This window comes from Thiocystis violascens DSM 198, assembly GCF_000227745.2.
GTDB lineage: Bacteria > Pseudomonadota > Gammaproteobacteria > Chromatiales > Chromatiaceae > Chromatium > Chromatium violascens.
The window spans coordinates 2,667,773-2,898,458 of record NC_018012.1 but is presented as its reverse complement, the minus strand read 5'-3'; the positions used below and the strand labels follow the sequence as shown (position 1 = coordinate 2,898,458).

The window sequence follows — 230,686 nt, the reverse complement described above, 5'->3', positions numbered from 1 at the left end:
CTGCGCGGGGCTCATCACCTATCAGTTACTCACGGGCATGAAAAGCGGGCAACGGGAGGTCGTTTTGAAGGCACCGCTTCAGACGGCGCAGGCCGCGCGTGAACCACGAGACCAGGCTACGATAGAGTTTCCTGAAGCTCCAATGCGCGGGGTCGTTCTGCGCCTGGACTTTTTTTCGAGTGGTGTCGGATCGTTCAGCCCCTCGTCTCGGCCGGCGCGAACACACCAGTACATGGCCAAGGCCATGATGAGCACCAGTCGCTCCAAACGCTCGGCATGCTGGAGTTGCGAATCCTCCAAGTCGAAGCCCCGGCCCTTGACGTCGGAGAACATCGGTTCGATGGCCCAGCGAGCAGCGTCGTCAAGCACGCTTGCCCGTGTCGGGGCGGCGTCCATGGCAATGATCCACGGCTCGGGGTGGCCATCCTCGTGCAGGATCCCGAGGTTCGTGATCACCCCCTGCGCAAACAGGCGCACACCGGTGAAGTAACGTTCCGTCACCCCGTGTGCCAACGCGCCCGTCGTCGTCTCATCGCCCTGCCCGGTATCCGTTAGCACGTTGCTCTTCAGGCGCAGCCGGTCGCTCCAGCCCCGGGCTTGGAGCCACCCGAACAGGCCCGCCGACGGATAGAACCGGTCCGCCGATAGCAGCACGCGCGCCCCGGACGGCAGCCAGGCCAGGAGCGGCTCCAACACCACCTGCTGGCCCGCGAAGCCGAGATTGGCCGCCCCTTCCTCAGCCCGCCACGCCAGCGGTATCGCGCGATCACCCACCCGCAACGCCACCATCAGCAGCGCCATCCGATCACCCAAATCGGTTTGGTCCAGGCTCAACAACACCGTCTGACCATGGCTGGCCGCCTTCGCCAACTCCGCTCGTGCAAAGGGCTCAATCACCATTCCCGGACCCAACCGCGGATTCTTCAGCAAACGCCTCAGCCATTGCTCGCGCATGTCCTGCCGCTCGGTGTCCAAGGGCAGCAGATTGGCCAACTCCACCGTGTTCGGGGTTTGGCCTTCGATCATCGCCCCGACCGCCAACGCCAGCTTGCTCACCACCGTCTTGCGCAGACGCGGGTGCACCTCGCGCAGCCCGCACGCCACTTCATCAGCCAATCGTTTGACGCTTCCCATGATCCTCAATCACCTCAACATCGACTGAGCGGCAGTTTGCCAGAATGTGATAGGTGATGAGCGGCGCGGGGAACTGCTGAACCTTGGCGTGCGGATTGACCCATCATCGCATCGCCTGCTGAACGCCTACTTGATGAGTCGCTACCCCAAGCGGCGCGTCCTCGCCGCGACCTGTACCGGCTGGCATTCCGGGGGAACCGTGTTCGTCCTGCCGAACCGGATCATCGGGACCGGCGACGTTCGCTATCAATCCGAGCAAGCCGACCATGACGAATTCACCCAGGCCGGGACGTTCGACGGCTGGCGCTCGGAGATCGCGGCGCGCTACGTGGGGAATCCCACGATGCAGTTTGCGGTATCGGCGGCGCTGGCTGGACCGCTGCTAGATCGCGTCCATCGTCCTGGCTGCGGGTTTCACGAGGTCGGGGATTCGAGTACCGGGAAATCAACCCTGTTGATGGCTGGCGCGTCCTGCTGGGGCGGCACTGGCTTTATCCGCACTTGGCGTGCGACCGGCAACGGATTAGAGGGCGTCGCCGCCGCGCTCAACGATACCGTCTTGATTCTGGACGAAATCAGCGAGGCTGACCCGCGCGACCTTGGCGCCATCATCTACGCCATCGGCAACGGCACCGGTAAGAGCCGCGCGGCCCGCACCGGCAAAGCCCGTGAGGTCTGGCGCTGGCGCGTCATCCTACTGTCATCCGGCGAACGCACCTTGACCGCGACCATGGCCGAGGGCGGCAAGCGCGCCAAGGCCGGACAGGAAGCGCGACTACTCGACGTGCCTTGCACCCGGCGCCATGGCGTTTTCGACACGCTGCACGACCTGGCCGATGGGCGAGCCTTCGCCGATGGATTGAAGGCGAGCGCGACCCGTCACTATGGGCACGCGGGACCGGCCTTCATTGAGCGGATGATCGGCGACCCCAGGGACTACGGCGAGACCCTGGCAGACCTCACGGCGCTGGATGACTTCAAGGCCGAGACCGGGCTAGTACCTCATTCCTCATTAAGTTGCGGATATAGGCGTTTGAGCTTGATGCGTGCATTGTCGGTCGTGAACTGCCAGTCGACAACAGCCCCGGAAGCATTGCGGCGATCCTCCCAAGCCTTGGCCTCGCTGCGCAGGGTGTCGATGTTGTCGATGCGCCGATCGAGACACTGCTTGGTGAAGACGCTGAGCTCGATCTCGGCGATGTCGAGCCAGCTGCCGTGTTTGGGGGTGTAGTGGATCTCCAGGCGGTCCAAGAGTCGACGCGCCTCCTGCGGCGGAAAGGCTTTGTACAGCGACGCCGGCGCATGGGTGTTGAGATTGTCCCAAACCAGAACGACCTTTTCAGCCTTAGGGTAATCGACGTCCAGCAGCTCCTTGAGCTCATTGGCGAGATCAAGCGCGGTCTTGGTGGCGCGGACGCTGACCTTGCGCCAGCCAGCCAGTGGCTCGACGATCATGAAGTTGTTGGCGGTGCCGATGCGTTCGTATTCGTAGTCGTAGCGTTGTGCTTGGCCGGGTTGCAGCGGAATCGGCGTGCGGGTTTCGCCGATCAGCTGTGTCGGCTGCTCGTCGAGGCAGATCACCGGGCGCTGCGGATCATCGGGACGGCGATAGACCTCCAGAACGTCTTCCATGCAGGCCACGAACTCGGCATTGTGCTCGGGCGGAATCACCCAGCACGTGCGCAGGTGCGGTTTCAGAACGTTTTTTTGAGCGTACGCATGACGGTTTGCGGCGAGATCGTCTCCACGACCTGCAACTCGACGAGGCTTTCGGCCAAGAGCGTGAGGGTCCAGCGTGCCTGTCCTTCAGGCGGTGCGGAGCAGGCGAGGCGCACCAGTTGTGCCTCGCCGTCCCCGTCCAGAAGTCGTTCACGCGGCGGGTGCTCGCGCTTCTTGCGCTCCAGCGCCGCCTCCAAGCCGGCCTCGACAAAGCGTTGTCGGATGCTGAAGACCGTGCGCGCGCTGCAGTCGAAGGCGTCTGCGGCTTGCGCATCGCTCCAACCGGGCCCACCGGCATCGAGCTTGAGCAGGACGTTCGCATGTTTGATCTTTCGGGCCGCTGCCTTGCCTTTGCCGATCACCTCCGTCAGTGCCGTTCGCTCCTCCTCGGTGAGCCGCACAACATACTTGACCATAGGGAGTCTCTCTTGATAACCAGCCTTAAGAAATACTCCTACGATCATATCTGCGCAAGATTAAGCGGAAAGAGGTACTAGAGGGGCGCGCGGCCAATGCCTTCGCACGGTCGCCATGGCCGGGGAACTGGCGATTGAATGGGGCATCTTGCCCTGGCCGGAAGGGGAAGCACTGGACGCCGCCGCCATCGCCTATACCGCCTGGAAAGAACAGCGGGGCAAAGGGCAAACCGAGACACGCCAAATCCTTCAAGCCATCGCCGATTTCATCGCGCGCCATGGGGATAGTCGGTTTTCCGCGCTGCACCCCAAGAAGGACGACGACCCGACCCCTTACGGCACCTATCCCAAGAAGGATGACGCGACCGTTTATAACCGCGCGGGCTGGTGGAAAGACAACGCCACCGGCGAGTGCGTCTATCTGTTCACGCCTGCCGGGTTGCGGGAAGCGTCCGAAGGTTTCGACGTGCGGCGCGTCCTGGATGCCCTGGACGACAGCGGATGGATTGCCGAGCGCGACACCGGCAAGCGGTCGAAAAAACCAAGGCGCAAGGGCGATCCCAAAGCCTGTACGCCATTGCACCCAAGGAGGGCGAGCAATGAGCCTGCAAGCACTGATCCAGCGGCGCGCGACGAACGCGGTTCCCCCGGATCACCCAGCGAATCCGCATGGGGGAACCGGAAAACCATTTACAGAACAAAGCAGTTCCCCGAGTTCCCCGAGTTCCCCGGGTTCCCCGGAAAAAAACGAAAAGGTAGAGGGAACCGAGCATGGAAGGGATGCCGGAAGCCGTCCACAGAATGAAAATAAACGCCAACGGCGGACTACTCATTTCTCCGAAAATGAGGGAACCAGGGAACCGAAGCCGGCAAAAAATCTCGCCTCTGGCTGATCGAGCATCCAGACGGGCGCACCGTCTCGCATGCCACCAGCACCCCGGACAGCCTGGAAGAGATCCAGGCGAAGTACCCTGGCGCAGTGGTCGCGCCAGAACCCGAGCCGGACGATCCAGCACCCGCATTGCACCCGGCGAACCGGGAACAGGCCCAAGCCTACCTGCGGCATATCGAAGAGGATCACCCCGAAGACATCGTCGCCTTCATGGACGGACTGGCGCGCTATCCCGAGCGGCTGGCGTGGCTCTATCACGAATGCGTGCGGCTGGGGATTGCGACCACCGAGATCGTGGAGTCAATCGGGGATCGGCTGGAGTCGGAGATCTCCCGCGCTGCCGATCCGCTGGTTCAACTGGAGTCGCTGAACAACGCTTTCGGGGACCGTCTTTCATCACTGAAAGCGGCCAACGGCTCCACGCCCGATCAACTGGCCGACATCCGCCGCACCTGTCGCCAGTGTCGCAACCTCGCCCGCAATGGCCGCTGCATGGTGGCTGGACGCGGAGAGCTACCGCTGACAGGTACGCAATACGAACCCGACCAGGATCGTCTGGAGCGTTGCGTGGGATTTTTGCCGACCGCCGATGACCCAAACCAGTGATCAGGAAAAGAACGGTATCCGGGGTTATACGGGCAGCTGTGGGCGATGGATGGGAGAGCAGGACGATGAAATCCTATCGAGACGACAAGCAAATCCTGGCAATGGCGCTGGAAGACGGCTGCTATCAAAGTCTGACGGCTGCACTGAAGCGGATGGACGGCCAGCAATCGGCGATCATCGTCGGGAACCGAATTGATCTGGTCCACGCGACCCCGGGCGACGCGGGCTATAGTTGTTTCGACGCTGAAAACCCGGTTGCCATGGTTGACCTGCTGCTGAAGTTGGCCCCCATCATCGGCCCGATGGACGGCGCGGCGCTCCGGTACAACGAGAACGCACCCAGCCAGCAGGGACGCGCGCATTGCTCGCACCGAAACGAGGCCGCCCCGCCACGGGGCAGGCGCTGGCCGGCGCCGAGCGGCAACGCCGGTATCGTGAGCAACGCCGAGCACGAATTATCGTCACCGATTCGCGTGGTGACGAGAAATCGCCGATGCCTATTTTCGTCACCCGTAACGAGAAATCAGGCAACCCCGAGCATCGTGCGCTGTTCGCCATCCCCCAGGGCGACCCGAGCGACTGCACCGCCTTGATGGTGCGGACCTTGCCCCAAGCCGAGACCATCACCGGCGACCGCGACCGATCCCGCTGCACTGGATCAAGCGGTCGAGGCCGCGACCCGGATCAAGACCCCGGCAAAGCAGCTTGAAGACCGCTATTCTGCCTGGCTGACCCGGCAACCCGGCGCGCATCCGTTAGCGGTCGCGCTCGGTTCGATTGGTATTGCCGACATCGCGCACAAGGCCGACCGTGCGCGGGAGCGGATCACGCGGTACCTGGAAGGTCTCGCCGCCTTCGGAAGCCTCGCCGCCGCCCTGGAGCCGACCCCCGCCGAGGCGATGGTCTTGCGGACGATCCGACTGCCGGACGCTTGGGACGGCTGGTCAACGCTGACACCGGATGCCTTCGCCGCTGGCGTCAACCCGGCGACCCTGACCGAAGCGGTTTCGGAAATCCGATACTGGCAATGGCTGTGTCGGGTTCGAGACGCCATGAGAAAGACCGCGCACTCAGACAGTTATGGTTTCGAGCCGCGCTCCGAGAGCGGTTCGCCGAAGGGTTGTTGCTGACCCTCGCCCCCAGGGACCGCGCCGAAGCTGTCGGTATAGCCGATGCCTTGCAGGATGGACTGATCGACATCGGGAGCGTTGACGATGGCGAGCGACGCGCCGAGATCCTGGATCGCCTGTTGCGGAGTTTGCCGTGAGGGTTCGTGCGTGGGAAAGGGGATCGCCAACCGAATTTGCGGTTACTCTGCATCACCCGCTGGCATCGAGAGGCAGGTATGCCGATTCCATTCCACCCAGGACAAGGCACCATCGTCATCTGTGATTTTGGCGGATTCGTGCCGCCCGAAATGGTGAAACGCCGCCCCGCAGTCGTTGTTTCGCCAAGGCTGCGGAAGCGCAAAGGATTGTGTTCAATCGTGCCGTTGAGCACGACGGCTCCGAATGCTATCGCGCCGTATCACTTCAAGCTGCACATCAATCCGGTTTTGCCGCCACCATACCAAGCGCTGTTCCATTGGGTGAAGGCGGACATGCTCTACACCGTGTCATTCGCGCGGCTGTCATTCCCTTTTGACGGGAAAGACGCAGCTGGGAAACGCAAGTATGTGGTACATGTGATTGATCCTGCTAACCTGCGACAGATCCAGCATTGCATGCTGCGCGCGCTCGGTCTGACCAGCTTGACCGACTACCTTTGAACGCCTAGTATCAAGGCGTCCCCGCTCTGCTTTGGCATCGGGCATAAGTCCTCGCAAGAGGCCGCGACGCACCGGAGATTGCAATCTAGCGCCGTGTCTACAAGCCTCGCCACAAGCGAGGCTTTTGCTTGTCTGGGCATAGGGGATCGCCAAAAACGACCCCCTTCGCGCCCGTTTCGATGATCGAAACACCGCCCTTGTATTATCCGTTGACTCAACGATAATCGAAGCACGATTAACCGTTGATACAACGAAAATTGAACGAACCGAAACCACGCGGACGGCCCAAGACCGGCACGGCGCTGACGCCCGGCGAGCGGTCGCGCCGATTGATCGGCAAGGCGGATGCGGCGCTGCATCCTGATACCGCACTCGGACCCTTGCCCGACTCGGTGTTACTGCTGGCGCTGCCGATGGCCTATCGCGCCAAGTCTGCACCGGCCTTTGCTCGGATCGCGGGCGAACTGTCGCAACGGCTGGGAATAAGCGTTGTTTCAACGGATACCATGTGCATACCGATTAGCGTTGAAACAACGAATATTCAGCCTGCCGAGATTCCTGTGGTGTCAATCACCATCCAAAAATGACCAGGGATCAACATCGAATGTTTTCCCGTTGCTGGGGCATTTCAGGTGGTCTGAGTCGCCTTTTTGCGTTGCTTGAAGCGGTAGGAGTCGTTGCCGGTTTCGAGGATGTCGCCGTGATGGGCGAGGCGATCCAGGAGGGCCGCGGTCATCCTGGCGTCGCCGAAGACCTGTACCCACTCGCCGAAACTGAGGTTGGCGGTAAGGACCAAGGAGGTCTTGTCGTACCGATGGCGGATCAAATGGAACAGCAACGCACCGCCCGATTCGGGGAACGGCAGATACCCGAGCGCGTCGATGATGACGGCATCGATGGGGATGCGTTGTTTGGCGAGAGCGCCGGCTTCGCCGAGGCGTTTTTCCGGTTCCAGCTGGTTGACCAGGTCGACCGCGTGATCGAAGCGAACCCGCTTTCCCCGATGGATCGCGGCGACGCCCAAGGCGGTCGCCAGATGGGTTTTCCCCGTTCCGATGCCCCCGAGCAGGATGAGGTGATGCGCTTGCCATGCGCGCCAGGCCATCGCCATGCCGTCGAGGTGGAGCGCGTTGAGTTTGCTGAGGCGATCAATGGCCATGACGGACCTCCCGCAAGCTGGCGTCGCGCGCGCAATCGGCCAGCGGTTCCGGCGCAGCGTGGGGCTGGAAGGACTCTCAAGCACGGCGGGACGTGTGGGCGCGGCCAGTCGGCGCCTGGCGTTGCTCGCGACCGGGGCGCTGATGACGATGCGCAGGGTCGCGGCGGTGAGGCGCACCGACACCACTTTGCCAGCCCAGACGACGGGGACACTCTAGCGATTGCGATCGACGCTGATCAGGCAAGTGCTGGAGAACTCGCAACGTCTGCTCGACATCGCTATCGAACGGCGCGGTGACGGCCCGCAGCCAGGGCGGCTCGTCGGCAAAACACGCGGCCATGGTCAGGGTCAGCTCGGTGGGGTGTCGACGCCCCGCGAGTTCCTGGCAACGCGTCGCCAACCAGGTATTCGGCGCCGCGCAATCGCTGCACGTCACCCGCGGGGTGAACCGCCATTCACGCACGTTGCCGACCTGATTCTCCGCCTGGCCCTTCTCTCAACCCGATTCCGGCGTGCAGGCGACCGGCTCGAACAGATCGTGATTGGCCAACGTCAGGAAGCGGCGGTTGAACTGGCGATCCTTCCCGGTAAAGATCGCGTCCACCACCGTTTTGAGATTGTCGTAGACCACCCGCTGGGGGGCGCCGCCGAAGCAGGCAAAGGCGCGGACATGGGCATCGAAGACCATCTCCTGGGTCTCGCGCGGATCGGCCACCACGAAGATTGGCCGACTGTCGGTCAGGCGAACGTGCGCCACCTTGTTCGTCTGTACGACGCGGCCCAACTCGACCTCTTCATGGCTCCACTCGCATTGACAGGTCTCCCCCGGCGGAAACGCCAACGGCACGAAGGCTTGCGTGATGGCCGGATGACTGCCACGCCGCACCTGCCAGCGCGTCACAGACCGCTGTACCGGGCCATCGGAGCCTTGGTAACCCTCGACCTGCAAGCCCTCGAACAAGCGTTTCGCCGTGCGCCGCTGACGCCTCGGGAAGCGGGATTCGCGCTCCAGCCACTGTTCCAACTGGGCTTGGAACGCCCCCAGTTTCGGCAAAGGCGGATGCTGGCGGCGGTCGACCGGCTCGGTCAGCGTGGTCAGCGCTTTGCGAGCCGTGGGACGCGAGCGCCGAAGCTCACGGGCAATCGCGCCGATGCTCTCCCCGTCGACAAAATGACGCCGTCGAATGTCGGCCATGAATTCCATCCTGATCACCCCAGGCTGCTCCGGCCAAAAGGCCGACAGGTTGCACCGCTCCGGGGTGGAAAAACTTCAATGTCGATTGCCCCGGATCCCTGGGAAGTTTTCCTGGGTGATTAACAATCGAGAAATCCGCGCGAACCGTGAAACGCTCGCAAGCGTCAACATCAAGGGGGAAATCCCGTGCCAAACGCTGAAACTGTTGCACCCATGCAAGCCGTCATTAGCCCGGAACTGCGCCAAGTCCTAGAGCGGTTTTCCAGCGAATCCATGCCGTTGACGCTGGACACCATGCTGATGGAAGCCAATCAGTGGCGCGGCAATCATCCCCAATTCGCCGAACAAATCGACGCGCTGATTCAGGCGATCATCGATTCCGGGTTGCCTTGTCGAGATGGCCCCAGCGAACCCGGACCCTGCCCCGATCCGCCGCGTGTCTATCGCGTGGTGAACAAGGGCGGCTGGCTGGGTTAAATCACGACGAACCCCGCGTCATGGGGTGATCGACAGCCGGGAGAGACCGGCACTGAACCTGCCAAGTCGGCGGGTTTTTTGTGTCTCACGGGATCGGCGGAGGAATCGGGCGGCGCCGCCCTGGCCGATGACGTTTTGCCATGAGTTTTCTCGGGATGGGGGAGTATTTGCGAATTTAACACGTTCCGTTAGTGAGCGCGCCGGGTACGGATATACACACGGATTTCGGAAAAATTAAATAATAATTTCTCAAAGCATTGAAAATGCCGGGTAGTCTGAACCGACACCGCGCGGTAACGGCTCGGATCGTCCACAAGATCGAAGACGACTCCCAGCCCATCGAAGGTCATCGCCGATGGAAAGCCATCGATCCGCCTGCGTGGTGCAACGTCGGAGCGTTATAAAACAACAAAAGGAGGGGCTGCTACACCCTGAGTCGGGACGCTGGATCGGTTTGTCGCTGCTGACCACGATCACGCCTGCGTGGCGGTTTGGTTTGTGCTGGCGGCGCCAAACAGGTAAAAAGGCCGCATCAGTGGGGGCGGTTTTATTTTCGTGCCCATAATTATTCCTAACGCCATTTTTTGACCGTTCGCGTTTCCTAGAAAAGCAAATGGTTACGTGGCTTCACTCTATTCTGCATTGGGTCGATTTTGCCAAGCGGTACGCCTCTTTCTTCGCAAACCTTATGCAGGCCGTGGCGCAGGTTTGCGAATGCCGTGCGGTCGTTGTCCTGAGTCGGTCTCGCGTTCATGCCCGATCCAAATCGTATCGCCTGTTTTTTCTCGACCTCCGGGCACAGCGGTGTGGACCGGGCCGCGGAGCACCTGATCCCGGCACTGGCGCGTCGCGGCTATCGCGTGGATTTGCTCAAGGTTCGCGAGCACGGTCCAAATCTGGACGAGATTCCGGACGGCGTCACCCTGATCGACCTGGGTTCGCGCCATACCCTGAGCTGTCTACCCGCCGTCATCCGCTATTTGCGTCGCAACAGACCGGCCGTGATGCTCTCGGACAAGGACAAGGTCAACCGCGTGGCGCTGTTCGCGCGCGCCATGGCCCGCGTGCCGACGCGCCTGGTCCTGCGCTCCGGGACGACGATCTCGATCGACCTCGCGACGCGTGGCGTGCTGGAGCGCTGGATCCAGCGTCACTCCATGGGTTGGCTCTATCCATTCGCGGAACAGGTGATCGTCGCCAGTGCCGGGGTCGCCGACGACATGGCCGATTACACGGGGCTGGCGCGCGCTCGGATCCGCGTGGTACCGCCGCCCGTCATCCCGGCAAGCCTGTTCGAGTCGGAGTTGCCGCGTCCCGAACATCCCTGGTTTGGACAACCCGGCACGCCGCTGATCCTGAGCGCCGGGGAGCTTTGCAGCCGCAAGGATTTCGCGACCCTGCTGCGGGCCTTCGCCCGCGTCCGCGCCGAGCGCCCCTGCAGACTGATGATCCTGGGCAAAGGCGCCGCCCGCGAACGCTTACTGAGGTTGGCCGAGGAATTGGGCATCGCCGCGGACGTCGCGCTGCCGGGTTATGTCTCGAACGCCTATGCCTATATGGCCCACGCCAACCTGTTTGTCTTCACCTCGCGTTGGGAAGGATTGGGCTTCGTGCTGATCGAGGCGCTGGCTGTCGGCACGCCGGTCGTCTCGACGGATTGCCCGAGCGGCCCGCGCGAGATTCTTGGCGCCGGGCGCTTCGGGCCACTGGTTCCGGTTGGCGATGACGTGGCCCTCGCGCGGGCGATGATGGCCACCCTGGAGCAGCCGCTCGCGAAGCCGATTCTGCAACAAGCGGCGAAACCCTATGAAATCGAGGCCAGCACGAGTGCCTATCTGACGGCGATGGGACTGGCCGAAAGATCATCTCATCGATCATGAGGTGCGAGTCTCGTTCACGTTCATCGCCCGCTCAGCGCTCGTCGAATCCCGCTAGCCGATAGAGCCGGTTGGCCTCTTCCTGATCTTTCTCCACGCCGTGGCCCTCTTCGTACATCAGCGCCAGCGTCGTGAGCGATCCGACGAGCCCTTGCTCGGCGGCTTTCTTGAACCATTCGATGGCCTTGGCCGGATTTTTGTCGGTGCATTCGCCCTGCATGTACATGAAGGCCAGACCATGCTGCGCAAGCCCGAGACCCGCCGTGGCGGCGGACTTCATGTAACTGTAGGCCAGCAGCGGATTCGGCAGCATGCCAAGCCCGTTCTGGGCCATGATCGCCATCCGGTACTGCGCCTCCACATTGCCTTGCTCGGCGAGCGGAGACAGCAGGCCCGTGGCCCGCGAGAACTGCTTGGACTCGAAGGCGGCGATGCCGCTGGAGAGATCCATGTCGAGACCGCTGGGGTCGTGACTCATCGGGAAATACCTCGGGTTGAAGCGGGAGGACGGCAGAGGCGCCGCCGGACGTATTCGGTTCAAGCGAAACTGAGGGCAGCGGCGGACGAATCAACCTGATGGCGAGGGCGCGGATGACGAGTCAGGCCGCCTTCAACGGCAGATCGACGAAGGTCAGCCAGCGCTCCAACAGGTCTTCATTGGCGGCGGCGATGGCGAGCTGGGATTCCAGCGTCAGCCCTGCGCTCGGCGTGACGCCGTCCCGGCGATACTGACGCGAGGCCGCGCCAGCCTCGTCCGCGATCAGACGCCCCGCCGCATAATCCCAGAGTCGCTGACCGCCATGCAGATAGAGCTGAAAGCGTCCGGACGCCAGCCAGCACCAGTCCAAGGCCACCGATCCGAGATTGCGTTGCGAACGGAACCCGCCGGGGCGAAAGAGCGCGACCAGCGATTGGGGTGGCAGCCGCTTGAGATCGATCATGGCCAGACAGTCGCCCAGTTCCGGGCCGGAGGCGAAGGGTCGGATCGGCTCGCCGTTGAGACAGGCGCCCTGCCCTCGGGCGGCGGTGAAACACTCGTCGCGCACCGGATCGAGGATCGCCCCCAGCACCGCCTGGCCCTGCTCGATCAGGGCCAGCGAGATCGAGAATCCGGGATAACCGCTGGCATAGTTGCTGGTGCCGTCCAGCGGGTCGAGCACCCAGACGCCACGCTCGGCGGCGGCGAGCAGACGCTCCTGTTCGGATTCGCGCATCTCCTCCCCCAGCAAGGGGATCGCGGGAAAGGCGCGCGCGAGGGCCGCTGCGAGATGGGTCTGCGCCGCCAGATCCGCCGCCGTGACCAGACTGCCATCGGCCTTGCTGTCGACGCGCGTGCGGTGCCAGCGCGGCATGATTTCGGTCGCGGCGGTTTCGCGCAGCAGCCGCGCCAGCAGAGTGAGTTCGGGGTTCATCGTGTCGGGATCCTCGTGCGTGTTTGACCGCGAAGGCCGCGGTTGCTCTAATCGAAACCGCGTCCCGAGCGACATGCCCGGTTGCGAACGAGCCTCGCCTCGCGGGTCATCCGCGAAATCCGGCGAGACGCGGTTTTAATGATAATGAAGCGTCAAAACGTCAACTGCGTCAGAACCGATGCCCGTGCGTTCATGCCAGGTCGAACCGACCGCCAAACACGGTCGCTCCCGCCGGACACGGTTACATGATTTTCCCGTTCAACTCCACGGATCAGGTCATCCGCAATGCCACTACAACCTGTGATTCTCTCCGGCGGTTCCGGTACCCGGCTCTGGCCGATGTCCCGCGAAGCCTATCCGAAACAGTTCCTGCCTCTGACCAGCGAGCACACGCTCTTCCAGGAAACCGTGCGGCGTCTCGACGGTCTGGACGAGGAGCATCCGCGTCAGGCGATCGGCCAGACCGATCCGCTGGTGGTCTGTAAAGAAGCACACCGCTTTCTGGTCGCCGAACAGATGCGGATCCTCGGGCGCCATCCCGCCGGTATCCTTCTCGAACCCAAGGGCCGCAATACCGCGCCCGCGCTGACGCTCGCCGCGCTCGCCGCGACCCAGGCGGGCGAGGATCCGATCCTGCTGGTCATGCCGGCGGATCATACCATCCGCAACGAGCCCGGTTTCCGCACGGCCGTGGCCGATGCCTGCGTGATCGCCCGACAGGGCGCCGTGGTGACCTTCGGGATCGTGCCGAGCAAACCCGAGACCGGTTACGGCTATATCCGTCAGGGCCAGCCCTACCCCTCGGAGGGACTCGCGGGCCATGCCTACGGCCTCGCCGGATTTGTGGAAAAACCCGATGTCGAGACCGCGCAAGGCTATCTGGCCTCCGGCGATTATCTCTGGAACAGCGGTATTTTCGTGCTCAGGGCCTCGCTCTGGATGACCCTGATCGCGCGTTTCCGCCCCGACATCGCGCAGGCCGCGACTGCGGCCTTCGCCGGCGCCAAGATCGACGGCGCCTTTCTGCGTCTCGATTCCGAACTCTTCGGCGCCTGCCCCAGCGACTCCATCGACTATGCGGTCATGGAGCATCTGTCGGACGGCGCCGCCGCCGATCTGCCCCCGGCGGCGGTGGTGCCGCTCGATGTCGGCTGGTCCGATGTCGGCGCCTGGTCGGCACTCTGGGAGGTCCGCGAACAGGACGCGGCGGGGAACGTACTGACGGGCGATGCCTTCGTGCACAATGCCCGCAACAATCTGCTGATGGCCCAGCATCGGATGGTGGCGGCGATCGGCGTCGACGATCTGATCGTGGTGGAGACGCCGGACGCGGTGCTGGTCGCCACCAAGGACAGCGCGCAGGACGTGAAGGCCGTCACCCAGTTCCTCCAGCGCGAGCACCGCAACGAGCATCGTCATCATCAGCAGGTCCATCGGCCCTGGGGTTCCTACGAATCCATCGGACAGGGGCCGCGCTATCAGGTCAAGCGCCTGATCGTCAAACCGGGCGAATCGCTCTCGCTCCAGATGCACCATCACCGCGCCGAGCACTGGGTCGTGGTTTCGGGCACCGCGCGCGTCACCTGTGACGACAAATCCTTTCTGCTCACGGAGAATCAGTCCACTTACATCCCGGTCGGCACCACGCATCGGCTGGAAAATCCCGGTAGCATCATGTTGGAACTGATCGAGGTCCAGTCCGGCAGTTATCTCGGCGAGGACGACATCGTGCGTTTCGAGGATCGCTACAATCGGGAGCCGACCGAAACCCGTTGATCCCGCGTCAGGATTTGCGTCTGGCGTGCCGCCGCGCGAATCCTGTAAGATGATCGGCTTTTCCGAGCGGACTCTTGTCATGGGATTCAAATGCGGCATCGTCGGCCTGCCTAATGTCGGCAAATCGACCCTTTTCAATGCCCTGACCAAGGCCACGATCGCGGCTGAGAACTACCCCTTCTGCACCATCGACCCGAATGTCGGCGTGGTGCCGCTGCCCGACCCGCGTCTCGATGTCATCGCCGCCATCACCAGGCCGCAGAAGATCATCCCCACCACCATGCAGTTCGTCGACATCGCCGGGTTGGTCGCGGGCGCCTCCAAAGGCGAGGGCCTCGGCAACAAATTCCTGGCCAATATCCGCGAGACCGACGCCATCGCGCATGTGGTGCGCTGTTTCGAGGATGACGACGTGGTCCACGTCGCCGGCCGGATCGATCCGCTGGACGACATCGAGGTCATCAACACCGAACTGGCGCTGGCCGACCTGGAATCGGTCGAGCGGGCGCTCGACCGCGCCGAGCGCATGGCCCGCACGGGCGATAAAAAGATCCTCGCCCGCAAGGCGCTGCTGGAACAGGCGCGCGACCAGTTGGATGCCGGCAAGCCGGTGCGCGCGCTGGGTTTTAGTGAAGACGAACTGCTGGAACTGCGGGATCTGTTCCTGCTGACGGCCAAGCCCACCATGTACATCGCCAACGTGGCCGAGGACGGCTTCGTCGACAATCCGCTGCTCGACAAAGTGGTCGCGCTCGCCGCCTCGGAAGGCGCCGAGGTCGTCGCCGTCTGCGCCGCCATCGAGGCGGAGATCGTCGAACTCGAAGAGAGCGAGCGCAATGAGTTCCTGACCGACCTGGGACTCGACGAGCCGGGGCTGAACCGGGTGGTCCGCGCCGGCTACCGTCTGCTGGGACTCGACACCTATTTCACCTCCGGCCCCAAGGAAGTCCGTGCCTGGACCATCCCCAAAAACGCCAAGGCGCCCAAGGCCGCCGCCGTGATTCACACCGATTTCGAGCGCGGCTTCATCCGTGCCGAGGTCATCGCCTATGACGACTTCGTCGCCTGCAAGGGCGAACAGGGCGCGAAAGAGGCCGGCAAATTGCGCTCGGAAGGCAAGGAATACGTGGTCAAGGACGGCGACATCGTCCACTTCCGGTTCAATGTCTAGCCGCCTGCCGGACGTTGGCGTCGCCGGGCCGTAACCTGCCTGGTCGACGGTCGCGCCTTCCACCGACCGCTCGCGTCAACCTGACCGACAAACCGCGGCTAAAAAACCTTGGCGAGCGCAACACCCGCGAGCAGCAGGAAAAAGACTCCGCTCGCCTGGTGCAGCCGATGCAGCGGCATAAGCCTCAGCAATCGGCATCCCACCAGCACGCCCAGCGCCGAGGTCACGGACAAGGCCAGGGTAGCGCCGATCCACACCGAGAGCGGCGGCAGGCTGCTCGCCAGACCGGCAACCGCCAGTTGCGTCTTATCGCCCATCTCGGCCAGCAGAATCATCAGGAAGGTCGTCAGCGCGACACCATCGACGCGGCGTTCATGCACAACATCGCCGTCTTCGTCCTCGGTGGCGCGCAGCGACATCACCCCGAAGACCGCGAAGAGGATCGCGACGATACCGGCTAGGATTCGCTCCGGAATCCACTGAGCCAACCCGACGCCGAACACCACCGCCAGGGTATTCAGCACCACGAAGGCGGCAATGGAGCCGACCAGCACCGGCCCGTGCCGATGTCTTGCCGCGAGCGTCATGCAAACGAGTTGCGATTTATCGCCCAGTTCGGCGAGAAAGACGAGACCAAAGGTCGTGACCGCGGGGGTCAGCCAGGCAATCGGATCGGACATCGAAGACTCTGAAGGGGCCGGGCACGGCAGGCGGTCTGCGCGTTGCTCGGACACGTGGGCGAAAGTCCGCAAGACTACCCCAAGTCATCCGATCCGCACAGCCGGCCGCCGGCCCAGCAAGGCTCATTCTCGAACCTCGCGGCCGCCTCGTCGGGCTGCGAATGTTACGCCTCGTCGGCGATCGCCGCGAAGCGCGACTCCCGGCATGGTGTCAAATCCCGATCCCTCTAGCACAACCCACTGTTCGTTTCCGCGAATGACGTCACAACACTGAAATCAGGCTGACATCATTAGAGTTTATGCTCGCGCCCCGTCGAGACGCCACGCACAGGTTACAGGCGATCTCCAGAATGGCGGAAGTCGCTGACAAGCCTCTCCAGATGTGACCCAGCAGAACGACGTGTCACAGCAGGACGAAAGGACTTGGTGACCGCCGTAGTGCATCACACACCGAATCTGTGGGGAATATATCAGTGAATAGACGTGATTTTCTGCGTTACGGCTCTGCCGGCGCCGCCGGTTTCGTCCTGAACGGCGCCAACCTCGGCTGGCTCGTCGAGCAGGCTCAGGCCCAGTCTCAGGCCGCTGGCGGCACGCCCTGGAAGTTCGGCGTCATGTCCGACACCCAGTGGAGCAACAAGACGACCGATCCGGCCAACCCAGCCACCTGCGCCGTCGATATCATCCAGGCACTGAACCAGCAGTTCATCAACCATGGCTGCAAGTTCGTCTTGCAATGTGGCGACCTCTGCAACGATGAGAGCTGGACCATTCCGACGACACAAGAGTATTCCAACTACTCAGACCCCTTCGGCTACACTCCGGGCACCACGAAAGTGCGAACCATGCAGTACCGGGCCTGGGCCGCGCAGGCCCTGTACGACGCTGGCATCGGTTTTTACCCCTGCCGCGGAAACCACGAGGCCACCCAAACCGCCGCCGTGGAGTTCCCCGCCCTGTTCCCGCAGACTCAGGGCGCCGGCCAGAACGTCCTCGGTGCCGACAACTTTCAGGCCAGCGCCAATCCCCTGTTAACCGGCCTCAGCTACGCCTTCGACTTCGACAACGTCCGCATCGTGATCATCGACCAGTTCATGCGCCCGGGACCAGATGGCACCAGCATCGTCTACAGCGCCGCCAGTGGCGCCGAGGTCGTCGGCACCGGGGTCAACGACTGCGCCGTGGACCAGGTCGGTTGGGTGAACGACGTCTTGAGCGGCAGCGGCCGTACTACCTCCGACATGCACGCCTTTGTCATGTCGCACAAGAACCTTGCCGGCCAGAACCACAAGGACAATCTCTTCGGCGGGAGCGTCGGAGCCAACCCCGATGCCCGCGATGATTTCATCAGCGTCATGGATAGCAACAAGGTCGGCTACTACCTGGGCGGTCACGACCACCAGCACTACCGCTCCAGGCTGACCGTCAACGGGTACAGCGCCGAGCAGATCATCACCTCCTCCAACAGCTATAAGTTCTACACCCCAAAGTCCCCGTACCAGCAGGCTGGGCTCGGGGAGTTGGCCGTCGCCCACGAGCTCTACACCATCGGCTACTACATCTTCACCGTGGACGGCCCCTGCCTGACCGTGGATTTCTACTCCTCCAGCCATGGCCAGGACTACGGTGACTTCGGCCTCAATTTCGCGCCCGAGAACTACACCTTTTACCTGCGCGAGAGCTTCGGCTACAGCCTCAACGGCAAGTCCTTCGAAGTCGCGCACGGTGACTCCTACACCAGCGTGGAGGACAGCTTCGAGAGCACCGTCGCCAGGATCCTGGACGGCTTCAATGGCAATACCGAGACCGTTTACGGCGGTGCGGCGCCGGTCAAGACCGTCAAGACCGGCTGGAAGCCCATGCCCGACAATGCCGCCAGCGCCGTTCTATACCTGTGGGGCCTGCAGGACAACCTGAGCCTTCACGACAAGAACCTCACCGGCGAGTTGCCCGATTCCAACGATCCCGGAACCGCCGACCCCTACGTTCTATCCATGTCCTTCGAGTCCAGCCGCATGTCACTGCGCCAACTACGTGCCGGCAAATTCGGCATCAAGGCCCAGTTCGATGGCGCCTGGCTCGACGCCGTGGACCTGAACGTCGGGGGCAGCAAGAGCTTCGTCTACGGCGCCTACAACGGCCACCCCTTGGGCAGCCATGGTGTCGATCCCCGCACCATGACCGCTTGGGCCGTTATCAATCACGACAGCCAGTTCGTGGTCATGTAGCGGCAACGGAAACAATGACTGGAGCGGACTGAAATCGATCCGCTCTCCTGAACGACCAAGAGGAATACAAGCCGTGAAAAAAATCATCCTACCGCTGGCCCTGGTCCTGGCCGCCCTGTGCCAGACCGTCGGCGCATCTCCCGTCACCGTCAACATCGACTTCGAGGCATTGGCCACCAATGGCAGCGATAGTCCGACCGTGGGCGCCAGCCATGCCGAGCAGGGCTTTCTGGTGACAAACGACGAGTTCGCCACCGACGGGCTCACCAGCCCCTTTTACCTTGGCGGCTCCACCTACATTTATTCGGACACCCCAAATTCCACCATCAGTTTGATCAATACCCAGGGCTTTGCCTTCTCGATGCAGTCCATTGACCTGGCCGAACTCATGGACTTCGATGTGAGCGTGACCTTCATCGGCACCAAGGCCGACACGAGCACCGTGCAGCAGACCTTCACCCTGGACGGTCAGTCCGGCTTCGAGACCTTCGCGTTCAACTCTGACTTCGACCGACTGGCGTCGTTGAGCTGGGGCCAGACCGCCGACTTCCACGCCTTCGACAACATTAACCTTGAAGTCACGGTACCGGCGCCGGCCACCATCCTACTGCTGGGCTCCGGCCTGCTCGGCTTCTTCAGCCTCCGAGGCAAGCGCGCCTAGCGTCTGGCATCTCACAGGCAACGTGCGGGGCCTTCGGCTCCGCTGTGTCTTTGTTTTGCATGGAAGCGGTTATCCTCTCCGGTATCCAGGCCGCCGGCAAGTCGAGCTTCTACAAGGCCCGACTGGCGGACAGCCATCTTCGCCTCAATCTCGACATGCTGCGCACGCGCCACCGGGAGCGCGTCCTGTTGGCGGCCTGCCTGGAAGCCAAGCAGCCTTTCGTGGTGGACAATACGAACCTGACCCAGGCCGAGCGCGCGGTCTACATCGAAGCGGCCCGTGAGGCCCGCTTTCGGGTGGTGGGCTACTGCTTCTGGATCGACCTGGAGACAGCCCTGGCCCGCAATGCCCTGAGGGAGCGTCGCCGACCGGTACCGGACAAGGCTATCCGCGCCAGCCTTCGCCGCTGGGAAATCCCCCGGCTGGAGGAGGGCTTCGATCTCCTGTGGGAGGTTCGGGCAGTGGATGGGGACTTCAGGCTCACCGCCGCTGAAAGGCTCTGACAGGCGGCTGAACAAGCCTACCGGACGGATCGTAATTAAGGGTTCGCGATGGCGCTTGAAGAAGGTCCGGCAGACTGGATGGTGTTGGTCGCCTCGGGTATTGGCTTTGCAGCCTGCCCCAGCCTTCAGGTCTTGATCCCTACGCCCCGGCGCAGCAGAGTCAGGCTGATGGCGGCGAGCACGACGATGAGGATCAGGATCATGCCGAAGGCCAGCCCGATCGGGATGTCGCTGACCCCGAGGAGTCCGTAGCGAAAGGCGTTGACCATGTAGAGCAGTGGATTGGCGAGCGACAGAACTTGCCAAACGTCGGGCAGGAGTGCGATGGAATAGAAGACGCCGCCCAGATAGGTCAGGGGCGTCAGTACGAAGGTCGGGACGATGGAAATATCGTCGAAGCTGTTGGCATAAATGGCATTGATGAAGCCGCCGAGCGAGAAGAGGATCGCGGTCATCAGACAGATGAGCAGCATGACCCCGAGGCTGTGGATCCGCAGGTCGGTAAAGACCATCGCCACCAGCATGACCGCGCCGCCGACGACCAGCCCGCGCGCCACGCCGCCCGCCACGTAGCCGGCCAGGATCACCCAGTTGGGCGCCGGCGAGATCAGCAGTTCCTCGATATAGCGGGAAAATTTGCTGCTGTAGAACGAGGAGACGACGTTGGAATAGGAGTTGGTGATCACCCCCATCAGCACCAGCCCAGGGACGATGAAATCGAGGTAGGCGAAACCCTCCATGGGGCCGATGCGGTCACCGATCAGACGCCCGAAGATGACGAAATAGAGCGTGGTGGTGATCACCGACGGTAGAATGGTCTGCACCCAGATGCGCGTGAAACGCAGGATCTCCTTGGTCAGGATGGTCATGAAGGTGACCCAGTAGCGGCGCCAGTCGCTCATGAGACGAGTCATGCGCCGCCTCCCGCCTCGGCCGCGCGCTGGTCGACCATCTCCAGAAAGAGCCGTTCCAGCCGGTTTTGTTTGTTGCGCAGACTGATGACCTCGATGCCGTTACGCGAGAGCGCGTCGAACAGACCGTTGATGGTGTGGTCGCGATTCATTTCCACCTCCAGTGTGCAGTCGTCCAAGTGCTGGAGCACGAAGCCGCCGAGTTCGGGGAGTTCGGACACTCGCCCCTTGAGGTTCAACACGAAGGTTTCGGTATGCAGGGTGTTGAGCAGGTCGGCCACGCTGCTGCGCTCGGCGATCTCGCCCCGGTTGATGATGGCGATGTTGCGGCAGAGACTTTCGGCTTCCTCCAGATAATGCGTGGTGAGAATGATGGTTGTGCCCTCGGCGTTCAGCTCGCGCAGGAAGGACCACATCGAACGGCGAATCTCGATGTCGACCCCGGCGGTCGGCTCGTCCAGGATCAGCAGCCGGGGCCGGTGGACCAGTGCGCGCGCGATCATCAGCCGCCGTTTGAGTCCGCCGGAAAGCGTGCGCATCTCGCTGTCGCGCCGGTCCCAGAGATCGAGCTGGCGCAACGATCGCTCGGCCCGGACCTTGGCCTCGCGGCGCGGGATGCCATAGTAGCCGGCCTGATTCAACACCACCTCGAACACCGGCAGGAAGAGGTTGAAGTTGAACTCCTGGGGGACCAGACCGATGCAGGATTTCACGCCCTCGGGATCGCGGTCGAGATCGTGACCGAAGACGTTCACGCTGCCGGCGGTCTTGTTGACGAGCGAAGCGACGATCCCGATGAAGGTGGATTTGCCGGCGCCGTTGGGGCCTAGCAGCGCGAAGAAGTCGCCTTGCTCCACACCGAGGTCGATCCCCTTGAGGGCCTGAAAGCCGCTTTTATAGGTCTTGGTGAGTTGCTGGACTGCGAGTGCGGGCATGGGTTTCCGAGGGTCGAATGAATGGAGGTACTTGCCGGCCTGGACAGAGTAGGCGCCTCCTGCCTCAGGAGCGTGTGATCGACACCGGGTTGTATCTTCGGAGCGGTTGCGGCATCCCACCGCCGTTTTTGACCACGCCGTCAGGCAGAATCAGAACGAACGTCGCCCCCCAGCCATCAGTTCCCGCGCGTCGATCCTGCCCGAGTAACGATAGGGTAACGTGATTAAGCCGCCGGCCAGCGTCGCCGTCCCGGCGAGGGTCCAGTCCAGCGGACGCTCCTTGAGCGCCAGCGCGGGCAACTGCTGGAGCAGACCAAGCAGGCTGCCGATGACCTCGACATCGACGGTCGTCTCGCCGAAGGCCGGGATCTGTCGCTCCAGGGCGCCGCCGCCCTCGGCCACGTCGCGACCCTCCAACGCGAGCCGGTAGGTCATAGCCTTGATCGGCAGGGTGCGGTCGTTCGGATTCCTGACCGCCAGGGTCGCGACGAACACCTGCCGCGCGAGTCCCAGCTCTTTGGGCTGCAACCCGATCAGCGCCACCTCGGGCGCCTTCCAGGACTCGACGAGACTGGCGCAGCCGGGCAGCAGGCCGGTCATCAGGACGATGAGCGCGAACAAGCCCGCCTCGCCAAGGCCGCGACGCCGGGGCTCAGGTCGCGGCGACGCGCGCGCGGTCAGCGACGAAACGAGAAGAACAATCAACATGGAAGCACTCGATCCTGCCTTTTCGCCATGGGTTATGTCGCGTCGCTCGGCTACAATCTGCGTCGCGCCACCGCTCATGCCAAGGCGCTTAACTCTACCAGCAATCTGACGGCCCTGCTGTTCTTCCTGGCCGGCTAACAGATCGTCTGGACCCTCGCCGCCCCGATGGCGTGCAGCCAACTGATCGGCGTCTGGCTTGGCTCGCATCTGGTGCCGCGCCATGGCGCGGCTCTGGTGCATCCGGTGCTGGCGGCGGCGTCCATCGCGATCTCGGGCAAGCTGTTGTGGGATCGGTTTAGCGGGGGTCAAACGGCTCCCGCCGGAACTGGTTGGAATGAGGGAATGCCAGCGATCCAGGCATCCGATACCGTCTCATGCTTTCGCCACGTCACGAGATCGGTATCATCTTGCCCCTTGTCCCCGATCAGCCAGCCAGCTTGGCGATCCGCTCCAGCGCCTGTTCCAGATTGGCGCGACTGGTGGCGATGGAGATGCGCATATAGCCGTTGAGTCCGAACGCGGACCCTGGGACGATCGCGACGCCGGCCTGTTCGATCAGATATTCGGCCAGTTCCAGATCGTTGCCGACGCCGGGCAGCCGCTCGATCAGACCCTGAACCCTGGGGAAGACATAAAAGGTGCCGTCGGTCGGCAGACAGTCGATGCCGGGAATCTGGTTGAGACGTTCGACCACGAAGTCGTGGCGCTCATGGAACGCCGTGCGCATGACACCGATGCACTCCTGCGGTCCTTCCAGTGCGGCCTGGGCCGCGACCTGTGAGATCGAGGTCGGGTTGGAGGTGCTTTGCGACTGGACCTTCTTCATCGCCTTGATGATCTCGGCCGGGCCGCCCGCGTAGCCGATGCGCCAGCCGGTCATCGAATACGCCTTGGAGACGCCATTGAGCACCAGGGTGCGCGGGGCCAGGTCGGGGCAGACGTTCAGGATGTTGACGAAGGGAGTCGAACTCCAGCGGATATGTTCGTACATATCGTCGGTCGCGATCACGACCTTGGGATAATCGCGCAGTACCTCGCCGAGCGCCTCCAGCTCATCGCGGCGGTAGGCCATGCCAGTCGGGTTGGAGGGACTATTGATGACGAACAGCCGGCTCTTCTCGTTGAGCGCGCCCTTCAATTGGGCCGGCGTGATCTTGAACGACTGCTCGGCGCCGGCATGAATCAGCACCGGCGCGCCGCTGGCCAGCAGCACCATGTCCGGATAGGACACCCAATACGGCGCCGGAATCACCACCTCGTCGCCTGGATCGAGCAGCGCCTGGGCCAGATTGAAGAAGCTCTGCTTTCCGCCGCAGGAGACCAGAATCTGATCCTGCGCATACTCCAGACCATTTTCGCGCTTGAATTTGTCGATCACGGCCTGCTTGAGTTCGGTGGTGCCATCGACGGCGGTATATTTGGTGAATCCCGCCTGGATGGCCGCGATGGCGGCGGTCTTGATATGGTCGGGAGTGTCGAAATCGGGTTCGCCCGCGCCGAGTCCGATCACATCCTTCCCCGCCGCGCGCAGCGCCTTGGCGCGGGCGGTGATGGCGAGCGTGGCGGACGGCTTGACGGCCTGGACGCGGGCGGCGAGTTTAATGGTCATCGGCGGTGGTCTCTCAGGTTCCTACAGTGGCTGGATTCGCGTGTTGCGGCTGGCAATCATAGCGAAACACTGAAATCCGGGCACGCCGAATGATGGCGGCTCCACGCGCGCGGCCAGCGCATCATCTCATCGCGATTGACGAGGCTCCCGAATGTCACACAGCTCCTTCCAGCTCGTCGCCAAATTCGCCCCCGCCGGCGATCAGCCAGCCGCCATCCGCCAACTCGTGGCCGGGCTGAACGATGGCGAGGCGGGTATGACCCTGCTCGGCGTCACCGGGTCTGGCAAAACCTTCACCATCGCCAACGTGATCGAACGGATCCAGCGCCCGGCGCTGGTGCTGGCGCCCAACAAGACCCTAGCAGCCCAGCTCTATAGCGAGATGCGCGACTTTTTTCCGAACAACGCGGTGGAGTATTTCGTCTCCTATTACGACTACTATCAGCCGGAGGCCTATGTCCCCGCGACGGATACCTATATCGAGAAAGACGCCTCCATCAACGAACACATCGAACAGATGCGTCTGTCCGCCACCAAGGCGCTGCTGGAGCGCAAGGATGTCATCATCGTCGCCACCGTCTCGTCCATTTACGGTCTGGGCGATCCGGAGGCCTATCTCAAGATGGTCCTCATCCTCAAGCGCGGCGACCGGATCGACCAGCGCGCCATCCTGCGCCGTCTGGCGGATTTGCAATACAAACGCAACGAGGTCGAACTCGCGCGCGGCACCTACCGGGTGCGCGGCGATGTCATCGACATCCATCCGGCCGAATCCGACGAGGAGGCGATCCGCATCGAGCTGTTCGACGAGGAGATCGAGGCGCTGTCGCTGTTCGATCCGCTGACCGGCGAGGTTCGGCGCAAGGTCACGCGCTACACGGTCTTTCCCAAGACCCATTATGCGACGCCGCGCGCGACCATCCTAAACGCCGTCGAGCAGATCAAGCCCGAGCTGAAACAGCGGCTCGACTGGCTGCGCGACAATCAGAAGCTGGTCGAGGCCCAGCGTCTGGAGCAGCGCACGCTCTACGATCTGGAGATGATGCTGGAGGTCGGCTATTGCTCCGGCATCGAGAACTACAGCCGCTATCTGTCCGGTCGCGGACCCGGCGAGGCGCCGCCGACGCTCTACGATTATCTGCCGCCCGACGCCATCGTCGTGATCGACGAGAGCCATGTCACCATCCCGCAGCTCGGCGGCATGTACCGGGGCGACCGCTCGCGCAAGGAAAATCTGGTGGAGTACGGCTTTCGGCTGCCCTCGGCGCTCGACAACCGACCGCTCAAGTTCGAGGAATTTCAGGCCCGCCAGCCCCAGACCATCTATGTCTCGGCCACGCCGCGTCAGTACGAAATCGACCACTCGGGCGCGGTGGTCGAACAGGTGGTGCGGCCCACCGGCCTGGTCGATCCAGAACTGGAAGTCCGCCCGGCGCTGAACCAGGTCGACGATCTGCTCTCCGAGATCGGCCCGCGCGTGGCCGTCGACGAGCGGGTGCTGGTCACCACCCTGACCAAGCGCATGGCCGAGGATCTGACCGATTATCTGAACGATCACGGCGTCAAGGTCCGCTATCTGCATTCGGACATCGAGACCGTGGAGCGGGTCGAGATCATCCGCGACCTGCGCCTGGGCGAATTCGACGTGCTGGTCGGGATCAATCTGTTGCGCGAGGGGCTGGACATGCCCGAGGTCTCACTGGTCGCTATCCTGGATGCCGACAAGGAAGGCTTTCTGCGCTCGGCTGACTCGCTGATCCAGACCATCGGTCGCGCCGCGCGCAATGCCCACGGCAAGGCGATCCTCTATGCCGACAAAATCACCGGCTCGATGCAGCGCGCCATCGAGGAAACCGATCGCCGGCGCGCCAAACAGGTCGCGTCCAATCTCGCCAGCGGCGTGACGCCGCAGACCATCCGCAAGGCGGTCGCCGACATTCTGGAAAGCGCCACGCCCGGTGCGCCGATGAAGGCGCGCGCTTTCGCCAAAGTGGCCGAGCAGGTCGCCGAATACGCCAGACTGACCCCGGCGCAGATGGCCAAGCGGCTCAAGTCGCTGGAAAAGGAGATGTATCAGCACGCAAAGAATCTGGAATTCGAGCAGGCCGCCGCGATCCGGGACCAGATTCGTGAGTTGCAGCAGGCGGGGATTGCCGCCTGATGTCGATGGCGGCTTGCTGACATGCTGACTGCTCTTTCTAGGTTTGTCGGCAATATTCCAACAGCGGCGCATTGATTTCGTCGAGATCGAAGGCGTCGGGATCGAAGTCGCCGCCAATCCAGTCCTTGTAATCCTCGTGTTCCGGGTGCTGCGGATCGCGCAATGCTTCCAGGAAACCGTAGTAACCCCAGATCCCGCCAACGTCCTCCGGCGGGCAGGCGCCTTTGCCTTTGATACATCGCGGCAGAATGGCGTCGGGGTCGAAGGGCAGAATATTCTCCAGCGTGACTTTGTGCTCCCAACTATCCCCGAAATCGTATTCGTAAATCAGCGAATCCTTCTCTTTTTTCAGGAGTTGGTTGAGCTTGTAGCGACTCTCGTTCAGGGTTTCCGAGAAATGATCGTCCGGATCCGGGGTGCCGTAGTAATTCCCGCCCGTGACGAATTGATGCAGATGCGAATCCTCCCAGCCCATGACGATTTGCAGCACGGTATGAAACACCGGCAGCGGCACGGTATCGACGATCAGCAGACGCCGCCAGATCGGCGGCTTCGCGCCGCTGAGACCGATCTTGAGTTGATAGATTTTTCGGGGATCTTTTGCCATGGTTCGAGACCTCGCAGGTGCATTTCCCATCGCCGAGTTTGGCTGATCGAGATTGTATGAGAAGACAACCTGAAACGATTCATCGAGATTCCCGCAAAGACCGCTCCTGGATCGCATCCACGGCCAAATTCCCTCGGCTTCGCGCGGCACAAATTTCGATGCTGCTGGCGTTGTTCAGCTCCTTCCCGGACAGCGGTTGCGCCGGCGGTCCGCCAGCCACCACGGCCCCGGTCTTCGGCTACCGCGTCGTGGCGAGCTTTCCGCATGACCCCGCCGCCTTTACCCAGGGGCTGGTCGTGGTCGATGGTCAACTCTTCGAGGGGACCGGAAACTATGGGGCATCGACGCTACGCCGGGTGGATCTTGCCACCGGCCGCGTCGAGCGGGAAACCCGGCTGGCGCCCGAGTTGTTCGGAGAGGGGATCGCCCAATGGCACGGGTGGCTCGTTCAACTGACCTGGCGCGAAGGACTTGGTCTCATCCGCGACCGGGACAGCCTGGAGACCCGCGAAACCTTCCGGTACCAAGGCGAGGGCTGGGGCCTAACGCAGGACGGGCGCCACTGGATCATGAGCGACGGCACGGCCGAACTGCGCTTTCTGGATCCCGAATCTCGGCGTGTCGTGCGCCGACTGACCGTGCGCGATGGCGCGCGCTCCATCCGCTTTCTGAACGAACTGGAATATATCGCGGGCGAGGTCTGGGCCAATGTCTGGCACCAGGACTATCTGGTGCGGATCGATCCGGACAGCGGCGCGGTGACAGGCTATCTCGATCTAAGCGGGCTCTACCCGGAGTCCGAGCGACCGAGCCGCGAAGCGGTGCTAAACGGCATCGCCCATGATGCGGCGACCGATCGCCTGTACGTCACGGGCAAATACTGGCCGCGGCTGTATCAGATCGAGGTCGTACCCAGATAAGGTGAGGAGACGCCGCTGTCGGCGGTCAACGACTCGACGATCTCGCACAGGAAGTGCCCAAGGACGAGATGCAGTTCCTGGATTCTGGGCGTCTCCCGCGAGGGAACCGCAAGCACGATCTCGGCGGCGGCGGGCAGGTCCGGGTGACGCGCGCCGGTGAGCAGCACGGTCAGGACACCGCGCGCGGCGGCAGTCTCCAGGGCGCGCACGATATTGGGCGAACGGCCGCTGGTGGACAGCGCCCAGAGCACATCGCCGGGACGCGCCAGGGCGGCGAGTTGTCGCGAAAAAATCTCGTCGAACGAAAAATCGTTGGCGACGGCGGTGACTGCGCTGGTGTCGAATCCGAGTGCGATGGCCGGGAGCGGGCGGCGGGTCTTGTCGAGGAAGGGGCCGATCAGCTCGCCGCTCAGATGGGTGGCTTCCCCGGCGCTGCCGCCGTTGCCGCAGATGAAGAGCGTGCCGCCCCGGTTGATGGACTCGGCGGTGCGGGTCGCGGCCTGGAGGGTCGCGGCCAGCAGTTCGTCGTCGGCCTGCACGGCCGCCAGCAGCGTGGCCGTCGCGTCGAGTCGTGCCGCGAACCGTGCGCGCGGATCGGTAGGTTCATTCATGGGGCGTCCATCGTCGCGAGTCAAAAAGGAAAAAGACGTCAACCGCGTCTCGCCGCTCGCCCCTTGGCGAGCGCGTGATTGGGGGCGCTCGAAACGGCGGAGGTCACGCGGAACGCGCGTTACTCGGCACAGACGCCATCGCCGCCCTCGGCATATTTCCGATCTTCCGCCGCCAGACGCCGCTCGATTTCAGCTTGTTTGCGCGCGTCCCAGACCTCCCGGCGCTGGGCCACGCGCTGGTCCCAGGCGTCCGCGACCTCCTGGACCGTGCGCTCGCCGAACAGAACCTGACGCAAAAACCGGAAGGCGAAGGCCAGCAGGGCTTCGTCGTCCTGCTCCACCTCGGCATAAAAGCCATCGGGAAGCGCGTAGGTCTTGCGAAAATTCTCGCTCAGGACGAAACGGCGGAAGGTATCGATGTCATAGGATGCCATGAAAAAGAGTTGCAGGCTCGTCTGGGGCGGCTGACCGACGGTGGGGCCGGCGGATTTCTTTTTCAGAACCAACTGATACCACTCGCGATTGTGTGCATCGAAGTCTTCGCAACCCTGTTCGGCGCGATAGTACTGGATGCTGATCTCGCGCGGTTCCTCGTGGCCCTTGCAGTGATCCTCCCGGACCAGCGAATAGCGCTCCTCGGCAGTGGGCGAGTCCTTTTCGCGCAGTGCCAGGAGTGCCAGCGGATAGTAGCGACAGACTGTCGGGCGATCCGTGTAGACGCCGCAGCCGGCATCGCCAGCGAGCTGGAGACAGGTGCCGTTCTCGTCGGTCTTGAGCTTGATGCCGGGGAGTCCGTCGCCATCCATCTGGAAAGGAACCGTGTACTGGCGGACGAACTCGGTCGAGGTCAGTTCGAGCCGGCGCTTGAGCCGTAGCACATCGTAGGGCGCCAGGGTGACATCCGCCCGCTTGCAGCAGGCGTTGAAGCAGGAAATGTCCTGGTGACAACGGAACTGAATCCGGTTTTCCGCCTGCAATGCCTCGGGCATGACGACGCTCTGAAAGGGAATGGCGGGTTTGGTCTGACTCATGGCGGTGGATCCTCGGCGGGTTCCGATGGCGGCTAGGCAATCGACGGGTTTTCAGGATAGATGGTGGCGTTATTGGCGGTTTTCTCTTTCACATCCGACACGAAGACGGTCGATGGCGCCTATCGCGATGCGTTTCTCGCATCAGCGGGATCATGCAGGCATCCGGCGTTCCTTTGATGACCAAGCGTCAGGCGAGTGTCGGAATTTTTTACACTGCCATTCAGACGCTCTCTTCGTCACCGCCCAGCCCCTCCCTTCACTGCCCGACCCAGCCGCCGCGCGCCTAAAACAGCCGTCAAGCCGCAAGGAACATGATTGATTTCGATCCTTTATTTACAGGATGGCGTTCGCCCAAGGGGCGAACGTCATGCACGGCGAGTCCTTGGTGTCGGATTTTTTTACACCTGAGTGACGGGGCCGCACTGACACTCCAATGCGTCAAGATGGCCCATGATCGCCCGTTGACACGCCCAAAAAGTTCTGAAAAGTGCGCCTGAACCCTCTGGAATGGGGCTAACTCGACCATTCGACCCATGGTGTCCGCGTGCTGTTGGCGTCGTTTCAGTGTCGGATTTCTTTACACTTGAAGCAGGCGAGAATTTGCCCAAAGGCCTCTTCGCTTTCGATAAAATCAACCAAGTTATTGTTTATGTAGAATAATTTTTAATTGGCGCAGAGCATGCTTGGTGATCATTGCCGCTCCCTATGCAGCTCAACGCCATCCGTTTCGATGCGGTTGAGTGCCTGGCTAAAGCGGTTCGTTCCAACATTGATCGTCTAAAACATCAATAAAATCAGAATCATGAGCAGACTCGCGAGCTGTTTTCAACCGATTCTGACTGATGTGTGTAAGGCAATAAGGAATGATCTCCTGTACTGACACAGCTGTGGTCATCATCTCCCACTCCTATGAAAGGCTAAAGATCATGAAGAAGCACGTTTTCGCAACAACCCTCCTGGCCGCCACCCTGAGTTTCGTCAACACGGCCGACGCCACCATCGTCATTCCGAATCCAGAAAACCCTTTCAATACGACCATTGGAGATTGGGATGCGGATTTGGATAATGAAGTCCTTCAACAAGATAAGATCTGGACATTGGTCGACACCGACCTGCCCGACGACACCGCGCTCGTTTTCACCCTGTTCCAGCTCGGCGGCACGGATCTTCATACGCTCCAGATTCTCAGCGGCGCGCTCGGACAGCCGCCAGGTGTCTGGACTCTGACATACACCCTTGAGCTGACTCAAGCGGCAATCGATGCCGGTGCATTCTTCACAGAGGGATCCATCGGTGCCGACACCGCAGGCGAAGGCACTGCGGCTAATTTCCTCGCCAGCAAGACGATTACTGACATCAATGGAGCCCATGGTCCCCTCCTGGCCTCGAACGGCGTCATTGGCTCGACACCTCTGGCCGGAACATTTCTCACCGTGACGGAAACGATCACCTGGACGGACGGAGCATTTCTTTCCACCTCCAACGCCTATAGACAGTTCGTACCAGAACCTGCCTCGCTGCTTCTGCTCGGCGCCGGCTTGTTAGGCGCGTTTGGTGCTTCCCGCCGCAAGTCCGCTTGATCCAGCCTGCCGATGCGCTTGCCCCTCTGTGAGGGGCACTTCCATTCCGTTCCGTTCAGGCGATTTCCGGAAAAGATTTCCCGATTTTCCGATCATCCTTCGACCTTTCGACAAGCCTGTCCTGAGCGAAGCCGAAGGGCTCAGGACTCAGGACGAACGGGAAACCCTTCACTGCTCGCCTGATTCGGCTGGGTTTTTCGCTTCATCAGAGGGTGTAGACAAAATCAAACCGTTGTGGTCAACCGCCGCAGCAGGATGCGCGCCTCCGCCAGCCAAACCCAGGTTTCGGAGACCGCTGGCAGACGGTCATGATGCATGATCAATCGACGGGCACGCTCATTCCACGCATGGGTGCGCTCGACAACCCAGCGCTTCGGCAGCGGAACGAAGCCGTCGGCGTTGGCGATCACCACTCGGTCAGGCGCCCCGTCCACGTGCCAGGAGCCAACGCTTTTGTTGGCTGGATGGCGCACGACTTCCACGCGGATCGCGTGGGTCTGCTCGGTGGTTTGGGCAAATTGACCGGCGTAGGCGCTATCGACAAACAGCGTGTTGATCTGGGGGTACTTGGCGGCCGCGTCAGCGACGGCGCCCGAGGCGGCATCGCGGTCCTGAAGATTGGCCGCGACCACGCTCACCGCCAACACGAACCCCAAGGTATCGACCACCAGGCTGCGCTTGCGCCCCTTGACCTGCTTGCCCGCATCAAAGCCGCTCGGTCCACCCTGCGGCGAGCCGCGGGTCGATTGCGCATCCAGCACCGCCGCCGTCGGCGCGATCTCACGCCCCTCGCGTTCGCGCCATTGCCCCCGCAGTCGATCATGCATCTGCTCAAACTTCCCAGCCGCACTCCAACGGCGAAACGTCTTGTAGACATTCTGCCAAGGCGCGAAATCGTGCGGCAGCATCCGCCACGCGCACCCCGTGCGCACCACGTAGCAACACGCCTCCAGGATGCTCCGGCGCGACACGCGGGGCGGTTGACCCCGCCCGCCCGGCATCTCAAAGAGAGCGGCGACCAAGTCCCACTCCGCATCGGTCAGACAACTTGGGTAGCTTTGGTCGGGGTCGTGGCGACGATGCGCATCCGTATACCCATACCGACGCGGCGTTGCGCGCGCTTGCGCCTCGAGACCACTCTCGCCCCGGAGGCGCGTGACGCCCGCCTCCCGCAAGGACTTGCGAATCGTTGCTTCATGAGCCTCGATTCCCGTCCGTGCCGCGAGTTCCCGGGCAATCTCTGACAGCGTGGAGGTCGGGCGATCCGTGACAATTTGACGCAATACCGCTTGCTCCGCCTCGTGAATCTTGGGGGGACGACCAGCTTTCGACATCAGCGCACACCAGCTCAGTTGTAGACTGGTATACAAATAGCAGCTCAATTATTTTTGTCTACACCCTCTAAATGGACAACCTTTTTGCTGGCTTTTTCGCCATGGAGGAAAGCAAGGTCCGAGCGTTTCCAAAAATCGCCAGAACCGGGTCGGCCATGCTAGGCGCGCTCGGTCAAAAGCCGCTCCAGGATCAGTCGATAGATGTCGGAGAGTTGGTCGAGTTCTTCCACCCCGACGCACTCGTCGATCTGATGGATGGTGGCGTTCAACGGACCTAACTCCACGACCTGAGCGCCGGTGGGTGCGATGAAACGGCCATCGGAGGTGCCGCCGCTGGTCGAGAGCTGGGTATCCAGCCCCGTGACCGTCCGGATGGCCGCGCGCGATGCCGCCACCAGTTCGCCCGCTGGCGTCAGAAAAGGACTGCCGGAGAGCCGCCAGGTCAGGTCATAGTCGAAACCGCCGGCATCGAGCATCCGCCGGACCCGCGTCTGGATGATCTCGGGCGTCAATTCGGTCGAGAAACGCAGATTGAACTGCACCTCCAACTGGCCCGGAATCACGTTCTCCGCGCCCGTGCCCATGTTCAGGTTGGCGATCTGGAAACTGGTCGGCGGGAAGTGCTCGTTGCCCTGGTCCCAGACTTCGGCGCAAAGCGCGGTCAGCGCCGGGGCGCTGACATGGAAGGGGTTCAATGCGAGTTGCGGATAGGCGACATGGCCCTGTTTGCCCCGGACTTTCAGAAAACCGTTCAGGCTGCCACGCCGACCGTTCTTGATGGTATCGCCTAGCCGCTCGCGGCTGGATGGCTCGCCAACCAGCGCATAGTCGATCTTTTCCCCGCGCTGTTCCAGACGCTCCACGACCTTGACGGTGCCGTCGATCGAAGGGCCTTCCTCGTCGCTCGTGATCAGAAAGGCGATGGAGCCGGTGTGGTCGGGATATTCGGCCACGAAGGATTCCACCGCCGTGACCATGGCCGCCAGCGAGCCTTTCATGTCCGCGGCCCCGCGACCGTAAAGCCGACCGTCACGGATGGTCGGAACGAAAGGGTCCGAGTTCCAGCGGTCGAGCGGGCCGGTCGGCACCACGTCGGTATGTCCGGCGAAACAGAAGACTGGCCCGGTGTCGCCGCGCCGCGCCCAGAGGTTGGTGACCTCGCCGAAGGGCATGGGCTCGATGCGAAAACCGAGCGCGGCCAGGCGCTCGGCCATCAGATCCTGACAACCCCGGTCATCGGGCGTGACGGAAGGGCGCGCGATCAGATCGCGGGCCAGCGCAAGCGTGGGCGACATCAGCGGAACAGCTCCTGATATTGGGTCTCGGAAAAACCGACATGGCGGGTCGTGCCGGTGTCGAGCAGCGGTCGGCGGATGATCGATGGCGCGTCCAGCATGAGCTGGATCGCGCGCTCCTCGTCGATCCCGTCGCGCACGGACTCCGGCAGCTTGCGCCAGGTCGTGCCGCGACGATTCAGCAGGGTCTCCCAGCCGAGTTCGGCCACCCAGGCGCGCAGTTGGCCTTCGTCGAGCCCCTGCTTTTTGTAGTCATGGAAGACATGGTCGATGCCCCTTCCGTCGAGCCAGCGGCGCGCCTTTTTCACGGTGTCGCAGTTGGCGATTCCGTACAGCGTCAGCATGGCGCGAGGCTCGCCGGCCGGCCTTCAGATGTCCCGTAACAGTTCATTGATGCCCACCTTGCTCCGGGTTTTCGCATCCACCTGCTTGATGATAACCGCGCAGTAGAGGCTGTAGGTTCCATCCTTGGACGGTAGATTGCCGGGGACCACGACCGCGCCCGGCGGTACCCGCCCGTAGAGGATCTCGCCTGTTTCGCGGTTGTAGATCTTGGTGCTCTGGCCGATGTAGACCCCCATCGAAATCACCGCGCCCTCGCCGACGATGACCCCTTCGACAACCTCGGAGCGGGCGCCGATGAAACAGTTGTCCTCGATGATGGTCGGCGCGGCCTGCACCGGCTCCAGCACGCCGCCGATGCCGACGCCGCCGGACAAATGGACGTTCTTGCCGATCTGCGCGCAGGAGCCGACCGTGGCCCAGGTGTCGACCATGGTGCCGGAGTCGACATAGGCGCCGATGTTGACATAGGACGGCATGAGCACGCAGCCCGGCGCGATGTAGGAACCCTTGCGGGCAGTCGCCGGCGGCACCACGCGCACGCCGGACTCGCGGAATTCGCGCGAGTTGGTGTCGGCGTACTTGGAGGCGACCTTGTCGTAATAGTTGGTGAAGCCGCCCTTGATGAACCAGTTGTCCTCGATGCGGAAGGACAGCAGCACCGCCTTCTTGATCCACTCGTTGACCGTCCAGTCGCCGTCGCGTTTTTCGGCGACGCGGATGTCGCCCCGATCCAGCCGCTCGATGGCGTCCTGCACGGCGTCGCGGACATGAGTCTCGACGTTACGGGGCGTAATCTCGGCGCGGCGTTCGAAGGCGTCGACGATGATGGTCTGTTGATCGGTCATGTGTTTTCCGTCTCGTGTGAAATGAAAGATTATTCGCGCCAGTGCCGGGGATCGTCGAGCGCCTCGGCGCAAGCCACTTGCCCCTGCACACGCCCAAGGAGTCCCTGCCGCAGCGCCTGGACCATCCAGGCATCGGCGTGTTCCGGCGGAATGGGGTAGGGCGCGTCAAGCCCGAGGTTTCCGGCCGGGACAAAGCCGTGCCTGGAATAGTAGCCGGGGTGACCAAGGACAAACACCAGATCCACGCCCGCTGCCGTCAGTCGCGCGAGTCCGTCCGCGATCAGCCGACCGCCGATCCCCTGGGATTGGACATCGGAGCGGACGGCAAGCGGCGCCAGAATTGCGGCGGACGGGATGGGGTCGGATGGCGCGCTGCCGGTGTGGATTTTGGCATGGGTGAAGAGGATATGCCCAAGCGGCGGATCGCCGATCTCCGTTCGCTGGGCCGTGGCAACGAGCGACAGGAGGGGTTGCGCGCTCGGATCGGCCAGCAGATCGCGCGTCAATTGCGCGACTTCCAATCCCTGCTCGTCGCCAAACGCGGCCTCGATCAGATCGCAAATGGCTGGCGTCTCGGCGTTGGTGGTTTGACGTATCTGAATTTGCATGGGTTTGGTGTCCAGTCATTCGTGGTGAAATCCTGAAGCCGTGCGTGGTGAGATCCCCTGAAGCCGTTCGTGGTGAACGCTCCTGAAGCCGTTCGCGGTGAGATCCCCTGAAGCCGTTCGTGGTGAATCCTGAGCCTGTCGAAGGGTCGAACCACGAATGGCTTTACGCTCCGAGTTCCCAGATTTCCCATTCGTCAATGACCTTGCTCGCGCCGGATTCGCTCGACACAGCGCAGGATGCGCCGCGCGGCGTCCACGCATTCGTCCAGCGGCGGAACCAGCGCCAGACGGACGCGGTTCTCGCCGGGGTTCTCGCCCGCGACCTCGCGCGAGAGAAAACTGCCCGGCAGCACGCTGAGATTTTCCTCGGCATAGAGTCGGCGCGCGAATTCGGTGTCCGGGATCGGCGTTTCCGGCCACAGATAAAAGCCGGCAGCGGGTCGGTCCATGGGCAGAACGTCGCCCAGAATGTCGAGAACCGCGGCGAATTTATCGCGATACAGCCGGCGATTTTCGCGCACATGGGACTCGTCGCCCCAGGCGGCGCGGCTGGCGCTCTGGATGGGCAGCGACATGGCGCAGCCGTGATAGGTTCGATAGGCGAAAAAGCGCTCGATCAACTCCGCGTCTCCCGCGACAAATCCCGAGCGCAGTCCGGGCGCATTGGAGCGTTTTGACAGACTGTGAAAGACCATGCAGCGGCTGAAACTCGCGTTGCCGATGGCCGCCGCGACCTGAAGCAGCCCGAGCGGCGGGGCGTTTTCGTCCAGATAGAGTTCGGAATAGCATTCGTCCGAGGCGATGACGAAATCATGGCGGTGTGCGAGTTCGATGAGACGGGCGAAGGTGGACGAATCGAAGACCGCCCCGGTCGGATTGCCCGGCGAGCAAATATAAAGAAGCTGACAGCGTTTCCAGGTGGCCTCGTCCACGGCGTCGAAATCCGGGAGGAAGCCGTTTTCGGCCCGGCAGGCCAGATAGCGAGGTTTCGCCCCGGCAAGCAGCGCCGCGCCCTCGTAGATCTGATAAAAGGGATTCGGCGTCAGCACCAGCGGCGCGCGGGAGCGGTCGACGACCGCCTGAGCGAAGGCGAACAATGCCTCGCGGGTGCCATTCACCGGCAGGATCTGACGTTCGGGGTCGATGCTCGATCGGCTGCCGTCGCCGCCGGCGAGTTGGAAGCGGGCGATCAGCCAGCGGGCGATCGCCGCGCGCAGTTCGGGCGTTCCACGGGTCGTCGGGTAGACGGACAGTTGGTGAAGATGCGCGAGCAGCGCGTCGGCGATCAGGGATGGCGTCGGGTGCTTGGGCTCGCCAATCTGCAGGGCGATCGGTTCCCGGTCCCTGGGAGGCTGGATGCCCTGCTTGAGCGCGGCGAGCTTTTCAAAGGGGTAGGGCTGAAGGCGTTCCAGGTCCGGGTTCATCGCGTGTCTGGCCTCTCTCTGGTGCCGACCGCCATGCGGGCGGTGCCGAGCGAAAAAGAGCGTTAGTATAGGGCATGGACGAACTCGGCTCCATGACGCCGATCCGCTGGGGACGCAGCGTATGTGGGCGATTCGCGGACGACATCGCCCGCACTGCGTCAGTGAGAACGCCTGTTGGAACCTTGCGGGGATAAGCCGATGCGCTTGCGTTTGCGGCACGAAAACAAGATCTTGCTTGGCCGTTTGGCGCTTTGCGTCAGCGTGTCGCTGGCCGGTTGCGCCACCATCGAGTCCGCCGGGACGGTCACCACCAGGCATGGACAACCCTTTCCCCTGGCGGGCGAGGGCCAGCGCCTGCTGATCGAGCCCGGCCCCATGGCCATCGAGATCGGAGAGCGCCCGCCACCGCTCGCGCTGTTTCACTCCCACATCACCGTCAAGACCCGGCGCGGCGCGCTGACCGCCAAGACCTATGCGGGCGATTTTGCCGCCGATACCTTGACGGTTCGGGGGGCGAGTCGCGGGTTGTCAGCCGATCTTGCCGCGCGCTGGACCGATATCCCCGCCGGTATCGAGCGCGAGAGTACAAGCCGCGAATGCAGCTACGCCGGCTGGTGCGTCAAGGCGGTGGACATTCTCCGCTGCCCCGATGCCAGCTATGAAGAGGGCACAAAGGGGTTCCGGAAACACCGGAAGGCTCCGGATTGCCACACCGTGACGAAGTATCGCGACGGCTATTACAGCGACTGCCCGGGACGGCAACGCATCCTGACGACCTACGAGAAATATCGACGTCAGTATCAGGTCGATTTTCTGAGCGCCCAGCCGGGCGTCGAGCCGCTCGGCCAGTACCAGGGTCTTTCCGCGCTCCGCCGCCGCCAGATCGACGAGGAAGCACTGGAACCCTGCCATTAACCCGCCTCTATAACGGGATGCGTCGTTGTTCCGCGACCCGAGCGCCAGCGCTGCCTGGATCGGCTCAAGACGCCCGCGTCCGATCGAACCAGTTGACGACCGTGCCATGCAGTTCCCTGAGCCCGAGCGGCTTGCTCAGATAGTCGTCCATGCCCGAGTCCAGGCATTGCTCCCGGTCACCGGGCATGGCGAGCGCCGTGAGCGCGATGATGGGCGTCAGCCGGAACGCCGGATCCGCGCGGAAGCGACGGGTCGTCTCCAGTCCGTCCATCTCGGGCATCTGCACGTCCATCAGAATGATGTCGGGGCGTTGCTCGCGGGCCAGGGCGAGCGCCTGGCGGCCATTGCTGGCCGTCATGACATCGCAACCTTTGATCCGCAGATAGGTTGCCAGCATGTCCAGGTTGCTTGCATTGTCGTCAACCAGCAGGACGCGTGGTTGCTGGTGCGCAACGGCCGGGGCGCCCGGGGCGTCCGCCGCCGGAGACTCCCGCGGGAACCGGTCCGCGGTCTGGGCGTCTGGCTCCCACGGCAGGATGATATCGAAGCGGCTACCCTGTCCGACCTGGCTCTGAACCTCGATCCGTCCCTGGTGCAGTTTGGCCATGCCCGCGGCGAGCGCCAGACCAAGCCCAGTGCCGTCGTATTGCCGCGCGGGCCGACTGTCCAACTGGACGAAGGGTTGGAAGAGTCGCTCGAACTGATCGGCGGGAATCCCGACGCCCGTATCCCAGATGCCGATCCGCACCTCGCGCTGGCTGGCGTCCGCGCTGACATCCAGCCCGATCGTTCCGCCCTGTCGCGTGAACTTGACCGCGTTTCCGAGCAGGTTGACCAGCATCTGCTTGAGTCGGCGACTGTCTCCCCGCACCAGACGGGCCTTGGGGTCGAGGTTCGTCGAGATCCCGATGTCCTTGCGCTTGGCGGCGGGACCGATCAGACGCAGGCTGGCGTCGCAGAGCTGATTCACGGGCACCTCGTCCCAGCGCAGGATCATCTGTCCGGAGGCCACCCGCGACATGTCGAGGATGTCGTTGATGAGTTCGAGCAGATGGGTTCCGTTCTCATGGATGATGCGGGCGGCCTTGTCCTGCTGTTGGCTCAACGGGCCGAGCAGACCGTCCCCCATGGTTTCGGAGAGCCCGAGGATGGAGGTGAGCGGGGTGCGCAGCTCATGGCTCATGGCGGCAAGGAACTCGTCCTTTGCCTGTGCCGACCGCGCCAGTTCGGCATTGGCCCGATCCAGTTCCAACGTCCGCAGGCGTACCCGCTCGGCCAATTGGCCGCGTTCCTCCGCGAGTGCGTGATGGGCGATCCGCAAGGCGGTCTCGGCGTCCTTGCGCGCCGAGATGTCGGAGAAGGTGACGACCGCGCCCATCAGCGCCCCTTCCCGGTGGATGGGGTTTGCGTGATATTCGACGGGGAAGCTGCTGCCGTCGGCCCGCCAGAACACCTCGTCGTCGACGCGGGCGGGCACTCCATCGAGATAGGTGGACACGGCCCTGCAGCAGTGCGCCGGATAGCGTGCCCCGTTCGCCAGCGAATGATGCACCGTCTCGTGCATGTCGCGGCCCGCCAGGTCTTGGTGTGTCCGGTAGCCGAGCATCCGTGTGGCGGCGGGGTTGCAGAAGACGCAACGCCCTTTCGTATCCACGCCATAGATCCCTTCGCCGGTCGACTCCAGGAGCAGGCGCGATCGAGCCTCGCTCTGGCTCAGACTCGCCTGGGAGTGCGCCAGGTTCGACTGCATCGTCTTGAGCGCGGCCAGCATCTGGGCCTGTTCGTCGAGACCGCTCACCTCGATCGGAGTGGAAAAATCGCCCGCGCTGACCCGCCGAGCGATCGCCGTGACGGTGGCGATCGGCTGTCCGATGGTGCGATCGACCAGCCAGAGGAGGAGCAGGACCGTGCCGCTCAAGACACCGGCCAGCAACAGCAGGATCCGTCTTTCCATCGCCCCGGTCGAGGCGTCGAGCTGCGTCAGCGCGACGTTCTTCTGTTCGATGGCGGCATTCACGACCTCATCGATCAGATCGGTTGGTTCGCGATCGATGCCGCGCAGGCGCCGGTCGACCGTTAGATGCGGGCTCGGCTCCTCTGGCCGATAGAATGCAAGCGCGGCACGGTACTCCCGACCCAACCGCCGATGTGCCTCCAGAAAGCGGGCGGCGGTGGCACGCGCCGATGCGTTTTCGGTCAATAATTCGGCCAGTTGTTCGACGGCCTCTCGTGTGCGCGCCTCTTCCTGCTCGAAGCGGCTGAAGTAGTCCGCAAAGAGTTCGGCATCCTGCCCGCGCAGCAGGATGTTTTTCCATTCCTGAACCTGTTTCTTAAAGCGGACCTGCGCCGAGAGCGCGCTGGACACGATCCGCGAGTTGGCCTCGCGGATCTCCGACGCCCGCTCACCCGCCTGTCTCAGGAGTTGGAAACCCTGGAAGCCGGCGACCAAATTGACGGCGAGGATGGAAATCAGACCGAGGGCGAGTTTCGTGCGGATCTGCATGGAATAACGGTGCCGTTTTACAGGGGAACGCCAGCGAGGAGGTAGGCAGCAATTTGCTCCTCCCCAATCCGCTCTCCCGGTTCCCCGCCCGTCAGCCGATGTACGGTGCAGGCGGGTAACACGGCCTGAACGTCCTCGGGAATCACATAGTTCCGTTTCGCGAGCAACGCCCATGCCTTGGACGCACGGAGGATCCCCAGCCCCGCGCGGGGCGAGAGTCCATAGGCGAAGCGATCGGAACCCCGTGTAAACTGAAGGATGGCGTGTACGTAGTCTATGATGGGCCGCGCCGCGTGGATGTCGGTGACCCGCTGCTGAAGCTCTAGGAGTTGCGCGTTGCTCAGTGCCGGCGCCTGGCGCGCGACCATGGCGCGGCGATCCTCGCCGGCGAGCAGCAGCTTTTCCTGCTCGGCGTCTGGATAGCCCAGACGGATACGCATCAGGAAGCGGTCCAACTGGGACTCGGGCAGCGGAAAGGTGCCGACCTGAAAAAGCGGATTCTGGGTGCCGATGACGAAGAAAGGTTCCGGGAGTGGGCGGGTCTCGCCCTCGACCGTCACTTGGCGTTCTTCCATCGCCTCCAGCAGCGCGCTTTGGGCCTTGGGCGTGGCCCGGTTGATTTCGTCGGCCAGCACCAGTTGCGAGAAGATGGGGCCGGGATGGAAGCGGAAACCCTCGGCGGCTCGGTCATAGACCGAGACTCCGATGACATCGGCGGGCAGCAGATCGCTGGTGAACTGGATGCGCGCATAGTCCAGGCCCAGCAGGCGCGCGAGCAGGTGGGCGAGGGTGGTCTTGCCAACGCCGGGCAGATCCTCGATCAGCAGATGCCCGCGCGCCAGCAGACAGGCGAGCGCGAGTCGCAGTTCGCGATCCTTGCCGAGGATCACGGCGCGAGCGCTGTCGAGGATCGCGTCCGGAAGACTGGCGTCGCGTTGCGGTTGGCGGTGCGACAGGCTCATCGGTCGCCGACTCCGGTTCGGACGCATTGACGCCAGGAAGCGAAAAAGTCTCTCTTTTCAATCGGCTCAGTCGTCCCGATTTGGGTTAAACTAACGGGCTTCATTGGATCAGGCTTCCTGTCATGTTTGCGAGCGATCAGTACGATGTCGTGGTGGTTGGGGGCGGTCACGCCGGCACCGAGGCGGCGTTGGCCGCCGCCCGTTGCGGGGCGCGTACCCTGTTGCTGACCCAGAATATCGAGACGCTCGGTCAGATGAGCTGCAACCCGGCGATCGGGGGCATCGGCAAGGGACACCTGGTCAAGGAGATCGACGCGCTCGGCGGTCTCATGGCCCGCGCCGCCGATCGCGGCGGCATCCAGTTTCGCATTCTCAACGCCAGTAAGGGTCCGGCGGTGCGCGCCACCCGCGCCCAGGCGGATCGCGCGCTGTACAAGGCGGCCGTGCGCGTCGCGGTCGAAAACCAGCCCGGCCTGTCGCTGTTTCAGCAGACCGTCGACGATCTCCTCGTCGAGCAGGATCGCGTGATCGGCGTCCAGACTCAGATGGGTCTGCGGTTCATGGCCCCCGCGGTCGTTCTGACTGTCGGCACCTTTCTCGGCGGACGCATTCATGTGGGGCTCTCCAACTATGAGGGCGGGCGGGCCGGCGATCCACCTGCCAATGCGCTAGCGCGGCGTCTGCGCGAGTTGCCTTTCCGGGTCGAGCGGCTCAAGACCGGCACGCCGCCGCGCATCGACGGGCGCACCATCGATTACAGCCGACTCGTCGCACAGCCCGGCGACGCGCCGGTGCCGGTCTTTTCCTATCTGGGGAGCGCCAGCGACCATCCGCGCCAGGTCAGTTGTCATCTCACCTCCACCAATGAGCGCACGCACGACATCATCCGTTCCGGTCTTTCCCGTTCGCCGCTCTTTACGGGACTGATCGAAGGGATCGGTCCGCGCTATTGTCCATCGATCGAAGACAAGATCGTGCGTTTCGCCGACAAGAACTCGCATCAGGTCTTCGTGGAGCCGGAAGGGCTCGACACCCATGAAGTCTATCCGAACGGCATCTCCACCAGCCTGCCCTATGATATTCAGGAGTCGCTGGTGCGTTCCATCCCTGGGTTCGAACGGGCGCATCTGACCCGCCCCGGTTATGCCATCGAGTATGACTTTTTCGATCCGCGCGATCTGGCGCCGACGCTGGAAACGCGGCATCTGCGCGGGCTCTTTTTCGCCGGCCAGATCAACGGAACCACCGGTTACGAAGAGGCCGGCGCCCAGGGTTTGCTGGCTGGCGTCAACGCCGCGCTTCAGGTCCAGGAGCGCGAACCCTGGCTGCCGCGTCGCGACGAGTCCTATCTGGGGGTGATGGTCGACGATCTTGTCACCCGCGGAACCAGCGAACCCTACCGGATGTTCACCAGCCGCGCCGAGTACCGGCTCACGTTGCGCGAGGACAATGCCGATCTGCGCCTGACCGAGACGGGCCGTCGGCTTGGCCTGGTAGGCGAGGCGCAATGGCGGCACTTCGCGTCCAAGCGCGAGGCGATCGAGCGCGAACGTCAGCGGCTGCGCGAGACCTGGATTCGGCCCGACGCGATTGACCAGTCCCTCGCGGCCGAGGTGCTCGGCGAGCCCCTGCGCCGCGAGGCGCGGGCGCTGGAACTCCTGGCTCGCCCCAAGGTGGGCTACCAAGGCATCCGCCGGCTGATTGGCGAGCCGCCGGAGCCCGTCGCGGCGGAGGTCAGCGAGCAACTGGAGATTCAGTCCCGCTATGACGGTTACATCACGCGCCAACGCGCCGAGATCGACCGTCAGCGCGAGCAGGAAAGCAAGGCGTTGCCCGAGGGGTTCGATTTCGATCGCGTGCGCGGTCTCTCGAAGGAGGTGTGCGAGAAATTCAAGCGGGTCCGGCCCGTCACCGTGGGTCAGGCCGCGCGCATCCCCGGCGTGACCCCGGCGGCGGTCTCGCTGCTCCTGATCCACCTCAAGCGTCAGTCCGCCTGATGGAATCGGGCGCGGCCGAACAGTCGGTGATTGAGGAGCGGCTGGTCCTGGGGGCCGCTCGGCTGGGACTGACGCTGACGTCGGGCCAGCAATCGCGGCTGCTCCAATTCCTGGCCCTCCTGGCGCGCTGGAATCAGGTCTACAATCTGACTGCGGTTCGCGATCCTCTGGAGATGGTCGCGAAACATCTGCTCGACAGTCTCGCGATCCAGCCTTTCCTTTGCGGCGATAGCGTGCTCGATATCGGGACCGGCGCCGGCCTGCCGGGATTGCCGCTGGCGATCCTGGAGCCGGCTCGCCGCTTCACGCTTCTGGACGGCAACGGGAAAAAGATCCGCTTCGTGCGCCAAGCGGCGATGGAGCTGGAGCTCGGCAACGTCGAGCCCGTCCAGGCGCGCATCGAGACATACCGGCCGGGTCGAAAATTTAGTACCATCGTCAGCCGCGCGGTCGCGGAAGCCGATCTTCTCTGTGTCCTGAAGGCCGATCTGCTCGCGCGTCCAGGCCGACTGCTCCTGATGAAGGGTCGCCATCCTGACGAATCGCCAGACAATCGGGGATGGCCGCCCGAAGCGCTGACGGTCCACCGCCTGACTATTCCTTTCCTCGACGTACCCCGTCATTTGATCGAACTCCGGAGTGACTGAGCCGACCATGGTCAACATCATCGCGATCGCCAATCAGAAAGGCGGTGTCGGCAAGACCACGACGGCGGTCAATCTGGCCGCCTCGCTGGCGTCCATGAAGCATCGCGTGCTGCTCGTGGATCTGGATCCCCAGGGCAATGCCACCATGGGCTGCGGGATCGACAAGCACGCGCTCGACGTGACGGTCTGCGATCTGCTGTTGAGCGACATCGCTCCCGCCGACTGTCTGAAGCGTATTGACGAGCCGTCGCCAGGGTTCGATCTGCTGCCCTCGAATGCCGACCTGACCGCCGCCGAGATCGGCTTGCTCGATTCGCCCGAGCGCGAGCGGCGACTGCTCAAGGTGCTGGCCAGCGCGGCGGGCGCCTACGAGCTGGTGATCATCGACTGTCCGCCGTCCCTGAACATGCTTACGGTCAACGCGCTGGTCGCGGCCCAGGGTGTGCTGATCCCGCTTCAGTGCGAGTACTATGCGTTGGAGGGGCTGTCTTCCCTGATCGATACCATCGAGCAGATCCGTGCGAGCCGCAATCCGGAACTGCGGATCGAAGGCATCCTGCGTACCATGCACGATCCGCGCAACAATCTGGCCAATCAGGTTTCGACGCAGCTCGTCACCCATTTCAAGGATCAGGTCTACCGCACCGTGATCCCGCGCAATGTGCGTTTGGCCGAGGCGCCGAGCCATGGTCAGTCGGCGCTGCTCTACGATCCGTTGTCCAAGGGATCCATTTCCTACCTGGCGCTCGCCAGCGAAGTCCTGAGACGTTTGGATAAACGCCAGCATGCCGCCTGATCCGAAACGCAACATGGATATCGATCAAAAGCAACCCATGAAAAAACGGGGACTGGGCCGAGGGCTGGATGCATTGCTGGGCGCCGCGCGCGCGCCCGAGGTGCCGATCGAGCCGTCCGCGGGGGGCGTCGAGGTTTCCGCGTCCGGCGATCGTGCGGAGATCCTAAACAGCGAGCGCTTGACGCATTTGCCGTTGGAGCGGATCCAGCGGGGACGCTATCAACCACGCCGTGAGTTCGACCTGGATGCAATGCGCGAATTAGCTGACTCCATCGTCGCTCAGGGGGTCATTCAGCCGATCGTGGTGCGCCCCCTGGCAGGGTCGCCGGCGGACGCGCGGCGTTATGAAATCGTTGCCGGCGAACGTCGCTGGCGCGCCTGCCAGATGGCGGGGCTCGCTACCATCCCGGTGGTGGTCCGCGAGGTGGACGAGCCGACGGCGCTCGCGATCGGGTTGATCGAGAATATTCAGCGCGCCGACCTCAACCCGCTCGAAGAGGCCGGTGCGTTGGATCGTCTCATCACCGAGTTTGGTCTGACCCATCAGCGGGTCGCCGAGGCGGTGGGAAAATCCCGCACGACGATCACCAACCTGCTGCGGCTTCTGGATCTCAATGCCGATGTCAAGACCCATGTGGAGCAGTCGCGCCTGGAGATGGGCCACGCCCGCGCGCTGCTTGGCTTGAAAGGGGCCGCGCAGAGCAAGACCGCCGAACAGGTGGTTGCCGCCGGCCTGTCGGTACGCGAAACCGAGCGGCTCGTGCGTCGCCTGCAGCAGAGCGATGACTCTAGCGAGTCCGTCGAGCGTCCGTCGGATACCGACCCGAACATCCATCGTCTGCAAACCGATCTGACCGATCGGCTCGGCGCCCAGGTCCAGATTCGCCATGGCAGCCGGGGTGCGGGAAAGCTGGTGATCGCCTATAACAGTCTGGACGAACTCGACGGTATCCTCGCGCATATCCAATGAGTGCGGGATAACCGCCCCGCGTCACGGCGGGCGCCGTTTCGCACCATCCTGAATCCAGCCGTCGGCGCCGTTTTAAAACGCATGGGTTGCGTTGACCCTCTATCGGCAACCCCTTATACTGCGCGCTCGGTGAACGGCGTGCTCACCCCACTGAAGACGATCTCATGCAACAGCCGGGGGCTTTCCAAGCCAAAAGGATTCTGAAAATCCAGTTTGTGTTTGGATTAGCGATGACGATCCTCGCCCTGCCGTTCGGCAACTCGGTTGCAATTTCCGTTCTGGTCGGGTCAGGAACCTGTCTGCTTGCAAACACCCTGCTTGCGGCCTGGTTCTTTCGCGAATATCGGGCTGCCGAAATCGCACGCCTGGCCATGCGTTTTTACCGCGGTGAAGCCGCCAAAATCGCATTGATTCTCGGGCTGTTTGCCACCGCTTTCGCGGTGATCGATAGCCTTAATGTTCCGGTCATGCTTGGGGCCTATGTTGCCGTCCAAGTCATACCAACCCTGATCGCCGCCCAATTCGGCAGTCGAAACATGACGTGAGAGATGATTGATGTCCTCTTCCGAAGCGCTCACCTCCCAGGGATATATCCAGCACCATCTCACGAACCTGACTCTCGGCGTCCATCCGGAGCATGGGTTCGGTTTCGCGCATTCGAGCGCCGAAGCCGCTGAAATGGGATTCTGGGCCATCAATATCGATACGATGTTCTTCTCGATCCTGCTGGGCGTCCTGTTCATCTGGTTTTTTCGGGGCGTCGCCGAACGCATCACGGCTGGCGTACCAGGCACGGCGCAGAATTTTGTCGAATGGATCGTCGATTTCGTGGAAGAAAACGTGCGTGGTTCATTCAGTGCCCGGAACCCCATGGTCGCGCCGCTGGCGCTGACCATCTTCGCCTGGGTCTTCATGATGAATCTGATGGACCTGCTGCCGGTCGATCTGCTCCCGTATCTCTTCGGGCAGTTCATGGCGGTCTTTGGCGCCGATCCGCATCACGTCTTCCTCAGGGTCGTCCCGACGACGGACCCGAACGCAACCTTCGGCATGGCGTTGATGGTCTTCTTTCTGGTGCTCTATTACAGCGTCAAGATGAAGGGTGTCGGCGGTTTCCTGGGCGAATTGACCCTGCAGCCGTTCGGCAAATGGGGCATGCCCGCCAATCTGCTGCTCGAAGGCATCAGCCTGCTCTCCAAGCCGCTCTCGCTGGCACTGCGTCTCTTCGGAAACATGTATGCCGGCGAGATGATCTTCATTCTGATCGCGCTGCTCTATGGCGGCGGTGTCGTGCTTAACATGACGGGCGGTCTGCTGCAGTTCGTCTGGGCCGTCTTCCATATCCTGATCATCACGCTCCAGGCATTCATCTTCATGGTGCTGACCATTGTCTATCTCGACATGGCGCATCAGGAGCACCACTGATCGACGGCATCCTTGATCGACGTGGCGTCGGTCAAGGATTCGATTCGACCGATGTTTTTCAACCGATGACTTTTTCACACTCGACGATCGTTTTTCTACGAGCGATTCGTCGCAACACTTAAACCTGGGGGAACTCATGGAACTCGAAGTCGCACAAGCATTCGCAATGGCCATCAAATACATCGGCGCCGGTCTCATGCTCGGTCTCGGCGCGGTCGGCGCTGGCGTGGGTATCGGCGTCCTCGGTGGCCGCTTCCTGGAAGGCGCCGCGCGTCAGCCGGAACTCATCCCAATGCTGCGCACCCAGTTCTTCATCGTCATGGGTCTGGTCGACGCGCTGCCCGTCATCGCGATCGCCATGGGTCTGTATCTGATGTTCGCTGCCTAATCGACGTCCCGCTCCCGCCAGGGTCGCGGCCTATCCGCCAGTCACCCTGATTCGGTACGAGGCAAAGGCACGAGGCAACGCTATGAATATCAATCTGACTCTGTTTGCCCAGATGATCGCCTTCGCGGTGTTCGTCGGGTTCTGTATGAAGTATGTCTGGCCGCCCATCGTCAATGCATTGGCTGAGCGCAAGACGAAAATCGCCGAGGGTCTAGCCGCTGCCGAGCGTGGCCATCAGGAAAAAGCCCTGGGCGAACAGCGCGCGCTGGAACTCATGAAGGACGCCAAGGCCGCGGCGGCCGAGATCGTCGGTCAAGCCCAGAAACGGGCCACCGAGATCGTCGAGGAAGCCAAGGGCGACGCGCGCGCCGAAGGCGGTCGTCTGGTTGCGTCCGCGCAGGCGGAGATTGATCGCGAGACCAATCGCGCACGCGAGGAACTGCGTGAACGGGTCGCGTCGCTTGCCGTTGCGGCGGCGGAAAAGATTCTCCAAAAAGAGATCGATGTCGCGGCGCACCGTTCGCTCGTCGACTCGTTCGCCAAGCAGCTCTAGGGATCACCCATGGCCGGAGACATAACCACCATCGCGCGTCCCTATGCCGAAGCGGTCTTCGAGCGCGCCAAGGAGACCGGACAGATCGATGCCTGGTCGCAGGCGCTGGAACTGCTTGCGACGGTGACTGCGGACGCCGGTCTGGCCGCCCAGATCGGTAACCCGAGCGTCCCTCGGGAGCGCGTGCTCGAGATCATCCTTGATGTCTGCGGAGAGGGCCTTCACGCGGAGGCCGCGAATTTCCTGCGATTGCTGTCGCGCAATGCGCGTCTGACCGCAATGCCCGAGATTGCACGACTCTTCGAGGTCAGCCGCACCGCCGATCAAGGTGTGAGTCATGTGCTGATCCGCAGTGCCTTCGAACTCGGCGACGATGAGCTGGAGTCACTCTCCGCGGCGCTCACCAAGCGTTTCGGCGGTCAGGTCGACCTGACGGTCGAGACCGACAGCGCGCTGATCGGCGGGATCGAGATTCGCGCCGGGGACCTCGTCATCGACGACTCGGTTCGCGGAAAGATCAAGCAACTGGCCCACGCTTTGCAATTCTGAACTGGACACCGCCATGCAACTGAATCCATCCGAGATCAGCGATCTCATCAAGCAGAAGATCGAGAAATTCGACCTTCAGACCGAGGCCCGGACCGAAGGCACCATTGTCAGCCTGACCGACGGTATCGTCCGTATCCACGGCCTGTCAGACGCCAAGTATTACGAAATGCTGGAGTTTCCGGGCGGTGCCAGTGGTCTGGCGCTGAATCTGGAGCGCGACTCGGTCGGCGCGGTCATTCTCGGCGACTACACCCACCTTTCCGAGGGTGACTGGGTTCGTTGTACCGGCCGTGTCCTGGAAGTGCCGGTTGGCGAAGGGCTGCTCGGTCGCGTCGTGGACTCGCTCGGCGCCCCCATCGACGGCAAGGGTCCGATCAATGCGTCTGGAACCTCGCCGATCGAAAAGGTCGCGCCAGGCGTCATTGCCCGCCAGTCGGTCGATCAACCCGTGCAGACGGGCATCAAGGCGATCGACGCCATGGTTCCGGTGGGCCGCGGTCAGCGCGAGCTGATCATCGGCGACCGCCAGACCGGCAAGACCGCCGTTGCCATCGACGCCATCATCAACCAGAAAGGCACTGGCGTTAAGTGTATCTATGTCGCCGTGGGGCAGAAGAACTCCTCCATCGCGGCCTTGGTGCGCAAGCTCGAAGAGCATGGCGCCATGGATCACACCATCATCGTCGCCGCCGCCGCCGCCGAATCCGCCGCGATGCAGTTCATCGCGCCTTATGCCGGCTGCACCATGGGCGAGTATTTTCGCGATAAGGGCGAGGATGCGCTGATCGTCTATGACGATCTGACCAAGCAAGCCTGGGCCTATCGTCAGGTTTCCCTGCTGCTGCGCCGTCCGCCCGGTCGCGAAGCCTATCCGGGCGACGTCTTCTATCTCCACTCCCGTCTGCTGGAGCGCGCCGCGCGCGTCAACGCCAACTATGTGGAAAAGGCGACCGACGGCAAGGTCACCGGCAAGACCGGCTCGCTCACCGCGCTGCCGATCATCGAGACTCAGGCCGGCGACGTGTCCGCCTTCGTGCCGACCAATGTGATCTCCATCACCGACGGTCAGATCTTCCTGGAAACCGACCTTTTCAACTCCGGTATCCGTCCGGCCATCAACGCGGGCCTTTCGGTCTCGCGTGTCGGCGGCGCGGCCCAGACCAAGATTATCAAGAAGCTCGGTGGCGGTATCCGTCTGGCGCTGGCCCAGTATCGCGAGCTGGCGGCCTTCTCGCAGTTCGCCTCCGACCTGGACGAGGCGACCCGCAAGCAGTTGCAGCGCGGCGAGCGCGTCACCGAACTCATGAAGCAGACCCAGTACTCGCCGATGGGCGTGGGTCAGATGGCGGTCTCGCTGTTCGCCGCCAACGAAGGCTATCTGGACGACGTGGATGTCAAGAAGGTCGTGGATTTCGAGCACGCCCTGCAGAGCTACATGAAGTCGGCCCAGGCCGAGTTGCTCGCGAAGATCGACGACACCGGCGATTATTCCGATGACATCCAGAAAGGGATGCATGCCGCGATCAAGGACTTCAAGGCCAACAACACCTGGTAACAGCCGCCAGCGATCAGCCACCAGCCTCCAGCAAAGAGGTCGGCGGTTGGCAGGCTGCGTCTCGACATCCATCGAACCTCCTCGATCCGCCAGCCCACGGGCTGGCGGCTGGAAGCTGGAGGCTGGGAGCTAAGCAATGGCAGGCGCCAAAGAAATCCGTACCAAGATCGCAAGCATCAAGAGTACGCAGAAGATCACCAAGGCCATGCAAATGGTCGCGGCCTCGAAGATGCGCAAGGCTCAGGAGCGCATGTCAGCCTCCCGGCCCTATGCGGAAAAGATGCTTCAGGTGATCAGTCACCTCGCAAAAGCCACGCCCGAATACCGCCATTCCTTCATGGCTACGGAGCGTGAACTGAAGCGCGTTGGCTATATCGTGGTTTCCTCCGATCGCGGTCTCTGCGGCGGTCTGAACAGCAATCTGCTGCGGCGTCTTGTGATCGACGTCAAGGAGCGGCAGGCCGCGGGGATCGAGCCCGTGTTCTGCGCCATCGGTTCCAAGGCGCTCGGTTTTTTCAAGCGTTTCGGGGGGCAACTCCTCGGTCAGGCGACGCATCTAGGCGATAAGCCGCATATCGAGGATCTGATCGGCACGGTTAAGGTCATGCTCGATGCTTACGAGGCCAAAGAGATCGATGCGATCTATATCGTGGGCAACGAGTTCGTGAACACCATGACGCAGCGCCCGCTGATCCGCCAACTGGTTCCGATCGCTGGCGAGGCGCGGGATCCGATGCCCTACCACTGGGATTACATCTACGAGCCGGATGCGCGCACGGTTCTGGATGCGCTGCTCACCCGCTATCTCGAATCGCTCGTCTACCAGGCGGTGGTCGAGAATAGCGCCTGCGAGCAGGCCGCCCGGATGGTCGCCATGAAGTCCGCCTCGGACAATGCCGGCAATCTCATCGGCGAGCTTCAGCTCGTTTATAACAAAGCACGCCAGGCCGCGATCACGCAGGAAATCTCCGAGATCGTGAGCGGCGCCGCCGCGGTTTGACCGCCGCCGGATGACGCGGATGACCCGCGCCCGATCAACCGATCAGGGCGCGAGTGATCGAGGCGCAGGACCAGATCCAGACAGAATCGCAGACGCCGCAAGGCAGAAGAGGAAAAGACTATGAGTTCCGGTAACGTGGTGGAAATCATCGGCGCCGTCGTGGACGTTCAGTTCCCGCGCGGCGAGATGCCCAAGATTTACGAGGCACTGAAGATCGACTCGATGGGTCTGACGCTTGAGGTCCAGCAGCAACTCGGCGACGGCGTGGTGCGAACCATTGCCATGGGCTCAACCGATGGCCTGCAGCGTGGACTCGATGTCCTGAAGACGGGCGCGCCCATCCAAGTGCCAGTTGGTCAGGCGACCCTGGGTCGCATCATGGACGTGCTGGGCAATCCCATCGACGAGTTGGGTGACGTACCGTGCGAAGAGCGCTGGTCCATCCATCGCGCCGCGCCCAAGCTGGAAGACCAGGCCGCGTCCACCGAGATCCTGGAAACCGGCATCAAGGTCATCGACCTCATCATGCCGATCGCCAAGGGCGGCAAGGTCGGTCTGTTCGGCGGTGCCGGCGTCGGCAAGACCGTGACCCTGATGGAGCTGATCCGCAACATCGCCGCCGAGCACTCCGGCTTTTCGGTGTTCGCCGGCGTCGGCGAGCGCACCCGCGAGGGCAACGACTTCTATCACGAGATGAAAGAGTCGAACGTGCTCGACAAGGTGGCGCTGGTCTACGGTCAGATGAACGAGCCCCCAGGCAACCGTCTGCGCGTGGCGCTGACCGGCCTGACCATGGCCGAGTTCTTCCGCGACGAAGGCCGCGACGTGCTGCTGTTCATCGACAACATCTATCGCTACACCCTGGCCGGCACCGAAGTCTCCGCGCTGCTCGGGCGCATGCCGTCCGCCGTGGGCTACCAGCCGACCCTGGCCTCCGAGATGGGCGCCCTGCAGGAGCGCATCACCTCCACGCGCACCGGCTCGATCACCTCCTTCCAGGCCGTTTACGTGCCTGCGGACGACTTGACCGATCCCTCGCCAGCCACCACTTTCGCGCATTTGGACGCGACCCTGGTGCTCTCGCGTCAGATCGCCGAGCTGGGCATCTATCCCGCCGTGGATCCGCTGGACTCCACCAGCCGTATCCTCGACCCGAACGTGGTCGGCCCGGAACACTACGAGACCGCCCGTGCGGTGCAGGGGACGCTGCAACGTTACAAGGAACTCAAGGACATCATCGCCATCCTTGGCATGGACGAACTCTCGGACGACGACAAGCTGGCCGTGTCGCGCGCTCGCAAGATCCAGCGCTTCCTGTCGCAGCCGTTCTTCGTGGCTGAGGTTTTCACCGGCGCGTCGGGAAAATTCGTCCCCGTCAAGGAGACCATCAAGGACTTCAAGGCGATCGTCAACGGCGACTACGACCATCTCCCCGAGCAGGCCTTCTACATGGTCGGCGGGATTGCCGAGGCCGTGGCCAAAGCCGAAAAGATGGCGGCCAGCTAAGGGGGATCTCCCATGGCAATGACAGTACGTGTCGATATCGTGAGCGCCGAGGGCGCCATCCACTCCGGTCCCGCCACCATGGTCTACGCGACCGCGGAGATGGGCGAGGTGGGTATCGCCCCCCGTCACACGGCCTTTATCAGCCGGCTCAAACCGGGCGACGTGCGGGTCGAGAACGAGCAGGGCGAGCAGGAGCATTTCTATGTCTCCGGCGGCATGCTGGAAGTGCAGCCGAATGTGGTGACGGTCTTGGCCGACACCGCGATCCGCGCCCGCGATCTGGATGAGGCCGCGGCGCTGGAAGCGAAACGCCGTGCCGAGGACGCGCTGGCCGGTCAAACCGCCAAGTTCGAGTACGCCAAGGCTCAGGTCGAATTGGCCGAGGCCGTCGCGCAGTTGCGGGCGATCGAGAAGCTGCGGAAGATGAAGGGGCGCTGATTCGCTGCCCAGGCGGTCACGGCCGCCGGCACCCTGACAAACGCCCCCGGTCGAGACGACGGGGGCGTTTGCGTTTACGTGTGGAGAGAGGCATAAGCATGTCGGATCAAACGATTGGCGACGGCAAACTGGTCTCGTTGACGTACCGCATCGCCGATGCGGCTGGCGCCATCCTGGAGCAGACGGATCTTCCCGTCACCTACATTCAGGGTGGGCAGACCGAACTGATCGGCGGGATGGATGCCGCGATCCGCGGAAAATCCGTGGGCGACGAGGTCGAGTTGCGGCTCGGTCCCGATCAGGGCTTTGGCCCGCATGATCCAAGCCTGACCTTTACCGACGACCTGGAGAATGTCCCGCCGGAATTCCGCTTCGTCGGCGCCGAGGTCCAGATGCAGAGCGACACCGGCGAGGTCAAGACCTTCCTGGTCACCCGTATCGAGAACGGCAGGCTCACGGTCGATGGCAACCACCCGCTAGCTGGCAAGTCGCTCGTGGTCCATGTCCGCATTCATGAGGTGCGCGACCCCACGCACGCGGAGCTGAGCGCCGAGTTGGGCGTCTGCAACCTGCCGGGCGGAAGTCTTCACTAATTCGGAAATTCTTCAGGAATTTCTGAATATCTAGAAATCGTTTCGAGATCAAATCCGGGACTTGCAACGTATGAAACTAGGTGTCGTGATACTGGCCGCGGGTCTCGGTAAACGGATGCGTTCCAGTCTGCCGAAGGTTCTTCATCCGCTCGCCGGCAAACCATTGTTGGCGCATGTGCTCGACGCCGCAAACCAGCTCGGTGCCGCACGGCGGGTCGTCGTCTTCGGTCACGGCGGCGAACAGGTCCAGGCGGCCCTGAGCGGGCACGACTGCCTCTGGGTCGAACAGGCCCGGCAGCAGGGCACCGGCCATGCGGTGCTCCAGGCGATGCCGGCGATGAGCGGGATGGATCGGGTGCTGGTGCTGTATGGCGACGTGCCCCTGATTACCCCCGAAACCCTCCGCCGCCTGCTCGCGGCGAGCGCGGATACCCGTCTGGGGCTGCTGACGGCCGAACTGCCCGATCCCACCGGCTATGGCCGCATCCTCCGCGATGCGCGGGGCCGCGTGACCCGCATCGTCGAGGAGAAAGACGCCACGCCGGCGGAGCGGGGCATTCGCGAGATCAACACCGGATTTCTGGTCGCCGATCGCGCCGGTCTGGACGACTGGCTGACCCGGATCGGCAACAACAACGTGCAGGGCGAATATTATCTGACCGATATCACCGCGCTGGCGGCCCAGGATGACGTCCAGATCGCGAGCGCCCAGCCGGGCACGCTCGCGGAAGTGATTGGCGTGAACGATCGGGTCCAGCTTGCCGAATTGGAACGTAGCTACCAGCGCGCGGCGACGGAGCGGCTGATGCGCGCGGGCGTGACCCTGGCCGATCCGGCGCGTTTCGATCTGCGCGGAATCCTGCACGCAGAGACCGATGTCAGCCTGGACATCAATGTCATCGTCGAGGGTGAGGTTTGGCTCGCCGCCGGGGTTCGCGTCGGCCCCAACTGTCTGCTGAAAGACTGCATGATCGGCTCCGGGACTGAAATTTTCGCCAATTGCGTCATCGAGGGCGCCGAGGTTGGCGCGAACGCCCGTATCGGACCCTTCGCGCGACTGCGTCCAGAGGCCAAGCTTGCCGCGAACACCCATGTCGGAAATTTCGTCGAGATCAAGAAGGCGACTCTGGGGCAGGGCAGCAAGGTCAATCACCTGACCTATCTTGGCGACGCCGAGGTCGGTGCGGGCGTCAATATCGGCGCCGGCACCATCACCTGTAACTATGATGGCGTCAACAAATCCCTGACCCGGATCGGCGATGGCGCCTTCATCGGTTCCAATACGGCCTTGGTCGCACCCGTGACCGTTGGCGAGCGGGCGACGATTGGCGCGGGATCCGTCATTACTCGCGATACGCCGGCCGACCAGCTCACGCTGGCTCGTGGGCGTCAGACCAGCATTCCCGCCTGGCAACGGCCCCGGAAAAAAACTGACTGAACTGCTCCGGATGTCTGGATATCAGATGTGAAGGCTATAGCATCAGTGAAGAGGTGAATGATGACCGGGCATTTTGCGGAGCAGCCATTCCTGCCGCTCAACATCGCGCTTCTGACCGTCTCGGACAGTCGGAGCGAGGACCAGGACACCTCCGGCAAACTGCTGAAGGAGCGGGCCGAAACCGCCGGTCACCGGGTTGTGGCGAAGGAGATCGTCCGCGACGATGTCTATCAACTGCGCGCGGTGGTTTCGCGCTGGATCGCCGATCCCGAGGTGAACGTCATCCTGAGCACCGGCGGAACCGGCGTCACCGGGCGCGACAGTACGCCCGAGGCCGTCACGCCCCTGCTCGACAAGGTGGTCGAGGGCTTCGGCGAACTTTTTCGTCAGATCTCGTTCGCCGAGATTGGCGCCTCGACCCTCCAGTCGCGCGCCTTCGCCGGATTGGCCAACGGCACCTTCGTCTTCTGTCTGCCGGGCTCGACCGGCGCCTGCCGAACGGCTTGGGATGGGATCCTGCTGCCCCAACTGGATATCCGCACACGGCCCTGTAATTTCGCCCAACTCATCCCGCGTTTGCGCGAACGCTGAAGCTCTATGACGACCCACAACGACTGCCCGGCTCCGGCCACGGAAAAACGCCCCACGCTGACCAAGCAGGAGGCTATCGACTTCCTGCTGTCGCGGGTCGAGCCGATTGCGGACAGCGAATCCATCCCGACCGACACGGCGCTCGGGCGCGTGCTGGCGGCGCCGGTGACAAGCGCCATCGCTGTCCCCGGCTGGGACAACAGCGCCATGGACGGATACGCCATCCGTCACGTGGACCTGGCCGCGCAGGACGGCTGGCTGCGGGTCAGTCAACGGATTCCAGCCGGGTCGACCGGCGTCGATCTGGAGCCAGGCACCGCCGCGCGCATCTTCACCGGCGCGCCCGCCCCGGACGGCGCCGATACGGTGGTGGTGCAGGAAATCTGCGAGCGCGACGGCGACCGGGTGCGTATCCCGCTGGACTGCAAGGCTGGCGCGAACATCCGCCGCGCCGGCGAGGACATCCGCGCCGGGGCCGAGGTGATCGCCGCCGGGACGCGGCTCGCGCCCCAGCATCTTGGGCTGGCCGCCTCGGTTGGCGTCGCGCGTTTGCCGGTCTATCGGCGTTTGCGGGTCGCGGTCCTGGCCAGCGGTGACGAATTGGCGATGCCGGGCGAGCCGCTGGGTCCGGGCCAGATCTACAACTCCAATCGCTTTCTGCTCATCGGCCTGCTGCAAGGCTTGGGCTGCGAGGTCGTGGATCTCGGGATCGTCGCGGACACCCTGGACGCGACCACCGACGCACTGACGCGCGGGGCGCGCGAGTCGGACCTGATCCTCGCCAGCGGCGGGGTGTCGGTCGGCGAGGAGGATCATCTCAAGTCTGCGGTCGAGAAGATCGGTACGCTGGATCTCTGGAATATCTCGATTCGCCCCGGCAAGCCGGTCGCGTTCGGCTGGGTCCAGGGCACGCCGGTTCTGGGCGCGCCCGGCAATCCCGTGTCGCTCTTCGTCACCTTCTGTCTGTTTGCCCGCCCGGTGGTGCTGCGGCGTCAGGGGACGGCGGGGGATCTCGCGCCGCGCGTCCTCAAAATCCGCGCCGGGTTCGATTGGCCGAAACCGGACAAACGGAGCGAATTTCATCGCGCGCGACTTCAGACCGGCGACGATGGTGAGCCCGAACTAGCGGTCTTTCCGACCCGCTCCTCGGCGGTTCTGTCCTCGGTCGCCTGGGCGGACGGTCTGATCGAGATTCCGCCGGGGCGGGCGATCCGGCGGGGCGAGTTGGTTGATTTCATGCCGTTTGCCGATTTGTTGCACTGATCTGTCCATTGAGCGAGCCCCGACGCGATGATCAAGATTCTCTACTTTGCCCGACTGCGCGAACGGCTCGGCTGTCATGAGGAACGACTGGAGTTGCCAGCGGGAGTCGGCACTGTGGCGGATCTGCTGGCGCATCTGCGTGCGCGCGGCGGACTCTGGACGGAGGCGCTTGGCGAGGGCGAGCGACTGATGAGCGCGGTCAATCAGGCGATTGCACAGCCTCGAACGCCCCTTCTCGAAGGCGACGAGGTTGCATTTTTCCCGCCGGTGACCGGTGGCTAAGGAGCCGTCCATCAACAACTTTCCCCGGTCTCGGCGTCGCCCGCAAGCGGGCTCCTGCGCGCCCCGTCGGAGCCCGCTTGCGGGCGACTTGGCCGTCGGTTTAAGCGATTCGGGAAATTTTTGCTGGACGGTTTCTAAGTTTGCTTCCTCCAGTCATTGTGAAATCCGGACGCTGGCATCGTCCCAGGGGGAGCCTCGTGACAACGCTCATCGAAGCGCATGATCTGATCCGGCTCTATCCCGGCGTGCGCGCCGTGGATGGCATCAGCTTCAGGGTCGAATCCGGGCAGTGTTTCGGTCTGCTGGGACCGAACGGGGCGGGGAAGACGACGACCCTGGAGATGCTGGAGGGCATCCAGCCGCCGACCTCGGGATGCGTGCTGTTCAAGGGGCATCCGCTGGATCGAGAATATCGTCAGTCCATCGGCATCCAGTTCCAGGTCACGGCCTTGCAGGATTTCCAGACCGTGAGCGAGTCGCTGGCCATGTTCGCCAGTCTCTATCGGCGCACGGCGGAGCGCGAGGAGCTGATCCGGCTGTGCAATCTGGACGAGATTCTGGATCGCGACACGCGCAAGCTCTCGGGCGGTCAGCGGCAGCGTCTGCTGCTGGCGGTCGCGCTGGTCAACGATCCCGAACTGGTGTTTCTGGACGAGCCGACGACCGGACTCGACCCCCAGGCGCGGCGCAATTTTTGGGGCCTGATCGAACGGGTCCGCCGACGCGGAACGACCGTGGTGATGACCACGCACTACATGGAAGAGGCCGAGCGGCTGTGCGACCGGATCGTGATCGTCGACCGGGGGCGTCTGATTGCCGAGGGCAATCCGCGCGCGCTGATCGACGCACATTTTCCCGCGCGCCTGATCCGTCTGCCGGATGCGGCTTGGCCGGCGGGGGTTCCGCTCCCGTCCGGCGCCGTGGCGCGCGACGGCGAGATCGAAATCCAGACCGATGAGGTGCCGCCCATGCTGGCCGAACTCGAACGTCTCGGTGCCGATCTGGCCGGTCTGCGGGTGGCGATTCCGAATCTGGAAGACCTCTTTCTGAAACTGACCGGGCATGCCTTAAGGACTTGATGATGTGGCGCCGAATCCTTGCCATCCTGGTCGCGCGCAATCGCGAGTTCTATCGCGACCGCGCGGGACTGAGCTGGAACATCCTGATGCCGATCATGATGGTGCTGGCCTTCGCCTTCATTTTTCGAGCCGAGCCGGAGGATCTGCTCAAGGTTGGCGTCGTCACGCCGGACGGTCAATTGACCAGCGTGTCCTCGCCCTTTCTCGACCTTGAATACATCGACTTCATCCCGCTCACCGATCCGGATGCGGCCATCGTGAAAGTCGAACGGCATCAGTTGGATCTGCTGCTCGATCCGCGCGGCTCGCCCGTTTACTGGCTGAACGCCGAGTCGCCCAAAGGGTATCTGGCCGAGCGTCTCCTGCTGGGCGCCTATCCCTCGCGAGCCGATCCGGCGCCGCAACGCCTGACCGTGAGCGGCGAGGCGCTACGCTATGTGGATTGGGTGCTGCCCGGCGTGCTCGCGATGAACATCATGTTCTCCAGCTTCTGGGGCGTCGGCTGGGTGATCGTGCGCTATCGCAAAAATGGCGTGCTGCGCCGGCTCAAGGCAACACCGCTCAGCCCCTGGGAGTTTCTGACCGCGCAGGTGGTCTCGCGGTTGATCGTGGTGCTGTCGGCGAGTCTGGTGGTCTATCTGGGCGCCGCGCTGCTGCTGGATTTTCCGATGCGCGGCTCCTATCTGGCGCTGGCGCTCGTCTATCTGGCCGGCGCTCTCTGCCTCATCAGCATGGGTCTGATCGTGGCGGCGCGTCTGCGCACCGAGGAGGTGGCCGATGGGATACTCAATCTGGTGTCCTGGCCCATGCTGCTGCTGTCGGGGGTCTGGTTCTCGCTGGAGGGCGCGAGCGCGGCGGCGCAGGCGTTTTCGCGTTTGCTGCCGCTGACGCATCTGGTGGAAGGCGCCCGGCGGGTGATGATCGATGGGGCTGGTGTCATTGATGTCTTGCCTCAGATCATCTTGCTGGGCGGGCTGGCCGTGCTCTTCCTGAGCCTGGCCGCCTGGCTGTTTCGATGGGAATGAACAAGCGAGAGAGTTCAGAGCCTCTCCTCGTCTCGATCGCGCTTGCGATAGGTCTGGCGCATCCGCCAGATGATGGCGCCAACGATCGCGAGCAGGCATCCCGAGCCGAACATCAGTGGATTTGACGCCTGTAACATGGCAAGCCCGCCGAAAAGCAGCAAGGCATAGGGGAGGGCTTCGTAGAGTGTTTTCGGAATCCAGAACATTGGGTTGATCGACCCTGTCACGGTGTTGGCTGAACGGAAAATGCCAATGGGGTCCATTCCTGGCAGACCATAAAAAAAACCCGCTTGGAACATCGCTTCCAAGCGGGTTTTTCGCGGTCGATTATAAAACTGGTCAGACGGATATTTCCATATCCAAAGCAGGGCTATCCTGCTGTCGATCAGGAATCATGACGCGGGGGCAGGCTCAGGACTTCGAGTTTGACGCTGGTCACTCCCCTTTTGATCATCCCCAATTCGCTGGCGGCCTCGCGCGAGAGGTCGACGATACGGCCCTTGACGAAGGGGCCGCGGTCATTGACCCTGACCACGATGCTGTTGCCCGTCAGGGTGTCGGTGACGCGGATCTGGGTGCCGAGCGGCAGGGTTTTGTGAGCGGCGCTGAGCCGGTTTTTGCTGTAACGCTGGCCGCTCGCCGTCTTTTGGCCATGCAGGCTGTCGTGATAGTAGGAGGCCATGCCTTTTTGGGTGTGACCGGGATTCGGGCGGGCCTGGGACTCGAAGGCGATGGGGAGCAGAGTCATCAGGAGCGCGGCGGTTGTCAGGGTCTTTGTCATGAGGCCAATCTCTTTCAAGGGACCGGCGATTCCGACGATAAGACAGGTCGGGATCGCGGTCGTTGAACGAACAATGGCCCAAGTCTACGGGAAAACCCTATATGGGGTAAACCCTATATCGTATGAAATTGTCACTTTTCCAGCCTGTCCAACGAAAAACCGTCTGGCAAAGTATGCGTCGGCGCGGCATCGCCTGAACGCAGATTACGCCTTAAACATCTGATTTCAATTGAAGATCCAAATAACGGCGTAGCCCCTTATCGAAGGTTTCGACTGGCTGCTGTCTGGCGGCAGCGTGAGCGGCGATCAATGTGTCGACAAAACTCAGGTTGGTGTCGGCGTAAATGGCCAGCGATTGACGAAGGATTGGAAGTCCTTCGCCAGTGACGCCAGGGAAACCAAGTAGGATCGCAAGCTTCGAGGCGATTTCGGCACGCGGCACCTGGTAGATCCGTTGCATGACGTAGACGCATTCGGCGAGCACGGACTCAGGAATCAGAACCCGTCGCCCATCAGTACGGACAGCGTCGAGGATTGTCTTGGAACGGAGATGCAGTTCCGGGTGATCCGCCAGCAGATAACGGAGGATGACGTTGGCATCAATCAGACTGATATCGCTCACGTAGCTCTGCCTCCCACGCCTCTGCGCGCTCATTTTCGACAGGCGCTCCCCTGGCGTAACCGGACAGACAGCCGGCGAGGTCGGGTATGGCTTCAATGCGAACGATGCCGTCCTCAATGACGAGCCGCACGAAATCCGACTGGAGGAGATCGCGAACGTGCTTGGGTAGAGTGATTCGGCCCTTGCTTGAGATCTTCGCGGTTTTCTCGAAAACGTTCATTCGATTTGCCTGGTGAAAACTGATTTCACTGAAATGTAGCAGATGGCAACGGATGTGCCCCGGCGTGTTTCCGGGGCTTGTGGAATGTTCAACCCTCCCGACTGACCGGCTGCACCCCGCTCAACCGCTGACCATTCATCTCCGACATGACCCCGACCAGATCCGCCGGCAGACGCTGCCAGGCGCTGACGAGCGAGACCAGCACCGAGGCCAGATAGGGAATCGACTGCACCACCAGCACCGCGACCCAGATCCGCACGTCGAGCATGTAGGCATCGTCGCGCAGCAGCACCAGACCGGCGGCGAGCAGGAAGGCGAAGGCGAACAGTCCCTCCTCGCGGGTGTCCGCCAGGGCGCGGACGACCGCCGGCGCCTCCGCCATCTTGGGCGTGCGGAAGAATCCCAGCTTGCCGGTGACGAGTCCGCCGAACATGGCGCGCGAAATGGTGTGCGAAAGGGCCAGACCCGCCAGGCCGGCGGCGAGGCTCTGACGCAGCGTGGCCGTGACCCGGCGCCGGTAGAGCACGAGGCTCTTCGACATCTTGAACACGAACAGCACCAGCGGCACCAACGCGACCGTCAGGTAGGGCGGCGTGATCGTGTCCGGAAACATCACCATGGCGACCGACCAGCCGAGCGCTGCGAAGTTGAACAGCAGATTGAAGCCGTCCGCGAACCAGGGCAGCCAGCCGGCGACGAAGTGATAGCGTTGCCCGGCGGTGAGCGCGGTCTTGCGCAGCCCGAGCAGCTCGCGCCGGTGGCGCAGCAGGATGCGCACCGCGCCATAGGCCCAGCGATAGCGCTGCTTCTGGAAGTCGGCGAAGGTGTCCGGCATCAGCCCGCGACCATAGGTGCAGGGGATGTAGAGCGCTTTGTGTCCGGCCTCGAACAGACGCAGACCCAGCTCCGCATCCTCGGTGATGCACCACTCGGCCCAGCCATCGACCTCATCCAGCGTCTGGCGCCGGATCATGGTCATGGTGCCGTGCTGGATGATGGCGTTGCGCTCGTTGCGCGTGACCATCCCGAGATGGAAGAAACCGCGATATTCGGCCATGCACATCGCCTTGAAGGCGTTCTGATCGGCGTCGCGATAGTCCTGCGGGGCCTGCACGATGGCGACCTCGGGATCGGCGAAGCCCGGCACCAGGTGGCGCAGCCAGGTCGGGATCACGAGATAATCGGCGTCGATGACCGCGATCACTTCGGCGGCGGGGTCGGTCTGGCGCAACGCGAAGTTGAGCGCCCCGGCCTTGTAGCCGGCGAGCGGGTCGACATGGAAGAAGCGGAAGCGTTCGCCAAGCGTCTCGCAATGCGCCTGGACCGGCTCCCAGACCTTGGGATCCTTGGTGTTGTTGTCGATGACCAGCACCTCGAAGCGCGGGTAATCGAGCGCGGCGAGCGCGTCCAGGGTCGCGCACAGCAGTTCCGGCGGCTCGTTGTAGGCCGGCACATGCACCGAGACGAAGGGCAATTGCTCATCCGGGACCGTGCGCAGCGGGAAGGGACGGCGCCATTTGTTCAGCCAGATGGATTCGGCCCATTCGTGCGCCTCGGCCATCAGCAGCACGATGACGCCGATCCCGCCGATCAGCAGCAGTACCCCAACGATGGCCGTGGCGGGTGTCATGTACTGGCGCGTGTAATCGTAGACGATCCAGACGGCGGCGGTGGAGATGGCATAGGTGACGAGCGCCAGAAACCCCTTGCCGCGCTTCGCCAGCGTCGCGCTGTCGCGATAGAGGAAGACCAGCAGCAGGACGCCCATCACGACCGACAGACCGGCCAGTTCGCGCCATTGCGGAATGCGCACCACCGGCTGACTGAACTCGAACTTGGCCTGGCGGTTGGCGTTGTAGACGCCCCAATAGTTACCGGTAGCTCCTTCGGTCTTGGCCTTCCAGGGTTGGTCGAACGCCTCCATGACGTAATAGATATAGTTTTCGGCCTCGGCGCGGGCCAGGAAACGGCGTAGAAAGCGCGTCTGATTGGTCGGCGAGGGTTCCGCGCCCCGGTTGCGCCTGCCATTGCTGGGCCAACCGACCTCGCCGATCACGATGGGCTTCTTCGGATAGGCTTCCTTCAGCTCGTTATAGCGGCTGACGGCATAGTCCACGGCCTGATCCACCGGCAATCCCTCCCAGTAAGGAAGCAGATGCACGGTGATGAAGTCGACATGCTCGACCAGCTTGGGATACTTGAGCCAGACATGCCAGGGTTCGGCTGTGCTGACCGGGAGCCAGGTGAGCTTGCGGACACGGTCCAGATAGCCGATCAGTTCGGACACCGGAAGATCCCGGCGCAAAATGGACTCGTTGCCGACGATGACCCGCACGAGGTTGCGATGGCCTTCGTTGAGCACCTCGGCCAAGCGCTTGATCTCGGTCTCGTTGGCGGCGGGTTCGGCGCCGATCCAGGCCCCGAGCGTGACATTCAGATCATGGGCCGCGGCCAGGCGGGGAATTTCGGCCAGCGTATCCTCGACCGTGTAGGTTCGCACCGCATGGGCACGCCCTTCCAGCAGCGCCAGATCCGCGTCGATATCCTCCACCGAAGGGAATTTTTTCAGGCTCGGGTCATCGTCGGCGCGCATGGGCGCGAAGGAGAAACCCTGAATCCGATTCGGCCAGGGCGGCTCTTCCGATGGCTGGTTCAACAGCCACCAGGCGGTGGCTGTCAGCGCGGCGATCAGGAGCGGGATAACGAGATTGATGGAGCGATTCATGCGTTTGTTCGCTGAGTAACGAGAAAAATTATCTAAACTGCGACAACGACAATGGTGCCAAAGATATTCGCTAATGGGTGCTTATTAAGGTGATTTCCGGGAAAGATTTTGCCGATTTCCGTTCGTCCTGAGCCCTGAGCCCTTCGGCTTCGCTCAGGACAGGCTTGCCGAAGGGTCGAAGGATGAGCGGAAATCGTGCTCCGAGGCTGACATTGCAGCCGTTCATGGTTCGACCCTTCGACGGGCTCAGGACTCACCACGAACGGCTGCAATGTCACCACGAACGGCTGCAATTTAGGTATGAACTTTGCCAAAAATCACCTAATAAACCGTTCCTTCGTTCGCGTGAGGGGGCGCGGTTGGTGTGTCGGAACTCGCTCGGCGCGGTGTGACCGCGAACCACTGCCAAGTGCCGGCCAAGGGCGTCAAGGGCCGTTCGGGGCCGATGGCGTCCCGCAACTGGTTCGACGGGGTTAGGACGATCAGGGTCTCGAAGCCGGCTGGAGGCGTGATTCGCTGGTCCCAGGGCTGCCCCCAGAGCCTCGCCTCTGGGGCGAGATGGTAGGCGAGCGAGATCAGTTCGCCCAGCCCTACCCCGCTCTCGCTCGCCACGATTAGGGTCGCGGTCGAGGCATTGGCGATCCGCGCGATGTCGGCATTTTGCGCGCTGAAGTTCTTGGTCGACCAGGTCTCGGCGCGCTGGATGGCAAATAGCGACCAGCCGCCGAGCGCGATCAGCAGGGCTAGCGTCATGAGCCCGGAACGGCGCGACCAGGCGCCGGGCGGCGCGGCGATGGCGGTGCCGATGACCCAGGCGACCATGATCTGAATGGCCAGCAGCGCCGGCAGGGCGTAGCGCGCGTGCAGCGAACGGCTGCCGCCGAGCAGCAGATCCGGACCCAGCATGACGCCGATATAGGCCAACGCCATGGCGACGAGCAGCCAGACCGCCGGACGCGGGGCGCGGCGGACGAAACGCGCCAGCGCCCAGACCAGCGGGACGGTCAGCAGGCTCCACCAGAGCACGGGGCTTGAGGTCAGGTCGACAAAGGTTCGCGTCGGATGCAGCGCCCAGGCCGCGAGGAGATCGTCGAGACCGGCCGGGCGCTGCATCCAGTGCGTGAAATGGTCGACGCGACCGGGCTGGGTGGCGATCACCCACAGCCAGGGCGTGAACAGAATCAGACTGACGCCAACCGCGCTGCCCCAGCGGCGGCCCAGCCGGCCCAGCCGTCCCGCCTGAGCGCCGCTGGCCCGAGAGGCCAGCAGTCCGTACAGCGCGTGCGCCGGGACGATCAGCACGAACAGCAGATGTGCATAGACGCCGAGCGTCATGAACAGACCATAGAGCCACCAGTCCGCGCGCCGGTCGCGGCGCATCGCGCGCGCCAGCGCGGCGCTCGATGACGCCGTCAACAGCAGCCAGAGCGCGTACTGGCGCGCCTCCTGAGCGTAGAGAAACTGAAGCGGCGAACAGGCGACCAGGGCGGCGGCGATCCAAGGCACGAGACCGCGGCCGAAAAGCTCGCGCGTCAGCCAGTAGACGGTCGGAATCAGCAGGACACCGAACACGGCCGAGACGCCGCGCGCGGCGCTCACCGGATCGAGCGGCAGCGCGCTTGCCAGGCGTGCCAGCGCATAGTAAAGAGGTGCGTGCTCCGGGTGTCCGGCGAAGGCGCGGAAGGCGTCGGCCCAGGTATGCGCGGGATCCGGGCGCTGGAAGCGCAGCAGATCGTCCGGGGTCAGGAGTTGTCCGCTGAAGACCGCCGCCTGGACCTCGTCGTGGCGGTAGCCGAATACGCGCAGCAGGGTAAAGACCTCGTCATGCCAGACCAACAGATGATCGAGCCCGAACAGCCGCGCCGCGCCAGCGCTGAGGATGACGAGCAGCAAACCGATCAGGAGATTGGTGTCCGCGTCCGAAGCGGTCCGTGGACCGGCGGCGGAGAGCGACGACAAGGGATGCTGCAAGGGCGATGGTCCTGAACGGGTGTGCATGAAACGGCCGGTTTGCCTGTGACGGCGTCGACGGATTGGCGCGTGCGCGCTGGTTCCGAACCGATGAGGGCTTATCATAGCTTGAAATTCCTGGAGCCGCCGCCAGGCCGTCACTGCGCCGAGGAGCGAATGAAGTAGTTATACGGATCGCTTTCGTGCGGACGAATAGGTACAAATACCCATCACAAGCGGTTGGGTGTCCTGGGTGCGCCGGTCGGATGTGTCCCGAGCGAACGCGGTGTCCCTGAAGCCGTTCATGGTTCGACCCTTCGGCTCCGCTCAGGACTCAGGACGAACGGGAAATCCGAGCCTCGGCACTCTCAGCATTTTTAACCAGGCAGGCCCATGGACAGGAAAAAAACCAATAACGCGAACCCGGATTCCACGTCGGCACCCACCCAGGCGGCCGATGCGCCAGACGCGCCGCTCGACGCGTCGTCAGCGGGCGTTCCGAACACCGATGCCGCGCCAGAGCCGGACTCGGAACCGGCGCCCGAGCCGCCGTTCCCCATCGTCGGCATCGGCGCCTCGGCGGGCGGTCTGGCGGCCTTCGAGGCGTTTTTCTCCGCCATCCCCACCGATCTTCAAACCGGCATGGCCTTCGTGCTGGTGCAGCATCTCGCGCCCGATCACAAGAGCATCCTGACCGAGCTGGTCAAACGCTACACGAGCATGGAGGTCCAGGAGGTCGTCGACGGCGTGGCGGTTCGGCCGGACTGCGCCTATATCATCCCGCCCAACCTTGATATGGCACTTTTGAACGGAAAGCTCCACCTGCTGGAGCCCAAGGCGCCGCGCGGGCTGCGTCTGCCCATCGACTTCTTCTTCCGCTCGCTGGCCCAGGATCAGGGCGAGCGGGCGATCTGCGTCATCCTCTCCGGCACCGGGAGCGACGGGACGCTGGGCGCGCGGGCGATCAAGGGCGAGGGCGGCATGGTGATGGCGCAGACACCTAAGAGCGCGGCCTACGATGGCATGCCGCGCAGCGTTCTGGCCACCGGGCTGGTGGATTTCGAGCTGGCGCCGGCCGAGATGCCGGCGAAACTCATGGACTTCGCGGCGCATGCTTTTGGCAGAAAACCGCGCGCGCCGGTCTCGCCGCGCCCGCGGGTCGTGGATGCGTTGAACAAGATCTGCATCCTCCTGCGCGACCGTACCAGCCACGATTTTTCGCAGTACAAGCAGAGCACGCTGGAACGGCGGATCGAGCGGCGCATGGCGCTGCACCGGATCGACAAACAGGACGATTATCTGCGCTATCTCCAGAAGGATCCGACGGAGGTCGACGCGCTGTTTCAGGATCTGCTGGTCGGCGTCAGTTGCTTCTTTCGCGATCCCGAGGCCTTCGCCGTGCTGGAACGCGACGTCATCCCAGGGCTGTTCGCCAATCGGCCGGCGGGCGCGCCGGTGCGCGTCTGGGTGTGCGGCTGTTCCACCGGCGAGGAGGCTTATTCCGTCGCCATCCTGCTCCAGGAACACCTGGAAACCCTGAAAAAAACCTATCGGGTGCAGATCTTCGCCACCGATCTCGACGCCCGCTCGATCGAGCGCGCGCGCGTTGGCGTCTATCCCGCGAGCATCGCCGTCGATGTCTCCACCGAGCGGCTCGCGCGTTTCTTCTCCCAGGATGCCGAGGATGGCGTCTATCGTATCCAGAAGGTCGTGCGCGATCTCCTGGTGTTCTCCGAACAGAACCTGATCAAGGATCCGCCCTTTTCGCGCCTGGATCTGATCAGTTGCCGCAATCTCCTGATCTATCTGAACAGTGACCTGCAGAAACGGCTGATTTCGCTCTTCCACTATGCCCTGAATCCCGGTGGCGTGCTGTTTCTGGGCAGTTCGGAGACAGTGGGCGAGGCGCTCACGTCGTTCGCGCCGCTCAGCCGGAAGTGGAAACTCTATGTCCGTCAGGAGTCGTCGCTGAGCGTTCCCGCGCTGGCGCCGAGCCATTTCCCGCCGCCCCTGCCCGGCAACGCGCGGCTGCCCACGCCCGCGCCGTCGGGACGGAGCCAGGCCGGGAGCGAGTCGCGCGTGCTGACCGAACGGGCCTTGCTGAATCATTTCAATCCGGTCGGAATTCTGACCAACGGGCGCGGCGAGATTCTCTATATCCATGGCCGCAGCGGGCAGTATCTGGAACCCGCCGCCGGGGATGCCGCCATGAACATCCTCGACATGGCGCGCGAGGGGTTGCGCCGCGAGCTGACGCTGTCGCTGCAGCGGGCGGTGGCGCGCAAGGAGTCGGTCCATCTGCCGGCGTTGCGGGTCAAGACCAACGGCGACTTCACCGGCGTCAATCTGACCGTGCATCCGGCCCAGGCGCTCGATGGCGACGTCCTGCCGGACCTCTACCTGGTGGTGCTGGAGCCAGTGCCCACGCCGGCGGTCGAGACGCGCGCCGCGGAAGACGCCGGCGGCGGGAAACCTGGCGGCGGCGCGCGGCGCATCGCGGAGCTGGAATCGGAACTGCGGGCCAAGGAGGAATATCTTCAGAGCACCCTGGAAGAGATGCAGACCGCCAACGAGGAGCTGAAATCAACCAACGAGGAGATGCAATCGGTCAACGAGGAACTGCAATCCACTAACGAAGAGCTGGAGACCTCCAAGGAAGAGCTGCAATCGGTCAACGAGGAACTGGCCACCGTCAACGTCGAGTTGCAGGACAAGGTCGCCGACCTGTCGCGCGCCAATAACGACATGAACAACCTGCTGGCCGGAACCGGGATCGCCACCCTGTTCGTCGATCACCAATTGCGCATCACCCGCTTCACCCCCGCCACGACGCAGTTGATCAAGCTGATCCAGAGCGACATTGGACGGCCGGTGGGCGACATCGTCTCCAACTTCGTGGACTACGACGATCTGGTCAGGGACGCGCGCGCCGTCCTGAAGAGCCTGACCCCACTGGAAGCGGAGGTCCGGATCCGGCGGGGCGATTGGTATCTGATGCGTATCGGACCCTATGTCACGCTCGACAAGATCATCGAGGGGGCGGTGATTACCTTCATGGACATTTCCTCGCGCAAGCGGATGGAGCAGGGACTCGAAGAGGCGCGCGCCCTTGCCGCGGGCATCGTGGAGACGGTGCGCGAGCCGCTGATCGTGCTGGACGGGGAGTTGCGCGTGGTCTCGGCCAACCGGGCCTTCCATCGCGACTTTCAGCTCTCCCCGGCCCAGTCCCTGGGGCAAACCTTCTGGGAGCTGGGCAACGGGCAATGGGATCTCCCGGCCTTGCGGACCCTGCTGCTGGAGCTCCAGTCGCACGGCAGGGGTTTCGAGGATTACCGGGTCAGCGCCACGTTTGCGGGACTCGGCCAGCGCACCCTGCTATTGAATGCGCGCCGTCTCGACCCGGTCGCCGGTCATGCCGGCGCCATTCTGCTCGCGATCGAGGATATCACCGAACGGATGCGCCAGAGCGAGACGGTCTCCGTCTCGGAACCGGCGGCGCCTCGTCCGCCAGGGGCTTGCGATGACTCATAACGACGAAGCGGAAAACCGCCCGGATCGCGGATCGTCGGCGCACGGGCAAACCGCCAGCGCGGAAACGGCACTGCGCCGGCGCAAGGGAGAACGGGAGGGAGTCATGTTCGACGGAAGCCTGTCATCGATGGGGCCTGATGAGATTGGGCGCATGCTTCAGGATCTGAACGTACATCAGATCGAACTGGAGATGCAAAACGAGGAATTGCGCCGTACCCAGGAGGCGCTGGAGCTGTCTCGGGCGCGCTATTTCGAACTCTACGACCTCGCTCCGGTGGGCTATGTCACCATCACCGAACAGGGGGCGATCCGGGAGGCGAATCTCGCCGCGTCCAAGCTGCTGGGGATCCCGCGAGGCAACTTGGTCAATCGGCCGCTGAGCGGCTTTATCCTGCCCGAGGATCAGGATAATTTTTTCCGCTGCCGCCGGCATCTGTTTGCCACGGGCGACTGGCAGGCTTGCGATCTGCGTCTGCGTCGTGGGGGCGGACTGCCCTTTCCGGCCCATCTGGAATTCGCCCTGGGGAAGGATGGGGACGCGGGGGCGACGCACTGTCTGGTGATTCTGAGCGATCTCAGCGAACGCAAGCGCACCGAGGCGGCGCAGCTTGCCGAGGCGATCCAGCGCGAGGAAAACCGGCGCAAGGATCAATTCCTCGCCCTGCTCGGTCACGAGTTGCGCAATCCGCTCGCCCCGATCCGGCATGTCGCCGAGGTTTTGCGGCTGGCGCCAACCCATGCGCCAGCGATGATCGCGCAGGCATCGGACATCCTGACCAGGCAGGTCGCCCATCTCGTCCGGCTGGTGGACGATCTGCTCGATATCTCGCGCATCGGACGCGGGAAGATGGAGATGGACCGGCGGCCATGCGATCTGCGCGAGGCGGTGGAACATGCCGCCGAGCAGGTGCGCCCACTGCTGGACGAACGCCGGCAGCGCCTGGAGATGACGCTTCCCGCCCTGCCCCTGACGCTGGACGGGGACGCGGTGCGTCTGGCCCAGGTCGTCGTCAACCTGCTGCGCAACGCGAGTCAGTTCAGTCCGCCGGAGGCGTCGATCGTCCTGTCGCTGGAGGCGGTCGATGGCCGCGCATTGCTCCAGGTGCGCGACTCGGGCGCCGGCCTAGACCCGTCCTTGTACTCCCGAATCTTTGACCCCTTCGTTCAGGCCGAGCAGACCCCCGAACGTCGCCAGGGCGGTCTCGGCATCGGGCTTGCCCTGGTCAAGGGCGTGGTGGAACTGCATGGCGGGAGCGTCACGGCAACGAGTCCCGGGCTTGGCCAGGGCAGTACCTTCAGCGTGCGACTGCCGCTGTCGGATCGGCTGCCGGCGGACACCGCGCGGTCGCTTCCGGAGGCGCGGACCTGTCCGAACGTCTACCGCATCCTGGTTGTCGCGGAGCGCCCGGCGACGGCGGAGAATTGCGCCCTGCAGTTGCGTCTCCTGGGTCAGCGAGTGGAGACGGCCGCGGACGCAACCGCGGCGCTCGCGGTCGTGGAGCGTCTGCGTCCCGATCTGATTTTGCTCGATGTCGGGTTACCCGGCATGGACAGCGGCGAGCTGGCGCGCCGCCTGCGCGCCACCGAACCGGGTCGAACCGCCTGGCTGGTGGCGGTCGCCGGCGATGGGCAGGAGCCGGATGTCGAAGGGGCGAGGGCGGCGGGCTTTGACGAGTGCCTGCTCGAACCATTGCAACGGGACGCGCTGGCTGACTTGCTGGCCCGCTGTCCGGTTGCGCCGTTTCGCTGAGGCGATGTCCGGGGAAATTCAATCCGGATTTAGGCGATTTGTGGAAAAGCTTATCGCTAGATTGCAACACGCTCGTGGTGATATGGCATCCGTTCGTGGTGACATTGCATCCGTTCGTGGTGAGTTTATCGAACCATGAACGGAGGCCATGCCGGCCTCCGAGCGCGATTTTCCATTCGTCCTTCGAGTACCTCAGGACGAACGGAAAATCGGCAACGTCTTTCCTGGAAATCAGCAACGTCTTTCCCGGAAGCCGGAAGCCGGAAGCCGGAAGCCGGAAGCCGGAAGCCGGAAGCCGGAAGCCGGAAGCCGGAAGCCGGAAGCCGGAAGCCGGAAGGTGGCATGGCCTCCGTTCGTGGTGAGTCCTGAGCCCGTCGAAGGGTCGGACCATGAACGGAGGCCATGCCGGCCTCGGAGCGCGATTTTCCGTTCGTCCTTCGAGTGCCTCAGGACGAACGGAAAATCGGCAACGTCTTTCCCGGAAACCGGAAACCGGAACCGGAAACCGAAAATTGGAAACCGAAAATCGCCTGAATAATCGACCACGACGGTGACGGAGCTGATGATGCCTCAATCAAACGATCCGCGTCATACGCCTGCCGCCTTCCAGGCTGGCCGGTCGTACTCCTGGCACGATCTGCGTCGGCGCGCGGAGGCGCGCCTGGGGGCGACGGAGATCCTGGAGCCGATCGCAAGCCTCGCCGTAGGGGCCGGCTCGCTCACGCCCAATACCCACGAACTGCTGGTCCACGAACTGCAAGTGCATCAGCTTGAACTGGAGATGCAGAACGACGAGCTGCGACAGATCCAGGAGGAACTGGAAATCTCGCGCGCGCGTTATTTCGATCTCTTCGACCTGGCGCCCATGGGTTATCTGACCCTCGACGAAGCGGGCCTGGTCGAAGAGGCCAACCTGGCCGCGGCGACCCTGCTGGGCATTCCGCGCGCGGAGTTGGTCGGTCGGCCACTGACCCGCTTCATTCTCCCCGAGGATCAGGACGCCTATTACAGTTGCCGCAACCGGCTCTGGTCCACGGGCGAGCGGCAGGTTGGGGAGTTGCGTCTGCGCTGTGACGACGGGCAGTCGGTCTGGATCCGCCTGGAAACCAGCCTCAGCCGGGATGCGCGGAGCGCGCACACCATCTGGCGAGCCACTCTGAGCGACATCACCGAGCGCAAACGCAGCGAACGCGATCTGCTCGATACCCTGCGACTGCGCCTGATGGGGGAGATTGCCGAGTTGACCTTTTGGGAATGGTCTCCGAACACGGACGAGGTGCACTTTCCGCCCGAATGGCATGGCCAGACCGGCTATGACCCTGCGGAAGCGCCCAAGCGGCTCGGCGAGTGGGCCGCATTGCTGCATCCGGAAGACGGCGAACCGATTCTGTTCCAGCTCACCGGTTTCGTCGATGCCCCCGAGACGCCCTGCGAAATCCAGTACCGGCTGCGGCGCAAGGATGGTCTTTACCGCTGGTTCGTCGCACGTTTGAAAGCGATCCAGGATGCCCGCGGCCAGGTCGAGCGCGTCCTGCTGGTGCAGCAGGATGTCACCGCGCGCAAGCAGGCCGAGGATCGGGCAATCGAGGTGGCGCAGCATGATCCGCTGACCGGCCTGCCGGGGCGCGCACTGCTTGAGCATGTGGCGAACCACATGCTCGCGAGCGCCCGCCGCGCGGGCCGCCAGTTGGCGGTCCTGTTTTTCGACCTGGATCGCTTCAAGGCGATCAACGATGCCTATGGCCATCCGGTGGGCGATCGGCTTCTGCGGGCGGTCGCGCAACGGCTGCTGGATACGTTCCGCGCCGAGGATCTGGTCGCCCGGCTCGGTGGCGACGAGTTCGTCGTCGTCCTGTCCCATATCCGCGACGCGGACGACGCGGCGCGCGCGGCGCGCAATGCCATCGTCGCCTTGACGCCAGCCTACGCGATCGAGGGGCTGGAGTTGCCCTGTGTCGCCAGTCTTGGGATCAGTCTGTTCCCGCAGGACGGCGACAATATCGACTGCCTGATCCAGCGCGCGGATCTTGCGATGTACCACGCCAAGCAGTTCAGCCCCGGTCATTATCAATTCGTGACCGAGGCGCTGAATCGAAAGGTGTGCGACGAGACGAGGCTGGAAGCCCGGCTGCGTGAAGGGTTGTCGGGCAACGAGTTCCGGTTGGTCTACCAGCCGGTGCTGGATACGCGCAGCGGCGCCGTGACCGGGGTTGAGGCCCTGTTGCGCTGGCCGCAGCCGGACCGGTCCGACGTGGCGCCTCAGAACTTTCTCCCGGTGGCCGAATTCAGCGGTTTGATTCATGAGCTTGGTCGGTGGGTGTTTCAGGAGGCCTGCCGCCAGCATCTGGCCTGGCGGAACAGCGGGCTGCCGCCGATCAGGATCGCCGTCAACGTGTCGGCCCGTCAGTTTCACCATCAGGGGTTTCTGGGCCAACTGACCGCCGCGTCCGAGGCGGCCGGGATCGATCCGGGAGCGCTCTCGCTGGAATTAAGCGGGGCGGCGCTCATGCAGGACAAGGAGGGCTCCCAGCGTCTGCTCGGCGAGCTGAAACAGCTTCGGGTCGGCGTGGCGCTGGACGATTTCGGCATGGGCTGCTCGGCGATCGGCGAGTTGGAGCAACTGCCGCTGGAGCGGCTGGAAATCAATCGGGCGCTGGTCCAGCGACTTGGTTCCACGGACAGCATGCCCGCCGTACTGAAGACCATTATCGGTTTCGGGCACGCCTTGAAGCTCGACATCACCGCGGTCGGCGTCGAGGCCGAGTCGGATTTGGAATTCTTTCGCGCGCACCGTTGCAACCAGGTCCAGGGGTTTTTTCTGGGCGTGCCGATGTCGGGAGAGCGCTTCGTCGGATGGTATCGCGAGCATGCGGCCAGGATGCATTGATCGCCCCCTGGGTGCCTGAAAGTTAAGCCGTTCGTGGTTCGACTCTTCGACTCACTGCCATTAAGGTGATTTACGGGAAAGACTTTACCGATTTTCCGTTCGTCCTGAGTCCTGAGCCCTTCGGCTTCGCTCAGGACAGGCTTGTCGAAGGGTCGAAGGATGACCGGAAAATCGCGCTCCGAGGCCGACATTGCATCCGTTCATGGTGAGTCCTGAGCGTAGTCGAAGGGTCGAACCACGAACGGCTTAGGGCGTGTCCATCACAAGCCGGCGCTCCCAGGGGCGCTGACGGCGCGCAACCAGTGCCGCGCGGAATCATAGTCGAACGCTTCGATCATGCGGCCGATCTCGCGCGCGGGTTCGCCCAGGGCGGCGATCAGGAGCGCGGCGGATTCGCGAAAGACCCCATTGGCCAGGGTGTTGTCCTCGGTCAGCAGGGTATCGAGATGGGCAAGCGTCTCCCGTACCCGCGGCCAGTCCACCGCGATGTTCGGCGCATCGGCGGCGCTGGTGGGAAGGACCGTTGCCAGGCCAATGACCAGGGCGCGCAGTTCGGTGTCGAGCGCTTGCGCGCGCTGCTCGATCTCGTGCGCGGCGTGGCCTTCGCGGATGGCCTGTTCCAGTTCGGCGGCCAGGGTCGCCAGGCGCCGGGCGCCCAGTGTTCCCGCCACGCCCTTGAGCGAGTGGGCATCGCGGCAGGCGGTGACGCGATCCTCGGCGCGCAACTGCTGGACAATGGACCGTGCGTCGTCGCTATGGCGACTCACGAAGGAGGCGAGCAGGCGCAGATAGCTGTCGAGACGGCCCTGAACAGGCTTCAGTCCGAGTTCCAGATCAAGCCCCTCGATCGCTTGAAGACGGCGGCGAATCGCGTGCTGCTCGGCCGTCGACGTCGGTGCGGTCGATTCCGCCCGAGCGGCAGGTCGCCCGGATTTTGGCAGCCATTTCAAGAGGGTGGCATGGAGCACGTCCGGATCCACGGGCTTGGCGAGATGATCGTCCATGCCCGCTGCGAGACATTCCTCCCGATCCTCCTGAAAGGCGCCGGCGGTCATCGCCAGGATCGGGGTGACCGCCCGTCCGGGCAGGCGCCGGATCGCTCGGGTCGCCTCCAGCCCGTTCATCGTCGGCATCTGTACGTCCATCAGAATCAGCGCGTACGCGTTCCGGCGCGCCAACTCCACCGCCTCGGCCCCGTTGCTGGCCAGGTCGACCGCGAATCCCAATTCCTGGAGTTGGCTCAGGGCGACCTCCTGGTTGATCGGGTTGTCTTCCGCCAGCAGCAGACGCAGACCCGCGGAGCGTGCCATCAAGCGCCGGTCGGGCGCGGAATCCGCCGTTTCCGGGTCGCCGGACATCCCCGCGCGACCGGCAGGCTCGGCGCCTTTGCCGAGACGGGCGGTGAACCAGAACAGGCTGCCCTCGCCCGGCTGGCTTTCCACCCCGATCTCGCCGCGCATCAGGTGCGCCAGACGCCGGTTGATCGCCAGCCCGAGACCGGTGCCGCCATAACGGCGGGTAATGGAGCTGTCCGCCTGTTCGAAGGCGACGAACAGACGCGCCTGATCCGCCAGGGCGATGCCGATGCCCGTGTCCTTGACCTCGAAGCGAACCAGCAGGTCAAGCGCCGTTTCCTCCAGCACCCAGGCCCGCAGGACGATCTCTCCCCGCTCGGTGAACTTGACCGCGTTGACCACGAAATTTAGCAGGATCTGGCCCAGCCGCAAGGCATCGCCGCGCAGGATGCCCGCGAGCGCGGGAGCGATTTCCTGGCGGATGCGCAACCCCTTCGCCGTCGCCTTGTCGGCCGTCAGGGTGCGCAGATTCTCCAGCACCTTGGCGAGTGCGAAGTCGGCTTCCTCCAGTTGAATCCGTCCCCCTTCGATCTTGGAAATATCCAGGACGTCATTGACGACACCCAGCAGGTGCTGAGCGGACTCCGCGATCTTGCGCAGATGCTCCTGTTGCCTGGGCTCGCTCGCGTGGCGCCGCGCCAGGTGGCTCAGCCCGATGATGGCGTTCATGGGGGTGCGGATCTCGTGGCTCATGTTGGCCAGGAAGCGGCTTTTGGCCTGGCTGGCCCGCTCCGCCGACTCCTTGGCCATGGCCAGGGCCGCATCGGCGCGGCGGCGCATCACGATGCGCCAGAGATCGTTGACGAGCAACTGGATCTCGTGTTCGTCGGCGTCGTCATAATCGGTTGCCTTGTTCCCGACGCCGATCAGCACCCGAACCTTGTCCCCTTCGACCACAGGCACGCCTAAATGGCGGATCAGATGGGTATGCCCAGGCGGATAGCCCTTGCGATCGCTCATGCCCTGATAGTCGTTGTGCGCCACCGGACGGCGTTGGCGCAGCGGATCGGCCCAGATGCCGGCCTCGGAGACCGGATAGTGGGTCTCGTGCAGCGCGGTGCAATGCTCCAGGGTCGCGTCGGACCACACATAGAATTGGATGGTCTCCTGGTCCTCGTTGACCAGATGCAGATAGCCGATCTGGCTCTCGGTGATGCTGACCGCCGCCTCGACGCCCCATTGCAGGATCTCGCGCTCGTCCAGGGCGTGGGCGCGCTGACTCATCTCGAAGACCGCCTGAAGCCGGGCATCGCTGACCAGCAGGCGCCGATGGGCGGACTCCAGTTCCGTCGTGCGCGCGACCACCAGTTGTTCCAGGTGCTGGCGATGGATCTCCAGGTCGGCGGCGATCCGCCGTTGCTCGGTGATGTCGGTCCAGATCGCCGCGAGATACATCCGTCCGCGGATGACCATGAGCCGATTGGAGATCCGCAGCCAGCGCACCGAGCCGTCCTTGTGCCGGTGCGGGAGTTCGAAGGTGCCGCCGCCGCGCGCGAGGAGCGCGTTCATCCGTTCGCCGACCTGCTCCGGGGTCAACTCGGCCTGGATGTCGTCGAGCGCGAGGCTGGCGAACTCGTCCCTGGTGTAGCCCAGCGCCTGATGCGCCGCGGCGTTGAATTCGGCAAACCGCCGGGTTTCGGCGTCGATCAGAACGATGCCGTCCGATGCCTGACCGACGATGGCGTGGTAGATCTCCTCGCGTTCGCTGAGCGCCTCCTGGGTCTGGCGCGCCGCCGTGATGTCGCGGGCGATGCCGAGCACCCCGATCAGCGTTCCCGCGGCGTCGCGCATCGGGGTCTTGATGGTCTCGAACAGCCCGGAGTAGCCATCGGCGGCGAAGGTCAGCACTTCTTCGTTACGGCTCGGCACGCCGGCCGCGATGGCGGCCAGGTCATGGGCGCGGAAGAACTCGGCTAGGGGCGCGGGGACGAAATCGATGTCCGTCCGGCCCAGGATGTCCGCCTCGGGGGCGCCGTAGAAACGCTCGAACATGGTGTTGCAGGCCAGATAGACTCCGTTCGGATCCTTCAACCAGACCAGATCCGGGATGGCGTTGATCAGGGTGCGCAGGCGCGCGCGCTCCCGTTCCTGCGTGTTCTGCTCGCGCTGCTGGTCGGCGATGTCCCGCGCCAGGATTTCGGTGGCATCGAGCGCCTGGTCCAGTTGCGAAGGGTGATTCATGGGCTCGGACGGAGAGGGATTCGGATAAGCAGCGATGTTGTCATGCTATGTCAGACCCGCAAGCCCGGCAAGCGAGCGCCAGTAATTCTCAGTTTGAGCCTGACCGTTTCGTCTTCTCTGCCCGGAAAGCAGGGCTAAGGCAGCCTGAAGCCGTTCGTGGTGAGTCCCGAGCCCGTCGAAGGGTTGAACCATGAACGGCTTCACGCTCTGAGCACCGCCTTGACCCGCGCCACCAGCTCGCGCGGGCTATACGCCACCAGCTCGCGCGGGCTATAGGGCGGCGTGCTGGAAGTCGCGAACCGGTCGCGCCAGTCGTCTTGAGAGCGGATAGGCCAGCACCGCCGACAGCAGCAGCATGGCCAGCGCGATGATCCAGAGCCGGTGGCCCTGGGTGGCGCGAAAGCGCAGTTCGGCCGTCTCGGGGTCAGGGCGGCGATCCACAGACGCCGATCCGCAAGGAGCGGCTCCCAGGAACGGTCGCGGCGATAGCAGGGTCAGGAAGAGTCTGGCGTGAATCGAGAGTCGCATCCCCGAATGATGACGCGCGGGGATGCAAGAAAAAAGGACGCCGCCAGCGCTTTGGTCAGGATCCTGGGACCAGATGCTGTCGCAGCCATTCCCGAATCTGATAGCGCGAACGCGCCCCGCTGAAACGGGCCAGTTCCCGCCCCTCCAGAAAGAGGATCACGGTCGGGAAGCCCCGCACCTTGTAGTGTCCCGCCTGGCGCATGTTGTCGCCCTCGTCGACCTCCAGTTTGGCGAGCCGCACCTGCCCGTCGAGTTCCTCGACGACCCGTTCCAGATGCGGCGACAGCGCGCGGCAGGGCGCGCACCAGTCGGCCCAGAAATCCACCAGGATCGGATGCGAGCGGGAGGCGTCGAGCACCTCGGTCTGGAAGCGGTCGGTGTCGATATCGAAGATGTTGGGATTGGGATGGATGGGATCGGTATCCCAGGGCGTTGCACTCATGCATCACACCTTAAATTTTCCGGAGAATTTACGCCATCGGCGGCTTGCCGATGCAAGTCCAGCGTAACGGCTTGGCGATGGTCTGTTTATTTCTGTACAGGTGAGTGGGTATCCCGGAACGGAGGGGCGTCTCGTCCTTGATCTCGGGATGGAGCCAATACCGGGTGCGATGGGGCGTGAGGTCCGCCCGAGGTTAAAAAACGGCCAATGGTACTGGCCGAAATCGTGGTGGCAATGCCGCGTGCCATGATCTCGCGCATCAAATCCTGGCGCGTCCAGTGCGTCAAGGGCGGTGGGGGTGTCTCGCGGGCCAAGGCGATGATCTGGCCGATCTGCTCGGCGGTGAAATCGCCCGGATGGCCCGACCGCGGCCGGTCGGACAGGATCTCCTCGATCGTTGCCCGCAGGCGTTTGGGCTGGTCCGCCAGGGCGGCGAGCCGCTCCTGGGAATTCGCCCAACGCCCCCGCCACTGCCCGACGCCGTCTTCACCGAGGCCCAGCGCGTGCGCAATCGCTTTGTTGTGTTCGCCATCGGCGGCGCGCAGCACGATCTGCGCGCGCCGCACCAGGCGGCGGGCGGTTTCGCGACTTCGGGAAAGCCCTTCGAGCAGGCTGCGTTGTTCGGGGGTGAGGTCAATCAAGGGGGCTGGACGTGCCATGGACTGTCACTCATCTGAAGGCGACGGGGGTCGGTTGGCTATTATCCTGAAAATTATCGGCGCGCGGTACTGGCGCGGGTGCGATTTCGGGCAACCTATTGCCCGTCATCGCCGTGGGCGTTCCGTGACAGTCAGGGCGAGCGGATCCGCACACAAGGCGAGGGGTTCACGGCTGGAACCGGCCCAGACGGCGAACGGTCAGCAGACACTGTGGGAGGTGGATGTTTTCAGTCCTGGCTCGCCTCGGGGAGCAGGCGATCGTACTCTTTCCTGACCACTGCATAGCACTCGCAAACCCGTGCTTCCAGACCCGCTCGATCCAGCAGGGTGATGAGCCCCCGGGTGTAGCGAATTAGCCCGGCCGTTTGCAATTTTCCCGCCGCCTCGGTCACACCCTCGCGGCGCACCCCCAGCATGTTGGCAATCAGCTCCTGGGTCATGCGCAGTTCGTTCGAGGGCAAGCGGTCGAAACTGATCAGCAGCCAGCGACAGAGTTGCTGGTCCACCGTATGGTGCCGATTGCAGACGGCCGTCTGCGCCATCTGGGTCAGCAGGGCCTGGGTGTAGCGCAGCAACAGCGGTGGCAACACCCCATGGCGACGGCCCCCGATGCGCGCGAATTCCTCTTTGAGCACCTGTCCCTTCAGCCGATAGGCGTCGCCCGCGCACTGCACCACGGCCCGATTCGGCATGGTGGCGCCCCCCATGAACAGGGCGATGCCGACGATGCCATCGTTGCCGACCACGGCGATTTCGGCCGATGCGCCATTCTCCATGACATACAGCAGGGACACGATGGCCGTGGTGGGAAAATAGACATGCTGCAACGCGGCCCCAGATTCGTAGAGGGCCTCGCCGAGCGGCAGTGGAACCCATTCCAGATGGGGCAGCAGGTGTTCGAATTCGGTGTCGGGCAAGGCGGCAAGCAGATGGTTTTGCCGTGGGGTCGGAGGACTGGGCATGATGGCCATTGGGTGATTTCTGCAATGCGCTGTCCGGGATCGGATCTTCGCATTACAGAGGCGGGCGCATTGCGCTGTCAAGCAAACGATCCGTCGAGGTGAATATCTGCTTGTCGAACCGTCGGTGCAGGTCGGCGAATACACCGATGTTCAGTACCGTCCCGACGGGCTGGGTGCGTGTCCAGGCCATCTGCGATGTCGTGCACAGCCATCTCAGGTTCGACTATTCGTACCGGGTATCTCGCTGTGTGGACCGACGAAGTGGGCGAGGAAGCGCTGCGACCGCTGTTCACGAAGCCCCCGCCAAACGCGGGATGAAAGGCTCGACGGCTCGGGAAGGGGCAGGTCTGGCAAGACCGTTCGCCCGCTGACGACACCCCTCGCGTCAGCCCAGCATCCGCTCATACATGGCTTCCGCCGCCCCGTAACAACCGCAGGCGGCGTCGATCAGGCGTGCGCGGTCGAGAATCTCGATATCTCCGCGACGATAGCGGATGAGCTGACGCTGTTGCAGCGCACTCGCCGCCTTGGTCACGCCAACGCGGCGCACCCCGAGGATCGAGGCCAGGAATTCATGGGTGATATGGAAGCGATCCGAATGCGCGCGATCCTGGGTCATCAAGAGCCACCGGGCAAGACGTGCCTCCAGTACATGGAAGCGGGTGCAGGCGACCATCCGCTCGACCTCGTTCGTCAACAGGAACAGATAGCGGTTGAGCACCCCCTGCAGTGCGCTGCTCTGTCTGAGTGCGGCGGCAAACTGCTCGGGGGTCATGCGCCAGGCGGAACCCGCGCCCTGGACCAGGGTGCGCAACAGCGTCACCTCGACCCCCAGGATGAGCGGGGTTCCGATCATCCCTTCGTGACCGACCAGCCGCACCTCCAGACCGGCGTGGTCGTCGGCCGGAGTCAGCATGGAGACGAAGCTGTCGGTCGGAAAATACACATGGAGAATCCGGTCGCCAGGCTCGCTGATCACCTCGGCCAGGTGGAGTTCGACGGATTCGCAGCTCGCCAGGATCTGCCGACGATCCTTGCCGGGCAATGATGCCAGGAGACGATTGACAAAGAGGACGGGGGGATTCACGGGGGTGGCAGTCGCGTTCTCTTGGTGGGTCAAGACGAACCCTGAACGAACGGTACAGGGACTAAACCGCGCTCAGCGCGGTATGCGATGTTTTTGGATTGGATCGATCTTGGCGGCATCGACGACTCTCGGAGAGGGTGCGGTTCAAACCGCGTCCAGAGCGAAATGCGTCATTTTCATGGTCGGTCGGGTTAGCGCAGCGTCACCCGACTTTCCATGGCGAAACGTCGGGTGACGGCGTGCGTTAAGCGCTGGCACTGAAATCGAGACGCCATGCCACGCGCGCCGAACCCGACCGACGGGGCATGTGTTTTCCGGAAATCACCGAAGGGAGTCGCATCGGCGGTTCACCCTTTGGGGTAAGCGCCATGGAGCCTGGGGGAGGGCGCATAGCCTGATCGGGCCGCGCGGTCTTGCCTTATCGGTTCAATGCCGGTGCCGACCTTGAACTGACCGACCAGCATGCGCAACTCGGTGCTCAGTCGCGACAGTTCCAGACTCGCGGCGGCGGTGTGTTCGGAATTCCGCGCGCTCTCCTCGGACAGATCCGAAATATTGACCACGCTGCGGTCGATCTCCTGCGCGGCGACCGCCTGCTCTTCCGCGGCGCTCGCGATCTGGGTGTTCATGTCCCGGATGGTGCCGATCGATTGCACGATCTGCTCGAGCGCCTCCTGCGCCTGACTGGCCTGCTCCAGGGTGTCGGCGGTGATGGTCTCGCCCTTGTGGATCGCCGCCACCGCCTCTTGGGCGCCCCCCTGGAGGTTCTCGATCATCCTGTGGATCTCGCTGGTGGACTGCTGGGTGCGGCTGGCCAGGATCCGCACCTCGTCGGCGACCACGGCGAAGCCGCGGCCCTGCTCACCGGCGCGGGCCGCCTCGATGGCGGCATTGAGCGCGAGCAGATTGGTCTGTTCGGCGATCCCGCGGATCACGTCCAGGACGCTGCCGATGGACAGGCTCTCGGCGCTGAAGCGGCGGATGCTGGCCGCGATCTGCTCGACCTCGTGGGCCAGTTGCCGGTTGGCCGCGAGCACCCCATTGACTGTTTCGCCGCCTTTGCGCGCATGACCGTCGGCGGCGAAGGCCGCCGCCGCGGCATCCTCCGCGTTTTTGGCGATCTCCTTGATGGTCGCCGACATCTCGGTGACGGCGGTGGCGACCTGCTGGGTCTCGCCGCGCTGGCGGTCCATGCCGGCACTGCTCGACTGGGTGATCGCCGACAGTTCCTCGGACGCCGAGGCGATCTCACCGGTGGCGCCCCCCACCGCGATCACCATGCGTTCGGTCTTGCCCGCGAACTGGTTGAAACCGGCCGCCATCTCCGCGACCTCGTCCCGTCCGGTGGTATCGAGGCGGCGCGTCAGGTCGCCCTCGCCATTGGCGATATCGAGCATGGCCTGGGCCGCCTCGCGGACCGGAACGACGACCGAGCGTGCCGTCAGGAGCGCCAGGGAGACGACGACCAGGAGCATTGTCAGTCCGAACGCGCCCATGAAGGCCGCGTTGCGCCAGAAGGCGGCGTCCACGTCGTCCACATAGACGCCGGTGGCGACGATCCAACCCCAGGTCGGGAAGGTTTCGAAATAGGCTATCTTGGGAATGGGGGCGGTCGATCCCGCTTTGGGCCAGGTGTATTCGACGGTGCCTCGCTCGGCGGCACGCGCCTTGTCGGCGATTTCGGCCCCGAACCGCTTGCCATCGGCGTCTCTGTGGGTGCGCGTATCCGACCCGTTCAGTTCGGGCTTGATGGGATGCATGACCATCCTGTCATCCTTGTCCGTGACCCAGAAATAGTTGTTCCCCTCGTAACGCAGCCCGGCGAGAACCCGCAGGGCTGCCGCCTTGGCGCCCACCTCGTCCAGTTCTCCGGTCGCGATTTGCCGTTGCTGATCGGCGAGGACGCTCTTCGCCGTCTCCACCAGTTTGGCGACCTGTTCGATCTTGTCCTGCATCAGCAGAGAGTGCATTTCCATGAGGGCAAGCGCCAATCCGACCGAAAACCCGATTGCCACCATCCCCGAGAGAATCCATAGCCGATGGTTTATCGTGATTTTGCGTAATGCGTTCATGTCGTTCAACCCCTTCGGTTTCCGAACCAGTCTCCGGCTCCGCTTCTGTAACTGCGATCACTGACGTGATGAGGACGGCTAGTTGTAGTATCGGCCATTGGGATTGTATCGGCCATCGTTTCTGTATCGGTCATCGCTTCCGTAGCGGTCGTCACGACGGTCATGGTCCCGGTCGTTGCCGACTCCATGGCCGATGACGCCACCGATCGCTGCCCCGCCGATGGTTCCAATCGCGCTGCCATCGGTCAGTAATGAACCCGCAACGCCACCGATCCCCGCACCGGCCAGGGTGCTTTGCTCTTGCCGCGACATTCCGCCACAACCGCCCAAGCCGATCAACACGGCCACGGTCACTAAACCGCCTAGATAGTTCTGATGTTTTTTCACTGAGATCGCTCTTGCTGATGAATCGGTCTTTCCTGTCTTTGGAGATTGCCTCAAGCACTGTCCAAATTGACTTCGAGGCTGGAGTGTCGAGGCATGTCACGAACAACACACCGTGATCGAGTCTGAGAACAGCTTATCGACAAAAGCATTCAACAGTCGGTGCGGTAGCAAACATAAGGCCAAGCCCGTTTTAGCGCTGAAGGTTTGCGATTCAGCATGACATCGCCCCCCGATCCCCGTCATGGCGTTTGCCTGGCCAAGACCGAAGCGTTTTATGTGCGCTACCGTACGGACACATCCCGGTTCTATCCATCATCTTGTAACGAGTGTCTCGCTCCCACTCGGGATCGCCGCGAGGCTGGAAAAGGCGACGACATTGAGTGTTTGCTCTGGACGCGGTTCCACCTGAAATCGCTATCGTTCGTACGCTAGCGAACAGACGACTGCCGGAGTGAAGATTATCGTCAAGCTGACATCAAACATCTGAAAAATAGCGGAGAGACGTTATGACATTGATTTCACTGGTCGTCACATTGGTTGTCGTGGGCGTGATCCTATGGCTGATCAATAACTACATCCCGATGGACGGCAACATCAAGAAAATCTTGAATGTGGTTGTGATCCTCGTCGTCATCCTTTGGTTGTTGAGCGCCTTCGGGCTGTTGGGGCCTATCTCGGGGATGCGTATCGGGTAATCGACTGACGAATGAAGAGAATCGCTGCGGGAGCAGAGAATATGAAAGCAATCAACATCGCCGCCATTGCGCTCATCGTTGCCGGCGGTTTGGGGCTGGCGTATGGCAGCTTCAGTTTTACCAAAGAGACTCAGGAGGCCAGGATCGGTCCGCTCGCCGTCACGGTTCAGGAGCGGGAGACCGTCAACATCCCGCAATGGGCCGGCATCGCCGCGATCGTGGCCGGCGCGCTTCTGCTCATGGTGTCCAAGCCTCGCTAGTTTCCACATCGCTGGTGATCACTCACCCTAATTGACTCCCTCCTCGCGGAGGGAGCTGGAGCGTGCAATGAACGATCTCTCATCGCCAAAAAAACCGGTTCTGACCAGGAAGGTCAGCCAAGTCGCCAGCTACTATCACCCTCGGACCTGGAAAGAGAAGGGGCTGTGGTGGACCACGGGTCTGTTTCTGATGACCTATCTGGTCGTCGTCGTCATTCTGGGGTTGGTCTGGTCGCAATCACCCGACACCTTCGACGTGCGCGCGAATACCTTGTCGTTTGTGAATGACGATGCAAGCAAAGTGGTTCCGGGTACCGCCACGACGAGCACCGCCATCCGGATTGCGGAAACCTTGCTCGATAAACCCGGCGGTTATCTGACCAACGATGTCAGTCCGCCTGGTCTCTATCTGGATAACATTCCGAATTGGGAATTCGGTGCCTTGACCGAGCTGCGCGATCTGGTGCTTGCGCTCCGTAACGATTTCAGCCGCTCCCAGTCCCAGTCGGTCGAGGATAAGGATCTGGGCATTGCGCAACCCCAGTTCAATTACCAATCGAACTCCTGGATCCTGCCCTCCAGCGAGTCGGAGTATCGGAAAGGCGTGGAAGGACTCCATGGCTATTTGCGCCGACTCTCCGATGAGAATGAACGCGACGGCCAGTTTTTCGCGCGCGCCGATAACTTGACCGTGTATCTCGAAATGACCGAAAAGCGGCTGGGCAGTCTGGCGCAGCGGCTCTCTTACGCCGTCGGCCAGGTTCATCTCGATACGGCCTTGGCCGGCGATCCCAACGCCCGTCAATCGACACCGGTCCCTGCCCAATCGCAGACCAAAACACCTTGGCTCGAAATCGACGATATCTTTTTCGAGGCACGCGGATACACCTGGGCGCTGCTGCATACCCTGCAGGCGATGGAGATCGACTTTGAGCCGGTGCTCACGGACAAGAATGCATTGGTGTCGCTGAAGCAAATCGTGCGCGAATTGCAAAATACCCAGAACACCATCTGGAGTCCGATGATTCTCAATGGCACCGGGTTCGGGCCGATGGCCAATCACTCGCTGGTCATGGCCTCCTATGTCTCGCGCGTCAATGCCGCGATCACGGATCTTCGCAGTCTGCTGCAGAAGGGCTAAAGCCATCGCGTTACACAAATCTTTGTAAATCGCTGAAATATAAACAACACAAACCGGAGCGTGTTATATAAAAATCAGCAAGTTACAGACTTGTGTGTAATGGTATGGGCTAAAGCGGTGCATTGCATCGCCGCCTGCATCCGTGCAGCACCTCATTCATCCATCTTAATCAAGTAAAAGAGACTTCGACATGATCAATCAGCAAAGAGTGACCTTCATCGCCATGGCGTTGATCCTGGGCACTGGAGCGTGGTCGTCAGCCAGTGCTCAGCGGACCGAACAAGTTCAGGTGACGAACCTGAACGCTGGTGCCTTGCAGGTGGCTGACGCCCAAACGACGTATGGCATTCGTCCAGCCGACACCAGCGGTTCATCGCCGGCTTCATCCGCGGATTCCGCCTCTGGCCACGCTGGCCACGACGGATCCACGATAGGGCGATCATCGACCATTCAAAGCGATGGCGGCATTCGCTATGTCTCGGGCGGCATCGGCGAAAGCGAACGAACCGAACTCAATGCCCTCTCCAGTCAGTTCAACCTGCATCTGCTCTTCGCGACGCAAGGCAGCGGCGAATATCTCTCGGCGGTCCGCGTGAACATTCTGGATGCGCGCAGCGGTCCGGTCTTGACCGCCGAGTCGAAAGGCCCCTGGTTCTACGCCCAACTGCCGCCAGGCGACTACAGCGTGGAAGTTACCCCGACCGGTCGACGCGGCCAGGATGAAACCCAGCGAAAAACCGTGCATCTCGATGGCTCTGGCCGTGCGCGCTTCGACTTCTACTGGAAGAAATAAGCCCGGCGAACGTGCTTCCGGCAGAAGCATCTGTGTTCAGCGTGCGGCCCACGTTGTCGCACTGTCAAGACGCCGGTGACCTCCGCGTCTTCCCGACGTCTCTGTGCGCTAGCGTACAGACGTCTGTCAGGGCGCGTTGTAGTCTGTCCCTAACCTCATCTGAAAGGATCAACGCCATGGCCTATATTCAATTAGTCATCAATTTGATCGCCTTTGGAGCCATTCTCTGGGCGGTCAATGTGTATATTCCGATGAACGCTACCGTCAAGAAAGTCGTGAATGCGATTGTGATCGTGATCGCGATTCTCTTTGTACTCAGCGCTTTCGGGTTCTTTGGCCCCATCGCCTGGTGACGGCCTCGGGCAGGGGTGATTCGAGATGAATTCCTTGCCCCGCGATGGGTAGGCAGTTGAATTCCGGCAATCCGCCGGGTAAACGATCCAAAACAGGAGTTATATCCCATGTTGACAAAAGACGAATATGTCGCGCAAATCAAGGTGCAGCTTGACGAATGGAGTAAGGAAATCGATAAACTCCAGGAGCGAGGGCATGAGATCAAGGAAGATGCCAGGGTGAAATACGAGGAACAACTCGTCGCGCTGCGCGCCAAACGCGAGGAAGGCGAGAAAAAGCTGGAAGAGGTTCAGGCCGCCGCGGAAAACAACTGGGAACAATTCAAAATGGAATCCGACCGTGTTTGGGAGGCGTTCAAGGATTCTTTCGATACGTTCAAGTCGCATTTCAAGTAATCCTTCAGCCCATCGATTGACGCGCATTCAATCACAATTCGCGCCAATCGATGACCTCCGCTTTCTACCACAAACACCACCAGACAATCCATTCAGAATCAGGAAGAAATCAGCATGAAAAAAGATAACGACAGCCAGCGGATTCATTTCTCGAAGCGTGCTTTTTCCATCGCATTACTGTCCGTCACGCTCGGACTCGCCGGGCTTGCCGGTTGCGAACAAGAGGGCCCCGGTGAAGCCGCCGGGAAAAAGGTCGATCAGGCGGCTGAAACAGCGGCGGTCAAGTATGAAGACGCCAAGGCTTCGATGGGCGAGAAGGCCGCGCAAGCCGAAGAGTACGTGGATGACTCCGCGATCACCGGCAAGATCAAGATGGGCATCCTCGGCGATCCCATGCTGAAGGTGTTTCAGATAAACGTCACCACCACGAATGGTGTCGTGATGTTGAGCGGTGTTGTCGATTCACAGCAAAGTATCGGCAAGGCGCTGGAAATCGCTCGCAACGTACCGGCGGTGAAGTCGGTGGAAAACGGTCTTGTCGTCAAGTAACGCGCCCAGCATCTCATCATGAGAATATTCAATCAAGTCAAGGCTTTTTTCTCCATCATCGTGCTTGCGTCCCTCCTGGGCTGCGCCGCAACGGCCACACAACAGGCCACAGGGGAATATGTGGACGATGCCGTCATCACCGCCAAGGTCAAGGCGGCCATCTTCGATGATCGAACACTGAAGTCGACCGAAATCAACGTCGAAACCTTTAAGGGCGTGGTCCAGTTGAGCGGTTTCGTCAACTCCAAGGCCGACATCAATCAGGCGGTCCGGGTCGCGGGCGCGGTACCCGGTGTGGTGTCCGTCAAGAATGACATGCGGCATAAGTAACATCAGTCACGGGAGGACGGCCGTCTTCCGCGGATGATCTCCGGACAGGGTGGCCGGAGAGGGCGGCGTCTCCGCCGTCAGCGATTTGGAAATTTGAAGGAGAGTCATTTGGCGATTCGCGACACCCTGCTCCAATTCAGGAGACAGCTTCCGGGTAAAGGTTTGATCGACGTGGCGGTCGGCGACGAGCCGCCGCTGCGTTCGGAACTCTTCAGCGCGGTGCAGATGGAGGAGCACGGCAAGCGACTCGCCGAGGCGCACGCCCTGATGCCCGGACATCCTCCGGACCGCCTGCTGGCACGCCTCAACGAGAATGAAGCCATCCTGATCGGCGTCTGCCGCTTGCTCATGGCCGCCGTCTCGGAGAACCGCCGGATCGCGCCGGCCGGCGAATGGCTGCTCGATAATTTCTATCTGATCGAAGAGCAGATCCGCACCGCCAAGCGGCATCTTCCCAAGGGTTACAGCCGGCAACTGCCGCGTCTGAGTCGGGGTCCATCGACCGGTCTGCCACGGGTCTATGACCTTGCGCTGGAGATGATCGCGCACGGCGATGGCCGGGTGGACCCGGAGAATCTCAGCCGGTTCGTCGCCGCCTACCAGACCCTCGGCACGCTCAAGCTGGGCGAGTTGTGGGCCATCCCGATCATGCTGCGGCTGACGCTGATCGAGAATCTGCGCCGGGTCGCGGCGCGCATCGCGGTGAGCCGTACCGACCAGAATCTGGCCGACGGCTGGGCCGACCAACTGACCGCGATGGCCGAAAGCGATCCGAAGAATCTGATTCTGGTGATCGCCGACATGGCGCGCTCGAACCCGCCGCTATCGAGCGCCTTCGTGGCGGAGCTGGCGCGCCGGCTGCAAGGCCAGAGTTCCGCGCTGGCTCTGCCGCTGACTTGGATCGAGCAGCAACTCGCCGAGTCGGGTCTGACGATCGAGCAGTTGGTGCAGTTGGAAAACCAGCAGCAGGCCGCCGATCAGGTGTCCATCGGCAACAGCATCGGCAGTCTCCGCTTCCTGGGTGCGATGGACTGGCGCGCCTTTGTCGAAACCATGAGTCTGGTCGAACGGATCCTGCGCGAGGATCCGGGCGGCGTGTATGGGCGGATGGCGTTCGCCACCCGCGATCGCTACCGACACGTCGTGGAAAAGATCGCGAAAAACAGCCGACTGTCCGAAGCCGAGGTGGCGCGCCACGCGATCGAACTGGCGCGAGACGGCGCGCAGGCGGTCTCGCCCGGCGCCGACGCGCGCACGGCGCATGTGGGCTATTACCTGATCGACCGGGGATTATCCCAGCTCGAACGCCGGGCGCGGGCGAGTTTGCGTCTCGTGGCGTCACTGCAACGACGGGGCCGCCGGATCCCCTTGGTCCTGTATCTCGGCACGATCATCCTCTTGACGGCGCTCTTCACCGGGGTGCTGCTCACGCAGGCGCAGTCCGAGGGCGTGCCGGATTGGCTGCTCCTGCTCTTGGGGTTGCCCGCCCTCCTGGGCACCAGTCAACTCGCGCTGGCGCTGGCGAACTGGCTGGCCACGCTGCTGGCGACGCCCGAACCGCTGCCGCGCCTGGATTTTTCCGCCGGCATTCCGACCGAGTCACGCACCCTGGTGGTGACGCCGACCATGCTCACCAGCGCCGAGGGCATCGAATCGCTGGTCGAGGCGCTGGAGGTCCGCTTCCTGGCCAATCGCGACGACAGCCTGCACTTTGGCCTTCTGACCGACTTTCGCGATGCGCCGTCGGAAACCCTGCCGGACGATGCGTCGCTGGCGCATCTGGCCGCGCAAGGGATCGCGGCACTGAATGAAAAGTACCCGCGCGACAGCGGCGACACCTTCCACCTCTTCCACCGCGCGCGCCGCTGGAATCCGCAGGAGCGGATCTGGATGGGGTACGAGCGCAAGCGCGGCAAGCTGGCCGACCTGAACGCCCTGCTGCGCGGCGACGCCGGGGATCGCTTCGCGCGGGTCGTTGGCGCGACGGACATCCTGCTCGGCGTGCGTTACGTCATCACCCTGGACACCGACACCCAGCTCCCGCGCGACGCCGCACGCGAACTGGTCGGCGCCTTGGCGCACCCGCTCAATCGGGCCTCCTACGATGCGCGCCGGCAACTCGTCACCGCGGGCTACGGTATCCTCCAGCCGCGCGTGGCCGTGAGCCTGCCCGGCGCCAACCGTTCCCGTTACGCGCGGCTGCATGGGAACGACGCCGGCATCGATCCCTATACCCACGCCGTCTCCGATGTCTACCAGGATTGGTTTCAGGAAGGTTCCTTCATCGGCAAGGGGATCTACGAGGTCGATGCCTTCGAGCAGGCGCTCGCCGGGCGTTTTCCCGAGAACCGCATCCTCAGCCACGATCTGCTGGAAGGCTGCTACGCCCGCTCGGGGCTGTTGAGCGACGTGCAGTTGTACGAGGACTATCCCGCCTGCTATAGCGCGGACGTGAGCCGGCGCTACCGCTGGATTCGCGGCGACTGGCAGATTGCCTGCTGGCTGTTGCCGCGCGTCCCCGGTCTCGACGGACAACGGCGCAAAAACCCGCTGTCGGCCTTGTCGCGCTGGAAGCTGGCCGACAACCTGCGGCGCAGTCTGGCGTCCGCGGCCCTGACGCTGCTGTTCGTGCTGGGTTGGACGGTCACGGACTCCCCTGGGTTCTGGACCCTGGCGGTGCTCGGGATTTCGCTGATTCCGTCGCTGCTGACCGCGCTCCTGAGCTTCCTGCAAAAGCCGGGCGATGTGCGCTGGCGTCATCACCTCGCCGCGGCGCTCAAGGCGGCGGGCCGACAACTGGCGCAGGCGGTGTTCACGGTCGTTTGTCTCCCCTATGAGGGATTCTTCAGCCTGGACGCCATGGTCCGCACCCTTTGGCGGACGCGGGTCAGCCACCGACGCCTGCTCGAATGGACCTCGTCGGGCGATCTGGATCGCGCGGGCCGGAGCCTCGTCGCCTTCCACCGGACGATGTGGATCGCCCCCGCGCTGGCCCTGCTCACGGCCTTGATCCTGGCCCTGAGCGAACCGGCCGTGCTCCTCGTGGCGGGGCCGATCCTCCTGCTCTGGCTGGCGGCGCCCAGCCTCGCCTGGTGGATGAGCCGCCCGCTGATCCGCCGCGAGGCCCGTCTGACGGCCGAACAGTTCCGCTTCCTGCGCGCCATGTCCCGCAAGACCTGGGCCTTCTTCGAGCAGTTCGTCGGTCCCGACGACCATTGGCTGCCGCCGGACAACTATCAGGAGCATCCGGTGGCGGTGATCGCGCATCGCACCTCGCCGACCAACATGGGGCTGTCGCTGCTCGCCAATCTGGCCGCCCATGACTTCGGCTACCTGACGACCGGCGGACTGATCGCGCGCACCGCCGGCGCGCTGGAGACGATGGCCAGCCTGGAGCGCTATCGCGGTCATTTCTTCAATTGGTACGACACCCAGACACTGAAGCCACTGGCCCCGATCTATATCTCATCGGTGGATAGCGGCAATCTCGCCGGTCATCTGCTGACCCTGCAGCCGGGTCTGCTGGCGCTGATCGACGCGCCCATCCTCAACCCGCGCTGGCTGGAGGGGATCGAGGACAGTTTCGGGATTCTGCTGGACGGGCTGTATGCCGGTTCCGCGCCGCGTCGTAAGCCCGTGCTGCCGACCGTGCTCGCGCCATTCCAGCAAACGCTGACGTCAGCCATCGAGTCGCCGCCAACCGGACTCGCGGCGGTCTGCGGCTGTCTTGAGTCGCTGGAGACGGCGGCCGAGGCGGCGGCGCTGGATTTGACCCCATCCACCGAGGACGCCACGCACGCATGGGCCTTATCGTTGGCCCAACAATGCCGCGCCCTCCTGGATGATCTGCGGTTCCTCGCGCCCTGGCTCGCGCGGTCCTCACGCGACGCCGGAGCGTCGCGACCGGCTCCCACGCTACGAGAACTGGCCCGGCTCGAAGCGGAGCGCTCGCCCGCGCTCGAACAGGATGTCGATCTGGACGCCAGCCACCGCGCCCGCGAGCGGATCGCCGCGCTCGAACACCTGGCCCTGCAAGCCGGTGAGTTGGCCCGGATGGACTACGACTTCCTGTACGACGAGTCGCGTCATCTGCTGGCGATCGGCTACAACGTCACCGATCGTCGCCAGGATGCGAGCTATTACGATCTATTGGCCTCGGAGGCTCGCCTGGGCAGTTTCGTGGCCATCGCACAGGGTCAACTGCCGCAGGAGAGCTGGTTCGCCCTGGGACGCCTGCTGACGGTCGCCGCCGGCGAGCCGACGCTCCTCTCTTGGAGCGGTTCCATGTTCGAATACCTGATGCCGCTGCTGGTGATGCCGACCTACGATCACACCCTGCTCGATCAGACCTATCGTACGGCGGTCGCCCGGCAGATCCAGTATGGCAAGCAGCGCGGCGTCCCCTGGGGCGTGTCCGAGTCCGGCTACAACACGGTCGATATTCATCTCAATTATCAGTATCACGCCTTCGGCGTGCCCGGCCTGGGACTCAAACGCTGGCTGGCCGAGGATCTGGTCATTGCACCCTATGCCTCGGCGCTCGCCCTGATGGTGGCGCCCGAGGCGGCGTGCCAGAATCTCCAGCGCCTTGCCGCGAGCGGCTTCGCAGGTCGCTACGGTTTCTACGAGGCCATCGACTACACGGCGTCGCGGCTGCCGCGCGGGCAGAGCAGCGCCGTGGTGCGCTCCTTCATGGCCCATCACCAGGGCATGAGTTTCCTGTCGCTGGCCTATCTGTTGCTGGACCGTCCGATGCAGCGGCGCTTTATGTCGGCACCGCTGTTCCAGGCGACCGCCCTGCTGCTCCAGGAACGTATCCCCAAGACCCCATCGTTCTATTCGCACGCCACCGGCGAGCCGACCGACATCCGCACGACGGACACTGGTCAGGAGTCGCCGATTCGCGTCTTCACCAGCCCTCACACCGCCATCCCGGAAGTGAAGCTGCTGTCGAATGGCCGCTACCATGTGATGGTCACCAACGCCGGCGGCGGCTCCAGTCGCTGGAAGGATCTGGCCGTCACCCGCTGGCGCGAGGATACGACCCGCGATTCCTGGGGCAGCTTCTGTTATCTGCGCGACCTGGCGAGCGGCGAGTTCTGGTCGACCACCTATCAGCCGACGCTCACCCAACCGGACAGCTTCGAAGCCATCTTCTCGGAAGGGCGAGCCGAATTCCGCCGCCGCGACCAGGGGATCGAGTCCTATACCGAGATCGCGGTCTCGCCGGAAGACGACATCGAGCTGCGCCGGGTGCGTCTCACCAACCGCGGGCGCGCCCGCCGGGTCATCGAGATCACCAGTTACGCCGAGGTCGTGCTCGCCCCGCCCGCCGCCGACGCGCTGCATCCGGCTTTCAGCAATCTCTTCGTCCAGACCGAACTCCTCGACCCGCAACCGGCGATCCTCTGCACCCGCCGCCCGCGCTCGCGCGACGAATCCTCGCCCTGGCTGTTTCACCTGATGGTGGTGCGCGGAGCCGATTGCGGCGCGGCCTCCTATGAGACGGATCGGATGCGCTTCATCGGGCGCGACCGCACCCTCGCCAATCCACAAGCGATGGACGGCACGCTCTCGGGCAGCGCTGGCTCGGTGTTGGATCCGATCGTCGCCATCCGCTATACGATCACCCTCGATCCCGATCAATCCGCCACCATCGATCGGGTCACCGGCATCGGCGACAGCCGCGAGATGGCCGTGGGTCTGGTCGAGAAATATCAGGATCAGCGACTCGCCGATCGCGTCTTCGATCTGGCCTGGACCCACAGTCAGGTGGTGCTGCGCCAGATCAATGCCAGCCAGTCCGACGTGCAGCTCTACGGGCGTCTCGCCAGTTCGATCCTCTATACCAATGCCTCGCTGCGCGCCGAGCCGAGCATTCTCAGCCAGAATCGGCGTGGGCAATCCGGACTCTGGAGCCATGCGGTCTCGGGCGACGTGCCGCTGGTGCTGGTGCAGATCGGCGATCCGGCGAACATCGAGCTGGTCCATCAACTGGTCCAGGCCCACGCCTATTGGCGTTTGAAAGGGCTGACCGTGGATCTGGTGATCTGGAACGAGGATCGCGCCGGCTATCGGCAACTCCTCCATGACCAGATCCTGGGGCTGATCGCGGCGGGCGCCGAGGCGCATGTGATCGACCGGCCCGGCGGCATCTTCGTCCGCCCGGCGGATCAGATCAGCCACGAGGACCGCATCCTGTTCCAGACGGTGGCACGGGTCATCCTCAGCGACACCCGGGGCACCCTGGCGGAGCAGCTCAAGCGGCGCGGTCCGCCGGAAAAACGGGTGCCACGCCTGCGCCCGACCCGCAGCCGCTTTGCCGAATGGAGTCGGAGCATCGCGCCCCAAGTGGTCAACGACGCGGAGCCGGAGGGACGCGCGCCGCGTCTCTTCGACAATGGGCTGGGCGGTTTCAGCCCCGATGGGCGCGAGTACATCATCGCCACCACGCCCGGCCAGACAACGCCCGCGCCCTGGGTGAATGTCCTGGCCAATCCGCACTTCGGGACGGTCATCTCGGCAAGCGGCATGGCCTACACCTGGAGCGAGAACGCCCACGAGTTCCGGCTCACGCCCTGGCACAACGACCCGGTGAGCGATACCAGCGGCGAAGCCTTCTATCTGCGCGACGAGGACAGCGGGCAGGTCTGGTCACCGACACCGCTGCCCGCCGGCGGCCCCGCGGAGTATGTCAGCCGCCACGGCTTCGGCTACAGCGTCTTCGAGCATACCGAGGATGGCATCCAGTCCGAATTGTGGGTCTATGTCGCCCTGGACGCGCCCATCAAGTTCTCGGTGTTGAAGGTCATCAACCGGTCGCATCAGGCGCGTCGGCTGTCCGCGACCGGCTATGTCGAGTGGGTGCTCGGCGATCTGCGGCCCAAGTCGGCGCTGCACGTCATCACCGAGATCGATCCGACCAGCGGCGCAGTCTTCGCGCGCAATCCTTACAACACCGAATTCGCTGACCGCCTCGCTTTTTTCGACGTGGACGATCCGGCGCGGACCGTCAGCGGCGACCGTACTGAATTCATCGGTCGCAACGGGACACTCGGCCAGCCGGCCGCGCTGGGACGAATGCGCCTGTCCGGCAAGGTCGGTGCCGCGCTCGATGCCTGTGCCGCGCTTCAGACGAGCTTCGATCTGGCGCCGGGGCAGACGCAGGAGATCGTCTTCCGGCTGGGCGTGGTCGGTCGGCGCGGCGCGGACGATGCCAGCCCCCTGGTGCATCGCGGTCGCGGGGCGGCTGTCGCGCGGACCGTGTTGGAGGCGGTGCGCCGGCATTGGACGCGCACCCTGGGCGCGGTGCAGGTGGACACCCCGGACGCCGCGCTCAATGTCCTGGCCAACGGCTGGCTGCTCTATCAGACCCTGGCCTGCCGTCTCTGGGCGCGCAGCGGTTACTACCAGTCGGGCGGCGCCTTCGGCTTCCGCGACCAGTTGCAGGACGCCATGGCGCTCATCCATGCCGAGCCCGCACGGCTGCGCGAGCAACTGCTGCGCTGCGCCGGCCGCCAGTTCCCCGAAGGCGATGTGCAGCACTGGTGGCATCCGCCGTCGGGCCGTGGGGTGCGCACCCGTTGTTCGGACGACTATCTCTGGTTACCGCTGGCGACCTGCCGCTATGTCCTGGCCACCGGCGATACCGGCGTGCTGGAGGAGACGGCCCGTTTCCTGGAGGGCCGTCTGGTCAGCGGGGATGACGACGCCTATTACGATCTGCCCGGTCAGGCCGACGAATCGGCGAGTCTCTACCAACATGGCGTGCGTGCCATCCTGCACGGTCTGCGCTTCGGCGAGCATGGCCTACCGCTGATGGGTTCCGGCGACTGGAACGACGGCATGAATCTGGTCGGGATCCAGGGCCGGGGCGAGAGCATCTGGCTGGGCTGGTTCCTCTATGAGGTGCTGATGCAGTTCAGCGAGGTCGCACGTTTGCAGGGCGATCTGCCTTTCGTCGAGCGCTGCCAGCGGGAGGCCGAGCAACTGCGCGGGAATATCGAACGGCATGGCTGGGATGGCGGCTGGTATCGTCGCGCCTATTTCGATGACGGCACCCCGCTGGGCTCGGCGAGTCAGGTCGAGTGTCAGATCGACTCCCTCGCGCAAAGTTGGTCGGTGCTCTCCGGGGCCGGCGATCCGACGCGCGCCCGCATGGGCATGGCGGCGCTGGATGCGCGGCTGGTGCGCCGGGGTGCCGGATTGATTCAACTGCTGGATCCGCCCTTCGACACCTCGGCGCTGAATCCGGGCTATATCAAGGGCTATGTTCCCGGCGTGCGGGAGAACGGCGGGCAGTACACCCATGCCGCCATCTGGGCGGCGATGGCGTTCGCGCAGTTGGGAGATGCGGCGCGCGCCTGGGAACTCTTCGCCATGATCAACCCGATCAACCATGGCCGCTCGCCCGCGGATATTGCGACCTACAAAGTCGAACCCTATGTGATCGCGGCCGATGTCTATGGGGTCGCGCCGCACATCGGGCGCGGTGGCTGGAGCTGGTACACCGGCTCGGCGAGCTGGATGTACCGGCTGATCCTGGAATCCCTGCTGGGGCTGCGGCTGGAGGTCGACACCCTGCATCTCGCGCCCTGTCTCCCGGCCGATTGGGAGGGGTTCAAGCTGCGTTACCGCTATCGGGAGACGTTCTACCGGATCGTCGTGACGCAAGGCGTCGATGGCGAGGGCGGGACGCGGATCGCGCTGGACGGTGTCGCGCAGGACGCGCCGAGGATTCCGCTGGTGGACGACCGCCGCGAACATCGGGTCGAGGTGTTCATGTGTCTTTCTGCCTAAGAGGGTGTAGACAAAATCAAACCGTTGTGGTCAACCGCCGCAGCAGGATGCGCGCCTCCGCCAGCCAAACCCAGGTTTCGGAGACCGCTGGCAGACGGTCATGATGCATGATCAATCGACGGGCACGCTCATTCCACGCATGGGTGCGCTCGACAACCCAGCGCTTCGGCAGCGGAACGAAGCCGTCGGCGTTGGCGATCACCACTCGGTCAGGCGCCCCGTCCACGTGCCAGGAGCCAACGCTTTTGTTGGCTGGATGGCGCACGACTTCCACGCGGATCGCGTGGGTCTGCTCGGTGGTTTGGGCAAATTGACCGGCGTAGGCGCTATCGACAAACAGCGTGTTGATCTGGGGGTACTTGGCGGCCGCGTCAGCGACGGCGCCCGAGGCGGCATCGCGGTCCTGAAGATTGGCCGCGACCACGCTCACCGCCAACACGAACCCCAAGGTATCGACCACCAGGCTGCGCTTGCGCCCCTTGACCTGCTTGCCCGCATCAAAGCCGCTCGGTCCACCCTGCGGCGAGCCGCGGGTCGATTGCGCATCCAGCACCGCCGCCGTCGGCGCGATCTCACGCCCCTCGCGTTCGCGCCATTGCCCCCGCAGTCGATCATGCATCTGCTCAAACTTCCCAGCCGCACTCCAACGGCGAAACGTCTTGTAGACATTCTGCCAAGGCGCGAAATCGTGCGGCAGCATCCGCCACGCGCACCCCGTGCGCACCACGTAGCAACACGCCTCCAGGATGCTCCGGCGCGACACGCGGGGCGGTTGACCCCGCCCGCCCGGCATCTCAAAGAGAGCGGCGACCAAGTCCCACTCCGCATCGGTCAGACAACTTGGGTAGCTTTGGTCGGGGTCGTGGCGACGATGCGCATCCGTATACCCATACCGACGCGGCGTTGCGCGCGCTTGCGCCTCGAGACCACTCTCGCCCCGGAGGCGCGTGACGCCCGCCTCCCGCAAGGACTTGCGAATCGTTGCTTCATGAGCCTCGATTCCCGTCCGTGCCGCGAGTTCCCGGGCAATCTCTGACAGCGTGGAGGTCGGGCGATCCGTGACAATTTGACGCAATACCGCTTGCTCCGCCTCGTGAATCTTGGGGGGACGACCAGCTTTCGACATCAGCGCACACCAGCTCAGTTGTAGACTGGTATACAAATAGCAGCTCAATTATTTTTGTCTACACCCTCTAAGCGGCAACTTCTGATCGCACTCAACGGTTCGTTTTTCAATACCCAGCGCATGGTGCTGCAATATGTCACGAAGGCGTATCTTCGCTGACCATCAAGGCGGCGGACAGGGATGCATGAATCCTCGGTTGACCCGCGCCGATCGGCGCGGGAGCGGACGGTCGGTGGGCACCGTCGGGCCTGATGACCCGGCCGGTGTGCGGCCTTCCGGCCTATTTGCTCACGGGCGTCACGTCCTTGTTGGAGTTGAAATCGAAGATCGTGTAGGCCGGACAGAACCGGAAATAAGCGGTGGCGAGCAGCGCCGCGCCGATCAGTCCACCGATCCAGCTACTTCCGCGAAAGACGGCAACGATCAGGAGAGCGCCGAGAATCGCGCGGATGATGCGGTCAATATTGCCGACGTTGGGTTTGGTGTAATCAAAATTCATCACGAATGCTCCAGTGGTTGACGATGGATGGTGGCCTCCGTGCCGGATCGGCCCGTGGCGGGATCGATTGAGATCGGGTCGCGGTTCCGGTCCTTCCGTCCTCCTCGGGGCGGACGGGAAATCTTGAGAAAATATGATTTAGACAGGCTCCACGTTGCCCCCTCTCATGTGCGCAGCGTCTGCAACACCTCCTCGGCCGCGAGGGCGTGCGGCGCGCCGACGGCGAGCCCGCTGGGAGCCGCCGCCGCGGGCACCAACGCGCGGTCGTCGTGAACATCGAAGCGATAGAGCAAGAGGATGGCGGCCAGCGCGCCGCCCAGGAGCTAGTCCGGACCGATCGGCCAGAGCGCGAAGGGCAATGAAGAAGAGGGCGGCGAGCAGCAGCTTGACGCGCAGGGTCTCGATCCAGGCCAGCCGCTGCCGTGTCGACGCACGATCTCCGCGGAACAGGAAGCCGACCGCGTCTGTCATGGCTGGCTTCCTGGCGTCGCTAGCGGTGCGTATGCGCTTTTCGCCGCGTCACAGATCCTTCTTGACGTCTCTTGCCGTCTCGCTCAAGGCATCGCCGCCGCTCTGGAGATCCTTGCCGGCACCCTCCATGGTGTTGCAGCCGAACAATCCGCTGATCGCGATCAGCAGCATCAGTGTCAGGAGCTTATTCATCATCATTACCTCTTCTTGGCCATCGGTTGGCGTTGCATTGCGGTCGGTCCGTCCAGTGTGCATCGGTTCCCGAGCAACCGGGTCGGGGTTTGCGCCACCGCTCGCGCGGTGTCGCACGAGATCAGTGAATGCACCTGGGATGACTGAATCTACGCCGTCAGGATGAAGCGCTTCAGTGCGTTAGCGAACATAGAACCGGTTTTAATCGCCAAGTCCGTCGTTGCGCCAACGCGCGTCGCCGCCTTTCGCTTAAACTTTGCGCTTTCGCAACCCTATGTTCTGTAACGTACAGACCAGCGGGGCGGAAACGGTGTCTGCTTGCCATGATCGGCGCGGTATTCTTCGGTATCGCGCTCACGCGCTCACGCGCTCACGCGCTTTCGCCGGACCATTAGCGCAATGGCCTGAATCCACTACCCAAAACGCCGCCATGACCGACGCGATCGGCATGAGCATGGAGGACGCACAGATGCGACACGCCAGCCACGATCCAGTCACCGGACTGCCCGGTCTGCCACTGATCCGCGATCGGCTCGCCAACGCCTTACAGCGTTCGCGGCGCAATGGATTGAGCCTGGTGGTGCTGTTCGTCGATCTCGACGGCTTCAATCTGGTCAAGCACACGGATGGCCATGACATCGGCGACCGTTTGCTCAAGAAAGTGGCCGAGCGGCTCGCCGAGCAGATCCGGCCGGGGGACACCTTGGCGCGTTTTGCCAATGAGGAATTTCTCATCCTCTGCGAGCAGATCGAACAGCCGGCCACGCTGTCCGTCCTGGCCGACCGCATCAACGAGGCGTTGCGTCAGCCATTGGAGTGCGACGGGCGGCAACGGATCGTGACGGCGAGCGTCGGGCTCGCCATCGGTAACGGCAATACCCACTGCGTCGACGATCTGTTGAGCCATGCCGAAACGGCGATGTCGGCGGTGAAAGAAGGAGGCGGCGACGGCTGGCGGTTCTTCAGTCCAAGTCAGCACGACCTGGACCAGCAGCGGCTCGCCATCGTCAATGGCCTGCGCACGGCGATCGAGCGCAACGAGCTGTCGACCCGTTTTCAGCCGATCGTCGTCGCCGAGAGCGGTCGCATCGTCGGCGCGGAACTGCTGCTGCGCTGGAACTCGTCCGAGGGCGAGATCTCGCCCGCGGTCTTCGTTCCGATCGCCGAGATGACCGGCGCCATCGTGCCCATCGGCGCCTGGGTCTTCCGCCAGGCGTGCCTGGCCGAGGCCGACTGGCGGCGACGCTGGGGCAGCGAGGCGCCCTATGTGTCGGTGAATGTCTCGCCGCGACAGTTGAGCAAGGAATCGCTGGTCGAGGAGTTTGCCGCCATCCTGCGCGAGACGGGGGCGGATCCGGCGCGTTTGGTGCTGGAAATCACCGAGACCGCGCTGATGGCGGATGTCGAACTCAATCTGCGCCTCCTGCGCCGCTTGACCGAGCTGGGTCTGCGGGTGGCGGTGGACGATTTCGGGACCGGCTATTCCTCGCTGGCGCAATTGACGCGCCTGCCGGTCGCGGTGCTGAAGATCGACCGGGCCTTCGTCGATGGCATCGACAAGCGTCCGGAGAACCGCGCGGTCATCCGCGCCGTGATCGGACTCGGTCGCGCCCTCGGGCTGAAGTTGGTGGCGGAAGGCGTCGAGACCGACGCCCAGCGGCGCGAACTCCGCGCCTACGGCTGCGAGTTCGCGCAAGGCTATTACTTTCACCGTCCGCTCGCGGAACCGGTGTTTGTCGACACCCTGGAGCGTGATCGTCATGGCGGCGACGCACCTGACGCGGCGGCGCCACTCTACTTCCTCATCTATGTCAGTCAGGCGATGCCGCCGATGTCCGGGGCGACGCTCGACGCCCTGCGGAAACAATCCAATACCTATAATCGCTCGACTGGACTGACCGGCTGTCTGCTCTATCAGGACGGTCTGTTCATGCAGATGCTCGAAGGCCAGCGGGAGGTCGTGTCCGCGCTGATGGACGAGGTCAAGGCCGACCCGCGCCACCGCGACGTGCGCATCGTCATCGAGGGTCCGGCGCGCCAGCGTGTCTTCCTGGACTGGGGCATGGCGGTGCACGATCTGACGCCAGGCGCGAACGAACCGGATTTCACGCTCTGGCCGGGCCGCCGCTTGAGTTTCCGCGATCTGGCCGAGGATGCGCGGACCTGCTACATCTATCTCACCGCCTATGCGGGCTGCGGCATGTCGAAGGGAGTCGGGGCCTGACCCTATGTTCTGTAACGCACAGACCGACATCTCATCGACTCCATGTTCAACCAGCACGCCAAGTGACTCAGGGTGTGCAATGACATCCCCTGGCGGCGGCCGATCGCCTCGCTCAACTATCCGCTCTCCTCCCATGGTCGTGATGGCCTGCGCCGGCGACGTGCCGACGCTCGAAACCCTGGACGCCGTTGCCTTGCTGCGCACGCATGTTCCCGACCTGAAGATCCGGGTCATCAACGTGGTCGCCGACGTCATCGATCAGGTGTCGCGACTTGGCCCCAGGGGCGCCTACGCCAAGCAGGCGATTCGCGACAAGCTCATCGAACACCAGCGCCACATCGCCGAGCATGGGGAGGATTTGCCGGAGGTGCGGGATTGGAAGTGGCTGTGATGACTTGAACATAGCCTGCTCGGGCGCGGTTGAACCCTGCGTGGAAACCGGCCGCGTCGTCCGTACGTGCGTTTACAGACAGACGGAGTAGCATCGACGCTCTATCGTCAAACAGATCTCGGCTGCCGGGATCACCCGCATGGATCCCCTCTCCACGGAGTTCACTGATGTCCATTGCCCTCGACCCGAAGAAAAACCACCTGCTCGCCGCGCTGCCAGAGGCCGAGTGGCAACGCTGGCGACCGCAACTGGAGCCGGTCGAGATGCCGCTGGGCGAGGTGCTCTCCGAATCGGACCGCATCCTGGATCATGTGTATTTTCCGCTTACCGCCATCGTCTCACTGCTGTACGTCATGGAGGACGGCGCCTCGGCCGAGATCGCGGTGGTGGGCAATGAGGGCATCGTCGGCGTCTCGCTGTTCATGGGCGGCGAGACCACGCCCAGCCGCGCGGTGGTGCAAAGCGCGGGCGTGGGCGTTCGGTTGAAGGCTCAGATGATGATGGACGAGTTCAATCGCGCCGGTCCGGTGATGCACCTGCTGCTGCGGTATACCCAGATGCTGATCACCCAAATGGTGCAAACGGCCGCGTGCAACCGACACCACTCGCTGGACCAGCAACTGTGCCGCTGGCTGCTGTTGAGTCTGGATCGTCTGGAGGGCAGCGACCTGGTGATGACGCAGGAGCTGATCGCCAACCTGCTCGGGGTGCCCCGTGAAAGCGTCACCGAGGCCGCGCTCACGTTGCAGGAGGCCGGCCTGATCCGCTATTCGCAGGGCCATATCACGGTCCTCGACCGCCCGGGATTGGAGCAGCGGAGCTGCGAGTGTTACGCGGTGGTCAAGAAAGAGTGCGACCGGTTGCTGCCCAACCGCTTTGCCATTTGAGGCGATTTTTGGAAAAGATCTTACCCAGACTGCATCCGTGCGTGGTGACATTGCATCCGTTCGCGGTGAGTCCTGAGTCCGTCGAAGGGTCGAACCATGAACGGCTTCACGCGCCGAGCCCCGGATTTCCCATTCGTCCCATTCGACCGAACCTCAACACGCGAGAGCGACCTCATGCCACCCCCCGATGATTCCTCTCCGGTGTCGGAACCGGATCCAGACCTGCGCCACCGGGCCGAGACCCGACTCGCCACCCAGGCGAACCCAGGGATGGATGCCTTCATGTCCGAGACGGCCGAACGGCTGGTCCACGAGCTGCGCGCGCATCAGCTCGAACTGGAGATGCAGAACGAGGAGCTGCGTCACACCCAGGATGCGCTGGAGTGGTCGCGCGCCCGCTATTTCGACCTCTACGACCTCGCCCCCGTGGGGTATCTGACCCTTAGCGGCGCGGGGCTGATCCAGGAGACCAACCTCGCCGCGGCCACCCTGCTGGGCACCTCGCGGAGCAGCCTGGTCGGGCTGCCGCTGACGCAATTTATCCTCCCCGCGGATCAGGACATCTATTACCGCTGTCGCCGCCAGCGCCGCGCCGCGGGCGAGCGCAAGTCCTGCGAGCTGCGCCTGCGGCAGGCGTCCGGGCAGCAGGTCTGGGGTTTTCTGGAAATCGGCCTGGCGCCGGAGACGCAGGGCGACCAGCCGCTCTGGCGGCTCATACTGATCGACATCAGCGCGCGCAAACACACCGAACAAGTGCTGATGGACACCAAGAAGCGGTTGCGGCGGGTGGCGGAGATTGCCGAATTAACCTTTTGGGAATGGGATACGCACACGAACGAGGTGTTTTTCCCGTCTGAATGGTGGCAGCAAACCGGCTATTCACTCGACGAATTGCCGCATCGACTGGAGGGTTGGGCGGCCTTGCTGCACCCGGAGGATCGGGTCCGCATTCTCGATGCTCTCGACCGCTTCGTGGAGGCGCATGCCGCGCCGTGCGAGATGCAATACCGACTGCGGTGCAGGGATGGGTTCTATCGCTGGTTCGTCGCACGCCTGGAGGCGACCCTGGACGCCCAGGGCGCGCTGGAGCGGGTGCTGCTGGTGCATCAGGATGTCACCCGGCGTAAAGCCGCCGAGGACCGTGCGATTCATCTGGCCCAACACGATCCACTGACCGGCCTGCCCAGTCGCGCCTTGCTGGATCAACTGGCCAATCACATGCTGGCGAGCGCCCGGCGGGCGGGCGGTCAGTTGGCGGTGTTGTTTTTCGATCTGGATCACTTCAAGGCGGTCAACGATACCTATGGTCATCCGGTGGGCGATCAGCTTCTGCAAGGCTTCGCGATTCGGCTGCTGGACGCCTTCCGCGCGGAGGATCTGATCGCCCGACTCGGCGGCGACGAGTTCATCGTCGTCCTGGCGAACGTCCGCGACCGCGAGGACGTGGCGAGCGCGGCGCGCGGCGCCATCGCGGATTTGACGCCACCCTATCCGATTGCGGGGCTGGAACTGCAGTGTCTGCCCAGTCTCGGCATTAGCCTGTTCCCGCAAGATGGCGACACCATCGACGCGCTGATCCAGCGCGCGGATGCCGCCATGTATCAAGCCAAGCAGATCAGTCCCGGTCGCTATCAGTTCGCGACCGAGAGTTCGTGACCGAGGCACTCAATGAGGCGCGATCTGCGGCAGACTCCCGCCGAGTTGAACGCCCTGTTTCGCGATCTCTTGATCGGCGTCACCAACTTTTTCCGCGATCCGGCGGCCTTTCAGGCGCTGGAGGAGAGGGTGATTCCCACGCACACGGTTTCGCGCCAGTCACTGCCCGGACTCTCCTCAGAAAAGCGACTTGGGCGACATGAAAAAGCCGCTGTTAAGCGGCTTATTTAAATCGTGAATGTTGGTCGGGGTGACAGGATTCGAACCTGCGACTTCTGCCTCCCGAAGACAGCGCTCTACCAAGCTGAGCTACACCCCGAAAACGGGTAAATCGTCAATGCGTGCGACTGACCGCAAAATCCGCCATCATGGCGAGAGCCTCGGTTGCCGCGGAAGCGGGCAGGGCTTCGAGCGCATCCCTTGCCCGCGTCACGTAGGTTTTTGCAAGCTGGGTAGTGTAGGCGATCGCATCGGTCGACGCAATCGCCTCGACCACGACATCGATCCGGTCGCGTCCGCCGTTTTCGATGGCGTCACGCAGCAGCGCGCGCTGCTCCGGGGTGCCGACAGCCATGGCCCGGATCACGGGCAGCGTGGGCTTGCCTTCGTCCAGGTCGTCGCCCACATTTTTTCCCAGTTCGGCATTGTCGACGCTGTAATCGAGCGCGTCGTCGATCAACTGGAAGGCGATCCCGAGGCTCAGGCCATAGTCGGCGGCGGCCTTCTCGATCACGGACGACGAGCCGGCCAGCACGGCGCCGAGCCGAACCCCCGCCTCGAACAGGGTGGCGGTCTTGCGGGTGATGACTTCCATGTAACGCGCCTCGTCGGTGTCCGGGTCGCGCTCGTTGAGCAGTTGCAGCACCTCGCCCTCGGCGATGCGGTTGGTCGCGTGCGCCAGCACTTCCATCACGCGCATGCTGCCGACGTCGACCATCATTTCAAAGGCGCGCGAGTAGAGGAAATCGCCCACCAGCACGCTGGCGTCATTGCCCCAGACGACGTTGGCGGTCTCGCGATTGCGGCGCAGTTCGGAGCCGTCGACGACATCGTCGTGCAGCAGGGTGGAGGTGTGAATGAATTCGACGACGGCGGCAAGATCGATGTGACGCTCTCCCTCGTAGCCGCAGGCGCGCGCGGCGAGCAGCACGCACAGCGGGCGCAGACGCTTGCCGCCGCTGTTGACGATGTAGTGACCGATCTGGTTGATCAGGACAACATCAGACTGGAGTCGGCGCAGGATCAAGGCGTCCACGGCCTTCGAGTCCTCGGCGACAGGGTGTCGAATCGTGGAGAGATCCATGGGTATCTGGGGTCTGTCGATGATGGCGGCCGATCCTAGGTGCGGCGCGGGCGACTGTCAAGCTGCCTGCTCAGGGTTATATTTGGATTTCATGTCGATGAAGCCAAGGTTACGCCAATTCGGTTGTCCCGGTCGACTGCCGATCGAGGAACTCTACCGTGGCGGTTTCCGAATTGCGGTCCGCCCGGGTGAAGTCGAGTCGTTTCGTCGATCTAAACGATTGACGCGTAGTGCCTCTTCGGTTATGCTTCCGCTTCTTTGTTCCGGCGCCGGGCGTCGACAATTCCGAACAGTCCTGGGGATTTTCAGACATGTACGCGGTCATTCAAACCGGCGGTAAACAATACCGGGTTTCCGAAGGTGATACGGTTAAAGTGGAGAAGCTCCTTGCCGAGGCTGGCGCGAGCATCGACATCGACCAGGTTCTGATGGTCGCCGATGGCGATGACGTCAAGGTCGGCAAGCCCTATCTCGACGGTGTCAGGGTAACCGCGACGGTCGAAAGTCACGGGCGAGCGAAAAAGGTCAAGATCGTTAAATTTCGCCGTCGCAAGCACTATCTGAAGCGCCAGGGCCATCGTCAATGGTTTACTGCGCTCAAGATCGTCAGCATCAGCGCCGGTTGAGGAGTAGGCTCCGATGGCACATAAAAAAGCAGGCGGCAGTTCACGCAACGGTCGCGATTCCGAATCCAAACGCTTAGGCGTCAAGGTGTTTGGCGGTCAAACCGTCACGGCAGGCAGCATCATCATCCGCCAGCGTGGCACCAAGTTTCACAATGGCGTCAACGTCGGTTGCGGTCGGGATCACACCTTGTTCGCGCTGCGCGACGGTGTCGTGAAATTCGTGGTGCAGGGGCCGAAAAACCGTAAGTTCGTCACTGTCGAGAGCGCCTGATTTCCCCGTTGGGAGCGGCGTTCGCCTGTCATGGGCGTCAAGCGGTGAGCCTCGTCCCTGGGACGGGGCTTTTTCATTTGCGCGTTTTATAAACCACCGGGTCGGATCAAGCTCATGAAGTTCGTCGACGAGGCATTCATACGGGTCGAGGCCGGCGATGGCGGCAACGGCTGCGTGAGCTTTCGCCGCGAAAAATACATCCCCTTCGGCGGTCCCAATGGCGGCGACGGGGGCGATGGCGGAAGCGTCTATCTGCTCGCCGACAACAACATCAACACCCTGGTGGATTTCCGCTATCAGCGCACGCATCGTGCCGAGCGCGGGCAGAACGGCATGAGCAAGGACATGACCGGGCGCGGCGGCGAGGATCTCGTCGTCCCGGTGCCGGTCGGGACGCGGGTGTTCGAGCAGGACACCGGCGAACTGATCGGCGAACTGCTGGAGCCGGGTCAGCGCATGCTGGTCGCGCAGGGCGGTTTTCATGGCATCGGCAATGCGCGCTATAAATCCAGCACCAACCGCGCGCCGCGTCAGTCCAAGCCGGGGACGCCGGGCGAACGCCGCGATCTCCATCTTGAACTCATTTTGCTGGCGGATGTTGGCCTGCTCGGATTTCCGAACGCCGGCAAGTCGTCCCTGATCCGTCAGGTCTCCAGCGCGCGCCCCAAGGTCGCCGACTATCCCTTCACGACGCTCTATCCCAATCTGGGCGTGGTGCGGGTCGGGCAAAATCGCAGTTTCGTGGTCGCCGACATCCCCGGCGTGATCGAGGGCGCCGCCGAGGGCGCCGGTCTGGGGATTCATTTCCTGAAACATCTCGCGCGCACCCGCCTGCTGCTGCATCTGGTGGACATCGCGCCGCTGGGCGATCAGGAGGATCCCGCCGGGCAGGTACGCAAGATCGAGGCCGAGTTGGCTGCCTTCGGTGGCGATCTCACGGAGAAGGAACGCTGGCTGGTTCTGAACAAGATCGATCTGCTCGATGAGGATGACTATCGGGAGCGTCAGGCGCAACTGTTGGCGGATCTCGATTGGCGGGGACCGGTCCATGGGATCTCCGCGCTGACCGGTCAAGGCACGGCCGAGCTTGTCAACGATCTGATGAGTCGTCTCGAGCAACTGAAGGTCGATCCCGACGCCAGTCTTGGCGCGGATCTGGCGCGGACGGATCCCGCTGCCTCCGAATGGGACATGCCGGCTACGCCCGACGCGGGCGAGTGGCATCCGCTCGATTGATTCTCGGTTGCTCTCGCCATGATTACCCGCGAAACCCTGTCCAACACCCGCCGCTGGGTCGTCAAAATCGGCAGTGCGCTGCTGACGCAGGACGGTCACGGCCTGGAGCGCGAGATGCTCGTGCCTTGGGTCGAACAGATGGCGGCGCGTCGCCTGGCGGGCGGCGAGGTCGTGCTGGTGTCCTCCGGCGCGGTGGCGGAAGGCATGGCCCGGATGGGTTGGCGACAACGCCCCAAGGCGCTACACGAACTCCAGGCCGCGGCCGCCGTCGGCCAGATGGGATTGGTGCGCGCCTATGAGGCTTGTTTTCAGGCCCGTGGACTGCACACCGCCCAAGTGCTCCTGACGCGCGACGATCTCGCTGATCGTGTCCGCTATCTCAATGCCCGCAGCACCCTGCGCACCCTGCTCAAGCTCGGCGTGATCCCGGTCATCAACGAAAACGACACGGTCGCGACCGACGAACTCCGTTTCGGCGACAACGACACCCTCGCCGCGCTGGTCGCCAATCTGATCGAGGCCGATCTGCTGATCCTGCTTACCGACCAGGATGGGCTCTTTGATCGGGATCCCCGTTTCAACCCCGATGCACGCCTGATCGCCGAGACCTGGGTCGACGACCCACTGCTGGACGAGGTCGCCGGCGGCAGCGTGACCGGACTCGGAACCGGTGGCATGGTGACCAAGGTGCGCGCGGCGCGGCTGGCGGCGCGCTCCGGCACGCCGACCGTCATCGCCCCCGGACGCGGTGTCGAGGTGCTGACCCGCATCGGTCGCGGCGAGCCAGCGGGCACCCTGCTGATCCCGTTCCAGGGGCCGCAGGCCGCGCGCAAGCAGTGGCTCGCCGGCCATTTGCAATCGCGCGGGCGACTCATCCTGGATGCCGGCGCGGTCAATGCCTTGCGCGAAAAAGGCACCAGCCTGCTTGCGGTTGGGGTTCGGGAGGTACGGGGGAAATTCAATCGCGGCGAGGTCGTGTCCTGTGTCGACGAGACCGGGAAGGAGATCGCGCGCGGTCTGATCAATTATGACGCCGTGGAGGCGGACCGCATCAAGGGGCAATCGTCGGCCCGTTTCGAGGCGATTTTGGGCTACCTGGACGATCAGGAATTGATCCACCGCGACAACCTGGTGATCTTGTAAACCGCGTCCAGTGCGGTATGCGATGTTTTGGATTGGAGTAACCTTGGCCGCATCGACGATAGTCGGAGCGGACGCGGTTTAAGATATTAAAAAAGATAAAATTTTAAACCGCGTCTCTCGTGAGGCTGGTGAAATCCCCAGAGCCACACACAAACTGAAAATTACGCATGTCGCGCTGGACGCGGTTTAGCAAGTCTTCAAAGGCCCTCAGGCTATTTCCGCCAGAACATCGGCGTCAAGAGGATCAGCAGCGAGAAGACCTCCAGCCGGCCGAGCAGCATGGTAAAGCTCAACACCCAGAGATCGTAGTCGGTCAGGCCGGCATAGTTGGCCGCGGGTCCGACCTGTCCGAGTCCGGGGCCCATGTTGTTGATGCAGGCGATGACCGCGCTGAAGGCCGAGATGAAATCGAGCCCGCCGAAGATGAGCAGGAAGGTCATGGCCACGATGCTCATGAAATAGAGAAAGATGAACCCCAGGATGGCCACGACCACGCGGTTGGGAACGGCCATCCCGCCGACCGTGACTGGGGCCGCGAGCGCTGGATGCAGCAGCCGGGTCAGTTCGCGCGAGCTTTGGCGCACCAAGATCAGGGTGCGGATCATCTTGATGCCGCCACCGGTCGAGCCGGAGCTGGCGGTGAGCGCGGACAGAAAGAGCATCCAGAAGGGGACGAAGGTTGGCCAGAGGGCATAGTCCGTGCTGACGAAACCGCAGTCGGTCGCGATCGAGACCAGATTGAAACTGACATGGCGCAGGGCGGTCCAGAAGCTGGCGTAGACCTCGCCGAGCCAGAGATAGACTGCGCAGCCGAGACAACTGACCAGCAGCACGGACAGCACCCCCTTGACCTCCGCGTCGCGCCAATAGGGCCGGAAGCTGCGTTCGCGCCAGACGGTAAAGTGGGTGGCGAAGTTCAGGGCGGCCACCACCATGAAAAAGATCAGAACCCCCTCGATGAGGGGCGAATCGAAGGCGCCGACGCTGGCGTCGCGTGTGGAAAAGCCGCCCAGGCTGAGCGCCGAGAAGGCGTGACAGATGGCATCGAACCAGCCCATGCCAGCCAGTCGCAGGCTCAGTGCGCAGGCGAGCGTGATGACGAAGTACACGCTCCAGAGCACCGCGGCGGTGTCGGCGATGCGGGCGGTGAGCCGGGCGTCCTTGATGGGTCCGGGAACCTCGGCGCGAAACAATTGCATGCCGCCGACGCCGAGCATGGGCAGGATGGCGACCGCCAGTACGATGATGCCCATGCCGCCCAGCCAGTTGAGTTCATGACGCCAGAGATTGATGGTGGGAGCCACGGTATCGAGTCCGACCATCACCGTGGCGCCGGTCGTGGTCATCCCGGACATGGTCTCGAAGAAGGCATCGGTGAAGGAGAGTTGCTCATGCAGGATGAGCGGCACGGTGGCGATAGCGGCGGTGAGCGTCCAGGCCAGGGCCACCAGGATGAAGCCATCGCGGGCCTTCAATTCCGCCTGATACCCTCGGGTCGAGAGCGTGAGCGCGCCACCGGCGATCAGGCAGGCGCCCAGACTGACCACGAAGGTGAGCAGGGTGCCGTCGCGATACACGACCGCGCAGACGATCGGCATCAGATAGGCGATGCCGAAGATCATCAGCAGGCGCCCCAGGACATTGGCGACCGAGAGCAGCGAGCGCATCAGAAAAAGGCCAGACCGACCTGGAAATAGCGTTCGACCTTGGGCACCAGATCCTTGCTCGCCAGGAAGAGGATGACATGATCCTCGGGCTCGATGAGTGTGTCGCCATGGGCGATCAGCACCTGACCGAGACGCAGGCTGGCGCCTGGAATGTCGCGGCTGACCCCGCGCACGATGGCGCCGATGCTGGCCCCCTTGGGCAAGTCCAGGTCGTGGATCCGCCGACCGATCACCTTGGAGGTGGTGAGGTCGCCATGGACCACGAATTCCAGCGCCTCCGCCGCCCCCCGGCGCAGACTGTGCACCGCCGCCACGTCGCCGCGGCGCACATGCGCGAGCAGCGAGCCGATGGAGATCTGGGCCGGCGAGAGGGCGATATCGATGCGGTCGGCCTGGAGCAGATCCGCGTAGGCGCGCCGATTGATCAGGGCCAGTACGCGGCGCGCGCCGAGACTCTTGGCCAGCAGCGCGGCCAGGATGTTGTTTTCGTCGTCGTTGGTCAGGGCAAGGAAGATGTCCATTTCCTCGATATTCTCGGCGGCGAGCAGGTTCTCGTCCGTGGCGTCGCCATGCAACACCAGCGACTGCGTCAGGGTGGCGCCGAGTTCCCGGGCGCGCGCCTCATCGGCCTCGATCACCTTGACCTGATAGCGCTCCTGCGCGACGCCCGCCAGCCGGGAGCCGATGTTGCCGCCGCCCGCGATCATGATCCGTCGCGTCGGCTGGTCGCGGCGGCGCAACTCGCTCATCACCTGACGGATGTCGCGGGTTGCCGCCAGGAAAAAGACCTCGTCGCCCGCCTCGATCAGGGTGTCGCCCTCGGGCACGATGGGCTGATCCCCGCGGTAGATGGCGGCGATGCGGGCGTCGATCCTCGGCATGTGGCGGCGCAGGTCGGAGACCGGATGTCCGACCAGCGGACCGCCCGCCAGGGCGCGCGCGGCGACCAGACTGACCATGCCGTCGGCGAATTCGAGCACTTGCAGCGCCTCGGGAAATCCGATCAGCTTGAGAAGATAATCGGTGACGATCTGCTCCGGGCAGATGCTGAAGTCCACCGCGAAATTCCTGCCGTCCAGTAGCTCGGGATGCTGGGCGTAATCGGCCGAGCGCAGCCGCGCGATCTTGGTCGGGATCTTGAAGAGGGTGTCGGCGGTGCGGCAGGCGCAGAGATTGGTCTGATCGCTCTGGGTGACGGCGATCAGCAGGTCGGTATCCTCGGCCCCAGCCTGGCGCAGCACCGAGGGCAACGCCGCGTTCCCGGCCACGGTACGTAGATCCAGATGATCCTGCAATTGGCGCAGGCGCCGGGTGTCGGTGTCGATGACGGTGATTTCGTTGGCTTCGGAGACCAGGCTTTCGGCCACCGACGCGCCGACCTGACCGGCGCCCAGAATGATGATCTTCACGATTGAAGCGCGTCCAGTATGATTCGGCGTCGTTGCGAATGATCACGCGATCCTAATCGGTCGGACGGCGATTGACTACCGCCAACCGCGGATGCCTGCAATTTTCAGTGTGGACTGACGTTCGCCGTCTCCTGAAGCCGTTCGTGGTGAGGCACTCGAACCACGAACGGCTTCAGGAGACGGGGCCGAGCCGCTCGAAAAGGTCGAGAACCAGGAAGGCGCACGGCGAGGCTGTTGCCCCATTTTGCAACCTATACACGCATGGGGTTCCCCGGAATGTCGCTACAGGGATCAACGTTATCGCAGTGCTCGCCCGCGGCGCGATGCCTGCGCGCTAGGGCTTTGCGGTAACATGCTGCACTGCATCATCGAACCGTAAAGGCCGGTCACAGGCCACGGCGCCACCAAACCATTTCCGGAGATCCAGATGTCAGACGAACTCGACCAGAGCGCACTCGATTATCATCGCTATCCCAAGCCTGGCAAACTGGAGATCAAGGCCACCAAGCCGCTCGCCAATCAGCGCGATCTGGCCCTGGCCTATTCGCCCGGCGTCGCCGCCGCCTGCCGCGAGATCGAGCGCGATCCGCTCAACGCCTCGCACTACACCTCGCGGGGCAATCTGGTCGCGGTCATCACCAATGGCACCGCCGTGCTGGGTCTGGGCGCCATCGGCGCGCTGGCCTCCAAGCCGGTGATGGAAGGCAAGGCGGTGCTGTTCAAACAGTTCGCCGATATCGACGTGTTCGATATCGAGATCGAGGAGCGCGACCCGCAAGCCTTCATCGAGACCGTGGCCCGGCTCGAACCCAGCTTCGGCGGCATCAATCTGGAAGACATCAAGGCGCCGGAATGTTTCGTCATCGAGCGCGCGCTCAAGGCGCGCATGGGGATCCCGGTTTTCCATGACGACCAGCACGGGACCGCCATCGTCGTCTCGGCGGCGATCCTCAACGGTCTGCGAGCGGTCGGCAAGGAGATCGGCCAGGCGCGGTTGGTCACTTCCGGCGCCGGGGCCGCCGCGCTGGCGTGCGTGGATCTGCTGGTCGAACTCGGTCTGCGCAAGGACAATGTCACCCTGACCGACATCGCGGGTGTCGTCCATCAGGGACGTGTCAAGGAGATGGACGAGTACAAGGGCCGATACGCGATCGACACCGAGCACCGCACCCTGGAACAGGCGATCGAGGGCGCGGATATCTTCCTCGGCCTATCGGCGGCCGGGGTGCTGAAGGCGGAATGGCTGTCCCGCATGGCGGACGCGCCCATCATTATGGCGCTTGCCAATCCGGTGCCCGAGATCATGCCCGACCTCGCCCGCGCGGCGCGCCCGGACGCCATCATCGCCACCGGGCGTTCCGATTTTCCCAATCAGGTCAACAACGTTCTCTGTTTCCCCTTCATCTTCCGCGGCGCGCTCGACTGCGGCGCGAGCGAGATCAACGAGGCAATGAAGACGGCCTGCGTGCGTGCCATCGCCGATCTGGCCATGGCCGAACCTTCGGACATCGTGCGCAAGGCGTATGGCGGCCATCAACTCCAGTTCGGCCCCGAGTATCTGATCCCCAAGCCCTTCGATCCGCGTCTGATGGAGCATCTGGCTCCGGCGGTCGCCCGCGCGGCGATGGAGAGCGGGGTCGCGACCCGGCCCATCGCGGACCTCGACGCCTACCGCCAGTCGCTGCGCCATCGCGCCTTCCGCACCGGCATGACCATGAAGCCGGTCTTCGATCAGGCCCGCATGGCGCCCAAGCGGGTGATCTTCGCCGAGGGCGAGGACGAGCGCGTGCTCCAGGTCGCCCAGCAGGCGGTCGCCGAGGGCATCGCGCGACCGCTGTTGATCGGGCGTCCGGAAGTCATCGGCAACCGTCTTGGCGAGTTAGGACTGAGCATCCGTCCCGAGCGCGATTTCGACCTCGTCGTTCCTTGCGAGAATCCGAACTTCGAGACCCATTGGAAGACCTTCTATGACCGCGTCAAGCGTCGTGGTTATGCCCCCGACGAAGTGCGCGAATACATCCGCAACGACCCGACCGTACTGGCCGCGACCATGGTCCGTTGCGGCGATGCCGACGCCATGATCTGTGGCATCGTCGGACGCTATGCCCGTCACCTCAAGCATGTCGAGGAGGCCATCGGCACCGCGCCCGGCGTGCGGCGGCTCACGGCCATGAGCGCGCTGGTGCTTCCGGCCGGTCCGCTCTTCATCGCCGATACCTATGTGCAGATCGATCCGAGCGCCGAGGATCTGGCGGAGATCGCGCGACTCTGCGCGGCGGAGGTCAAACGGTTTGGCCTCGTTCCCAAGGTTGCGCTGCTGTCGCACTCCAATTTTGGCAGCGACGACTCGCCCGGTGCCGCCAAGATGAACGAGGCGGTGCGTCTGCTGCGCGAACAGGATCCGGGGTTGGAGGTCGAAGGCGAGATGCACGCCAACCTCGCCTTCGATGCCATCGGACGCGAGGCGCGCTTCCCGGAGTCGCGTCTGACGGGACGCGCCAATCTGCTCGTCATGCCCAATCAGGACGCAGCCAATATTGCCTTCAACCTGCTGCGCTCGCTGAACGAGGGCGGCGCCTTCGGTCCCATGCTGCTGGGCACCGAGTATGCCGCCCACATCGTCACCCCGAGCGTCTCGGTGCGTGGTCTGCTCAACATGACCGCGTTGGCGGTGGTTCAGGCGGGTTGAGTTTTCGACTGTCCGTCTGGACGAGCATCGCGCCTGAAAACCGAGGGCGCTTCAATCGAATGCGCCGTTCGCGGCGTTCCGGAGTGCCCGCAGATAGCGCCCGGCGCTGCGACTTTGTTCATATTCCGCAACGGCGCCGCGCAGAACCGCCGACGGGAGCGGATTTTCGAGCGTCGCCCGCATCGCCTCGGCGAGACCCGCGACATCGCCGACCGGCACCAGGGGACCATAACGCCCGCCATCCAGGATCTCGGAGGGACCGCTCGGGCAGTTCGTCGCGACCACCGGAACGCCGAGCGCCATGGCCTCGGTCAGCACATTGGGCGAACCCTCCCAGGCGGACGACAGCACGAATAACCCGGCGCGCGCCAGAAAGGGGTAGGGGTTCGTCTGAAAACCGGGCAGGTCGACGCTGGCGGCGAGGCCCAGTCTGGCGGTCAGCGCCTCCAGCTTGGCACGACCGGAACCCTCGCCAAGGATCAGCAGCCGGCAATCATGGGTTGCGCGCAGCCGGGCGAAGGCGCGGATCAGGGTCGGAAAATCCTTCTGGCGTTGCAGACGTCCCGCGCCCAGGATCACCGGCGGTTGACCGGGCACCAGCCAGGGATGCGCGCAGGACGCAGCCGCCTGCGTGTCCAGCTCCGGGGTGATGACGGGGTTGCGGATCACCTCGATCCGCGCGCGCGGGATTCGGGCGATGCGCGCGGTGTCGTCGGCGACGCCATTGGAGACGGCGACGATGCGCTCGATTCGCGGATAGAGCAGGCGGATCGGCGCATAGCGCAACCAGCGCTCGGGGGGCGTGCGCTCGGCCATGGCGGTCGACAGATTGGTTCCGAGACGCAGCAGGATGGGCGTTTCGGTCCGCGCCAGCATGCGCGCCAGCACCGCCGCGCGTCCGGCTCGGTCCTTGACCGCCAGCAGGGCCGCGGGACGACGCTCGCGCAAATACCGGGCAAGCGCGGGGATCGCCAAAAAGGTGTGTTTTTCCTCCAGGCGGATTTGATTGACCTGCGCGGGCAGGCGGGTCAAATGGGGGCTCTCGGCGCGGACCAGAATCAAATCGACCGGCTGGCCAAGAGCCACGAAGCCGCGCAGCAGATTGATCAGCATGCGCTCGACGCCGCCGCTCCCCGAGAAGGAGGCGAAAACGGCAATGGGCGGTTGAGTCGAGGACATGAGGTCAGTCGGCCTGTCGGTTCATGGTGTGTCTGGGGGCGGAGTGCCGGTCATCTGTCCGCGCGAGTGTCGCGAGGAGGGTCAAGCTCCGGATGGTTGTCCTGCGGGGATTCCGGATTTCGTTCGACTCCATAACCAAGCTATCTGCTCCGATATTTGTCAATGCATCGGTGTTGGCGGCTCCGTAGACTGTGCGGCAACTCACCCCCCGACCGCAAGACCGCCACGCTGACCGCCGGGCGGCGTCAACGGAGATTCATCATGACAACCAATCAATGTACTCGGATTCAACCGCTGTTCCTGGAATACAAGTCCGTCGTTCGCAAGCCTTTCGGCCTCTGGTCTTATGAAGTGGGCGCAACGGCGGTACTGCTCGGCATTCTGCTGTTCGCGCCGACCCTGACGCTCCTTTAACGAACGCAGCCAGGATCTCCGATGACAACGCAAACACTCGACAGCTCGCGGATCGAACACTTTCCGATCTCGTTTTTCGCGATGGTCATGGGCATGGCCGGCCTGACCATCGCCTGGGAAAAGGCGCAATCCGTCCTGCATCTGGATTTGGGCATCAGCCCCTGGCTGGTCGGCCTGACGACGACCCTGTTCGTGGTTCTGGCGGGGTTTTACGGAATCAAGCTGGCGGTCTATCGTCAGTCGGTGCTCAAGGAGTTGCACCACCCGATCAAGCTGAACTTTTTTCCGACCATCTCGATCAGTCTGCTGCTGCTCGCGATCGCCTTCCTGCATCTGGTCCCGTCCGTGAGCCTGGGGCTTTGGCTGACGGGCGCTTCCCTGCATCTGTTGTTCACGCTCTATGTGGTGAGTGTCTGGATTCATCACGAACATTTTCAGATTCATCACATGAATCCGGCCTGGTTCATTCCGGCCGTGGGCAATGTCCTGGTGCCGATCGCCGGGGTGCCTCTGGGATACGGGGAGGTCTCCTGGTTCTTTTTCAGCGTCGGCATCCTGTTCTGGATCGTGCTGATGACGATCATCATCTATCGGGTGATGTTTCATCACCCCATCGAAGCCCGTCTGATGCCGACCCTGTTTATCCTGATTGCCCCGCCCGCGGTCGGTTTCATCGCCTATATGCGACTCGTCGGCGAGATGGACAGCTTTTCGCGCATGCTTTATTACAGCGCGCTGTTTCTGACCCTGTTGCTGTTCACGCAGGCGAGACGTTTCCTGAAGTTGCATTTTTTCCTGTCCTGGTGGGCGTATTCCTTTCCGCTGGCGGCGTTCAGTATTGCCAGCATGGTGATGTTCGAGCGCACGGGCGGTGATGTTTACCGCTATCTAGGGGTGGGCGTGCTGACGATGTTGACCGGAATCGTCGCGTTGCTGCTGGCGGCCACGGCGGTGGCGGTCCGCGATCATCGTATCTGTTCGCCGGATCATTAGTTTAGGCGCTAAGGGATGGCTGGAGCCGACGTCGAGTGAGGCATTGGTCCAGCGCGATTCATTTCACCCGCAGACACAAAAGAACAGGAAACACCATGTCCGACGCCAATCCAGCACCACCGGCGCAGTCAGCGCCAGAACGAAAACCAGAGTCGGCGTTACAGCAAAAATCGCTCCTGGCGGTCGGTTTTCTGATCCTGATGTTCGCCTCGGGACTGTTGCTCGTCTATCTGGTCGACGCGACGCAGCCGATAACGGCCGTCGGTCAGGATGACACGCATGCCGGGATCGCGAGCCCGAATTCGGCCGAGTCGATCGCCGCCAAGGTATCCGACGCGTCCTCCGCGCGCGCGCCTGAGTCGTGGGCGGATCCTCGGGTGGTCCAGGAAACGCAGGCCATGCGTGAATTGCTGGCAGTCACGGAGCAAAAGGTCCAGACCCTGGAGGATGACCTGGAGGCATGGAAGGACCAGCAGGCCAAGGCGTTCGAGCGCGAGCGTCAGCGTATCGCCGATGCTCTGGCCGCCATCGCGCAAGCGCGCCAGGGGGAACCGGCGGAAGACAACGCATCCGATCGGGCACGGGACGATTCGCTCGCTCAGTTCAAGCGCGACTATGCCGCCCTCAATGCGCAATTCACGGATGACGGCGTACTGGTGTCGCTCGCCGAGTCCGATCTCAATTTCCCGATGGGCGGGGCAGCCTTGCCGGCCGCTCGGACGGCAAGTCTGGAGAAGGTCGCGGAATTTCTGGGCCAGCATCCGAATCTGACGGTCCTTCTGCAAGGTCATACCGATAGCCTGGGTAGTGCGGCACGGAATCTCGGACTGTCCGAACAGCGTGCCATTGCCATCAAGGCGGCGTTGGTCGGTTTGGGAGTCGCGCAGGACCGCATTCGCGCCGAAGGAATAGGCGAGGCCAAGCCGATCGCCAGCAATGACACCGCAGAGGGTCGGAGCAGGAACCGTCGGGTCGAACTCTACCTGATCGAGCGTTAAACCTGATGTGAGCAGTCAGCCTCCAGCCTACAGCGCGGACCATCGGAGGCTTGGCGGTTTTCCGTTTCAATCGGTCGTTCACCCACTGGAAAGGCGAAAGCCCCGACAGTCGCGGGACAAGGCCGAACGCTGGCGGCGCTTTCTCTGTTAAATCCTGTGGGCAAGACAGACGTTGCTTTGTCTTGCGCCCTCCCACTATCCATCGGCGTTGCGGCGCTCACGGCTCTTCTGGTCCAGTGCCCGTCTGTGGTTAAATGACACCCTTTCAGGCCACGCAACGATCACTCAATGGCTGTCGACACCCTTCCTCGTCGGGCGCGCATCGAACGCAAGACACTGGAAACCCGGATCTGCGTCACGCTGGATCTCGACGGCAGCGGCCGTTCGCGTTTCCAGACCGGCGTGCCCTTTCTGGATCACATGCTCGATCAGGTGGCCCGCCACGGTCTGATCGATCTCGACATCGAGGCGGTGGGCGATCTGCACATCGACGCCCATCACACGGTCGAGGATCTCGGGATCACGCTCGGTCAGGCGCTGGCCAGCGCGCTGGGCGACAAGCAGGGAATCCGTCGCTACGGTCATGCCTATGTGCCGCTGGACGAGGCGCTTTCGCGCGTGGTCATCGACCTCTCCGGCCGTCCCGGTCTGGTGTATCAGGTGGACTTCACCCGTGCCCTGATCGGCGCCTTCGACGTGGACCTTTTTCATGAATTCTTCCAGGGTTTGGTCAATCACGCGGGCATGACACTGCACATCGACAACCTGCGCGGCGTCAACGCGCACCATCAGGCCGAGACCATCTTCAAGGCGTTTGGGCGCGCGCTGCGCATGGCTGTCGAGCCCGATCCGCGCATGGCCGGCATCCTGCCTTCGACGAAGGGCGCTTTGTGAGGTCAGTTGTTGCCTAATGCCTGATTCCCGCGATCTATTTCTGTGATGGGAGAACAATCCAGTGCTGCTGATCCCCGCAATCGATTTGAAAGACGGGCGCTGCGTGCGTCTGCGTCAGGGTCGCATGGACGACGAGACCATCTTTTCCGACCATCCGGTCGAGATGGCCGGGCGCTGGGTGGGCGAGGGCGCTCGCCGGCTGCATCTGGTCGATCTCAATGGCGCCTTCGCCGGCGAGCCGATGAATGGCGCGTCGATTCGCGAGATCACCGAGGCGTATCCGGGTTTGCCGATCCAGGTCGGCGGCGGCATCCGCTATGAGAAGACCATCGAAGCCTATCTGAAAGCCGGTGTCGCCTATTGCATTATCGGCACCCAGGCAGTCAAGGATCCTGAATTTGTCGCGCGTGCCTGCCGCTCCTTTCCGGGGCAGGTCATGGTGGGGCTCGATGCCAGGGATGGACAGGTCGCGATCAAGGGTTGGGCCGAAATGACTCCCCATCGGGTCGAGGATCTGGCCAAGCGCTTCGAGGACGACGGTGTCACCGCCATCGTCTATACCGACATCGGACGCGACGGCATGCTGACCGGACCCAATGTCGAGGCGACCCGCGCGTTGGCCGATGCGATCCGCATTCCGATCATCGCTTCCGGCGGAATCACGACGATCGACGATATCCGCGCCTTGGCGGAGAGCGCCGGCAGCGGCATCACCGCCGCCATCACCGGTCGCGCCATCTATGAAGGGACGCTCGACTTTGCCGAGGGTCAGAGGCTGGCCGACCTGCTGAATCCATCCGACTAAACCGCGTCTAAAGCGAGAACGAAACCTATGTCCGATCAGTGGCTCGACGCCATCAAATGGGGAGCGGACGGGCTGGTGCCCGCCATCGCCCAGGAAACCGGGACCGGCGTCATCCTGATGATGGCCTGGATGAATCGCGAGTCGCTCGGACTCACCCGCGAGACCGGGCATGCCGTGTACTGGTCGCGATCGCGCGGCCGGCTGTGGCACAAGGGCGAGGAATCCGGGCATCAGCAGGTCGTGCACGCGATCCGGATCGATTGCGATGCCGATGTCGTCGTCATCGAGGTCGAACAAAAGGGCGGGATTGCCTGTCACACCGGGCGTCACCACTGCTTCTACCGCGAACTGGACGCCAACGGCGACTGGTCCGAGATTGCGCCGGTGCTGAAGGATCCGGATGCCATCTATCGTCAATCCTGAGCGGGGCCGGCCACGATGAGCGATATCCTCGAACGTCTCTCCGTGATCCTGGAAGAACGCAAGGCGGCCGACCCCGAGTCATCCTATGTTGCCAAGCTCTATGCCAAGGGGCTTGACGCCATCCTCAAGAAGATCGGCGAGGAGGCCACCGAAACCGTCATGGCGGCCAAGGATGGGGTTCCCGAGAAAATTGTGTACGAGGTCGCGGATCTGTGGTTCCACACCCTGGTGCTGCTGGCCCAGCAGGGCTTGGGGCCGGAGCAGGTGCTGGCTGAACTGGATCGTCGCTTCGGGCTCTCGGGCCTGGACGAGAAGACCCGTCGCGTTCAGTAAGGTGATTTCCTGAAAACAAGTTTGGCTGAGAACCCCTTTTCCCCTCCAGGCGCGGTCACCATGTCACATCCGGATCTGCTCGGCTATGCCGCGGCCTTTTTGACCACGGCATCTTTCGTCCCTCAGGTTTGGCAAACTCTGCGCACCCGCGACACCCGCGCCCTTTCGCTCTGGATGTATCTCCTGTTCACGGTCGGCGTCGCCTTGTGGGGCGTTTACGGCATCTTGCTCGGGGCCTGGCCGATCATCCTCGCCAACGGCGTGACCCTGCTGCTGGCGACGATCGTTCTCTGGCATAAGCTGACCGAGCCGCGGGAATCCTGAGCGCGGTATGACGCTTCTGTCCGTTTTCTCGGTTTTCACCGGCGCCGGACTCGGCGCGCTGCTCCGCTGGTTCCTGGGCAGCCGGCTCAATCCGCTCTTTCCGACCCTGCCGCTCGGAACCCTGGCGGCCAACCTGCTGGGCGGGCTGCTGATCGGACTGGCCGTCGCCTGGTTTTCCCGGCATCCCGGTCTGCCACCGGAAGCGCGCCTGCTCATCATCACCGGCTTTCTTGGCGGTCTCACCACCTTTTCCACCTTTTCGGCGGAGGTGGTCAATCTGCTGGCGCGGGGCGACTATCTTTGGGGCATGGGGGCAATCATGGCGCATCTGACCGGCTCGCTGGCCATGACGGCGCTCGGCCTGTGGCTGGCCTATCTGCTGATGCGCGGTTGACGCCGGGGCGGAAGCGGTCTGGAATTTCACGTCTCTCAAGAGGAGCGCGGCCATGCAGGGGTGTTTTCTCAAATTTTATGTCGCCGAAAACCGCCGCCATCATCGCAAACTGGCGTATGAATGGCTGCTGGAGGAGGCGCGGTCCATGGGCTTCCATGGCGGTTCGGCGTTTCGCGCACTGGCGGGGTTCGGCCGCCACGGGCGTCTGCACGAAGAGCATTTCTTCGAGCTTGCCGGGGATCTGCCGGTCGAGGTCGGATTCGTGCTCACCGAGGCGGAGGCGGATCGTTTCATTGCCCATCTCGGCGCCCAGGGTTTGAGCCTCTTCTATCTGCGCGTGCCCGTTGAAGCGGGCTTTACCAATGGGGGCGCTCGGATTGATGGCTCCGCGCCGACGGTTTGACGGTCCAACTGAACGACCTAAAAGGAATCTCGAACAATGCTAAAGATCGCACCGCGTCCGGTCTGGATGCTACTGGCCATGCTCGGCGCATCGGCCGCCCTGGCGAGTCTGATCCTGACGCCCTGGCTGAATCTGGCTCCCTGTCATCTCTGCATCTTTCAGCGTCTGCTGTTCATGCTGATGGCACTGTTGGCGACGGTTGCCGCGCTGGCCGAGTCCCCTGGCGGGTCGCGTCTGGCGGTCCAAGGGTCCGGTCTGGCGTTGTTGGTGCTCGCCGCCGTCGGTGCCGGCGTCGCCGCCTATCAGAGCTGGCTGCAATACCAGCCGTTGGACACGGCATCCTGTGTCGGCGGTCAATTAGGCCCCATCGAACGTCTGATCGAATGGCTCGGTCAACAGGCGCCATCGCTCTTCCTGGCCAGCGGATTCTGCGAAAATCGAGAGTTGGTGATCCTGGGGCTATCGCTCGCGAACTGGGCCTTTTTCCTGTTCGTCCTGACGCTTGCCGTCACGGCTTGGACGCTTTGGCGGGGCTGGCACTCCCCGCGCGCGACCCGGTTCTGATCCCGTCATGTCGAACAAACCGCCACTCAACGTCGCTGGCCAATTCTGGCTCAACGTCAACGATGTCGCCTTTCTCGGCGAGGAGCGTATCGCGCTCCTGGAACAGATCGCCGAACGGGGCTCCATCACCCAGGCCGCCAAGTCGCTCAAGATCAGCTACAAGGCCGCCTGGGACGCGGTGGACGCGATGAACAACGTCGCTCCCGCGCCGGTGGTGGCGACCGCGACCGGCGGTCGGGGCGGCGGCGGCGCGCGTCTCACCGACGAGGGCCGCCGCCTGATCGCCGCCTATCGCACCATCGCCATCGAATACGCCCGCTTTCTGGACGGGATCAATGCCGCCATGGGCGACTCGACGGCGGCGCTCGACCTGCTGCGCCGGCTCGCCATGCGCACCAGCGCCCGCAATCAGCTCATCGGGCGGATCGTCTCCGTCACCGCCCGTACCGTGGATGCCGAGATCCTGATCGAGATCCAGGGCGGCGAACGCATCGCCGCCGGGGTCACCAACGAAAGCGTCGAGTCGCTGGGTCTGCGTCCCGGCCGTCAGGTCTGGGCTTTGATCAAGGCGGTCGCCGTCGGCATCGTTCGGGCGCCTGATCCTGGGGCGAGCGTCGGCGTCAATGTGCTGTGCGGGCTGGTCCAGCGAGTGACCCGCAGCGATGGACCGGCCGAGGTGGTGGTCGCGCTCTCCTCCGGGGTCACGCTTCGTGGGGTCGTTGCGTCGGACGATCTCGACCGCCTGGGGATTGCCGAAGGCAAAACCGCCTGCGCCATCTTCCCCGCCTCCGGCGTCATCATCGGTGTGGACAATTAGACCGCGTTAAGCCGTGTCCGGCATGGCGTGCGTTGTTTCGCGTTGAGCGGGCTCCTACGAGTAAGATTTTTCACGAAAATCACCTAAGTTTTTTCTGCGTCCTTCGTTCTCATGACACCGCTCAGCGGTGTCACGCATCGGACTGCGCTCCGCGCCGTCGTGCCATCGTCCCAATAAGGGAATCCCCGTGTTTCGCTCTGGACGGCAATGTCAGAAGTGATCCTCAGTCTCTGTCGCAAAGCCGCCAGGTTCCACGCGCATTGGCCGAAATCCGCCAAGATCGCTATTCCTACTTCGCATGGCCGAGCATAAAAAGTTTTAAAAACAGGGTTTAATTTTTGTCATCAGGCTTTGGCATTTATCGTGCTTTAGGAATTGCGCGAGTGCGCGCCGATGCGTGCCGCGAGACCTTTCCGCCGACCTTTTCAGGGCAGTGATCAACGCTCCCTGACGATCATGATTCGGCGGCTCAACCGAACGATCACGCCCCGATGAGCAATGGTCATGACGCATTCGCCCTGTATCTTCGGTGAAGTGCCCCGTGGGCCTCGACGTAACCTGGACAAGTGCTGCCAACCCCGCTGGCAGTCCTGGCTCCCCGGGCCTTGGCGAGCATTCGCGATTCCTCCCCAGTCGTTCCGGATCTATCGGGAATATGAGGTTCCGGCACGGCGGGTGATTGGCGACGATCAGGCCGGAAAGCCCTGCTTCTGCGCCTCCGATTATCGACTGATCGAACCGCGCTCGGATGACGACGAAGAGATCTATCCCGCTCTGACCTACGCGGAATCGCTACAGGCGTGGCGACTCCTGGACGGACGCTGGCTCGTCCGCCGCTGGCGGCAGCCTTTCGGGGAGGATGGCGACGCGGAGACCAGTCTCGGTTTCGACACGCGGATGCCGCGATGACCCTGTGCGCTCGCGCGATGACCCTGTGCGCTCGGATGGGGCGATTCCGGTGCCGTTTTGATCAAGAACGCTGTATCTCATTGAAAATAACGATTTCCATAACAGCAAAGTTTAATTGCTTTTTATTCGATGTGAAGCGTTGTATCATTTTTCATATAGAGCTGGCTTGTCCAGCAACCCATGCCAGACCTTAATCTAGTAATTCGTTGACGATCCGACGCGCGACATGGCCGGACAGATCGTCGACGCCACGGCAACCTGCTCCGAACCCTCAACCCTCAACCCTCAAGACAGGAGATAGACCCAGCATGCAGACCAGTGCCCGCAATCAATTCCACGGCACCGTGAAATCGGTCGACAAAGGCGCCGTCAATGCCGAGGTCATCCTCGACATCGGCGGTCTCGAACTCACGGCCATCGTGACCAATCGCAGCGTCGATCATCTGGGACTCGCGCCCGGACGGGAGGCCTATGCGCTGGTCAAGGCGCCCTCGGTCATCCTTCTCACCGATCCAGCGATCAAGACCAGCGCCCGCAATCAGATCTGGGGCACGGTCGCGCGCTGCGAGGAGGGCGCGGTCAACGCCATCGTCGTGATCCAGTCGGACAGTGGCCCGGAGCTGACGGCGGCGATCACGCTCGACAGCCTGAATGGTCTGGGACTGAAGGCGGGTGTGCGCGCCTGCGCTCTGATCAAGGCGTCTCAGATCATTCTGGCCACCAAATCCTGAGATCCGGTATCAGGAACCGCAAAGGCACAAAGTCCGCAAAGAAAAACAAGAGCTTGTAATGCGCATGGCATTCATTCCTTGGGTGAGTATCGTCATCAAGACAAGACATTGAAATCCTTTCCGCCCTTTGTGTTCTTTGCGGTTCGACGGCTTTTTTTAGGTTCAATCTTTCATTGTTCACCACGTTTGAGGAAACGGCCGATGCATCCTGTTCGCAACCTACCCCTGATCCTGGCCCTGTGCGCGACCGGCGTGGTCCAGGCCGACGACATCCAGTTGGCCGTCGCCGCCAATTTCACCGCGCCCATGAAAGAGATCGCCGCCGCCTTCGAGCAGGAGACCGGGCATCAGGTCAAGGCGGCCTATGGCGCGACCGGTAAGTTTTTCGCGCAGATCAAGAACGGAGCACCCTTCGATGCGTTTCTGGCCGCCGACGAGACGACTCCGACCAAACTGGTCGCGGAAGGCGCCGCGGTGAAGGAAAGCCAATTCACCTATGCGGTCGGAACCCTGGTGCTTTGGTCGGCCAAGCCGGATGTCGTGGACGACGCGGGCAAGGTGCTTGCCGCCGGCGATTTCCAGAAGGTGGCCATCGCCAATCCCAAGACGGCGCCCTATGGCGCCGCCACCCTGGAAGTGCTGACGGGGCTGGGACTGCTGGACGCGATTCAGCCGAAATTCGTGACCGGCGAGAACATCGCCCAGACGTTCCAGTTCGCGAGCACCGGCAATGCCGAGTTGGGCTTCGTGGCTCTGTCACAAGTGATGAAAGACGGCAAAATCGCCCAGGGATCGGCCTGGATCATTCCCGGCAAGCTCCATGCGCCGATCCGTCAGGACGCGGTCGTGCTGGAGAATGGCCGGGACAGGCCAGCGGTCGCGGCACTGATGGACTATCTCAAGGGCGAGCGGGCGCAAACCATCATCCGCGCCTTCGGCTACGAGATCTAAAGGATGCTGCTGAGTGACAGCGACCTGCAAGCGATCTGGCTGACCCTGCGGCTGGCGGGGATCGTGACGGTCATCCTCTTCGTGGTCGGCACTCCGGTTGCTTGGTGGCTGTCGCGGACCCGCTCGCGCTGGAAGGGGCCGATCGGCGCGGTGGTCGCGCTGCCTCTGGTGCTGCCGCCCTCGGTGCTTGGTTTTTATCTACTGGTCGCCATGGGGCCGAACGGTCCCGTCGGCCAGTTCACCCAGTCGCTCGGCCTCGGACTTCTGCCGTTTACCTTTTGGGGTCTGGTGGTGGCGTCCGTGTTTTACTCCTTCCCCTTCATGGTGCAGCCGGTGCAGAACGCCTTCGAGTCCATCGGCGAACGTCCGCTGGAGGTGGCCGCGACCCTGCGCGCCTCGCCGCTGGATACCTTTTTCACCGTCGCGCTGCCGCTGGCCGCACCGGGTTTTCTCACCGCCGGCATTCTCACCTTTGCGCACACGGTGGGCGAGTTCGGTGTGGTGCTGATGATCGGCGGCAATATTCCCGGCGTGACGCGCGTTGTCTCGGTGCAGATTTACGATCATGTCGAGGCGATGGAGTACGCCGACGCCCATCGTCTGTCGGCGGTGATGCTGGTGTTCTCCTTCCTGGTGCTGCTGTCGCTCTATGCCTGGCGACGCAACGCGCGCGGAGGGGCCGGCAACCATGGATGACATCGCGGCGCGCTTCAAGCTCGACTGGCCGGGTTTCCGGCTGGATGTCGACCTCACCCTGCCCGGTCGGGGCGTGACCGCGCTCTTCGGTCATTCGGGCTCGGGCAAGACCACCCTGCTGCGCTGTATCGCCGGACTGGAGCGGTCCCGGCAGGGCTTTCTGTCGTTCAAGGGCGAGGTCTGGCAGGACGCCCAAACCTGGTTGCCGACCTATCGGCGTCCGCTCGGCTATGTGTTTCAGGAGGCGAGTCTGTTCCCGCACCTGACGGTGCTCGGCAACCTGCGGTACGGCCAGAAGCGCATCGCGGCAGACCAGCGCAGGAGTCTCGATCAGGCCGTCGAGCTGCTCGGCATCGGTCCGCTGCTGGAGCGCAAGCCGGACCGGCTCTCCGGCGGCGAGCGTCAGCGCGTCGGCATCGCGCGCGCGCTGGCGGTCAGCCCGCGCGTCTTGCTCATGGACGAACCGCTAGCCGCGCTCGATCTCAAGCGCAAGCAGGAAATCCTGCCCTATCTGGAGCGTCTGCACGACACGCTGGACATCCCCGTGCTCTATGTCAGCCATTCGCCGGACGAGGTGGCGCGGCTGGCCGATCATCTGGTCGCGATGGAAGGCGGTCGGGTGCTCGCCAGCGGCCCGCTCGGCGAGACGCTTGCCCGGCTCGATCTGCCGATCCGACTCGGCGAGGACGCCGGCGTGGTGCTGGATGCGACCGTCGCCGAGCGCGACGAGCAATGGCATCTGGCGCGCGTGGACTTTCCTGGCGGCAGTCTGTGGAGTCGCGATCAGGGTCAACCCATCGGGCGACACGTCCGGGTACGGGTGCTGGCGCGCGATGTGAGTCTGGCCGCGCGGCATCAGGAACACACCAGCATCCTCAACCTGCTGCCGGGCCAGGTCGACGCCATGGCGGATGACGAACATCCCGGCCTGACGCTGGTGCGGGTGCGGGTCGGCGACTCGGTGCTGCTCGCCCGGCTGACGAAACGCTCGGCCGCCGCGCTCTGCGTGACGTCGGGACAGTCGCTGTGGGTTCAGATCAAGTCGGTGGCGCTGATGGAGTAACCGGCGCCGCATCTGGGGCCGATCGCTCAATGCGATGCATATCGACCCTCTAGCTCCTCTTCGACGATGTGTCGGATGCTTGATTCCAGGCAGTAACACGTGAACATAATTTGTATTATGTTGCTGCCGAGAGACAAATGTCTCTTTACAGCCATGCGGTTTTTCTATAAAAATAGGAACAATTCGCGTTTGTGTTAGTCTGGATTCAGTCATTTGAGCCGTTTTTTAGGACACGCGAAGCATGTCCGCATCACATCCGTCAGGAGAGAAGTCACCATGAGAGTACGTACATTATCGGCCCTGATCGCCTTGGCCCTGGCGAGCCAAACTCCGGCTTTGGCGGAAACCGTCGAAGCGCGGCTGGAGCGACTGGAGGCCCAGAACCGTGCTCAGGAGGCCGCGCTCAAGCGGCAGGAGGCGACCATCGCCGAACAGCAGGCGCGGATGGAAGGCACTCCGAGTCGCGTCAAAAAACTGGAAGAAGACCTCGAACAGAAACGCGCCGGGGCGGAGGGCGAGGCCGGCGCCTGGTATCGCAACATCGAGGTCGCTGGCCTGATCGAGGTCGAGGCGGGTTATGTTTCGCCCTACGAGGGCGACAGCGAGAGCGACGTCGTCCTCGCGACCTTCGAACTGGGCATCACCTCCCAAATCAACGATTGGGTGGAAGCTGGCGCATCGCTTCTCTACGAGCAGGACGAAACCGATCTGGAGGTGGATGTCGCCTACATCACCCTCGCCAATTTGGATGTGACACCGGTTTTTCTGACCGCCGGTCAGATCTATGTTCCCTTCGGCGCCTACGAAACCAATCTGGTCTCCGATCCGCTCACCCTGGAGATCGGCGAAACGCGCGAGACCGCTGTTCAGTTGGGATTCGTGCAGGGCGATTTTTCGGGCAGTGCCTATCTGTTCAATGGCGACAACAAGGTCAACGGCAAGAACCAAGTCGGCAGTTGGGGCGCCAACCTTGGCTATGCCCAAGAACAGGATGACCGCGCCTGGTCCTTCGGTCTCGGCTACATCAACGACCTGGGCGATTCCGACACGCTCCAGGATGCGACCAACGACAACCGTGTCGCGGCCTTCGAGGCGGTCATCGAAGGTGGCGCCGATCCCGGCGCGTTCAGCGTCGACCCCACGGACCGCACCGGCGGTTGGACGCTCAATGCGAGCGCGACCTTCGGGCAATTCAATGTCATCGGGGAGTATCTCGCGGCCACCGATACCTTCGATAGCGACAGTCTGAGTTTTAAGGACAAGGGCGCCAAGCCGTCGGCCTGGAACATCGAGGCTGGTTTTGCCTTCCCGGTCATGGGCCGGGAGTCGGTCGCCGCCGTCGCCTGGCAGGGCACCCGCGAGGCGCTCGCGCTCGAACTGCCGAAGGAACGCTGGTCGGTCGGCTGGTCGATCGAGATTTTCGACCGGACCTCGCTCGCGTTCGAGTGGGCGCACGAGATCGATTACGGCGCCTCGGATGGTGGAACCGGCAACTCTGGCGACAGCCTGGTCGCACAATTGGCGGTGGAATTCTAGTGGGAGATTGACGATCGTCAAGGCGGAGCGGGATGCCCGGTTGTTTGCGGAAGATGTTATGAAATAACATTTATAGCATCCTCCCACTGACCGCCAGACCCCGTCGGAGTCTCTCCATGTACAGACCACTGCTGGCCACGGCCGCGACAGCGGCCTTGCTCGTGCCTCTCGCCGCCTTTCCGGCCAGCGATCCCGAGATCGCCGAACTGCGGTCCATGCTCGATCAGATGAAGTCCCAGTACGAGCGGCGTATCCAGGATCTGGAGAGCCGGCTCGCCAAGGCCGAGCGGCAATCCGCGGACGCGGCTCGCGCGCAGCCGGTCGCTCAGATCCCGGCCGAGTCCCTGCCGATGACCGCGCCACCCGTCGGCCTGGCCGCCGTCGCTCCCGCCAGGCAAGCCGCGAGCGGTTTGGGCGCGCTCACCTCCGGCAGTGCCTTCAATCCGCAACTCTCGGTGATCCTCGACGGCAATTATTATCACGACGGCATCGACGGCGAAGGCGCGGCCCTGGTCGGTCAGGCCTTTCAGCCTTCCGGCGGCGGTCATGTCCACACGCACGAGGACGCATCCGACCACGGTCACAGTCACGGCTCCACCGTCAACGGCTTCAACTTCCGCGAGGCCGAATTGGCCTTCTCGGCGACGGTCGACCCCTATTTCGATGCCGCCGCTTACATCGCCATCGACGGGGACGGCAATGTCCATCTGGAAGAGGGCTGGTTTCAGACGCGCGGTCTGCCCTACGGTCTGCGCGCCAAGGGCGGCAAGTTTCAGAGCGATTTCGGCTATATCAACAAGCAGCACCCGCATCAGTGGGATTTCGTCGATCAGAATCTGGCCTATCTGAACCTGCTCGGCGACCACGGCATCCAGGACACGGGCCTTCAGCTCACCTGGTTGCCGGATCTGCCGCTCTATACGCTCCTGGGCATCGAGGCGTTGCAGGGCAATCAGGAGGTCTTCGGCGCCACGCTCGACGAGGCGGAACAGGTCGAGCTGAATCTCGGCGACAGCCGGGACGGTCCCCGACTCTGGACGGCTTTTGCCAAGATCGCCCCGGATCTGGGCCAGAATCACGCGCTTCAGTTGGGTCTTTCCTATGCGCACGCGACCCAACATCAGGAGGTGCAGACGCACACGCATGCCCACGCGGGCGAGGAGGAGGGCGTCGAGGTGCATGAGAACGGACTGGCCGGCGACGCCGATCTCTGGGGTGTCGATCTCGTCTATAAATACGACGGCGCAGGCGCCGACGGTCAGGGCGATTTCAAATTCCAGACCGAGTATCTGCGTTCGATCAAGAATCTGAGCATCCGCTCCAGCCCCCATCCCGAGGCGATCGGCTCCGCGCGCGAGTTCACGACCGATGGTCTCTATGCGCAGGCGGTGTATGGCTTCGCGCCGAAGTGGAAGGCGGGTCTGCGCTACGACGTGCTCGGTCTGACCAACGAGATCGGCGGCGGCAAGCAGGCCGACTACGGTTCGTCCGATCGCTGGACACTCAATGTCACCTGGAGCCTGTCCGAGTTCTCGCAACTGCGCGCGCAGTACGCCACGAACGACATCCTGGTCGCGGAGAACGCGCGCGAGCGTTTCGACGCCTTTTATCTTCAGTTCCTGATGAGTTTGGGCAGCCATGGGGCGCATGCGTTTTAAACCGCGTCCGACGTTTCTCGCTCTACGCGCGTTAATGACATTGAGACACCACATGATGTTGAAACGATTGAGTCTTGCCCTGATCGGCCTGTTGATCGCGGGCGCGGTCCAGGCCGCGCCGCTGAAGATCGTCGCGACCAGCACCAGCATGGGCGCGCTGGTGCGCGAGGTCGCCGGCACCCGGGCCGAACTGACCGTGCTAGCCTCGCCGGACCGCGATTTGCATCAACTTCAGGCCAAACCGAGCATGATGCGCACCCTGCGCGGGGCCGATCTGGTGGTCGCCATCGGCGCGGAACTGGAGGTCGGCTGGCTGCCGGTGGCCATCGGCAGCGCCGCCAATCCACGGATTCAGCCGGGCCAGCCGGGGTATTTCGAGGCCGCCGCCCAGGTCGATCTGCTGGATGTCGGCGGGCCGGCCGACCGCGCGCTTGGCGATGTGCATCCGGTCGGCAATCCGCATCTCGACCTCGATCCGGTGCGCATGGCGACCGTGGCCGGCGCATTGGCCGAACGACTGGGCCAACTCGATCCGACGGGAGCGGACGCCTATCGCCGCGCGGCGGCTGCCTTCGCCGAGCGGGTCGGGCAGCGGGTCGAACAATGGCGGACCCGGTTGGACGGCGCGCCGGGCGTCGTGCTCTATCACCGCGACGCCATCTATCTGTTGCAGCGTTTCGGCGTGCCCCTGCTGGGCACTATCGAGGCCGTGCCGGGCGTGCCGCCGACCGGACGCCAGATCGCCGATCTGGTCGCGACGCTCAAGGGACGCGACGGCGTCATCCTCTTCGCGCCCTATCAATCGCCCCAGGCTCCCCTGAAACTCGCCGGCGATCTCGGGTGGCGCGCCGAACGTCTGAGCCTGGAACCGCCGCTGGACGCCGACGGCGACGGCTATCTGAACCACATCGGCCGCTGGGTCGATGCCATCGCGAGCGCGCGGTGACGCTCGCGCGCGGCGAGATCCTGCTGCGGGTCAGCGGGTTGACCGCCGGCTATGCGCGACCCGTGATCGGGCCGCTGTCCTTCGAGGTGCGCGCTGGCGAGGTGCTTGGTCTCTGGGGCCGGAACGGAACCGGGAAATCGACCATCCTCAAGGCCATCGGCCATGCCGCGCGCGTCTTCGCGGGTCGGATCGAGGCAGCGCCCGGCTTGACGCTGGCCTATCTGGAACAGCAACCGACGCGGTTTCCGCGCATGCCCGTGACGGGTCATGAACTGCTGCGTTCGGCGCGGGCGGCGCGAACCGATGCGCCGCTCGCGCTGGCGGCTATCCTGCACCGCCGGCTCGACCGACTGAGCGGCGGCCAGTATCAGTTGCTCTGGGTCTGGTCCGCGCTGGCGACCGCGGCGGATCTGGTGCTGCTCGACGAGCCCACCAACAATCTGGATCCCGACGCCGAGGCACGGCTGGTCGACCTGATCGTTCGGCCCGGAGACGGACGCGCGGTTCTGCTAGTCAGTCACGAACGGCGTTTTCTGGAATCCGCCTGTTCGCGGATCGTCGCGGTGAGCGCGGATCGCGAGTCCGGATGTTCGAGTTGATCCCCGACCTCGCGCTCGACCCGCTGTTCCGTCTGCCGTTCGTGACCGGGCTGTTGCTGGCCGGTCTGCTGCCGGTGCTCGGGGCCTTGCTGACGTTGCGTCAGGAATGGCTCGCCGCGCTCGGGCTCGCCCATCTGGCCGCCGCGAGCGCACTGGTCGGACTGGCGGCGGGTCTCCCGGCGGTCGTTGGCGGGATCCTGGGCGCGCTGGGTGCAGGCGCGGTCAAGACCCTGCTGCGCGCCTGCGGCAATGCGGCCTACGCCTTCATGATTCTGATCGGCTGGTCGGCGATGCTGCTAGTCGCGGCCAACTCGGCGGTCGGCGACAGCCTCGGCCACGCGCTGATCGACGGACAGCTCTATTTCGCCGGCACGACCGAACTCCTGCTGTCCGCGTTGCTGGTCGCGAGCGCCATCCGCCTCCTGCCCTGGCTGATGCCGCTGATCCTGCGGGCCACCTTTTTCCCGCGTTTCGAGACGGCCAACCGACAACCGGCCTGGCACTGGCGGTTGGGTCTGGATCTGCTGACCGCCGCCAGTCTCGCGGTCGGCACCGCCACCCTGGGCCTGATGGGAACCTTCGCGCTGATCTTTGTCCCGGCCTGGATCGCGTTCCGCATTGCCCCCAGTTGGCGCTGGACCCTGATCCTCGCGGTCCTGATCGGCGGCTTCGCCTATCTCGCGGCCTTCCTGACCGCGCTGGCGCTGGATCAGCCCTTCGGCCCCGTGCTTGTCGCCCTGCTGGTCGCCGGTGCTGGCCTGGCGGCGCTCAGTGGGGCCGGAACGGCGAGCGCGACTTGATCGGTTGGACATTCGCGGTCCAAACTCCTGTCGAGACGGCTCGACTCCCCCTACCTCGGAGGTCTGTTCGATGCGTAAATTTCTGCTCTGTCTCTGGCTGTTCATGCCGCTGGCGCAAGGCTCGGAACCCTTGCGGGTGTTCGTCAGCGTCCTGCCGCAGCAAACCTTTGTCGAACGCATTGGCGGCAGCCATGTCGTCGTGGAATCCATGGTCAAGCCGGGGTTCAGTCCGCACACCTATGAACCGACGCCGAGCCAGATCGCCCGACTGGCCGGCGCGGATCTGTATGTGAGCATTGGCGTTCCTTTCGAGGACGCCTGGGCCGAGCGCATTCGCGCCACCAACCCGAGGATGCGGATGCTGGACGCCCGCGAGGGAATCCCCCCGCGTGCCATGGAAGCGCACGATCACGATGAGGGGGATGCCGAGGACCAGGGACACGCACATGAGGAAACTGAAACGCGCCGGCATGACCATGAAACGGTTCGGTCCACGTCAGCTCACGCCGACTCCGAACAGGATCCGCACATCTGGACCAGTCCGATCCTGGTCAAGCGGATGGCCGTGAATCTCCAGCAGGCACTCGCCGACCTGGATCCGACGCACGCCAGCGAGTACCAGGAGAACCTCGCGGCCTTCACCGCCGACCTCGATGCGCTCGACCGCGACATCCGCGCCGAGCTTGCCGGACTGACCCACCGCCGCTTCATGGTCTTCCATCCCGCCTGGGGCTATTTCGCCGAAGCCTACGAACTTGAGCAGATTCCCATCGAGAAGGCCGGCAAGGAACCGGGTCCGCGCAGCCTCGCCGCGCTGATCGATCAGGCCCGGCTCGCGTCGGTGCGGGTAATCTTCGTGCAACCGCAGTTTCCGCTCAAGTCGGCGGAACAGGTGGCCAAGGCCATCGCTGGCAGGGTGGAGGTCATCGATCCGCTGTCGCCGGAGTATTTCGAAAATCTGCGTCGAGTCGCCCGCGTGATCGCCGAGTCGGAAGGGTAAGGGGATTTCCTGACAATCTTGGGAAATCCTGTCAATAATTTTATTTATCAATCGGTTACGCCGTGCTGGACGCGGTTCGGGTGAGCGAAGATGCGCAACACTTCGTCAGCGTCCTTCATCGGACTCGACCTCGGCACCTCCGGCTGCCGGGCGGTGGTGCTCAATGACTCGGGTACCGAATGCGCCAGTGCGCGGATCGCCATGCCCCCGCCCTTGCGACTCGCGAACGGTGGCGTCGAACAGGATCCGGAACTGTGGTGGCAGGCGGCGCGCACCGTCCTCAAGACGCTTGGGGAGACGCTGTGCGATCATCCACCGGCCGCAATTTGCGTGGACGCGACCTCGGCGACCCTGCTGATCGTCACCCCCGACGGTCGGCCGCTTGGACCGGCGCTCATGTATAACGACCGGCGCGCGGTCGCGGCGGCGGCGCGGATCGAGCGCGTCGCGCCGGCGGACAGTCCGGCGCGCGGCCCCGGCTCCAGTCTGGCCAAATTGATCGCATTGCGCGAAGGAATGGTCGGAACAACGCGCAGGCTCGCGCTCCATCAGGCGGATTGGATCATCGGGCGTTTGACAGGCAAGTTTGGCCACAGCGATTGGAACAACGCGCTGAAGCTGGGGTATGACGCCGAGCATCTGTGCTGGCCCGACTGGGTGCGCGACCTGCTCCCGGCCGGAACCGTTCTGCCGCGGGTGGTCGCGCCCGGTACGCCGCTCGGTCGCATCGCCCCGGAGGTCGCCAGCGAATTCGGTTTCCCGACAACCACCCAGATCTTAGCCGGAACCACCGACAGTACCGCGGCGGTGATTGCCGCCGGTGCTCAGCATCCGGGCGACGCGGTGACCTCGCTCGGCAGCACGCTGGTCGTTAAGATCGTCGCCGAACGGCCGGTGAGCGCCAGCCAGTTCGGCGTTTACAGCCACCGCTTCGGTGAGCATTGGCTGGTCGGCGGGGCCTCCAACAGCGGTGGCTCGGTTCTTCGCCAATTTTTCGGCGACGACGAGATCGCCGACCTGAGCCGCGTCATCGATCCGGACACCCCGTCGGGTCTGAATTACTATCCGCTTCCCGGCACTGGTGAGCGATTTCCTCGCCACGAACCCGGCCTTGAATCACGTTTGCAAACTCGTCCATCCGACCCAGTCCGCTTTCTGCACGGACTGCTGGAAGGCATCGCGGCCATCGAGGCGGAGGGTTACGCGCGTCTGGCCGAACTGGGGGCACCGCGTCCGACTCGCGTCATCACCGTGGGCGGCGGCGCCGCGAATCCGACCTGGACACGCCTGAGAGCGCGCATGCTGGGGGTAGAGGTGATACCAGCCGAGCATCGCGAGGCCGCGTTCGGAGCCGCCTGGCTTGCGCTTCAGGCATTTGACGGATCATCGCTTTAGGCGATTTCCGTGAAAGATCCTACCCGTAGGAGCCCGCTTGCGGGCGACGTGACTCGCCAGGAAGCCTTCCGTGCGCCCACCCGTTGCCCCACTGCCATTAACTTAATGGCAGTGACCCGTCGCCCGCAAGCGGGCTCCTACGGGGTTTGACGCTTGGTAAAGTTATGTCCGGAATTCTCCTTAGCAAGCTGAACAGCGATCCCTGATGACTGACGACTCCCCCGGACGCGGTTTAAGATGACGTCATCCGTCATCCGTCATCCGTCATCCGTCATCCGTCATCCGTCATCCGTCATCCGTCATCCGTCATCCGTCTCCCGAGGAGTTCCTATGAAAGTCCTGGTCACCGGCAGCGCCGGTTTTATTGGATCGGCCCTGTCGCTACGTCTTTTGGAACGGGGCGACGAGGTGATCGGCATCGATAACCTCAACGACTACTACGATGTCGGGCTCAAGGAGGCGCGGCTTGCCCGCACCCTGAACTACGCGGGTTATCGGGATCTGCGAGCCGATATCGAGGATGGCGAGCGTCTAAGCGAGATCTTCGCCAGCTTCCGTCCGGAGCGGGTCGTCAACCTGGCGGCGCAGGCCGGGGTGCGGTATTCCATCGACAATCCGATGGCCTATGTGCGGACCAATCTGGTCGGTTTCGCGAACATTCTGGAAGCCTGCCGCCATCACGGCGTCGAGCATCTGGTCTACGCCTCCAGCAGCTCGGTCTATGGGGCCAATACCGAGATGCCCTTCTCGGTCCACCACAATGTCGATCATCCACTGAGCCTCTATGCCGCCAGCAAGAAGGCCAACGAGCTGATGGCCCATACCTACAGTCATCTGTACCGGATTCCGACCACCGGTTTGCGGTTCTTCACCGTCTATGGCCCCTGGGGGCGTCCCGACATGGCGCTCTTCAAGTTTACCCGCGCGATCCTCGCCGGCGAGCCGATCCAGGTCTTCAATTACGGCAAGCACCGGCGCGACTTCACCTTTATCGACGATATCGTCGAGGGCGTCATCCGCGTACTCGACCGCGTGCCCGCAGGCAATCCCGACTGGTCTGGCGCCGAGCCCGACGCGGCGACCAGTCAGGCGCCTTATCGGCTCTATAACATCGGCAACAACCAGCCGGTCGAACTGATGGAATACATCGGCTGCCTGGAAGACTGTCTCGGGAAAAAGGCTGAGATGGAGATGCTGCCGCTCCAGCCCGGCGATGTGCCCGACACCTTCGCCGATGTCAGCGATCTGGTTCGGGAGACCGGCTACATGCCAAGCACCCCCGTTGCCGAGGGCGTCGCGCGGTTCGTCGAGTGGTATCGGGGGTTCTACCGGGTTTGAGCCCTGGGAGCGCCTCCCTGGGAGCGCCGACATGTTGTCGACCGTATTGGGTGGGCACCGTGTTTGAGGGAAGCCGTCGACAATATGTCGACTGCCCCAGGTGCCGGCTGCAAGCCGGCGCTCCCAGGGGGCAATCGCCGTGCGCCGCTCAGTCGGTCGACAGCAGTCCAAACACCTCATCCAGCCGCTCGATCAATTGCCGCATCTGCAGGGCCAGGATGGCGAATTCGGCATCCAGCCGCGCCGCCGGTTCAAGATCGGTGTCGTCCATCTCCTCCAGCAGCGCGTCGCCGACGCGCAGACGCTTGAGCGAGAGATCCTCGGCCAGCACGAAACTCAGCCGTTCGTCCCATTCCAGCGCCAGTTTGGTCACCCGCTTGCCCGCGCGAATGTGATTCAGCATCTCGTCGCTGGCGAGATCCTGGCCGCTGCAACGCACCACCCCGGCGGAATCGTCCGAATCGCGCAACTCGCAGGCGTCGCCAGCGACAAAGTCGGGCGGGGCGGTGCCGTCAAGCAGCCAGCTCGTCATCACCGTCGAGGGCGTCTTGTTGGGATCGGGCAGCTTCGCGGGCAGGGTTTCCAGGGTTTCGCGCAGCAGCGAAACGACCTCCTCGGCCTGTTTCTCGCTGGCGGCATCCACCACCATCCAGCCGGCCTCGGTGTCGATATAGAGCTGGGTACGGCGCGAGCGGGTGAAGGCGCGCGGCAGCATCTCGGTGACGATCTGTTCGCGCAGACGCCGCCGTTCGGCGCGGCCGACATCGCGCGCCTCGCCGCTTTCCAATTCGCTGACCCGTTCGTCGACCGCTTCGGCGACGGCCGCGGACGGCAGCAGCCGTTCCTGTTTGCGGGCGCACATCAGCAGACAGCCGCCCACGCCATGCACCAGACCCGCCGTCTCTTCGCCGAGCGGGGAGGACCAGCCCAGGGTCGCCGTTTCGATGGGGCCGCAGGGGCGGAAACGGCGCTCGCCGAGACGCGCCTCCAACTCGGCGGCATCCAGGGCAAAGGGCGTGTCCAATCGGAAAAAGCGTGCGTTCTTGAACATGGTCGATCCTGATCGAAAAGGGCCGGAGTATGACCGACTCCGGATGAACTGCAAAGGCGTCCGTTCGGCGGCAGCGTCGGAGATCCGCTAGAATACCTCCCAACCCCGCCAAACCTCGGTACCCCGTGAACGACCTTCCGCTGACCGGCCTGTTTTTCGTCCTCTTTCTCCTGATCCTGCTCTCGGCCTTCTTTTCCGGCTCCGAGACCGCGCTCCTGACCATGAACCGCTACAAGCTGCGGCACCTGGCCGATCAGGGACACCGCGGCGCGCGCATCGCCCGCGTGCTGCTCGACCGCCCGGACCGGCTGATCGGACTCATTCTGCTCGGTAACAACTTCGCCAATATCATGGCCTCGTCGCTGGCCACCATCATCGCCCTGCGTCTGGGCGGCGAGGCGGTGATCGGCATCGCCGCCGGACTGCTGACCCTGGTCATCCTGATCTTCGCCGAGGTTGCCCCCAAGACCTATGCCACGCTCCATCCCGAGCGACTGGCGTTTCCCGCCGCTTATGTCTATACGCCGCTGCTCAAGGCGCTCTATCCCATCGTCTGGACCGTCAACCTCTTTACCAACGGATTGTTGCGGCTCATGGGGATCGTCCCGGAAGGCGGGCAGGGCACGGCCTTGAGCCGCGAGGAACTGCGCACCGTGGTCAGCGAATCGGGCGCCATGGTCCCGGAGCGCAGCCGCGACATGCTGCTGGCCATCCTGGATCTGGAGCACGCGACCGTGGAAGACATCATGATTCCGCGTCACGAGGTCGAGGGCATCGACCTCCAGGACAGCGACGACGAGATCGTCCAGGCCATCCGCAACGCCAGCTATACCCGTCTGCCGTTGTTCGATGGCGGGGTCGATAACGTGATTGGCGTCTTTCATGCGCGCAACGCGCTGCATGCCCTGCTGGAGAAGGGGCTGGACAAGGAACGTCTGCGCGAGATTGCCCGCGAGCCCTATTTCGTGCCGGAGGGCACGCCGCTCTATCAGCAACTGCTCAACTTCCAGCGGCTGAAGCGACGGGTCGCGCTGGTGGTCGACGAGTACGGCGATTTTCTGGGGTTGATCACTCTCACCGATCTGCTCGAAGAGATTGTCGGCGAGTTCACCACCGATCCCTCCGACAGCATCGAAGAGATCCATCGCGCCGAGGACGGCAGTCTGATCGTCGACTGCGGTATCGGTCTGCGCGACCTCAACCGCGCGCTGCGCTGGGAGCTTCCGACCGACGGTCCCAAGACCCTCAACGGTCTCATCCTGGACTATCTGGAAACCATCCCGGAGCCGGGCACCAGCCTCAAGCTCCACGGGCATCCGCTGGAGATTGTCCAGACCGTCGATGCCGGCGTGAAGACCATCAAGATCATCCAGCGCACGGTGTGCAAAGGGTGGCGTTGAACGCCCAGGGGGCGGCGCTCTCGGGGTTTCAGGCCGATTCGTAGGGGACGTAGCTCGGTTGGAACATGCGGGCGCGGATGAAGGCGTCCAGGTCGTCGGGGCGTGCGATGCCAGCCAGCCCCTCGGCGAAGGCGAGTTCGCAGACGGCGACGGCGATCTTGGCCGAGATCTCGCGGATCTGAGTCAGGTCGGGGTAGAGCCGGCCGACCGCTAGGCTGTCTTCGCCAACCAGTCCGGCCAGGGTACGGGCGGCGACGTAAAACATGGTGTCGGTCACTTGCGATGCCTGACAGGCGACGACGCCCTGACCGACGCCGGGAAAGATGTACATGTTGTTGCACTGACCCGGTACGAGCAGGTGTCCGGCGCGCGTGATGGGCGGGAAGGGGCTGCCGCTGGCGAAGAGCGCGGCGCCGTCGGTCCATGTATAGGCCTGCTCGGCGGTGCATTCGGCCTTGCTGGTCGGATTCGAGAGCGGAAACAGGATCGGGCGCGCGCAGTGACGGTGCATCTCGCGCACCGCCTCCTCGGTGAAGCTGCCCGGCTGACCGGAAACGCCGATCAGGACGGTGGGCCGAACCGTCCGGATGACCTCGATCAGATCCGCGAGCGGGGCCGAATCCTGCGCGAAGGGACGCTTGTGTTCCGAAAGATTGTCGAGACGGTCGAGCGTGACCAGCCCCTGCGAATCGAGCGTCCAGATCTGGCGTCGCGCCGCCTCCAGACCGATACCGCTCTCGGCCCTCATGCCGGCGACGATCGTGTCGGCGATGCCGCGTGCCGCCGCACCCGCGCCCAGGAAGACGACGCGCTGCTCGGTCAGGGTCTGGCCGGTGACGCGCAGCGCACTGAGAATGCCGGCCAGGGTGACGGCCCCGGTGCCCTGGATGTCGTCGTTGAAGCAGAGCATCCGGTGGCGATAGCGTTCGAGCAGCCGGAACGCCTGGTCGTTGGAGAAGTCCTCGAACTGGATCAGCGCATCGGGCCAGCGGGCATGGACGGCGCGCATGAAGGCTTCCACGACCTTGTCATAGGCGTCGCCGGTCAAACGCGGGATGCGCTGACCGAGATAGAACGGATCCTCGCGCAGCGCCTGATTGTTGGTGCCCATGTCGAGCAGGACGGGTAGGGTGTTGCGGGGGTGCAGCCCGGCGCCGAGCACATAGAGCGACAGCTTGCCGATCGGAATGCCCATGCCGTTGGCGCCCAGATCCCCGAGCCCGAGGATGCGGCTGCCATCGGTGACCACCACCGCCTCGATCGCGTCCTCGGGCCAGTTGCCGACCATCTCCTCGAAATGCCGGGCGTCTGCGGAGCTGAAATACATGCCGCGGGCGCGCTGGTAGATATGTCCGAACTGGCTGCACGCCTGACCGACCACCGGGGTGTAGATGATTGGCGTCAGTTCGTTGAGGTGGGATAACAGCACTCGGTAATAGAGCGTCTCGTTGCAATCGTGCAGATTCTCCAGATAAAGATAGCGATCGAGGTCGCTCTGCTGACGGCGGACGTTCTCCATCGCCTGTCCGACCTGATCCTCGATGCCGACCGTCCGCGGCGGAACCAGTCCGCGCAGACCGAGCGCGGCGCGCTCGCTGTCCGGGAAGCCGCTGCCCTTGTTCAGCAGCGGGTCGTGGATGACCTCCAGGCCGCGCTTGCGGACCGGGAGTGCGAGGACGCCGGCGGATTGGGTGGAGCATGTGGCGGGCTTGGTCATGGGCGGATCTCGTGACGGATGACGGGCGGAACCATGACGCGCATTCTATACCGCCATCCGCCAAGATCCTCTCAAAACGCCCGCGATACCCGCCAGGCCCCATAGCTTTCGGTCAGATAGGCCTTGCTGGCGAGATAGTTCAGGACGTTGCGCAGACGGTAGAAACCGACCACCGAATCGACTCGCAGCAGTTCCTTGCCCTGTTCGTCGAAAAAGAGGATCGCCGGGGCATAGAACAAGCCAAGCTCGGCGGCCCAGTCGCGCGCCGTGGTGCGCTGGCCGGTGGGCGTGATGACTGGCGCCGCCGAACGCATATCCAACTGAACGCTGTCGAACTCGCTGAAATGACGATGAATGGCGGGCGCGCTCAGTGCCTGGCCGTGCAGCACGTCGCAGGGATGGCAGTCGCCCTGCTCAAAAAAGACCGCCAATGGACGCTCGGCCGGATAACGGCGGTCGAGATTGTGCGGCGGGGGCGTGAAAAAGGGCTCTTCGTTCAGATCCTCGGGGTCGAACACCATGCGGTCTTCGCCGCGCGCCAGATAGTCCCGGAAGGATTCGTGCTGGTAATGCCCGTCGGCGACATACTCCAGGGCGGCGCGGAACTGATAGGGCGGGTAATAGCCGCGCAGATGCAGCGCGATGGTTCCGTCCGCGGTATAAAACAGGATGGCGGGGGTAAAGTCGCTGTCCGCGCGCTGCGACCATGCGCGCTCGGTCAGGGTCTCGCCGTCGAGCATGACGACTTCCTCGGTCCCCCAGATATCGATGGGGACGACATCGAAATGCCGGCGGGTGTATTCGACGATGTCGGAGAGTCCGAAATTCACCTTCATGAGCTGATGGCAGTAGGGGCAGCGCTTCTGTCCGAAATAGACCATCAGCCCTTGCTTGCCTGCTGCGACCGCCTCGGCCAGGTCCGCGCGGATATCCAGAAAGCTCTGCTTGAACCAGTCCGGGTAGACGAGAACCTCCTCGCGCGGGAAGTCGTCGAAGCTGTAGGCTTCGTCCGCTGACGGCTCGGGCGTCGCGGCCAGCAGGGTTGGCAGCGGCCAGGCGGCGACGAGGCAGACCAGCAGCGCCGCGAAGGTGGGTAAGGATGACATGCGAAGTTTCCAGTGCTGTTGTCGTCGAGGTGAAGGCGATGGCCACCACGGAGATTCACGGGGATCGGTTTTTCTGAAAATACCTCAGATCCGTAACGCCCGCATGGCCAGAAACAACGCGGCGATGGAACGCGCCTCGTCGAAATCGTCGCGGGCGAGCAGTGCGTCCAGGTTGCTCAGGTGCCAGGGCACGACCTCGATCGGCTCGGGCTCGTCGCCCGGCAGGCGTTGCGCATAGAGCCCCTGAGCCAGCACGATCAAGCTATGGTGTTGAATATAGCCGGGCACCAGCGACACGCGGTCGATGATGCGCAACTCGCGGGCGGCATAACCGATTTCCTCCTGAATCTCGCGGTTGGCGGCGGCGATGGGCTCCTCGCCCGGCTCGACCACGCCCTTGGGGAAACCCAATTCGTAACGATCGGTGCCGGCGCCATATTCGCGGATCAGGAGCACCGTTTCGGCATCCAGCATGGGTACAATCATCACCGAATCGGCGCCGCCAGGGATGCGTTCGTAGGTCCGGCGGCTGCCGTTGGCGAATTCCAGATCGACCTGCTCGATCCGAAACAAATGGCTCTCGGCGACCAGACGGCGGTCAAGAATTTTGGGTTTTGGAGGCATGCGCGACATCCCGAGGTCAAGAATATGATCGATTGGAACCGGATCGACAGCGTCTTTCTGGACATGGACGGCACCCTGCTCGACCTGCATTTCGACAACCATTTCTGGCTGGAGCATGTGCCGCGCCGCTATGCCGAGGCGCGCGGGTTATCCGTCGAGGTGGCCACGGCGGAACTGCTGCCGCGCTATCGCGAGATCGAGGGTACCCTGAACTGGTATTGCCTGGATCACTGGAGCCGCGAACTGGGGCTGGATATCCTCCTGCTCAAGCAGGAGGTCGAACATCTGATCGCCGTGCATCCGCATGTCGTGGATTTTCTGGAGACGCTCGCGACGCTCGGCAAGCGGCGCGTATTGGTCACCAACGCGCATCAGAAGTCGCTTGGCCTCAAGCTGGAACGCACCCGGCTCGGCGGTCATTTCGAGCGCATCCTGTCCGCGCACGCTTTGGGGGTCGCGAAAGAGGCGCCGGATTTCTGGTCGAAGCTCCAGGCCATCGAACCCTTCGATCCCGAGCACACGCTGTTCGTCGACGACAACCTGAGCGTTTTGCGGGCCGCGAAGTCATTCGGTTTTCGCTGGTTGATCGCAGTGGTGAAACCGGACTCGAAAGGTCCGCGCCGGTCGGTTAGCGAATTTTTGGCCATTGGCGATTTTTCGGAGTTGCTGCCCGTCAGTAGGACGGACGCCAATCCTTCAGGTGCATGATCGCTGTCAGATCCTCCGCCTTGCGATAGTAGCGGTCATCGGCGGTCACGAGGATTGCGTCGCTTTCCAAGGCGACGGCATGATCTTGAAGCAACCATTTGATGACGACGCTCGCGTCGAGGACGAACCATCACGGACGGCCGATCGCGCGGGCCGCGAGGATTGCTTTGCTGGTGAGCGGTCGGCGCTGGAAGCGCGTTCTGTCAACAGGCGGAATGCTTCCTCGCGCCCGCGTCGTTGCGCGGTATCTTCAGCCGCTTGCCGCATGAGTCGCGCCACGATGGCGCGTCTGTCCTGGCCCAAGAACTCATGGCCGAAGGCAGCCTTGACGTCGTCGGGAATGCTGAAGCTGATCGTGGCCATCGATACTCTCCGTTTCGTTAACGCGGGCGAAGATGATCGTCGGCTGATGTGCGAATCGTGCCACGGAGTTTTATTCCACGGTCTCCGGCAGCGGATTCGCGCTGACCTGCTGCTCCTCCGCGCCGCCTTCGGTCGGTTTGCGCCGGCGCCGGCGGCGCTTGGGTTTGGTTTCGTCAACGCCGGTCACTGGTTCCGAGCTGGGCTCCGCAACCGGCGCGGTCAAGATGGCCGGGGCGGGCTCGGGCTTTGGTTGCGCCGGGGAGAGCGGCCGACTGGTCAAGGCGGCTCGCTCGACCTTGGGACGGGTCGATGTCGGCCGCCGGACCCTGGTGGGAGGCGTTGGCGCGGACGCGGGCGGGGTCGACTGGATGTCGGGAGCGATCGTCAGCGCGGGTGTCGAGACCGGCGCGGCGACTGGCACCGTCGCTTCGGCGGGTTTGGCCGACGCCGTTGGCTTGGCTTCGGAAGCGCGCCTTGGCGTCGACGCCCGGCTCCGTTCCTCGCGCGCGCCTGGACCCTCGCGCCTGGTCCGCTCGCCACGCGCGGGCGCCGCGCTACGGGTACCGCGTCCGTCGCGCCGCTCTTCACGATCCTCGCGGGCCGGACGCAATCGGCTGCGCGGATTCACGTCGGCTAGCAGCGCCGGGTCCACTGGAAAAACTGGAATCTTGGCACCGATGAAGGTTTCGATATCGGGCAGACAGAAGGCGTAGGTCTCGCAGACGAAGCCGATGGCGTCCCCGGCAGCGCCGGCGCGCGCGGTGCGCCCGATGCGGTGAACATAATCCTCGGGATCTTCCGGCAGGTCGTAATTGACCACATGGGTCACGTCCGGGATGTGCAGACCGCGCGCGGCCACGTCGGTGCCGACCAGCACCGGCAGGTTACCCTCGGTGAAATCGCGCAGCAGCTTGAGACGCTTGTTCTGCGGCACGTCACCGGACAGGACGGCGGTGTTGATGCCGTTGCCCTGCAGATAGCCCCAGACCCGGTCCGCCTCGCGCTTGGTGTTGACGAAGACCATGATGCGGGCATCCTTCCAGCCGCGCACCAGTCCGATCAGCAGCGGGATCTTTTCCTCGTTGGAGGTCATGTAACAGCACTGACGCACGCGGTCGGCTGTGATCTTGTCGGTCTCGATCTTGATCAGTTGCGGGCGGTTCATGTGCTCGTAGGCGAGTTCGGTCACCCGATAGGAGAGCGTGGCCGAGAACAGCATGCCGAGCCGCGACTCGGGGGGTGGCATCCGGCGTAGCAGAAAACGGATGTCCTTGATGAATCCGAGGTCGAACATGCGGTCCGCCTCGTCGAGCACCACCGCCTCGATGGCCTTGAGATCGAAGACGTTCTGCTTCAGATAGTCGATCAGGCGTCCCGGCGTGCCGATCAGGATATCGACCCCGGCGGCCAGATCGTCGCGTTGCTGTTGATAGCCGGTGCCGCCATAGACCAGCCCGGCCCGTAGCCCGGTGTGGGTGGCGAGCAGCAGGGTATCGCGGTGAATCTGCACCGCCAGTTCGCGCGTCGGCGCCAGGATCAGCGCCCGTGGATGGCTGATCTGTCCCGGCGGCGGTGGCGGCGTGTTGAGCAGTCGCTGCATGACGACCAGCAAAAAGGCGGCGGTCTTGCCGGTGCCGGTCTGGGCCTGGCCGGCGACATCGCGCCCGGCCAGGGCGATCGGGAGGGTTTCGGCCTGAATCGGCGTGCAGCGGGAAAAACCCGCGTCGGCGAGGCCGGCCAGGATGCGCGGGTCGAGGTCGAAGCCGTCGAAACGGACCTGGGTGAGATGTTTATCTGTCATGAAATTTGGCTGTCGGGATTGTCGATCGTTGAGGCCATGAGCCTCGCGAACGGGCAAGGCTTGCAAATTGTCTGCGCTTTGGATCAAATAGCATCTTACCCAAGGGCTGTTATCAACGCCAATCCGCCCGCCCGCCCCTCAAGCCGATCCGCGCGCCGCCTTCACTGGCCGGTCATCACGCCTTTCACACAACTCAATGCAAAATAAAAATGGGAGATAACTTCAGTGAGCGATAGCATCGTCCATGTGACCGATGACTCTTTCGAAGAAGAGGTTTTGAAATCCCCCGAACCCGTGCTCGTGGATTACTGGGCCGACTGGTGCGGGCCGTGCAAGATGATCGCGCCGGTGCTCGACGAGATCGCCGGGGAATACGCGGGCCGGCTCAAGGTCGCCAAGCTCAATATCGACGAAAACCCCGGCACGCCGCCGCGCTACGGCATTCGCGGCATTCCGACGCTGATGCTGTTTCGCGCCGGCGAGGTCGAGGCGACCAAGGTTGGGGCGGTGTCCAAGTCGCAGTTGACCGCCTTTATCGACAGCAATCTTTGAAGCGACGCGCCGACAAGACCCGCGTGTTTTTCACGAAACCGCCTGGAACAAACCAACGCGGGGCGCCCGACCGGGCGCCCTCTCTCCGGTAAGCTGCCGCCCTTCAGTCGCCTTCCCGCGCGACTCCGGCCCTTCGCGGGGCGCTGCCGACCAGCCACGACCTCTGTCCTTAACGAAAATCGCGATGAATCTAACCGAACTGAAGAAAACGCCAGTGCCCGAGCTGGTTGCCCTGGCTCAATCCATGGAAATCGAGGGCGTTGGACGCTCGCGCAAGCAGGATCTGATCTTTGCCATCCTCAAGGCCCAGGCCAAGCGGGGCGAGGATATTTCCGGCGACGGCGTGCTGGAGATCCTCTCGGACGGCTTCGGCTTTCTGCGCTCCGCCGATGCCTCCTACCTCGCCGGTCCCGACGACATCTATGTCTCGCCCAGCCAGATTCGCCGCTTCGCGTTGCGCACCGGCGACACCATTTCCGGCAAGATTCGTCCGCCCAAGGACGGCGAGCGCTATTTCGCGCTGCTGAAGGTCAACGACATCAACTTCGACCGGCCCGAGAACGCCAAGTCGAAGATCCTGTTCGAGAACTTCACCCCGCTGTTCGCCAACAAGCGGCTCACGCTGGAGATCGGCAACGGCAGCACCGAGGACATCACGGCGCGCACCATCGATCTGGTGGCGCCCATCGGCAAGGGCCAGCGCGGGCTTATCGTCTCGCCGCCCAAGGCCGGCAAGACCATGATGTTGCAGAATATCGCGCAGTCCATCGGGCACAATCACCCGGACTGTTATCTGATCGTGCTGCTGATCGACGAGCGCCCGGAAGAGGTCACCGAGATGGCCCGTTCGGTGCGCGGCGAGGTGATCTCGTCGACCTTCGACGAGCCGGCGACCCGTCACGTTCAAGTGGCCGAGATGGTCATCGAGAAGGCCAAGCGGCTGGTCGAGCACAAACTCGACGTGGTGATTCTGCTCGATTCGATCACTCGTCTGGCGCGTGCCTATAACACGGTGGTGCCCTCGTCCGGCAAGGTGCTGACTGGCGGCGTGGACGCCAACGCGCTGCAACGGCCCAAGCGTTTCTTCGGTGCGGCCCGCAATGTCGAGGAAGGCGGCAGTCTGACCATTCTGGCCACCGCGCTGGTCGATACCGGCTCGCGCATGGACGATGTCATCTACGAGGAATTCAAGGGTACCGGCAACATGGAGATCCATATGGATCGCCGTATCGCCGAGCGCCGCATCTTCCCCTCGATCAACATCAACCGCTCCGGCACCCGTCGCGAGGAACTGCTGATGGGGCCGGCGGAGCTTCAGAAGATGTGGATTCTGCGCAAGATTCTGCATCCGATGGACGAGCTGGCCGCGATGGAATTCCTGCACGACAAACTCAAGGCGACCAAGACCAATGACGAGTTCTTCTCGTCGATGAAGGGCTGACGGTTTTGCGTCGACCCTTGGGACCGCCGACAGGTTGTCGGCGGTCGCATTTGGTAAGAATTTTCCCGGAAATTGCCTAACCCGGATTTTTCACCACAAAGGCACGAAGAACGCAAAGGAAACAATATCTTGAAGATTTCCATGCGGCTTGTCTCCTGGTCGAGCCAGCCTCGGCCAAGCTTCCGCCAAACATCCTTGATTCAATCCTTTGCGGCCTTTGCGTCTTTGCGGTGAGAAATCCGGGTTAGGTTAAACCACCCGATCCCGCCCGCCCTCTTTCGCCTGATACAGCTTGCGATCGGCAGCCTCGACGAATTCGTCGAGACTCTCGACGCTGTATTCCTGGACGCCCGCGCTCACGGTCACCCGCAGGCGTGGCTGCGGCCACTTCAACGTCTTGAGCGTGATGCGGATTCGTTCCGCGATATCCTTGGCCTTCGCAGCGTCCGCGTGCGGCAGGATCACGAGAAATTCCTCGCCTCCGTAGCGTCCGGCCACGTCGACTTCGCGAATGCAAGCGCGGAGCACGACGGCAATCTGGATCAAGACCTCGTCGCCGACCCCGTGCCCGTAGGTGTCGTTGATGCTTTTGAAGTGATCCAGGTCGAACAGGATGACGGAGAGCGGATGGCCATAGCGGTTGACCAGATCGATCTCGCTGATCAACCGCGAAAAAAGATAACGCCGGTTGTAGAGTCCGGTGAGGCTATCGGTGAAAGACGCCGCGCGCAGCTCATCTTGGATTTTTTTCATGTCGGACACGTCAACCAGCGAGATCAGCCGGCTTGGCGCGCCGGAAAAACGCAGTGGAATCGTCGAAACCAACGCCCACCGCAGGGTTCCGTCCACGTCGAGGATGGGCATTTCGCGGGGTTCTTCCTCTTGATTCGGCAGCCCCGACGCATGAAGCGCACGCCAGGACTCGCTGGAGAAGCGCCCGTTTTGGTCTTCGCTCAGAGCAAGATACGCCTTGGCCGCCCGGTTGATCTGGCGCAATCCGCCTTGATCCGCTTCGATGAGCATCATGGGAAAGGGCGCCGCCTCGAAGATATTGCGCAGATTGGACTCGCTTTCGCCCAGGCGCCGCAGGAGTCGATTGCTTTCCCACCAGGCGAAACCGATCAGACCGAGGATGGTTCCGCCGAGCCAAAGCAGTTTGATCCGGACATCGCGTACCAGTTGCTCCAAAAACTGCGGGCTGGAGTAGCAGGTGGCGATCCCGACGAGCTGATGATTTCGCGGATGGTAAAGGGGAATCTGGGCGACGAAACAGTCGGCGCATTTGTCCTCTCCCAGGGCCACGTCGAGACTTCCGCTGGGTACACCGATCAGATCATAGTCGACGATCAGTTTGATTCCGCGGATGAAGGGTGCCCCGGTGGAGCGATCCTTGAGTAGCAGGATGGCGTCCAGCGCGGTTTGCAATTCGATCTGCAGGCGATCCAGGGCGACATCGCCGCCGAGGAGCTTCTCGATACCCTGGGCCTGGGCCTGTGCCAGCGCGCTCGAACGGCTCTCGGCCTCCGAGCGCAAGGTTGGCTCCAGCACCAGAGACCAGTGCAGGCCAATTAGGATGGTCAGTATCAGGCCGAGCAGACCAAAGATCAGCGCCAGGTTGCGTTCGAACCGGGGCGATAGAGGTCGGGTGGCGGCGAAGGTGGTTTCAGTCATCCTGATACTGCCGGGCTACCTGAAGGAAAAATGGCTTGAAGCGGATGTGTGCCCGTCGTGCCTGAGCGATGTTGATGTGCGGCAGGATGCGATCGGCGACATAGATGCCTGCCACGGCGCCTTCCTCAACGGCGCCGGCAAAGGGCGAGAACACCAGTATCCGATAACGTTCCGACCAGGTCCGCAAGCGACGTGGATCCAATCCGACGCTGGCGATGAAGATCCCGGCCGCCAGTCCGCCGGAACCCTGATCAAGCTCTCTGGCGGACAGGATGCTCGCGCGCAGCGGATGGCCGCGAATCCGGTCGATGGTCTCCAGGCTGGAGACGGCCTGCCGGGCGGGCGCATCGGACCCTTCGTAGACGACCAGCACCCGCAGCGAGTCGTTCTGGGCGAGCACGTCGTCCAGCGACTCCAGCGCGCCCAGACAGGCGGGAAAGAGCTTCAGTCCCACCCGCAGGCGTTGCGCGTCCTCCTGCCAGAGCGCCGAGGTTTCGGCGCGCGCCACGGGCATTCCGATCCACAGCGGCAGGCACAGCGACAGTCCGAGCCACAGCGACCGAGCCAGCGCGGGGGCGATGAGGCTCATGGCCGGCGCGGGCGTCGTCAGAAGGCGTAGCCGACCGACAGCCACCAGCGCCGGCCGGGGCGCGGGTAGCCGTCCGGATAGGGGAGATCGACCCCGCCGAAACTGGTGAGCTGATCGGGATAGCGAATGTCCGCATCGGTCAGGTTTTTGATCCCCAGAGAGGCGAACAGCCCCTTGATCGGCGCGCGGTAATTCAGGGTGCCATCCCATTGGGCGTAGGGATCGATCGCTTTGCGGCCGGGGAGATCCTGTCGCTGCCGCTCCCCGACATAGCGCAGTTGCAGCGCGGCGGTCCAGCGTTCTTGCGGTTTCCAGAGCAGCGCCAGATTGCCGAGCAGGCTGGCGCCGCCCGTCAGCGTCTCGCCGGTGGCGGGCCGCGTGGCGTCCACATAGGAGAGATTGGCATCGAGCTTGACCCTGGCGCCGAGTCGATGCACATATTCCAGCTCGATCCCACGCAGTCGCGCATCCGCGCCGTTGACATAGCCTTCCCCGCCGATTTCGTCGAAGGCGATCGGCTCGGTCAGGTCGGAGTGGAAGAGGGTCAAACGCCCTTCCCACTGGGGCTTGGTCAGGATGTAGCCCAGCTCGTAGGTGGCGATCTCGCTGGCGTCCAGGGACGGGCAGGCGGCATATTCCAGTTCATAAAAGGTGGGCGGTCGGAAGGCCCGCGCATACTGGAATTTGAGCACGTTCGCGGGATCGATCCGCCACACGGCGGCCAGGCGTGGACTCAGGAAGGCGCCCACGTCGCTGTAATCGTCATAGCGCAGCGTCCCGGTCAACGTGAGCCGCTCGCTGACGCGAAACTGATCCTGCGCGATCGCACTGAGGATGTGCCGCTCGCGAGCGAGATCCAACCAGGTCGCGGGGATCTCGAACGGCAGACCGCTCCACTCCCAACTCGCCTGGTCGACCTCGACCTGACTGGCCTCCAGGCCGAACAGCAGGGCATGCTCCGAGACGGGCCGCCAGTGGAGATCGGCCGCGGCCAGCAGGCGGGTTTCGCGATAGTCCTGATCCATGCGGATCGGCGCGTCGCCGAGATACGTCGCCGGAAAGACGTAGAGATCGTTGCGGTCGCGCTCGTGTTGCAAGGCCTCCAGACGGAGGCGCGCGTCGAGCGACTCCGAGAAACGCACATGGTGTCCGACCTCGGCCGTCAGAGAACGATTGCTGGAGGCGAGATTCTGGTCCGGCGGCGGCAGAAAATGGTTGATCCCGAAATGATCGCCGTAGTCGTCGTTCAGGAGTTTGACCGACGCGAAGGTGTCGCCCCATTGCAAGTTGGCGAAGAGTCCACGGTAGCGATGGGCCTCGTTGGAGCGCCCCGGCGCGTTCGAGAGTTCCGGTTCGCCGGTCGCGTGGAGCGCGTCCTCCGCGACCCGCACGCCCGCGCCGTCGCCCTCTAGCCCGGCCAGGTTGACCGAAAAGGTCAGATCCCGCCGGGGGTCATGCCAGTTCCAGATCAGACCGCCGCCGCTGTCCGCGTCCTCGCCGGACTGAAGATGCAGGGTGCGCGCCTGTTTGCGCGTAACGATGTTGACCACGCCCGCGTAGGCATACTCGCCGTATACCGAGGAGCCGGGGCCGCGGATGACCTCGATCCGCTCGATCTGCTCGATCGGGATGTCGAGCACCGCGTTGGCGGTCGCCAGCAGCGTGGAGTTCATGGATACGCCATCGAGCAGGATCTTGACATTGCCCGAGGCATAGCCGAAACCGACGCCACGGCTCAAAATCTGGCGCTCGCCGGTCATTTCGAGCCCTTGCGCGATGCCGGGCACCAGCGACAGCGACTGCCAGACGGTGCGCGCCCCGCGCGCGCGCAGTTCGTCGCCGTTCAGGACGGTCGCGATGCCGGGGATGAAATTCGCGTTCATGCCTGTTTTGGTCGCCAGCTCGGTTTCGTTCTCCAGGAGCGCGAGCAGGTCGTTGAGTTGACTGTCGTTTTCCGGGTTTTCCCGAGGTTGTCCAACACTGGCCATCGACAACAGGGTTGCGCCGAGGCAGATGGATCTGAAGCGATGCCGTTGCGATGGTAGAGCGCCTGCGAATGGATTCATCCCGATGCGCGCGCGTAGAAAGGTGGCGTGAAAATCCATGTAAGATTCCAGTAAAACAGCTTTTCGTGTTTTCGTTGCGGTATTCCATCTTCCGATCATTCTACTGTCGCTCGCCGCTTTTCTGATAGGAGTCAAATCTTAATCCGAAGCATCAAATCGACGCTGAGCCAGAAGCGACCCTAGAATCACTCCAGAAACACCGTCGCGCGCGCTGCTGCGCCCCGGCCATCGATCAACGAAATGACGACGAATCCGGGGCCATCCGGGGTCCAGCGGGCGATCCGGTCGAAGGGCGCGCGCGGGATCGGCAAGCCATTGGCAAACCAGGTAAAAGGCGGCGTGCCGCCGCGCGCCTTGAGCACCAGTTCGGCACCTCGGCCCGAGGCCAGTCCGAGATCGATCCGAGCGCCCGATGGAGGATAGGCGATCTCCAGGACAGGGTCTGTCGCATCCGATGCACTGGCCTGCCGGGAATCGCGCACCCGTTGCAGCGGCGGCGGCAGCGCGGCGGCACTGGCGGCGGACAGGATGCCGGGCGGCGCCGACGGTAGCGGGACGCGCGGACCCAGACGGGCGAAGGCGTCGAACAGGATGGGCGCGGCGGCATCCAGACCGACCAGACCCGGCACCGGTGCGCCATCCGGGCGCCCGGTCCAAACGCCGATGACATGACGACCGTCGAAGCCGATCGCCCAGGCGTCGCGGTAGCCGTAGGAGGTGCCGGTCTTGAAGGCGATGCCGCCCGTCGGGGTGTGCATCGGGGTTGGCGCGCCGGCGAGGATGGAGGCGACCGACCAGGCGGCGCGCGTATCGAGCACCGGCGGTCCCTGAGTCACTGCTGACACATCGGCTGGCACCCCGAGCGCCTTTTCCGTTTGCGTTCCATGCAGACGCTCTTTCAGCGCGACCGCCGTTCCGCCCCGCGCGATGGCGGCATAGAGCCGCACCAGATCGGCGAGGGTCAGACCGACCCCGCCCAGCCCGATGGCGAGCCCCGGCGGCGAGCGGTCCGGCAACAGCGGACGGGCGCCGGCGCGCCGCAGGCGTGCCGCCAAACGCTCCGGCCCGACGGCATCGAGAAGCTGGATCGCGGGGATATTCAGCGAGAGTTGCAGAGCCCGGCGCACGCTGACCGTGCCCTGAAATTGGCGGTCGAAGTTGGTTGGGACATAGCCGGCGAAGCCGCTCGGGCGATCCTCGATCAGGCTCTCGGGATGGGCGATGCCGTCCTCGAAGGCAAGGCCGTAGATCAGCGGTTTGAGCGTGGAGCCGGGCGAGCGCGGGGCGCGGGTCATGTCGATATAGCCGCGTCGCCCGTCGTCGAACGGATCCGCCGAGCCGACCGAGGCCAGCACCTCGCCGGTGACGTGGTCGACCGCCAGCAGGGCGAGCGAGACCTTGGTGCCCAGCGCTGGCGCGCGGTTGGCGGCCAGGCGTTCCAGACGTTGCTGGAGCCCGGCATCGATGGTCAGGCGCTGGCTGGTCAGTTCCGGGTGCGCCCGATGCAGACGCCAGGTCAGATGGGCGGCGAGCATCGGGAAGGGCCGCCGCCGGGTCGGCACCGGTTCGCGCAGCGCGGCGGCCAGCGCGATGTCGTCGATGACGCCGAGACGGTGGACGCGCTCCAAAATTCGGTCGCGCGCCCGACGCAGGGCGGCCGGATCGCGATCGGGCCGACGCGACTCCGGCGCCTGGGGCAGGGCCACCAGCACGGCGGATTCGGCGGCGCTCAGACGGCGCGGTTCCTTGCCGAACCAGGCCAGCGCGGCGGCGCGCACCCCTTCGAGATTGCCGCCATAGGGCGCGCGCGTCAGATAGGCGGTCAGGATGGCGTCCTTGTCCAACCGGCGTTCCAGGGCTAGCGCAAGACGGATCTGACGCAGCTTGCCGGCGAGGCGCCGGGTCGACTCGCCCTCCAGCAGTCGGGCAACCTGCATGGTCAAGGTGGAGCCGCCGGAGACGATGCGCCCATTGACCAGCAATTGCCCGGCGGCGCGCAGCAGCGCGCGCGGGTCGACGCCAGCATGCGTGCGAAACCGCCGATCCTCCACCGCCAGCAGCATGGCGAGATAACCCGGATCGACCTGATCTAGACTGACCGGCAGACGCCAACGCCCGCCAGCGACCGTGAAGGGACGCAGCAAACGCCCGTCGCGGTCGAGCATCAGGGTCGAAACGACGGGGTTGGAGTCGGGGAGTTCGGTGGCAACGATGAGCGCGGCGACACCGATCAGACTGCCCACGACCAGCGCGACGAGCAGCCCGCTCAGGGCGACCGCCCGCCAGCGACGCCGCCAAACCTTGCCGATTGCCCTCATCACGGTTACGCTCGCGGGTTTGCGGCATCCGAGCCGATTGGCTTTCCCGATGGGATCTTAGAGCATGAATGAAAGTGCGTTATTAATCGAGAGTCTGCGCCTGATGGTCATCGGCATGGGCATTGTTTATGCCTTCTTGCTGCTGTTGGTTGGCGTGTTGCGCCTGATGTCCACGCTGATCCTGCGCCTGGCGCCAGAGGAGACGCCGGCGCTCGCTACCGCGCAACCGCAGTCTCCATCCGCCGCGCCCGACGACCTGATCGCGGTCATCGCCGCCGCCGTCGCGCGTTACCGTCGTCACCACTGAGGTCCGAGCGTCCGCCCCCGCCAATCATCCCGAACCCCATCGATCACGTCCGCTCCAGGCGTCGAGTACGTCCGGTCCTGCACACTGACAGAAATGAAGCCATGACACAGAATTCTCCTCTTGGTATTACCGATGTCGTCCTGCGCGACGCCCACCAGTCGCTGCTGGCGACCCGCATGCGTATCGAGGACATGCTCCCGATCGCCGCAAAGCTCGACCAAGTCGGCTACTGGTCGCTGGAAACCTGGGGCGGCGCGACCTTCGACGCCTGCATCCGCTATCTGGGCGAGGATCCCTGGGACCGTTTGCGCCAACTCAAGGCCGCGATGCCCAACACGCCCCAGCAGATGCTGCTACGCGGACAGAACCTGCTCGGTTATCGCCACTATGCCGACGATCTGGTCGAGAAATTCGTCGAGCGCGCCGCCGTCAACGGCATCGGCGTGTTCCGGATCTTCGACGCCATGAACGATCTGCGCAATCTGGAACAGGCGGTGCACGCGGCCCTGGCCACGGACGCCCACGCCCAGGGCACCATGTCCTATACCGTCAGTCCGGTGCACGATGTCGATTACTGGGTGGACATGGGACGGCGGCTGGAGGACATGGGTTGTCACTCCATCTGCATCAAGGACATGGCCGGACTGCTGCGGCCCTATGTCGCCGAGGAACTGGTGACTCGCCTGAAGGCGACCTGCGCGATCCCGCTCGGGATGCAGTGTCACGCCACCACCGGACTCAGCACCGCGTCCATCCTCAAGGCCGCCGAGGCGGGGATCGACATGGTGGATACGTCCATCTCCTCGATGAGCATGACCTACGGCCATTCGCCCACCGAATCGGTGGTCGCCATCTTCCAGGGGACGCCGCGCGACACCGGGCTCGACCTGCTGCTGCTCGAAGAGATCGCCGCCTATTTCCGTGAGGTCCGCAAGAAATACGCCCGTTTCGAGGGTGCGCTCAAGGGCGTGGACTCGCGGATTCTGGTCGCCCAGGTGCCCGGCGGCATGCTGACCAACATGGAGAACCAGTTGCGCGAGCAGGGCGCCGGGGACCGTCTCGACGAGGTGCTGGAAGAAATTCCGAGAGTGCGCAAGGAACTGGGTTATCTCCCGCTGGTGACGCCCACCTCGCAGATCGTCGGCAGTCAGGCGGTGCTCAACGTGCTGATGGGCGAGCGCTACAAGAGCATCACCAGCGAGACCGCCGGCGTGCTCAAGGGCGCCTATGGGGCCACCCCGGCGCCGGTCGATGCCGATCTGCAGGCGCGGATCCTGAAGGACGGCGAGGAACCCATCACCTGCCGCCCGGCGGACGACCTGAGCCCGGAGCTGGAGCGACTGACCGAAGAGCTGGAGACCATTGCCGGCGAGCGCAAGCTTGATCTGGTCGGGGACGCCGTCGACGACGTGCTCATCTATGCGATGTTCCCGCAGGTAGGCCTGAAATTCATCGAGAATCGCGGCAACCCGGCGGCCTTCGAGCCGCCGCCCTGGACCATCGAGGACAAGCCCGCCGCGCCCGTCGCGGCGGCAAGCGCGCCGGCGACGACGCCTACCGGTCCCGAGCGCTATCGCATCGAGGTCAACGGCCGCGCCTATGATGTCAACGTCTCGCCGCAGGGTGCCATCGACTCGCCGCACCCGCTGGGGCAGGCGGTCGCGCCCGTGGCGGCGTCCCGATCCGATACTTGCCCCGTCGCGTCGCCGCTGGCTGGCACCATCGTCAAGGTCATGGTGAACGAGGGTCAGTCGGTCGCGGCCGGCGCCGTCGTGGTCGTGCTTGAGGCCATGAAGATGGAGGCGGAGGTCCGGGCGATCACGGCCGGCACCGTCATCGACATTTGTGTCAAGTCAGGCGACACCGTCGCCGTTGGCACCCCGCTGCTCACCCTGGGCTGACCGCGATGGACGAACTCCAACAACTCTGGCTCTCCACCGGGATCGCTAATCTGGACTGGGGCCAGGCCCTGATGATGGGCGTCGGCTGCCTCTTGATCTATCTGGCGCTTGTCAAGAAATTTGAGCCGCTGCTGCTGGTGCCGATCGGGTTCGGCGCGCTGCTGTGCAATATCCCGATTGCCGGGATCGGCGGGCCGGATGGCCTGATCGGACAGGTCTATCATGTCGGCATCGAGAGCGGCGCCTTTCCGCTGCTGATCTTCATGGGGGTCGGGGCGCTGACCGACTTCAGCGCGCTGATCGCGCGACCCTCCACGCTGCTGTTGGGGGCCGCGGCCCAATTCGGCATCTTCGCGACCCTGATCGGCGCCGTTTTGCTCAACGGGCTGCCGGGGTTCGACTTTACGATGAAGGAGGCTGCGTCCATCGCCATCATCGGCGGCGCGGATGGACCCACCGCCATCTTCCTGGCTTCGCGGTTGGCGCCGGATCTGCTCGGGGCCATCGCCGTCGCGGCCTATTCCTACATGGCGCTGGTGCCGATCATTCAGCCGCCGATCATGCGCGCGCTCACCACGCACAAGGAACGCGCCGTGGTGATGGAGCAGATGCGTCCGGTCTCGCGCTTGGAGCGCATCCTGTTTCCCTTCGTGGTGCTGATCCTGTGCGCCCTGCTGCTGCCTTCGGCGGCCCCATTGATCGGGATGCTGACCTTCGGCAATTTGCTGCGCGAAGCCGGGGTGGTCGAGCGCCTAAGCCGCGCGGCCCAGAACGAGATCATCAACATCGTCACCATCCTGCTGGGTCTGGCGGTCGGCTCCAAGCTGTCGGCGGACAAGTTTCTCACGCTGGAGACGCTCGGCATCCTGCTGCTCGGGGCGCTTGCCTTCTGCATCGGCACCGCTGCCGGGGTCTTGATGGGCAAGGTCATGTACCGTGTCACGGGCGGCAAGGTGAACCCCTTGATCGGCGCCGCCGGCGTCTCCGCCGTGCCCATGGCCGCGCGGGTCGCCAACAAGGTTGGGCAGGAAACGGATCCGCACAATTTTCTGCTGATGCACGCCATGGGGCCGAACGTGGCGGGCGTGATTGGCTCGGCGGTCGCCGCGGGCGTGCTGCTCGCGTTGGTCGGTCCCTAAAGAGCTGTCAGCAGCCAGCCTCCAGCCGTTGGTTTTCCGAGGTTTTCGCTGATCGAAGCCTTCTCCCGCTGGGCGATACCTCGCAAGCGAGGCGCGATGGTTAGGTCTTCGATTTAATCAAGCTGGCGGCTGGCGGCTGGCGGCTGGCGGCTGGCGGCTGCAGCAATTCTCAGTATGACCTGATGAAGCGAAAAACCCAGACGAATCAGGTGAGCAGTGAAGGGTTTCCCGTTCGTCCTGAGCTTGTCGAAGGATGAATGGGAAACCCTAAGCCTCTGAGCGTGAAGCCGTTCATGGTTCGACAAGCTCACCACGAACGGCTTCAGACTGCCTTAGCCCTGCTTTCCGGGCAAAGAAGGCAAACGGTCAGGCTCAAACTGAGAATTGCGGCTGGCGGCTGACTGCCGACTCGCTCGCGCCGGCATGATTCGCCCTTATGGGTTCCTGCTCACACTTGCCGGTTTTTGCAACATGAACGCCACTCAAGAACAGCCTGAACTCGACCTGACTCAGCCGCTCTCGATCGATGACGCCATGGATCTTGCGATGAATCTGCACCACGCGGGACATCACGAAGACGCCTACAAGATCTATTCGCGCGTCCTCGAACTGGAACCGAACCACCCGGACGCGCTGCATTTCATGGGCATCATGGCGCATCAGCGAGGGTGTGACGAGGATGCGATTCGCCTCATGTCGCACTCGGTCGACCTGCGACCGGATCATGCCGGCTTCCGCAGCAATCTGGGCAATCTCCTGCTCGACAACGAGCGTTTCGAGGCGGCGCAATGGCAATACTGCCAGGCGCTCGTCCTCGATCCGGACCGTCCGGACGCACTCAACAACCTCGCGGTGCTCTGCAAGGAACTCGGTCGGTACGAGGAGGCCGAGCGCTATCTGCGCCAAGCGCTCGATCTCTCGCCGGATTTCACCGACGCCCGCAATAATCTGGCGCGACTGTACTCCCGGATGGGACGGATCCAGGAAGCGGTCGAGCAGGCCAGCGAGGCGTTGGTCCGCGAGCCGCGCAGCGCCTCCAGCCGCGAGATGTTGGGGTACGCCTATTGCAAATCGGGGCAGTTCGACGCGGCCGCGAAGGTCTATCGGGAGTGGCTGGCGGACGAGCCCGACCATCCCACGGCAGTGCACCATCTGGCCGCCTGCACCGGACAGGGCGTTCCGCCACGCGCGTCCGACGCCTATGTGCAATCGGTCTTCGACGCGTTTTCAGCACGCTTCGATGCCAGGCTGGCCAATCTGGAATACCGCGCCCCTCAGTTGCTGGCCGAGGCGGTCGCGGCCTGCCTGGGCGCGGCGACGGCCAACCTGGAGGTGCTGGATGCCGGTTGCGGAACAGGTTTATGCGCGCCGTTGCTCAAGCCCTTCGCCAGCCGTCTGACCGGAGTCGACCTGTCGAGCGGGATGCTGAACAAGGCCCGCGCCCGCACCCTGTACGACACGCTGCGGCAGGCGGAACTGACCGCCGATCTGTGGCAACGCGCCGCTGGCTACGATCTCATCGTCTCCGCGGACACCCTGGTCTACTTCGGCGAACTCGACGAGACGATGCGCGCCGCGGCGCATGCGCTCCGCCCTGGCGGCCATCTGTGCTTCACGGTGGAAGCGCTGGCGGAAGGCGAGTCCGGCGACTATCGATTGCAGCATCACGGACGCTATGCCCATTCCAGGGACTATCTGGAGGCCACGCTGGCGCAGGCGGGTTTCGCCATCCTCACGTTGGAGCGGGTGGTTCCGCGCTGCGAGGGCGGCGAGCCGGTTGCCGGCTGGCTGGCGCTTGCCCAGCGTCGGCGATAGGCGTCAATGCCGTTGCGCCCGGACCCCGTTCGCGTCTCCATCTTTATCGCCGCGCCATCCAGCGCGGCATTCTCCAGAATCGCCAGGAGGACACTAGACCCATGTCGAATTCACCCTTTGATCTCAACGACGATGTCGCTTACCAACAATGGCGCGAGCGCAAACTCGCCGCCGCGCCCACCGATCTGGGCGCGCTGATCGTCGAGATCGGCGACCCGCGCCGACTCACCCCGGTCGAGCACGCCGCCATCCTGGAGCGTTGTCGGCTGGCCAATATGGCGATCTATGTGGGCGCGACCGGCGACGATCCGGATAAGTCCATCCCGACTGCTTTGGGTGCCAGTTTCGGACTGCATCGTCTGGACCACAACCCTGGTGCCGACGAGGACGCCATCACCTCGCTGACCGTCCAGACCGACGCCCGGCACGAAAACTATATCCCCTACTCCAACCGCCCGATCGCCTGGCACACGGACGGCTATTACAACCGCCCCGAGCGCCAGATCAACGGACTCCTGCTGCATTGCGTTCATCCCGCCGAATTGGGCGGCGAAAACGCGCTGCTCGATCACGAGATCGTCTACATTCTGGTGCGCGACCGCGATCCGGAGTTCATCCGCGCCCTGATGCACCCGGACTGCATGACCATTCCCGCCAATCGTGTCGACGGCGAGGAATTGCGCCCCGAGCAACCCGGTCCCGTGTTCTCGATCCGCCCCGATGGCCGGTTGCACATGCGCTATACCAACCGCGCGCGCAATATCGTCTGGCGCGACGATCCCTTGACCGCGGCGGCCGTCGCCTGTCTCAAGGAGGTTCTGCACACCGACTCGCCCTGGCATTTTCTCGGGCGGCTCGAAGCGGGTTGGGGGCTGATCAGCAACAATGTCCTGCACACCCGCACCGGCTTCACCGATGGCGCCATCCCGCGGCTGCTGTACCGGGCGCGGTATTACGATCGGATCGCCGGGAGCTGAACGGGTCAGTCGCCAGGCGCGGTTGGCCAAACGCGGGATTTATCGGGAAATTGCAAATTGTCAGTTCGCCGCATATCAGGAATCAATAACATATTGAATTATTCGACAATCTGATTGATCCCGGTGCGGAGCCGGCCCGTGCCTCATTGCACCCGCCGATCCAATGCCTCTGGACAAGGCGATTTCCGGAAAAGTTCATACCCACTTTCGTGGTGACATTGCATCCGTTCGTGGTGAGCTGGTCGAACCATGAACGGATGCAATGTCGGCCTCGGAGCACGATTTCCGCCCGTCCTTCGACAAGCTCAGGACGAACGGAAATCGGTAAAGTCATTCCCGTAAATCACCTAAGGAGCCTGGAACCGATGAACAGCAAATCTCCCGTTGACACTGAATCGACCGAGCATCCGCGACCCCTTCACGGGGAGCGGCGGTCAGGGTTCGGTCGCGTCCTGCGTGTCTTGAGCGCCGCGTTCGCGCTCTATGTCTTCGTGGTTCTGGGGCTGGCCTTCTATTGGAACCGACCGCCAGCGACCCTCGATCTCTCCGGGGTGGCGGATGAATCGGCCATCCAGTCGGGCGACCGGGTTCCTGGCAGCGCGCTCGTCGCGACCGCGATCGGGATAGGCGAGACCCTGCTCGATAAACCCGGCGGTTTCCTCTACAACGACATCGCCCCGCCCGGCGTGTTTCTCGACAATATGCCGAGTTGGGAGTGCGGAAACATGATGGCGCTGCGCGACTTCGTGCGCTCGTTGCGCAACGATTTCAGTCGCTCCCAGAGCCAATCCTACGAAAACGAGGATCTGAAACAGGCCGACCTGCATTTCGCGATCGATCCGAACTCCTGGATCCTCCCAACGGCCGAGGATGAGTATCGCAAGGGGATCGCGTCGCTGAAGAACTATCTCGATACCTTGAACCGCCAGTCGGGCGGGGCGGGGCACTTCTTCGCGCGGGCGGATAATCTCGCGAGTTATCTGAACGTCATCGAAAAGCGTCTGGGACATCAGGGGAGCCGCTTGCGGGCAAGCGTCGCCGATCCCGCGCTGGCGCTTGCGCTGGCCCCGAATCCTGGCGACGCGGAACGGACGCCGACCGAGTCGCTCGACGCGACTCTCGACGAGACGCGGACGCCCTGGAACGAGATCGACGACGTCTTCTATTGCTCGCGCGGCTATAGCTGGGCGCTCCTGCACATCATGGAGGCGATCGAGGTCGACTTCAGGGACGTTCTGGAGGCCAAGGGCGCCCTCACGCTGGTGCAGCGGATGACGCGCGATCTGCGCGGCGCCATCCGGCCGATGGCCAGCCCGATCATCCTGAGCGGCGACGGTTACGGCATCCTCGCCAACCACTCGCTCACGATCGCCTCCTACATCTCGCGGGTGAATGCCACGATCCTCGATCTGCGGAATTTGCTGAAGGATGGTTGACGCGCGGCGTGACCAAGGTGATTTCCGAGAAAATTTCTATCGGGATCAACGCTGCAAATCAGCGTCTGTGCCGATCGAGACGTAAGGTACGCGATGCGTACCCTCGCAGCTACGCGGATCGATCAAACAGAATGGCTTCGACTCTGGCCAGGACGTCATCGACGATCTCTCGCGGCGCAACCTCCTTGAAGCGGACCTGCCGCGCACGCCAGTCGAGTGACTTCAATTGATGACAGTGAACGGCTCCCTGGATCGCCGTTCCCGCTCCCATCAGCGTCACCACGGTGCCATGGGTGCGAGCCGCCGCCGCAGTACCTTGGGAAATCGGGCACATCATCGCCAGCCCTTGCTGGTTGAAGACCTTGCCGCTCACGACAAGACCGAAGTGCGGGCCTTTCATTTCGCGGCCGGCGGAAGGGTCGAAATCCAGATGCACGATGTCGCCACGATTCGGCAGGTACGCCATCAGTCGTTCTCCAGTCCGACCGAGGGCATGTCATCCCAACCGTCGACACGCGGCAAACCGTCCGGCATCTCGGCGATCAGGTCGGCCAGCTTGTAACGCGGACGGGGTGGCGCTTCGACCGTCATGGTCCTGCCAAGAAGATGCAGCTCAACCTGGGAGCCTTCGCCCAGTGCATTCTGGTCAATAAAGGCCTTGGGCACTGTCATCACGAGCGAGCCACCGGCTTTGCGTAGGGTCTGAAGCATGTGGGTTTCTCCTGTTTGCGCAAATCCTACTTTAGTAAAACTTTTTGTTTGACTCAAGTCGGGTGATCGCGCTCGACTGTCACCGTGCGCGGGTGTCACAGCGGGTGGCGTATCGCGGTCGCGTATTGTGACACAGCAAACGCACGGCTCCAGCGGTGCGTGTCCGGTGACGCGACGCTGGAGCCTAATAGGAGCCAGAGTCACCACCGCTTGACGTGAAAGAGGGTCTCTACCCGGCTAGACTTTACTGGACACGAATGTGGCACTGTATTTTCTCGCGGGTCGTCTGGCGTAGGCGTTACCGTCTGAAGCGGTCGTCGTGTCGGTCATCACGGAAATGGAATTGCTGTCGTATCCCGCGTTGAATGCCGTGGACGAGGCGGCGATCCGCGATTTTTTAAGCAATGTGACCATCATCGATCTGAGGTTCCCCTGAAATTTCGTCTTCCAAGGGTGACGTAAACTGACGTTCACACTGGAGACGATGATGCAGAAGATCCCGCAACCGGAATACACCACCGAGTTCAAGGAACAGGCGGTCAAGCGCGTCAAGGATGGCAAGACCGTGGGCGCCGTGGCCAAGGAGATGGGGCTGGTCGAGCAGACGTGACGCAACTGGGTCAAGGCATCCGATGCGGGCAGGCTTGATGACCCTGGCGCCCGGAAGGTGACGCCGGAGGAGATGGAACTGTCGCGTCTGCGCGCGGAAGTGATCCGCCTCAAGCGCGAGGTCGACATCTTAAAAAAAGCGACGGCGTACCCTTCGGCTGCGCTCAGGACAGGCTTCGCGAGGGATGCGCTGTTCAGTCTGCCCTGGATTGACGCGCAGCGCCCGACGTTCGACCTGGTCGCGATGTGTGGGGTGCTGGCGGTCAGCATCAGCGGTTATCGCGCCTGGAAACGCGGTGGCCACCCGGAACGCCGATGGCTCACGGATCTCCAAATGATCGTCCTGATTCAAGCGATCCACGCCGAAGTCAAGGGCGCCGACGGCAGTCCACGCCTGCTGCGGGAGCTGCATGCACGGGGCTTTCCGGCCAGCAAAGAACGGGTGGAGCGACGGATGCGCGAGAACGGCATCCGCGCGCGCCACAAGCGCCGCTACAAGGCCACGACGGACTCCAAGCACGCCCTGCCCGTCGCCAATAACCTGCTCGCGCGTGATTTCACCCCGAGTGGCCCGAATCAGGTCTGGACCGCCGACATCACGTACCTGTGGACCGATGAAGGCTGGCTGTCTCTCGCCATCGTGCTGGATCTGTTCAACCGCGAAGTCGTTGGTTGGTCGCTCAAGCCGCGCATGACCGCCGATCGCGTCACCGATGCGCTCACCATGGCCTGGTTCCGACGCAAGCCAGCCACCGGCCTGATGCATCACTCCGACCGGGGCAGCCAGTACGCCAGCCATTGTTTCCAGGACAAGCTGACCGAAGACGGGATGGTCTGTTCAATGCGCCGCAAGGGCAACTGCTGGGACAATGCCCCCACCGAGAGCTGGTTCAACAGCTTCAAGAACGAGCGGGTCTTCGGCGAGCACTTCGCCACGCGGGAAGCGATGAAGGCCGCGGCTTTCGAGTACATTGAGGTGTTTTACAATCGCAAGCGGCGGCACTCGACCCTCGGTGACCACTCGCCGGTCCAGTTTCTGAAAGACTGGCTCAACGCTCAGCAGAGAGAAAAACGGGTAGCATGAGCACACTCCCTTGGAAGACGAAAAACCGAGGGAACCTCAATCTCAACCGGGAAATCAAGAAGGCCGCCATTGCGTTGCGTCAGGTGCATCGGCTGAAGCGACCGGATGCCATCATTGCGGCAACTGCCCAGCCCTTGCAAGCGACGCTCTATACCAACGACCTGAAACTGTTGGGTCTCCCGAGGTTATCGGCGCAGGCATTGCCGCTGATCGAATTGGCATAGCCAAAGTAGTACCATTCGGCGCATCGAAAAACCGCCGCGTTTCGGGAAGCAACGCGGCGGTTCAATCGGTCAGGTCAATCCGTTTGTTCAATCGTCAGAAATTCTCAGTTTGAGCCTGACCGTTTCGCCTTCTCTGCCCGGAAAGCAGGGCTAAGGCAGCCTGAAGCCGTTCGTGGTGCGCTTGTCGAACCATGAACGGCTTCACGCTCAGAGGCTTAGGGTTTCCCGTTCATCCTTCGACCCTTCGGCTCCGCTCAGGACTCAGGACGAACGGGAAACCCTTCACTGCCCACCTGGTTCATCTGGGTTTTTTGCTTCATCAGGTCATACTGAGAATTGCTGTTCAATCGGCATCCGTACCGTTTGAGAGGTGTAAGGTACGCGATGCGTACCTTTGTATCTTAAACCTCGTGATGGTTAGCTCCCGCCGTGACTCCCTGCCCGGTTGCCAACCGGGCGGGTTAGCCATGTAGAACCCACGCGCCGACAATCAGTCAGGCGTGGTGCCGTGATTCGATGGGTTTCACGGCCAATCGGCGTCCGTGCCAATCATTAAACGTCGCGCCATGGCCGTTCCACCCATCCACGCTGGCTATACCGGTATCGACCACTCGTAAAGTGTTTCGGGTGCAATGTCGATATCGCCCGGCCAAGTGACGGTGCCATAATCAACCCGTGCCAAGGAAAAATACCCTGGGTTTTCCAGACGACGAAAGACCGGATAGTGCAAATAGGCACGCATATCGAAACGCCGCTGCTCACCCCCAGTTCCAGTAAAGGTGAGCAGTAACCCAAAATCGGCAATCGTCTCAACGGAATTGACCTCGATCATCGTCAATACCTCACCGCAAAGGATCAATCGGAAACACAGGCTCGCCATTCACCGCCAATGCCCAATCCGCCATCAATTCGTCTTCATGGATGGCGACCCAAGCTTGTACCAGGCGCAGTTTTTTAGCCGGAAGATCACCCTCCAGCAGGTTTCCTTCCGGAATGGAGATGACCGCTCGTTTACCTTGGTATTCAACATGAAGATGTGGCAAATGATCCTGTTGCGTATCCATGAACAGCATCCGAATGATGATGCCGTAGAACATGCTGATGGTTGGCATGGCATTTTGCCCGCGTCATGGGTCAGGCGATCAGTGTAACTCCAACCCGGTTGGGTAGCCACAAGGGTAGAGCGCAGCGAAACCACCGAACCCCGCGCCAAGTCATCAGAATTGCACCATAAAAAACGCCCCCGGTTTCCCGAGGGCGTTCAAGTCAGTCAGGCGTGGTGCTGTGGTTCGATGGGTTTCACGGCTCATCGACGTTCGTGCCGATCGTCAGCGCAGTACCATGGCTGTTCTACGCATCCTACGCTGGCTGAAACTGTTGGGTCTCCCGAGGCTATCGGCGCAGGCATTGCCGCTGATCGAATTGGCATAGCCAAAGTACCATTCGGCGCATCGAAAAACCGCCGCGTTTCGGGAAGAAACGCGGCGGTTCAATCGGTTAGATCAACCCGTTTGTCCAATCGGCATCCGTGCCGTTTGCGAGGTGTAAGGTACGCAATGCGTACCCTACCCGGCTACCCGGCTAACGCAAAACGCCCCCGATGTCGCGGGGGCGTTTTGGTCAAGCGATGGCGCGGTGGTCGATGGGTTTCACGGCCAAGCGGCGTCCGTGCCAGTTGTCAATGTCATACCATGGCCGTTCTACCCATCCTTGTATCTTGAACCTCGTGATGGTTAGCTCCCATCGCACGAGACCGAGGCAGCTTGCACCCATCCTGAAGGCATCGACCTTGTGAGGTAGATCAAGCCCTCGGTCTCTTCTCTCACGCCAGCACTGACACTGAACGGTATCCAAGGGACGAACCCTGCATGCACCAGGCAAGTGGGCGTGACGGTTCCATCGTCGGAGGGTTGTCACATGATTTCTCTCGGCATTGATGTCTCGAAAGCGAAACTGCACCTCTGTCTGCTGCGCGAGGCGGACGGCAAGCAGAAAACCAAAGTCATCGAGAACACCCGCGCAGGCATCGCGACGCTGCTTGACTGGTTGGCTCGCCAGGACGTCGAGCGCCCACAGGCGCAGGTGATCCTGGAGGCGACGGGCGTTTATCACGAGGCCGTCACCGAGGCGCTACACGCCGCTGGCATCCGGGTCTGCATGGTCAATCCAAAGCAGATCAAGGACTTTGCGCGGGGTTTGGCGGTGCGCACCAAGACCGACGGCATCGATGCCTTCACGCTGGCCCGCTTCGGCCACCTCGTCAATCCACCTGCCTGGGAGCCTCCGCCGCCGGCCGTCCGTGAACTGCGGGCGCTGTTGCTGCGCCAACAATCGCTCGCCGAGGATCTGCGCCGCGAACGCAATCGCCGTGACACCGTGGCGATGACCACGACGCCGGCGCTGGTCCTGACCTCACTGGATGACACCATCGCCTTCCTGGAGCAGGAACTCGCTAAATTGCAAGGCGAGATCGACGCGCATCCGGATCGCCATCCGGACCTGAAGGCCGACCTGCAACTGCTCACCAGCATTCCCGCCGTGGGACACAAGGTCGGGGCTCAACTCCTCGTCGTCCTGCGCGAACATGACTTTCAGTGCGCCGAACAAGCCGCCGCGTACCTGGGTGTTGTGCCGATCGAACGCCAATCCGGCACCTCCGTGCACGGGCGCCCGCGCCTGTCGAAAGCCGGGCCGTCCAGGGTGCGAGCCATCCTGTACATGGCCGCCATCGTGGCGATCCGTTACAACCCACAGGTCAAAGCCCTGTACGAACGCCTGTTGGCGCGCGGCAAATCTAAAATGGCCGACCTCGGTGCCGCGATGCGCAAACTCGTTCATCTGTGCTTCGGCGTTCTCAAAAACCGGACACCGTACCAAGCCGATTATACGAAAGCGGCTTGACAGGAAAGACGGTATCTACGCTGGCTACCCGGCTATTTACACGCGGAAGGCGCAAAGCGTGCTGGAAGCGTACCGGCAGTGAAGCCAGCAAAAGTAGAAGTAGCACCGGCAGCACCGCAGCGCCACGCTACGGAATCACCCGGAGGAGTAAAGGCGGCTGTACCAACAGGAAGGGCGGTGCCAGATGGTGCATTCGGTGTCAGTGTCAGGGTTCCGTTGCCAGCCGCAGCGGTCATGGTCACGGTAATAACGCCCGTACCAGCAGCGATCGCAACGCTGGTGACATTTTCCGTTGCCGTTGGGCTTGTGTAACCATTTCCATAGCCAGCAGCAGCACTTGGATTACCGGAAGCTAGCACATCGACGACATTTACCTTTGCAGCAGATGCAGCCGTCAAACCTTCGGTGACGCGAGCCCTGACCATATAATCCTGATACGCTGGCAACGCAATCGCCGCCAAAATCCCAATAATCGCCACCACGATCATCAGTTCGATCAAAGTAAAGCCTTGTTGATACTTTTTCATGAATCTCTCCGCAATGGATGATGAAACCGTCTGAGCGGGGAGGCCAATTGGGCCTGACTCTGTACCGCTGCCCTTCCGAGGTCTCCCGATCCCGATAAGGCATTCCGTATGCCAATCGCTCGGGCGCGCCTCCCGTCAGTCCATCCTTCTCGCTATCGTCTCGACGATATTATTGATCTGAAAGGGTATTTTTTGCTGGCGCGCACGACGACATGACGTGCGCGTGACCGATAAAGATCGAACGCATCCCAGGATCAAGCCGCCGACACCCTTGCTCTTTAAGCGTTGGCACGACCAAATCCCGCGATGGCACTACCAACTCTCTCGATGGCACCACCAAACCCCTCTGCCACGTTAAAATGACACCATCAAACTCCCCAACGTACCCGACCGAGAGATGCGCCATGCTCATGAGTATTGCCGCCACCATGACCCTGACCGGGTGGAGCGAACGGACGGTTTGGCGACGTTTTGCGGGCCACATCGTCAAGAATGAAACCTCCAACAGACGCTCCACGATCCCGTTCGAGGCGATCGCGCCACACCTGTGCATTGCGCTCGCGCCCGAGGATCTTCCGGTGCTGGAACAGGCCGATGCCGGGGATTCCGATTCGCAACACGCGATGGCGTTGCTGTTCCTATCCCAGGGCAAACCCGAAGGGGCGATTGGTTGGTTGGAACTCGCGGCCAAGCATGATGATGCGGATGCCATGAATTTGCTGGGCATCTGTTCTGTCGAAGGAAATGGACTGCCAAAAGACGAGAATCTCGGCATCGCCTGGATCGCCAAAGCCGCCGCCCTGGGCCATGTGATTTCGCAACGTCAGATGGATTTTATTCATGACCGGTCGGAGACGCTGAATAACCTCAGCTCAAGGTGAAGGTGTGGGGCTCGGATTCAACGCCAGCAGCCAGGCGCAGAGCAGGACGAAAAACCCGGCGGTGATGCGCATCAGCAGAATGGAGTCGGTCAGCGAAAACTGGAGATACCCCAGAATCACGAGGATGCCCGCATAGCCCAGTCCGCGTGTCGTATGTTCCTGAGCGCGGAACGCCGCGCGGACGAACACGGCCAGCGGCGCCAGATACAGCAGCAGGAGCGAGGCCAGCCCCAACAGCCCGCGGGTGGCGAGCGCATGCAGATAATCGTTGTGCGCGTGGGTATGCCCGGCGCCCTGGTCGAATTCGGCGATGGCGCTGGAAATCGATCCCTGGTCGGCCATCCGTTGAAAATAGTCGTTCAGTTGCCCGACGCCAATGCCCAGCACCGGACGCTCCCGAAAGGCCATCCAGGCCGCCCGCCACATCTCGAAGCGCTCGCCCAGCGAATTTCCGATCCCGACCTCTTCGCCGGGGACATAGTCCCGCGCCTCGGACAGCGCGCTGGCGAAGCGTTCCTGGATCGACTCCGACTGCATCAGCGCGATGCCTCCGGCAACCGCTAGCCCCAGGATGCCAAGCAAAATCCCGCGTCGATAGATCGGATACTGTTGGAGCAGATAGAGGCCGATGACGACCAGCGCGGTCGGAAAGAAAATCCAGGCGCCCCGCGTGCCGGAGGCCAGGCTGGCATAGACCCCGCCGAGCGCGGCGAGTCCGAAGAGCCAGGCCAGGCGTCGCCGGGTCGGGAAAAAGACGCAGGCGGCGAGCACGCTCAAGACCGCCGCCAGGGTCGCGATGTCGCCAAAGGGAATCGCTTTGCCCTTGCTCCCGCCCGCGCGATACTCCAGACCGGTCGCGAGCCGATAGTCCGGCGCGAGTGCCTGCATCTCCCAGAAGGCGAAGAGTCCCGAGAGCAGCGCGGTCGCGGCGATGGCGAACCAGAACCAGTCCGCACGCGGCCGGACGGCGACCAGGAAGGGGATCAGAAAGACCCCGCCCAGGAAATAACTGAAATTTTCGAGTCGGTCCAGGGACGCCGCATTGAAGCCGACGCTGCCAGCCGACAGAATGGCGATCAGCGTGTAGAGAAGGAAGACGGCGGACAGGAGCGAGGTGGTCGATTTGAGCGGCGGCAAGGATCGAGACGCGGGCATCGCGTCAGCGTCGACCCGGTGCGATCGCGCACGCCCGCGCCAGGACAGCAGGAACCAGAGGAGACCGAGGAACAGCAGCGCATGGAGCGCCGGACCATGGATTCGGTAATAGGCGACCGTGACCGTCGCCGCGCCGACCGCGAGCAGGATATGCGCCAGCCAGGACAGGAATCGCGCGCCATCGATCCGCGTCACGATCTTCGAGAGCACGACCACCGGGTCACCCTATAACTTGGTTTTGCCTGCTAAATGCTACCATGCCGACTCGTCACTCGACTCGGGCATACTCCATGTTCGGCCTCAAATCACGCGCTACCAGGCGCCATGCTCCATGAACGCCATCCTCCTGGTCCGTCTCAGCGCCATCGGCGATATCGTTTTCGCCTCGCCCCTGATCGCGGCGCTACGTCGTGCCTGGCCACAGGCGCGGATCGTCTGGCTGGTGCAGTCGGAGTGTCGTGTCCTGCTGGATCATCACCCGGATCTGGACGAGGTGATCGTCTGTCCGCTGCAACACTGGCGCCGGTTGTGGAACGCGCGTCGCTTCGGCGAGTTGCTGAAGGGGGTTCGCGCATTGCGCGCGACCCTGCGCGCGCGCGATTTCGACCTGGCGCTGGACCTTCAGGGGTTGCTCAAGAGCGGGGTGTTGACCTGGCTCTCCGGCGCCCGCCAGCGCATCGGACTCGGCTCGCGCGAGGGGAGCCAATGGTTGATGACGCGCGCCCTGCCGCGTGGCGGAGACGCCCGGCGGATCGGGTCGGAATATCTCTATCTGGCCGAAACGCTGGGGTTGCCGACGGACGATTTTGCCATGGCGGTCCACTATGGCGAGTCCGAAGCGGCCTTCGTCGCCGAGATCGTCGCTCGTCAAGGGCTCGCTGGCGGCTACGCGGTCTTCTGTCCCTTCACGACCCGCCCTCAGAAACACTGGTTCGAGGAGCGCTGGGTCAGGCTCGCCGCCCGCGTCAAGTCCGAGTTCGGGCTGACGCCGGTGCTGCTCGGCGGGCCAGGGGATCGGGAAGCCGCCGCGCGGATCGAGGACGCCAGCGACGGACTCCTGGTCAATCTCGCCGGCCAGACCAGTCTGCTGGAGGCGGCGGCGACGATCGACCGGGCCGCCCTGCTGATCGCCGTGGATACCGGGCTGGGGCACATGGGGATCGCGCTGGACACACCGAGTCTGCTGCTGTTCGGCTCCACCTGTCCCTATCTCGACACGACCCGCGCCAATGCCCGCGTGCTCTATCATCCGCTGCCCTGTTCGCCCTGCAAACGCCGTCCGACCTGCGGGGGAGCCTTCGACTGCATGCGCCGGATCGAGGTCGACGAGATCATCGAGGCCGCGCGCCGGGTGCTCCGATCATGAGGATCCTGCATGTCGAGGGCGGTCGCCATCTCTATGGCGGGGCCTTTCAGGTGTTGCATCTGCTGCGCGGACTGGCCGCGCGCGGTCACGACAATTGGCTCGCCTGCCCTCAGGGCTGTGCGCTGGCTCAGGCGGCCGAGCCGGTGGCTCGGGTGTGCGGTCTGCCGATGCACGGCGACGCGGATCTGCTGATGGCGGTACGTCTGCGCCGGCTGATCCGCGCCACGAGCCCCGATCTGGTCCATCTGCACAGCCGCATCGGCGCCGATGTCATGGGCGGTCTGGCGGCCCGGCTGACCGGCGTGCCCGCGATCCACACCCGCCGGGTCGACAACCCCGAGCCGCCCTGGCTGGTCGCGCTGAAATATCGGCTCCATGACCGGGTGATCGCGATCTCGGAGGGCATCGGCCGGGTGTTGGTCAGCGAGGGTCTGCCCGCGTCCAAACTGCGGATCGTGCGTAGCGCCGTGGACTGGGAGAGCTACGCCCGGCCCTGTGATCGGGGCACGATCCGGGCGCGGCTGGGCGTGCCGGCAGAGACGCTGCTGATCGGCGTCATCGCCCAGTTGATCCCGCGCAAGGGGCATCGTTTTCTCATCGAGGCGCTGCCCCCGCTGATCGAAGCGCATCCGAACCTGCAGGTCCGCTTCTTCGGTCAGGGACCGCTCGCCACCGATCTTCAGCGACACCTCGCCGACCGGGGACTGAGCGGACATGTGCAACTGGCTGGTTTCCGTGACGATCTGGCCGAAATCCTGCCTTGTCTCGACCTGGTCGTGCATCCGGTCTTGATGGAGGGGCTCGGCGTCTCCCTGCTCCAGACCGCTAGCGCCGGCGTGCCCATCGTCGCCAGTCGCGCCGGCGGCATTCCGGAGGCGGTGCGCGAGGGCGAGAACGGCGTGCTGGTCCCGCCCGGCGACGTGCCCGCCCTGCGCGCGGCCATCGGCGCGCTGCTGGCCGATCCGCACCGCCGCCGCGCGCTGGGCGCCGGCGGTCAGTCGCTGATGGCGCGCGAGTTCTCGCTCGATGCGATGGTGGAGGGAAACCTGGCGGTGTATCGGGAGTTGATCTCCCGAGTCGTCTAACGAGAACGCTTTTTTCAGAACGACCGGAAACCAAACCCCCTATGTCCGACCCAACCTCACTGCAAATGGTCGCCAGCAAGGCGCTTGGCGGCGCCGAGTACTGGTTCCACCGTTTTAGTCTGGCGCTCGCCGAGCGCGGCGCGCCCACCGAGGTCGCGATCCGGCGCGGAAGCGGACCCGACCGGCTCGACTTCGGGTCGCTTCCGGTCCATTGTCTGCCGTTTCGCACCACCTGGGATCCCCTCTCCCGGCGCGCCGTCAGCCAACTCATCGCCCGCCTCCGTCCCGACATCGTCCAGACCTACATGGGCCGCGCCACCCGGCTGACGCATCCGTCCCGGCGCGGCGGGGCGATCCATCTGGCCCGGCTCGGCGGTTATTACGAACTCGGACCCTATCGCCACGCCCACGGCTGGATCGGCAACACCAAGGCACTCTGCGACTGGATGATCAAACAGGGACTGCCGGCCGAGCGGGTCTATCACCTCTACAACTTCGCCGACCAGGCCCGGCCGGTCGCGCCGGAGCGGGTCGCTCAACTGCGCGCGCTTCACGGCATCCCCGACGATGCCTGGGTGATGGTCACCCTGGGGCGCTTCGTGCTCTTCAAAGGACATACCCATCTGATTTCGGCCTTGGCCCGGCTGCCCCAGACCATCGCCGGTCGCCCTCTGCGGTTGATCATGCTCGGCGATGGGCCGCTGGCCGTGCCGCTAAGGCAGCAAGCGATTCAATCCGGACAGGATGCGCGCCTCGTCTGGGCCGGCTGGCAATCCGATCCAGCCCCTTATCTCCAGATGGCGGATCTGGTGGTTTTCCCGTCGTTGGATGGCGAGCCTTTTGGCAACGTCATTCTGGATGCCTGGGCCTGGGGGAAGCCATTGGTGACCACGCGCTTTCGGGGCGCGCGCGAGGTCGTTCGGCACGGCGAGGATGCCTGGTGCGTGCCTTGCGAGGATGCCGTCGCGCTGGCGGACGGGATCCGGGAGACGCTGTCGGATTCGGCACTGATGAGCGGGATCGCCCACCGCGGACGCGAACGGGTCGAAGAGGAGTTCAGCCGCACGGTTATCCTGAACCAGTACCTGGAACTCTACCGACGGCTGGCGGGTGGCGGATGACGGTTGTTGGGGATGATCTCCAGGATATCGTCCGCCGGGTTCTCTAATGCTTGCCGATTTGCAAACTGGCGATGGCGAGAAAGACCTCCCGCAGAAAGGACAGCAGTGCCGCTATAAAGGCGAGCATTGCCGCAACGAACAGGAGCGCGACCGCCAGCGAGGCGTCGAAGGTCAGGAAGGAACCGAGAAACAGGATGGCAATGACCGTGGACACCAGCAGGGCGGTCACGGTGCAGAGACCAATGGAGACGCTGATCAATTTAGCACGCCGCGACAGCGTCGCCAGTTCTTGCTGGACGCGATCCTGATGTTCGGCATTGGTCGAAGTATGTGCCTCCAGCACCCTGGCGCGGTCGACGATCCGGCTCAGGCGGCTGGTCATAACGGCGAGTATGCCACCGATGCCCGTCAATAAAAAAACTGGCGCGACAGCGAGTTGGATGACGTGCGCGATCGCGGCGAGGGGGGATTCTTCTAGCATGTCGGTGTGCGGCGGATGTGAATGGAAAGAGGGATGCGCGGCATGCGCGCATGACGTGCGTTAGCGTTTCGGCGAAACCGACGATGCGCAGCACTCGGTCAATCTCAAGCTCCTTTCGCCCTTGATCGTTGTCATGAGGATGCGCCCCCGCGACGATCTCGCTGCTCTGGTCGCTGCCCTCAGGCCCCAGGTCGACGATCCAATCTGCCGTCTCGATCACGACCACGGTATTGCCCTGATCGCGGAAGCGGTGCAGCACGTCGAGCAGATGCTTGACATCGTGGAAGTGCAGTCCGGTCGTCGGCTCGTCCAGGATATAGAGCGTGCGTCCGGTGTCGCGCTTGGAAAGCTCACGGCTGAGCTTGACCCGCTGGGCCTCGCCGCCGGAAAGCGTGGTGGCGCTCTGGCCGAGCCGCACATAGGACAGGCCGACATCCATCAGGGTCTGGAGCTTGCGGTGGATGACCGGAACCGGGGCGAAGAAGGCCAGCGCGTCCTCAATGGTTAGGTTGAGCATGCAACAGTGAACCGCTGTAACTAAATGGCGCTCTTGAACTCCTTGATGTATTCACGGACCTCCAAGGGCACAATGCCGCGTTCAAACATGCGGTTGGCGAGTCCCGCGCGACGTTCGTCAAAGCGGGTTTTAGCCCGATGGCTGATGTACTTGAGGGCGGCCTTACCATCCAACATGCGAACCAGATGCTCCCAGCGTGTTCTTGCCGGAGCGGATGGTGCATCGAACCGGTCGATTTGTTGGCGTTCTTGCTCCATCGCCTGCGCCGCATTGGAGAGTCCTTTCTTGGTCAAAAATTTCTGCAAATCTTCCATCAGCGTGATTCCGCAAACCAGTGGATTACATCCAAAGCCGATTGCGGGCGGCGAAAGGTTTACGGCCAACGCAGCGACGGTTGCCGCTGACCGATTTTTTAACTCATCGGAACATTCGAGGCAGGATGCCAAAACAGAATCGGCGGTGTGCGTCGAGACCATTGCCGAATCGTTCGCCTCTATCTTCATGGCATCGGGATGGAGCAGATAATTTTCCAATTCCCAGCGAAGCAGCACCCGGATGTGACTGCCATAGGGGCGTGCGGCCTGAAACACATCGTCCCGAGGCTCCCACCACAGAGGCCAATTCTGGTTGTTGAGAAGGATATCGCGATCAACGATGCCAAAAGCCCTGATTCCATCTGCTCTAGTCCCGTTGACCAAGTCGATAACCGCGTCACAGCCACCACCGCCAGTCCCCGTCTCGTAGGAGTCCGCTGGTTGAAACCAGATGTCCTCGCCCTCGTTGAAGAACCACCGCTGGGCAATGATCTCGAAATCGTCATTCGATTCCAGGAAAACGACAGCTCCACCGCGCTGCTTGAGTACCAATTTGTCTGTCTGCTTCAACTTCTTGAACGCACCCATGTCCTTTGACGTATCTCCTCAGTGCAGATTGTCCTCAATGATCCAACCACCCTTGATCAGATCTTCTTCGTGTATATCGAGCGGAAAAGCCTCCAGAATTTCGATCGAGTGAGTGGCGGCTATGACCGTTGTTCCGGGTTGTCGACGTACCTGCTCCTTCATTAAATTCAATGCCTTGTGCTGCCAACGCACATGCAGGTGGACATCGATCTCGTCCACCAGAACCCAAGTGTTGCGGGTACTGTGAGCGCCGATCCGCAAGAAGAGCTGAGCCAGGTTTTTCTCTCCGCTGGAGAGCCGATCCAAGCGGTGTGTCTGATCCCCGCTATGGACAACGGCCTCTGGCGGAACCCGGCGGATCTCGGGAGCCAGAAATTTGTCTGGAGATTTCCCGAACACAGTCTCGTTGACCGCCTTAACCGCATCCTCGTAGCTGCCATTGTTCAACCACGCAAGCCAAACAAGGAGATTGTCCAGCGACTCCGTCCAATGAGTCCCGTGCGCGGCAAACTCCTGAGCCGAACGGTAGCCCCAGTGTTCTGGCTGGATGATCGGTCGTTCCTCGATGCCAAGAACTGGTGGGATGTCGCGGTAGGCAGGGAAAAACAGAGTCGTCGGCAGACTCAAGGTTGAATTGGCGAAGCCTTCCGGTGCCATTCGGCTGGCGTCGATCAGGGTATGTCTCAAGTCTTGAACAAGGTCGTCACGGCGGTCGATTTCCACCAGCCGGCCGCGTACTCGCTGCCGATACCCCGTCCGGTGCCAACGCTCCGCCCCGTGCCGCTTCAGATCCGCGTCATCCCAAACCTTCAGAAACGTTTCCTCGCCAATATCCCCCGCCAACAGGGAAAGGACAATACGATGGTCGCTTCCCTGCCAGTAGATCCGGGTCAGCACGTCGAGCTGAATCCGCCCCCGACCTTCATCTAGATCCTCATGCCCGAACCGCTCGGGATCGGCCTCCCCGAGTTGCCGCATCAGCAAGGTCATGCAGTCCAGAACCGTGGTCTTGCCGCGCCCATTCTCGGACATCAAGAGGAAGATGTTGCATGGGCGGTTCTCTTCGTCGGTGAAATCGATCTCATAAGGCGATCCCTGGAATGGGCCGACCCGATCCAGGGTCAACCAAAGTGGTTGGAACTCGTAGACAGTCATGTCGCTCATTGAGACCTCCCGCGAACGCTTTGTAAGCAGAGCCGGATGTCGTCGCTGCCGACACGCACCCCATGGGCGCGCCGCGCCGCGACTCCAGCTTGGGGACGCAGCAGCATATCGCCGGCACCAAGCAGCTTCTCCGCGCCGGTTTCGTCAAGGATAATCTTGGACTCGGCCGCCGTGCGGACCGACAGCGCAATCCGCCCTGGCACGTTGCTGCGCAATAAGCCACTGAAGGTTTCGGCATCCGGACGCTGAGTGGCGAGCACTAGATGAATACCGGCGGCTCGTGCTTTCTGTGTGAGTCGCACCAGAGGTTGCTCGGCCTCTCTGGATTGGAACAGCAGGTCCGCCAACTCTTCGACCACAACGACCACGAAGGGCAGATCGATCCGCCCCTGTTCGCGCCCCTCGACCAGGTTCGCGACTCCGTGCTGACGCAGCAGAAGTGTACGCCGCTCCATCTCCTCGACGAGTCCATCCAGAGCCTCAAGGGTATCGCCGATATCCTCGATAATTTGATTGCCAATTAGATGTGGAAAACCTGCGTAATGGGCCAGTTCTACCCGCTTGGGGTCGATCAGCGTGAGTTGGAGATCCTGTGGCCCCAACCGCCAAAGCAGGGATAAGAGCAATGCATGCAGGCAGACGCTCTTGCCGCTCCCAGTCGTGCCTCCCACGAGGAGGTGCGGTGCCGCGGCCAGATCGAAATGGACCGGCTCCCCCAGTACGTCCACCCCCGGCCAGACGGTCAAGGTCGGAACGTCGGTCGCCTGAACGGCCCAATCCCGGAGCCGAGCGCCTGGAACCGTATGCCAGGTTTCCCGAGGACGGGGAACGTCAAGCGCCAACACTCGCGCCTCCCGCTCCCGGTCTTCGTCCTCCTGGAGAAGTATCCCTTGGCGTGTAGACAGACCTAGATGCAGACCGAGCTTGTCCAGGCCCCGCTTGACTCGATCATAATGATTCACGTCGTCGAGATAGACGCGATAGCGACTGATGCGGGGGCCATCCTCGACCCCGCGAATTTGAGCTGAAACCCCAATCTCGCGCAGCCCTGCAAGAATCTCCTGCCCCAGATCCGTGCGTGCCGGACGCGGTGCGGCGCTGACGAACAACTCGTGGTAGAGGTAGCCGTGAAAATCATGGCCCGGACGCCAGGTGGTACGGATCTCCTGAAGTCCTCTTCGGACATGGCGTTGCAGATAACGGCGGTAGCGCCGCTCAGACTCCTCGCCCTGGAACATGTCCTCGCCGTGGTAGACGCTGAGCAGAGCGCGCACGGCCAAATCGTAGTCCTGACGGCCTTCCTCGTCCGCCGCGAGGCCCACGCCGGTGATGCGAGCTAAGGCATATTCGCTGCCACCCAGACCGCTTCCGTCCAAGTCCTCTGGCGGTGGCGTCGGGATTTGCAACGACCGGGCCAGCGCAATGCGCAGGACGCGCAGTTTCGGAGCGCGCGGAGTGCCAAGACCATGAAGCACATCGTCGATGGTTTGCTCGTCCCGCGCGTCGGTGTAGAGATCGGCCATTGGTTAGCCTCCCTGCATCAGATCAGCTAAAGCCACCGGCTCGGGGATCGTGTGCTCACCGTCCGGATTCGTGAGGCGGTAGGCGCGATAAACGTGCCCGGCGATGAGCTTGAGTTTACGTGCGTCCAGCTCGGAATCTGTGGGCAACACGATGACCTGAGCCGCGGCATTGGGGTAGTAGTGCTGCAAGATGCCTTCCTGGTGAGCCAGATCGATACGGGCCAAAGGCGTATCGATCACGACTGGAACCTGTTTGCCAGATGCCTCGCTTAAGGCCCATAGCAGTGCAGTCGCCATGAGTTGCTTCATGCCTGCCGCAAGGTTTCCCATACCGATGGGATTCCCTTCTTGATCTAGGTAACGCAATCCAAAGTCCTCATCCACTTCCACCCGGTCGATGAGGTGATGGGAACTCATCAGAACTCGAAAGTGGCGGTTGATAGCCGCTTCCAATTCCCCCCTTCGTTCCTGCTTGCGGCTGTCTTTGAGAGCACCGAACAAGTGGCCAAGACGCCGTGCGGTGGCAATTCGATCCTCGATAATGACATTCTGACCGAGCTTGGCCCTGATTTGGTCGGCACGTCTCCGCGCATCGTCCAGCTTCCGTTTCAGACCATTGGATTCCCCCTCAAGCTCCGTTTGGCGCTTCTTCTTGGCATCCAGATGTTGTTCCAACTGGTCGCGTTCCACGACATAGCGGTCATAGCGTGCCCGTTCCTCTTCCGAGAGCGAACCGACGTTCAATAAATCTGTTTCTAACTGGCGAAGCTCGGCGGCGAATCCTTGCAGGCGGCGCAACTCTTCGGTCCTAGCGGAGCGCAGTGCATCCGCCTGGACGTAGGGTGCGAGCTGGTCACGGGCAACGGTTGCCGCTTGGGGGTCCGGTGCAAATGTGGGATCAAGCGTGTCGCCGGTGGCTTCCGCTTCCTGCTCTAGGATGCGCATCAGCTTATAGCGATAGTAGGCTCGCTGACTGTCACGCATGTCCGGATCGGGAAATGCTGGCTGGTCGAACAAGCGTGCTGGAAGCGTATCCAGCAAGACATCCAAAACGCGTGAACGGGCATTGGCGTCGCTGCCGAGGACTTGGTCGAGCCGTTCCAACGCCCGTGTGACCAGGGAGGGATTGGTTAGCAGGACGACATCCCGTGGGAGCTGAGCCGAGAGACGATCCAGAGAATCAATCCGCTGTGCCTGTATGCGCGCTCGATCATCTTTTAGCTGAGCTTCGTCGTGACGATGAACGAAGGCGCTTAAGCCCTCGATACGACGGCGGTTTCGTCGCAGGGCGTCCGTATCGTTCTCGATCTCTTGATCCAGGCTCGCCTGGGTCCGATCCAGCAAATCGAGATCAGCCTCGGTCCCCCTGATATCACCTTCCAGACGCTCTAGGTCGGCCCTTGCCTGGGGTTCAAGCTCGTCGCGCTCCCAACGACCGATGGCTTGGTTCAAGCTCCCACGCAGGGCATCGATTGCGCCGATTCCAAGGAGACGCTCCATCTGACGTTGTTGCGAATCCCTTTTTGACTCGGCCAACTCTTGAATCTGTTCGCCGTCGAATAGAAAGAAATACACGTAATCTTGGGGTAGACGACGATCAAGGAATTCCTGCGCCTCATCGTCCTTGAATGTCTCGGTCGCGGTCGCGACGGTCAGGGACTCCTCGTTGTCCCAGGCTCCATTTTCGATGCGCCAGGAACGCTCGATGGTGACGCGGCCAATGTCCTCGCTCCAGACCACTCGAATAGCGCAACGGGTTTGGCCCTCATTGCGCGCCCGTCGGTTCATAATGCCCCACCAATCGTTGCCGGCACCTTCGACGTATTGCTTGACCGTTGGCATGCGCGTGCGCTGCACCGCGCGGCGCAAGGGTTCGTAACTAACGCCGGTAAATAAGAGCTTGAGGCTATTGAGGAGACTAGTCTTGCCGAAGCCGTTGCGTCCCATGATCAAGCAGACATTACGGCCTGGCTCGGGACTGCCGAGTTGGATCTCCTGATTCCCGTAATAGGAGAACAGGTTTGTGAGTTGAATGCTTTCGAAGATCATGCGGCCGGCTCGGTCCGGTCGGCTTGACGTACGGCGTTTTCGACAACCTTAATCACATCGTCTAAAAGCTGTTGATGGCTGCGCGGGCTATCCAAGGATGGGTAACGCTCGGTCACCAAGTGATAGAGATCCGTTGCCCAAATACTCTGGACCTCGAAGCGAGGGGCTAGCTCCTCGATCAGGGCAAGATCGCTGAAACTGTCTTCAGGTTTGATTTTCAAGGCACCAACCTCCCTTCCGAACTCTCTGGCGATTGCCAACGCGCTATCCGTGACATCGAACTTGTCGCTCCATTGTTTCTGAATATAAGCAATCTCAGCATCCTCGATCAGTCGGCGGCCTACAGTCTTCTCCAACTCCAAGAGCCGGCGCAGAATCGTTTTACGCGCCTCCGAATTAAAAGGGCCAGGTCCGATGGAGTCGTTGCGGCGGACTCCGTCCCGCATGCTCGTCTCTTCGCGAATCGCTTTAAGCCAGTCCCGGAATTCATTGAGGGGTCGCATCCAGGCGGCGCCTGATTCGATGAATCCGCGCATGGACTTGTCCTCCTTGACGACGGTGCAGGTCCAGCAACCGAACCGACTCCCCCCGCAGGATGGCGTGTTGAGATCCAAGACGACAGGGCATTCGCCGCCGCTCGCCTGCCGGTAGAGGTCGAGCATGAAGTCGTGGGTTCCGCCCCACGGCGGCGGGTTGTGCGTGAACAGGTATTCCCAGACCTGATCCGTCGTCCAGTCGGCAATCGGTGTCATCACGAGCGCGTCCGGGATTTCGCCGTGGGGATTGAGCCCCCGGCTATTGGTGGCGCGCCCCTCCATCCGCTGCGCACGGCTTGCGCTTTCGTCTAGGCGGGTTCCCAAGAGTAGAACGACTCCGCCGTGTTCCCGCACGATGCCGTCGATCACCGCCTTGGATGGCTTGATCTTCATCTTCGCCGTACACCAACGGAACCAGCGTGTCGGTGAAGGATAGCCCTTGCCAATCAGGTTACCCCAGAAACTTTGTTCTGGAGTCGGTTGAACCCGATGCACATGGACGGGCAGACCATTGGCGCGGGCGTGACTCGATAGCCTCGATAAACGATCAGCCAGATATTCTTCTACGTTCGGCGCTTCCACGCGCGTGTCCGAGGCAACCACAAAGATCGGTTTATCGGCGGAGGAACCCAATTCCAAGAGGAGATCATAAACCAACTGCAACACCAGGGTTGAATCCTTGCCGCCGGAGTATGCGACGACCCAAGGCCGGCGATCAGCCGCATACTCGTTGCGTAAAAGGTTGCGGGTGTCGGCAAGGTGGCCTGGTTCGCTGTCAGGGCGAAATATTGGGTTACTTGGTGTGGTCATCGTGTTGAACCTGAAGGCTCCTTGCGGGGTTGAGTCGTGAAAGGTGGCGTTTGGACAGGATCTTCACCATCCCCGTTCCAACAACGGCCCCAGAAACCGTCCAGTATGCGAACGTTCAGTGGTGGCGATCTGTTCGGGTGTACCGACGGCGACGATCTCGCCGCCCTGGTCGCCGCCTTCCGGCCCCAGATCGATGATCCAATCCGCCGTCTTGATGACATCCAGGTTGTGCTCGATCACGACCACGGTATTGCCCTGATCGCGGAAGCGGTGCAGCACGTCGAGCAGATGCTTGACATCGTGGAAATGCAGTCCGGTGGTCGGCTCGTCCAGGATATAGAGCGTGCGCCCGGTGTCGCGTTTGCTCAGTTCGCGGCTGAGTTTGACCCGCTGCGCCTCGCCGCCGGAGAGCGTGGTGGCGCTCTGACCGAGCCGCACATAGGACAGACCGACATCCATCAAGGTCTGGAGCTTGCGGTGGATGACCGGGACGGGGGCGAAGAACGCCAGCGCGTCCTCGACGGTGAGGTTGAGCACTTCGTCGATGGTTTTGCCCTTGTAGCGGATTTCCAGAGTCTCGCGGTTGTAGCGCCGACCCCGGCAGGTGTCGCACTGGACATAGATGTCGGGCAGAAAATGCATCTCGACCCGGATGAGCCCGTCCCCCTTGCACGCCTCGCAGCGTCCGCCCTTGACGTTGAAGCTGAACCGCCCCGGCCCGTAACCGCGCGAACGCGCCTCGGGGACCGCCGCGAACAGATCGCGCACCAGGTTGAATAGCCCCGTGTAGGTCGCCGGATTGGAGCGCGGGGTGCGACCGATGGGGCTCTGATCGATGTCGACCACCTTGTCGAACTGTTCCATGCCCTCGATGGCGAGATGCGGCGCGGGCTGGAGACTGGACCCATTGAGATGACGGGCGGCGAAGGGGTGGAGCGTGTCGTTGATCAGGGTCGATTTGCCGGAGCCGGAGACGCCGGTGATGCAGCAGAAGGTGCCGACCGGGATGGACACGTCGACCCCGCGCAGGTTGTTGCCGCTGGCGCCCAGGATGCGCAACTGGCGCGCGGGATCGTTGGGCGTGCGCTGGGTCGGGATGGCGATGCGCAGCTCGCCCGACAGATAGCGCCCGGTCAGCGAGCGGGGTTCGGCGGCGATCTCCCCGGCGGTTCCCTGGGCGACGATTTCGCCGCCATGCACGCCGGCGCCGGGGCCGATGTCCACCACCAGATCGGCGGCGCGGATCGCCTCCTCGTCGTGCTCGACCACGATCACGGTGTTGCCGAGGTCGCGCAGATGGGTCAGGGTCTTGAGCAATCGGGCATTGTCGCGCTGATGTAGTCCGATGGACGGCTCGTCGAGGATATACATGACCCCGACCAGCCCGGCGCCGATCTGGCTGGCGAGCCGGATACGCTGGGCCTCGCCGCCGGACAGGGTCTCGGCGCTGCGCTCCAGGGTCAGATAGTTGAGCCCGACATCGACCAGAAACCGCAACCGGGTGGCGACCTCCTTGATGACCTTGGCGCCGATCTCGCCGCGCTGGCCGGGGAGTTCCAGGGTCTCGAAGAAGCGCAGCGACTCGCCGACCGGCATCCGCGACACGGCGGGCAGGTTGTGCCGATCCCGAGCGGAGCCGAAGGAGTCGCCGAGGAAGACATGACGAGCGGATTCGTTCAGCCGCGAGCCCTGACAGGCGGGGCAGGGCTGGTGCGAGAGATAGCGCGCCAGTTCCTCGCGCACCGTGTTGGATTCGGTCTCGCGGTAGCGGCGCTCCATGTTGCGGACGATGCCCTCGAAGGGCTGCGCCTTGGCGCTGCCTTTTTCGTGCGGCAGTTTGAGCTTGAGCTTCTCCTTGCCGCTGCCGTAGAGGATGACCGAGCGGACCTGCTCGCTGAGTTCCAGCCAGGGCGTCTCGGCGTCGAATCCGTAATGCTCGCCCAGCGCGCGAAGCATCTGGAAATAAAAGGCGTTGCGCCGATCCCAGCCGCGCACGGCGCCGCCGGCGAGACTGAGTTCAGGATGCACGACCACCTTGGCCGGGTCGAAAAACTGTTCGACACCCAGCCCGTCGCAGGTGGGACAGGCGCCGGCCGGATTGTTGAAGGAAAAGATGCGCGGCTCCAGCTCCGGGATGCTATGGCCGCAGACCGGGCAGGCGAACTTGGCCGAAAAGGTCAGCTCGGGGCGCTCCGGTTCGTCGATCCAGCCGATCCGGGCGAGTCCGCCGGAGAGATTGAGCGTGGTCTCGAAGGATTCGGCCAGACGCAACGCCAGATCGGCGCGGACCCGGAAGCGGTCGATCACGACCTCGATGTCGTGCTTCTTCTTGAGATCCAGCTCGGGCGGGGCGTCCAGTTCGCAGAGCGCGCCATCGATGCGGGCGCGCACGAAGCCCTGTGCATGCAACTCGGAAAGCAGTCGCTGATACTCGCCCTTGCGCGCCGAGACCACCGGGGCGAGCAGCATCAGCTTGTCGCCCTCGGGGAGATTCAGCACCTGATCGACCATCTGGCTGACGGTCTGGGCCTCCAGAGGTTCGTCGTGGGACGGGCAACGGGGCTGGCCGACGCGGGCGAACAGCAAGCGCAGATAGTCATGGATCTCGGTGATGGTGCCGACCGTCGAGCGCGGGTTGTGCGAGGTGGTTTTCTGCTCGATGGAAATCGCCGGCGACAGTCCCTCGATATGGTCCAAGTCCGGCTTTTCCATGACCGACAGAAACTGCCGGGCATAGGACGAGAGCGATTCCACATAGCGCCGCTGACCCTCGGCATAGATGGTATCGAAGGCGAGCGAGGATTTGCCCGAACCGGACAGGCCGGTGAAGACGATCAGCCGATCGCGCGGCAGGTCGAGGTCGACGCTCTTCAGATTGTGCGTGCGAGCGCCGCGAATGCGGATGGTGTGCATGGGGGATGGAGTTCGCTTGAGCGATGGACAGGGTGGCGTTGGCAGTTGGCATCGCCCGAGGATTTGGCGCCTGCTCTCGGTCAGGCCAAGCTGTTATTATGCGGAGCTTCGCCCCCCGGACGCAAAGGCTGTCGACCGTGACCCCAGCAGATCGACCGAACTTCACCCCTCCGAAGGTTCCGTTCTCCGTGACCGAGCGCCGCGCGACCATCGGGCTGGCCGCCATCTTTTCGACCCGCATGCTGGGTCTTTTCATGCTGTTGCCGGTTTTCGCGCTCTATGCCCATGACCTGCCCGGCGCGACGCCGCTGCTGATCGGTCTGGCGATCGGCACCTATGGCCTGACGCAGGCGGTGTTTCAGATCCCGCTCGGTCTGCTGTCCGATCGCATCGGGCGCAAACCGGTGATTTATGCCGGTCTGACGGTCTTCCTGCTGGGGAGCGTCGTCGCCGCGCTGGCCGACCATATCGTCTGGGTCATCCTGGGTCGGGCGATTCAGGGCGCCGGCGCCATCGCCGCCGTGACCACCGCGCTGACCGCCGACCTGACCCGCGACGAGGTGCGCACCAGGGGCATGGCCATCATCGGCACCAGCGTCGCCTTCTCCTTCGCCGCGGCATTGGTCATCGGGCCGCCGCTGGCGCGCTGGTTCGGGATCGCGGGCGTCTTCTGGCTGACGGCGCTGCTGGCCGTGGCCGGCATGCTGGTGCTGGCCCGCGTGGTGCCGGACCCGGAGCGCTCGATGGTCCATCGCGACGCGCAACCGGTGCTGGATCAACTGTCTGGCGTCCTCGCGAATCCGACCCTGCTACGGCTCGATGCCGCGATCTTCCTGCTGCACCTGACCATGATCAGCCTCTTCGTGGTGCTGCCGCTCTCGATCGAAGGGGCTGGACTAGACCCGTTGAATCACTGGATGCTCTACCTGCCGGCGGTGCTGCTCGCGATCCTCGCCATGGTGCCCTTCATCGTGCTCGCGGAGCGGTTCGGCCAGATCCGCCCGGTGCTGCTGGGAGCGGTGATGGTTCTGGGGCTGTCGCTGCTGGGGTTCCGTGCCTTCCATCAATCGCTCTGGGCGCTGGCCGGGCTGTTGATCCTGGTGTTCGCCGTCTTCAATCTCATGGAGGCGATCCTGCCCTCGCTGGTCTCGAAAGTGGCGCGCGCCGGGGCTCGGGGAACGGCGATGGGGGTCTTTTCCAGCGCCCAGTTTCTCGGCGCCTTTCTCGGCGGTCTGCTGGGCGGCTGGGCGCACGGGAGCTTCGGCGCCGATGCCGTCTATCTGCTCGGGGCGCTGATCTCGCTGCTCTGGATCGCACTGCTGGCAACCATGGCGATGCCGGAGAATCTGACCCGTCATGTGCTCGCGCTGGAACTGCCGACGGCGGGCGACATCCTGGCTCTGGAGCGGCGTCTGCTGGAGGTGCCCGGCGTCCGGGAGGCGGTGATCGCGATCGACGAGGGCGTCGCCTATCTCAAAGTGGACAGGCGCACGCTCGATTGGGCAAGATTGCAGACGTTTTCGGTCGGTGCCTGACGATCCATTCGGGCACGGATCCCCTCTTTTTGACGAGACAACCAGCGCTTGCGCGTCGCGTGAGCGGGAGACAGACATGGCAGGCGTGAATAAGGTGATTCTGATCGGGAATCTCGGGGCCGATCCCGAGGTGCGTTACATGCCGAGCGGCGATGCGGTGGCCAATATCCGCATCGCGACCAGCGAGTCCTGGAAGGATCGCAATACCGGCGAAAAACAGGAGCGGACCGAATGGCACAACGTGGTCTTCTTCGGCAAGATCGCGGAGATCGTCAAGCAGTACCTGCACAAGGGCTCGAAGGTCTATGTCGAGGGCAAGCTGCGCACCCGTAAATGGCAGGGACAGGACGGGCAGGACCGCTATACGACCGAGGTCGTCGTCGACATCAATGGAACCATGCAGATGCTGGACAGCCGTCAAGGGGGTGGCTCGTCGGTCCCCTTCGACGACGATCCTTCGTATCAATCCCTTGGCGGTAGCAGCCGCTCTCGGGCTGCCTCGCCAGCACCTGCACCGTCGAGCGGTTCTGCATCCGGAAGCCAGGGCGGCGCATCCTCCGTGCCTTTCGACGACGACATTCCTTTTTAAAATACCCGAGACGTGATTTAGGCGTTGTTCGACAGGGGGTGTTTGCGAATCTAACACGTTTCGTTAGTGAGCGCGCCGGGTACAGATATAAACGCGGCTAAGGATGCGTGCGCCTTGTACGAGGCTGAAGCGTTCCTGCGTGGGGGACGGATGGATATGGAGCGGAAGTGGGCCTATCTCTTCTGCGCGGCATAAAATGCCTTCTTTGAAATGTCCGCTTGCTGGACATTGACTCGATTAGCGTTTGGGAGAACGGAGCCTTTGGGCAATCCACCGTGACTTTATACCGCTTCCCGTTTTCGTTTTTTACCCACTGCTCATGAGAACCGCCGCGTCCAGGCCGTGCTTCAAATCCAAGATTGCGGAGGATGCGCTTAACCTCAACGCACGTCAGCGGCGGATAGTGCCCGCGCAATGAGCAAGGGACAGCGGTAGCCGTTCGTTGAACGGGTAGTGCGCGCTATGGGTATGCTTCCGATTCAGGCGCCGCATCCATGTGAACCAGTAGAAGCGCAACCAATAGCGAAGTGGAGCGCGACGGCTCATGAGTGCGTCCGCATAGGGCTGGTCTTCGCCATCCCAAGTGTCTTCCACATAGTCGTTAATCATGGCGTCCAGCACGCGTCGCGCTTTTTCAAGCGTCTCGCCTTGCGCGGCAAGATCAAAATCCAAGCAGATAGCAACCCATAACCGAGGCGCTTCGCGTTCAGCGTAGCAACGAACCTTCAACTCCGTGGGGCGGATCGTCGTCATGATTGCCTCTAACTTGGCGATGTGGGGCGTCTATTCCTGAGAATAGTCGCAACGCGACCGCGGTCTATCAACCGTTGCGTTTGCGCGACATTCGGACTTCAAGGCGGATTTTTTGTGGGTAAGTACCAGTCAGGTACCACCGATGCAGCGGGAAGCCTGGAGCCGCCTAGAGCGCGCTTTTCTTTTAGGTGCCAATCCAGGTACCACTACAGGCCGCGATTTAGGCAATTTGAGGCGAACTAGCGCGATCCTTGCGCTCGTAAGTCGTTGAAATTTTGGTGGCTACAGGTGGACTCGAACCACCGACCCTCGCATTATGAGTGCGATGCTCTAACCAGCTGAGCTACGTAGCCAAGTAGGGCTGAGAATAATAAGCTTGTCGGCCGGATGAGTCAATGACCTGCGAAAACCGACAGCAAGTTTATTCTTATCAATTCGTTAAGAGGGTGTAGACAAAAATAATTGAGCTGCTATTTGTATACCAGTCTACAACTGAGCTGGTGTGCGCTGATGTCGAAAGCTGGTCGTCCCCCCAAGATTCACGAGGCGGAGCAAGCGGTATTGCGTCAAATTGTCACGGATCGCCCGACCTCCACGCTGTCAGAGATTGCCCGGGAACTCGCGGCACGGACGGGAATCGAGGCTCATGAAGCAACGATTCGCAAGTCCTTGCGGGAGGCGGGCGTCACGCGCCTCCGGGGCGAGAGTGGTCTCGAGGCGCAAGCGCGCGCAACGCCGCGTCGGTATGGGTATACGGATGCGCATCGTCGCCACGACCCCGACCAAAGCTACCCAAGTTGTCTGACCGATGCGGAGTGGGACTTGGTCGCCGCTCTCTTTGAGATGCCGGGCGGGCGGGGTCAACCGCCCCGCGTGTCGCGCCGGAGCATCCTGGAGGCGTGTTGCTACGTGGTGCGCACGGGGTGCGCGTGGCGGATGCTGCCGCACGATTTCGCGCCTTGGCAGAATGTCTACAAGACGTTTCGCCGTTGGAGTGCGGCTGGGAAGTTTGAGCAGATGCATGATCGACTGCGGGGGCAATGGCGCGAACGCGAGGGGCGTGAGATCGCGCCGACGGCGGCGGTGCTGGATGCGCAATCGACCCGCGGCTCGCCGCAGGGTGGACCGAGCGGCTTTGATGCGGGCAAGCAGGTCAAGGGGCGCAAGCGCAGCCTGGTGGTCGATACCTTGGGGTTCGTGTTGGCGGTGAGCGTGGTCGCGGCCAATCTTCAGGACCGCGATGCCGCCTCGGGCGCCGTCGCTGACGCGGCCGCCAAGTACCCCCAGATCAACACGCTGTTTGTCGATAGCGCCTACGCCGGTCAATTTGCCCAAACCACCGAGCAGACCCACGCGATCCGCGTGGAAGTCGTGCGCCATCCAGCCAACAAAAGCGTTGGCTCCTGGCACGTGGACGGGGCGCCTGACCGAGTGGTGATCGCCAACGCCGACGGCTTCGTTCCGCTGCCGAAGCGCTGGGTTGTCGAGCGCACCCATGCGTGGAATGAGCGTGCCCGTCGATTGATCATGCATCATGACCGTCTGCCAGCGGTCTCCGAAACCTGGGTTTGGCTGGCGGAGGCGCGCATCCTGCTGCGGCGGTTGACCACAACGGTTTGATTTTGTCTACACCCTCTAAACGAGCGTTGCCTTATTTGGCGAATCATCCGGGATAGCGCCCCTTGTCCCTTGTCCCTTGTCCCTTCGTCACCCCTCCCGCCCCGGCACCCGTTCGCACAACCCCCGCTCGACGGCGATCACCGCCGCCTCGACCCGCGAATGCACGTCCAGTTTGCGCAGGATCGCCTTCACATGCAGCTTGACGGTGCCGTCCGAAATCCCGAGCCGGCGCGCGATGCTCTTGTTGCTCTGACCTTCGGCGAGATGGCAGAGGATTTCCTGCTCGCGCGGGGTGAGGTCGGCGATGCCGCTGTCGGTCTGCGCGACCCGTGCCTCGCTTTGGACCGCCCGGGCGAGCACGATGGCGAGTTCGGGCGCGACCACGGTGCGTCCGCGCACGATCTCGCCCAGGGCGGCGATCAGCGCGTCCGGTTCCATGTCCTTGAGCAGATAGCCCTGCGCGCCGCTTTGCAGCGAATCGATCACGTCGCGCTCCTCGGCGCTGGTGGTCAGCATGGCGATCGGCATGCGCTGATGGGCCGCGCGTAATTGACGCAGCAGCTCCAGACCGGAGAGCTGCGGCATGCGCATGTCCAGCAGAACCACGTCGGGCGCGGTCTCGGCGACCCGTTGCAGACCGGCCGAGGCGTCTCCGACCGCGATTACCTCGATGCCGCGCCGCTCCAGCAATTCCTGGAGCCCGAAGCGAAAGAGGGCGTGATCGTCAATCATCAGGACGCGCATTGGGCCGGCTCCAGCAAGTGGCGCGTGGCGCGCCGGTTGACCTCGAAGATGACCTCGACACGGGTGCCTTCCCCCGGATCGCTCTCGATGGACAGCTCCGCGCCGATGCGGCGCGCGCGCTCCTCCAGGATCGACAGACCGATGCACTCGCCCGGACGGGCGCCATCGGACGGGGTGCTGAATCCAACCCCGTCGTCCTCGATCAGCAGGACGTGCCGACCATCGGACTCGCGCGTCAGCAATACTCTGACGGTGTGCGCCTGGGCATGTTTGCGGATGTTGGCGAGCGTCTCCTGGGCGATGCGCAGGAGTTGAAGCTCCTCGCTGGCGGAGAGTTCAAAGGGCCGGCAATCGTTCTGAAAGAGCACATGGACGCCGGTCTCGCGACCGAGTCGGTTGGTGAGTTTCGCCAGCGCGGGCACCAGACCGCGCCGGTCGAGCGGCGCCCGGAAGCTGGCGAGCAGTTCGCGTAGCTCGGTATGGGCCTCGTCGAGTCCGTTACGGATACGGGCTAGATCGTTGCGGGCCTCCTCGGAAATGGGGGCGTCGCCCAGCGAATCGTTCAGCATCCGGCACTGAAAGCGCAGACTCGCCAGGGTTTGGGCCAGCGAGTCGTGCAGTTCGTGGGCCAGCGAGTTGCGTTCCTCGACGATGGAGAGTCGACGCGTCTCGGCGTCGGAGCGTTGCTTGGCGATGGCGACACCCAGGTGATGACCGACGGTGAAAAGCAGATCCATGATGTCCTCGCGCGCAGTGACCCCGGGCCGGTCGACGAAGATGCTGTAGACGCCGAGCAGTTCGTCGCGATGCTCCAGCGGCACCGTCACCACCTCGATCTCGGAGCTTTTGAACATGCGCCGGCCATAGATGCGCGAACAATAGCGCGCGTCCTTGTCGCAGACGATGTCGCCGGGCGTGAGCGCCGTGCCGCACAGACAGAGATCCACCGGGGCCATGTCCTGCTCGCGCACCAGATCGTCGTTCAGACCGATGGAGCCGATCAGACGCCGCGATCCGTCGGCCATGACCAACCGCACGGTCGCCGCCCGCCCGTTGATCATCTCCTTGAGCACCCGCAGAAAGCGTAGCAGCAGAGCCTCGACGCTCTCGGTTTGCTGAATGCCGGCGGCTACGTCGTAGAGAATCTTGAGCGAAGCGGTCTTTTGCGCGAGCCGCATGGTCTGGCGCGCGACCCGGTTGTCCATGTCCTCGTAGAGATCGGTCAGTTCCTCGTTGAGACTGCGGATATCCTGGGCGATACGCCCGAGCACACCGGTCTCGCGCAGCGCCTCGCTGGCCCCCTGTTCTCCCTGGCAGACCCGGCTTAACGAATGCTCCAGCCGCGCCAGCGGGATCAGCAACTGGCGACGCAGACGTAGCCAGGCGACGGTCAGGCCAAGCAGTCCGGTCAGCAGCAGCGCGGCGAGGAAAAACCACAGCCGCCAGACGGGGCCGGGCCAGATCCAATGCGTCGCCAGCAGGGCCAGGGCCGCCGCCAACGCGCTCGCCACCGTCAGCAGCGGGATCGCGAGTTGCGTTGCCCGGAGAATGGCATGGACACGGGAAGGTTCGAGTGGCTGATGGGGGTCGCTGCGGCTGGGGTTCGGGGTCATCGCGATGGTGGCATGTCGTACCGTTGAAGTGATGTCGGCGGCGCCTGGTCATCGTCAAGCCGCCGATCCAATTGCCTTTGTGAATGGCGATGCGTGCCTGATGCTAGTCGCGCGGAACCATTGAGCACAAGCTCATGGTTGCGTGGCGCGACGCGGATCGGATCGGCCTGACGGGATGGGCGGCTTGGTACGGTTTGCGGGATGTTTTCACGATCGCATGTTCTCGCCAGATGCGCCCTGTAAGACCACCGCATCGCCCCCTTCGCGCTGCTGTAACTCCCACATCGACGCATAATGTCCGCCGCTCTCCAGCAACTCGCGATGCGTGCCCTGTTCGCGGATACGCCCCTGCTCCATCACTAGAATCCGGTCGGCGTCCACGACCGTCGAGAGTCGGTGCGCGATGACCAGCGTGGTGTGGTTCTCGGCGACCTCGGACAGGGTCTGCTGGATCGCCTGCTCGGTGTGGCTGTCGAGCGAGGAGGTGGCTTCGTCGAAGATGAGGATGCGCGGACGTTTCAACATGGCGCGGGCGATGGCGACGCGCTGTTTCTCGCCGCCGGAGAGCTTCAGTCCGCGCTCGCCGACCACGGTCTCCCAGCCGTCGGGTAGGCTCTCGATGAAGGCGCGGATATGGGCCATGTCGGCGGCGCGCTCGATCTCCGCGCGGGTCGCGCCAGCGCGTCCATAGGCCAGGTTGTAATAGAGGCTGTCGTTGAAGAGCACGGTGTCCTGGGGGACGATGCCGATGGCCGCGCGTAGACTGTCCTGGGTGAGATCGCGCAGATCCTGACCGTCGATCAGGATGCGTCCCCCGGTCACGTCGTAGAAGCGGAACAGCAGCCGCGCCAGGGTCGATTTGCCGGCGCCGCTATGGCCGACCACGGCGAGTTTCTGGCCGGGTTCGATGCGGAAATCCAGGTCGCGCAGAATGGCGCGCTCCGGCTGATAATGAAAATCCACCCGCTCGAAACGGATGCCGCCCTGATCCAGTCGAAGAGGCCGGGCGGTTGGGCGGTCCTGGATCTCGGGCGTGCGCTCCAGCAGTTTGAAGACCAGGTCCATGTCCGCGATGGCGTATTTGATCTGGCGGTAGACGATGCCGAGAAACCCGAGCGGGATGAAAAGTTGCAGCAGCAGCGCGTTGACCAGCACCAGATCGCCGACGCTCATCTGGCCGGCGACCACGCCCTGGGCCGCGAGGCTCATGATCAGCGTGACGCCGATGGCGATGATGGCGCCCTGACCGAAATTGAGCAGCGACATCGAGGTCTGGCTGGCGACCGCCATTTCCTCCCATTCGGCGAGCGTGCCGTCGTAGCGATCCAGTTCCAGACGCTCGTTGCCGAAATACTTGACCGTCTCGTAGTTGATGAGGCTGTCGAAGGCTTGATGGTTGGCCTCCGAGTCGAGCCGGTTCATCCGATGGCGATAGTCCATGCGCCATTCGGTGATCGCGAAGGTGAAGGCGAAATAGACCGCGACGGTGCCGAAGGTCACGAGCATGAAGGACGGGGCGTAGCGGCCGAGCAGGATTGCCGCCACCAGGGCGAATTCGACCAGCACCGGCAGCACGCTGAAGACGACATAGTTGAGAATGGTCGAAACCGAGCGGGTACCGCGCTCCAGGTCGCGACTGACGGCGCCGCTCTGGCGTTCCAGGTGATAGCGCAGCGAGAGGCGGTGCAGATGTTCCAGCACCCGCGTGGACAGACGTCGCATGGCGCGGTAGCGCACCCGCGCGAAGACCACGTCGCGCAGTTCGTTGAACAGAGAGGCGCTGAGTTTGAGCAGGCCGTAGGCCAGCAGCAGGGTGAACGGCAGGATCAGGGTCTGGGTCGCGGGCGACTGGAAGGCGTCGACGATGCCCTTGAGCACCAGCGGCACGCCGACATTGGCGACCTTGGCCAGCACCAGACAGGCGATCGCCAGGCTGGCGCGGCCCCGGAACTCCCAGAGATAGGGCAGCATGTCGCGCAGGTTGCGCCAGTCGCGGCGATCTCCGTGGATTTTTTCGGTGGCAATGATTCGTTTCATCATGGAACGTCTGACCTGTAAGGAATCGCGTGCGTGGGGCATCCCATGGTCGATTTGTCAAAAAATCCAACCGAAACGCCGACGATCCACTATTTTATCGCCAGGACAATACGCCAACGCCGCAACGAAAGGGGAGAGAATTCGCCATGACGCCTGAATCCCTGGTCCGCGCAACCGAAAACCTGTTTTCGCTGCCCGACGTCGTGCTTCGGGTCAACCAACTGATCGACGAACCCGCGACCCGCCCCGCCGACCTGGCCGAGGTCATTCTGTGCGATCCCGGCCTCTCCGCGCGGCTGCTGCGAGTCGTCAACAGCGCCTTTTATGCGCAACCCAAGCCGGTGGAAACGGTGTCTCAGGCGATCGGCCTGATCGGTTTTCAGGCCTTGCGCGACCTGATCATGGCCACCGCCGCGGTGGATCTGTTCAAAGGTCTGCCGCCGGAGAAGGTCAACATGGAGCATTTCTGGCTGCATGGAGTTGCCTGCGGGATCGCCGCGCGGGATCTCGCGGCGCGGCGCGGTCTGCGCAATGGCGAACGCCTCTTTCTTGCGGGTCTGCTGCATGGTTTGGGCAGGCTGATGTTCTTTAGCCAATGCGCCGATGCGTATCGGGAGGTACTGCGGCTCGTCGAACGGGAGCAACTCGACAGCGTCGCTGCCGAGGAGCGGGTGTTCGGGTTCAATCATGTCGAACTTGGGGCCGAGCTGCTGCGGGCCTGGCGTTTCCCGGAGTCGATCTGGAAAGTGGTCGCCGCCCGGCTCGATCCCGCGCTGGCGGGAGCGTATCGCGCCGAGGCGGAAATCCTGCAGGTCGCGGAACGGGTCGCGCGTCAGGTGGCGGCGACGGCGATCGACACTGGCGAGATCGCGAGCGTCGATGCCTCGGACGAACTGAAGGTGCTGGCCGAGCGTTGGTCGCTGGAACCGGATGCCTTGCTGGACTTGCCGGGAGCGACCAGCCTGCGGGCCTTCGAGGTGTTCGAGATTCTACTGCCGGGGTCGACGCTCGTGTACTAAGGAGATTTTCTGAAAAGCTTGCGGTTTCAATCGATCAACGAGGTTTCATCATGGCGGAATCCCCCCTGGGCGGCACGGGTTGCAGCATGCACGAACCCTACGCGCTGCAAGTGCTGGGCGACGAAATGGAGCCCGAGTTCCCGGATCGCTGCATCGTGATCGTGGAACCGGCCGATACCTGCATGCACCGTAGCTATGTCTTCGCGGAGGTCGAGGGGGTGCGCTGGTTTCGCCAGTACCTCAAGGACGACAGCGGCGACCAACGTTTGGTCGCGCTGAATCCCCGCTATCCCGAGATCGAACTCAGGGGGCTGGAATGGTCCGTCCTGGGTGTCATCATTCAGCGCAATATCCGCCGCCAAGTCAAACACTACGACCGCAAGGACGATCGTCGCCCATGAATATCGAAGCGCTGTATCATGCCGTCGATCGGGTGCGGGGGAGTTGCCTCGGGAGCCATTCCAGGGAAGCGACGTTTCTGCGGACCTATCCGGTGCTGCTGTCGGCCGCCCGGCTTCCCGTGCCCAACCCGGTTGACGATTTCCTGCGCCTCGCCAGTCTGGCCTATGCCTGGATGCCGCAGGCGCTACGTCTGGAGACCAACCATCTGGCCGCGGCGGCGCGCGCCCTGGACGCCGCGCGGGGCGAGGCGCCGCTTCTCTCGGAACCGTCCATCGACGCGATCGCGGGCTGCCTCGGCTCGCTTGTCGGCGCCGCGAAGGTGTTGCATCTCGCCAATCCCGCCGTGTTTCCGCTGTGGGATCCGCGCGTCGAGCGACTGCGTTTACAGGAGGCCCCGACCGCTTATCACATGGGCCAGTCCAGCAACTATCTGCGCTTCATCGCCGAGGTTCGGGCGATTGCCGCGCATCCGCTGTTTCTGACCTTTCATCACGACTACTGCACCGCTTATCAGGCACGGCTGCAATGCCTGAAGATCCCGGCGTACCCGCTCACCGAGCCGCGGGTGATCGAGTCCGCCGCCGCGGAACTGGCGGGCGGATAGTCCGACAGCGACCGGCCGCGCGGACGCGCCCGATTTGAAACTTGTCTGGAGCGCCACGACGATTCGGTCAAGGCCCGTCAGGCCGTCCATCACAGGGCCGTGAGTTTTTCGCTTTTCAACCTGTTCAAGGCGGTCGCGATCGATGACAACGATGAATTCCGAACTTACCCACCTGGACCAGGCCGACACCGCCCATGCGTTGGAGATCGCCCCACGGGTCTGGTGGGTTGGCCACGTGCTTGACGACGATGTCTTCCAGTGTCATGTCTATCTGATCGAACAGGGCGACCAATCGGTGCTCTTCGATCCCGGTTCGCGCCTGACCTTTCCGGGCACGCTGCGCAAGATCGAGGAGGTGATTCCCTTCACCCGGATTCGCTATTTCGTCTGCCATCATCAGGATCCGGATATCACCGCCGCGCTCCCGCTGATCGACGAGATGACGGATCGTCCGGATGCGGTCATCGTCACCCATTGGCGCGCGGAGGCGCTGCTCAAGCACTACGGACTCAAGATGCCATTCTGGCTGGTGGACCAGCACGACTGGCGCCTGCCCCTGGACGATCGCGAACTGCGGTTCGTCTTCACCCCCTACGCCCATTTCCCCGGCGCCTTCTGCACCTTCGATCCAAGCACCGGGGTGCTCTTTTCGAGCGACCTCTACGGCGGTTTCACCGCGCGTCCCACGCTGGTGGCCCAGGACGAATCGCACTTCGAGGCGCTACGCCCGTTCCACGAACATTACATGCCGAGCCGCGACATCCTGAACTATGCGCTGAGCCGCATCGAGCAATATCCGGTCAAGATCATCGCCGCCCAGCATGGCTCCATCATCCCGGAGCGGCTGGTGTCCTACATGACGGACAAGCTGAAACATCTCGACTGCGGTATCTATCTCTTCGCCCAGGGCAACACCGACATCCAGCGGCTCTCGCATCTCAACGAGACGCTACGCGAGATCACCCAGACCATGCTGCTGTACCGCGATTTTCGCGATATCGCCGACCGTCTGTTCCATGTCGTCAGCCGCAATCTGCCTGTCGAAAAGATCGATTATTACGCCCGACTGGAAGATGGCACCCTGTTGACGCTCTCCCACGAGACCCGTTTTTCGGGGGTGGTTGGCGACGCCCCGGCGGAGGTGTTGGCCATCCTCGGCATGACTCGGCCGGAGTGGGAAATGGCCCATGCGAGCATGGATCCGGACCTGCACGGCCATACCCTGCACACCGGATTCTTTTGCAGTCGTCATACCGAGGACGACGAACTGGTGGTGACCATGCCGCTGTTTTCGCCGCAACGCGAACGCATCGAGGCCGCGGCCTTGATCTATCTTCAACGCGAAAACGATGTGACGCCGGAGCAGGAACAGGTCATCCAGCAGATCGCGATGCCGCTCCAGGTAGCGCTGGAACGGGAGATGATCTATCGCTCCATCGACAGCAAGCGCAAGGAGGCGTACCAACGCTCCATCCGCGACCCGTTGACCGGGTTGTTTACCCGAGTCTATATGCAGGACGTGATGGAACGTCAGTGCAGTCTTCAGGATCGCGACGAGAACGCACTGGTGTCGGCCCTGATGATCGACGTGGATCATTTCAAGACCGTCAACGACACCTACGGTCATCCTGCGGGCGACGAGGTGCTGAAGCAGGTCGCGACGGTCATGCGGCAGGCGGTCCGCGACACGGATATCCCGGTTCGTTTTGGCGGCGAGGAATTCATTCTCTTCCTGGTGGGAACCACGCCGACCGATGCGGGCCGCTCCGCCGAGCGCATCCGTTCCGCTATCGAAACGCATGCCTTCGAGGTCAATCAAGATGCGCCGATTCCGCTCACAGTCAGCTTGGGGCTTGCCTTCCGCGATCCGTTCGAGCCCCTGGATTCACTGATTCTGCGCGCCGACGAGGCTCTGTATCGAGCCAAGCTGGCAGGGCGCAATCGCTGTGAAATCGCGGTGACTCAACGTTCTGGCGTCGTCGTTGTCGGGTAAGCAGGAAGCGAGGGGAAGGGGGGTATCTCCATCATACCGGACGGCGGTGCTGGAGAAATGGTCGGCATTGGAGGGAGCCCCATGGGTTCGCGAACATAGGCGGGGAAATCCGGGTTCGTCCAGCCCTCCGGCGCCAGTTTTTCCGGGGGCAAGGGCAGGCGCGAGGCGTAATCCAAAACCGCGGCCTGTTCGCGTGACGTGAAGCCATGAATCTGCTTGACCATCTTGGGATCGGAATTTTTGCGCCGTCCCTCGCGGATGGCGTCGAACTGCCGCATCGTATAGGGGTAATGCTGACCGGCGATCGCCGGGATGTGATCGGTCTCGTTCCCCTCGCCGCGCTCGCCGTGGCACTTGGCGCAATGCTCGGCATAGAGCGGTCCGCCCAGTTCCAGATCGATGCCTGGCCCCTGGCCGTTGTGGGCGGTCATCGGCAGTTGGGCGACATAGGCGGCAACGTCCGCGATCTGTTGCGGTCCTCCCAGGATGCGCGGCAGCGAGAAGGGATACATCAGTGGATTGTCGCGGTTACGCGCGCGGATGTCGGCCAACTGCTTGACAATGACGGTGCGCGACTGGCCGGCGATCTGCGGGTAGGTTCCGTCGGCCGTTCCCCAGCCCTCGGGGCGGTGGCAGACGGCGCAGGTGAGATAGGTCCGGCGACCGTTTTCCAGGTCCGGCGTCAGGGCGAGCGCCTGATCGTACTCGGCCTGGGCGATCGAAAAGGACTCGCCGATACTGGCCCCCCCGGCGCTGGTCTCGTCGGCGAACGCGGGCGAGAGCGAGACGCCGAGGAGCGCGAGCAGGGTAAAACGCGCAGCGGTCGGGTGTGACATGAAAACCTCCACAGGTAAACGACATTTCTTTAGGATTCGGGGTTGGAAGGTCGGGATTCAAGCTGGAATGCCCATCGTGGCGCCGTTCGGTCGTCGCTTTCGCCACAAATTACCAACTGTCTGTCCAAGGTCGATCGGCATCCTGCTGATCGGTTGTGCCGTGTTGGCTGGCTGCGCCACGCCCCAGGTCATCGTGCCCCTTGGCTCCGCTGATGACGGACAACGCCAGATGAATGTTCTACCCCGCCTGGATCGGTACCATGCCATCATGGCCGATGGCTATCGTCTGCCGCTGCGGGTCTGGTCTGGCTCCGCCTCCCCCTCAATCGTTGTGCTCGGCTTGCATGGCTTCAACGACTACAGCCATGCCTTCGCACCCCTGGCGAGCGACCTGGCGCGCCGGGGGATCGTCACCTATGCCGCCGACCAGCGCGGATTCGGCGCGAGCGCCCTGCCCGGACGCTGGCATGGCGACCAGGCGCTCACCGAGGATCTCCGAACCCTGATCGCTCTGCTGCGCGCACGCCACCCGCAGGCACGGATTTATGTCGCCGGCGAAAGCATGGGCGGCGCGGTCGCGATGCTGGCGGCGGCGCGGCGTCCACTGCCGATCGACGGACTGATCCTGATCGCGCCCGCGGTCTGGTCGCGCGACACCATGCCCTGGTATCAGCGCGTGGCGCTGCGGGCGGCCATGCAAACCCTGCCCTGGCTGAAGCTGACCGGAGAGGGCGTGCGGCTGAGTCCGTCCGACAACCGGGAGATGCTCCTGGCGATGTCGCGCGATCCGCTGGCGATCAAGGCGACGCGGGTGGACGCGCTCTGGGGCGTCACCGATTTGATGGACGGCGCGCGCGCGTCCGCCGTTCATTTGCCGACACCGCTGTTATTGCTCTATGGCGAGCATGACGAAATCATTCCGAGGAATGCCTTTTGCCGCTTGATTGGCGATCTGCCGGCCGATCGGGATGGGTTGCGTCTGGTGCTCTACCGGCGCGGCTGGCACATGCTGCCCCGCGACCGGCAGGGCGCGCGGGTCCGAGCCGACATCGCCGCCTGGCTTGGCGATCCGACCGCCCCCCTGCCATCGGGAGAGGAAACGCCCATCGACGGCTACCGGACGAAAGCGCTCTGTGCCGGGTTGGATTGACGGATGCGCCGCCTCCTGTTCGAGCACCGGGATCCTGTGACACAGGTTCCGAATATCGCCATCGAATTTAATTAAACAATGTTCATATAAAAATCCCCGATCTATACTCGATAGCGCTCATCACTCTGTCATCACGCCCCGGAGGTGTCTCATGGCCAGTCTATTCAAGCGCATCAGCGATGTCCTTGCCGCCAATCTCAACGATCTGGTGGATCGTGTCGAAGACCCGGAACGGATGATCAAGCAACTCATCCGCGAGATGGAAGAAAACGTCAACAGTGCGCGTGAAGGGGTCATCGACGCCCTGGCCAGCGAGAAGCAATTGGCCAGGGAGCTGGAGCATCAGCGCGGGCAGGCCGGGGAATGGCACCACCGCGCGCGTCTGGCGTTGGAGTCGGGCAACGAAGCGCTCGCGCGCGAGGCGCTGCTGCGCAAGAAGGAACACGACGGCATCGCCGCCAATCTGCAAACCTCCTGGGAGTCCGCCCAGCGCACCGGCGAGCGGCTGAAGTCCCAGTTGCGGGCTTTGGAGATGAAGTTGGAAGAGGCGCGGCTGAAAAAAGGCAGCCTGGTGGCGCGTCAACGGGCGGCCCAAGCGCGCGAACAGATGGGGCAAGTCAATGATCGGTTTCAGACCGGTCTCGATCTCGATCATTCCTTTGGTTGCATGGCGGGCAAGGTGGATGAGATGGAAGCGCGCATGGAAGCCCGCGATGAGCTGTACGGCGAGTACAGCCAGGTCGAGCGGGAGTTTCTGAAAATGGAAGTCGACAGCGAGGTCGAGGCGGAACTGGCTGCGCTCAAGCGGGAAACGCGCAAGGATTGAGTCCGGGACGGTTTCCTTTTCCCTCCCGCGGAGGCGGCGATCATGGTCTGGGCCTTTCTGATTCCGATGGCGGGGCTGTGGCTGGTCGCGCCGGTCGTCCTCCTGATTTCACTGATCGTCACCCACCGGCGGCTCAAGGAGGTCCGCCAACGGCTGGCGGCGGCGCAACGCCTCACGCCAACGGGGGCGGCGGGGCGCGGCGCCAGCGGCGATCACCACCGCTACGCGCCGGACGATCTGGACAATCTGCTGCTGTTGCGGCAGGAACTGGACCGTCTGGCCGATGCCGGGGAGCTGACGCGGGAGCGGCATCGACACCTGATGGGCGAACTGGATCGGGTGCTGGTGCGTCATCTGCGCGCGGGCGGGGCAACACCGGACAGCCGCGATTGGCACCATCGGCGCGCCCTGGCCTGGAGTCTGTTGACGCAATCGATGGAGACCCCGCCGGGACCGCCGCCCTGGCAACCGGCCGAGCCGGCACCAACACCGGCACCATCCTGGACACCCGTTGCCGCGATCCCGCAAGCCGCCGAGGCGCGCACCGGATGGCCGGCACTGACCCTGGAACCAATGGACCTGGAACCCTTGACCCTGGATCTCTCCGATCTGGAGCCGCCGGGCGCTCGATTGGCCGCCCCAGCGCCGCCAGTGCCTCCCGAGCCCCGCCAACCGCCCACGCATGATTCCCCGCCAGCCAAACCGAAATCCATCGCGTCGACCACCCGTTCCCTGAGCGGAGTCGAAGGGAAGCGACAGCGATTTTTCGGCTGGCCCAAACTGATCCTGCCCTTTCTGGCGCAGAACATCGGCTGGTTTATCGGCGCCTTCTGTTTCGTCTCCGGCGCGCTCTTTCTCATCGCCAACACCAGCGGGTTCGTCAACGCCCTGACGGTGTTCGCCAGCCTGACCGGCGCGACCGCCTTCCTGCTCTGGGCCGGCTATCAGTTCCGCCGCAAGGTGTCGGAAATGGTGGTCGCCAGCAGCATGCTGCTGACGCTCGCCATGCTGCTCGCGCCGCTGGATCTGGCGGTGGCCGTTCGCCTGATCGACGCCAGCGACGGCAATGGAACCCTGTTGATCGTCAGTCTGTTGATGACCGCGCTCACCCTGACGGGCTTTGCCTGGGCGGCCGCGTTGAGCAGCGCGCTCATGGATCGGGTGCTGCGCGGAACCTATCCCTGGCTGCTAACGGCACTGGCGGCGGTGCAGCTTGCCGCACCGCTCGCCGGTGCCTGGCCGGACTGGCCCGCGTTGGCGGCCTTGCATCTGGTACTTTTGGCGCTGCTTGCCTATGGTTTGTGGCGCTTCGCCCGCGCATGGCTGCAACGGCTGTTCGTCGACCAGCGCCTGACGACCTATTACGCCGCCGGGATGCTGGTCTATACCGCGACCGTCTCGTTCGTCCATCTGACCTGGATCTGGCCGGAACCGCTGCCCGCCGGCTACGCGGGGCCGTTCCTGATGGCCCTGAGCGGGCTGCTGTTCCCGGTTGATGCCGCCTTCAAGGATTGGGTCAACAAATACGCCTTTCTGTCCCGCGTCAGTTTCGCGCTCTACGCGCTGTCGACGGTGGCGATCGCGGTGTCGCTCCAGTCGACTCCGACCCTTCTGCTCACCCTGACGCTGGGGGCGATCCTCTATACCTGGGTGACCTGGCGATATCGGACCCTGCCGCCGTTGTTGTTGCTCCTGGGTTCTGTGGCCGGACTCTATGGATTCGGGATACTGACGCGCCTGCCGCCGGCCTGGCATGCACTCGCCAGTCTGCCAGGTCTGGTCGCACTGCTGTTGCTGGCGCGCTGGATCGCTCCCCGCTCGCCGGCCATCGCCCGGCACGCTCTGCTGGCGTGCGGCGGGTTGCTCATCGGTCCCACGGTCTGGAGTCTGTTCTGGAGCTTGCCGGGTTGGGTGGGTTTCGTCACGGCACTCACGGCGGCGATGCTCCTGTCTCGGATTGTCCGGCGCGTGCTGGCGTTGCCGGATGCCGATCCGCGTTGGGCCGATGCCGATGCCGGCGTGGTCATCCTGGCCTCGGCGGCGGTCTCCTATGCGCCGGTCTGGACGCCCTTGAGTTGGGAGGCGCAAACCGCGTTCGGCCTGCTGGCGCTGGCGGCGCTCTGGAGCGGCCTGGGGCTGCATGTGCGCTGGCCAGTGCCCGTCAGTCGAACCGTCTGGATTCGCGGCGCGCTGGCCAGCGTGGCGCTGGGGCTGTTACTGGGCGGAGTCGCCTTCTGGCCAAACCCGCTGGGCCGCATGGAGCCGCTCGTCCTGCTGACAATGGCGAGTGCGGTGTTGCTTTGGCTCAGTCTGGGTCTGCGTCGACAGATGCTCTTTTATGGCGTCCTGATTCTCGTCGCCGGGCTCGGAGGCTTGATCAAGCTGGGGTATTTCCCTGGCCCAAGCACGGGATCGAGCGAGTTCCTGATGGTGCTAGCGCTGTGGTCGTGGTTGACCTGGCTCGACTGGCGCGACCGTCAGCGTCAGGCGCTCCGCTCGCTCATGGACGACGTGGACGTGGCGCCGGATTCGCCGTCACTGAGCGCGCTCGTCCGCGTCCCGCTGGAACGGGCGATGGCTCTGCTCTGGGCGCTCGGCCTGGTGCATCTGAGCCTGCGTCTGCTCGACGGCGCGCTCGGAGCCTGGTTGCCCGCGCAGATGGGACTGGCGATCCTCAGCGGGGCGTTACTCATCGGTCATTTCCACCTCTACCGCTGGGCCGCGATGCCTTTTTTGCTGGGTCTGGCCGGCCTGATGGTTCAATGCGATCGCCTGGACTTGACGCTCCCCTGGCTGGGTGCTGTGGCCGTCCTTTATGTGCTCCTGGTCTGGCGGATAGCTGTCGCCATACTGGCGAGTCCCGCGGCCTGGCGGTTGGCGGGGATCCTGAGTTTCACCGTGCCCGGCGGCGCTGGCGGGCGCCGGCAGGCGGAAGCGAGCCTGCACGCCTGCGCGCTCATCGTCGCGACCGTTCCGGTCGCGGCCAGCCTCGGGCTAGCCCTGCTGAGATCGCCGGCGCCGGAATGGCTGCCGGCACTGGTGCTGAGTCTGCTGCTCTTCGTCCTGACCGGCTGGCCGCGCCGTTCGGCACCGCATGCCCTGGCGGCCTTGGCGACGCTGACCGTCGGGGTCTGGCTGATCGCGGCCTGGCTGAATCCGGTCATGCTGTTCGGGCTGGGTCAACCGCTGGTCAACGTGCTTCTGAGCGCGGTCATGGCGCTGGCGGCGCTTGGGCTGGAACCTGGACGGCACGCGCAACGCACCGCGCCGCTGGCCTACTGGCGTTCGCCGCTGTCACGCGTCGGCGGACTGCTCTACGCGCTGGCGCTGGCGGGCGCGTTGCTGGCGGCGCTGGCCGAGGATCCGGGGCTGCCCAGCTTACTGGCATTGTTGTGTCTCGCACTCTTCCCGGTGTTTCGACCCTTGCGGAACGCCGCGAACTGGCGCGGCCCGATGCTGGCGCTGCTGCTGGGCGGGCTGATCCTGAGTGTCGTCTCCCGCACCGGCTGGAATCTTCAGGAGATGGCCTGGGGCGCCATCGTCTGGGGCTATCTGCTGTGGCTCGGCGGCAATCTGTGGCTGCCGCGCTGGAACGCCCGCTGGCCTGATTGGGCCGTGACGCCGGCACTCTGGCCCTTGCTGGGACTCGCCGGGGTGCTGGGCGGGGCCACTCTAGGCTTCCTGGCCGGCCAGCTCTCGCCCGCCGCCGCGCTGGCCCTGCTGACGCCGTATATCTGGCTCCTGTTGCGCAATACCGCCTGGTCGGGCATGGCCTGGCTGGCGGTGGCGGCGCTAACGGGGAGCGGGATGCTGGCGACCGGCATCCTGGCCTGGCAGCCACTGAACATGATGCTGGCGCTGCTCTGGCTGAATCTGCTCTTCCTGCTGGGGACGCTGTGGCGACGGCATGGCCCGCGGCTGGCGCATTGGCTGAATGGGCGTTGCGCTGCCCTCGACGCGCCGTTGTTCTGGATTCCCTTTGCCCTGCTGGCGCTGCTGACCTTGGCGCTGACGCTGGAGACCTTCGGGTGGCGGCTGACCGTCGCGCCGCCGGTGTTCAGCGGTCTGTCGCTAACGGGCGTAACAGTCTTGCTGGCGCTGACCGCTGGCCATGCGTTCAGACTTCGCCCATATCGATTCCAGGCCCATCTGCTATTGCTGGGATTGACCCTGCTAGCGGTGGCGGCGTTGCTGAATCTGGCCATGACGCCAAACCAATTCGCGCTGGCGATGACCCTTTGGAACGGCTTGCTCCTGCTGGCCTGGCGTTACGGACCGCCCGGCACTGACGCCTGGCGTGTGGCGTTGACGCACTGGTTGAACCTCTTGCCGGCTGCGGCGATCACGCTCTTGTTCGCCGCATCGAGCCTGGATTGGCGCTTCCTAACCCTGACCCTCATCGCGCTGGCCGGGGTGACGCTGACAACGGGCTGGTGGATGCGCGCGCGGATCTGGCTCGCGCTCGGTCTGACCCTGGCGCTGACGGCGACCTACACTGCTTGGTTCAAGGGCACGGATCCATTCGTCCTGGAAATCGTCGGCGGACTCGCGCCCTGGTATGCCGTTCAAACCCTGCTGCTCTGGCTGGGGTCGCTGGCGGTTCAGAGGAGTCTGGACGCGCGGGCCTATCGCCTCGCCGACGACCGCTCCGAGGTCGATCCCGAGCGGCTCGCCCGGCTTGCCGATCTGGAACAAACACTGAGCGAGTTGCGTCCCTGGCTGCTGGTGTCCGGCCTTGGCTGGCTGCTCTGGCATGGCTGGAGCGTGCTGGCGTCTCAAGCCGGATGGGGTGCGTCGCCCTGGCATTTCGGCGTTCGCGCCGATCCGCTGGCGGCGGGCGCGGCCCTGCTGCTCCTGGCCGGCTGGGCCGCTGTCCGGGCCTGGCGCCGGCCGGACGAACCGCGTTGGATTGACCTCGCGGCGCTGCTGCTGGGACTGCTGGCGGGTTACGCGCGACTGGTGGGTCTGGGACTGGCGCCCTTCGCGGTCGGCGATACGACGGTTCTCATGGCCGCCGCCTACGTCGCGCTGCTGCTGCACCAGTTCAGCGGCGCGCGACCCTTCTACCGTCTCGCCCTGCTGCTGCCCATCCTGGCCGTCGCCACCACGCCGCTGCAACTCGCCTCGGGCTGGTCCGGCGGAACCCTGCTCGCCGCGTCCGTGCTCTATCTGACGCTGGCGAGCCGGCAGCGCCATCCCTGGGCGCTTTATCTCGGGGTTTTGGCGCTCAACGGCGCGGTCTATCTGTGGGCGCCGCTGTGGGCCGAACGCTACGAACTCTGGCAGTTCTATATCGCACCAGCGGCGGTGTCGGTGCTGGCGCTGCTGCATCTGCACCGCGCCGAATTGCGGCCAAGCGTGTTGACCGGCGCCCGACTGACGGCCTTGAGCGCGCTTTACGCCGGGGCCGCCCTGGACCTTTTCCTGCGACCGGAACTGAGCGTGTTCGTGCTGGCGCTCGCCCTGGCCTTTCTCGGGATTCTGCTCGGCATCGCGCTACGCATCCGCGCCTTCCTCTACGCCGGCGTGGTCTTCCTGATTTTTAATGTGATCGGGCAACTGGTCCAGTTCTATCCGGACCAGGGCATCGGCCGGGCATTGATCCTGATCGGACTGGGCGCCACCATTACCGGTGGCATGGTGATCTTCAACCTGAAGCGCGAGGTTATCCTGCGCCGGGTCCGGATTCTGCGGGCGGATCTGGCGGCCTGGGAGTGACGTTGGAATCGCTCAACACACTGCCTATCACTCTGGACGCGGTTTAAGAGCGCCTAACGATGCCTATTTCAGAACTCAGCCTGACCGCCGCCGAGCTTGAGGAGCGTCTGGATCTTTATCTCGACGCGGCGCTGTCCTCGCGTCGCACGGCGGCGCAACCGGCGCGCGAGCTGGCCGCGTTCGACCGGGCGCGTCAGCGCTTCGTGCTGCATTGGGGCGCGGTGATCGCGCGCGATAACGCCGAACTCGCCTATCAGTTCAGTGCCCATGCGCCGGCGGCGATGCGTCTGATGGATCTCGACGCGGTGGAGTCCTGGCTGCTCCATGCCATGGATCTCTACGACAAAAAGGGCCAGATGCTGGCCATTCGCGCCTTCCAGTCGGCCGCCGATTTTGCCGCGCATCGTCAGGAGCGGATCAGCGGCAAGGCGCTGGAAGAGTGCACAGGGATTCTGGAGCACTTCGTGTGTGGACTCAATGGCCGGTCGCTCAAAATCGCCGTCGACATTCAGTCATTCACCGATACCGAGAGCATATTTCTCCCCCCGGTCGTTGGCCGGCTGCCGGACCGGGCGGCCAATTTCCGGCTCTACAAGGCGATGACGGTGCATCTATGGGCGCAGAATTGGTACGGCACCTGGCGCGGTGGCTGGCTGCTGGAGGCGCTGGACTCGGGGCGTCTCGCCAGCGCGGATCTGCCGCGTTTCCATGCGCTGGAGACCGCGCGTCTGGATGCCTGCATCGCCCGCGACTTCCCCGGTCTGCACCGCGACTTGCTGGCGCTACGGCGTCTGCTGGAGACGGACGAATCCCAAACCGATGCCGCCTGGAGATCGCTCGCTCGGCCCTTGGCCGATGTGCGCGACAGTCTGCGTTTGGCGGGCGAGTCCGGCGGTGGACTGGCCGAGGCCGGCTGTTACGCCGGCATCCTGCAACCGGACGCGGTGCGCGCCTGCCTGGCGAAACGCGCGGCAGCGGAGCGCAACGCCTTCCGGATCGCGCTCGCCCGACTGATCGAGGACCGGGACGGTCGCCCGCCCGGCGAGGATCGGCCGGACGCCGAAACCCTGCCCGAGACCCGCGCGCGTCTCGCCGCCCGGGATCGGGCGGATCCGGACAGCCCCAGCGGCATCCGCTACGAACTCTTCCTGGACGGCCAGCCGATCGCGCCGCCGCCCGACGCGGTCTCGACCATGGCGAGCATCGTGCAGGATCTGGGCGAGATCCCGCCCGACTACCTGGTCGCGGCCGGTCCGGGGCTCTATCGGCCCAATCAGGGCGACGACGACAGCGAACCCGATTCGGCGTGGGCCGGCACCTATCACGAGGAAGGCGCCTTTCTCTATGACGAGTGGGACCACCGCCGCCGGCATCACCGCAAGAACTGGTGCGTGCTGCGCGAACGGATGATCGAGCCCGGCGATCCGGGCTTTTATCGCGAGACCCTGCGTCGCTATGGCGGGCTGATCAAATCCATCCGCCGCACCTTCGAGATCCTGCGCGGCGAGGATCGGCGTCTGCGGCGTCAGACCGATGGCGAGGAGGTCGACATCGACGCCCTGGTCGACGCCCATGCCGATGTTCAGGCCGGGCTGGAGATGACCGATCGGCTGTTCACTCGCCTGGACCGGCGCGAGCGCGATATCGCCGTGCTCTTCATGGTCGATATGTCCGGCTCCACCAAGGGCTGGATCAACCGCGCCGAGCGCGAGTCGCTGATCCTGCTCGCCGAGTCGCTGGCGACGTTGGGCGACCGCTTCGCCATTCACGGCTTCTCCGGCTGGGGCCGCAAACGCTGCGAAATCTTTCCGGTCAAAGGTTTCGATCAGCCCTACGACGAGGCCGCCAAGGCGCGCATCTGCGGCATCGAGCCGCGCGACTACACCCGCATGGGCGCGCCGATCCGGCATCTGACCCGGCTGCTCCAGGCGCAGCCGGCCCGCACCCGGCTGCTGGTCACGCTCTCCGACGGCAAGCCGGACGATTACGACCCGCAATACCGGGGCGACTACGGCATCGAGGACACCCGTCAGGCGCTCTTCGAGGCGCGTCTGGCCGGCGTGCATCCCTTCTGTATCACCATCGACGAGACCGGCGCCGACTATCTGCCGCATCTCTACGGCCCGGCCAGCTTCGCCGTCGTCAGCGATGTCGCCCGGCTGCCGCTGAAGGTGACGGAGATCTATCGGCGTCTCACCTCCTGATTCACACCGTCTCCAGGGCGAGGTCGAACCGATCGCCGTCCTCTCCGACGACGCGATAGCGCACGTAGGGCAATGACATCTTCCATGCCGCTCTCGCAATGGTTGCTTTTCGGCAGGGGCATTGGCACCCTCGCCGATACTGGTTACCGGCGCATGCTTATATCATGCAGGAGAGATCTTCAATGAAAGACCGTTCCTGGCTTCCGTTCGTCTTTCCGATCCTTGCCTCGACACCAGCGCGACGACTCCTGGAATGCGGATGAACGACCTACGGCCGAACCCGAACCTCGACGATCTGCCCTCGCGTCTCGGACGGGCGATGCTGTTTGGCGCCTGGATCGCCGGGCTTGCGTTGCTGGCGCTGTTCTTCCAATCCGTGATCGAGCGGCAGGAAAACCCGAACCCGGATCCGGCCCTGACCCAGACTCGGGACGGGGTTCTCCAGGTGGTGCTGCAACGCAATCGCGCCGGTCACTATGTCGCGGGCGGTTCGGTCAACGGCGTGCCCGTGCGCTTTCTGGTCGATACGGGGGCGACGAACGTGGCGCTCCCACTGGATCTGGCGCAGCGTCTGCGCTTGCCGCTGCGCCCTGGCGGCGTCAGCATGACCGCGAATGGCCCCGTCGAGACCTGGAGCACGCGGCTCGATCAGGTCGATCTGGGCGGACTTGTCGCGCGCGGGGTGCGCGCGAGCGTGCTGCCGAACATGCCCGGCGGCGAGGTGCTGCTGGGCATGAGTTACCTCAAGCATCTGGAACTGATTCAGCGCGGCAGTACGCTCACGCTGCGCCGGCATGAATGAGATGCGCGTCATGCGCGTTCGGTGCCCGGTCCGCGCTTCCAGTTCAACCTCCACGGCCATTCGGTTAAGCCGTTCGTGGTTCGAGTGCCTCACCACGAACGGCTTAACTGAATGGCCGTGAGTCCAACTTCGCGTGCAACTTGCTGTAGAGTAGAGACCGGATGCATGATCAACTCCGATTGAATCACGGACAGGTCAGGAGTGAAGCCTCGGAGTACCGGACACGCTGGTCTTTTGCGTAAACGGGGCTCCCTGACATCGACCCTCTACAGGCACTTGAAACGTGAGCGATCACCAGGCGCGCTTTATCGATGTCGACGAACTCCGCGTCGGCATGTACATCTATCTGGATCTCGGCTGGATCGGGCATCCATTCGCCCTCAATAACTTCAAAATCGTCTCGGACAGCCAGATCGAGACGATTCGCGGTCTGGGTCTGAAGCGCTTGCGCTGGTCGCCGGAACACAGCGACCTGGCGACGCCCGACACCGCCTCGACAGCGGCCGACACCGCTGGCGAGGCGCGTTCGCCGACCGCCGAGCGCCGTCAGCGCCTGCTCGACCAGCAGGCGAGCCTGGCGCGTTGCGAACGCGAGTTTTCCGATGCCACGCGCACCTTCCGCGACATCCTCAAGCTCGTGCAAACCCAACCGAAGCCGGCGCGGGAGCGGGCCGAGGCCATGGTCGACGATCTGGTCGGCAAGCTGCTCGATCAAGGCGAATGCTTTATCCGCCTGCTCTCGGAAAAGGCCGGCGAGAAATCCTCGCTGCACGCGATCAACGTGACCGCCATCGCGCTGCTGCTCGGCAAAAGCCTGGGACTCGACGCCGCGGCGCTGAAGCTGCTCGGTCTCGGCGCCTTGCTGCACGATATCGGCAAGATCGAGCTGCCGGAGCGTTTACGCTGGCGCGACGACGGTTTCAACGCCGCCGAGCGCAAACTCTTTCAGCAGCACGTCGATCACGGGGTCGAACTAGCGGCGCGGATGGGCATCGAGGCGGAGGCGTGCGGGATCATCGCCCAACATCACGAATATGTCGACGGCAGCGGTTTCCCCCGGCAGTTGAGCGGGGAGTCATTGACGCAGGCGTCGCGCATCCTGGGGCTGGTCAATTACTACGACAATCTCTGCAATCCGGCCAATCCAGTCGCGGCGATCACCCCGCACAAGTCCTTGTCGCTGATGTTCGCGCAGTTCCGGCAGAAGTTCGACGCGGACATCCTCGGCGTCTTCATCCGTATGATGGGGGTTTATCCGCCCGGCTCGATGGTTGTGCTCACCGATGGCCGCCATGCGCTGGTGGTCTCGGTGAACTCGTCGCGCCCCTTGAAGCCACGGGTGCTTATCCATGATCCGCGGATCCCGCGCGACGATGCGCTGGTGGTCGATCTCGAAGACGAACCCGCGTTGGGGATCCGCCGGAGCCTGAAGCCGGATCAATTGCCGCGCGCCGTCTTCGACTATCTCTCGCCCGGTCAGCGCATCTGCTATTTCTTCGAACGCGCGCGCAATCCGTTGGACCGCCGGGGGAGCCGATGAGCCGGATGTCGAGCCCATCGCCCGATCATGCGCTCGCCGCGGACGCCGGCATTGCCGACTGTGTCGACCTTTGGCAGGCTCTCATCGAGGGATTGATCGAGGCGGTCTGGCTGGTCGACCCCTTCGATCTGCGCATCGTCGCCGCGAACCGCGTGGCCGTCGAACTGCTCGGGATGACCCGCGAAACCATGGTCGGACGGCCGGTGATCGATCTGGCATGCACCCCGGAAGATCTTTTTTTCTGGGAAGACGTGGCCGCTGGGCGAGCCGACCATCTGCTATCGGAGACCCTGTTGCGCCATCGCGATCAGACCTTGGTCACGGTGTTACGCCGGGTCAGCCGGGTGAAATGCGCCAACGGTCTCTCCTTCTATGTGGTGGGCATCGCCAACCAAAGCGAGCAGCGCGCGGTCGAGAACGAGCTGGAAAAACTGGTGGCCGAACTGCGCGCGACCCTGGAATCGACCGCCGACGGGATCCTCGTCACCGATCTCGACGGCGCGATCCGCGGTTTCAATCAAGGTTTCGCCGAGATGTGGAAGCTGCCCGAGGCGCTGCTCACCGAACGCGACGATGCCGGAGTCTATGGCTGGATGGCGCGGTCGGTGCTGGATCCCGGCGAGTATGCCGCGCGCATCGCGGCGATCGGCCACGACCCTCTGCTTGAGGCGTCGGATGTGCTCGCGCTGCGCCACGGAACGGTTCTGGAGCGGGTGACCCTGCCGCAATACGCGCGCGGCCATCCCATCGGCCGCGTCTATTCGTTTCGCGATATCACCCAGCGGCTGGCCGACGAAAAGCGCCTCACGCTCGCCAACCGGGTCTTCGAGGCCAGCCTCGACGCCATCTTCGTGACCGATCCGGAGTTTCGGATCATGGCCGTCAATCCGGCCTGCGAGCGGATGACCGACTGCCGCTCGGCCGAACTCGCCGGACAGGCGCTCACCCAGTCGCTCCAGCTCTGGCTTGGCGACCGTCCCCACCGCGCCATCCTGGATGCCCTGGCCCGCGACGGCTTCTGGCAGGGAGAAATCGCGCAACGCACCAAAACGGGCCTGACGTTTCCGTGCCTGGTTTCGCTGGTCCGGGTGCTGGATGCCGAGGGCGCGCCCTTTCACTATGTCGGATTCGTCAAGGATCTGTCCGAAGCGGTCGCGGCACGCCAGCGCATCGAGCAACTCGCCTATACCGACACCCTGACCGGACTGCCCAACCGCTTTCGTCTCACCGAACGTCTCGAATTCGCCATCAATCTCGCGCAACGCGAACGCACCGGCTTCGCCCTGCTCTTCATCGATATCGATCGGTTCAAGCAGATCAACGACTCGCTCGGGCACATCTTCGGCGACCGCGTGTTGATCGAGGTGGCGCAACGCATCACGCATTGTCTGCGTCAGGTGGACACCACCGCCCGGCTCGGCGGCGACGAATTTGTGCTGCTGCTGCATCAGGCAAGCGAGTTTGGCGCGGAGCAGACCGCGCGCCGGCTGCTGGAGGTCATGACCCAACCGTTCGCGATCGACGGGATGAAGTTCTCGCTGACCTTCAGTATCGGCATCGCACTCTATCCGGACGACGGCGAGAGCGCCGACGACCTGATCAAAAACGCCGACAGCGCGATGTACCATGTCAAGGAGCGCGGCCGCGGTCATTTTCGTTTCTATCGGCCGCAGATGAACGTCGATCTGCTGACCCGTATGAAGCTCGATCATGCGATGCGCGAGGCGCTGGCCGAGCAGCGTTTTCGTCTCGCCTACCAGCCGCAGGTCGATCTGCGCACCGGCCGGGTGATTGGCGTCGAAGCCTTGCTGCGCTGGCGCGATCGGGAACTGGGCGAGATTTCGCCCGGCCAGTTCATCCCGATCGCCGAGGAAACCGGCTTCATCGTCGCCCTTGGCGATTGGGTGCTGCGCGAGGCGATCCGCCAGGGCGAGCAATGGCATCTCCAGGGAATCGCGCTGACGATGTCGGTCAACGTCTCGGCGGTCCAGTTTCAACAGACGACTTTCATCGCGTCCCTGGCGCACATGCTGGCGGCCAGTCGTCTGCCTCCCGGCAGACTGGAGTTGGAACTCACCGAGTCGATCCTGATCCAGAACGTCGACGACACCCTGGTCCGTCTCGATGCGCTGGTCGCGCTCGGGGTGCGGCTGGCGATCGACGATTTCGGCACCGGTTATTCCAACCTCGCCTATCTGAAGCGCTTTCCGCTCCACCGGCTGAAGATCGACCGCTCTTTCGTGCGCGATCTCCCGGACGACGAGAGCGACGCCGCGATCGCCACGGCGGTGATCAATCTGGCGCGCGCGCTCAAACTGCGGGTGATCGCCGAGGGCGTCGAGAACGACACCCAGCGGGACTTTCTGCTGGCCGCCGGCTGTGACGAGTTTCAGGGTTTTTTGTGCGCTCCAGCCCTCAAACCCGCCGACTTTCTGAACCTGGCGGAGCGGATTGGACTCGCCGATGCGACGCCCCTGCCCACGTCCGCCCCCAACCTGGAAACAGCGCATTGAATCGTCCCTGGCTCACGAAACGCACCTGGTCCACTCCGCTCTCCTGGGTCAACCGACACCGGGGATTGTCGCTCTTGACGGTCCTGGGCAGCCTGCTCGTGCTGGTGGTGAGCCACACGCAGCGTCTTGGGTATCCCAACCCGAATCCGATCGCCGATCCGGGAGTCTCGGGGCTCCCGCAGGTGGTTCTGAAGCAGAATGACGTCCATCAGTTCGTGGTTGGCGGGCGGATGAATGGCGAACGGGTGGAATTTCTGGTGGATACGGGGGCCGCCGAGGTCTGCATGCCGTATGCCGTGGCGCGGCGGCTGAATCTGCCGCTGAGTCCGGGCGTGATCAGCAAGACCGGCAACGGTAACGTCCAGAGCTGGTCCGCCCAACTCGACAGCGTCGACGTGGGCGGTCTGGTCGCCAGTCAGGTCAAGGCGACCGTGCTGCCGAACATGCAAGGCGAACAGGTGTTGCTCGGCATGTCGTATCTGCGACACATGGAACTGGTTCTGGCGGGCGGGGAGATGACCCTGCGGCCCTTCGTTAAACCGCGTCCGGAGTGATCGCTCGCTGTCAAGCGACCGCCGCCTTAATCGTTGACGTGTTCCATCTTGAGTAGACGCGCCTTCATCCGCCGGATGCCGAGCCAGGCGACGAGGACCACGACCGGTGCCGCCAGACCCGTCGCATAGGCGGCCTCGATCGGCAGGCCATGACCTTCCAGACCTTTCAGCAGATAGCCGACTAGCCCAACCCCGTAGTAGCCGATGGCGATCACCGAGAGTCCTTCGACGGTCTCCTGCAAGCGCAGTTGTAACTGCGCGCGTCGGTTCATGGACATCAGCAAGCTCCGATTCTGTTCCTGTAGACCGACCTCGACCCGCGCGCGTAGCAGGCTGGTGAGGCGCGCGGCACGCTCGGCCAGATCCTGCTGGCGTTTCGATGTCGAGTTGCAGGTCGCGATCGCCGGGGCCAGACGGGCGTCGAGAAATTCGCTAAAGGTCTGTAAACCTTCGATGCGTTTCTGGCGCAACTGATCGAGCCGTTGCCGAACGACACCATAATAGGCGCGGGATGCCTCGAAACGCGAGCTGGTGCGCGCCGCGACCGCTTCGATCTCGGCGGCCAGGGTGGTCAACTCGGCCAGCAGTTCCGCATCGGGAACGCCGCGCCCGACATCGTCCGGATCGGTCATGCGTGCCGCCACCCCCACCAGCCGACGGTCGGCGCCGCTCAGAATCGCGTTCGCCTCGCGTGCCTCGGGCAAGCCGAGCAGTGACATGGCCCGGTAGGAGTTGATTTCCAGAAAGCGTTTGGCGAGTCGACCGGCCTGGTTGTCCGAGAGCCCCTGGTCTCGCAGCAGGATGCGCGAAAAACCGTCGCTATGAATGCGCAGATCGGACCAGGCGCGCGCCGCGCCGCCCACCACTTCGGAGCCAATGACGGCATTGCCCGCGAAGAGTTCGCTCAGTTCCTCGCCGCCGCGCTCGGGCATGTCGCGCGATTCGAGCGCGAGCGAAACCGCCGTGACGACCTCGCCCGGCAGCTCGCTCAGCCACTCCTGAGGGAGTTCATAGAGCACCGGATAGGCGAAGGGATGCCGATAGGCGCCCGGTTTGCTGAAGGTGTAGGTCACGAACTCGGTGTGGCGTTCCCAGCGCATGCGGATGTCGCCCAGCACGGCGAAGTAGTGCTGTTCGACCGTCTCCGGACGGGGCAGGCCATAGTGATCGAGCAGCTTGAACAGATGCCGGAGATTGCGGCCGCTGCCCCGCTCGCCGCAGATCGCGGCAATATGCGAGACCCGTTCCGGGGCACGCAGGGACTCGTAGGTACGCGCGTGCAGCTCGGCGACGCCCTGGTGGCGCAGGGGGTGTTCCTTGAACGGCAGGGCCATGGGGTGGAGACTCCTCGATTCGATGAAACCGCATCCGGCGCGACGGGCCGGGTTCGGGCGATCCTGGTCTTGCGCCAGACGCCGACGGGGCGCGCGGGCGATGCGGTAAAGCCACAGATTAACCGGAAACCATGACGCAATGAAGATGGGGTGCCAGGGGCCATTTCCTCAAGGCCGGCAGCGCGAACGCCAACCGGGCGCCGGGAGTGGACTCGGATCGCGTCTCGTGATTAAGTGACCGGACAGGTCATGTCACCAATCACGCCGCTTGTTCTCCGGGCCGCCTCGGCACTGGACGACGGCACACAGCGATGCCTTCAGGATGGCCAAACCAATCGACGCGAACCGCGACCACGACATCGAAACCGCCACGCTGCGCAAAACCCTGGAGCAAATGCGCAGGGAAGCGGAGCAGGAAGTCATGCGTCTCAATCTGCGCATTGCCGAGCGCGTGCACGAGACCGACAGCTCGGTCGCCACCGCCACCGAGCACCTGGCCATGCAGCAGGAAATGACGGTCCTGCAACAGACCCTGGAGGCGAAGGAGCAGGCGCTCGATCACATCACCGAGGAATGTCGGCGGCTTGAGGACGAACTGGAAGACCATAACCTGGCGCTCGACGGTTTGAAGCAGGAGATGGAGCGCAAGGAGATTTCGCTGAAGGACGCGGTGGGCGAGGTGGAACGGCTGAAACGGGAATTGGCGGAACGCCTCAAGACACCGACCGCCATCGCCCCGCCGCCGCCAATCGCGCCGACCTCGTCCCGAACAACGCCAACCAGGATCCCGCTCTGGCGACGGACGGGATACCCGATCCTGTTCGCCGTACTGGCCTTGTCCGCGGGCCTGTCCCTCTATCTGATCCGGGATCGGATCGACCTCCGGCTGGCCGAGGTTAGGCAATGGTTTCGCGCCTCTCCGCCAGCGGTCGTCGTGCCGTCGACGCCCGTCGGCGCACGGATCGAGGCCGCGCCGGCGGTTGTCGACGAGACACCCACGCGCCCCCCCCCGACGCCATCCAAACCGCCGCCCATTCGGCATGATCGGCTGCGCGGCGGCGCGCTTGCCCCGGCGCTCGCCGTGCTTGATGGCGGCGTCTTCCGGATGGGCGCGAACAGTCTTTCTGGCGAGGATTTCAGCCCGGCCCACGAGGTCCGGATCCACCCCTTCCAGATCGGCGTCAACGAGGTGACCTATCAGGACTACGACCGCTTCGCGCGGGCGACCGGTCGGTCGCTGCCCGAGGATTTCGGCTGGGGACGCGGCAACCGGCCAGTGGTCGGCGTCAGTTGGCGGGATGCTCAAGACTATGTCGATTGGCTGTCGCGGGAGACCGGTCGACGCTATCGCCTGCCCACCGAGGCGGAATGGGAATTCGCGGCCCGTGCCGGCGGTACCCGATCCTTCTGGTGGGGCTCCGGCCTGGAACCGGGCCGGGCGGTCTGCTTCGATTGCGGCAGCCAATGGGACAATCGCTCCACCGCGCCGGTCGGGAGCTTTCCGCCCAATCCATTCGGTCTCCACGATACCGCCGGAAACGCCATGGAGTGGGTCGCGGATTGTTATTACCCCAGTTATCAGGGGGCGCCGAGCGATGGGCGCGCGCGACTCGGCGCCTCTCATGCGCGCGGGGCAGACTGTACGGCGCGGGTCGCGCGGGGCGGCGCCTTCAACAAGCCTTCGTCGTCCATGCGCACCCATGTGCGCGGACACTTCGCGCCCGAGACCAGGCTCGACATGCTGGGTTTCCGCATCGCACGCGATGTCTGATACGCCACCGATTCGCCCCCCGACCGCCGCGCGTCGCATCCTCGGCGTCGGCATCGCCACCCTGGATCTGATCAACGAGGTCGACGCCTATCCGGCCGAGGACGCGGAGATTCGCGCCCTGTCTCAACGCCGGGCGCGGGGCGGCAATGTCACCAACAGTCTGTCCCTGCTGGCGCAATTCGGACATCGCTGCCGCTGGGCCGGCACCCTGGCCGACGATCCCGCCAGCGCCGCGATCCTCGCGGATCTCGCCTGCCATGGCGTCGACGCCAGCCAGGCCGTGCGCGTCCGGAACGCCGTCACGCCGACCTCCTACATTGCACTCAGCCGCGCCCGGAACGGGTCGTCGACACGCTCGGCGCCGGAGACTGCTTCAACGCCGGTGTCATCGACGGTCTGTTGCGCGGGCTTCCGCCCGGCGAGGCGGTCGCCCGCGCCGTCCGTCTCGCCGGTTACAAATGTGGTCGATACGGCTTGGATGGGCTGATCCAGGATGCCGCGCGGGCGGGAATCCTGTGAGGCGCGCGCGTCATCGCCGGATTGCGTACCGAGGCCGGACGGTCAATCAATCACGCAACAAACCGGTCATCTCCGGTAAACTCAGCGAAGTGCCCCACTCTCGGTTGGTTTTTCAGTCCCCGACCCGATCTATCGTTGAAGAGTTGCGGCAAGACCAACCGCGCCGAACAACGCGCGGATCCACGAGGTAAGCTTTAGAATGAATGCAAAGATTTTGAATATCCTGCTCTGGGTCGCCGTCACCTTCTGGTTGGTGATGATGCTCAACAGCATGACCTCTCCAGAGAACATCGAATCGCGCTCGTTAAGCTACAGTCAATTTCTACAGGAATTGACCGACGGCTCGATCCGGGAAGTGACCATCCAGGACCAGACGGTCAAGGGCGTTCGCACCGACGGTTCGCGTTTCGAGACCTTCGATCCGGGCGACCCCGGATTGATCGGCGATCTCCTCAAGCAGTCGGTGACGATCCGCGCGGAACCGCCGTCATCGCCAAGCATCTTCATGCAACTCGTGCTCGCCTGGCTGCCCTTCCTGCTGCTGGCGGGGGTCTGGGTCTGGCTCATGCGACGGAGCGCGGGCGGCGGTGGCGGCGCGGGCGGCATCTTCAATTTCGGCAAGAGTCGCGCCCGCCAACATGCCGAGGGCGAGGTCAAGGTCACGCTGCGCGATGTCGCCGGCGTGGAAGAAGCCAAAGAGGAAGTCGGCGAATTGGTCGATTTCCTGCGCAATCCGGCGAAATTCACCAACCTTGGCGGACGGATTCCGCGCGGCGTTCTGATGGTCGGCCCTCCCGGCACCGGTAAGACACTGCTTGCGCGCGCCATCGCCGGCGAGGCCAAGGTGCCCTTTTTCAGCATCTCCGGCTCCGACTTCGTCGAGATGTTCGTCGGCGTCGGCGCCTCGCGGGTGCGGGATCTGTTCGAGCAGGCCAAAAAGAGCGCGCCCTGTATCATCTTCATCGACGAAATCGACGCCGTCGGACGCAAGCGCGGCGCGGGACTGGGCGGCGGACACGACGAGCGCGAGCAAACCCTCAATCAACTCCTGGTCGAAATGGACGGTTTCACGGGCAACGAGGGCGTCATCGTGATCGCGGCCACCAACCGCGCCGACGTACTGGATCCGGCGCTGCTTCGCCCTGGCCGCTTCGATCGTCAGGTCGTGGTCGGTCTCCCGGATCTCGCCGGACGCGCGGCGATCCTGGAGGTGCACATGCGCAAGGTGCCGATCGCCGACGACGTCGATGCCCGGACCATTGCCCGCGGCACGCCCGGCTTCTCCGGTGCCGACCTGGCCAATCTGGTCAACGAGGCGGCCCTGTTCGCGGCGCGCGCAGGCGACACCGAGGTCGCGATGGCGATGTTCGAGAAGGCCAAGGACAAGATCATGATGGGCGCCGAGCGGCGCAGTATCGTGATGTCCGAGTCCGAAAAGAAGCTGACGGCCTATCACGAGGCCGGACATGTGATCGTCGGCCGACTGGTTCCCGAGCACGATCCGGTGCACAAGGTCAGCATCATCCCGCGCGGACGGGCGTTGGGCGTCACCATGTTCCTGCCCGAGCGCGACCGCTACAGCATGAGCAAACGTCAGTTGGAGAGTCAGATTTCCAGCCTGTTCGGCGGACGGCTGGCCGAGGAGATCATTTTCGGACCCGAACACGTCACCACCGGCGCCTCCAACGACATCGAACGGACCACGGATATCGCCCGCAACATGGTCACGCGCTTCGGGCTATCGGATCATCTGGGGCCGCTGGCCTACGCCGAGGACGAGGGCGAGGTGTTCCTGGGACGCTCGGTCACGCAGCACCGCCAGGTTTCGCCAGAGACCGCGCAAGCCATCGATAAGGAAGTCCGGATCATCATCGACCGCAACTATCAGCGCGCCAAGCGTTTGCTCGATGAAAATATGGACAAGCTGCACACGATGGCCGAAGCCCTGCTGAAGTTCGAGACCATCGACCGGAATCAGATCGACGACATCATGAACGGCCGTCCGATGCGTGAACCCGATGATGACGGAGGACATTCCAAGCCCAAGGCGGATGGTGAGAGCAGCGCCGCTCAAGGCGGCGGCGCGCACAAACCGCCGCCGATCGTGATCGACAGTATCTGAAGCAAAAGCGAAAGCGAAACCGCGTCCATAAAAGGACGCGGTTTCGCTGCGTTGAAACGCCTCGTTTCAAGATGCTTTCTGGGCGTGACGATAGACCGCTGCGTCGCGATAATGCACATCGGTCCAGCAACGCGGCAAGGACTCGTCCGAGACAAACACAAGGTCGCACTTCTCGAATCGCTCCGGATCCTGCACTTCCTCGCCGGCATGGTAACGTCCGACGATGAACGGATGCATCGGATTGAAAAGGTCTTTTTGACTCAAGACCTCGACTAGTTTTCCGCTGGAACTCTGCTTGAGAAACATCGTTCGTCCTCCTCGATGGGTGAACTCAACCTTCGTTTCTCAGTATGACACCTGCTCGCGAACCGACAAGAAAGCGATCGACCGACCGGAACCGGCGTTATTCCCGACGGTTCCGGGGAGCGTTCCGATCGGCGGATCAGACGTGGACGCCGCGCGTCTTCAACTGCCTCCGAACGATAGGATCGGTTCGATTCTTCGAGGTCGCGGCCTTCATGAAGACCACGACCCGATCGATATCGCGAATCACGCCCAGGAGCGTTGCATTGTCCTGATACGTGGATCCCAGCGACTCGAACGCGATGTCCATCAAATGCTCGTCGGCGCGCGCAATGCCGACCGCGTAGGCGATGTTGCAGGAAAGCCCTTCATGATGATGGTGCATGCGGATCGCGAAGCGTCTCCAGGCATCGATCCAGCCATCCCACTCCATTGGGGACACGTTGGCCCGGCTCGTGCGCAAGAACAGGACGACCTTCAGGATCTCATCCTGCCATTCCCATTTCGGGGCGTCGATCTTCTTGCGCACGCGCTCCACGACGCGCCCATGGTATTGCAGGCAATGGTCGCACTGATAATAGAGCCCTAGCGCATAGGCGATGTACTCGCGCTCCAGCTCGCTCAAGGTGAAGGGATCGGATTCCCCCGGCGAACCAGAAAAAGTATGAGCATGGAGCTCGTTGAGAACGTCGTTGAAGGGTTGCCCCTGGATGGATTCACGGACTGCTGCTTGACCTGCCACCTTAAGAACCTCATGAAGAACGGCTTATATTTAGGAGTCGATGCTACGCAGGCTCATGCCGCACTGCAACATAAGAAATTGCTGCTATGGTTTTGTTTTTCAAGAAAGCAATATATATACCGAATTAAGAAGCGGGGGGGCGTTACGGTAGCAATTCTTTGCGCGCAAGCGCGGAGGGCCGAGCAGATGAAGGCGCCGGAAGAAGCGTTTCACCCGTCAGCGCGGGGATGGGGGCTCAGGCCGCTGTGGCGAGAGCCGCTGTTGATAGTTCGCGAGGCCGGTGGCTGCAGGCATGCCAGCGCACGGAGGAAATGACCCATGGGCGTTTCGGCGGGCCGTCAGTATGCGCGGTCGCTCTCGCCGATGTCTGGCCCAATGAGCGCCGCCAGTCGCTCACTAAGGGTGCCCCCCAAGACGTGTAGCTCGGCCAGTCCGTGGACGACCTTTTGATCCTGGCCATTCTCCCTGTGCAACCAGAGCCTTGCCGCAAGCGCATGCAGGCGTTCGTGCTCATCCTTGAGCAGCCCGAAGACCAGCTTCGCGCCGTGACGCAGCTCACCCTCGCCGCGCAGCCAGCGCCCAAAGCGGCACTCGTGGTGATGCACGGCCGGGAGCGACCCGAGGCCGTGCCTCAGGAAGTCGTCGATGGCCCGGATCCAGGCCGCGTGCTCGACCTGCGCGAAAACAATGGGCAGGTCATAGCGGCTGACTGGCCGTGTAGTGGTCCAAGAGGCGTGTGGCTGCCACTGCGCTGCCCAGGCGGGTAACTCGCCCGCGGGCATTGGCCGCGCAATTCCATAGCCCTGCGCAAGCTCGCAACCTAGCTGCAGCAAGAGCCTGCCTTGCTCGAGTGTTTCCACGCCTTCGGCGATGGTCTGCCGCTGGAAGGCCATGGCGAGGCCGAGCACGCCCTCCAGGATGGAAAGGTCATCGGGATCCTGGAGCATGTCGCGCACGAACGTTTGATCGATCTTGAGCGAGGTCGCCGGGAGCCGTTTGAGGTAGGTCAGGGAGGAGTAGCCCGTGCCGAAGTCGTCCAGCGCGAAGTTCACCCCGAGCGCGATGCACTGCTGCATCAGCTCCGACACCTTGCCGACGTCATGCAAGGCACTGCTTTCGACGATCTCGATCTCGAGGGCGCCCGGCGGCAGATCGGGATGCCTCGCCAGCAGCGCCCCCAACCGCTCGCCGAAATCGCGCTGCTGTAGCTGACAGGCACCGACGTTGACGCTCCCCGAGATGGCCAAGCCCTCCGCGTGCCAGGCACGGAGCTGATCGAGCGCGCTGGCGATCACCCACTCTCCAAGTTCGAGCGCCAATGGATGCCCCTCGATGGCAGGGAGAAACTGGATCGGTTGCAGCAGCCCGCGCTCCGGGTGTTGCCAGCGGATCAGGGCTTCCGCGCCAACCACTTCGCCCGTGCGCATGTTGACTTTCGGCTGGTAGAACAGCACGAACTCGCAGCACTGCAACCCCTCGCGGATGCGCTTGACGTTCTCATTGCGCCCTCTCAAGTTGAAGGCGTGCTCGGCATCGAAGCAATGGAAGCGGTTCTTGCCCGCGAGCTTCGCTTGGTACATGGCTTGATCGGCCTGCCGGATCAACTGGTCAGCGTCGACGTTTTCCACTTGGGGGTAGTGCGTCACGCCCAGGCTGGCGGAGATCTGCAGTACGGCCTCATCGAGTTGAACCGGCTGCGACGCGGCGTCGAGCAAGCGCCTAAGGAATGGCGCGCTCTCCTCCTCGCCGTCGTCCAGATCCATGAGGACGGCGATGAATTCGTCGCCACCCAGGCGGGCCAGCGTATCCCCTTGTCGCAAAACGCGCCCGAGCCGATGCGCCAGGGCGATCAGCAGTTGATCGCCGACGTCATGGCCATGGCTGTCGTTGACCGTTTTGAATCCGTCCAAATCCAGGTAGATGAGCGCGAGACGTTGTCCGCGCCGCTTGACCTGCGCCATGCCTTGAAGCAGCCGGTCCGACAGCAGAACCCGATTCGGCAGCCCGGTCAGCGCGTCGTGATAGGCAATATGCTCGAGGTGCTGCTCATAGGCCTTCTGCGCCCGGATGTCCGAGAAGAGTCCGACGTAGCGATGTGCCCAGCCTTGGGCGTCGTGCAGCGCACTGATGGTCAGACGCGCGGGATGGATTTCGCCGCGCTTGTCGCGGTTCCAGATCTCGCCACTCCAATATCCTAGCGTGAGCAGCTCTTGCCACATCGCCGCATAGAACGCCGGATCATGGCGGCCAGAGCGAAGCAGGCGCGGTGTCTTGCCAAGCACTTCTTCGCGGGTATAGCCGGTGATGGTAGTGAAGGCCGCGTTGATCTCCAGGATGGTGCCGAGCGCGTCCGTGATGACGACCGCCTCGCGCATGTGCGAGAACACACGTGCAGTCACACGCAGATGCTCGGTCATTTTGGTGTAGCCCCTCCCTCATCGAGTCGCTCGAGAATGACGCCGGAGACCTCGTCAAGCTCGGCGAATAGACGCTCCGCCTCGCTCGTGTAGCCCGTTTGCTTGAGCTGAATGATCTGGCGCACGAGATTGTGCAAGTGCTCATGAGGTTTCATTGCCCGAGCGAGGCTCGGCGGTATCGTATTCGCCGCCAAGCTATCGAACCAACGCCCAAATTTGCACTCGTGATGAGAGACGGCTTCTTCGCTCGCCAGCGCGAGATGTCCATCGAGGAAGGCCCTCACCCGAATCTTCCATAGCAGGTGAGAGGTCTTGGCCGCCGCGAGCTGGTAATGCCAGTTGTCGCCCGCATGGAGCGCGCCGAGCGTTTCGATGAGATCTGACAGGATTGAGCCAAACTGGCTGTTCTGTTTCGACGACGCTTCCGCAAGCTCGGCGGTCGTTCCCGCGATCGCGCTGATGTTCACGATATTTCTGTTGATGTCTTCGGAGACCATGCTCTGCTCAAGGGCCGCGCTGGCGATCTCGCCGTTGAGCGTGCTGATCGTCGTTGCGGCGGTCGTAATGGAGTCGAGCGCCTCGCGCGCCTCCAAGGCGCGTTGCTGACTTTGGCCCGTTCGATCGAGACACCTCTGCATGACGCCGAGGGTATCCTGAACTCCGAGGTTCAGATGCTCGATCCGTCGCTGGATCTCATTGGTGGATGCCTGCGTTCGCTCGGCCAGCGCGCGAACTTCACTCGCGACGATCGCAAATCCCCGGCCACCCTCGCCGGCCCGCGCGGCCTCGATGGCCGCATTGAGGGCCAAGAGATTGGTCTGCTCGGCAATGCCCCTGATCACATCGACGATCGAGCGGATGTTTTCGGCGTCCTCGGCCAATTGACGGGTGCGTTCGCTGGCGTCGCGGACGTCTTCGGCGAGTTTCCCGATGGCGACCTGGCTGCGCCCAACGAGTTCACTTCCCGTATGTGCCCGAGCGACCGCCGTGCGCGAATGCTCGGCCGCCGTTTCGACATTGCGGGCGACTTCTTCGGCGGAAGCCGACATCTCGGTCATCGCCGTCGCAACCTGACTGGTCTCTCCGTCGAGCGTCGACATCTGGTGCGATACGCGAAGCCCGGCCGATGAGAGTGCGTCGCCGGACAGTGCCAGATCGGTCACGCGATCCTGCACGCGCACCAGAAAGCGCCGAAGATGTTCGAGCAGGTGATCCACGGCCGTGACCAATGGTCCTGTCGCGCCATGCCGGTCCAAAGCGACCGCCCTGTATACATTGCCATCCTCGACGACGTCTTGGAGGAGACGTGTCAGCTCATTGAGCGGCCCCGTGATCGAGCGGGTCACCAGCCAACCGGCCCACCATAATAGAGCGGCCAGTCCGGCCACACAGACGGCAATGAGCCTCAGATGTCCTTGAATCGCCTCCGTGGCGAGCGGGCTCCGACCAACGCCGATCAGGGCATCGGAGAGCAGTGTAACGGCGATGCCATCGATCGCGATGGCCCCAAGGAGCGCAATCACGATGATCGCGCTCAGCCTGACACCGATGGAAAAACCTGATATGAGACGGACCACGGCCGCATCCTCGACCCAATTGCCGCGAGCGCTGCAAGGGATGTGGGCCGCGGGGGCGGAGCGGTCGTTGGAGATGTTTGCACCCGGGGGCAAGGGGTGTCAGAGGGTATTGCGTCAGAGGGTATTGCGAGGACTTTCTAGTTCGAGTCCTCACGCCCGGCGCTAGAGTAATAAACCGAATCTGCAATTGCAAATGTTGGCGGCACGAGGCTTCAATCCTCGGTATGGCCTGATGAAGCGAACAATCCAGACGGGTCATGCAAACCTTTGGTCCGGCCTGCCGAGCTTGCGTTCGGCAGGTCCGGTGGGGGCCGCCTCATCGCCGTCGCTTGGCCTCTCGCGTGGACCGAGCGCGTTGACGAGAGAACAGGCATCCAGAACGTCGCTGGCGACCTCGCGGATCTTACGGCGCTCTCTGCGCGAGCGTTCGCGCATCACTTCGAACGCCTCCTGGTGGTCCATGCGGTGTCGCTCCATCAGGATCCCGATGGCCACGTTGACCACACGACCGGTTCCGACCGCTGCGGTCAGGCGATCTTTCTGTCTCGCCAGCTCTCGGATTTCGCATGCGCGCTCTAGGGCCGTCTTGATCGTGGGGAGCGCACGGGCCACATCGATGGGCTTGATCAGATAGCCGAGAGCGCCCTGGCGCGCGGCTTCCGCCACAGACTCATGGTCGTCGTAGGCGGACAGAAAGATGACGGGGATACCGATCTCCCGCATCAGGGCCGCGGTCTCGGTGCCTGAGATCTCGGGCATCCGCAGATCCAGAATCGCCAGATCGGGCGACGCTCTCCGTGCCGTCATCAGCGCCTCGGCGCCAGAGCTGGCCAACTTCACCGCGAAACCAGCATCCCGCAATCCCCTCCCAAAGGTCGCTAGGACAACCTCGTCATCGTCCACCAGTAAGAGCGTCGGTGTCTTCATTTGTTTTTTACTCCGAACGTCATGTTCATCACTGTGAGTGGCTTCCTTGCGACAAGTAGCGGCGGCCGCACGACCAAGACAGCGATCACACGGCCATCGGTTTGATCGATGGTCAGGGCGGCACCCTGCCGCGGGAGCATGTCGCGCACGAGTTCGAGCCCAATGCCAAGCCCGCGTCCAGCCCCGAAATCGAAATCCTTGGATAGTACGCCGGGGTTGGTGAGGGTCAAACGGATCGAGCCGTCCTCGTCTCCGCAAGTCACCCGCACGGATTCGCTGTTCGATCCAAGCGTGCTCCATTTTAGCGCATTCTGAAGCAATTCATTGATGACGAGGGCGAGTGCCACTGCCTTATCGCGGGCGATCAATGACTCCATGTCTGTGCCCCCACCGCTCAGCACCATCGGAATCGCGCTCAATGCCCTAGCGTTGCACAGAATCGCCTCGAGCATCTCCATAAAACAAACGTCCGCGCCCGCTTCGCGGCTTTGCAGCCCATAGACCGCCGCGATGGATTTAACCTGGGCAATGGCCTTGTCGATCGTTTCGCTGGAGCCGCCCCGAGGCTCGCCGAGGCTCTGCGTCAGAAGCCCCACGAGCCCTTGCAGGTGGTTCTTGATCCGGTGGTGAACCTCTCGGACCAGCACGTCTCGCTGCTCCTCGAGGCGAGCCAGGCGAGCCTGCTCGGCCCGTTGACGGTCGGTGATGTCGTGGATCACATGGACGCTGCTGCGCAAGCCGCCTTGGTCGTCATACAACCTTGAGGTCGTGATGCGAAAGAGACCAGCCGAAGCGTCTTCAGCGATTTCCGTGACGTCGACTCGCTCATTCCGCGAACACTTCCGGAGGTCGCCCTCGGGCCGAGTGTCGTCGTACCTGTTGAAGTGCAATCTGTGCAGAAGATCTTCGATCCATGGGGCACCTTGCTCCGCGTAGGCTCGATTGGTCTTGATGAGCCGACCTTCCTTGTCCATGATCGCGATCGCGTCCGGGACGGTGTCGAACGTCTTCGACCATTCTTCGTTGGCCCGCTTCAGGTCGTCCTCCATCCGATATCTTTCCGTCAGATCGATGGCGGTGCCAAACACCTTGACGCTCCTTCCCGCGCGATCTCGCATCAGGCTTCCTCGAAATGCCAGGCTCAGAATGCGCCCGTCTGGGGAGGCGATCCGTAGGACTTCGTCGAACGTAAAAATCTTGTGTTGCTCGACCCCCAGTCGAATGGCCACCGCGGTTTTGCGATCGTCGGGGTGAACGAGATCCAGCCATCGATCGAGGCTCTTCACCGTTTCGACGGCGCTGTAACCCAAACTCTGGTTGAAGACCGCGTCGATGAGTACCTGGCCAGTTCGCAGATCCCATTCCCATACGCCGATCTTTCCAGCGTCCGTCGCGAGGGTATAGCGCCGTTCTCGCTCCACGAGTTGCCGTTGGACCTCCGCCTTCTCTGCCGCGGCACAGATGACGCCGGCCGACGATCGTAGCGCGGCGATCTCCGCGAGCGACCACTCACGTTCCTCCTCGCAGTCGTCGAATCCAAGAAAGCCGAGGAAAACGCCATTGGTGAACAGCGGAACTAGGAGGATGGAATGGACGCCTTGGGGCTCGAGAAGCGCCCGCTCCGCAGCCGAATAGGTCGCTCGGCGGGCGGAAACGGGCTCGCCGCCGCTGAGGGTGTCATACCAATTGAGTAGCCCATGTGCTTGCCAAGCGAAGTTCTGATCGCGGGGATTGCTGATTTGCGGCTCGACTCCAACCGCACACCACTCGAAACACTGGCGACACCGAGGACAACCATCCGCATCGACGATGCGCTCGAAGAGATAGGCACGACTGACCCGCGCCGCGACGCCGAGCTGTCCAAGCGCGTCGTCCATGACCTCGGTCCATTGGCTGCACCTCAGAAAGAGCAGAGACAGATTCGCCACCGCTGCAAGTATTTCATCGCGACGCGCGAGCTCCGCCTCGATTGCCTTCTGCCGGGTGATGTCATTCCGGACGGCGAGAACGTGCTCTCGCCCCCCAAGATGGATCAAGCGCAGGTTCACCAGACCATCAATCACGCGGCCGTCCCGCCGCCGGTTCTTGACCTCCCGGATGACGGCCTTGCCTGACCTCAGCTCAGCGTTGGTCTCTTGGAAGACGCGCTCGAAGACCTCGACGGGCGATGCCAGAATGTCCGGCAACCGCAGCTCGGAGAACTCCGTCGCGCTGTAGCCGAGCAGGGTATGCGAGGTGCGATTGAACTTGACGAAGCGGAGCGTTTCCAAGTCCAGCAAATCGATGCCGACGCCAACCTGGTCGAACATGGCCGCCAACAGGGCCTCGCGCTCCTCCAGCGCGCGCTGCTGCGCCTTGCGCGCACTGATATCGCGCGCGATGCTGACCACGATCTGGCGCCCGTTGATCTCCACCCCACGCAGGCTCACCTCGGCATCGTAGACCGTGCCGTCCTGACGTCGATGGCGGGTTTCGAAGGTGACGTTGATCTCCGGGACATGGCCGGAAAAATCACGGCGGACATCCGCCTCGCTCAGGTCGGCGTTGAAATCCCAGGGGTGCAGGCCGATGAGATCTTGCGGCGCGCAGCCCTGCATCTCGGCGAAACGCGGGTTGACCTCGAGGATGCCAAAGGCGGGCTCGAAGATGGCGATGCCATCGCCCGAGTGCTCGATGAGGGCACGCCGCCACTCGGTTTCATTGGCCAAGGCGACCTGGGCGGCTTTCTCGGACGTGATATCGCGCCAGACGCCGATGAAACAGTCGCGACCGCGCAGATGCACGGCCTGAACGCTGACCTGGACATCGAGCAGGGCGCCGTCCTTGCGACGGTGCTTGCCGTCGAAGCGGATCTGGCCCGTGGTGGCGAGCACCTGCGTCGCGAACTCGCGAAAGCTGGCTGCGTCCAGGTCGGCCCGGATGTCGAACAGGGTCATCCCCAGCAGCTCTTCGCGCGTGTAGCCCAGGAGACGACAGGAGGCATCGTTGACTTCGACAAAGCGCAGTGTCTCGGCGTCCGTCAGTTCGATCCCATCACCCGCCTGATTGAAGATGAGGCTGTAGATCTCCTCGCGCTCCCGCAACGCTTCCTGCATCGCCTGCTCGGCGGTGATATCGCGCGAGACCTCGATGATGGCCGGCCGGCCGTTCCAATGGCCCATCACGGCACGGGTATCCACCATCAACTGATTGCCATCGGCCGTCAAGAGCGGCAACGCGAAGCTCGCGCGCGCGCCGGCCAACGTCTCGGCGATCAGACGCCTGGTTTCGTTGCGGGTCTCGGATGGATAAATGCTCCAGATGGGACTGCCGAGCAAGCGGTCGCCGTAACCGAGGGTGGCGACCGCCGCGTTGTAGTGCAGGATGCGCCCGTGCGAATCGAGCACGAACAGGTAGTCGGTGATGGCCTCGAACAATCCTTCGAGGTTTTGCCGCTGCCCAGTGGCCGCGAGCTGCGCCAGCGAACGCTCTAAGGCCAGGGTGAACTGACGGGCCAGCGTCTCCAGCGTGGTCACAGTCGAGCGTTCGACCGCTCCGAATCGCCTGCTGGCCAGATTGAGACAGGCGAGGGGTTCGCCACCGGCATGGATGGGCAAGACCACCAACGCATGGATGCCCTCTTCGATCAACTCCGGTTCCCGAACAAGAGCCCCGTCTGCGCAAGGATCCTGCGCGGACGTACAGCTACATCGCAACTGTCCCTGGCGGATGATGTCCGCTTGCGGGGAATCCGCGGCCAGGCGGTCGACCTTGGCCAAGAAGCGCTCGGAGAGGCCCCGTTTGACCGCTAACCGATAGCTGCCGTTCGGCTCGCGCCAGTACAGCCCACCTCCATCCAGCTCTGGCAAGCGCAACGCACTGTCCAAGATCGCTTCAAGCAGACTTTCCCGATCCAGCGTCTCAGCCACAAAGGCGGAGAACTCGTGTACCACGTCCAAGCGGTGTTGCGACGACGGGGGCGTCTGCGATGAGGTTTCATGCCGAGGAGCCGTGTTGGATGGATTCGGACCGATCAATGCGCTCATGCCGCCCTATTAGGATCGAGTTTTATCGGGAAATCGCTTAAAGCAGAAACACCGTCGCCAGCCCCAGAAAGATGAAAAACCCGCCCGAATCGGTCAGCGCGGTAATCATGACCGAACCGCCGAGTGCCGGATCCCGCCCAAAACGCTGACGCAGCAGCGGAATCACCACCCCCGCGGTGGCGGCGAGCAACAGGTTCAGGATCATGGCGGCGGTCATCACCAGGCCCAGTTCCAGGTTGCGATAGAGCCACCAGGCCACCGCTCCGATCGCCCCGCCCCAAACCACCCCATTGATCAGGGCCACGCCCAGCTCTTTTCGCAACAGTCGCCAGAGCGCCGTCGGTTCGACCTGTCCCATGGCGATCGCGCGCACGATCATGGTGACGGTCTGATTGCCGGCGTTGCCGCCAATCCCGGCGACGATCGGCATCAGCGCCGCGAGTGCGACCAGTTGTTCGATCGATCCCTGGAAGAGATCGATGACCCGCGAGGCGACAAAGGCCGTCATCAGATTGATCGCCAGCCAGGCCCAGCGGTTTTTCACCGAGCGGATCACCGGCGCGAAGATATCCTCCTCCTCGCGCAGACCGGCCTGACTGAAAATCTCCGCCTCGGACTCCTCGCGGATCTGGTCGACCATGTCGTCGATCGTGATCCGCCCGAGCACCCGCCGCGTCGCGTCGACCACCGGGACCGAGACCAGATCGTAACGCTCGAACGCCTTGGCCGCGCCCCCGGCGTCGTCGTCCGGGGCGAAGGTGACCACGGACTTGGATTTCATGACCTGGGAGACCTTTTTCTCCAGATCGTTGATGAGCAGCGCCTCCAGGGTCAGGACGCCGCGCAGCCGGTCATCGCGGTCGACCACGAACAGCGCGTCGGTATGGTCAGGCAGCGCCTCGAAGCGGCGCAGATAGCGCAGCACCACCTCCAGGGTCACGTCCTCGCGCACCGTGACCATATCGAAATCCATGAGCGCGCCGACGGTGTCCTCGGGGTAGGCCATGGCGGCGCGGACCTGCGCCTGTTCTTCCTGATCGAGCGAGGCGATGACATCCCGCATCACGTCCGGGGGCAGATCGGGCGCCAGATCGGCCAGTTCGTCCGTATCCAGCGACTCCACGGCGGCCTTGATCTCGTCCGAATCCATGGTCTCGATCAGGGTGGCGCGCACCGCGTCCGACACCTCCAGCAGGATATCGCCGTCCTTCTCGGCGCGGACCCGGTCCCAGACGAAGAGTCGGTCGGCGAGCGGCAGGGCTTCGAGGATACAGGCGATGTCGGCGGGATGCAGACGGTCGAGCTTGCGCCGCAGCCGCGCCAGGTTCTGCTTGTGGGTGATGGATTCCACCAGCTTCTGGTGCGGCATGCGCTGACGATGGATCAGGTTTTCGACCAGGTGCTGGCGCGACAACAAATCCTGTATGTCATGCAGATGGCGGTGAAGGGCATCCGGGTCGCGTGGTTTCTGCTCGGTCATGGGAAAGCCGTCAGTGCATGGGTCGCGGGGTAGGTGAGTCGCGCACTTTACGGACTTCGGCGGCGCATTGCGAGACCGCGCGGGAGGCGACGCTAGCGCGCAACGTAGAAGGGGTTACCCTGATAGCTCAACACCGCGCCATCGGCCAGGATGCGCTCGACCCGCAGCCCCTCGCGCGTTTCCTCGCCTTCGCGATACTTGAGCGCATTGATCAGGACGAAGCGTTTCGCCGCGTCCGGGTCATAGACATGGACGGTCATCAGATAGCCGGGCGTTTGCGCCTGCTGCTGGGGCGTCAGCCGCAGCCGCGTGGGATCGCCGTCGATCCTGACTGGCTTGAACCCGGCGCTGGATTTGGGAGGCGGAAGCCCCTGTTCGCGCCGCACCTGTTGCTT

Annotated in this window: 200 protein-coding genes, 2 tRNA genes and 5 pseudogenes (2 of these 207 cut by a window edge); 122 read left to right on the top strand and 85 right to left on the bottom strand. The window is 63.3% G+C overall.

The window, feature by feature from the left end; translation table 11 throughout:
- A protein-coding gene (locus THIVI_RS22825) for a toprim domain-containing protein (RefSeq protein WP_014779013.1) crosses the window boundary here: on the top strand, window positions 1-41 show its end. Its footprint begins 1,813 nt before the window's first position; the window shows 41 of its 1,854 coding nt (coding positions 1,814-1,854); the start codon falls outside the window, past its left edge; it ends in the stop codon at window positions 39-41.
- Window positions 42-78: 37 nt separating this feature from the next.
- On the opposite strand, the gene THIVI_RS12825 is transcribed toward THIVI_RS22825, so the two are convergent.
- Complete coding sequence (locus THIVI_RS12825) at window positions 79-1,134, bottom strand: transposase (RefSeq protein WP_014777014.1); 1,056 nt, start codon at window positions 1,132-1,134, stop codon at window positions 79-81.
- Between the two features lie 46 nt (window positions 1,135-1,180).
- Here THIVI_RS12825 and THIVI_RS25785 point away from each other — a divergent pair.
- Window positions 1,181-1,798: pseudogene (locus THIVI_RS25785) on the top strand (DUF927 domain-containing protein); the annotation flags it as partial.
- A 338-nt stretch (window positions 1,799-2,136) separates the two neighbouring features.
- On the opposite strand, the gene THIVI_RS23740 reads toward THIVI_RS25785, so the two are convergent.
- Window positions 2,137-3,269, bottom strand: a protein-coding gene (locus tag THIVI_RS23740) for an IS630 family transposase (RefSeq protein ID WP_086013615.1) whose coding sequence is annotated in 2 segments (ribosomal slippage) — window positions 2,137-2,834 and window positions 2,834-3,269 — 1,134 coding nt in all. Because the reading frame shifts where the segments join, the coding sequence is not laid out codon by codon here.
- A gap of 115 nt (window positions 3,270-3,384) precedes the next feature.
- Here THIVI_RS23740 and THIVI_RS12810 point away from each other — a divergent pair.
- The 3 genes from THIVI_RS12810 (at window position 3,385) to THIVI_RS12800 (ending at window position 5,360) form a co-directional block, all read left to right on the top strand.
- A complete protein-coding gene (locus THIVI_RS12810; RefSeq protein ID WP_041446983.1) occupies window positions 3,385-4,074 on the top strand; it encodes a hypothetical protein in 690 nt (229 codons plus the stop codon).
- A 174-nt stretch (window positions 4,075-4,248) separates the two neighbouring features.
- Complete coding sequence (locus THIVI_RS12805; protein ID WP_157174444.1) at window positions 4,249-4,767, top strand: hypothetical protein; 519 nt, start codon at window positions 4,249-4,251, stop codon at window positions 4,765-4,767.
- A gap of 101 nt (window positions 4,768-4,868) precedes the next feature.
- Window positions 4,869-5,360, top strand: coding sequence for a hypothetical protein (locus THIVI_RS12800; protein WP_169315574.1), 492 nt, complete (start codon window positions 4,869-4,871; stop codon window positions 5,358-5,360).
- 485 nt (window positions 5,361-5,845) lie between these two features.
- Here the strand turns inward: THIVI_RS12800 and THIVI_RS12795 are convergent, their stop codons facing one another.
- On the bottom strand, window positions 5,846-6,064 hold the full coding sequence (locus THIVI_RS12795; RefSeq protein WP_014779010.1) for a hypothetical protein: 219 nt from the start codon (window positions 6,062-6,064) through the stop codon (window positions 5,846-5,848).
- Between the two features lie 48 nt (window positions 6,065-6,112).
- Here THIVI_RS12795 and THIVI_RS12790 point away from each other — a divergent pair, with 48 nt between their 5' ends.
- Window positions 6,113-6,535: a type II toxin-antitoxin system PemK/MazF family toxin gene (locus THIVI_RS12790; protein WP_014779009.1), complete on the top strand. Its 423-nt coding sequence runs from the start codon at window positions 6,113-6,115 to the stop codon at window positions 6,533-6,535.
- Window positions 6,536-6,792: 257 nt separating this feature from the next.
- Complete coding sequence (locus tag THIVI_RS12785; RefSeq protein WP_041446981.1) at window positions 6,793-7,122, top strand: hypothetical protein; 330 nt, start codon at window positions 6,793-6,795, stop codon at window positions 7,120-7,122.
- A 41-nt stretch (window positions 7,123-7,163) separates the two neighbouring features.
- On the opposite strand, the pseudogene THIVI_RS12780 reads toward THIVI_RS12785, so the two are convergent.
- A pseudogene (locus THIVI_RS12780) lies at window positions 7,164-7,619 on the bottom strand (ATP-binding protein); the annotation flags it as partial.
- Window positions 7,620-7,692: 73 nt separating this feature from the next.
- Between THIVI_RS12780 and THIVI_RS12775 the strand changes: the two are divergent.
- Window positions 7,693-7,911 (top strand): hypothetical protein, encoded by a 219-nt coding sequence (locus THIVI_RS12775; protein WP_157174430.1) that lies wholly within the window; start codon window positions 7,693-7,695, stop codon window positions 7,909-7,911.
- Between the two features lie 279 nt (window positions 7,912-8,190).
- On the opposite strand, the gene istA is transcribed toward THIVI_RS12775, so the two are convergent.
- Entirely contained in the window at window positions 8,191-8,889 is a 699-nt protein-coding gene (istA, locus tag THIVI_RS12770; RefSeq protein ID WP_157174443.1) for an IS21 family transposase, read from the bottom strand.
- Between the two features lie 213 nt (window positions 8,890-9,102).
- Here istA and THIVI_RS12765 point away from each other — a divergent pair, with 213 nt between their 5' ends.
- Window positions 9,103-9,366, top strand: coding sequence for a hypothetical protein (locus tag THIVI_RS12765; RefSeq protein ID WP_014779008.1), 264 nt, complete (start codon window positions 9,103-9,105; stop codon window positions 9,364-9,366).
- A gap of 752 nt (window positions 9,367-10,118) precedes the next feature.
- On the top strand, window positions 10,119-11,246 hold the full coding sequence (locus THIVI_RS12760; protein WP_014779007.1) for a glycosyltransferase: 1,128 nt from the start codon (window positions 10,119-10,121) through the stop codon (window positions 11,244-11,246).
- 31 nt (window positions 11,247-11,277) lie between these two features.
- On the opposite strand, the gene THIVI_RS12755 is transcribed toward THIVI_RS12760, so the two are convergent.
- A complete protein-coding gene (locus THIVI_RS12755) occupies window positions 11,278-11,721 on the bottom strand; it encodes a tetratricopeptide repeat protein (protein WP_014779006.1) in 444 nt (147 codons plus the stop codon).
- Window positions 11,722-11,842: 121 nt separating this feature from the next.
- Complete coding sequence (locus THIVI_RS12750) at window positions 11,843-12,655, bottom strand: inositol monophosphatase family protein (RefSeq protein WP_014779005.1); 813 nt, start codon at window positions 12,653-12,655, stop codon at window positions 11,843-11,845.
- A gap of 285 nt (window positions 12,656-12,940) precedes the next feature.
- Here THIVI_RS12750 and THIVI_RS12745 point away from each other — a divergent pair, with 285 nt between their 5' ends.
- A complete protein-coding gene (locus THIVI_RS12745) occupies window positions 12,941-14,431 on the top strand; it encodes a mannose-1-phosphate guanylyltransferase/mannose-6-phosphate isomerase (RefSeq protein WP_014779004.1) in 1,491 nt (496 codons plus the stop codon).
- 79 nt (window positions 14,432-14,510) lie between these two features.
- Window positions 14,511-15,602, top strand: coding sequence for a redox-regulated ATPase YchF (ychF, locus tag THIVI_RS12740; RefSeq protein WP_014779003.1), 1,092 nt, complete (start codon window positions 14,511-14,513; stop codon window positions 15,600-15,602).
- 98 nt (window positions 15,603-15,700) lie between these two features.
- Here the strand turns inward: ychF and THIVI_RS12735 are convergent, their stop codons facing one another.
- Window positions 15,701-16,282 carry a TMEM165/GDT1 family protein gene (locus THIVI_RS12735; RefSeq protein ID WP_014779002.1) on the bottom strand — a complete coding sequence of 194 codons (582 nt, stop codon included), beginning with the start codon at window positions 16,280-16,282 and terminating at the stop codon, window positions 15,701-15,703.
- 473 nt (window positions 16,283-16,755) lie between these two features.
- Here THIVI_RS12735 and THIVI_RS12730 point away from each other — a divergent pair, with 473 nt between their 5' ends.
- From THIVI_RS12730 to THIVI_RS12720, 3 genes are all read left to right on the top strand, one after another.
- Window positions 16,756-18,510 carry a metallophosphoesterase family protein gene (locus tag THIVI_RS12730; RefSeq protein WP_014779001.1) on the top strand — a complete coding sequence of 585 codons (1,755 nt, stop codon included), beginning with the start codon at window positions 16,756-16,758 and terminating at the stop codon, window positions 18,508-18,510.
- Window positions 18,511-18,583: 73 nt separating this feature from the next.
- A complete protein-coding gene (locus tag THIVI_RS12725; protein ID WP_014779000.1) occupies window positions 18,584-19,171 on the top strand; it encodes a PEP-CTERM sorting domain-containing protein in 588 nt (195 codons plus the stop codon).
- Between the two features lie 59 nt (window positions 19,172-19,230).
- Window positions 19,231-19,674 carry an AAA family ATPase gene (locus THIVI_RS12720; protein WP_014778999.1) on the top strand — a complete coding sequence of 148 codons (444 nt, stop codon included), beginning with the start codon at window positions 19,231-19,233 and terminating at the stop codon, window positions 19,672-19,674.
- Window positions 19,675-19,799: 125 nt separating this feature from the next.
- Here THIVI_RS12720 and THIVI_RS12715 read toward each other — a convergent pair whose 3' ends face one another.
- From THIVI_RS12715 to THIVI_RS12695, 4 genes are all read right to left on the bottom strand, one after another.
- Window positions 19,800-20,588, bottom strand: a complete 789-nt coding sequence (locus tag THIVI_RS12715; RefSeq protein WP_014778998.1) for an ABC transporter permease — start codon at window positions 20,586-20,588, stop codon at window positions 19,800-19,802.
- The gene (locus THIVI_RS12710) at window positions 20,585-21,520 is read right to left on the bottom strand and encodes an ABC transporter ATP-binding protein (protein WP_014778997.1); all 936 of its coding nucleotides are present in this window, start codon (window positions 21,518-21,520) and stop codon (window positions 20,585-20,587) included. The genes THIVI_RS12715 and THIVI_RS12710 overlap by 4 nt, the downstream gene beginning before the upstream one ends.
- A 150-nt stretch (window positions 21,521-21,670) precedes the next feature.
- Complete coding sequence (locus THIVI_RS12705; protein WP_014778996.1) at window positions 21,671-22,228, bottom strand: LEA/WHy family protein; 558 nt, start codon at window positions 22,226-22,228, stop codon at window positions 21,671-21,673.
- 424 nt (window positions 22,229-22,652) lie between these two features.
- Entirely contained in the window at window positions 22,653-23,837 is a 1,185-nt protein-coding gene (locus THIVI_RS12695) for a pyridoxal phosphate-dependent aminotransferase (protein WP_014778995.1), read from the bottom strand.
- A 151-nt stretch (window positions 23,838-23,988) separates the two neighbouring features.
- Between THIVI_RS12695 and uvrB the strand changes: the two genes are divergently transcribed.
- Window positions 23,989-25,998 (top strand): excinuclease ABC subunit UvrB, encoded by a 2,010-nt coding sequence (gene uvrB, locus THIVI_RS12690; protein ID WP_014778994.1) that lies wholly within the window; start codon window positions 23,989-23,991, stop codon window positions 25,996-25,998.
- Between the two features lie 37 nt (window positions 25,999-26,035).
- Here the strand turns inward: uvrB and THIVI_RS12685 are convergent, their stop codons facing one another.
- Window positions 26,036-26,605, bottom strand: a complete 570-nt coding sequence (locus tag THIVI_RS12685) for a plasmid pRiA4b ORF-3 family protein (RefSeq protein ID WP_014778993.1) — start codon at window positions 26,603-26,605, stop codon at window positions 26,036-26,038.
- Window positions 26,606-26,661: 56 nt separating this feature from the next.
- On the opposite strand from THIVI_RS12685, the gene THIVI_RS12680 reads away from it, so the two are divergent.
- Window positions 26,662-27,525: a glutaminyl-peptide cyclotransferase gene (locus THIVI_RS12680; protein ID WP_245537266.1), complete on the top strand. Its 864-nt coding sequence runs from the start codon at window positions 26,662-26,664 to the stop codon at window positions 27,523-27,525.
- Here THIVI_RS12680 and THIVI_RS12675 read toward each other — a convergent pair.
- The gene (locus tag THIVI_RS12675; RefSeq protein ID WP_014778991.1) at window positions 27,501-28,136 is read right to left on the bottom strand and encodes a D-sedoheptulose-7-phosphate isomerase; all 636 of its coding nucleotides are present in this window, start codon (window positions 28,134-28,136) and stop codon (window positions 27,501-27,503) included. The two genes, THIVI_RS12680 and THIVI_RS12675, sit on opposite strands and share 25 nt — an antisense overlap.
- Window positions 28,137-28,255: 119 nt before the next feature.
- Window positions 28,256-29,167: a YkgJ family cysteine cluster protein gene (locus tag THIVI_RS12670; RefSeq protein ID WP_014778990.1), complete on the bottom strand. Its 912-nt coding sequence runs from the start codon at window positions 29,165-29,167 to the stop codon at window positions 28,256-28,258.
- 926 nt (window positions 29,168-30,093) lie between these two features.
- On the opposite strand from THIVI_RS12670, the gene THIVI_RS12665 reads away from it, so the two are divergent.
- Entirely contained in the window at window positions 30,094-30,747 is a 654-nt protein-coding gene (locus THIVI_RS12665; RefSeq protein WP_157174442.1) for a PEP-CTERM sorting domain-containing protein, read from the top strand.
- A 224-nt stretch (window positions 30,748-30,971) separates the two neighbouring features.
- On the opposite strand, the gene THIVI_RS12660 is transcribed toward THIVI_RS12665, so the two are convergent.
- The 6 genes from THIVI_RS12660 to dapC form a co-directional block, all read right to left on the bottom strand.
- Window positions 30,972-32,081, bottom strand: coding sequence for an IS5 family transposase (locus tag THIVI_RS12660; RefSeq protein ID WP_041447215.1), 1,110 nt, complete (start codon window positions 32,079-32,081; stop codon window positions 30,972-30,974).
- A 158-nt stretch (window positions 32,082-32,239) separates the two neighbouring features.
- The gene (gene dapE / locus THIVI_RS12655) at window positions 32,240-33,376 is read right to left on the bottom strand and encodes a succinyl-diaminopimelate desuccinylase (RefSeq protein ID WP_014778988.1); all 1,137 of its coding nucleotides are present in this window, start codon (window positions 33,374-33,376) and stop codon (window positions 32,240-32,242) included.
- Window positions 33,376-33,720, bottom strand: coding sequence for an ArsC family reductase (locus THIVI_RS12650; protein WP_014778987.1), 345 nt, complete (start codon window positions 33,718-33,720; stop codon window positions 33,376-33,378). Before THIVI_RS12650 ends, dapE begins: the two co-directional genes overlap by 1 nt.
- Window positions 33,721-33,744: 24 nt before the next feature.
- On the bottom strand, window positions 33,745-34,566 hold the full coding sequence (gene dapD / locus THIVI_RS12645; RefSeq protein WP_014778986.1) for a 2,3,4,5-tetrahydropyridine-2,6-dicarboxylate N-succinyltransferase: 822 nt from the start codon (window positions 34,564-34,566) through the stop codon (window positions 33,745-33,747).
- A gap of 29 nt (window positions 34,567-34,595) precedes the next feature.
- A complete protein-coding gene (locus THIVI_RS12640; protein ID WP_014778985.1) occupies window positions 34,596-35,174 on the bottom strand; it encodes a GNAT family N-acetyltransferase in 579 nt (192 codons plus the stop codon).
- A 194-nt stretch (window positions 35,175-35,368) separates the two neighbouring features.
- Complete coding sequence (gene dapC, locus THIVI_RS12635) at window positions 35,369-36,598, bottom strand: succinyldiaminopimelate transaminase (RefSeq protein WP_014778984.1); 1,230 nt, start codon at window positions 36,596-36,598, stop codon at window positions 35,369-35,371.
- 198 nt (window positions 36,599-36,796) lie between these two features.
- Between dapC and THIVI_RS12630 the strand changes: the two genes are divergently transcribed.
- Window positions 36,797-37,513, top strand: coding sequence for a hypothetical protein (locus tag THIVI_RS12630; protein WP_014778983.1), 717 nt, complete (start codon window positions 36,797-36,799; stop codon window positions 37,511-37,513).
- Between the two features lie 64 nt (window positions 37,514-37,577).
- On the opposite strand, the gene THIVI_RS12625 is transcribed toward THIVI_RS12630, so the two are convergent.
- Window positions 37,578-40,016, bottom strand: a complete 2,439-nt coding sequence (locus THIVI_RS12625) for a response regulator (RefSeq protein ID WP_014778982.1) — start codon at window positions 40,014-40,016, stop codon at window positions 37,578-37,580.
- A 17-nt stretch (window positions 40,017-40,033) separates the two neighbouring features.
- Entirely contained in the window at window positions 40,034-40,978 is a 945-nt protein-coding gene (locus tag THIVI_RS12620; protein WP_014778981.1) for an AAA family ATPase, read from the bottom strand.
- A 122-nt stretch (window positions 40,979-41,100) separates the two neighbouring features.
- Here THIVI_RS12620 and mnmG point away from each other — a divergent pair, with 122 nt between their 5' ends.
- The 20 genes from mnmG to THIVI_RS12520 all read left to right on the top strand — a co-directional run bounded on the left by mnmG (window position 41,101) and on the right by THIVI_RS12520 (window position 59,073).
- A complete protein-coding gene (gene mnmG, locus THIVI_RS12615; protein WP_014778980.1) occupies window positions 41,101-42,975 on the top strand; it encodes a tRNA uridine-5-carboxymethylaminomethyl(34) synthesis enzyme MnmG in 1,875 nt (624 codons plus the stop codon).
- Window positions 42,975-43,622: a 16S rRNA (guanine(527)-N(7))-methyltransferase RsmG gene (gene rsmG / locus THIVI_RS12610; RefSeq protein WP_014778979.1), complete on the top strand. Its 648-nt coding sequence runs from the start codon at window positions 42,975-42,977 to the stop codon at window positions 43,620-43,622. The genes mnmG and rsmG overlap by 1 nt, the downstream gene beginning before the upstream one ends.
- 7 nt (window positions 43,623-43,629) lie before the next feature.
- Window positions 43,630-44,418, top strand: a complete 789-nt coding sequence (locus tag THIVI_RS12605; RefSeq protein ID WP_014778978.1) for a ParA family protein — start codon at window positions 43,630-43,632, stop codon at window positions 44,416-44,418.
- A 13-nt stretch (window positions 44,419-44,431) separates the two neighbouring features.
- Entirely contained in the window at window positions 44,432-45,388 is a 957-nt protein-coding gene (locus tag THIVI_RS12600; RefSeq protein WP_041447573.1) for a ParB/RepB/Spo0J family partition protein, read from the top strand.
- Between the two features lie 164 nt (window positions 45,389-45,552).
- Window positions 45,553-45,933, top strand: coding sequence for an ATP synthase subunit I (locus THIVI_RS12595; protein ID WP_014778976.1), 381 nt, complete (start codon window positions 45,553-45,555; stop codon window positions 45,931-45,933).
- A gap of 10 nt (window positions 45,934-45,943) precedes the next feature.
- A complete protein-coding gene (gene atpB / locus THIVI_RS12590) occupies window positions 45,944-46,813 on the top strand; it encodes a F0F1 ATP synthase subunit A (RefSeq protein WP_014778975.1) in 870 nt (289 codons plus the stop codon).
- Between the two features lie 136 nt (window positions 46,814-46,949).
- Window positions 46,950-47,201 (top strand): F0F1 ATP synthase subunit C, encoded by a 252-nt coding sequence (gene atpE, locus THIVI_RS12585; protein ID WP_014778974.1) that lies wholly within the window; start codon window positions 46,950-46,952, stop codon window positions 47,199-47,201.
- Window positions 47,202-47,283: 82 nt separating this feature from the next.
- Complete coding sequence (locus tag THIVI_RS12580) at window positions 47,284-47,754, top strand: F0F1 ATP synthase subunit B (protein ID WP_014778973.1); 471 nt, start codon at window positions 47,284-47,286, stop codon at window positions 47,752-47,754.
- A 9-nt stretch (window positions 47,755-47,763) separates the two neighbouring features.
- Window positions 47,764-48,303 (top strand): F0F1 ATP synthase subunit delta, encoded by a 540-nt coding sequence (locus THIVI_RS12575; protein ID WP_014778972.1) that lies wholly within the window; start codon window positions 47,764-47,766, stop codon window positions 48,301-48,303.
- A gap of 13 nt (window positions 48,304-48,316) precedes the next feature.
- Window positions 48,317-49,858, top strand: coding sequence for a F0F1 ATP synthase subunit alpha (gene atpA / locus THIVI_RS12570; RefSeq protein WP_014778971.1), 1,542 nt, complete (start codon window positions 48,317-48,319; stop codon window positions 49,856-49,858).
- A gap of 136 nt (window positions 49,859-49,994) precedes the next feature.
- Window positions 49,995-50,858, top strand: coding sequence for a F0F1 ATP synthase subunit gamma (gene atpG, locus THIVI_RS12565; RefSeq protein ID WP_014778970.1), 864 nt, complete (start codon window positions 49,995-49,997; stop codon window positions 50,856-50,858).
- Window positions 50,859-50,978: 120 nt separating this feature from the next.
- Window positions 50,979-52,364: a F0F1 ATP synthase subunit beta gene (gene atpD, locus THIVI_RS12560; protein WP_014778969.1), complete on the top strand. Its 1,386-nt coding sequence runs from the start codon at window positions 50,979-50,981 to the stop codon at window positions 52,362-52,364.
- A gap of 12 nt (window positions 52,365-52,376) precedes the next feature.
- Window positions 52,377-52,802: a F0F1 ATP synthase subunit epsilon gene (locus THIVI_RS12555; protein ID WP_014778968.1), complete on the top strand. Its 426-nt coding sequence runs from the start codon at window positions 52,377-52,379 to the stop codon at window positions 52,800-52,802.
- Window positions 52,803-52,900: 98 nt separating this feature from the next.
- Complete coding sequence (locus THIVI_RS12550) at window positions 52,901-53,395, top strand: FKBP-type peptidyl-prolyl cis-trans isomerase (protein WP_014778967.1); 495 nt, start codon at window positions 52,901-52,903, stop codon at window positions 53,393-53,395.
- 70 nt (window positions 53,396-53,465) lie between these two features.
- Entirely contained in the window at window positions 53,466-54,833 is a 1,368-nt protein-coding gene (gene glmU, locus THIVI_RS12545; RefSeq protein ID WP_014778966.1) for a bifunctional UDP-N-acetylglucosamine diphosphorylase/glucosamine-1-phosphate N-acetyltransferase GlmU, read from the top strand.
- Between the two features lie 60 nt (window positions 54,834-54,893).
- Window positions 54,894-55,424 carry a molybdenum cofactor biosynthesis protein B gene (moaB, locus tag THIVI_RS12540; protein ID WP_014778965.1) on the top strand — a complete coding sequence of 177 codons (531 nt, stop codon included), beginning with the start codon at window positions 54,894-54,896 and terminating at the stop codon, window positions 55,422-55,424.
- Between the two features lie 6 nt (window positions 55,425-55,430).
- On the top strand, window positions 55,431-56,687 hold the full coding sequence (locus tag THIVI_RS12535; protein ID WP_014778964.1) for a molybdopterin molybdotransferase MoeA: 1,257 nt from the start codon (window positions 55,431-55,433) through the stop codon (window positions 56,685-56,687).
- A gap of 27 nt (window positions 56,688-56,714) precedes the next feature.
- Entirely contained in the window at window positions 56,715-56,969 is a 255-nt protein-coding gene (gene moaD / locus THIVI_RS12530) for a molybdopterin converting factor subunit 1 (protein ID WP_014778963.1), read from the top strand.
- A 197-nt stretch (window positions 56,970-57,166) separates the two neighbouring features.
- On the top strand, window positions 57,167-58,048 hold the full coding sequence (locus tag THIVI_RS12525; RefSeq protein ID WP_014778962.1) for an ABC transporter ATP-binding protein: 882 nt from the start codon (window positions 57,167-57,169) through the stop codon (window positions 58,046-58,048).
- A 2-nt stretch (window positions 58,049-58,050) separates the two neighbouring features.
- Window positions 58,051-59,073, top strand: a complete 1,023-nt coding sequence (locus THIVI_RS12520) for an ABC transporter permease (protein WP_014778961.1) — start codon at window positions 58,051-58,053, stop codon at window positions 59,071-59,073.
- Window positions 59,074-59,087: 14 nt separating this feature from the next.
- Here the strand turns inward: THIVI_RS12520 and THIVI_RS12515 are convergent, their stop codons facing one another.
- From THIVI_RS12515 to THIVI_RS12490, 6 genes are all read right to left on the bottom strand, one after another.
- Window positions 59,088-59,381, bottom strand: a complete 294-nt coding sequence (locus THIVI_RS12515) for a hypothetical protein (RefSeq protein WP_157174441.1) — start codon at window positions 59,379-59,381, stop codon at window positions 59,088-59,090.
- A 77-nt stretch (window positions 59,382-59,458) separates the two neighbouring features.
- Window positions 59,459-59,854, bottom strand: coding sequence for a septal ring lytic transglycosylase RlpA family protein (locus tag THIVI_RS12510; protein ID WP_014778959.1), 396 nt, complete (start codon window positions 59,852-59,854; stop codon window positions 59,459-59,461).
- A 211-nt stretch (window positions 59,855-60,065) separates the two neighbouring features.
- Entirely contained in the window at window positions 60,066-60,476 is a 411-nt protein-coding gene (locus THIVI_RS12505; protein WP_041446977.1) for a type II toxin-antitoxin system VapC family toxin, read from the bottom strand.
- Window positions 60,454-60,696 (bottom strand): AbrB/MazE/SpoVT family DNA-binding domain-containing protein, encoded by a 243-nt coding sequence (locus tag THIVI_RS12500; protein ID WP_014778957.1) that lies wholly within the window; start codon window positions 60,694-60,696, stop codon window positions 60,454-60,456. The genes THIVI_RS12505 and THIVI_RS12500 overlap by 23 nt, the downstream gene beginning before the upstream one ends.
- 88 nt (window positions 60,697-60,784) lie before the next feature.
- Window positions 60,785-63,421: a glycosyltransferase gene (locus THIVI_RS12495; protein WP_014778956.1), complete on the bottom strand. Its 2,637-nt coding sequence runs from the start codon at window positions 63,419-63,421 to the stop codon at window positions 60,785-60,787.
- A gap of 321 nt (window positions 63,422-63,742) precedes the next feature.
- A complete protein-coding gene (locus THIVI_RS12490) occupies window positions 63,743-65,392 on the bottom strand; it encodes a glycosyltransferase family 39 protein (protein ID WP_014778954.1) in 1,650 nt (549 codons plus the stop codon).
- Between the two features lie 372 nt (window positions 65,393-65,764).
- Between THIVI_RS12490 and THIVI_RS12485 the strand changes: the two genes are divergently transcribed.
- The 3 genes from THIVI_RS12485 (at window position 65,765) to THIVI_RS12475 (ending at window position 73,539) form a co-directional block, all read left to right on the top strand.
- Window positions 65,765-68,902 (top strand): chemotaxis protein CheB, encoded by a 3,138-nt coding sequence (locus tag THIVI_RS12485; protein WP_014778953.1) that lies wholly within the window; start codon window positions 65,765-65,767, stop codon window positions 68,900-68,902.
- Window positions 68,892-70,652: a PAS domain-containing hybrid sensor histidine kinase/response regulator gene (locus THIVI_RS12480; protein ID WP_014778952.1), complete on the top strand. Its 1,761-nt coding sequence runs from the start codon at window positions 68,892-68,894 to the stop codon at window positions 70,650-70,652. The genes THIVI_RS12485 and THIVI_RS12480 overlap by 11 nt, the downstream gene beginning before the upstream one ends.
- Window positions 70,653-71,214: 562 nt before the next feature.
- Window positions 71,215-73,539, top strand: a complete 2,325-nt coding sequence (locus THIVI_RS12475; protein WP_245537265.1) for a putative bifunctional diguanylate cyclase/phosphodiesterase — start codon at window positions 71,215-71,217, stop codon at window positions 73,537-73,539.
- Window positions 73,540-73,799: 260 nt separating this feature from the next.
- On the opposite strand, the gene THIVI_RS12470 is transcribed toward THIVI_RS12475, so the two are convergent.
- The 8 genes from THIVI_RS12470 to THIVI_RS23720 all read right to left on the bottom strand — a co-directional run bounded on the left by THIVI_RS12470 (window position 73,800) and on the right by THIVI_RS23720 (window position 83,212).
- Entirely contained in the window at window positions 73,800-77,075 is a 3,276-nt protein-coding gene (locus tag THIVI_RS12470; protein ID WP_014778950.1) for a PAS domain S-box protein, read from the bottom strand.
- Between the two features lie 270 nt (window positions 77,076-77,345).
- On the bottom strand, window positions 77,346-77,516 hold the full coding sequence (locus tag THIVI_RS24730) for a hypothetical protein (protein WP_157174439.1): 171 nt from the start codon (window positions 77,514-77,516) through the stop codon (window positions 77,346-77,348).
- Between the two features lie 142 nt (window positions 77,517-77,658).
- The gene (locus tag THIVI_RS12465; RefSeq protein WP_014778948.1) at window positions 77,659-78,045 is read right to left on the bottom strand and encodes a thioredoxin family protein; all 387 of its coding nucleotides are present in this window, start codon (window positions 78,043-78,045) and stop codon (window positions 77,659-77,661) included.
- An 86-nt stretch (window positions 78,046-78,131) separates the two neighbouring features.
- A complete protein-coding gene (locus THIVI_RS23730) occupies window positions 78,132-78,704 on the bottom strand; it encodes a helix-turn-helix domain-containing protein (RefSeq protein ID WP_014778947.1) in 573 nt (190 codons plus the stop codon).
- Between the two features lie 227 nt (window positions 78,705-78,931).
- Window positions 78,932-79,666: a Crp/Fnr family transcriptional regulator gene (locus tag THIVI_RS12455; protein WP_041447570.1), complete on the bottom strand. Its 735-nt coding sequence runs from the start codon at window positions 79,664-79,666 to the stop codon at window positions 78,932-78,934.
- Between the two features lie 385 nt (window positions 79,667-80,051).
- Window positions 80,052-80,753: a Crp/Fnr family transcriptional regulator gene (locus THIVI_RS12450; protein WP_041447569.1), complete on the bottom strand. Its 702-nt coding sequence runs from the start codon at window positions 80,751-80,753 to the stop codon at window positions 80,052-80,054.
- Window positions 80,754-81,100: 347 nt separating this feature from the next.
- Window positions 81,101-82,729: a methyl-accepting chemotaxis protein gene (locus tag THIVI_RS12445; protein WP_245537264.1), complete on the bottom strand. Its 1,629-nt coding sequence runs from the start codon at window positions 82,727-82,729 to the stop codon at window positions 81,101-81,103.
- Window positions 82,730-82,903: 174 nt separating this feature from the next.
- Window positions 82,904-83,212, bottom strand: coding sequence for a glycine zipper 2TM domain-containing protein (locus THIVI_RS23720; RefSeq protein ID WP_014778943.1), 309 nt, complete (start codon window positions 83,210-83,212; stop codon window positions 82,904-82,906).
- Window positions 83,213-83,718: 506 nt separating this feature from the next.
- On the opposite strand from THIVI_RS23720, the gene THIVI_RS12435 reads away from it, so the two are divergent.
- The 9 genes from THIVI_RS12435 to THIVI_RS12400 all read left to right on the top strand — a co-directional run bounded on the left by THIVI_RS12435 (window position 83,719) and on the right by THIVI_RS12400 (window position 96,528).
- A complete protein-coding gene (locus THIVI_RS12435; RefSeq protein WP_014778942.1) occupies window positions 83,719-83,907 on the top strand; it encodes a Thivi_2564 family membrane protein in 189 nt (62 codons plus the stop codon).
- A 41-nt stretch (window positions 83,908-83,948) separates the two neighbouring features.
- On the top strand, window positions 83,949-84,167 hold the full coding sequence (locus THIVI_RS12430) for a hypothetical protein (protein ID WP_014778941.1): 219 nt from the start codon (window positions 83,949-83,951) through the stop codon (window positions 84,165-84,167).
- 67 nt (window positions 84,168-84,234) lie between these two features.
- A complete protein-coding gene (locus tag THIVI_RS12425; RefSeq protein ID WP_014778940.1) occupies window positions 84,235-85,308 on the top strand; it encodes a DUF2333 family protein in 1,074 nt (357 codons plus the stop codon).
- A 190-nt stretch (window positions 85,309-85,498) separates the two neighbouring features.
- Window positions 85,499-86,101, top strand: coding sequence for a hypothetical protein (locus tag THIVI_RS23715; RefSeq protein WP_014778939.1), 603 nt, complete (start codon window positions 85,499-85,501; stop codon window positions 86,099-86,101).
- A gap of 176 nt (window positions 86,102-86,277) precedes the next feature.
- Window positions 86,278-86,454 carry a Thivi_2564 family membrane protein gene (locus THIVI_RS25115; protein ID WP_014778938.1) on the top strand — a complete coding sequence of 59 codons (177 nt, stop codon included), beginning with the start codon at window positions 86,278-86,280 and terminating at the stop codon, window positions 86,452-86,454.
- A gap of 108 nt (window positions 86,455-86,562) precedes the next feature.
- Window positions 86,563-86,850 carry a sll1863 family stress response protein gene (locus tag THIVI_RS12415; RefSeq protein ID WP_014778937.1) on the top strand — a complete coding sequence of 96 codons (288 nt, stop codon included), beginning with the start codon at window positions 86,563-86,565 and terminating at the stop codon, window positions 86,848-86,850.
- A 114-nt stretch (window positions 86,851-86,964) separates the two neighbouring features.
- Entirely contained in the window at window positions 86,965-87,399 is a 435-nt protein-coding gene (locus THIVI_RS12410; RefSeq protein ID WP_014778936.1) for a BON domain-containing protein, read from the top strand.
- A gap of 18 nt (window positions 87,400-87,417) precedes the next feature.
- A complete protein-coding gene (locus THIVI_RS12405; protein ID WP_014778935.1) occupies window positions 87,418-87,729 on the top strand; it encodes a BON domain-containing protein in 312 nt (103 codons plus the stop codon).
- Between the two features lie 108 nt (window positions 87,730-87,837).
- A complete protein-coding gene (locus tag THIVI_RS12400) occupies window positions 87,838-96,528 on the top strand; it encodes a glycoside hydrolase family 94 protein (protein ID WP_014778934.1) in 8,691 nt (2,896 codons plus the stop codon).
- A 16-nt stretch (window positions 96,529-96,544) separates the two neighbouring features.
- On the opposite strand, the gene THIVI_RS12395 is transcribed toward THIVI_RS12400, so the two are convergent.
- The 4 genes from THIVI_RS12395 to THIVI_RS12380 form a co-directional block, all read right to left on the bottom strand.
- Window positions 96,545-97,654: an IS5 family transposase gene (locus THIVI_RS12395; protein WP_041447215.1), complete on the bottom strand. Its 1,110-nt coding sequence runs from the start codon at window positions 97,652-97,654 to the stop codon at window positions 96,545-96,547.
- Between the two features lie 280 nt (window positions 97,655-97,934).
- Window positions 97,935-98,153 carry a YgaP family membrane protein gene (locus tag THIVI_RS12390; protein ID WP_014778933.1) on the bottom strand — a complete coding sequence of 73 codons (219 nt, stop codon included), beginning with the start codon at window positions 98,151-98,153 and terminating at the stop codon, window positions 97,935-97,937.
- Window positions 98,154-98,317: 164 nt separating this feature from the next.
- The gene (locus tag THIVI_RS26070) at window positions 98,318-98,446 is read right to left on the bottom strand and encodes a hypothetical protein (RefSeq protein ID WP_281054888.1); all 129 of its coding nucleotides are present in this window, start codon (window positions 98,444-98,446) and stop codon (window positions 98,318-98,320) included.
- A 226-nt stretch (window positions 98,447-98,672) separates the two neighbouring features.
- Complete coding sequence (locus THIVI_RS12380; protein ID WP_169315572.1) at window positions 98,673-98,816, bottom strand: entericidin A/B family lipoprotein; 144 nt, start codon at window positions 98,814-98,816, stop codon at window positions 98,673-98,675.
- Between the two features lie 430 nt (window positions 98,817-99,246).
- Here THIVI_RS12380 and THIVI_RS12375 point away from each other — a divergent pair, with 430 nt between their 5' ends.
- The 5 genes from THIVI_RS12375 to THIVI_RS12355 all read left to right on the top strand — a co-directional run bounded on the left by THIVI_RS12375 (window position 99,247) and on the right by THIVI_RS12355 (window position 104,205).
- A complete protein-coding gene (locus THIVI_RS12375) occupies window positions 99,247-101,040 on the top strand; it encodes an EAL domain-containing protein (protein WP_014778931.1) in 1,794 nt (597 codons plus the stop codon).
- A gap of 133 nt (window positions 101,041-101,173) precedes the next feature.
- Window positions 101,174-101,431 carry a phosphoketolase family protein gene (locus tag THIVI_RS12370; protein ID WP_041446974.1) on the top strand — a complete coding sequence of 86 codons (258 nt, stop codon included), beginning with the start codon at window positions 101,174-101,176 and terminating at the stop codon, window positions 101,429-101,431.
- 167 nt (window positions 101,432-101,598) lie between these two features.
- Window positions 101,599-102,318, top strand: coding sequence for a Crp/Fnr family transcriptional regulator (locus THIVI_RS12365; RefSeq protein WP_014778930.1), 720 nt, complete (start codon window positions 101,599-101,601; stop codon window positions 102,316-102,318).
- Between the two features lie 174 nt (window positions 102,319-102,492).
- Window positions 102,493-103,974 carry a sensor domain-containing diguanylate cyclase gene (locus THIVI_RS12360; RefSeq protein WP_014778929.1) on the top strand — a complete coding sequence of 494 codons (1,482 nt, stop codon included), beginning with the start codon at window positions 102,493-102,495 and terminating at the stop codon, window positions 103,972-103,974.
- A 45-nt stretch (window positions 103,975-104,019) separates the two neighbouring features.
- The gene (locus THIVI_RS12355; RefSeq protein ID WP_169315552.1) at window positions 104,020-104,205 is read left to right on the top strand and encodes a hypothetical protein; all 186 of its coding nucleotides are present in this window, start codon (window positions 104,020-104,022) and stop codon (window positions 104,203-104,205) included.
- A gap of 11 nt (window positions 104,206-104,216) precedes the next feature.
- On the opposite strand, the gene THIVI_RS12350 is transcribed toward THIVI_RS12355, so the two are convergent.
- Window positions 104,217-104,293, bottom strand: a tRNA-Pro gene (locus tag THIVI_RS12350).
- A 15-nt stretch (window positions 104,294-104,308) separates the two neighbouring features.
- Complete coding sequence (locus tag THIVI_RS12345) at window positions 104,309-105,277, bottom strand: polyprenyl synthetase family protein (RefSeq protein ID WP_014778928.1); 969 nt, start codon at window positions 105,275-105,277, stop codon at window positions 104,309-104,311.
- Between the two features lie 311 nt (window positions 105,278-105,588).
- Here THIVI_RS12345 and rplU point away from each other — a divergent pair, with 311 nt between their 5' ends.
- From rplU to proB, 4 genes are all read left to right on the top strand, one after another.
- The gene (gene rplU / locus THIVI_RS12340) at window positions 105,589-105,903 is read left to right on the top strand and encodes a 50S ribosomal protein L21 (RefSeq protein ID WP_014778927.1); all 315 of its coding nucleotides are present in this window, start codon (window positions 105,589-105,591) and stop codon (window positions 105,901-105,903) included.
- A gap of 13 nt (window positions 105,904-105,916) precedes the next feature.
- Complete coding sequence (gene rpmA / locus THIVI_RS12335; RefSeq protein ID WP_014778926.1) at window positions 105,917-106,174, top strand: 50S ribosomal protein L27; 258 nt, start codon at window positions 105,917-105,919, stop codon at window positions 106,172-106,174.
- A 114-nt stretch (window positions 106,175-106,288) separates the two neighbouring features.
- Window positions 106,289-107,410 carry an Obg family GTPase CgtA gene (cgtA, locus tag THIVI_RS12330; RefSeq protein ID WP_014778925.1) on the top strand — a complete coding sequence of 374 codons (1,122 nt, stop codon included), beginning with the start codon at window positions 106,289-106,291 and terminating at the stop codon, window positions 107,408-107,410.
- An 18-nt stretch (window positions 107,411-107,428) separates the two neighbouring features.
- The gene (gene proB, locus THIVI_RS12325) at window positions 107,429-108,553 is read left to right on the top strand and encodes a glutamate 5-kinase (protein ID WP_014778924.1); all 1,125 of its coding nucleotides are present in this window, start codon (window positions 107,429-107,431) and stop codon (window positions 108,551-108,553) included.
- Window positions 108,554-108,765: 212 nt separating this feature from the next.
- On the opposite strand, the gene THIVI_RS12320 is transcribed toward proB, so the two are convergent.
- Both THIVI_RS12320 and trkA read right to left on the bottom strand, forming a co-directional pair.
- The gene (locus THIVI_RS12320; RefSeq protein ID WP_014778923.1) at window positions 108,766-110,220 is read right to left on the bottom strand and encodes a TrkH family potassium uptake protein; all 1,455 of its coding nucleotides are present in this window, start codon (window positions 110,218-110,220) and stop codon (window positions 108,766-108,768) included.
- On the bottom strand, window positions 110,220-111,629 hold the full coding sequence (trkA, locus tag THIVI_RS12315; protein WP_014778922.1) for a Trk system potassium transporter TrkA: 1,410 nt from the start codon (window positions 111,627-111,629) through the stop codon (window positions 110,220-110,222). The genes THIVI_RS12320 and trkA overlap by 1 nt, the downstream gene beginning before the upstream one ends.
- A gap of 427 nt (window positions 111,630-112,056) precedes the next feature.
- Here trkA and THIVI_RS12310 point away from each other — a divergent pair, with 427 nt between their 5' ends.
- The gene (locus tag THIVI_RS12310) at window positions 112,057-114,318 is read left to right on the top strand and encodes an NADP-dependent malic enzyme (protein ID WP_014778921.1); all 2,262 of its coding nucleotides are present in this window, start codon (window positions 112,057-112,059) and stop codon (window positions 114,316-114,318) included.
- Between the two features lie 51 nt (window positions 114,319-114,369).
- Here THIVI_RS12310 and THIVI_RS12305 read toward each other — a convergent pair whose 3' ends face one another.
- A complete protein-coding gene (locus THIVI_RS12305; RefSeq protein ID WP_014778920.1) occupies window positions 114,370-115,497 on the bottom strand; it encodes a glycosyltransferase in 1,128 nt (375 codons plus the stop codon).
- Window positions 115,498-115,758: 261 nt separating this feature from the next.
- Between THIVI_RS12305 and THIVI_RS24725 the strand changes: the two genes are divergently transcribed.
- The 25 genes from THIVI_RS24725 to THIVI_RS12185 all read left to right on the top strand — a co-directional run bounded on the left by THIVI_RS24725 (window position 115,759) and on the right by THIVI_RS12185 (window position 136,481).
- Window positions 115,759-115,911, top strand: a complete 153-nt coding sequence (locus THIVI_RS24725; RefSeq protein ID WP_014778919.1) for a hypothetical protein — start codon at window positions 115,759-115,761, stop codon at window positions 115,909-115,911.
- 21 nt (window positions 115,912-115,932) lie between these two features.
- Window positions 115,933-116,904, top strand: a complete 972-nt coding sequence (locus THIVI_RS12300) for an SLAC1 anion channel family protein (RefSeq protein WP_014778918.1) — start codon at window positions 115,933-115,935, stop codon at window positions 116,902-116,904.
- Between the two features lie 95 nt (window positions 116,905-116,999).
- A complete protein-coding gene (locus tag THIVI_RS22815) occupies window positions 117,000-117,902 on the top strand; it encodes an OmpA family protein (RefSeq protein WP_014778917.1) in 903 nt (300 codons plus the stop codon).
- A gap of 288 nt (window positions 117,903-118,190) precedes the next feature.
- Window positions 118,191-118,796: an imidazoleglycerol-phosphate dehydratase HisB gene (hisB, locus tag THIVI_RS12290; protein WP_014778916.1), complete on the top strand. Its 606-nt coding sequence runs from the start codon at window positions 118,191-118,193 to the stop codon at window positions 118,794-118,796.
- 61 nt (window positions 118,797-118,857) lie between these two features.
- Window positions 118,858-119,601, top strand: coding sequence for a 1-(5-phosphoribosyl)-5-[(5-phosphoribosylamino)methylideneamino]imidazole-4-carboxamide isomerase (gene hisA, locus THIVI_RS12285; RefSeq protein WP_014778915.1), 744 nt, complete (start codon window positions 118,858-118,860; stop codon window positions 119,599-119,601).
- Window positions 119,602-119,628: 27 nt separating this feature from the next.
- Window positions 119,629-120,024, top strand: coding sequence for a phosphoribosyl-AMP cyclohydrolase (gene hisI, locus THIVI_RS12280; protein WP_014778914.1), 396 nt, complete (start codon window positions 119,629-119,631; stop codon window positions 120,022-120,024).
- Window positions 120,025-120,039: 15 nt separating this feature from the next.
- The gene (locus THIVI_RS12275; protein ID WP_014778913.1) at window positions 120,040-120,357 is read left to right on the top strand and encodes a phosphoribosyl-ATP diphosphatase; all 318 of its coding nucleotides are present in this window, start codon (window positions 120,040-120,042) and stop codon (window positions 120,355-120,357) included.
- A gap of 60 nt (window positions 120,358-120,417) precedes the next feature.
- On the top strand, window positions 120,418-120,681 hold the full coding sequence (locus tag THIVI_RS12270) for a SemiSWEET transporter (RefSeq protein ID WP_014778912.1): 264 nt from the start codon (window positions 120,418-120,420) through the stop codon (window positions 120,679-120,681).
- 7 nt (window positions 120,682-120,688) lie between these two features.
- Complete coding sequence (crcB, locus tag THIVI_RS12265) at window positions 120,689-121,075, top strand: fluoride efflux transporter CrcB (RefSeq protein ID WP_014778911.1); 387 nt, start codon at window positions 120,689-120,691, stop codon at window positions 121,073-121,075.
- A gap of 52 nt (window positions 121,076-121,127) precedes the next feature.
- Window positions 121,128-121,478 carry a DUF190 domain-containing protein gene (locus THIVI_RS12260; RefSeq protein ID WP_014778910.1) on the top strand — a complete coding sequence of 117 codons (351 nt, stop codon included), beginning with the start codon at window positions 121,128-121,130 and terminating at the stop codon, window positions 121,476-121,478.
- A gap of 36 nt (window positions 121,479-121,514) precedes the next feature.
- Window positions 121,515-122,042, top strand: a complete 528-nt coding sequence (locus tag THIVI_RS12255; protein WP_014778909.1) for a disulfide bond formation protein B — start codon at window positions 121,515-121,517, stop codon at window positions 122,040-122,042.
- A 7-nt stretch (window positions 122,043-122,049) separates the two neighbouring features.
- Window positions 122,050-122,859, top strand: a complete 810-nt coding sequence (locus THIVI_RS12250; protein WP_014778908.1) for a TOBE domain-containing protein — start codon at window positions 122,050-122,052, stop codon at window positions 122,857-122,859.
- A gap of 504 nt (window positions 122,860-123,363) precedes the next feature.
- Window positions 123,364-123,768, top strand: a complete 405-nt coding sequence (locus tag THIVI_RS12245) for a hypothetical protein (RefSeq protein WP_014778907.1) — start codon at window positions 123,364-123,366, stop codon at window positions 123,766-123,768.
- 308 nt (window positions 123,769-124,076) lie between these two features.
- Window positions 124,077-124,499: a TOBE domain-containing protein gene (locus THIVI_RS12240; protein WP_014778906.1), complete on the top strand. Its 423-nt coding sequence runs from the start codon at window positions 124,077-124,079 to the stop codon at window positions 124,497-124,499.
- Window positions 124,500-124,700: 201 nt separating this feature from the next.
- Complete coding sequence (modA, locus tag THIVI_RS12235; RefSeq protein WP_014778905.1) at window positions 124,701-125,450, top strand: molybdate ABC transporter substrate-binding protein; 750 nt, start codon at window positions 124,701-124,703, stop codon at window positions 125,448-125,450.
- Between the two features lie 3 nt (window positions 125,451-125,453).
- Window positions 125,454-126,146: a molybdate ABC transporter permease subunit gene (gene modB, locus THIVI_RS12230; RefSeq protein WP_014778904.1), complete on the top strand. Its 693-nt coding sequence runs from the start codon at window positions 125,454-125,456 to the stop codon at window positions 126,144-126,146.
- Window positions 126,139-127,209 carry a molybdenum ABC transporter ATP-binding protein gene (modC, locus tag THIVI_RS12225; protein ID WP_014778903.1) on the top strand — a complete coding sequence of 357 codons (1,071 nt, stop codon included), beginning with the start codon at window positions 126,139-126,141 and terminating at the stop codon, window positions 127,207-127,209. Before modB ends, modC begins: the two co-directional genes overlap by 8 nt.
- A 276-nt stretch (window positions 127,210-127,485) precedes the next feature.
- Window positions 127,486-128,745, top strand: coding sequence for an LbtU family siderophore porin (locus THIVI_RS12220; protein WP_014778902.1), 1,260 nt, complete (start codon window positions 127,486-127,488; stop codon window positions 128,743-128,745).
- Between the two features lie 116 nt (window positions 128,746-128,861).
- Window positions 128,862-130,403, top strand: a complete 1,542-nt coding sequence (locus THIVI_RS12215) for a TonB-dependent receptor (protein ID WP_014778901.1) — start codon at window positions 128,862-128,864, stop codon at window positions 130,401-130,403.
- 52 nt (window positions 130,404-130,455) lie between these two features.
- Window positions 130,456-131,349, top strand: coding sequence for a metal ABC transporter substrate-binding protein (locus tag THIVI_RS12210; protein ID WP_014778900.1), 894 nt, complete (start codon window positions 130,456-130,458; stop codon window positions 131,347-131,349).
- The gene (locus THIVI_RS12205) at window positions 131,346-131,948 is read left to right on the top strand and encodes an ATP-binding cassette domain-containing protein (protein ID WP_014778899.1); all 603 of its coding nucleotides are present in this window, start codon (window positions 131,346-131,348) and stop codon (window positions 131,946-131,948) included. Before THIVI_RS12210 ends, THIVI_RS12205 begins: the two co-directional genes overlap by 4 nt.
- Window positions 131,936-132,748 carry a metal ABC transporter permease gene (locus tag THIVI_RS12200; protein WP_014778898.1) on the top strand — a complete coding sequence of 271 codons (813 nt, stop codon included), beginning with the start codon at window positions 131,936-131,938 and terminating at the stop codon, window positions 132,746-132,748. The genes THIVI_RS12205 and THIVI_RS12200 overlap by 13 nt, the downstream gene beginning before the upstream one ends.
- 70 nt (window positions 132,749-132,818) lie before the next feature.
- Window positions 132,819-133,748 carry a metal ABC transporter solute-binding protein, Zn/Mn family gene (locus THIVI_RS12195; RefSeq protein ID WP_014778897.1) on the top strand — a complete coding sequence of 310 codons (930 nt, stop codon included), beginning with the start codon at window positions 132,819-132,821 and terminating at the stop codon, window positions 133,746-133,748.
- A gap of 90 nt (window positions 133,749-133,838) precedes the next feature.
- A complete protein-coding gene (locus THIVI_RS12190; RefSeq protein ID WP_014778896.1) occupies window positions 133,839-135,143 on the top strand; it encodes an FGGY-family carbohydrate kinase in 1,305 nt (434 codons plus the stop codon).
- 330 nt (window positions 135,144-135,473) lie between these two features.
- Window positions 135,474-136,481 (top strand): NAD-dependent epimerase, encoded by a 1,008-nt coding sequence (locus tag THIVI_RS12185; RefSeq protein WP_014778895.1) that lies wholly within the window; start codon window positions 135,474-135,476, stop codon window positions 136,479-136,481.
- A gap of 148 nt (window positions 136,482-136,629) precedes the next feature.
- On the opposite strand, the gene THIVI_RS12180 is transcribed toward THIVI_RS12185, so the two are convergent.
- Window positions 136,630-137,532 (bottom strand): recombination-associated protein RdgC, encoded by a 903-nt coding sequence (locus THIVI_RS12180; protein WP_014778894.1) that lies wholly within the window; start codon window positions 137,530-137,532, stop codon window positions 136,630-136,632.
- A gap of 125 nt (window positions 137,533-137,657) precedes the next feature.
- Between THIVI_RS12180 and THIVI_RS12175 the strand changes: the two genes are divergently transcribed.
- Window positions 137,658-138,932, top strand: coding sequence for an HlyC/CorC family transporter (locus tag THIVI_RS12175; RefSeq protein WP_014778893.1), 1,275 nt, complete (start codon window positions 137,658-137,660; stop codon window positions 138,930-138,932).
- Between the two features lie 28 nt (window positions 138,933-138,960).
- Here THIVI_RS12175 and THIVI_RS12170 read toward each other — a convergent pair whose 3' ends face one another.
- The 3 genes from THIVI_RS12170 to nudE form a co-directional block, all read right to left on the bottom strand.
- Window positions 138,961-140,649, bottom strand: coding sequence for an NAD-dependent malic enzyme (locus THIVI_RS12170; protein ID WP_014778892.1), 1,689 nt, complete (start codon window positions 140,647-140,649; stop codon window positions 138,961-138,963).
- A gap of 71 nt (window positions 140,650-140,720) precedes the next feature.
- The gene (locus THIVI_RS12165; protein WP_014778891.1) at window positions 140,721-141,755 is read right to left on the bottom strand and encodes a thioredoxin family protein; all 1,035 of its coding nucleotides are present in this window, start codon (window positions 141,753-141,755) and stop codon (window positions 140,721-140,723) included.
- Window positions 141,756-141,839: 84 nt separating this feature from the next.
- Window positions 141,840-142,379 (bottom strand): ADP compounds hydrolase NudE, encoded by a 540-nt coding sequence (gene nudE, locus THIVI_RS12160; RefSeq protein WP_014778890.1) that lies wholly within the window; start codon window positions 142,377-142,379, stop codon window positions 141,840-141,842.
- A gap of 24 nt (window positions 142,380-142,403) precedes the next feature.
- Here nudE and yrfG point away from each other — a divergent pair, with 24 nt between their 5' ends.
- Entirely contained in the window at window positions 142,404-143,087 is a 684-nt protein-coding gene (yrfG, locus tag THIVI_RS12155; RefSeq protein ID WP_014778889.1) for a GMP/IMP nucleotidase, read from the top strand.
- A gap of 45 nt (window positions 143,088-143,132) precedes the next feature.
- Here the strand turns inward: yrfG and THIVI_RS24720 are convergent, their stop codons facing one another.
- Window positions 143,133-143,450: a hypothetical protein gene (locus THIVI_RS24720; RefSeq protein ID WP_157174434.1), complete on the bottom strand. Its 318-nt coding sequence runs from the start codon at window positions 143,448-143,450 to the stop codon at window positions 143,133-143,135.
- A gap of 70 nt (window positions 143,451-143,520) precedes the next feature.
- Window positions 143,521-145,251 carry a DEAD/DEAH box helicase gene (locus tag THIVI_RS12150; protein ID WP_014778888.1) on the bottom strand — a complete coding sequence of 577 codons (1,731 nt, stop codon included), beginning with the start codon at window positions 145,249-145,251 and terminating at the stop codon, window positions 143,521-143,523.
- Between the two features lie 225 nt (window positions 145,252-145,476).
- Between THIVI_RS12150 and trxA the strand changes: the two genes are divergently transcribed.
- Together trxA and rho are read left to right on the top strand one after the other, a co-directional pair.
- Entirely contained in the window at window positions 145,477-145,803 is a 327-nt protein-coding gene (trxA, locus tag THIVI_RS12145; RefSeq protein WP_014778887.1) for a thioredoxin TrxA, read from the top strand.
- 184 nt (window positions 145,804-145,987) lie between these two features.
- A complete protein-coding gene (gene rho, locus THIVI_RS12140) occupies window positions 145,988-147,244 on the top strand; it encodes a transcription termination factor Rho (RefSeq protein WP_014778886.1) in 1,257 nt (418 codons plus the stop codon).
- A 249-nt stretch (window positions 147,245-147,493) separates the two neighbouring features.
- Here the strand turns inward: rho and THIVI_RS12135 are convergent, their stop codons facing one another.
- From THIVI_RS12135 to pbpC, 4 genes are all read right to left on the bottom strand, one after another.
- A complete protein-coding gene (locus THIVI_RS12135; RefSeq protein WP_014778885.1) occupies window positions 147,494-148,915 on the bottom strand; it encodes a GGDEF domain-containing protein in 1,422 nt (473 codons plus the stop codon).
- Window positions 148,908-149,504: a YfiR family protein gene (locus THIVI_RS12130; RefSeq protein WP_014778884.1), complete on the bottom strand. Its 597-nt coding sequence runs from the start codon at window positions 149,502-149,504 to the stop codon at window positions 148,908-148,910. The genes THIVI_RS12135 and THIVI_RS12130 overlap by 8 nt, the downstream gene beginning before the upstream one ends.
- 17 nt (window positions 149,505-149,521) lie before the next feature.
- Window positions 149,522-151,492 carry a TonB-dependent receptor plug domain-containing protein gene (locus tag THIVI_RS12125; protein WP_041447560.1) on the bottom strand — a complete coding sequence of 657 codons (1,971 nt, stop codon included), beginning with the start codon at window positions 151,490-151,492 and terminating at the stop codon, window positions 149,522-149,524.
- A gap of 263 nt (window positions 151,493-151,755) precedes the next feature.
- Window positions 151,756-153,888 carry a penicillin-binding protein 1C gene (gene pbpC, locus THIVI_RS12120; RefSeq protein ID WP_014778882.1) on the bottom strand — a complete coding sequence of 711 codons (2,133 nt, stop codon included), beginning with the start codon at window positions 153,886-153,888 and terminating at the stop codon, window positions 151,756-151,758.
- A gap of 64 nt (window positions 153,889-153,952) precedes the next feature.
- Here pbpC and THIVI_RS12115 point away from each other — a divergent pair, with 64 nt between their 5' ends.
- From THIVI_RS12115 to THIVI_RS12090, 6 genes are all read left to right on the top strand, one after another.
- Window positions 153,953-154,195, top strand: coding sequence for an OadG family protein (locus THIVI_RS12115; protein ID WP_014778881.1), 243 nt, complete (start codon window positions 153,953-153,955; stop codon window positions 154,193-154,195).
- 101 nt (window positions 154,196-154,296) lie between these two features.
- A complete protein-coding gene (gene oadA / locus THIVI_RS12110) occupies window positions 154,297-156,096 on the top strand; it encodes a sodium-extruding oxaloacetate decarboxylase subunit alpha (protein ID WP_014778880.1) in 1,800 nt (599 codons plus the stop codon).
- A 5-nt stretch (window positions 156,097-156,101) separates the two neighbouring features.
- Window positions 156,102-157,235: a sodium ion-translocating decarboxylase subunit beta gene (locus tag THIVI_RS12105; protein WP_014778879.1), complete on the top strand. Its 1,134-nt coding sequence runs from the start codon at window positions 156,102-156,104 to the stop codon at window positions 157,233-157,235.
- A gap of 471 nt (window positions 157,236-157,706) precedes the next feature.
- Window positions 157,707-159,050, top strand: a complete 1,344-nt coding sequence (locus THIVI_RS12100) for a tetratricopeptide repeat protein (RefSeq protein ID WP_041446972.1) — start codon at window positions 157,707-157,709, stop codon at window positions 159,048-159,050.
- Between the two features lie 101 nt (window positions 159,051-159,151).
- On the top strand, window positions 159,152-160,027 hold the full coding sequence (locus THIVI_RS12095; RefSeq protein WP_014778877.1) for a TauD/TfdA family dioxygenase: 876 nt from the start codon (window positions 159,152-159,154) through the stop codon (window positions 160,025-160,027).
- Between the two features lie 365 nt (window positions 160,028-160,392).
- A complete protein-coding gene (locus THIVI_RS12090) occupies window positions 160,393-161,463 on the top strand; it encodes a DUF2333 family protein (protein ID WP_014778876.1) in 1,071 nt (356 codons plus the stop codon).
- A gap of 109 nt (window positions 161,464-161,572) precedes the next feature.
- Here the strand turns inward: THIVI_RS12090 and THIVI_RS12085 are convergent, their stop codons facing one another.
- The gene (locus tag THIVI_RS12085) at window positions 161,573-161,929 is read right to left on the bottom strand and encodes a type II toxin-antitoxin system PemK/MazF family toxin (protein WP_014778875.1); all 357 of its coding nucleotides are present in this window, start codon (window positions 161,927-161,929) and stop codon (window positions 161,573-161,575) included.
- Window positions 161,929-162,174, bottom strand: a complete 246-nt coding sequence (locus tag THIVI_RS12080) for an AbrB/MazE/SpoVT family DNA-binding domain-containing protein (protein ID WP_014778874.1) — start codon at window positions 162,172-162,174, stop codon at window positions 161,929-161,931. The genes THIVI_RS12085 and THIVI_RS12080 overlap by 1 nt, the downstream gene beginning before the upstream one ends.
- Before the next feature lie 487 nt (window positions 162,175-162,661).
- On the opposite strand from THIVI_RS12080, the pseudogene THIVI_RS12070 reads away from it, so the two are divergent.
- Both THIVI_RS12070 and THIVI_RS12065 read left to right on the top strand, forming a co-directional pair.
- A pseudogene (locus THIVI_RS12070) lies at window positions 162,662-163,867 on the top strand (IS3 family transposase).
- On the top strand, window positions 163,864-164,091 hold the full coding sequence (locus tag THIVI_RS12065; protein ID WP_052315021.1) for a PIN domain-containing protein: 228 nt from the start codon (window positions 163,864-163,866) through the stop codon (window positions 164,089-164,091). Before THIVI_RS12070 ends, THIVI_RS12065 begins: the two are co-directional and overlap by 4 nt.
- Window positions 164,092-164,683: 592 nt before the next feature.
- Here the strand turns inward: THIVI_RS12065 and THIVI_RS12060 are convergent.
- Window positions 164,684-164,923, bottom strand: coding sequence for a DUF2442 domain-containing protein (locus THIVI_RS12060; RefSeq protein WP_014778872.1), 240 nt, complete (start codon window positions 164,921-164,923; stop codon window positions 164,684-164,686).
- A gap of 10 nt (window positions 164,924-164,933) precedes the next feature.
- A complete protein-coding gene (locus THIVI_RS12055; RefSeq protein ID WP_014778871.1) occupies window positions 164,934-165,203 on the bottom strand; it encodes a DUF4160 domain-containing protein in 270 nt (89 codons plus the stop codon).
- Window positions 165,204-166,008: 805 nt separating this feature from the next.
- On the opposite strand from THIVI_RS12055, the gene THIVI_RS12050 reads away from it, so the two are divergent.
- Window positions 166,009-166,992: an IS110 family transposase gene (locus tag THIVI_RS12050; protein WP_014778870.1), complete on the top strand. Its 984-nt coding sequence runs from the start codon at window positions 166,009-166,011 to the stop codon at window positions 166,990-166,992.
- Window positions 166,993-167,024: 32 nt separating this feature from the next.
- On the opposite strand, the gene THIVI_RS23710 is transcribed toward THIVI_RS12050, so the two are convergent.
- Window positions 167,025-167,519 carry a pilin gene (locus tag THIVI_RS23710; protein WP_014778869.1) on the bottom strand — a complete coding sequence of 165 codons (495 nt, stop codon included), beginning with the start codon at window positions 167,517-167,519 and terminating at the stop codon, window positions 167,025-167,027.
- A gap of 404 nt (window positions 167,520-167,923) precedes the next feature.
- Between THIVI_RS23710 and THIVI_RS12040 the strand changes: the two genes are divergently transcribed.
- On the top strand, window positions 167,924-168,400 hold the full coding sequence (locus THIVI_RS12040) for a tetratricopeptide repeat protein (RefSeq protein WP_014778868.1): 477 nt from the start codon (window positions 167,924-167,926) through the stop codon (window positions 168,398-168,400).
- On the opposite strand, the gene THIVI_RS12035 is transcribed toward THIVI_RS12040, so the two are convergent.
- The gene (locus THIVI_RS12035) at window positions 168,392-169,765 is read right to left on the bottom strand and encodes an O-antigen ligase family protein (protein ID WP_245537263.1); all 1,374 of its coding nucleotides are present in this window, start codon (window positions 169,763-169,765) and stop codon (window positions 168,392-168,394) included. The two genes, THIVI_RS12040 and THIVI_RS12035, sit on opposite strands and share 9 nt — an antisense overlap.
- A gap of 121 nt (window positions 169,766-169,886) precedes the next feature.
- On the opposite strand from THIVI_RS12035, the gene THIVI_RS12030 reads away from it, so the two are divergent.
- Genes THIVI_RS12030 through THIVI_RS12020 form a run of 3 tightly spaced genes read left to right on the top strand, consistent with a single transcriptional unit; the run spans window position 169,887 to window position 173,127 of the window.
- Window positions 169,887-170,921 carry a glycosyltransferase family 9 protein gene (locus tag THIVI_RS12030; RefSeq protein WP_014778866.1) on the top strand — a complete coding sequence of 345 codons (1,035 nt, stop codon included), beginning with the start codon at window positions 169,887-169,889 and terminating at the stop codon, window positions 170,919-170,921.
- Window positions 170,918-172,006, top strand: coding sequence for a glycosyltransferase family 4 protein (locus THIVI_RS12025; RefSeq protein ID WP_014778865.1), 1,089 nt, complete (start codon window positions 170,918-170,920; stop codon window positions 172,004-172,006). Before THIVI_RS12030 ends, THIVI_RS12025 begins: the two co-directional genes overlap by 4 nt.
- A gap of 41 nt (window positions 172,007-172,047) precedes the next feature.
- On the top strand, window positions 172,048-173,127 hold the full coding sequence (locus THIVI_RS12020) for a glycosyltransferase (protein WP_014778864.1): 1,080 nt from the start codon (window positions 172,048-172,050) through the stop codon (window positions 173,125-173,127).
- A gap of 43 nt (window positions 173,128-173,170) precedes the next feature.
- Here THIVI_RS12020 and THIVI_RS12015 read toward each other — a convergent pair whose 3' ends face one another.
- From THIVI_RS12015 to uvrA, 8 genes and pseudogenes are all read right to left on the bottom strand, one after another.
- The gene (locus THIVI_RS12015; protein ID WP_014778863.1) at window positions 173,171-173,608 is read right to left on the bottom strand and encodes a DUF2721 domain-containing protein; all 438 of its coding nucleotides are present in this window, start codon (window positions 173,606-173,608) and stop codon (window positions 173,171-173,173) included.
- A 136-nt stretch (window positions 173,609-173,744) separates the two neighbouring features.
- Window positions 173,745-174,125 (bottom strand): annotated as a pseudogene (locus tag THIVI_RS23705) (ATP-binding cassette domain-containing protein); the annotation flags it as partial.
- 20 nt (window positions 174,126-174,145) lie between these two features.
- Window positions 174,146-175,027, bottom strand: coding sequence for a BAR domain-containing protein (locus THIVI_RS12005; RefSeq protein WP_014778861.1), 882 nt, complete (start codon window positions 175,025-175,027; stop codon window positions 174,146-174,148).
- 18 nt (window positions 175,028-175,045) lie between these two features.
- On the bottom strand, window positions 175,046-176,191 hold the full coding sequence (locus THIVI_RS12000) for an AAA family ATPase (protein ID WP_014778860.1): 1,146 nt from the start codon (window positions 176,189-176,191) through the stop codon (window positions 175,046-175,048).
- Window positions 176,188-177,714 carry an FtsK/SpoIIIE domain-containing protein gene (locus THIVI_RS11995; protein ID WP_014778859.1) on the bottom strand — a complete coding sequence of 509 codons (1,527 nt, stop codon included), beginning with the start codon at window positions 177,712-177,714 and terminating at the stop codon, window positions 176,188-176,190. Before THIVI_RS11995 ends, THIVI_RS12000 begins: the two co-directional genes overlap by 4 nt.
- Window positions 177,715-177,717: 3 nt before the next feature.
- Window positions 177,718-179,763: a DNA sulfur modification protein DndD gene (gene dndD, locus THIVI_RS11990; RefSeq protein ID WP_014778858.1), complete on the bottom strand. Its 2,046-nt coding sequence runs from the start codon at window positions 179,761-179,763 to the stop codon at window positions 177,718-177,720.
- Window positions 179,760-181,109, bottom strand: coding sequence for a DNA phosphorothioation system sulfurtransferase DndC (gene dndC / locus THIVI_RS11985; RefSeq protein WP_014778857.1), 1,350 nt, complete (start codon window positions 181,107-181,109; stop codon window positions 179,760-179,762). Before dndC ends, dndD begins: the two co-directional genes overlap by 4 nt.
- A gap of 63 nt (window positions 181,110-181,172) precedes the next feature.
- Complete coding sequence (gene uvrA / locus THIVI_RS11980; protein ID WP_014778856.1) at window positions 181,173-184,022, bottom strand: excinuclease ABC subunit UvrA; 2,850 nt, start codon at window positions 184,020-184,022, stop codon at window positions 181,173-181,175.
- Between the two features lie 188 nt (window positions 184,023-184,210).
- Between uvrA and THIVI_RS11975 the strand changes: the two genes are divergently transcribed.
- Together THIVI_RS11975 and ssb are read left to right on the top strand one after the other, a co-directional pair.
- Window positions 184,211-185,557, top strand: coding sequence for an MFS transporter (locus tag THIVI_RS11975; protein ID WP_014778855.1), 1,347 nt, complete (start codon window positions 184,211-184,213; stop codon window positions 185,555-185,557).
- A 76-nt stretch (window positions 185,558-185,633) separates the two neighbouring features.
- Entirely contained in the window at window positions 185,634-186,146 is a 513-nt protein-coding gene (ssb, locus tag THIVI_RS11970; protein WP_014778854.1) for a single-stranded DNA-binding protein, read from the top strand.
- 390 nt (window positions 186,147-186,536) lie between these two features.
- Here the strand turns inward: ssb and THIVI_RS11965 are convergent, their stop codons facing one another.
- Both THIVI_RS11965 and THIVI_RS11960 read right to left on the bottom strand, forming a co-directional pair.
- Window positions 186,537-186,899 carry a hypothetical protein gene (locus tag THIVI_RS11965; protein WP_014778853.1) on the bottom strand — a complete coding sequence of 121 codons (363 nt, stop codon included), beginning with the start codon at window positions 186,897-186,899 and terminating at the stop codon, window positions 186,537-186,539.
- Window positions 186,900-187,175: 276 nt separating this feature from the next.
- Window positions 187,176-187,252, bottom strand: a tRNA-Met gene (locus THIVI_RS11960).
- Window positions 187,253-187,409: 157 nt separating this feature from the next.
- Here THIVI_RS11960 and THIVI_RS11955 point away from each other — a divergent pair.
- Window positions 187,410-188,519: an IS5 family transposase gene (locus THIVI_RS11955; protein WP_041447215.1), complete on the top strand. Its 1,110-nt coding sequence runs from the start codon at window positions 187,410-187,412 to the stop codon at window positions 188,517-188,519.
- A gap of 87 nt (window positions 188,520-188,606) precedes the next feature.
- On the opposite strand, the gene THIVI_RS11950 is transcribed toward THIVI_RS11955, so the two are convergent.
- The 3 genes from THIVI_RS11950 to THIVI_RS11940 form a co-directional block, all read right to left on the bottom strand.
- Entirely contained in the window at window positions 188,607-189,263 is a 657-nt protein-coding gene (locus tag THIVI_RS11950) for a response regulator (protein ID WP_014778852.1), read from the bottom strand.
- On the bottom strand, window positions 189,251-190,876 hold the full coding sequence (locus THIVI_RS11945) for a histidine kinase (protein WP_014778851.1): 1,626 nt from the start codon (window positions 190,874-190,876) through the stop codon (window positions 189,251-189,253). Before THIVI_RS11945 ends, THIVI_RS11950 begins: the two co-directional genes overlap by 13 nt.
- A gap of 207 nt (window positions 190,877-191,083) precedes the next feature.
- The gene (locus THIVI_RS11940; protein ID WP_157174622.1) at window positions 191,084-192,913 is read right to left on the bottom strand and encodes an ABCB family ABC transporter ATP-binding protein/permease; all 1,830 of its coding nucleotides are present in this window, start codon (window positions 192,911-192,913) and stop codon (window positions 191,084-191,086) included.
- A gap of 146 nt (window positions 192,914-193,059) precedes the next feature.
- Between THIVI_RS11940 and THIVI_RS11935 the strand changes: the two genes are divergently transcribed.
- From THIVI_RS11935 to THIVI_RS22810, 4 genes are all read left to right on the top strand, one after another.
- Complete coding sequence (locus THIVI_RS11935) at window positions 193,060-193,932, top strand: HDOD domain-containing protein (protein ID WP_014778849.1); 873 nt, start codon at window positions 193,060-193,062, stop codon at window positions 193,930-193,932.
- A gap of 50 nt (window positions 193,933-193,982) precedes the next feature.
- Window positions 193,983-194,333 (top strand): S24 family peptidase, encoded by a 351-nt coding sequence (locus THIVI_RS11930; protein WP_014778848.1) that lies wholly within the window; start codon window positions 193,983-193,985, stop codon window positions 194,331-194,333.
- Window positions 194,330-194,938, top strand: coding sequence for a hypothetical protein (locus THIVI_RS11925; protein ID WP_014778847.1), 609 nt, complete (start codon window positions 194,330-194,332; stop codon window positions 194,936-194,938). The genes THIVI_RS11930 and THIVI_RS11925 overlap by 4 nt, the downstream gene beginning before the upstream one ends.
- Window positions 194,939-195,089: 151 nt before the next feature.
- Window positions 195,090-196,931: an oxygen-binding di-iron domain-containing protein gene (locus tag THIVI_RS22810; RefSeq protein WP_052315020.1), complete on the top strand. Its 1,842-nt coding sequence runs from the start codon at window positions 195,090-195,092 to the stop codon at window positions 196,929-196,931.
- Here THIVI_RS22810 and THIVI_RS11915 read toward each other — a convergent pair.
- Window positions 196,901-197,767 (bottom strand): c-type cytochrome, encoded by an 867-nt coding sequence (locus THIVI_RS11915; protein WP_014778845.1) that lies wholly within the window; start codon window positions 197,765-197,767, stop codon window positions 196,901-196,903. The two genes, THIVI_RS22810 and THIVI_RS11915, sit on opposite strands and share 31 nt — an antisense overlap.
- A gap of 229 nt (window positions 197,768-197,996) precedes the next feature.
- Here THIVI_RS11915 and THIVI_RS11910 point away from each other — a divergent pair, with 229 nt between their 5' ends.
- From THIVI_RS11910 to THIVI_RS11875, 8 genes are all read left to right on the top strand, one after another.
- The gene (locus tag THIVI_RS11910; RefSeq protein ID WP_245537261.1) at window positions 197,997-198,917 is read left to right on the top strand and encodes an alpha/beta hydrolase; all 921 of its coding nucleotides are present in this window, start codon (window positions 197,997-197,999) and stop codon (window positions 198,915-198,917) included.
- A 151-nt stretch (window positions 198,918-199,068) separates the two neighbouring features.
- A complete protein-coding gene (locus tag THIVI_RS11905) occupies window positions 199,069-199,743 on the top strand; it encodes a PspA/IM30 family protein (RefSeq protein ID WP_014778843.1) in 675 nt (224 codons plus the stop codon).
- Window positions 199,744-199,785: 42 nt separating this feature from the next.
- Window positions 199,786-205,461 (top strand): hypothetical protein, encoded by a 5,676-nt coding sequence (locus THIVI_RS11900; RefSeq protein WP_014778842.1) that lies wholly within the window; start codon window positions 199,786-199,788, stop codon window positions 205,459-205,461.
- A 59-nt stretch (window positions 205,462-205,520) separates the two neighbouring features.
- On the top strand, window positions 205,521-207,665 hold the full coding sequence (locus THIVI_RS11895; protein WP_014778841.1) for a nitric oxide reductase activation protein NorD: 2,145 nt from the start codon (window positions 205,521-205,523) through the stop codon (window positions 207,663-207,665).
- 259 nt (window positions 207,666-207,924) lie between these two features.
- Window positions 207,925-208,467, top strand: a complete 543-nt coding sequence (locus tag THIVI_RS11890; protein WP_014778840.1) for a retropepsin-like aspartic protease family protein — start codon at window positions 207,925-207,927, stop codon at window positions 208,465-208,467.
- Between the two features lie 283 nt (window positions 208,468-208,750).
- Window positions 208,751-210,007, top strand: coding sequence for a cyclic di-GMP phosphodiesterase (locus THIVI_RS11885; protein WP_014778839.1), 1,257 nt, complete (start codon window positions 208,751-208,753; stop codon window positions 210,005-210,007).
- 5 nt (window positions 210,008-210,012) lie between these two features.
- Window positions 210,013-212,520 (top strand): sensor domain-containing protein, encoded by a 2,508-nt coding sequence (locus tag THIVI_RS11880; protein ID WP_014778838.1) that lies wholly within the window; start codon window positions 210,013-210,015, stop codon window positions 212,518-212,520.
- Entirely contained in the window at window positions 212,517-213,074 is a 558-nt protein-coding gene (locus THIVI_RS11875; RefSeq protein WP_014778837.1) for a retropepsin-like aspartic protease family protein, read from the top strand. The genes THIVI_RS11880 and THIVI_RS11875 overlap by 4 nt, the downstream gene beginning before the upstream one ends.
- Before the next feature lie 26 nt (window positions 213,075-213,100).
- On the opposite strand, the gene THIVI_RS11870 is transcribed toward THIVI_RS11875, so the two are convergent.
- A complete protein-coding gene (locus tag THIVI_RS11870) occupies window positions 213,101-214,408 on the bottom strand; it encodes a DUF3422 family protein (protein ID WP_014778836.1) in 1,308 nt (435 codons plus the stop codon).
- Between the two features lie 322 nt (window positions 214,409-214,730).
- Here THIVI_RS11870 and THIVI_RS11865 point away from each other — a divergent pair, with 322 nt between their 5' ends.
- From THIVI_RS11865 to ftsH, 4 genes and pseudogenes are all read left to right on the top strand, one after another.
- Window positions 214,731-216,179, top strand: coding sequence for an SUMF1/EgtB/PvdO family nonheme iron enzyme (locus THIVI_RS11865; RefSeq protein ID WP_014778835.1), 1,449 nt, complete (start codon window positions 214,731-214,733; stop codon window positions 216,177-216,179).
- A pseudogene (locus tag THIVI_RS25775) lies at window positions 216,109-216,453 on the top strand (hypothetical protein); the annotation flags it as partial. The gene THIVI_RS11865 and the pseudogene THIVI_RS25775, both read left to right, overlap by 71 nt.
- On the top strand, window positions 216,357-216,698 hold the full coding sequence (locus THIVI_RS26170; RefSeq protein WP_217161034.1) for a PfkB family carbohydrate kinase: 342 nt from the start codon (window positions 216,357-216,359) through the stop codon (window positions 216,696-216,698). The pseudogene THIVI_RS25775 and the gene THIVI_RS26170, both read left to right, overlap by 97 nt.
- Window positions 216,699-216,897: 199 nt before the next feature.
- The gene (ftsH, locus tag THIVI_RS11855; RefSeq protein WP_014778833.1) at window positions 216,898-218,820 is read left to right on the top strand and encodes an ATP-dependent zinc metalloprotease FtsH; all 1,923 of its coding nucleotides are present in this window, start codon (window positions 216,898-216,900) and stop codon (window positions 218,818-218,820) included.
- A gap of 66 nt (window positions 218,821-218,886) precedes the next feature.
- On the opposite strand, the gene THIVI_RS11850 is transcribed toward ftsH, so the two are convergent.
- The 8 genes from THIVI_RS11850 to THIVI_RS11815 form a co-directional block, all read right to left on the bottom strand.
- Window positions 218,887-219,126: a hypothetical protein gene (locus THIVI_RS11850; protein WP_014778832.1), complete on the bottom strand. Its 240-nt coding sequence runs from the start codon at window positions 219,124-219,126 to the stop codon at window positions 218,887-218,889.
- Between the two features lie 136 nt (window positions 219,127-219,262).
- Window positions 219,263-219,748 carry a hypothetical protein gene (locus tag THIVI_RS11845; protein WP_245537260.1) on the bottom strand — a complete coding sequence of 162 codons (486 nt, stop codon included), beginning with the start codon at window positions 219,746-219,748 and terminating at the stop codon, window positions 219,263-219,265.
- A gap of 455 nt (window positions 219,749-220,203) precedes the next feature.
- Complete coding sequence (locus THIVI_RS11840) at window positions 220,204-222,282, bottom strand: EAL domain-containing protein (protein ID WP_014778830.1); 2,079 nt, start codon at window positions 222,280-222,282, stop codon at window positions 220,204-220,206.
- A complete protein-coding gene (locus tag THIVI_RS22805) occupies window positions 222,279-223,952 on the bottom strand; it encodes a methyl-accepting chemotaxis protein (RefSeq protein ID WP_052315019.1) in 1,674 nt (557 codons plus the stop codon). Before THIVI_RS22805 ends, THIVI_RS11840 begins: the two co-directional genes overlap by 4 nt.
- 162 nt (window positions 223,953-224,114) lie before the next feature.
- Complete coding sequence (locus tag THIVI_RS11830) at window positions 224,115-224,786, bottom strand: ANTAR domain-containing response regulator (RefSeq protein ID WP_014778828.1); 672 nt, start codon at window positions 224,784-224,786, stop codon at window positions 224,115-224,117.
- Window positions 224,783-228,694 (bottom strand): PAS domain S-box protein, encoded by a 3,912-nt coding sequence (locus tag THIVI_RS11825; protein ID WP_169315571.1) that lies wholly within the window; start codon window positions 228,692-228,694, stop codon window positions 224,783-224,785. Before THIVI_RS11825 ends, THIVI_RS11830 begins: the two co-directional genes overlap by 4 nt.
- A 154-nt stretch (window positions 228,695-228,848) precedes the next feature.
- Window positions 228,849-230,291 carry a magnesium transporter gene (mgtE, locus tag THIVI_RS11820; protein WP_014778826.1) on the bottom strand — a complete coding sequence of 481 codons (1,443 nt, stop codon included), beginning with the start codon at window positions 230,289-230,291 and terminating at the stop codon, window positions 228,849-228,851.
- 92 nt (window positions 230,292-230,383) lie between these two features.
- A protein-coding gene (locus THIVI_RS11815) for a general secretion pathway protein GspB (protein ID WP_014778825.1) crosses the window boundary here: on the bottom strand, window positions 230,384-230,686 show its 3' end. The gene runs 594 nt beyond the window's last position; only the last 303 of its 897 coding nucleotides appear in the window; the start codon falls outside the window, past its right edge; the stop codon is at window positions 230,384-230,386.

Excerpts from the sequence above, each read along its gene's own strand:
- THIVI_RS12555 (WP_014778968.1), top strand. The coding sequence starts at position 52,377 with ATGGCAATGACAGTACGTGTCGATATCGTGAGCGCCGAGGGCGCCATC.
- THIVI_RS12170 (WP_014778892.1), bottom strand. The coding sequence starts at position 140,649 with ATGACCAAGCCCGCCACATGCTCCACCCAATCCGCCGGCGTCCTCGCA.
- THIVI_RS12215 (WP_014778901.1), top strand. The coding sequence starts at position 128,862 with ATGTACAGACCACTGCTGGCCACGGCCGCGACAGCGGCCTTGCTCGTG.
- THIVI_RS12040 (WP_014778868.1), top strand. The coding sequence starts at position 167,924 with ATGCTCATGAGTATTGCCGCCACCATGACCCTGACCGGGTGGAGCGAA.
- THIVI_RS12470 (WP_014778950.1), bottom strand. The coding sequence starts at position 77,075 with ATGAATCACCCTTCGCAACTGGACCAGGCGCTCGATGCCACCGAAATC.
- THIVI_RS12425 (WP_014778940.1), top strand. The coding sequence starts at position 84,235 with ATGAACGATCTCTCATCGCCAAAAAAACCGGTTCTGACCAGGAAGGTC.
- nudE (WP_014778890.1), bottom strand. The coding sequence starts at position 142,379 with ATGCCTCCAAAACCCAAAATTCTTGACCGCCGTCTGGTCGCCGAGAGC.
- THIVI_RS12050 (WP_014778870.1), top strand. The coding sequence starts at position 166,009 with ATGATTTCTCTCGGCATTGATGTCTCGAAAGCGAAACTGCACCTCTGT.
- THIVI_RS11880 (WP_014778838.1), top strand. The coding sequence starts at position 210,013 with ATGTCGAGCCCATCGCCCGATCATGCGCTCGCCGCGGACGCCGGCATT.
- THIVI_RS12305 (WP_014778920.1), bottom strand. The coding sequence starts at position 115,497 with ATGTCCTCGACTCAACCGCCCATTGCCGTTTTCGCCTCCTTCTCGGGG.
- THIVI_RS12240 (WP_014778906.1), top strand. The coding sequence starts at position 124,077 with ATGCAGACCAGTGCCCGCAATCAATTCCACGGCACCGTGAAATCGGTC.
- THIVI_RS12535 (WP_014778964.1), top strand. The coding sequence starts at position 55,431 with ATGACGACCCACAACGACTGCCCGGCTCCGGCCACGGAAAAACGCCCC.
- THIVI_RS12620 (WP_014778981.1), bottom strand. The coding sequence starts at position 40,978 with ATGAGCCTGTCGCACCGCCAACCGCAACGCGACGCCAGTCTTCCGGAC.
- THIVI_RS24720 (WP_157174434.1), bottom strand. The coding sequence starts at position 143,450 with ATGGCCACGATCAGCTTCAGCATTCCCGACGACGTCAAGGCTGCCTTC.
- THIVI_RS12630 (WP_014778983.1), top strand. The coding sequence starts at position 36,797 with ATGCGCTTGCGTTTGCGGCACGAAAACAAGATCTTGCTTGGCCGTTTG.
- THIVI_RS12435 (WP_014778942.1), top strand. The coding sequence starts at position 83,719 with ATGACATTGATTTCACTGGTCGTCACATTGGTTGTCGTGGGCGTGATC.
- THIVI_RS12060 (WP_014778872.1), bottom strand. The coding sequence starts at position 164,923 with ATGATCGAGGTCAATTCCGTTGAGACGATTGCCGATTTTGGGTTACTG.
- THIVI_RS11925 (WP_014778847.1), top strand. The coding sequence starts at position 194,330 with ATGAATATCGAAGCGCTGTATCATGCCGTCGATCGGGTGCGGGGGAGT.
- THIVI_RS11870 (WP_014778836.1), bottom strand. The coding sequence starts at position 214,408 with ATGGCCCTGCCGTTCAAGGAACACCCCCTGCGCCACCAGGGCGTCGCC.
- THIVI_RS12765 (WP_014779008.1), top strand. The coding sequence starts at position 9,103 with ATGCAAGCCGTCATTAGCCCGGAACTGCGCCAAGTCCTAGAGCGGTTT.
- THIVI_RS12025 (WP_014778865.1), top strand. The coding sequence starts at position 170,918 with ATGAGGATCCTGCATGTCGAGGGCGGTCGCCATCTCTATGGCGGGGCC.
- proB (WP_014778924.1), top strand. The coding sequence starts at position 107,429 with ATGATTACCCGCGAAACCCTGTCCAACACCCGCCGCTGGGTCGTCAAA.
- THIVI_RS12430 (WP_014778941.1), top strand. The coding sequence starts at position 83,949 with ATGAAAGCAATCAACATCGCCGCCATTGCGCTCATCGTTGCCGGCGGT.
- uvrB (WP_014778994.1), top strand. The coding sequence starts at position 23,989 with ATGTCACACAGCTCCTTCCAGCTCGTCGCCAAATTCGCCCCCGCCGGC.
- THIVI_RS12660 (WP_041447215.1), bottom strand. The coding sequence starts at position 32,081 with ATGTCGAAAGCTGGTCGTCCCCCCAAGATTCACGAGGCGGAGCAAGCG.
- THIVI_RS12405 (WP_014778935.1), top strand. The coding sequence starts at position 87,418 with ATGAGAATATTCAATCAAGTCAAGGCTTTTTTCTCCATCATCGTGCTT.
- THIVI_RS12550 (WP_014778967.1), top strand. The coding sequence starts at position 52,901 with ATGTCGGATCAAACGATTGGCGACGGCAAACTGGTCTCGTTGACGTAC.
- THIVI_RS12415 (WP_014778937.1), top strand. The coding sequence starts at position 86,563 with ATGTTGACAAAAGACGAATATGTCGCGCAAATCAAGGTGCAGCTTGAC.
- THIVI_RS12310 (WP_014778921.1), top strand. The coding sequence starts at position 112,057 with ATGTCAGACGAACTCGACCAGAGCGCACTCGATTATCATCGCTATCCC.
- THIVI_RS12125 (WP_041447560.1), bottom strand. The coding sequence starts at position 151,492 with ATGGCCAGTGTTGGACAACCTCGGGAAAACCCGGAAAACGACAGTCAA.
- THIVI_RS12705 (WP_014778996.1), bottom strand. The coding sequence starts at position 22,228 with ATGTTGATTGTTCTTCTCGTTTCGTCGCTGACCGCGCGCGCGTCGCCG.
- dndD (WP_014778858.1), bottom strand. The coding sequence starts at position 179,763 with ATGATCTTCGAAAGCATTCAACTCACAAACCTGTTCTCCTATTACGGG.
- atpA (WP_014778971.1), top strand. The coding sequence starts at position 48,317 with ATGCAACTGAATCCATCCGAGATCAGCGATCTCATCAAGCAGAAGATC.
- THIVI_RS12735 (WP_014779002.1), bottom strand. The coding sequence starts at position 16,282 with ATGTCCGATCCGATTGCCTGGCTGACCCCCGCGGTCACGACCTTTGGT.
- THIVI_RS12005 (WP_014778861.1), bottom strand. The coding sequence starts at position 175,027 with ATGGGTGCGTTCAAGAAGTTGAAGCAGACAGACAAATTGGTACTCAAG.
- cgtA (WP_014778925.1), top strand. The coding sequence starts at position 106,289 with ATGAAGTTCGTCGACGAGGCATTCATACGGGTCGAGGCCGGCGATGGC.
- THIVI_RS12390 (WP_014778933.1), bottom strand. The coding sequence starts at position 98,153 with ATGAATTTTGATTACACCAAACCCAACGTCGGCAATATTGACCGCATC.
- THIVI_RS12345 (WP_014778928.1), bottom strand. The coding sequence starts at position 105,277 with ATGGATCTCTCCACGATTCGACACCCTGTCGCCGAGGACTCGAAGGCC.
- THIVI_RS11895 (WP_014778841.1), top strand. The coding sequence starts at position 205,521 with ATGCCTATTTCAGAACTCAGCCTGACCGCCGCCGAGCTTGAGGAGCGT.
- THIVI_RS11935 (WP_014778849.1), top strand. The coding sequence starts at position 193,060 with ATGACGCCTGAATCCCTGGTCCGCGCAACCGAAAACCTGTTTTCGCTG.
- THIVI_RS11850 (WP_014778832.1), bottom strand. The coding sequence starts at position 219,126 with ATGTTTCTCAAGCAGAGTTCCAGCGGAAAACTAGTCGAGGTCTTGAGT.
- THIVI_RS12195 (WP_014778897.1), top strand. The coding sequence starts at position 132,819 with ATGCGTAAATTTCTGCTCTGTCTCTGGCTGTTCATGCCGCTGGCGCAA.
- THIVI_RS11900 (WP_014778842.1), top strand. The coding sequence starts at position 199,786 with ATGGTCTGGGCCTTTCTGATTCCGATGGCGGGGCTGTGGCTGGTCGCG.
- THIVI_RS22815 (WP_014778917.1), top strand. The coding sequence starts at position 117,000 with ATGTCCGACGCCAATCCAGCACCACCGGCGCAGTCAGCGCCAGAACGA.
- THIVI_RS12320 (WP_014778923.1), bottom strand. The coding sequence starts at position 110,220 with ATGCGCTCGCTGCTCTCGGTCGCCAATGTCCTGGGGCGCCTGCTGATG.
- THIVI_RS12080 (WP_014778874.1), bottom strand. The coding sequence starts at position 162,174 with ATGCTTCAGACCCTACGCAAAGCCGGTGGCTCGCTCGTGATGACAGTG.
- THIVI_RS12485 (WP_014778953.1), top strand. The coding sequence starts at position 65,765 with ATGGACAGGAAAAAAACCAATAACGCGAACCCGGATTCCACGTCGGCA.
- pbpC (WP_014778882.1), bottom strand. The coding sequence starts at position 153,888 with ATGAGGGCAATCGGCAAGGTTTGGCGGCGTCGCTGGCGGGCGGTCGCC.
- THIVI_RS22810 (WP_052315020.1), top strand. The coding sequence starts at position 195,090 with ATGAATTCCGAACTTACCCACCTGGACCAGGCCGACACCGCCCATGCG.
- THIVI_RS12015 (WP_014778863.1), bottom strand. The coding sequence starts at position 173,608 with ATGCTAGAAGAATCCCCCCTCGCCGCGATCGCGCACGTCATCCAACTC.
- THIVI_RS12250 (WP_014778908.1), top strand. The coding sequence starts at position 122,050 with ATGTCGAACAAACCGCCACTCAACGTCGCTGGCCAATTCTGGCTCAAC.
- rplU (WP_014778927.1), top strand. The coding sequence starts at position 105,589 with ATGTACGCGGTCATTCAAACCGGCGGTAAACAATACCGGGTTTCCGAA.
- uvrA (WP_014778856.1), bottom strand. The coding sequence starts at position 184,022 with ATGCACACCATCCGCATTCGCGGCGCTCGCACGCACAATCTGAAGAGC.
- THIVI_RS12410 (WP_014778936.1), top strand. The coding sequence starts at position 86,965 with ATGAAAAAAGATAACGACAGCCAGCGGATTCATTTCTCGAAGCGTGCT.
- THIVI_RS11905 (WP_014778843.1), top strand. The coding sequence starts at position 199,069 with ATGGCCAGTCTATTCAAGCGCATCAGCGATGTCCTTGCCGCCAATCTC.
- THIVI_RS12445 (WP_245537264.1), bottom strand. The coding sequence starts at position 82,729 with ATGGAAATGCACTCTCTGCTGATGCAGGACAAGATCGAACAGGTCGCC.
- THIVI_RS12625 (WP_014778982.1), bottom strand. The coding sequence starts at position 40,016 with ATGCAGATCCGCACGAAACTCGCCCTCGGTCTGATTTCCATCCTCGCC.
- THIVI_RS12055 (WP_014778871.1), bottom strand. The coding sequence starts at position 165,203 with ATGCCAACCATCAGCATGTTCTACGGCATCATCATTCGGATGCTGTTC.
- THIVI_RS12000 (WP_014778860.1), bottom strand. The coding sequence starts at position 176,191 with ATGAGCGACATGACTGTCTACGAGTTCCAACCACTTTGGTTGACCCTG.
- yrfG (WP_014778889.1), top strand. The coding sequence starts at position 142,404 with ATGATCGATTGGAACCGGATCGACAGCGTCTTTCTGGACATGGACGGC.
- hisB (WP_014778916.1), top strand. The coding sequence starts at position 118,191 with ATGGCTGTCGACACCCTTCCTCGTCGGGCGCGCATCGAACGCAAGACA.
- THIVI_RS12030 (WP_014778866.1), top strand. The coding sequence starts at position 169,887 with ATGAACGCCATCCTCCTGGTCCGTCTCAGCGCCATCGGCGATATCGTT.
- dapD (WP_014778986.1), bottom strand. The coding sequence starts at position 34,566 with ATGACCGATCAACAGACCATCATCGTCGACGCCTTCGAACGCCGCGCC.
- THIVI_RS12775 (WP_157174430.1), top strand. The coding sequence starts at position 7,693 with ATGACGGACCTCCCGCAAGCTGGCGTCGCGCGCGCAATCGGCCAGCGG.
- THIVI_RS11940 (WP_157174622.1), bottom strand. The coding sequence starts at position 192,913 with ATGAAACGAATCATTGCCACCGAAAAAATCCACGGAGATCGCCGCGAC.
- THIVI_RS12300 (WP_014778918.1), top strand. The coding sequence starts at position 115,933 with ATGACAACGCAAACACTCGACAGCTCGCGGATCGAACACTTTCCGATC.
- THIVI_RS12825 (WP_014777014.1), bottom strand. The coding sequence starts at position 1,134 with ATGGGAAGCGTCAAACGATTGGCTGATGAAGTGGCGTGCGGGCTGCGC.
- THIVI_RS12800 (WP_169315574.1), top strand. The coding sequence starts at position 4,869 with ATGGCGCTGGAAGACGGCTGCTATCAAAGTCTGACGGCTGCACTGAAG.
- THIVI_RS12745 (WP_014779004.1), top strand. The coding sequence starts at position 12,941 with ATGCCACTACAACCTGTGATTCTCTCCGGCGGTTCCGGTACCCGGCTC.
- moaB (WP_014778965.1), top strand. The coding sequence starts at position 54,894 with ATGACCGGGCATTTTGCGGAGCAGCCATTCCTGCCGCTCAACATCGCG.
- glmU (WP_014778966.1), top strand. The coding sequence starts at position 53,466 with ATGAAACTAGGTGTCGTGATACTGGCCGCGGGTCTCGGTAAACGGATG.
- THIVI_RS25115 (WP_014778938.1), top strand. The coding sequence starts at position 86,278 with ATGGCCTATATTCAATTAGTCATCAATTTGATCGCCTTTGGAGCCATT.
- THIVI_RS12185 (WP_014778895.1), top strand. The coding sequence starts at position 135,474 with ATGAAAGTCCTGGTCACCGGCAGCGCCGGTTTTATTGGATCGGCCCTG.
- THIVI_RS11830 (WP_014778828.1), bottom strand. The coding sequence starts at position 224,786 with ATGAAGACACCGACGCTCTTACTGGTGGACGATGACGAGGTTGTCCTA.
- THIVI_RS12640 (WP_014778985.1), bottom strand. The coding sequence starts at position 35,174 with ATGCAAATTCAGATACGTCAAACCACCAACGCCGAGACGCCAGCCATT.
- hisI (WP_014778914.1), top strand. The coding sequence starts at position 119,629 with ATGTCCGATCAGTGGCTCGACGCCATCAAATGGGGAGCGGACGGGCTG.
- THIVI_RS12275 (WP_014778913.1), top strand. The coding sequence starts at position 120,040 with ATGAGCGATATCCTCGAACGTCTCTCCGTGATCCTGGAAGAACGCAAG.
- THIVI_RS12095 (WP_014778877.1), top strand. The coding sequence starts at position 159,152 with ATGTCGAATTCACCCTTTGATCTCAACGACGATGTCGCTTACCAACAA.
- THIVI_RS11890 (WP_014778840.1), top strand. The coding sequence starts at position 207,925 with ATGAACGACCTACGGCCGAACCCGAACCTCGACGATCTGCCCTCGCGT.
- THIVI_RS11950 (WP_014778852.1), bottom strand. The coding sequence starts at position 189,263 with ATGCGCGTCCTGATGATTGACGATCACGCCCTCTTTCGCTTCGGGCTC.
- THIVI_RS12220 (WP_014778902.1), top strand. The coding sequence starts at position 127,486 with ATGAGAGTACGTACATTATCGGCCCTGATCGCCTTGGCCCTGGCGAGC.
- THIVI_RS12180 (WP_014778894.1), bottom strand. The coding sequence starts at position 137,532 with ATGTTCAAGAACGCACGCTTTTTCCGATTGGACACGCCCTTTGCCCTG.
- ftsH (WP_014778833.1), top strand. The coding sequence starts at position 216,898 with ATGAATGCAAAGATTTTGAATATCCTGCTCTGGGTCGCCGTCACCTTC.
- THIVI_RS12395 (WP_041447215.1), bottom strand. The coding sequence starts at position 97,654 with ATGTCGAAAGCTGGTCGTCCCCCCAAGATTCACGAGGCGGAGCAAGCG.
- THIVI_RS12100 (WP_041446972.1), top strand. The coding sequence starts at position 157,707 with ATGAACGCCACTCAAGAACAGCCTGAACTCGACCTGACTCAGCCGCTC.
- THIVI_RS12685 (WP_014778993.1), bottom strand. The coding sequence starts at position 26,605 with ATGGCAAAAGATCCCCGAAAAATCTATCAACTCAAGATCGGTCTCAGC.
- THIVI_RS12135 (WP_014778885.1), bottom strand. The coding sequence starts at position 148,915 with ATGACTGAAACCACCTTCGCCGCCACCCGACCTCTATCGCCCCGGTTC.
- THIVI_RS12500 (WP_014778957.1), bottom strand. The coding sequence starts at position 60,696 with ATGAACGTTTTCGAGAAAACCGCGAAGATCTCAAGCAAGGGCCGAATC.
- THIVI_RS12480 (WP_014778952.1), top strand. The coding sequence starts at position 68,892 with ATGACTCATAACGACGAAGCGGAAAACCGCCCGGATCGCGGATCGTCG.
- THIVI_RS11965 (WP_014778853.1), bottom strand. The coding sequence starts at position 186,899 with ATGACGACGATCCGCCCCACGGAGTTGAAGGTTCGTTGCTACGCTGAA.
- THIVI_RS12495 (WP_014778956.1), bottom strand. The coding sequence starts at position 63,421 with ATGAATCGCTCCATCAATCTCGTTATCCCGCTCCTGATCGCCGCGCTG.
- atpG (WP_014778970.1), top strand. The coding sequence starts at position 49,995 with ATGGCAGGCGCCAAAGAAATCCGTACCAAGATCGCAAGCATCAAGAGT.
- THIVI_RS12575 (WP_014778972.1), top strand. The coding sequence starts at position 47,764 with ATGGCCGGAGACATAACCACCATCGCGCGTCCCTATGCCGAAGCGGTC.
- atpD (WP_014778969.1), top strand. The coding sequence starts at position 50,979 with ATGAGTTCCGGTAACGTGGTGGAAATCATCGGCGCCGTCGTGGACGTT.
- THIVI_RS12090 (WP_014778876.1), top strand. The coding sequence starts at position 160,393 with ATGAACAGCAAATCTCCCGTTGACACTGAATCGACCGAGCATCCGCGA.
- THIVI_RS12020 (WP_014778864.1), top strand. The coding sequence starts at position 172,048 with ATGTCCGACCCAACCTCACTGCAAATGGTCGCCAGCAAGGCGCTTGGC.
- THIVI_RS12810 (WP_041446983.1), top strand. The coding sequence starts at position 3,385 with ATGGCCGGGGAACTGGCGATTGAATGGGGCATCTTGCCCTGGCCGGAA.
- moaD (WP_014778963.1), top strand. The coding sequence starts at position 56,715 with ATGATCAAGATTCTCTACTTTGCCCGACTGCGCGAACGGCTCGGCTGT.
- THIVI_RS12380 (WP_169315572.1), bottom strand. The coding sequence starts at position 98,816 with ATGAATAAGCTCCTGACACTGATGCTGCTGATCGCGATCAGCGGATTG.
- THIVI_RS12710 (WP_014778997.1), bottom strand. The coding sequence starts at position 21,520 with ATGCCCGCACTCGCAGTCCAGCAACTCACCAAGACCTATAAAAGCGGC.
- THIVI_RS12260 (WP_014778910.1), top strand. The coding sequence starts at position 121,128 with ATGCAGGGGTGTTTTCTCAAATTTTATGTCGCCGAAAACCGCCGCCAT.
- THIVI_RS12190 (WP_014778896.1), top strand. The coding sequence starts at position 133,839 with ATGCGCAACACTTCGTCAGCGTCCTTCATCGGACTCGACCTCGGCACC.
- THIVI_RS12065 (WP_052315021.1), top strand. The coding sequence starts at position 163,864 with ATGAGCACACTCCCTTGGAAGACGAAAAACCGAGGGAACCTCAATCTC.
- oadA (WP_014778880.1), top strand. The coding sequence starts at position 154,297 with ATGACACAGAATTCTCCTCTTGGTATTACCGATGTCGTCCTGCGCGAC.
- istA (WP_157174443.1), bottom strand. The coding sequence starts at position 8,889 with ATGGCCGACATTCGACGGCGTCATTTTGTCGACGGGGAGAGCATCGGC.
- dapE (WP_014778988.1), bottom strand. The coding sequence starts at position 33,376 with ATGTCGCCCACGCTTGCGCTGGCCCGCGATCTGATCGCGCGCCCTTCC.
- THIVI_RS12465 (WP_014778948.1), bottom strand. The coding sequence starts at position 78,045 with ATGAGTGCAACGCCCTGGGATACCGATCCCATCCATCCCAATCCCAAC.
- THIVI_RS12695 (WP_014778995.1), bottom strand. The coding sequence starts at position 23,837 with ATGACCATTAAACTCGCCGCCCGCGTCCAGGCCGTCAAGCCGTCCGCC.
- crcB (WP_014778911.1), top strand. The coding sequence starts at position 120,689 with ATGACGCTTCTGTCCGTTTTCTCGGTTTTCACCGGCGCCGGACTCGGC.
- THIVI_RS11995 (WP_014778859.1), bottom strand. The coding sequence starts at position 177,714 with ATGGCCGATCTCTACACCGACGCGCGGGACGAGCAAACCATCGACGAT.
- THIVI_RS23715 (WP_014778939.1), top strand. The coding sequence starts at position 85,499 with ATGATCAATCAGCAAAGAGTGACCTTCATCGCCATGGCGTTGATCCTG.
- THIVI_RS12755 (WP_014779006.1), bottom strand. The coding sequence starts at position 11,721 with ATGAGTCACGACCCCAGCGGTCTCGACATGGATCTCTCCAGCGGCATC.
- THIVI_RS12270 (WP_014778912.1), top strand. The coding sequence starts at position 120,418 with ATGTCACATCCGGATCTGCTCGGCTATGCCGCGGCCTTTTTGACCACG.
- THIVI_RS11865 (WP_014778835.1), top strand. The coding sequence starts at position 214,731 with ATGGCCAAACCAATCGACGCGAACCGCGACCACGACATCGAAACCGCC.
- THIVI_RS12605 (WP_014778978.1), top strand. The coding sequence starts at position 43,630 with ATGGTCAACATCATCGCGATCGCCAATCAGAAAGGCGGTGTCGGCAAG.
- THIVI_RS11910 (WP_245537261.1), top strand. The coding sequence starts at position 197,997 with ATGAATGTTCTACCCCGCCTGGATCGGTACCATGCCATCATGGCCGAT.
- rsmG (WP_014778979.1), top strand. The coding sequence starts at position 42,975 with ATGGAATCGGGCGCGGCCGAACAGTCGGTGATTGAGGAGCGGCTGGTC.
- rho (WP_014778886.1), top strand. The coding sequence starts at position 145,988 with ATGAATCTAACCGAACTGAAGAAAACGCCAGTGCCCGAGCTGGTTGCC.
- THIVI_RS12750 (WP_014779005.1), bottom strand. The coding sequence starts at position 12,655 with ATGAACCCCGAACTCACTCTGCTGGCGCGGCTGCTGCGCGAAACCGCC.
- THIVI_RS12595 (WP_014778976.1), top strand. The coding sequence starts at position 45,553 with ATGCAACAGCCGGGGGCTTTCCAAGCCAAAAGGATTCTGAAAATCCAG.
- THIVI_RS12665 (WP_157174442.1), top strand. The coding sequence starts at position 30,094 with ATGAAGAAGCACGTTTTCGCAACAACCCTCCTGGCCGCCACCCTGAGT.
- THIVI_RS12650 (WP_014778987.1), bottom strand. The coding sequence starts at position 33,720 with ATGCTGACGCTGTACGGAATCGCCAACTGCGACACCGTGAAAAAGGCG.
- atpE (WP_014778974.1), top strand. The coding sequence starts at position 46,950 with ATGGAACTCGAAGTCGCACAAGCATTCGCAATGGCCATCAAATACATC.
- mgtE (WP_014778826.1), bottom strand. The coding sequence starts at position 230,291 with ATGACCGAGCAGAAACCACGCGACCCGGATGCCCTTCACCGCCATCTG.
- mnmG (WP_014778980.1), top strand. The coding sequence starts at position 41,101 with ATGTTTGCGAGCGATCAGTACGATGTCGTGGTGGTTGGGGGCGGTCAC.
- THIVI_RS12085 (WP_014778875.1), bottom strand. The coding sequence starts at position 161,929 with ATGGCGTACCTGCCGAATCGTGGCGACATCGTGCATCTGGATTTCGAC.
- THIVI_RS12255 (WP_014778909.1), top strand. The coding sequence starts at position 121,515 with ATGCTAAAGATCGCACCGCGTCCGGTCTGGATGCTACTGGCCATGCTC.
- THIVI_RS12680 (WP_245537266.1), top strand. The coding sequence starts at position 26,662 with ATGAGAAGACAACCTGAAACGATTCATCGAGATTCCCGCAAAGACCGC.
- THIVI_RS12720 (WP_014778999.1), top strand. The coding sequence starts at position 19,231 with ATGGAAGCGGTTATCCTCTCCGGTATCCAGGCCGCCGGCAAGTCGAGC.
- THIVI_RS12790 (WP_014779009.1), top strand. The coding sequence starts at position 6,113 with ATGCCGATTCCATTCCACCCAGGACAAGGCACCATCGTCATCTGTGAT.
- THIVI_RS23710 (WP_014778869.1), bottom strand. The coding sequence starts at position 167,519 with ATGAAAAAGTATCAACAAGGCTTTACTTTGATCGAACTGATGATCGTG.
- THIVI_RS12150 (WP_014778888.1), bottom strand. The coding sequence starts at position 145,251 with ATGACAGATAAACATCTCACCCAGGTCCGTTTCGACGGCTTCGACCTC.
- THIVI_RS12475 (WP_245537265.1), top strand. The coding sequence starts at position 71,215 with ATGATGCCTCAATCAAACGATCCGCGTCATACGCCTGCCGCCTTCCAG.
- atpB (WP_014778975.1), top strand. The coding sequence starts at position 45,944 with ATGTCCTCTTCCGAAGCGCTCACCTCCCAGGGATATATCCAGCACCAT.
- ychF (WP_014779003.1), top strand. The coding sequence starts at position 14,511 with ATGGGATTCAAATGCGGCATCGTCGGCCTGCCTAATGTCGGCAAATCG.
- rpmA (WP_014778926.1), top strand. The coding sequence starts at position 105,917 with ATGGCACATAAAAAAGCAGGCGGCAGTTCACGCAACGGTCGCGATTCC.
- THIVI_RS12360 (WP_014778929.1), top strand. The coding sequence starts at position 102,493 with ATGCCACCCCCCGATGATTCCTCTCCGGTGTCGGAACCGGATCCAGAC.
- THIVI_RS12760 (WP_014779007.1), top strand. The coding sequence starts at position 10,119 with ATGCCCGATCCAAATCGTATCGCCTGTTTTTTCTCGACCTCCGGGCAC.
- THIVI_RS12210 (WP_014778900.1), top strand. The coding sequence starts at position 130,456 with ATGATGTTGAAACGATTGAGTCTTGCCCTGATCGGCCTGTTGATCGCG.
- THIVI_RS12105 (WP_014778879.1), top strand. The coding sequence starts at position 156,102 with ATGGACGAACTCCAACAACTCTGGCTCTCCACCGGGATCGCTAATCTG.
- THIVI_RS12370 (WP_041446974.1), top strand. The coding sequence starts at position 101,174 with ATGGTCGTGATGGCCTGCGCCGGCGACGTGCCGACGCTCGAAACCCTG.
- THIVI_RS12580 (WP_014778973.1), top strand. The coding sequence starts at position 47,284 with ATGAATATCAATCTGACTCTGTTTGCCCAGATGATCGCCTTCGCGGTG.
- THIVI_RS12165 (WP_014778891.1), bottom strand. The coding sequence starts at position 141,755 with ATGTCATCCTTACCCACCTTCGCGGCGCTGCTGGTCTGCCTCGTCGCC.
- THIVI_RS12365 (WP_014778930.1), top strand. The coding sequence starts at position 101,599 with ATGTCCATTGCCCTCGACCCGAAGAAAAACCACCTGCTCGCCGCGCTG.
- dapC (WP_014778984.1), bottom strand. The coding sequence starts at position 36,598 with ATGAACCCGGACCTGGAACGCCTTCAGCCCTACCCCTTTGAAAAGCTC.
- modC (WP_014778903.1), top strand. The coding sequence starts at position 126,139 with ATGGATGACATCGCGGCGCGCTTCAAGCTCGACTGGCCGGGTTTCCGG.
- dndC (WP_014778857.1), bottom strand. The coding sequence starts at position 181,109 with ATGACCACACCAAGTAACCCAATATTTCGCCCTGACAGCGAACCAGGC.
- THIVI_RS12520 (WP_014778961.1), top strand. The coding sequence starts at position 58,051 with ATGTGGCGCCGAATCCTTGCCATCCTGGTCGCGCGCAATCGCGAGTTC.
- THIVI_RS11930 (WP_014778848.1), top strand. The coding sequence starts at position 193,983 with ATGGCGGAATCCCCCCTGGGCGGCACGGGTTGCAGCATGCACGAACCC.
- THIVI_RS23730 (WP_014778947.1), bottom strand. The coding sequence starts at position 78,704 with ATGGCACGTCCAGCCCCCTTGATTGACCTCACCCCCGAACAACGCAGC.
- ssb (WP_014778854.1), top strand. The coding sequence starts at position 185,634 with ATGGCAGGCGTGAATAAGGTGATTCTGATCGGGAATCTCGGGGCCGAT.
- THIVI_RS12600 (WP_041447573.1), top strand. The coding sequence starts at position 44,432 with ATGGATATCGATCAAAAGCAACCCATGAAAAAACGGGGACTGGGCCGA.
- THIVI_RS12455 (WP_041447570.1), bottom strand. The coding sequence starts at position 79,666 with ATGCCCAGTCCTCCGACCCCACGGCAAAACCATCTGCTTGCCGCCTTG.
- THIVI_RS12375 (WP_014778931.1), top strand. The coding sequence starts at position 99,247 with ATGACCGACGCGATCGGCATGAGCATGGAGGACGCACAGATGCGACAC.
- THIVI_RS11915 (WP_014778845.1), bottom strand. The coding sequence starts at position 197,767 with ATGTCACACCCGACCGCTGCGCGTTTTACCCTGCTCGCGCTCCTCGGC.
- THIVI_RS12675 (WP_014778991.1), bottom strand. The coding sequence starts at position 28,136 with ATGAATGAACCTACCGATCCGCGCGCACGGTTCGCGGCACGACTCGAC.
- THIVI_RS12130 (WP_014778884.1), bottom strand. The coding sequence starts at position 149,504 with ATGAGCCTCATCGCCCCCGCGCTGGCTCGGTCGCTGTGGCTCGGACTG.
- THIVI_RS12245 (WP_014778907.1), top strand. The coding sequence starts at position 123,364 with ATGACGCATTCGCCCTGTATCTTCGGTGAAGTGCCCCGTGGGCCTCGA.
- THIVI_RS12115 (WP_014778881.1), top strand. The coding sequence starts at position 153,953 with ATGAATGAAAGTGCGTTATTAATCGAGAGTCTGCGCCTGATGGTCATC.
- THIVI_RS12510 (WP_014778959.1), bottom strand. The coding sequence starts at position 59,854 with ATGACAAAGACCCTGACAACCGCCGCGCTCCTGATGACTCTGCTCCCC.
- THIVI_RS11945 (WP_014778851.1), bottom strand. The coding sequence starts at position 190,876 with ATGACCCCGAACCCCAGCCGCAGCGACCCCCATCAGCCACTCGAACCT.
- modA (WP_014778905.1), top strand. The coding sequence starts at position 124,701 with ATGCATCCTGTTCGCAACCTACCCCTGATCCTGGCCCTGTGCGCGACC.
- THIVI_RS11840 (WP_014778830.1), bottom strand. The coding sequence starts at position 222,282 with ATGACCGAGCATCTGCGTGTGACTGCACGTGTGTTCTCGCACATGCGC.
- THIVI_RS11955 (WP_041447215.1), top strand. The coding sequence starts at position 187,410 with ATGTCGAAAGCTGGTCGTCCCCCCAAGATTCACGAGGCGGAGCAAGCG.
- modB (WP_014778904.1), top strand. The coding sequence starts at position 125,454 with ATGCTGCTGAGTGACAGCGACCTGCAAGCGATCTGGCTGACCCTGCGG.
- THIVI_RS12715 (WP_014778998.1), bottom strand. The coding sequence starts at position 20,588 with ATGACTCGTCTCATGAGCGACTGGCGCCGCTACTGGGTCACCTTCATG.
- THIVI_RS12200 (WP_014778898.1), top strand. The coding sequence starts at position 131,936 with ATGTTCGAGTTGATCCCCGACCTCGCGCTCGACCCGCTGTTCCGTCTG.
- THIVI_RS12670 (WP_014778990.1), bottom strand. The coding sequence starts at position 29,167 with ATGAGTCAGACCAAACCCGCCATTCCCTTTCAGAGCGTCGTCATGCCC.
- THIVI_RS24725 (WP_014778919.1), top strand. The coding sequence starts at position 115,759 with ATGACAACCAATCAATGTACTCGGATTCAACCGCTGTTCCTGGAATAC.